The organism is uncultured Roseobacter sp., from assembly GCF_947492555.1.
Taxonomy (GTDB): Bacteria; Pseudomonadota; Alphaproteobacteria; order Rhodobacterales; family Rhodobacteraceae; genus Roseobacter.
The window spans coordinates 224656-455341 of the sequence record NZ_CANLNE010000001.1 but is presented as its reverse complement, the minus strand read 5'-3'; the positions used below and the strand labels follow the sequence as shown (position 1 = coordinate 455341).

Here is a 230686-nt window from a genome sequence, read left to right as displayed (position 1 = left end):
GGGCACAGCGGTTGAGGATCCAAAGAACACATAGAGCAGAAAGATCGTGGCGATGATCGCCATGGCGGGGCCAAGCGCGCGGCGGGCGCCTTCGAAGAGGATGATCAGGCCAACCAGTGCGAACCACTTGTCGGTGTCATCGGCGAGGCCACCTGAATTCACGATCTTGTCGTAAAAAATATAGCCATAGAGCGCTATGAACGTGCCAGCGAGCGCGAGCACCCAATCCTGGATCGGGATGTAGTGACGCGGGCTGGATTTCAGCGCCGGATAGGCCATGAAGGCCAGGAAAATGGCAAAACCCAGATGGATCTGGCGCGAGTTGTTGATCACCGATCCGGGCAACAGTTGATTGGACAGTGGCGAGGCCAGCATCACCTGAAACAGGGACCAGACGATTGCGACAATCGCCAGAAAAGTGCCGACGGACCCGGCCGGATTACGGGCCCCTGCGTCCGACGAGGAGACGAGGTCCTGAAGTTCTTCTTCGGTCAGCGCGCGGCCGCCGCTTGTCTTATCTGCCATTTAACTGTCTCCCTGACGTGCCGCGTTATTTTTGGATGCGGCTTTTTGTCGTTTTGTGTGCCCTTTGGCGGGCTTCAAGGGGCGGCGGACCGCCCCTCGCGTTGGCATGGGGTGGGTTTACTCAACCCAGCCTTTTTCCTTGTAGTATTTCGCAGCACCGGGGTGCAGCGGCGCGGACAGGCCAGCTGTTGCCATTTCTTCCGCTGTCAGGTTAGCAAAGGCCGGGTGCAGCTTCTTGAAGTCTTCGAAGTTGTCAAAGACAGCCGAAACAACCGCATAGACCGCATCCTCGGACACGCTTGCGGAGGTCACGAAGGTTGCGCCCACGCCGAAGGTGGCCACGTCACCATCGGTGCCACGATACATGCCGCCGGGGATCTTGGCGGAGCGGTAGTAGGAATTGTCGCCGATCAGCGCGTCGATCTCGGCACCTGAAACTTCAACCAGCACGGAATCGCAGGCGGTTGTGGCTTCCTGGATGGAGCCCGAGGGGTGACCCACGGTGTAGATCATCGCATCGATCTGGTTGTCGCAAAGCGCTGCCGATTGCTCGGCCGCCTTCAGTTCGGACGCCAGCGCCAGATCGGATGTGCTCCAGCCCATCTTCTCCATCACCACTTCCATGGTGCCACGCTGACCGGAGCCGGGGTTGCCGATATTGACCCGCTTGCCTTTCAGATCGGCAAAGCTGGTGATGCCGGCATCGGCACGCGCCACCACTGTGAAGGGCTCCGGGTGCACGGAGAACACGGCACGCAGGTCTTCAAACGGCCCTTGCTCCTCAAAGCGCGAGGTGCCTTTGTAGGCGTGGTACTGCCAGTCGGATTGCGCGACACCGAACTCCAGCTCGCCCGCGCGGATGGTGTTGATGTTGTAGACCGACCCGCCGGTGGATTCGACCGAGCAGCGGATGCCGTGCTCTTTGCGGCCCTTGTTCACCAGACGGCAGATCGCGCCACCGGTGGGGTAGTAGACCCCCGTGACACCACCGGTACCGATGGTGATGAATTCCTCCGCCATGGCAACCGGCGCCGTCAACATCGCCAGCGCCGCACCGGCGGCGGTCATTTTCAATCCATTGAACATTTTTGTCTCCCTTATTTGGATTATGAGTCGTAGGTTAGCCGTCTGAAACTTCTTGTAAACGGCGGTTGTTCTGTTCCACCTCGGCAATGCGCTGCCGCGACGCCTCGCCCCCGATCCGTGCCAGAAGGCCCATCAGGGTTTCCACGAAGAAAAGCGATGCCGTGTAGGAGGAAAAGAAATGCGGTGTCTTGGAGGGGGTGATGAACCCGGCTGCTGCATATTTAAGCGCCGGGCAGGTGTGGGTGTCGGTGATGACCACCACAAAGCACCCGTTTTCGCGTGCCAGTTCCGCCGCCCGCGCGGCGCGGGGCGAAAAGGGGGATTGGGTGATGACGATCACCACGTCTTCGTCGGAGAGGCCCGCCAGACCCGCGCCCAGCGATGCGCCCATCCGCCCGGCCAGGCTCCAGTTGTCAAAAAGCAGGCCCGCCATATAGGTCAGATGTTCCGCGACACCGGTTGAGCTGAGCGCGCCGAACACCATGACCGTGCGGGCCGCGTGCAGTTTCTGCACCGTCTCCTCCAGCTGCGAGGCGGGCAGGCTGCCGGCGAGGGTCTCGATGTTGCGGACGCATGCGGCCGCAAAGCTTTCCGGGAAATCGACTTGACCTTCGCTCTGCAGGGTGGACAGCTGCTGCTCGCGCGGGGTGGCGCGGTTGACGCGACGCCCGATGGAGGTGCGCAAATCCCCCCGCAACGCACCGAAATCCTCATATCCCAGGGCCCGCGCAAGGCGGGAAAAGGACGCGGGCGCGATATCGCTTTGTTCGGCCACGGACCGCAGGGAGCGGGTCGCGATATCGATCTGGTTCTCGACAAGGTAATCCGCGGCCTGTTTCAGCTTGCCGCTGAGGTCGTCATAGCTCGCAGATATCCTGATATCGAGTGGTCCGTCCACGCAGGCTCCCCCAGCCGTCACGAATCCTCAGAAGAGGATTCATTTGTTTCAGCGCATTGTCAACGAAGGCTCCATATGTTTCACACTTGGCAGCGCAACAAGGGAGATTTCGAATGTCACATGTGTTTGCCCGGCACTCTAGGACCAATCTTCGGCGGGCGTCTATAGGTAAAGGCGCGTACCTCTATGATGCTGAAGGCAATGAATATTTTGACGGATCAGGCGGTGCGGCGGTGTCCTGCCTCGGGCATGGTGACCCGGATGTGATCGCAGCGATTCAGGCGCAGGTGGCGCAGCTGGCTTATGCGCACACAAGCTTCTTTACCTCTGATCCGGCGGAAGAACTGGCGGACCGGCTTGTGGAAGAAGCACCGGGTGATCTGGACAAGGTCTACTTCGTCTCCGGCGGTTCCGAGGCGGTGGAGGCGGCACTGAAACTGGCGCGTCAGTACTTTGTGGAAATCGGCCAGTCGGAACGGCGGCATTTCATTGCGCGGCGGCAGAGCTATCATGGAAACACCCTTGGCGCGCTGGCCACCGGCGGCAACGTCTGGCGCAAGCAGGCCTTTGCGCCGATCATGGTGGAGACCTCGCTGATCTCGCCCTGCTACGCCTATCGTGGCCAGCAGGAGGGTGAGAGCGCGTTTGACTACGGCCAACGGGTCGCCAACGAGTTGGAGGCGGAATTACTGCGTCTTGGGCCCGAGACGGTGATCGGATTCGTGGCCGAGCCGGTGGTGGGCGCCACACTTGGCGCGGTGCCGCCGGTCGAGGGCTACTTCAAACGTGTCCGGGAGATCTGCGATCAATATGGCATCCTGCTGATCTTGGATGAGGTCATGTGTGGCATGGGCCGCACCGGCAGCCTGTTCGCGCATGAACAGGAGGGGATCACCGCCGATATCGTGACCATCGCCAAGGGGCTTGGTGCGGGGTACCAGCCCATCGGAGCGATGATATGCACCGACAAAATCCATCAGGCCATTGCCGATGGATCGGGTTTTTTCCAGCACGGCCATACCTACATTGGTCACCCCACGGCTTGTGCGGCGGGCAATGCGGTGCTCAAGAAGCTGACCGGTGGTTTGGTTGAGCGCTGCGCGGTGATGGGGGAGAAATTGCAGTCCGCCCTGCAATCCGAGTTTGGCCAGCATCCGCATATCGGAGACATCCGCGGCCGCGGGCTGTTTCGGGGCCTGGAGATCGTCGAGGATCGGGCCAGCAAGACACCCTTCGACCCGGCGAAGGGCATCAACAAGCAGATCAAACAGACCGCCATGTCGAACGGGCTGGCCTGTTATCCCATGGGCGGCACCGTCGATGGCCAGACCGGCGATCACGTGCTGCTGGCACCGCCCTTCATCATCGAAGACGCCCATGTGGACGAGATCGTCACGAAATTGAAAAAGACTTTCGACGAGGTGTTGTGATCTGCGTCACTCCAGCGTGAAGCCGATGCTGCGGAGGAAGGCGGCAAAATCGGTGCGCTGGGGGGCGGCGTACATCTTCGCCTTGGCTTCGGACCATGCCGGACCGTTTTGCCCGGCCAGACGGCGGGTGTCGTAGGATTTGATGTCTGCCTCGGTGATATCCGAAAACCGGTCGCGATGGACGGTCTTGGTTAAGGGCAGACGGGCGCTGACGCCCGGTGCGGCACTGGGGTATCCCACGGCCATGCCCGCCACCGGAAAGACGTGATCCGGCAGGGCCAAAAGGTCTTTGACCCGCGGCAGGTGGTTGCGAATGGTGCTGATCGGGCAGCACCCCAGCCCCGCCGCCTCCGCTGCCGACATGAAGAAGGCGAGAGCAATTCCCGCATCGACACTGGCATTGAAAAACGCGTCCAGGTGATCGTTCGGGAAGGGTTGGTTGTGCATCATCTGCATTTGGCGCTGGCGTCGGTTGTTGGCCAGAAACACGACCATCGCCGGGGCATCGGCGATCCAGGCTTGCGCATCAAGCAGCGATTTCAGCGCCGCAAGCAGTGTCGGGTCAGTCACTATGAGAATGTCGCGCTGTTGCAAATCGCTTTTTGACGGCGCGCAAAGCGCCAATGCGCAAAGGGTGTCAAGTACGTCCGTATCAACCGTTTGACCGGTAAAACTGCGGCACGAACCGCGTGCGGCCAAGGCGTTTAACACCGGGATTTTGGCCAGAACCTCGGGGACCTCCGGCGTCTCGCCAAAGCGCTGTGTCAGGGCTGCAGAGAGCGCGGTTTCAGACATCGAAATACCCGCTAAAACAGTAAGAAATACTTACAAGAAACATAAGTACATATTCCTTCTCGTTAGTTATTCTGGCGGTTATACCATAGGCGCAATGAAACCGGTCACAAGTCAGGAAAGCGAATTGGACGGGCAAGGCGTCACTCTTGACGTCTCGGTCTGGCGTGGCACGTCCGAGGGCGGTGGCTATCAGCGTTTTGAGGTTCCGGCGCTGGAAAACCAGACGATCCTCGATGTGGTGTCGTGGATACAGCACTACGCGGATGCGACCCTGACCTACCGCTTTGCCTGCCGAGTGGGCATGTGCGGGTCCTGCGCGATGATGGTGAACGGGCAACCCCGCTGGACCTGCCGCACGCATGTCAAAAAGGTGCTGAAGGCCGGGGCGGTACAGATCGGGCCCCTAAGAAACCTTCCAGTGATCAAGGACTTGGCCGCGGATATGGATCCGTTTTTCGACAAGTGGGTGACCGCCGGAGGTGCCCATGCGCCGAGTGCCACGCGGGACGATCCCATCCCACCAGTCGATCCCCAAGACGCGATCCGCGTAGAGGCGAGCGCCGGAATAGAATGCATCAACTGTTCCATCTGCTATGCCGCCTGTGACACGGTGGCCGGCAATCCTGACTACCTCGGTCCGGCCGCACTGCAACGCGCCTGGACGCTGTTGAACGATGCAAAGCATGATGCGCACGACCAGATCTTGGATGCGGTGTCGGGAGTCGGAGGTTGCCACAACTGTCATTCGATGGGCAGTTGCACTGTCTTTTGCCCGAATGACCTCGACCCGATGTCCGCCATCGCCGGGTTGAAGCGGGAAACGGCGAAATCCTTCTTTCGGAGGCGCAAGTAAGCGATGCTGAATCTACGCCTCTACATGCTGCAGCGCATCACGGCCCTGATCATGGCGCCGCTGACCCTCGGGCACATCGCGGTGATGATCTACGCTGTGCAGGGCGGGCTGTCGGCGGAAGAGATTTTGGGTCGCACGCAAGGCTCCATCTTCTGGTTCTTGTTCTATGGCTCCTTCGTGCTGGTCGTCGCGACACATGCGGCCATCGGGCTCCGCGTGATAGCGCATGAGATGACCGGTTTGACGGGGCGCGCGCTGACCGGATTTACCTGGGGAACGGGGCTGTTGCTGCTGGCGATGGGCACACAGGCGCTGATTGCCGTGACCTGGCCCGCGGGGATGACATGAAACCCGCGCGCGCGCATCCACTCTGGCTGGCTTTCGTGCTGCACCGCGTGTCCGGGCTTGCGCTGGCGCTGTTTCTGCCATTGCATTTCTGGGTCTTGTCCTATGCGTTGACAGCACCTGAAAAACTCAACCAGTTTCTCAGCTTTGCCGAGCAACCGATTGTCAAAATTGCAGAATTCGGATTGATCTTTTTGCTGGCCGTTCATGTGTTCGGCGGCTTGCGCCTGATGGCAATGGAATGGTTGCCGTGGTCTGCACCGCAGAAATCGCTGGCCGCGGGTGCGGTGGGTATTGCGGTCCTGATCTCCGGCACGTTTTTCCTGCAGGTGGTGTGACCGATGGCGGGTAACATCGACCGACACGATACGGATATTCTGATCCTCGGCACCGGGGGCGCGGGGCTTTTCGCCGCGCTGCACGCACAGCAGGCCGCGCCCGAAGGCACAAAAATCACGATCGCGGTGAAAGGGCTGATCGGCAAATGCGGCTGCACGCGGATGGTGCAGGGCGGCTATAACGTGGCACTGGGCGGTGGCGACACGGTCGAGCGGCATTTCATGGACACGATTGAGGGTGGCAAATGGCTGCCCAATCAGGACATGGCCTGGCGGCTCTGCGAACAGGCGGTGGTGCGCATCCGAGAGCTGGAAAACGAGATCGGCTGTTTCTTTGACCGCAATCCCGACGGCACCCTGCACCAGAAAGCCTTTGCCGGGCAGACCGCTGACCGGACGGTGCACAAGGGCGACTTAACGGGCATCGAGATCATCAATCGCCTGATGGAGCAGGTGCTGAGCCGCCCTGTCGAAAAGCTGCAGGAACACCGGGCGGTGGGGTTGATCCCGACGAAGGACGGCAGTGCCTTGGCTGGTGTGCTGATGATCGACATGCGCACGGGGCGCTTTCGGTTTGTGCGCGCCAAGACGGTGCTGATGGCCACGGGCGGCGGCCCGACCATGTACAAATATCACACGCCCAGCGGTGATAAAACGATGGACGGTCTGGCCATGGCGCTGCGGGCTGGCTTGCCGCTGCGGGACATGGAGATGGTGCAATTCCACCCCACCGGGCTGCTGGCAGGAGAGCACAGCCGCATGACCGGCACTGTTCTCGAAGAAGGGCTGCGCGGCGCAGGTGGGCAGTTGCTGAATGCCTCCGGCCAACGGTTCATGTTTGACTACGATGGCAAGGGCGAAAGGGCGACCCGCGATGTGGTCAGCCGGGGCATCTACGCTGAAATGCGCAAGAGCAACGACCCCGATCAGGTGGGCATGTTCATTTCCATGTCTCACCTCGGGCCGGAGAATGTGCGCGCCAAGTTCAAAGGCATGGTAAAACGCTGCGAGGACAGCGGCTTTGATCTGGCGGGGGGGCTGGTCGAAGTGGTGCCGACCGCGCATTACTTCATGGGGGGCGTTGTTGTCGACGTTGAGACACGCACCGCTCTCGAAGGTCTCTATGTGGCGGGGGAGGATGCAGGCGGCGCCCATGGCTCCAACCGTCTGGGTGGCAACGGGGTGGCGAATTCCACCGTCTATGGTGGCATTGCTGGCGATACGATGGGTGTCGACATTCGCAGCATGACGACCCTGCGGGACCCGGATGAAGAGGTGCTGGCCGCTGAATACGCCCGGGCCACGCACCCGCTGTCGCGCGCACCCGATCTGGTGCAGCCGCTGCGCAACCGCTTGCAGGAAGCCATGTGGGACGATGTGGGCGTGATGCGCACGGCACAAGGGATGAGACGCGGGTTGGAGAGGATCAGCGCGATTGGTGAGGATCTGATGCAGGTCGGTGTGGCGGCGGAGAACCTGGCCTTCAATCTGACGTGGCACGACTGGCTGAACATGGCGAGCCTTTGCGAGGTTTCCGAGGTGATTGCGAAGGCCGGGCTTGCGCGGGAAAACTCCCGCGGCGCGCATTACCGCGAGGATTTCCCAGAGGCAGGCGCGATGGAGGCTTCCTACTTCACGGTTGCTCAGATGCAGGAGGGTAACGTGAACGTAACCCGGGAAGATATTGATTTCTCTATCGTTCGCCCCGGTGAGACGATCTTGCCAGCGGGTGAGCCCGAAACGCTGGTGGCGGCGCAATGAGCGAGGCCGTTGTCGCATTCCTTACGCTGGCGTGCAGCATCGTGCTGGCCTTTGTCACCGCCCGCATGTCCGCCCGGAACGATCTTGAGAAGCTACGCGAAGAGATGAAGCTGGATTATTCTGTCGAAGCCGCGATCCGGCATCTGCTGGAAAACCAGAGCTACCAGAAACGCAGCCTCAAGAAGATCAAGCACCACCTGCGCGGGTTCGAAAACGACGATGCGCTGCGCATGGCGTTGATCCGGGCGGGGGCGGTCGCGTTCTCCGGGTCCGGTGAGGATGAAATGTGGGGGCTGGTGTCGCGCAACCGGGAGGATTTCAGATGATTTCCATCGATCTCATTCAAAAGACGGCTGAAACCCTGATGGACAAGGCGGCAATCGAGATCCCTCAGGATTATCTCGACGGGCTGCGCGCTGCGGCGGCAACGGAAGATGGCGATCTTTCGTCCTTCGTTCTGCAGGCGATGCTGGAGAATTACGAGGCTGCGAAGGAAGACAGGCGCGCGATGTGTGGCGACACGGGCGTGCCGCGCTGGTTCGTGAAGATGGGCAATGACGCGCGGATCGAAGGCGGCCCCATTGCGTTGGAGGCCGCCCTACGTCGGGCCACGGCCAATGCGACAACGGGCGTGCCTTTACGGCCCAACCGGGTGCACCCGCTCTGGCGTACGGATCACAACAACAACGTCGGCATCGGCGCGCCGGAGATTGAATACGGGTTCGAGCCGGAAGGGGAGTGGATTGATCTGATCACTGTACACAAGGGCGGGCTTTTCGGCACGGATTACCGGATGCTGTTTCCGTCTGACGGCATTCAGGGGATCAAGCGGTTCTACCTCGACAGTCTCGTCGCCTTCGGCAAACGCGGGCTCGCGTGCCAACCCGCGATCATCGGCATCGGACTCGGGGGATCGAAAGACACCTGCATGGTGCTGGGCAAGCGCGCCTCGGTCCTGCGCACGGTGGGCAGCAGGAACTCCGATCCGAAGATTGCGGCGATGGAGGATGAGTTCAAGGAACTGGGCAATTCAATCGGTATGGGGGCGATGGGATTTGTTGGTAAAAACATGGTGATAGACTGCAATATTGAAGTCGGATATTGCCACACTGGCGGTATGCAGATGTCTGTGCATGCGTTCTGCCTGTCGTCGCGCCGGGCCGTTGCACGTGTTTTTCCCGATGGCCGCGTCGAGCATCGCACAGACCCCGATTGGTTTACCGACTATCAGCGCCGCGAGACCATAGACTGGGAACCGGCGCGGGAGGCTGCAGAATGAAAATCCGCGAGGTCACGCTGTCCACGACGCCAACCCCAGAGGCCATTGCTGATCTGCGTCTGGGCGATATCGTCTACCTTGATGGGTTGATCTACACCGCGCGCGAAGGTGTTTATATGCGCGCGCTGGAGGACAAGGCCAACATTCCCATGGAACTGCCCTCGCAAAGTGCCGCGAATTTCCATTGCTCTCCCGCCGCAGTGATCCGAGAGGATGGATCATTCGATCTGGGGGCTGTCACGGCGACAGCCAGTTTTCGCTTTGCCAAGTGGTTGCCGGAATGGATGGCCAAGACCGGTGCCCGGCTGATCATCGGCAAGGGGGGCATGTCGTCCAAGGATTACAAGGAATACTTCGTGCCCAACGGGGCGGTCTATCTGTCCACGGTTGGGTACGGCACCGGCGCGCTGCTGGGGCGCGGGGTGGAGACGGTAGAGGCGGTGCATTGGCATGAGGAGCTGGGCATCGCCCAGGCGATGTGGGTGATCCGGGCGCGGCGTATGGGCCCGTTCATCGTGGCCTCAAACCTTGACGGCGACTGCCTGTTCGAGCGCGAGAATGCCAAGATCGTGCAAAATCTCGATAAGGTCTATGAAGGCACGCGGCCCGCCGTGCTCAAGCGCTACGGCGAGACGGACGACCGGTCTGACGAGGTGATCGGTTAGCTCCGCGTCAGAACAGCTCGCGCAGCAGTAGGACCGTGCCGGAGATAAAGCACACTGCGATCAGCAACCGGCGAAAGGTCTCGTCCTCAAGCCTGCGGAACACGACAATGCCGATTTGCGCCGCCACGATGGCCGTGGGCAGCGCAACGGTGAGGTGCAGCAAGGTCTGCCTGTGATAGGCGCCGTTCCAGGCGAGCATCACGGCGGTCAGGGCCAGCACGGTCACGTTAAACGGTTGCAGCACGGCGCGGGTTTCATATTTGGGCCAGGCCCGCATGGAGCACCACATCGTTGGCAACGCGCCGGACAGAGAGGCCGCACCGCCCAGGACGCCGCCCAGAAACCCAACGCTGCAATCCATAATCGGGGTCGGGTGGTCGATTTTTGGCAAGGTGCGGCGGAGCGTGAAAAATCCGCCGTAAAGGATCAGGAAAAACGCGACGAGCAGTTTGAGCGCGGTCACGTCGATCTGCTTGAGAGAGGCGACACCCAGTGGAATGCCGATGATCGCAGGCAGAAGAAACCGGGCCAACCGGCGCGGGTTTTGTGTCAGTGCACCGCGCACGACCCAGAGGCCTTGGAGCCCGCTGACCACCGAGATCACCACGATGATGGCGACGGCTTCGACGGCGGGCATGATGGTGAGGAAAAACCCCAGGGCAAAGAGCGAGGTGCCGAACCCGGCCAAGCCGTTGATGAAACCGCCCGCCAGCGCGCCGATCACCAGGTAGATCATGTCTTCGGCGCTCATGCAGCGGGTTCTGTACTTGTCTGCGCGCCGAAGGCGCCGATCTGAACCGACCGCAGGCAAACGCTGTGCAGTTCCGTCAGGATCGGCCCGTGCGCCGTGTCGCGCGGAAAGGCGAGGCCCAGCCGCCGGACCGGCGCGTCCTCCCCCAGCGACAGGCGTTTCAGCGGCAGGGGGTTGTTGGTCTTGACCGCCCGTTTCGGCGCAATCGCCACACCGAGGTTGGCAAACACCATGCTGGAGATTGCCTCCAGTCCGTCCAATTCCATGGCTTCGCTGACGCGGATGTTCTTTTTCTGCAGCCAGCTTTCGATCATGTGCCCAACCACCGCATCGCGGTTGAAGCGGATGAACGGGTGCTTGGCCAGCAACTCAAAGGGGTCATCGCTCTGCACATCGCGCGAGGCCAGCAGTTGCAGCGGTTCCTCGGCAATCTCCAGAAACTCCAGGCCGGCGGGCACCAGCTGGGGCCGTGAGATGATCGCGGCGTCCAAGGCCCCGCGTTCGAGTTGGGATACCAACTGTATTGTCAGCCCCGGAAAGAGACGCACGCGCACCTCCGGGTAGGCGTCCACCAGCATGGAAATCGCCGACGGCACCATCGTGGTCAGCGTCGTGGGCAAGGCGCCCAGAGAAACTTCGCCGCTGACACCACTTTCGCCCAGCACGGAAGGCAGCATCTGGTCGTAGGCGCGCACGACATCGCGGGCCTTGGCCACCAGCGCGCGGCCCAGCGGTGTCAGTTCCGGCGTGCGTTTGGAACGGTCAAAAAGCTGGATGCCCCAGTTTTCCTCCAGCGCGCGCATCTGCTGACTGACGGCGGCGTGGGTGACGTAAACCGCATCTGCGGCCGCGCTGAAGGTCTTGTGATCATGCACCGCGATCAGCGTTCGCAGCGTGCGTATCGACATCCAGCAGCATCCTTTTTGTCAGCAGAACTTACCAATTCTGTAATTTATTATTACTTCTATGAAGCATGTCTTAACGTTACCAATTGTCAAGGGCGCTGTCGGCTTTGCTCGGGGAGGTCCGGAAATAAGACACGACTGGGAGGAAAACGATGACATTCAGAACATTGGGCGCGGTCTGCGCCTTGAGCCTTGGCCTGGCGGGAGCCGCCCTGGCGGAGTACCCCGAACGCCCGATTAACATGGTCATTCCATACGGGGCAGGCGGGGCGACCGACATCTCCGCCCGTACAATTGCTGAGCCTCTGGGCGCTGCGGTGGGCAAGCCGCTGGTGATGGCGAATGTCACCGGTGCGGGCGGGGCGACAGGCTCCGTTGCGGTGCAGAACGCCAAGGAAGACGGCTATACGATGCTCTTCGCGCGGGTGGGCTCGCATTCGGTGAACCCGGCGATGAAAGCCACGCTGCCTTATACGCTGGATGATTTCCGCTTTGTCACCGTCTATGAGATCAACCCGGTGGCCTGCGCGGTCAGCCCGTCGTCTGGCATCACCTCGATGGAAGATCTGATCGCCAAGGTGGACGAGGGCGGGGTGACCTATTCCTCTTCCGGTGTCGGTTCCTTGCTGCATCTGGCCGCCGTCATGGTGCTGTCGGAGTTCGGCGTCGAGGAACCGCTGACCAAAACCACGCATATTCCGCAAAAGGGCGGTGGGGCGGCTGCGACGGCTGTATTGAACGGCACGGCGACATTCCTGTGCACCAATTCCTCCGCCATCGCGAGCTTTGTGGCCAACAAGCAACTGGTGCCGCTGATGGTCACCACGGCAGAGCCGGTGGCGGGGTTCGACGTGCCTACGGCGGCTGATTTGGGCAAACCGGCGTTGCACCAGCTGGTTGGCTGGACCGGGATTGCCGGGCCGGACGGCCTGCCGGATGATGTCGCCGACAAATGGGGCGCGTGGATGGCGGCCGCGACGGAAGATCCCGAGTTCCTCGAAAAGATGACCGCACGGGGGTCGGTGATCGAACTGATGTCGCCCGAGGATGCGAATGCCTTCATCGAAGGGCAGTACAATACCTTTCGGAAACTTGTTGACGATCTGGGCATGAGGATCGAAGGCTAGGTCCAAGGACCGCGATGCGCGCGAGACGGAAACGCCGGGCACTGTCTCTGCCCGGCGTTTTTCATGAGACCCGGAACGGGCGAGGGGAGGAAGGATGACACAAAGGCAGGTGCAATTGCGGCTGGGCTTCGGCGCGCTGCTGGCAGCGGTTTTTCTGGTCGTCTATGCCATTCCTGCCTGGGTGTCTTCGCCCAGTAACGTGGGCAACATCATCCTGTCGCCGCTGTTCTGGCCCTATGCTTTGGCCGGATTCACCGGTCTGGCCGGGCTCGGGCTGGTGTTTTCGGGACTGCGACTTGAGGACACGGGCGCGGCCGTCAACGCGCGCAGTGACGATCCGACTGCGGCGTGGCTGCGGCTCGCTGGCATGGCGGTGATCATGGGGCTGACGATGATTGCCTTGCCGCGTCTGGGCATGGTGTTGACCTCCATGCTGATCTTCGCCGCAACTGCCTTTCTGGTGCGCACGCGCCATCCGGTGACGGCTCTGGTCTGTGCGGTAATTATCCCACTGGTGCTCTATGCATTCTTTGCCCATGTCGCCGGGGTCGCGATCCCGCAGGGCAATATCCTGAGGTTGCCATGAGCTTTCTGGACAGCATCGCGGCCGGCCTCAGCCTTGTGGGCAACATCGAAAGTTTTCTGGCGCTTTTCATGGGCGTGGCCATTGGGGTAATCGGTGGCGCGATCCCCGGCATGTCGGCGACCATGGCGGTGGCGCTGACGCTGCCCTTTACCTTCGCGATGCAACCGATCACCGGCATCCTGCTGCTGCTCGGGGTCTACAAGGGCGGCATTTTCGGCGGGTCGATCCCGGCGATTCTGATCAAGACACCGGGCACGCCTGCATCCTCCGCCACGATCCTCGACGGCTACCCGATGGCCGAGAAGGGTGAGGCAGGCCGCGCGCTGGGCATGGCGCTCTGGGCCTCCTGTACGGCGGATGTCATCTCGAACCTGTCGCTCATTCTCTTTGCCGGTTGGCTCGCGTCCTTCGCGCTCAGCTTCGGGCCACCGGAGTTCTTCACCCTCATCCTGTTCTCCCTGACCATCATCGCCGGTGTCTCGGGCGAAAGCCTGCTGCGCGGGGCGCTGTCGGCGCTGCTCGGGTTGCTGTTGGCGACCATCGGGCTCGATCTGGTTTACGGTACCAACCGCTTCACCTTCGGCGATCCGAATATGATGGGGGGCCTGAATTTTATCGCCGTGCTGATTGGCCTCTTCGCCATCCCGGAAATCCTGGCCATGGTCTGGCATCCGACGGCGCATGTCGGCACGGCGCGCAGCCTCGGCAAGAACTGGGTCAGCTTTGCCGACTACCGCCGCAGCTTCAAATCCATCGTACGGGGCAGTTTCATCGGTGTGTTCCTTGGCTCTATCCCCGGCATTGGGGCGGCCCCCTCGGCGTTCCTCAGTTACTCTGAGGCGCGGCGCACGTCGAAAAACAAGGAGAACTTCGGCAAGGGCGAGGTCGAAGGGGTGGCAGCCTCCGAGGCCGGTAACAACGGGGTAGCTGGCGCCACGCTGATCCCGCTTCTGGCGCTTGGCGTGCCGGGCGATGTGATCACCGCCATCATCATCGGTGCCTTCATGATCCACGGGCTGCAGCCCGGCCCGATGATGTTCATCCTGAATGTCGACATCATCTACGGGCTTTTCATCGGGCTGATCGTCAGTTCGGTCTTCCTGTTCCTGATCGGCACCGTCGCCATCCGCGGGTTCAAATACGTAGCAGACATCCCCAAGCGCATCCTGATCCCCGCCGTACTGGTGCTCTGCATCTACGGGGTCTTTGCAGTGAACAACAATATCTTTGACGTGGGCGTGATGTTCGTGATGGGCTGGGTCGGTTTCATGATGGTGCGCTATCATATCCCGGCAGCACCCTTCCTCATCGCCTTCATCCTCGGCCCGCTGCTGGAGGATAACTTCCGCCAGTCCATGCTCATGTCTGGCAGCGACCCGTCCATTCTGGTGCGCGGCCCGATCACGTGGTTCTTCTGGGCGATGACCCTGCTGACCATCGTCGCGATTGTGCGGGCAGGCGTGCGGGCGGTGAAAGGTACGTCAGCCCTGTCGCCAAAGGTGAAGGACTAGGTCGCGGGCGGGCCGGTTGGCACGTGACGCAGGAAAACCACATTGGCGGCATTTTGCTGGCGTTCACGAGGTAAACTGAAATTGTGATTTGGCGGCAGGCGCGGGTTTCGTGCAGGCTTGGCAGGATACGCGCAGCACAACGCCACTGCGTAGCAAAAGACCGGAGTTCAAGATGCCTGCCTGCCTTTCCGCCCCGAAACAACAGCACGATGAGGGACAGATCGCAGCGGGCAGGGCAACGCGATGAACCAGGCCGAAGCCATTCTGATGGGGCTGCGCATCTGGGGCAGCATCGGTGCCGTGGTGGCCGCGATTTTCCTGACCATCGGCATGGACCGCATCGACGAGGATGCGCGCGGCGCCTATATTTTCCGCCCCTTGCTGATCCCCGGTATTCTGGTGATCTGGCCCTTGGTGCTGTGGCGCTGGTACCTCTATGAGAGCGGGCGCGAGCTCTGGGCGCGCCGCTATGATCCGCCGCGCCGGGCCCATTTCGCGGTGGGGTGGATCCTGCCCATCGGCATCTGCCTGATCATCCTGACGGGGCTCAGCCTGCGCCAGACATGGCCTGCAGAGATCGCGCCGGTGCAACTCTCCGGCCCGGCGGAGGTCAGCCAATGAGCGTCAAATACATCCCCGTTCAGTGGAACCCGAACAAGTACATCTATGACGCGGTGATGTTGCTGGGGGTGGGACTATTCCTGTACGTCTTCCTCTATGCCAGTCCCGGCATTCTAAGTCACGAACGTCCGATCAACCCGCAGGTCCATAATGCCCGTGCTTTCGGGGCCTGTGCTTTTGTCATGCTGACGGTGATCCTTTGTATCGGTCCCTTAGCGCGGCTTGATCCCCGGTTCCTGCCCTTGCTCTACAATCGGCGACACTTCGGGGTGATGACGGTTTTCGTGGCGATCACCCATGCGGGCTATATCGTGGACTGGTACTTCGCCTTTTCGTCGTCGAACAAGTACGAGGCGCTGCTCTTTGCGAATACCAGCTACGGCCAGCTTGCAGGCTTCCCCTTCGAGGTCTTCGGGATTTTCGCACTTTTCACGCTGATCCTGCTGGCGGCAACGAGCCATGATTTCTGGATGAAATTCCTCAGCCCGCCGGTCTGGAAACGCATCCACTACCTGATCTACCCGGCCTATCTCTCGGTGGTGGCGCATGTCTCCTTCGGCATCCTGCAGGATCAGCAGAACCATGCCTTTACGATGATTTTCATCGGCGGCGCGGCGGCCGTGGGCATCTTGCAACTGATAGCGGCTCTGAAAGAACGCCGCGCGGATCAGGAGCTGGCGTCCGAGGCCGTCGAGTGGGTGCCGGTGTGCGATGTCTCGGAAATGAAGGAGGGCTTTGCCAAGATTAAGCTGTTGGCCAATGGCGAACGCGTGGCGGTCTATCTCAACGAGGGCAAGCTCAGCGCCATCTCCAACGCCTGCGCGCACCAGAACGGGCCGTTGGGAGAGGGGCAAATTATCGACTGTCTGGTGACCTGCCCGTGGCACGGGTTTCAGTATGACGTCACCAACGGCCGCTCGCCCGCGCCCTTCACCGAGAAAATCCCAACCTACAATCTGAAGACCGAAGGTACCCGCGTATTGGTCGACCCCCGCGCCAATCCGCCCGGGACTTACGTGGAACCGGTACCCGCAGGAGCGACGTCATGAGTGACAAGGATCGTCCCTTCTTCGTTGGATACCTGCCTGCGCCCAAGGCGTTGCGGGGTCTGCTGCTCGCGGTTTGCGTGCTGTTTATCTCGGGGCTTGCGGGTTTCGGTCTGGCGCTTGGCATCGCGCAGGACGATCCGGGCGAGGGTGCTTTTCGGTTCGACTATGGGCGGCAAACGGTTACCGGGGTTGTCGAGCTGACCCCCTATCCGCTCTTGCGGGTCACCGAAGGCAACGAGCGCATTCCGGCGGGGCATACCCTGATGCTCGCAGGCGGCGGCAAGACCAACGTGGAAAGCCGCGCCATCCCGTTAGAGGGACAATTGGCGCAGGTGTCCGGGGTGCTGCTTGAACGCGGATCTTTGGACATGATGCAGGTGCGGGGCGGTCGCAACGGCCTTCAAGCCGCTGAAGGGGAGGTGCCGGTCTTCGAGACCATTCCACTCGGCCGCTGGAAGCTCGCGGGCGAGATTTGTGATGGCAAATGCCTGGCTGGCGCGATGCGGCCCGGGCGTGGGTTGGCGCATAAGGCCTGCGCCAATCTCTGCCTGCTGGGCAAGGTGCCGCCCGTCTTTGTCTCGACGCAGCCGGTGGACGGCTCGGAATTCCTGCTGATCACCGGGCCGGACGGCGGCCACCTGCCGGAAAGCGCCTATCACTATGTGGCGCAGTTCGTCTCGCTGGAAGGTGAAGTGGAACGGCGCGGCGATCTGCTGGTGCTGCGTCTGGACCCTGATACGCTTGAGGTGCTGGAATGATGCGCCGTATTCTGATGCTGATCCTGATCGGCTGTTTGGCCGCGATCTTCTTTTACCTCTCGCGCTTCTGGTATCTGTCGCTCTGGGACCGCCCGGGCCTTTTCGGGCTTGAGGTGCTGCGCCCGCAGGGCGGTCTGGTCGGCCAATGGCTGCGGGGCACCAATGCCGCCCCGTTCGAGCTGCTGATCTGGGCGCTGGGGTGTTTCGCCATCCTGAGCCTTGCCCAGAAGCTCTATGATTTCTTCACCACGCCATCTGAAACAGGAGAGCCAAATGAGTGACGAAACCCTCGACTGGATCAGCGTTGGCCATACCGACGACCTGCCCGAAGGCCGGGTCAAGACCGTAACCGCGCGCACCACGTCAATCTGCCTTGTGCATTTCGACGGGCAATGGGCGGCGATGAACAACCACTGCCCGCATCAGCGCGGGCCCTTGGGCGAAGGCTCCATCGAAAAAGGCATCGACGACAAATGCTGGATTCGCTGCCCCTGGCACGGCTGGGATTTCGACCCGCTGACCGGCAAACCGCCGGGCGGGCATGAGGACACCGGGCAGCAGATGTACCCGGTGGAGGTGCGCGAGGGCGAGATTTTCGTAGGTATAGCGCCGGAGCCGCCGCATGAACGGACGGTCACGGATGTCATGGTCGAGACGCTCAGCAACTGGGGTGTGCAATCGGTTTTTGGCATGGTGGGCCATTCCAATCTGGGGCTGTCGGACGCGATCCGGCGCGCCGTGGTGGATGGCAAGATGACGTACTTCGGCATCCGGCACGAGGGTGCGGCGGCCTTTGCGGCCTCTGCCTATGGCAAGCTGACGGGTACACCTGCGGCCTGCCTGACCATTGCGGGGCCGGGGGCCACGAACCTGCTCACCGGGCTGTGGGACGCCAAGGTGGACCGCGCCCCGGTGCTGGCGCTGACCGGACAAGTGCAGACACAGGTCATGGGGCCGGGGGCGTTTCAGGACATCGACCTTCTGTCTGCCTTTCAGGCGGTCACCAGCTTTTCCCAACCTGTGCTCGGCAGCTCCAACCACGCGGAGCTGGCGTCACTGGCCTGTAAGACGGCGATTGTGGAGCAGAACGTGGCGCATCTGATCTTCCCTGACGACGTGCAGACGAACCCCTCGGGCAAACCGGCTGGCGCACCGGAGGGACGGGTGACGGCAGCCCCCGTGATCCCGGCGCAAAGTGAGATCGACAAGGCGGCGGCAATGATCAAGGCCGCGAAACGCCCAATTATCGTGGTCGGGCACGGTGCCTATCCGGTGCGCGAGGAGATCGCGACATTGGCCGAAACCCTCGGCACACCGGTCCTGACCACCTTCAAGGCCAAGGGGCTCTTGCCGGACGATCACCGCTGCGCGGGCGGCGTGCTGGGCCGGTCCGGCACCCCCATCGCCAGCTGGTTCATGAACGAGGCCGATCTGATCATCGCGCTGGGCACCAGCTTTTCCAATCACACCGGGATCGAGCGCAGCAAGGAGATCATCCAGGTCGATCATGAACACATGCAGCTGGGCAAATTCCACCCCGTCGCCCTGCCGATCTGGGGGGATGTGGGTGCGTTTTGCGATGCCATTGCAAAGGCGGATAACAAAAACCCCGATGCGGTGGATCAGATCACCGAACTGGCCGACCGCTGGGACATCTGGCGGCGTGAAAAGCAACAGCGGCTGGCGGAAGATCTCGGCAAGGGCATCCATTCCTTTGCGATTTTCGAGGCGCTGGGGCGGCTGGTGCCGGAGAACACCATTTTCGCTGTGGACGTGGGCAACAACACCTATTCCTTTGGCCGCTATCTGGAAACCAAGGGCACGCAGCGGGTGCTGATGTCGGGCTATCTCGGCTCCATCGGCTTTGGCCTGCCTGCCGCTTTGGGCGCTTGGGCGGCAACCCAGGACAAACCCGATCTGACGGACTGCAAGGTGGTGTCAATCTCTGGTGATGGCGGTTTTGGCCAATACCCGATGGAGTTCACCACTGCCGTCAAATACGGCATGGATATCACCCATATCCTGCTGCACAACGGCGAGCTGGGCAAGATCTCGAAGGAGCAGCGGTCGGGCGAATGGCCGGTTTGGGAAACAGATCTGCAGAATCCGGGTTTTGCCGCCTTTGCCCGGCTCTGCGGTGGTCACGGGGTCAAGGTCACGGATGCTGGCGACTTGGAGGCGGCGATCAGGGAAGCGCTGGATCACAAGGGGCCGGCCCTCGTTGAAATCATGACAGACGCCGATCTCGTCTGATCCGATTGCACCGCCCCCGGCGATGTCCTAGGACGGATCAACCAAAGTGTGAACGCGTGGCAGATGATCCGGCCTGAGACATGAACGATATTCTTGAAGGTCTGGTGTCGGCATTCTGGCTGGTGGTCACCTTCGATCCTGACCTGATGCAGATCTCGCTGCGTTCCTTGCAGGTGAGCCTCTCGGCGCTTGTGATCGCCTCGGCCATTGCCTTGCCGCTGGGGACCTTTCTGGCGATCCGACGGTTCCGATACCGGCGGCTGACGATCTCTTTGCTGAACGCGCTGATGGGACTGCCGCCTGTGGTGGTTGGTCTGATCGTCTATATTCTGCTGTCGCGGTCAGGGCCGTTTGGCGTGCTGGGCCTGCTTTTCACGCCCACGGCCATGATCATCGCGCAGGTGATCATCATCACACCGCTCATTGCCTCGATCACCCATCAGGCGATGCGCGAGCTTTGGGCGGAGTACCACGACCTGCTGATCTCGCTGAACACCAGCGGCTGGCAGCGGATCAAGACGCTGATCTGGGACGGGCGGCGCAATCTGCTGACCGCCTCGCTGGCGGGTTTCGGGCGGGCCATTGGCGAGGTGGGTGCGATCATGATCGTGGGCGGCAACATCGATAACGCCACCCGCGTGCTGACCACGGCCATCGCGCTGGAAACCGGCAAGGGTGATTTCGCTCTGGCGCTCGCCTTGGGCTTTGTGCTGATCGCGCTGGCCATTGGCATCAACGTCAGCATCCACTGGCTGTCCCGCACGGAACGGGAGGGGCGGTGGTGAGCAGGATGTTGCCCCTGACCCTCAAGGATGTCGCGGTGCGCCGACGCGGCAAGCGCCTGTTGGGGCCGGTGAATCTGACCCTGCATCCGGAGGGGCTGACCATGATCGTGGGTCCCAACGGCAGCGGCAAGACCACCTTGCTGCGGGTCATGCATGGGGTGGAACGGCTGAGCGACGGTAGTGCGACATGGGCCGTGGCCGAGGAAGAGGCACGTCACCGTCAGGCTTATGTCTTTCAGACCCCGATCATGTTGCGGCGCACGGTGGCCGACAATCTGCGCTATCCGTTGCAACTGATCGCGACGCCCCGCGCGGAGATCGAGACCCGCGTGAACCACTGGGCCCGACGGATCGGGCTGGAGGCACGGATGGGACTTCAGGCCACGCGGCTTTCGGGCGGGGAGAAACAGAAGCTTGCGCTGGCGCGCGCCCTGATCCGCAAACCGGATGTGCTGTTTCTGGACGAACCCTGTGCAAATCTGGACGGCGCCTCGACGCGCGATATCGAAAGCATCCTGCAGACCGCGCTTGCCGAAAAAACCCGCATAATCATGACCACACATGATCTGGGTCAAGCCAGACGTCTCGCGGGTGATGCACTCTTCATGTTGCATGGCGTCGTGCATGAAAGGGGTCCCGCGTCGGATTTCTTCAGCGCGCCGCAGACCGCCGAATTGCAGGCATTCTTCAGAGGAGACATCATCGCATGATGACGCGCATCGCAGCACTTTTAACAACGGTTTTTCTAGGCACTGCCGCACTGGCAGAAGACATCAAACTGGCCGTGACCACCTCATTTGAAAACTCTGGCCTGGCGGATGTGCTGTTACCGGCCATCAAGGAAGACCTTGACCTGGATGTGCAATTGCTTGTGGTTGGCACCGGCCAGGCCCTGCGGCTGGGAGAGGCGGGGGATGTGGATGCAATCCTAGTGCACTCCCGCACGGCGGAGGAGAAATTCGTGGCCGAAGGTCATGGCACCTACCGGCGCGAGATCATGTATAATGATTTTGTCTTCATCGGGCCTAAGGGGGATCCGGCTGGCGTGGCACAGGCGGGGTCAGCCGCCGAGGCCCTCAAACGTATCGGCGTCGTCAAACCCGCCTTTGTCAGTCGCGGCGATGACAGCGGCACCCACAAAAAGGAAATCGCCCTCTGGCGCGCGGCTGATCTGGACCCTGACACCTTCGGCGAATGGTACCGGGCGGTAGGCGCGGGTATGGGCGCGAGCCTCAACACAGCGGCGGGCCTTGACGCCTATATTCTGGCCGATCGCGCCAGCTGGCTCAACTTTGGCAACAAGGCGGATCTTGATCTGCTCTACGCGGGCGATGCAGCGCTCTTCAATCAATACGCTTTTCTGGCCGTGAACCCCGAAAAACACGCCCATGTGCGCAATGATCTGGCCGTGCAACTGGAAGACTGGCTGACCAGTCCGCGTGCTGCGGATCTGATCAATGGCTACACCATCAATGGTGAGACGCTTTTTATCTTTAACGCGAAACCGGAGTGAACAGGCGTCCGAGCGGTCAGGGCGATGAATTGAACGCAGTGACCGCTTGGAGCCCAGCCCACCAAGCTTGATTGCCATTGTTCCAGCTGATAACTCTCACTTATGCTTGGCAAGTAAGTCAGGCGATGGAGAATTTATGTTTACGATTGCGGGAAACCGCTAAGTCCTGAACGACAGGACGATCACGCCACATAGAGCATGCGCAGACCGCGTCAGGCTCGTTTTCGCATGGCCCGTGAACACTCAAAACACCACTGAAACAGTGACAGCGATACGGGCTGTGCCTCCGTTATGTCGAGCGTTTTCGCTCACATGGCGACACTTAGAAAGACGAATGATCAATGAAAATACGACCAACAAAACATGACGATATCCCCGCCTTGCAGGAGGTACTTAAGGGCACACAGCTGTTTCCAAGTGAAATGCTGCCTAATATGGTGAGGGACTTTCTATCTGATGACGAAAGCTCCGATATCTGGCTGACATGTGAAATCGAGGGCAAACCCGTTGGTTTCTGCTATGCGGTGCCGGAGGAATTAGCAGAAGGCGCATGGAACATGCTTGCTATCGCAGTTTTGCCAACAGAGCAGGGCGGCGGTTGCGGTAGTTCTATCGCCAAGCATCTGGAGGAGGAACTTAAGGCGCGCGGACAACGCATCTTGATCGCCGACACGTCAGGCGCGGACGACTTCGCACCGACACGCGACTTTTACCGCAAAAACGGCTACGCTGAGGAAGCCCGTATCAGGGATTTCTGGGCGGCTGGAGATGATAAAATCGTCTTCTGGAAATCACTTGGCTGAACCCAAAAAGCTCTAGCTGGCCTGCCCTTGGATGGGCCAGCTCTCCTCATCTGCAACACCAGGGAACGGCAACTTATTCCGCATGGCTCTCTCACAGATCAGGGATATCTGGCGGCACTGATGATTCCCTTCGCCAACGAGATTTTCCGAACGTCGCCTAGTGCTGATGTGGTTCGTCATCGAGGGACCCGTGGATGGCGAACTGCTCGATGCCGGCGTCCTGTGGTTCGATCATCCGGTAGCTTTCCTTCACGCCCGCCTCGGTCAGCTCGCGCGTGACGGTCAGCAGCGTGTTGAAGTCCTGATCCTCACAGAGCTCCACCATCTGGTTGATCTCTTCCATCGCCACTCCCATTGCCGCCTCGACCGACGGGGCGCCGTAGATGTCCACGAAATGCTGGGCGAGGGCGGTGGCAATCGCATCGCGCTCACTCTCCTCGATCTGGGTGACGGCGACAAAGCTCGCGCGGCCAAAGGTTTCCACGCCCATCCAGCCGTTGGTGAAAGCCTGTTTCGCCTTGCCTGTCAGATCGCCGTCAGACCAATTGGAAAACTCGAACCCGCCGGAAATGCACCATTCGCCGGTGCGCGCGGGGCTGTGAAAGACGCGGGTGTCGCTGTCGTCGAAATGAATGGCGCGGGCCAGTTTCATAACATCTCCCTCAAGGTGCTGGTGAGCGGTATGATTGTCGAGCCCGCGTCCTGCTGCAACAGTAAACCAAAGGTTTCGTCAATGCCGCGGAAGGTGCCGGTTGTGCCCTGCAGGGTGATTTCTTTGCCAATGCCATGGGCCAGCCCGGTCCATTCGGTGTGTACCGGTTTCACCCCCTCATCGTCCCAGCGGTTGATCCAGACCAGCGTGTGCCGCACCCAGGCTTCGAGCAATTCCATTGGGTCCACCTCGCTGCAGCCCTCGGCATTGAGCGAGGTCACGTCGGGCGTGGTGCCGGTCTCTTCCTGATCCGACCAGAGCGTGAGGTCGAGCCCGATCACCAGCCAATCCGGCGCGCTGTCGGGATCACCCGGGGCCGCTGCCGCCTGAAGCGTGCCGCAGCGCGCACCATTGAGCCGCAGGCCACCGTTCCAATCCAGATGTACGGACACTTCCGGCGGGGCCAGCGCGCCAAAGGCGTTCTGAAATCCGACCCCGCAGACCGGCAGCATGACCATCGCATCACGCAGGGAAATCTCAGGGGCAAAGACAATCGCCGCACGCAGCCGATCCGGCGCGATGTCATAGGTCACCAGCCCCGCATCACAGCCCTTGGTTGCCTCCTCACAGGCAACAGGGAACGGATCCGCCCCGGCGGTCACGAGACCCGAGAAGAGTGGCGGGAATTGCGCGCCGCTCATGCCTTGCCGTCGGCGATCAGGGTACGGGCCACGGCGCGGAACGCCTCTGCCTGCGGGCTTTCGGGTTTGGAGACCACGATAGGCGCGCCGCCGTCTGCCGCCATGCGGATGTCCAGATGCAGCGGGATTTCCGCCAGCAGGGGCACGCCGAGCCTTTCGGCCTCCGCCGCCACGCCGCCATGGCCAAAGACGTGCTCTTCATGGCCGCAGTTGGAACAGATATGGGTGGACATGTTCTCGATCATGCCAAGGATCGGCGTGCCGAGCTGGTTGAACATGTCGATGCCCTTGCGCGCGTCCAGCAGCGCCACGTCCTGCGGGGTGGAGACGACAATCGCCCCGTCGACCTGGAATTTTTGCGCCAGGGTCATCTGAACATCGCCGGTGCCGGGGGGCAGATCGACGATCAGCACGTCCAACGCACCCCATTGCACCTGGTTCATCATCTGCTGCAACGCGCCCATCAGCATCGGTCCGCGCCAGACGGTCGCCTGATCATCGTTGGTCATCAATCCGATTGACATCATGGTCACGCCGAAATTGCGCATCGGCAGGATGGTCTTGCCATCGGGCGAGGCGGGGCGACCGGAGACACCCAGCATGCGGGGTTGTGACGGGCCGTAGACGTCGGCATCGAGCAAACCGACACGGCGGCCTTCGGCGGCCAGCGCGCAGGCGATGTTGGACGAGATGGTCGATTTGCCCACGCCGCCCTTGCCGGACGCAATGGCGACGATCCGGTCGATGCCGGGGACCTTCTGCGGACCGCTGGGTGCGGTTTTCTGCGGCTTCAGATCTGGCGGGGCGGAGGGCGTGCTATGCGCGGTCATAACCACCGAGACGGTGCCAACGCCGGGCAGGGCCTGCACCGCCGCCTCCGCCGTCTTCTGGACTTTCGCGTAAAGATCGGCCTGCGAAGGCGGCACTTCGATCACAAAGCGCACGGCGCCTGCGTCCCCGACGGTCAAGGCCTTGATCAGCCCGGCAGACATCAGGTCGGACCCGCTGACCGGGTCTTCGATCTCCTTCAGCGCGGCCAGAACCGCGTCACGTGTCAGGCTCATTTATCCTTGCCCGCCAGAGATTTGCCCGGTCACGACGTGTTCCATATCCAGCTCGTCAATGGTCAGCACCACCTTGGCCTCATAGGTTTTGCCCGTGGTATCCCCGGCATTGCGCATGGCCTCTTCGATGGCCTGTTGCGAGGTCACGCCGACCTGTTTGAGGAATTTGCGCATCGACATGTTGAAGTCTTCTGACATGGGGTGGGTCCTTTTTTACGGATGAGATGAAAACTTGACGGTGAATTGAGCGCCCGCCTAGGCTGTCTGAACAGCGGAAAACTCGGGAGGGGCGATATGCGGGGAATATTGGGGGCGCTTGCCTGTCTTGTCCTTCTGCCCACCACGCTCGGTGCAGAGGATTTGCGGCTGGCCGTGCCGGAGGCGTTGGAGGCGTCGGGGTTGGCGTCCTATATCGTGCCGCGTTTTTCGCTGAAAACCTCCGTCAGGATTACCCGTGTTGGTGCGGGGGCTGAGGCCGAGATGCGGTTCACCGACGGCGGAACGGCGGTGTTTCGGGGGCCAGAGCAGCGCTGGGGGCTGGAGCATGATGGCGACCCGCGCGCGGTCCGGTTTCTGGACTGGCTGAAATCCGATGTGGGCAAGCGCACGATCGAAAGCTTCAAAGCGGAGGATGGCACGACCTATTCCGCCGCGCTGACGCAGGCGGCGGTCGAGGTGGAGGTGAGCTTTGACGGTGACAGGCGGAAGGGTGAGGTGCTCTCGCTCTCGCTCTGCGGGCGCTGTCACGTGATCAATGAAAGCAACAGGATGAACGGTATGGAGTCGACGCCGTCTTTCCGGGTGCTGCGCGGCCTGCAGGATTGGGATCAGAGGTTTGCCAACTTCCACCTGCTTAATCCACACCCCAGTTTCACACAGATCGACGGCGTGACCGATCCGTTTGATCCCACCCTGCCGTCGCCCATCGTGCCGGTCGAACTGACGGTCGACGACCTCGACGCGATCCTCGCCTATGTGTCCGGGGTGGCCCCGGCGGATCTGGGCGCGCCGCTGCAACTTCAGTGATCCCTGCGCTTGCTCAGGTAGTCGTCGGTGGTGCGCACAGCAGGCCGCTCACCCCCGGCGAAGGGGTTGTTTTGCGAATGGTACTGCGCCTGTATCCGGCAGTTGTCACACATCTCGATCATGCGAATTGTATCGGGATTGGCGAACATCGCGTGTTTGCCGGCGAGCTTTTCCTTGATCCGTTCGACCGTTGATTTGGACCCGAAGAGTGCGCCGCATTCGATGCAGGCACAGGGTTCTTCCTCATGCATCACCACTTGCGTAAACGCGGCATCGGTCAGGTTCAGCTGTGGCGTCAGGGTGATTGCATCTTCTGGGCAGATATTACTGCAGAGACCGCATTGCAGGCAGGCATCTTCCTGAAAGCGCAGTTGCGGCTTGTCCGGGTTGTCGCCAAGCGCGCCTGCCGGGCAGAGTGACACACAGGAGAGGCAGAGGGTGCAGGCGTCCTGATCCACGAGGATCGCGCCATAGGGGGCGGCATCGGGAAGCGCGATGACCTCCGCCTCTGGCTGTAGGGCCTTGGCGGCAAGACGGGTGACCTGACGACGGCTGCCAAGGGGCAGGATGTGCTCCTGAACCGCGTCGCTTTGAGCGTCTGAATATAACGCATCGCTCAGCGCGTCGGGGTCCGATACATCCAGAAGCGCGATGCTCTTCTGTCCGGAAATCGCATTGGCCAGCGATTGTTCCTGTTCCAGCACCGCGCCCTCGCTGCGCGGGGCGAGCAGAACGGATACATGGGCAAAGCCACAGGCCAACGCCGCCAGCATTTCTGCGTGGCCAAAGCTGGCCAGAGCGGAGACCGAGAGGGGGATCACATCGGCGGGCAATCCGCGACCGTATCGTGCCGCGAGCGAGATCATTTCCGCGCCGAAATCATCGTCATGCACCAGCAGGCGCGGGGCCGTGCCGCCCGCCTTGCGATAGGTGCTGGCCAGCGTGTTCAGCCGCGCAAAAAGATTAGCCACCGGCGGCGCATCATAGGTGATGGCGCCTGAGGGGCAGAGCGACGCACAGGCCCCGCACCCCGCGCAGATCATCGGATCAATCGCCACATGCTCCCCCGCCGAGGTGATCGCACCGGTCGGGCAGATGTTCAGGCATTTCGAACAGGCGGGCTGCTCGGCGCGCGAATGGGCGCAGAGTGGCTCTTCCAGACGCACGTAGAGCGGTTTTTCAAAGGTGCCGATCATCTGCGAGGCATCCAGCACCGCCTTGGCCACGGCGGTCTGGCTGCCCGGATCGGCGCGCAGATACCCGTCGCGCTTTTCCGGGGCGGGAAAGATCGCTGTGTCGCCGCTCAGATCGAGGATCACGTCACAGGAACTCAGCGCGCCGTCCTGCGGAGGCGTCCAATCGGCGGCACCGCGCCCTCCGGCGACGATCTGGCGAAAGCCGTCAATGCGGATATCAAACCGGCCCAGCGATCCAGTGGTGCGGCGCAGTGTGCCGCAGACCACGTCGAAGGCCATACCGGGCGCGGTGTCAAACGGGGCAGGGGTCAGCAGCGTAACCGCTAGAATGCCGGACAGATCATGGGCAGCCTGAAGGGTAATCTCGCCCGATCCGATGATCAGGCAGGCCCCGTTGGAGATCACGTCGCGGGTGCGTTCCGGCGGATGGGTCAGCATCGCTTCGGCGGCAAGCGCTGCCATTTTGGGCCCCGCATCTGCCGCCTCATCGCTCCAGCCCGCGCGGTCGCGCAGATCAACGAAACGCGGCTCCGGGGCTTCAACTTCTTCCGCCAACTCCCTGAACAGCGGTGCTTCCTGTTGACAGGCGATCATCACGCCATCCTCCGCCAGATGCTGCGCAACCTCTGCGATCTGGGCGCCGCAGGCGTGGGTGAAAGGTTTCGTGCATCCAAGACCGGTTGCAGTCGCAATCGCGTCGGCGTCTATGGTTTGACTGCCAAGGCAATCACAAAGCACCAGTTTTTTTGTCATCTCTCCCCCAGCGGCTGCCGCAATGCCATCCTCGCCACTCTATATATAGAGCACTGGCGCACAAAAAGGCAGGAAACAGAGGCGGCGTAAACCGGAATCGACCTCACCTCTGCCTGGTCGTGGTGGTCACACCGTATGAACGGGCAGGTCCAACCGACGCCAATCAAATGCAAAATCGCTAAAGCCCCTGTAATTCAGAGAGTTGGGGAAATGCAAGGCGACCAGCTTACGGGTCTACGACTAAATGTGTACAGATGCATGCTTTTTTTTCTGGGATAATGACCGGGGTTTGCTAAGGTAGGCCCAAGTACAGCGCGCATTTGGGGAGTAATCTTGGGAGTCGTCTATCCAGAGTCGCAATCCGCGAGGCTTGGAGTGGTTTTGCGCCGGTCGCCCGGTGTCACCGCCTGGTCCAAGTGGGTATGGCGCGCGACTGCCGTTCTGCCGGGGGCGGGCGATGCGTCCTGGAAGGTGCTGCGCGACGAAGGCGGCGTGACCGAATATCACGCATCGACCCATGATCTTAATCTCTACGTCTCGGATGCCGAAGCCTATGCGCACGAGTTGCAGGCGCAATCGCCTTCCGTCTACGTGATCATGCGCGAAGGCGAAAGCGAGGCACCGCTGGACATTCTGACCGTGACCGTGTCGCCCTATGAAGCGCAGGACTATTCCGACAGTGGCGAAGAACAGGTGGAGCGTGTGACGATGCCGCCCTCCGTTCTGGACTGGGTCACCGGTTTTGTCGATCAGCACTACCGCGAAGAGCCATTTGTGAAACGGCGGCGCGACAAGCATCGCACGGATCGTAAGCAGGCCGGTATTGGTGATGCGCGGATTTCGCAGGCAACGGATGTGTATCGCGCACCGACGTCGAACTTGCAGGAGGGGGCGGAATGACCGCGCAGGGCTCTTTCTGGGCGCGCCGACGCGCCGCCGTTCAGGCCGAGGCACAGGCGCAAGCCCAGGCAGAGGCTGAACAGCTGGCCGCGGCGCGGGATGCCGAGCTGGCCGAGAAGGACGACGCGCTTGTTCTGGAAGAAATGGGTCTGCCTGATCCCGACCAAATGCAGTCGGGCGATGATTTTGCCGCCTTCATGTCCGAAGAGGTCCCCAAACATCTGCGCAACAAGGCGTTGCGCATGCTTTGGCGCAGCAACCCCGTGTTGGCCTGCGTGGATGGTCTGAACGAATACGATGATGATTATCGCGCGGCGATGCTGGCCGGGGGGCCGATCCAGACGGCCTATCAGGTGGGCAAGGGTATGATGGCACATCTCGAAGAAGTGGCGCGTCAGGAAGAACTCGCCAAGGCGACCCCGGAGACCTCCGAGGAGCCCGTCGCGGAGATTGTGGAAGACGACCCGGTGAGCGCGTCCGAGCCGGAGGTTGTCGCCTCTGAAGCGCAGCCTGAGAATTTGGCGCTTGATGCAGAGGGTGACGTCGAAGCAGCCCCCGTACCCCGGCGTATGCGGTTCCAGTTCGAGGAGGCGCAGGCATGACGGCAACGGCAGAGACCCTCGACATCGCAGCCGAAGACCGGCTGCGCGCCGATCTCTACAACTTTATTGGCCTGCTACTGGCCCGCCCGGCGGACCAGATGCTGCTCGATCAGACCGCCGCGCTGCAGGGCGATGACAGCGCCATGGGGCAGGCGATCAACAGCCTGGCGCGCGTTGCAAAATCCACGAAGCCCAAGACGGTTGAGCGCGAGTTCAACGCGCTGTTTATCGGTCTGGGGCGGGGCGAGCTTTTGCCCTACGCCAGCTACTATCTGACCGGTTTCCTGAACGAAAAGCCACTGGCCAAGCTGCGGCAGGACATGGCCGCGCAACAGATGACGCGCGCCGAAAACGCCTTTGAGCCCGAAGACAGCATGGCCGCGCTGATGGAGATGATGGGCGGCATGATTGTCGGCCGCTTTGGCCAGCCCGCGCGGCTTGACCAGCAACGCGGCTTTTTCAACAGCCACATTGCGCCCTGGGCCACACATTTCTACACGGACCTCGAAGGCGCGAAATCCTCGGTGTTTTACGCAGGTGTCGGGGCCGTTGGCCGCGCCTTCATGGAGATCGAGAAAGAAGCATTCAGAATGACGGCGGACTGATCCGCCGACAAGGGACGGGACGCCGTCCGCAAAGACGAAAGGGAGAAGGACACATGGCACAGAAATCGGATGGCGACACAAATCGCCGGGATTTCCTGAAACTGGCGGGCACAGCAGCCCCCGCGGCAGCCGTTGCCGTGGCAGCCGGGACAGGCACGGCGGAAGCGGCCGAGGTGGATACGACCTCTGACAAGATGCAGGACACCGCCCACACGCGCGCCTATCTCGCGAGCGCGCGCTTCTGATTTGCGCCGGGGGTGCATCTGAAGGGTGCAGCCTGACGGCGTTTCGACATTAAAATACCCAGCCACCTGATCGGGGCAGCAAGGGAGGGAAGTATGTTAAGGAAAAAGACCAATTCGGTCACGCAGCGTGCAGGACGGACGAACATCCTGTCGGACGGGGCCGCATCATCCGTTGACCGCCGTGCGTTTTTGCGAGGCTCTGGCCTGGCGATTGGCGGGCTGGCCGCCATCTCCGCCACGGGCGGCGCGGTCACCCAAGCCTCTGCTGCGACTGCAGCGACGGGCGCGGTGGAAACCATCAAATCCGTCTGCACCCATTGCTCGGTCGGCTGTACCGTCGTCGCGGAAGTGTCGAACGGTGTCTGGACAGGGCAGGAGCCCGGATGGGACAGCCCGTTCAATCTCGGAGCCCATTGCGCCAAAGGGGCCGCGGTGCGCGAGCATGCGCATGGCGAACGCCGCCTGAAGTATCCGATGAAGAAAGAGGGCGGCGAGTGGAAGCGCATCTCCTGGGAACAGGCGATCGAAGAGATCGGCGACAAGATGATGAGCGTTCGCGAGGAAAGCGGACCGGACTCCGTCTACTTGCTGGGCTCGGCCAAGCACAACAACGAACAGGCCTATCTGTTCCGCAAGTTCGCGGCCTATTGGGGGACCAATAACGTCGACCACCAGGCGCGGATCTGTCACTCCACCACGGTGGCCGGCGTGGCGAATACATGGGGCTACGGCGCCATGACCAACAGCTACAACGACATGCACAATTCCAAGGCGATGTTCCTCATCGGCGGCAACCCGGCGGAGGCGCACCCCGTTTCGCTGTTGCACATGCTGAAGGCCAAGGAACAGAACAACGCGCCGCTGATCGTCTGCGACCCGCGTTTCACGCGCACCGCTGCGCACGCGGATGAGTACGTGCGCTTCCGTCCCGGTACGGATGTGGCGCTGGTCTGGGGCATCCTCTGGCACATCTTCGAGAACGAGTGGGAAGACAAGGAGTTCATCCGCACCCGTGTCTGGGGCATGGATCAGATCAAGGAAGAGGTGGCCAACTGGACACCCGAGGAAGTGGAGCGTGTCACTGGCGCGCCCGGCAGCCAGTTGCGCCGTGTGGCGCGGACACTGGTCAACAACCGTCCCGGCACCGTGATCTGGTGCATGGGCGGCACCCAGCACACCAATGGCAACAACAACACGCGTGCGTATTGCGTGCTGCAGCTGGCCCTTGGCAACATGGGCACCGCTGGTGGTGGCACCAACATCTTCCGCGGCCACGACAACGTGCAGGGTGCCACGGACCTTGGCGTTCTGGCCAACACGCTGCCGGGGTACTATGGCCTCAAGCCCGGCTCCTGGGCCCATTGGGCGCGCGTTTGGGAAGAGGATCTGGATTGGCTGAAAGGCCGCTTCTCGGTGATGGAAGGGGCTGGCAAGGATGGCACCGACCGGTTGATGATGAACGAGACCGGTATTCCGGTGTCACGTTGGATCGACGGGGTGCTGGAAGAAAAGGACAACATCGACCAGCCCGACAATACGCGCGTCATGATGCTCTGGGGCCATGCGCCCAACTCGCAGACCCGTCAGAAAGAGATGAAGACGGCGATGGAGAAGCTGGACATGATGGTCGTGGTCGATCCTTATCCAACCGTTTCTGCCGTCTTGCAGGACCGCGAGGATGGCGTCTATCTGCTGCCGGCCTGTACCCAGTTCGAGACACGCGGCTCTGCCACGGCCTCCAACCGGTCGCTTCAGTGGCGGGATAAGGTGGTTGATCCGATCTTTGAATCGCTGCCCGATCACACGATCATATCGATGTTTGCGAAAAAACTGGGCTTCCATGACAAGCTCTTCCGCAACATTGCGATGGATGGTGAAGAGCCGAACGTCGAGGACATCACCCGCGAATTTAACCGTGGCATGTGGACCATCGGCTATACCGGCCAGAGCCCTGAGCGTCTGAAGATGCACATGGCAAACCAGCACACCTTTGACCGCACCTCACTGCGGGCGATTGGCGGGCCGGCGGATGGCGATTTCTACGGCATGCCATGGCCCTGCTGGGGCACGCCCGAGATGAACCATCCCGGGACTGCGAACCTCTATGACATGTCGCTGCCGGTGGCAGAGGGTGGTCTGGCGTTCCGCGCACGTTTCGGCGTGGAGCGGGATGGCGACAACCTTCTGGCAGAAGGCGTCTCCAACCCCGGTGCCGAAATTCAGGACGGATACCCTGAGTTCACCATGCAGATGCTCATGGATCTCGGCTGGGACGGCGATCTGACGGCAGATGAACGTGCCGCGATTGATGCCGTGGCGGGCCCCAAGACCAACTGGAAAACCGACCTCTCGGGCGGCATCCAGCGGGTGGCGATCAAGCATGGCTGTGCGCCCTTCGGGAACGCCAAGGCGCGTGCGGTTGTCTGGACCTTCCCCGATCCGGTGCCGGTGCACCGCGAGCCGCTCTATACCAACCGGCGTGACCTCGTGGCCGACTACCCGACCTACGAGGACAAGAAGTTCTGGCGCCTGCCGACCATGTACAGGTCGATCCAGGAAAAAGACTTCAGCCAGGAGTATCCAATGATCCTGACTTCCGGGCGACTGGTCGAATACGAGGGCGGTGGCGACGAATCCCGCTCCAACCCCTGGCTGGCGGAACTCCAGCAGGACATGTTTGTCGAAGTGAACCCGCGGGATGCCAACAACCTTGGTCTGCGCGATGGCGAACAGGTCTGGGTCGAAGGCCCCGAAGGCGGCAAGGTCAAGGTCATGGCCATGGTCACCGAACGGGTCGAGGCGGGCGTGGCCTTCATGCCCTTCCACTTCGGTGGGCATCTGGAGGGGGTCGACTTGCGGGACAAGTATCCCGAAGGGGCCGATCCTTACGTGTTGGGCGAAGCGTCCAATACCGCACAGACCTATGGCTATGACAGCGTGACCCAGATGCAAGAGACGAAATCGACGCTCTGCAAAATCTGGGCAGCGTAAGGGAGGACATGAATAATGGCCGCTAGAGCAAAATTTCTCGTCGACGCCGAACGCTGCATTGAATGCAACGCCTGCGTCACCGCCTGTAAGAACGAGCACGAAGTGCCGTGGGGCATCAACCGCCGCAAGGTCGTGACGATCAATGACGGCAAGCCGGGGGAGCGTTCGATCTCCGTCGCCTGCATGCACTGTTCGGACGCGCCTTGTATGGCCGTCTGTCCGGTGGATTGCTTCTACCAGAACGAAGAAGGCGTGGTGCTGCACTCCAAGGACCTCTGCATCGGCTGCGGGTACTGCTTTTACGCATGCCCCTTCGGCGCGCCCCAGTTCCCGCAGGCCGGCAACTTCGGATCCCGTGGCAAGATGGACAAGTGTACGTTCTGTGCGGGCGGACCGGAGGAGAACAACTCCACCGCCGAATTCGCCAAATACGGGCGCAACCGGATCGCCGAGGGCAAACTGCCAATCTGCGCCGAGATGTGCGCGACCAAGGCGTTGCTGGCCGGGGATGGTGACATCGTCGCCAATATCTACCGCGAGCGCGTCGTGGCCCGTGGCTTCGGGTCCGGCGCCTGGGGGTGGGGCACGGCCTACGACCAGAAAGGCGGTTGACCTTCGCCTTAAGGTTGTGAACTCTTCAGGGGCGGCTCTATCAGGGCCGCCCCGTGCGTCTGAGAGAACAGGATATGTCCATGCTCCGATTTCTGTGTCTGCTGGTTTTGACTTTTTGCCTCGCCGTGGGCGTTCAGGCGCAGGAGGCCGCACCCGTTGACCGCAGCGCGACCGGCGGCGCGCAGACGCTCGAGGATATTCTCAAGCGTCAGGAAGGCCTCAAGATTGATGACAGTTTCCGCAGTGGGCTCACGGGTAATCCTGACAACGCGGCGGCCAAAACCGATCAATTGGGCACCCTGGGCGGGGCATCGGACCCGGATCTCTGGCGGGCCTATCGCTACAATTCGGCGGCTATCACTACGCAAGCCCGCGGGCCTGCCGCAGATGTGCTGATCCAGGACGGCGGCATGCGCTGGCTTCTGTTACGTGAGGGGCCACTGCTGACCTACGGCGGCGCGCTTATGGGTGGTATGGTCATACTGCTTGCACTGTTCTACCTGATCCGCGGTCGCATTCGCATCGATGGCGAAAAGACAGGCCAAACCATCCTGCGGTTCAAGGCGGCTGAACGTTTTGCCCATTGGTTGTTGGCCGGGTCCTTCATCATCCTGGGAATCACTGGGCTTATCACGCTGGCAGGGCGCAAACTGCTGATCCCGGCTTTCGGTCCTGAAGCCTTTGCAACACTGGCGATGGGGTCGAAATGGGTGCACAACAATATCTCATGGGCCTTCATGCTGGCGCTGATCCTCGTCTTTGTCTTCTGGGTCGTGCACAATCTGCCGGACCGGACAGACATCAACTGGATCCTGAAGGGCGGCGGCATCTTTGGCGGCGGCCACCCCCCGGCCAAGAAATTCAACGCAGGTCAAAAACTGATCTTCTGGTCGGTCATTCTGCTGGGCGGCTCCATTTCCGTCTCCGGTCTCTCGCTGCTGTTCCCCTTCGAGATGCCGATGTTCGCCGTGACCTTCGAAAAGCTCAATGCCGTGGGGTTGCCACAACTGCTGGGCCTTGGGGAGTTGAACACCGCGCTCGCCCCGCATGAGGAAATGCAATACGCCCAGCTCTGGCATGCCATCGTCAGCTTTGTGCTGATGGCGATCATCATCGCGCATATCTACATCGGCTCGGTCGGTATGGAAGGAGCCTATGCGGCCATGGGGGACGGCGAGGTGGAACTGCAGTGGGCGCGCGAACACCACAGCATCTGGACCGCCGAAGTCGAAGAGCAGCAATCAAAGGCGGGCAAGGCATGAGAGAGATTGTTCTTGCCTTTGTCGCCATGGTCGTCATCGCGGTGGGTGCGAATTTCGCCTTGAACGAGGCTGGATTCTCGGCTGCCGAACAAGGCACTGGTCAGGCGGTACGGCTCGACGATTGACCTACTGCGCCGCGGTGCGCAGTTCCGTCATCAGATGGCGGAACTTTTCGCCCTGAATACCCACATGGTCCCGCAATGCCGTGGCGGCGCGGCTGTCGTCTCCTGACCGCAGCGCCGCGACGATCTCCTCATGCTCCCCCATCGACTGCGCCAGGCGTCCGCGCAGCCGGAGCTGGAGCCTGCGGAAGGGTTTCAGCCTGCGGTGCAGCCGCAGGGCCTGCCCGGCGAGATAGCTGTTGCCGGATTGCGCATAGATCGTGTGATGAAACCGCTCGTTCTCGCGGTAATAGGCGTCGGTATCCTGTGACGCCATCGCCGCGCGGCAGAGATCATTGGCCTGTTCCAACTCCGCCAGCGCCTCATCCGAGATGCGGCGCGCGGCCAGACGTCCGCAAACCGCCTCGATCTCGGCCATGGTTTCGAACATCTCCATCAGTTCCACAGGTCCCGGTTGGCGTACAAAAACCCCGCGACGGGGAAGTTGCTCGGCGATGCCGGAGGCCACCAGCCGCTGCAAAGCTTCGCGGATGGGGGTGCGGGAGACACCGAACTGCTTGGCCAGGCGGATTTCATCCAGCCGGTCGCCATCATTGAATTGACCGGTAAAGACCAGCTCCTCCAGCGCGTCCGCTATTCTGTCTGCATGCCTGACATCCATGCGCTCACTTTAGGCTGAAATCACGTGTGCGACAATCACTTTATTGTATACAAAAATATTGACTCTGAATGCGAGAGGTTAAATGCTGACATATTGGCCGGGCTTATCTCACCGGCATTCTGGGAGGAAAAAATGAGAACATCACTGCTTTCCGCAGCACTCGCTGCCATTCTTGCCACCGGGGCCGCCACCGCGCAGGCCACCGAGTTGCGCCTGTCACATCAATGGTCCAACAAAGACGTGCGCCATCAGGTGGCTCAGATCATCGCGGATGAGGTCGCAGCCGCGGATGTCGATCTGGAGATCAAGATTTTCGGCTCCAAATCGCTGTTTAAACCGCGCGAGCAATACAAACCCCTCAGCCGGGGACAGCTGGATATGACCGTGCTGCCCTTGAGCTATGCCGGTGGCCAGCAGCCTGCCTATAACCTGACGCTGATGCCGGGGCTGGTGAAAAATCACGACCATGCGGCGCGTCTGAGCGACAGCCCCTTCATGGAGGCGCTGGAGGCGAAGATGGCCGATGACGATGTCATGGTGCTGGTGCACGGCTATCTGGCGGGCGGTTTCGTCGGCAAGGACAAGTGCATCACCAACCCCGAAGACGTGGTCGGCCAACAGACCCGCGCCGCGGGCAAGGCGTTCGAGCAGATGCTGGCGGGGGCAGGGGCCTCCATCGCTTCCATGGCGTCATCTGAGATCTATAACGCCATGCAGACCGGCGTCCTGACGGCCGCGAATACCTCGTCTTCGTCTTTCGTCTCCTACCGGATTTACGAACAGGTTTCGTGCTATACCCCGGCCTCGGACGTGGCCTTGTGGTTCATGTATCAGCCGGTGCTCATGAATAAATCCACCTTTGATGGGTTGAGTGACGCGCAGCAGACAGCCCTGCTGGAAGCCTCTGAAAAGGCCGAAGCCTTCTATCTGGAAGAGGCGAAAAAGCAGGACGCGGCTTCCGTGAAGGTGTTCGAGGATGCCGGTGTCGAGATCGCGCAGATGACGGCGGAAGACTTCGCCGCCTGGCAGGCAGTTGCACAGGAGACATCGTTCAAGTCCTTTGTCGAAGAAGTGCCGGACGGGCAGGCGCTGCTCGATATGGCGCTGGCCGTCGAATAGTAAACCCTGGGCGGCGCGCAATCGCCGCCCCCATTTTTCTCTGATCCTTCAGGAGCGCTCATGGCTGGTCAATCCTCTGCCACTGATACGCACGTCGGCAACCATCCCTTCCTGCGTGCGGTCGCCGCTCTGTCGACAGTCGCCGGGTGGTGCTCTGCCGCGATGATCGTGACCGCTGTGGCGATCACCTGCCAGATGATCTTTGTGCGCTTTGTCTTGAACGGCTCCACCGTCTGGCAAACCGAGATGGTCATCTATCTGGTTATCGGCGCCACGCTGGTGGGCCTGCCTTACGTACAGCGCTTGAGGGGGCATGTGAACGTCGATCTGATCCCGCTTGCCCTGCCGATGCGGGCGCGTCGGGCACTGGCTGTGCTGACCCTGTCACTCTCCATCGCGATCATCGGCGTGATGCTCTGGTACGGGTACGACTACTGGCATTTCGCCTGGGATCGGGGGTGGAAGTCGGACACCGTCTGGGGCGTGCGGTTGTGGATTCCCTATCTGGCGCTGCCGGTGGGCTTCGGCCTGTTGATGCTCCAGCTGATTGCGGATTTGGTGGGCGTGCTGACCGGCACTGAAAAGCCGTTTGGGCTGGAGGACAACTGATGGATCCGCTTGTCCTTGGTGCGCTGGTCGCCCTCTCCACCATCATTGTGCTCTTTTCCGGCGTGTCGGTTGCCATCGGTTTGCTGATCGTCTCCGCAGGTTTCCTGATGATCTTCGACGGGTTGCGCAGTCTTGAGCTGATGCCCGAAATCCTCTTTGGCAAGCTCGACAACTTCGCGCTGCTCTCCATCCCGATGTTCATCATCATGGGGTCTTCCATCGCCTCCACGCGTGCCGGGGCAGACCTCTACGAAGCGCTTGAGCGTTGGTTGACCCGCGTGCCCGGCGGGCTGGTGATTTCCAACCTCGGTGCCTGCGCGCTTTTTGCGGCGATGTCCGGGTCGAGCCCGGCCACCTGTGCGGCCATCGGCAAGATGGGCATCCCCGAAATGCGCAAGCGCGGCTATCCCGATGGGGTGGCCGCCGGGTCCATCGCGGCGGGCGGCACATTGGGCATCCTGATCCCGCCCTCGGTGACGATGATTGTCTACGGCATCGCAACCGAAACCTCGATTGGCCGCCTGTTTCTTGCGGGCGTGATCCCGGGCCTGCTGCTCGTCGCACTTTTCATGGTCTGGTCGCTCTATTCCACATGGAAATCCGGCAACACCACCCTGCTGACGGCGGGCAGCTATTCCTGGCGCGAGCGGCTCGAAATTCTGCCCAGGGTTCTGCCTTTCATCGGCATCATCATCGGTGTGCTCTACGCTATGTACGGTGGCATCGCCACACCCTCGGAAACAGCAGCGGTGGGGGCGCTTTTGTGCCTGATCATCGCCATGGTGATCTATAAACTCTGGAGCCCCAAGGCGCTCTGGCATGTGCTGCGTGACAGCACCAAGGAAAGCGTGATGATCCTTTTCATCATCGCGGCGGCGGGTGTGTTTTCCTACATGCTGTCGAGCTTGTTCATCACGCAGTCCATCGCGGAATGGATCGGCACGCTGGAGGTCAACCGCTGGGTGCTGATGGGCACGGTGAACGTCTTCCTGCTGATCGCCGGGTTCTTTCTGCCTCCCGTGGCGGTGATCCTGATGGCGGCGCCCATTCTGCTGCCGATCATCACCACGGCCGGGTTCGATCCGATCTGGTTCGCGGTGGTTCTGACGATCAATATGGAGATCGGTCTGATCAGCCCGCCTGTCGGTCTCAACCTCTATGTAATCAACGGGATCGCGCCTGACATTTCCCTCAAAACCATTTTGATGGGGTCGCTGCCGTTTGTGGCTTGCATGGTCATCGCCATTGTCCTGTTGTGCCTGTTCCCCGGCCTTGCAACATGGCTGCCCGATGCGGTGATGGGGCCTACGTTTTGAGCTTCTTTGCCGACCTCCTCTCGACGGTGTTCGAGCGGCGCTATCGCAGCGCACTGGAGCCTGAGCTGGAGGGACGTAGCATCGAAGAGCTGTGCGGCGATCTGCTGGGCAGTTCGGGGGAGATTTCGGGCGCCGTGACGGCCCGTCATATTCTCGACCGCTATGCTGCGATGGACCCCTCTGAAAAGCTGCGGTTCTTCGAGTTTCTGGCACAGGATATGGGTATTGACGCAGACGCGGTGCGGCGCACGCTGGCGGAGTTTGAAACCACGCCGTCCCTGCAAAGCTACCGCGCCTTTGCCACCGCGGCAGAGCCGATGCGGCAGGAGTTGGCGCGCCGCCTCAATCAGATACCGGGGGCAACCGCGCAGCTTGTGCAGATGCGCGACGATTTGTTGGGGTTTGTCCGTGACCACCCGATGCTGGGCCCGGTGGATCAGGATTTTCGTCACCTGCTGGCCTCGTGGTTCAATCGCGGCTTTCTCGTGCTGCGACCGATCGACTGGGAAAGCCCGGCGGAGGTGCTGGAAAAGATCATCGCCTACGAGGCGGTGCATACCATCGACAGCTGGGACGATCTGCGCCGTCGGGTGCAGCCCAGCGATCGTCGTTGCTTTGCCTATTTCCACCCCGCCATGCCAAACGAGCCGCTGATTTTTGTCGAGGTCGCGCTGACCAAAGGCGTGCCCGGATCGGTACAGGGGCTGTTATCAGATGCGCGCGAGGAACTTACCGCCGAAGACGCGGACACCGCCGTGTTCTATTCGATTTCCAACTGCCAATCCGGGCTGGCGGGCATTTCCTTTGGCAACTCGCTCATCAAACAGGTGGTGGCCGATCTGTCGCGGGACCTGCCGGGGTTGGAGACTTTCGTGACCCTCTCGCCGATCCCCGGATTGATGCAGTGGATTGCGGAGACTGGTCAGCAGATAGGTGAAGCCGCCGCAGATCAACGCCAGCTTGCCGCGCAGTACTTTCTGGCAGCAAAACGCGATGATGGCAGCCCACGTGACCCGGTGGCACGGTTCCATCTGGGCAATGGCGCATTGGTCCATGATGTGCACGCGGGTGCCGATCTGTCGGCCAACGGGATGGCGCAATCCGCCGGGGTCATGGTGAACTACCTTTACGACCGGGCCTTGATTGCGCAAAACCATGAAGGATATGCCGACGGCTACAAAGTTGCTGCGTCACCGCAGGTACAGGCGCTTGCGGCGGCGATGGACAAGACAAAGACCTGAGGACAACAGAATGGCCAATCCTCTTTTCGATCACCTTTTCGGCCACCACGCGGGCAAGGATACGCCTTTTCTGATCCTGAAGGATGGTCAGGTGATCACCCATGCGGCCTTTCTGTCGATGACAGCGCGGTTTGCACATGCCTTCGAGGCGCTTGGTCTGAAGCCGGGAGACCGGCTCGCCCTGCAGGCGGAAAAGTCCCCCGAGGCGCTGGCGGTCTATGCTGCCGCCGTTCAGTCGGGCATCGTGTTCCTGCCGCTGAACACTGGCTATACCGCTGCAGAAGTCTCCTATTTTGTGGAAAACAGCGAGGCGCGTCTGTTGATCTGCGATCCGGCAAAGGCGGACGGGCTTCGCCCAGTGGCCGAGGCTTGCAATGCTGCGCTGGAAACACTGGACGCCGATGGAAACGGCTCGCTGCCGGAGCGTGCGCGGGGCGAGCGCGATGCCTTTGCAACAGTTCCACGTGCGCCTGATGATCTGGCCGCATTTCTATATACATCCGGCACCACCGGGCGCTCCAAGGGCGCGATGCTGACGCAAACAAACCTGCTCTCCAACGCACAGACCTTGGTCGACGTGTGGCGGTTCGCCAGAGACGACGTGCTCCTGCACGCCTTGCCGATTTTCCACACGCACGGTCTTTTTGTGGCCACCAATGTGACACTGCTGGCGGGTGGGTCGCTTCTCTTTCTGCCGAAATTCGACGCGGACGACGTGATTGACCTGCTGCCCAGGGCCACGACGATGATGGGGGTGCCTACCTTCTACACGCGCCTGCTGGACGATCCGCGCTTTACCGGCGATCTGGTACGGCACATGCGGCTTTTTGTGTCCGGCAGCGCCCCATTGCTGGCTGAAACGCATGTCCAGTTCGAAAAACGCACCGGGCACCGCATTCTGGAACGCTACGGCATGACCGAGACCAATATGAACACCTCGAACCCCTATGAGGGCGCGCGGCGGGCAGGGACGGTTGGCTTTCCACTGCCGGGGGTGGAGCTGAAAATCACCGATCCCGCCAGCGGTGAGACACTGCCTGACGGGGAGATCGGACAGATCGAAGTGCGGGGCCCGAATGTGTTCAAAGGTTACTGGCAGATGCCCGAAAAGACGCGTGAAGAACTGCGCGCCGACGGGTTTTTCATCACCGGTGATCTGGGGCTGATCGACGATCAGGGGTACGTGCAGATTGTCGGGCGCAACAAAGACCTGATCATCTCGGGCGGCTACAATATCTACCCCAAGGAAATAGAGGTTCTGCTGGACGATCAGCCAGGCGTGTTGGAGAGTGCCGTGGTTGGTGTGCCGCATCCTGACTTCGGCGAAACTGTTGTCGGATTTGTTGTGGCGGAGAAGACAACACCCCCCGATCTGGACGGCATCTCGGCGGCAGTTGGTACGCAGCTGGCGCGGTTCAAGCATCCCCGCAAGCTGATCGTTCTGCCAGAGTTGCCGCGTAACACCATGGGCAAGGTGCAAAAGAACATCCTGCGTCAGGACTACGGCGATCTCTTCGCGGGCTGAGTTACAGCAGGTCCTTGGGTGTTTCCCCAGCGAAAAACGCATCCAGATTGTCGAGCGCCCGAAACCCCATGGCATCGCGTGCGCGGGTCGTGGCCGATCCGATGTGCGGCAACATGAAGATGTTTTCATGGGCGGCAAAGGCCGGATTACCCCCCGGTTCCACCTTGAAACAGTCAAGACCGGCAGCGGCGACCTGACCGCTTGCCAGAGCATCCAGCAAAGCGTCTTCATCCACCAGCGCGCCGCGCGCCGAATTGACGATCACCGCACCGGGCGGCAGCAGGGCGAACCGCTCTGCATTCATCAAGTCCATCGTGTCAGGCGTCGCCGGACAATGCAGAGACAGGAAATCCGCCAAGCTTAGCAGGCTTTCGACAGTGTCATGATAGGTCGCGCCCTGCGCCTGCGCGTCGGGCAGGGGACTGCGGTTGTAATAATGGATGTCCATGTCAAACCCGCGCGCCTTGGCGGCAAAGGCACGACCAACCCGGCCCATGCCGATGATCCCGAGACGCGCGCCGGTGACCTGCTTGCCGACCATGAAAGACGGTGACCAGAAGTCCCACGCGCCCGTGCGCACGATCCGGTCGCCCGCCACCGCATGGCGCGCCGCGCCAAGCATCAGCAGCATGGCCAGTTCCGCCGTGGCATCGGAGAGGACATCGGGCGTGTTGGTCACCGCGATGCCGCGCGCCTTGAGGCTGGGCAGGTCGCAATGGTCGACGCCCACCGAATGGTTGGCGATGATCTTCAGGCGCGGGTCCAGTTGAGCGGCGACCTCGGCGCTGAAATGTTCCGAATGACAGGGGATGATCGCGTCGAAATCGGCACTGGCGGCAATCAGATCGTCAGCGCTGCCCGGCGTGTCGGCGTGGTTGACGACCGTGTCATAGTCGCGCATCGCGCGCGCGAGGGTGGCGTCCGACAGACGACGGGTGATCCAGAGACGGGGTTTGGTCATGGCTTACTTCTTCCGGATGCATTCGTCCCAATAGTCGTAGATCGCCATGGCGCAGACGATGATGACGATGACCATGAAGGGGAAGCCGCCCCAGAAACCCGCAAACCCGGTGGAGATGCTGTGCGACAGCTCGCCCACGAAGATCACCAGCAGGGCGGTGCCAATGAGCCCGACGATCAGTTTGACGGTATATGACATATGTGCGTCCTTTCAGTCAGGCGGCCGCCGCCGCGATGTGGTTTTGCAGCCAGCGCGCGGTGCGCAGCAGCCGGTCGTCTTTATGCACCGGGCCGATCAGCTGAACACCGATGGGCAAGCCGGTTTCCCCGACCAGCAAGGGCAGGGTCACACAAGGCAGGCCCGCCAATGTCCAGAGTGTACAGAAAATCGGATCGCCTGTCCCGTCGCTGAACTTCGTCGCCTCGCCTGCGGCTGCCGGGGCTACGATCGCATCGAAATCGACAAAGAAATCGTCAAAGAAGGCCTGTGCAGAGGCTTTGACCGCCAAGGCATCTTCATATTCGGTAGTGCTGATGTTTCGGGCGCGGGTGATGATCGGTTTCAGGGTGTCGCTGATCTGGTCCCAATGACCGTCAAAGACATCGGCCTGATGCCGGGCAATCTCATATTCGTGGATGCGCGCCTGAACGGCCACCAGCTCGGCCAGTTGATCGGCGGGGTCCATGCGGGTCACACGGGCATCAAGGATCTCCATCACACCGTCGAGACCATCCCGTGCGGCCTCTGACAGCCGGTCATTGAACGGCAGGTTGAACCAGACGAGATCGGGCTCAATCGGTGCGTCCTCCACAGCCCCCTTGGCCATGGCAGGGCGGGCGTGGGCAAAGCTTTCGCTGTCGCGCTGGTCATAGCCGCTGATGGCATCGGCGAGCAGGGCGGCATCCTCCAGCGTCCGGGCAAAAGTGCCGATCTGATCCAGTGACTTGGACGTCTGTAGGACCCCGGTGCGGGGGATCATCCCGCGCGTGGGTTTGAACCCGAAGGTGCCACAGAAAGACGCCGGGCGGATCACCGAGCCATTGGTCTGCGTGCCCACGGCGAGCGGCACATGCCCCGCGGCCACGGCGGCGGCTGACCCGCTGGAGGAACCGGCGGGTGAGTGGTCGGAGCTATGCGGGTTGCGGGTCTCGCTGGGGTGCATGAAGGCCAGTTCGGTGGTGACCGTCTTGCCCATGATCACCGCGCCCGCCTCGCGCAGCATTTCGACGATCCGGGCATCCTCGGCGCTTTGACGGCCCGCAAAAATCGGTGTGCCCCGCTGGGTGGGCATGTCGTGCGTGTCGATAATGTCCTTGAGCCCCACCGGCAGCCCGTGCAGCGGCCCCGTGGCCAACCCGCGCTGGCGCAGGCGGTCGCTGTCTTCGGCCTGTTTCAGCGCGGCCTCGGCGTCGAGATGCGCCCAGGCGTGAATGTTACCCTCGGTTTCGGCAATCCGGTCCAGACAGGACCGGACCAGTTGCACTGATTTGAGCCGACCAGCGGCGATATGGCCTGCCGCTTCCGTCGCCGAGAGCTCGTGCGGTTTGATCTTCATGGGATATACGGCCCAAAGAGGTAGTCGGGGAACCACAGGGCGATGCCCGGGAACTGGTACATCAGCACCATGGTCAGGATCACGATGCCCAAGTAGGGCATGATGCCTCGGAAAATCTCCATCAGCTCGATCTGTTTCTTGAGCACCCCTTTTAAGTAATAGGCCGACATGGCCATGGGCGGGGTCAGGAAGGAGGTCTGCAGGTTCAGCGCCACCAGCATAGCGAAGAAATAGGGATTCACCCCAAAGACTTCGAGCAGGGGCAGGAAAATCGGCACGAAGATGATCAGGATTTCCGACCACTCCAGCGGCCAGCCGAGCAGGAAGATGATGATCTGCGCCAGCACCAGGAACTGCCAGGGTTCCAGATCCATACCACCCACCCAATCGGCGATGATGTCGTGCCCGCCGAGGTAAGAGAACACGCTCGCAAAGGTCCACGAGCCGACAAAGAGCCAGCAGACCATGGCCGTGGCCTTGGCCGTGAGAAACACGCTTTCCTTGAGCTTGGTCCAGGTCATCGACCGGTAGAGCACGGCGAGGATCATGCCGCCAAGGGCGCCCATGGCCGCCGCCTCCGCCGGCGTTGCGAGGCCGCCTAGAATGGAGCCCAGCACCAGCGCGATCAGGACCGTGAGCGGTACGAAGCTGACCAGCAGGTTCCAGTAAATCTCGCGCGGCGGCGGGACGTCGTCCATTTGCGGCTTGGGTGCGAGCGAGGGCGTGAACCAGACCCGCACGATCACGTAGACGATATAAAGCCCGGCGAGCAACAGGCCCGGGAAGACGGCCGCCGCGTAGAGCCGCAGGGGCGACAGATCCGCGATGGCGGAATAGACGATCAGCATGATCGACGGCGGGATCAGGATGCCGAGCGTGCCGCCCGCACAAATCACACCCGAGGCGAAGCTTTTATTGTAGTTGGCGTTGGCCATGGCGGGGAAGGCCAGCAGGCCCATCAGCGTCACCACCGCACCCACGATGCCGGACGCCGTGGAGAAAACAGCACAGGTCAGCAGGGCCGCGATGGCCAACGAGCCGGGCAAGTTGCGCGCGGCTTGATAGAGCGAGAAGAAGAGCTTGTCGACGATGTTCGCGCGTTCGACCACGTAGCCCATGAACAGGAACAGCGGGATGGCGACCAGCGTCGGGTTTTCCATCACCGAATAGGTGTTCTGGTTCAACAGGTAGAAGATGTTGTTGTTGAAAATGTCACTGAAGCTCTCGATCGGCCCGCCCTGATGGTAGGCGTAGTAGCCAAAGGCCACGCCCATCGCGAGAAGGGTGAAGGCAATCGGAAACCCAAGCAAAACAAGCAAAATAAACAGGCCCAGCATCAACAGGGCGACTTCGGGATTTGTCATCTTTTTATCTTTCCTGGTGCGTCAGAGACGTCAGTTTTTGCCGGGATGGATGGCTTGGATTTCAGCGAGATCCGCCTCAGACAGCAGATCTTCGGTCTCTTTCACATCGGCCAGGCGTTCGGGCCATTCGCCGGTGCGGATCGCCATGACACAGCGCACCAGTTCGGCCAGCCCCTGGATCATCAGCAACGCACCGGCGACCGGGATCAGTGATTTGAAGAAGTAAATCTGGATGCTGGCGGGGCTGTTGAAGCTGACTTCCTTGTACCGCCAGCTGTCGGAGGCGATCTCGTAGCCGAACCACACGAGCGCGGTGACGCCCGGAAAGAAAAACAGGAAGTAGAGCAGGAAATCTAGGCTAGCCTGCACCTTGACCGGGAACAGGCGATAGACCACATCCGCCCGCACATGGGTGTCCTGCGCCAGCGCATAGGCGCCACACATCAGGAACAGCGCGCCGTACATCTGGATCATCATATCAAAGGCCCAGACGGTGGGGGCATTGAGCACGTAGCGCACGAAGACCTCGTAAGACACCGACAGTGTCAGGATCAGGATGCACCACCCAAAGGCCCGGCCTACCCAGAGGCTCAGCCCTTCTATGGCGTGAACAAATTTCATCGTTTTGGTTCCCTGTGGCGGATGTACAGGCCCTCTTTGCGGGACCCGGTCAGCGGAAAGGAGGCCGGACGCGGAGGCGCCCGATCTCCCTGTCACATGTGGCTAACTCAACCGAAGTAGTGGTTGTAGGCCAGCTTGTAGTCAGGCTGGTTCAGGTTGAGGTAGTTCATCACGTCCTTGGCATAGGCCTTCTGCGACTCCATCACCTTCGCAAAGAACGGATCGTCCTCCGCGATACGCGCTGTCACCTTGTCCCAGGCTGCCAGCTGGGCCGCCATCACCGAATCCGGTGTGCGGTAGACATTCACGCCATCGGCTTCCTGCAGTTTCAGCAGATCGTCGGAATAGCGCTTGGTGTTGCCCCAGTAGAAGCCGGAATTTTCCGCCATCGACGCGTTCTTGATGATCGCCTTGTGATCATCGGAAAGCGCGTTGAACTTGTCCTTGTTGATCGTGACCTCAAAGAACTCCTGGCTCTGGTGGAAGGACGCAAGGTGGTAGTGCTTGGACACGTCCTGCATCCCGAAGTCACGGTCGGATGTGGGGTTGTTGAATTCCGCCGCGTCGATCAGGCCGGATTTCATCGCCGGCTGAATCTCACCGCCGGGCAGCTGAACAACCGACATGCCCATTTCCAGCAGAACGTCCGCGGCCAGACCAACGGTCCGGTACTTGAGACCTTCCATCTGCGAGGCGTCGGTGATCTGCTCCTTGAACCAGCCCATCGGCTGTGCGGGCATCGGCGAGTTAAAGAACGACACCACGTTCAGCCTCAGCTCTGCCATCAGCTCGTCAAAGAGCTCCTGACCACCACCGGCATAGACCCAGCCCAGCACTTCCTGGCTCGACCAGCCAAAGCAGGGGCCGGTGCCAAAGAGCGAGGCGGCCTTGGATTTGCCGTACCAGTAGGCGGGCACATAGTGGGCCGCGTCGAGCACGCCGCGGTGCACCGCATCCTGCATCTGGCTGGTTTTCACAACCGCATCCACGGAGAGCACTTCGATGGTCAGGGACCCGCCGCTCATCTCGTTGACGCGCGCCGCGAAAGACTGTGCGTTTTCAAGAAAAATGCCGCCGCCCCAGGCCGCTTGCATTTTCAGTGTCACCCCGTGTCCATCCGCAATTGCGGGTGTCGCGAGGGCTGCTGCCCCTGCGACGGCGGAACCGCGCAGGAATTTTCTGCGATTTACTTTTTCTGTCATACTTCCTCCCTAGGATCGGGCGCGTCTGGCCCGTTTCTGATGTGAGCGTCATGCTCGGTCAGTTTACGAAAACTCAGAGAAATATCAGCACCCTTGTGCCGGTTTTTGAACGCAAAGCCCTCCTCGGCTTCAGGTTCAGGCGTCCTTCCCGGAATTCACAAGGATCAAACTAGGCGATCCCCGTGGACAGGCAAGGAAATAAGCTCTGAAAACAACCCGTTAGTGCAACCTCTGGGTGAATCCGTATCATTTGTGCTTGGTTTGGGTCGTGTTCTCCTTCCGGTCTCATTTTGGGTCGGTTCGATTGGTTAGGTCACCGGATCGTCCAGCGGCGCAGTTTCGGAGTGCGGCGGCGCCACGTGATCGGGGAACCTGCCGCCGATCAGCTGCGTGATGTCCCGCGCCGCCTCTGCGACAGTCGCGCCAAGCTCCGGCACGCGCAAGGTGTCGAACCGGGTGCTGGGCCCCGAGATGGACACGCCCGCACAGGCATCCTGATGCTCGTCGTAGATCACGCTGCCAATGCAGGACATGCCTGAATAGCGCTCCTCCCGGTCAAAAGACCATCCACGTCGGCGGGTTTGCTCCAGATCGGCAAAGAGCGCATCCGCTGTGATCAGCGTGTTATCGGTAAAACTGGTCAGCCCGGTGGACATTAATAACTTGCGTACACGTTCCTCGGGCAGGGCGGACAGGATTGCCTTGCCGGTCCCGGAGGCATGCATGGACGTGCGCGTCCCGCGCGCGAAGAAGGCACGGATCGGGTTGCTGGTCTCCACTTGTCCGACAAAGACAACCTCTGCGCCGTCCGGAATCGCAAGATTTGCGGTCTCTCCGGTCTTGTCCATCAGGTGGCGCATCACCGGTCGGCTCACCGTGCTGAGGCCGGTGCGATTCATGAAGGACACGCCGGTCCGATAGGCCTCGATCCCGATGACCCAATCCTGCCGCTCTTCATCAAAAGCCACGAAACTGTGCTTCTGCAATGTCGTCAGGATACGGTGGGTGGTGGCGGTGGGGACGCCCAGAGAAAGTGAGAGGTCCGTCAACGTGGCGCGTTCCGATTTAGAGATGGCCTTCAGAATGCCCAGAGCACGGTCCAGCGACTGCAGGGTGCCTGCAGAGCTTTCGCGAAATTGGGACTTGGGGCGTCCACGCTGTCTTTTCTGGGATGTCACACCGGTGTGCCTCAAAAAGAATCTCTGGAAACGTTTATCACATAAATGAAAAATAATTTCAATAAAATCATTATTGTAGAATTTGAAAATTCAAATACTATTTAAAATCAGAATGTTGTTTTATTTTTTCGATAAATGAAAAACATTTTCGAGAAAATTGATTTCGGCGATCTACTTGGTATTGTGCGGCATGGCTGAGGAGGAAACCGCAATGTCAGACCAAAACCCAGTGTTCATTCCCGGACCTACCAATATCCCCGACCGGCTGCGTTCTGCGATGCAGGTCCAGACGCGCGATCACCGCGCGCCCGATTTCGTGGAAACCTTCGCTCCTGTGCTCGAAGACACCAAGCGCGTGTTCGGCACCACCTCCGGCACAGTCATTACCTTTCCGGCAAGCGGCACAGGCGGCTGGGAGGCAGCGATATGCAATACGCTGAGCCCGGGCGACAAGGTGCTCGTGGCGCGCTACGGCATGTTCAGCCACCGCTGGATTGACCTCTGCCAGCGCCACGGCCTTGACGTTCACGTTATTGAATGCCCCTGGGGGGCCGGGGCCCCGGCGGATAAATTCGAGGCCGTTCTGACCGAAGACAAGGCGCGCGACATCAAGGCGGTTCTGGTCACCCACAATGAAACGGCTACCGGGGTAAAGTCCGACATCGCCGCCGTACGGGCGGCAATGGATGCGGCCAGCCACCCGGCGATGATGTTTGTGGATTGCGTCAGTTCTCTGGCGTCTATGGAGTTCTGCATGGATGACTGGGGCGTGGATATCGCCGTCTCCGGCTCGCAGAAAGGGTTTATGCTGACCACCGGCATGGCGATCCTAGGTGTCAGCCCCAAGGCGCTGGCGGCCATGGAAACGGCCACGCTGCCGCGCACCTTTTTTGATTTCAGCGATATGATGGCAGCGAATGCGTCCGGTGGCTTTCCTTACACACCGCCCCTGCAACTGATCTATGGCATGCGCGAGAGCCTCAAGATGCTCTTTGAAGAGGGGCTGGAGAGCGTCTATGCCCGCCACTTCCGCCTTGCCGAAGGCGTGCGGCGCGCTGTGGATGGCTGGGGGATGAAGCTGGTGGCCGAGAGCCCGGCGCTTTATTCAGACACCGTGAGCGCGATTTATGTACCCGACGGGTTCGACAGCAATGCGTTGACCGATCAGGCGTTCAATGCCTACGGCGTCTCGTTTGGCATCGGACTGGGCGAGATGAACGGCAAGGCCTTCCGCATCGGACATCTGGGCAGCCTGACGGATGTGATGGTGCTGTCGGGTCTGGCTACGATCGAAATGGCAATGGCCGATCTGGACTATCCGGTTGAGCTTGGCAGCGGTGTGGCCGCTGCGCAGGATTACTTTCGGTCGCACCGCGCGGCGTTGGTCAAGACAGCGGCGTAGGGGGGCAACATGTTAGACACACTGACCGGCCCTGACCTGACCATCGACCACGTGCGGGCGGCCCATGAGCGGATCAAACCCTATATCCACCGCACGCCGGTGTTGACCTCGACCTATTTCAACGAGCTGACGGGGGCCGAGCTGTTCTTCAAATGCGAGAACTTCCAGAAGGCGGGGGCGTTCAAGGTGCGCGGCGCGTCGAATGCGGTTTTTGGTCTCAGCGACGCGATGGCGGAAAAAGGCGTGGCGACGCATTCCTCCGGCAATCACGCGCTGTCACTCAGCTATGCAGCGGGTCGTCGGGGCATCCCCTGCCATGTGGTCATGCCGCGCACGGCGCCGGAGGCCAAGAAGGCGGCGGTGCGGGGCTATGGCGGGATCATCACCGAGTGCGAACCGTCGACCACGAGCCGCGAGGCGGTGTTTGCCGAGGTGCAGGAGGCGACAGGCGCCGAATTCGTGCACCCCTACAACGACCCGCGCGTGATTGCGGGGCAGGCGACTTGTTCGCTCGAGCTGCTGGAGCAGGTGGAGAATATGGATGCGGTCATCGCGCCCATCGGTGGCGGCGGCATGATCTCCGGCACTTGCCTGACCCTGTCGAATCTCGCACCCAAGATGGAGATCTACGCCGCAGAACCGGATCAGGCGGATGATGCCGCGCGGTCCTTCCGGGCGGGTCACATCATTGCCGACGATGCCCCGGTGACCATCGCGGATGGGCTCAAGGTGCCGCTGAAGGAAAACACATGGCACTTCGTCTCCAGTTTTGTGACGGATGTGCTGACGGCCAGTGAACAGGAGATCATCGACGCGATGAAGCTGACCTGGGAGCGGATGAAGATCGTGATGGAACCAAGCTGTGCGGTGCCGATGGCCACCATTCTGCGCAACCCGGAGGTGTTCCGGGGCAAGCGCGTGGGGGTCGTCATCACCGGCGGCAATGTGGATTTGGACAAACTGCCCTGGATCACGGGCTAAGGAGGACGCGCTATGAACAAGCAGGTTGAATTCGAAGACTATGAAGTGGGTTACGACATTCCGGCCGCGATCGGGATGGATGAGGCAGATATCCAGACACCCTCGCTGGTGCTGGACCTCGATGCGCTCGAACGCAACATCAAGAAAATGGGCGACTGGGCTAAGGCGCATGGCATGCGGCACCGGGTGCATGGCAAGATGCACAAATCCGTCGATGTGGCCCTGTTGCAGGAGAAACTGGGTGGCAGCTGCGGCGTGTGTTGCCAGAAGGTGTCGGAGGCTGAGGTCTTCGCGCGTGGTGGCATCAAGGATGTCCTGGTCTCCAACCAGGTACGCCAGCCCGAGAAGATCGACCGCCTCGCGCGACTGCCCAAGCTGGGGGCCCGCACGATCTGTTGCGTCGATGACATCGAGAATGTGGCAGACCTCTCCGAGGCCGCCACGCGTCACGGCACGGAAATTGAATGCCTTGTGGAGATCGATTGTGGGGCCGGGCGCTGCGGCGTGACCACGACACCCGAAGTGGTCGAGATTGCGAAGGCCATTGATGCTGCGGACGGTCTGAAATTCGCAGGAATCCAGGCCTACCAAGGCGCGATGCAGCACATGGACAGCTACGACGACCGCAAGGCCAAGATCGACGTGGCCGTGGCGCAGGTGAAAGATGCGGTTGATACGCTGAGCGCCGAAGGGCTCGCGTGCGACATCGTCGGTGGCGGTGGCACCGGGTCGTATTATTTCGAAGGAAATTCAGGCGTTTACAATGAGCTTCAGTGTGGCTCTTACGCCTTCATGGATGCCGACTACGGACGCATTCTGGATGAGAACGGCAACCGGATCGATCAAGGCGAATGGGAAAACGCGCTTTTCATCCTGACCTCGGTGATGAGCCACGCCAAGGCGGATAAGGCTATCGTGGATGCGGGTCTCAAGGCGCAGTCGGTCGACAGCGGTCTGCCGGTGATCTTTGGCCGCACGGACGTCGAATATGTCAAATGCTCGGACGAGCATGGCGTGGTCGCGGATCCCGATGCCGTGCTCAAGGTCAACGACAAGCTCAAGCTGGTGCCCGGTCACTGCGATCCGACCTGCAACGTGCATGACTGGTACGTCGGCGTCCGGGACGGCAAGGTCGAAACGCTCTGGCCCGTGTCCGCGCGCGGCAAGGCGTACTGACCCTTCCATCACTGAGAGAACAGCATGCGTCCGGGCCCTTCGGACGCATTTCACGACGAACACCAAAAAAAGACAGGAATACCCCATGGCCGAAGGACTATTGATCGTCAGCGAAGAGGTCTGCGCCGAAGTCGTGAGCAGTGCCGATGCCTTTGACGCGGTTGAGGCTGTATTCGGCGCGATGGCCAAGGGAGATGCCTACAACTTCCCCGTGATCCGCGAGGCGATTGGCTATGCGGACGCGCTCTACGGGTTCAAATCCGGCTTTGACAAGGCGGGCAAGACGCTGGGCGTGAAATCCGGCGGCTACTGGCCGGGCAACATGGACAAGGGGCTGACCAACCACCAGTCCACCATCTTTCTCTTTGACCCGGACACCGGCATGCTGCAAGCGCTGGTGGGCGGCAACTACCTGACTGCCGTGCGCACGGCAGCGTCGTCTTCGGTGTCCATCGCGCATCTGGCACGCAAGGATGCCAAGGTGCTGGGCATGGTTGGCGCAGGGCATCAGTCCACGTTCCAGTTGCGCGCCGCGGCCCAACAACGTGATTTCGAAAAGGTTGTCGCCTGGAACCCGCATCCTAACATGCTGCCCCGGCTTGGGGCCGTCGCGGAAGAACTCGGGCTGGCCTTCGAAGCCGTCAGTCAGGAGCAACTGGGCGCGCAGGCCGATGTCATCATCACCATCACGTCGGCCTTCGAGCCGCTGCTGATGAAAGACTGGATCAAGCCCGGCACCCATATCGCCTGCATGGGGACCGATACCAAGGGCAAGCAGGAGGTGGACCCGGCGCTGCTGGCAGGTGCCACGGTTTTTGCGGATGAGATCGCGCAATCGATCACCATTGGCGAAGCACAACACGCCATTGCCAGCGGCTTGATCGCCGAGAGTGACATTATCCCGGTTGGTGCAGTGATCAATGGCGCGCACAAGGGGCGCAGCACGGCAGAGGAGATCACGCTGTTTGACGGCACAGGGGTTGGTCTGCAGGACCTCGCCGTCGCCTCCGTGGCGGCGGTTCAGGCCGAGAAGCAGGGCAAGGCAACGCGTGTAGCGCTCTGAGCCGTTTCCTGGACACAATCACCCCTTTCGCATGGCCATGTGTCAGGGGCGGGAACTTCGGCAGATCCGACGTTAAGACTCCTTAAATTCATATAAACTTGTCACTTCATGGCACGGGTCTTCCCCGTGTCGGCCATGTTTTGAACACAGCGTTTCGGCCTGTTCGACGGGATGTTTTTCCTTCCGCCATCGGGGGGCGAGACTGTAGGCAGACATGGACGCATGGCAAAACGATGAGCACCCAGGACGGGACATTTTCACCAGAGGCCAACAGCGAGGCGCTTGCCCCGGGCAGTCAGCTGCTGAGCGGGCAATATGAGATCATCCGCTACCTCAGCAGTGGTGGTTTCGGGATCACCTATCTGGCAAAAGACAGCCTCAACCGCACGGTTGTGATCAAGGAATGCTTCCCTGAAGCTTTCTGCAGCCGCGTCAAGAAAACCGTACGCGCCCGCACCCGCAACTATGTCGATGATTTTCGCTCCATCGTGGCGCTCTTCATTCGCGAGGCGCATGCTTTGTCCCGACTGGATCACTCCAGCGTGGTCGGCGTGCACCAGGTCTTCGAAGACAATGAGACCGCCTATATGGCGCTGGATCTTGTGGACGGCAAAGACCTGCTGGAAATCATTGACAGCGGATCGCCAAAGATGTCGCCCGCGCAGGTGCAGGCCTTGACCCTGTCTCTCTTGGACGCGATTGCCCATGTGCATTCCCAGGACTTGCTGCATCGGGATATCTCGCCCGACAACATTCTGGTAGATAAGGCGGGCCGCCCTGTACTGATCGATTTCGGTGCCGCACGCGAGGAGGCCAGCCGCAAGAGCCGGGTCCTCTCGGCCGTGCTGGTGGTTAAGGACGGCTATTCACCACAGGAGTTCTACGTCGCGGGCAGCCAGCAATACCCCTGCAGCGATCTCTACGCGCTCGCCGCGTCGCTGACGCATCTGATTTCCGGGGAGGCACCACCGAACAGTCAGGCGCGGCTGGCCGCATTGGCCGCAAGTCAGCCCGATCTTTACCAGCCGTTGCGCGGACGGTTCCCCGCGTATGACGATGCCTTCCTCGCCGCAATCGACAAGGCGATGAACATCGTGCCCGCCGAGCGCATCCAGTCCGCCGAAGAATGGACGCTGATGATCGACCACAGCAAGCGGGCCGAGCTTGCACGGGCGCGGGCCCGGGACGATGAAACCATTGACCTGACCATCAGCAACCTGATCCAGTCGATGCAGGACGATACCGACCGCAAGGTGATTGAAAAACCCAAGGTCATCGCAGAAGCTTTGCCCGAAAAGGCGGCAGAACCTGCTGCAAAACCGATCGATCCGAAATATGATGAAGCCTTCCTGCGCGATCTTTATCCGCCTGAGTCCGAAGATGAAGCGGACGCGACGGCGTCAGCTGCGGATACAGTTGTATCGGATGTGCTACAGACGCTTTCCGGTGAAGGGGCCGTGCAGGTCGATCCGGACCTGATCGGCCCGCCTGCGCCCCCGAGACTACAGAGCGTGGTGATCACGCCTGCGGCAGAAGTGAAAAACAAGAGCCGTCTGTTAAGGAAAGAAGGGGAGACCGGTGCTTCCGAGCGAACCAGAACAACGGGCACCCAGGTTAAAAAACGCAAATCTCTGCCGCCCGTCATCTCACAAGAGGATTTTGATGCGATGGTCTCTGCTGAACGCACGATCTCCAAATCCGCACAAGCGCGCAGGCTGGCGACCATTCCGGTCATCCTGTTCGCATACTTCTTCCTTGGGCATACGGCGCTGCAGTTTGATGACGTACACGCCGTCACGGTGGGCCAGATCATCACCATGGGCGAGACCTATGGCTACTGGACGCTTGGGCAATCTTACACGGCTGGGGGCTGACGGTGCCCTCGCCTACGACGAACGACTTTATCCATCACTGCTGCGGGCGTTCCGGAGCATTCGGTAACAAGCGACATTGGAAAGGCATGACATGACACTCTTCCGGAAGGTTTTTCAAAACCAATCTAGACCTGCAACTGGGGACGAGGCTCTGGACGAGGATGCTTTGCGCGATGCCTTCATGGTGACATCTGAGGACCGCGTGCTGCCGCTTGATCCTTTCGCGGTGGCCACAGATGGCGAAGAGGTGGAGGAGACCAGGCAAGAACGGCAGGAAGAAGAGGATGAGGCATCCGCCGAAAATCTGCCGGACGAGGAAGTCGTTGAAGCCGAGGCCGAAGCCGAGACAGAGGCAGAAGAGGACGAGGAACCGGAGGGTGCCGATATTGCCGCGGTTCTGGCGCAGACCCGCATGATGGAAAAGCAACCGGTGCGTGTTGAGCCATCCGAGGGACCTGAGGAGCACCTTACAGAGGCGTTCGAAGACGAAGACGCCACCGCGCCGGAAGGCGCGCCCGAGATGTCGGATGACATGGAAGAGGTCGTCGTACCCGCAGACAACGACACGTCTGACGTGGTTGCCTTTGCCAAGCGACAACTGGAGCTGTCCGGTGGCGCCACTGAAGCGGATAACACGCCTGAACCGGAGCCTGTTGATCTGTCGGAAAACGGGCAAATGTCCGCGGGCGCCACGCCGATGGCTGGCCGCGCCGGGCGTCGTGCCGGGCGGGTGAAAACGCGCCTGTTAGGGTTCAACCGCGCGGAGGCGGATGCAAACGATCCTATTGGCGCGCCAGAGAGTGCGACGGCCAAACCTCAGCACGACAAATTCCCCGTGGGTTGGCTTGTGGTGGTTGAAGGCCCGGGCATTGGCCATTCCTTCAGCATCTTCACAGGTGCGTCGATGATCGGGCGGGGCGACGATCAGGTCATCAAGCTTGATTTTGGCGACAACAGTATTTCGCGGCACAATCACGCGGCAATTGCCTATGACGAAGAACAAAACAAGTTCTATCTGGGCCACGGCGGCAAGTCGAATATCATCCGCCGGAACGCGCGTCCTGTGCTCAGCACCGAGGAGTTGCAGCATGCCGATCTCATTCGCATTGGAGAAACGACTCTCCGCTTCGTGGCCCTTTGTGGATCGGATTTCAAATGGGAGATGACGGATGGCGGCAATGCATCCGACCTTTGATTTTGACGCTGCCTCGGCGCTCAGCAAAGGTCAGCGCTGCTATCAGGAGGACGCGGTGATTGCGGATTTCTCCCGTGGCTCAGACGTTGGCCTTGCGGTGCTGGCGGACGGCATGGGGGGGCACGCTGCGGGGGATGTCGCCAGCAAGATCGTCGTGACCGAAGTGTTCAGCGAGTTGATGTTCCAGCGTGGCGATGCCGATGCCTTCGAGAAATCTGTCACCGCCAATCTTTTCGATGCCGCCATGGGAGCCAATGCCTGCCTGCGCGAGCATGTGGAATCCTACCCTGAAACGCGGGGTATGGGGGCGACGCTGGTGGCAACCGTCATCATCAACAAGAACCTCTACTGGATATCGATCGGAGACTCGCCGCTGTTTTTGTTCCGCGATGGAAAGCTGTCGCAATTGAACGAAGACCACTCGATGGCGCCGCAGATCGATTTCATGGTCGAATCCGGGTTGCTGAACCATGAGGAGGCGCGGTGTCATCCTGATCGCAACACACTGACATCCGTACTGTTTGGCGAGGACATCCCACGTATCGATTGCCCGAAAGAGCCGCTTGAATTGCGCGCGAGCGACATGCTGATTGTGGCCAGTGACGGGCTGCAATTTCTGAGCAACGATGAGATTGCCGCAGTCCTGAAAGTGCATCAGGGCGCCCATAGTGCCGAAATCGCTGACAATCTGTTGGAACGATTGCGCCAGCTGGAAGATCCCGATCTGGACAACGTCTCCTTTTCGGTGGTGAAGCTGAACGATGCCCGTGTGCGGCACGCGTCGGATGCGGCGATGGATACCACGGAAAGCATACGTCGTGTTGGATGATGCCGGTTCCGGGCAGGTCATTGGCCGTCTCGACCAAATGCTGAACAGCGGGCAGTTGACCCCGGCCCTCACGCAACAGGCACGTGGATTGCGCGACCGGCTCTGTGCCGGGGTGCGGGTGGTCATTCTTGGTCCCAAAGGTATCGGCAAATCGCAGTTGCGTGATGTCCTGCTGGGCGCGACCGCACCCGCCACGCCACCAAGCGCATTTGCACTTTCAATAAGCCATACCGACACGCGCGCGGAGCAGATTCAGGATCCGAACGTCCACGCCGAGACCCAGCAAAACCCGTTTCTTGAGCTCGCCACAGTCATGGATGTGGCCGCTTTGGACGGCACCGGGATGTTTTCGGAACGAATCCGGTGGGCCCTGTCGCAGGCGGATATAGCCGTGTGGTGCACACAGTGTTTTTCCGAGGAGGAGGCCGCCTTGTGGGCGCAGGCATCTGACCACCTTAAGGATCACAGTTTCCTTGTTCTGACCAAGGCAGATGCCCTTGCGAGCGTCGGAACTCTGCAATCACAGATCGCCAATTTGCAGGCTGTCGCGGCCGAGGAATTTCACAGTTTCTTCCCCACATCTACTTTCCACGCGCATAAGGCTTTGCGCGCCGGGGACGAGATTTCGGAGACACAACTGGCAGCCAGTGGCGTCAAGGCGCTCCGCCAAACCCTGTCTGATCTGGCCGCCTCTGGCCAAAGGGCCGATGTAGATCGTGCACTGCTCTTTCTGCAGCGCAATGAGACCCAGGATGCGGCGGTGTCAGTCCCTGCGCCCGGCAAGAAAAAGGTGACGCCGCAGGCGCAAACCTACGAAAAGGCGCTTGCCTTGTTGCGCGGCCGCGTCGCGGATTTGACGACGGCCGCCCCGCAGCCGGATGCCGTTCTTGAAAACTGCGGCACCCTCGTCGAGGACCTTGCCGAACTGGCCGCGGCGCACACCCAGAGCGACGCATCCTTTGATGCCTGGCGCAACGACCTCTACGAGGCGAGCGACAAGGTGGTCCTCATGAGCCTCGAAAACGATCTGCGCTCGGCGGCAGACGCCGCCACGATCATACTGCAGCTCAAGCGGGATCTGGATATCCGTCTGGCTCATTAAAAACTTAATAATACGCAGTATTTGAGCCAGCCAAGCGCCACAATCGCCACACAATTGCTTGCCACTTTTTGAGGAAGAAAAAATCTCATTGGGGCTGATTATTCATGGCGTACGGGCCAACATTCAACGACTCTGATTGCGCGCTGTCTGGCGACGGCGCAGGCGGGCGGACAGGGCTATGAATGTTCTGAACACAGCCGATCATCAAGAGTTCGACCAGGCCACCAAGAGCGAGTTGTTGGGGCTTGGCCTTGCGCCACTGCGCGCCGCAGCAAACTCTGCTGATGAGCTGCGCACAGCACTGCGTGCGCTGCACTCACTGGGAGACGAAAACACCGGGAAGCGCGCAGATCGATTGCTGCGTCAGCTTGAGAATTTTGAACCTAGCGTCACGCTGATCGGGCAAATCAAATCCGGCAAGACCTCGCTTGTGAATGCGCTTGTCGGCCAGTCTGACCTGTTACCGGCGGATGTGAACCCGTGGACCTCCGTGGTGACATCGCTGCATCTCCAGCCCGAGAGCAAAGGGTTCAAGCCCGCCGCGTCTTTTCGCTTTTTCGATGAGGATGAATGGGACCGGCTGATTTCCGGCGGTGGTCGGATCGGGGAACTGGCCAGCCGGGCCGGTGCCGATGACGAGCTTGAAAAGATCAAGGCGCAAGCTGCTGAAATGAGGGAAAAATCCCGCGTTCGCCTTGGCCAGAAATTTGAAATATTATTGGGGCAGCAACGCGACTATGGGTATGTCGACAAGGACTTGATCGAGCGCTACGTCTGTTTGGGCGAGGAACCGGATGCGGATGATCCCGATGTCTCCGACGAGCAGGGCCGCTTCGCCGATATCACCAAATCCGCAGACCTGACGTTATCGCGCCCGGCCTTGCCCATGCCTTTGTGCCTGCGCGACACGCCGGGGGTGAATGACACGTTCATGATGCGCGAGCAGATCACGATCCGCTCGATCCGCGACAGTCGGATTTGCGTGGTCGTCCTCTCGGCACATCAGGCGCTTTCGTCGACGGACCTGGCACTGATCCGCCTGATCACTCACGTAAAATCCCGTGATGTGATCATCTTCGTCAATCGGGTGGATGAATTGTCGGACCCCACGACACAAATTCCGCAGATCGCGCAGAGTATTTCCGACACGCTGGCGCATCACAAGGGGCCGGAAGAGGCCGAAGTCATATTTGGCAGTGCCCTATGGGCGAGCCGCGCGATGGACAACCGGCTGGATGCGCTTCCGGCTGCCAGTGCGGATGCGCTGTTGGAGTGGTCTGCAAAGGCGGATCTCAGCGCTGTTCTAAGCGACGCGGATCTACGTGATCCTGTCAAGCTCGCCTGGGGGCTCTCCGGTGTGCCGGCACTGCAGCACGCGCTGTCGACACGCATTGCCGACGGGATTGGCGAGACGACCTTGCAGCGCATTGGCAGCAGTGCGTTGAACCTTGCAAATGCCGTGGCTGCCACCCGCCGCATCAGCGCGCAACCGTCGGACGCATCGGCATTGGGCAAACTTGAAAGCGCGGCAGCACATCAGCGCCTCGAGAGCATTTTTTCGGAGCAGAAGAGCAAGCTGGAAACAGCCTTCGCAGAGATACTGTCCGAATTCTCCGAGCGTATGGATCGTGTGCAGGCGAGTTTTCTGGATCGTGCAACCGCATCCCTGATCGTGCACCTCGAAAACTACGGCGAGATGACCCCGTGGACTTACGATCCGGCAGGGTTGCGCATGTTGCTGAGTTCTTCCCACAAGGTGCTGGCGCGAAAAAGCAAGGCGGCCTTCGAAGCGGCAGCGCAAGGCGCGTCAGAGGCTTTGTCGCAACTCTACCTGCAGGCTTTCGGGCTCTCTCCGGAAGAGATTGCCATCTCTCAGCCACGCGCGCCACAGGTGCCGCCGCCGGTCTCTCTGGGGCGCACCATAGCACTTGATCTCAACGGCAGCTGGTGGAAGCGGTGGTGGCTACACCGCCGGGGCTACAAGACCTTCGCGGCGAATTTCTACGAATTGATCAAGACCGAAACAAACCCCTTCGTCGATGAATTGCGCGACGATCTTGCACAGGGGGTGCGCGACACTGCGCTGCAGGCCTTTGACGCCTTCCTGACGGAGCAGAAATCCGTGTTCACCTCGCTGGATCGCATGGCGCAGGCCAATCCGGAAGAGCTGCGGGCGCATGTGGCAAGGAACGCGCCGCCGGACACGCAGGCCTTGTTGAGCAAGACATTGAGTACATTGAACGAGTACGCATCATGACCCACGAAGACGCGCCCCAGGACACCCCCGCCTTTCTGAGCAAGTTGATCGGCCCGCGTCGGCCGCGCATCGCTCTGATGGGGGAGTTCAGCGCCGGGAAAAGCACCCTGGCAAATCTGATGATTGGCTCGGATCCTTTGCCGGTTCAGGTGATCGCAACCCAACTGCCGCCGGTCTGGATCAGCTACGGCACTGCACCTGCGGTCATCGTTGATCTGGAGGGGACTGAAACGCCCTGTGATCTGGAAGCCTTGCAGGAGGCGTCCCCCGAACAGACGGCTTACATCCGCATTCAATGCGAAGAAGATATCCTGAAGATGTGCGATATCATCGACATGCCGGGCATTTCCGATCCGAACATGCCATCGGAGGTTTGGGAGCGTATCCTGCCTGCAGCCGACGGGGTGATCTGGTGCAGTCCTGCCACCCAAGCATGGCGTCAGAGCGAAGCATCGGTTTGGGAAACAGTGTCAGAGGTCATTCGGGAGCACTCTATCCTGCTGCTCACGCGGGGCGACATGATGGTGTCGGAGAAGGATCGCGCGAAGGTTCTCAAACGTGTTCGCGCGGAAACGGACGGACTGTTTGCAAAGACGTTGATGATTTCACTGACGCAGGCAAGGGATGCGGGCGACGACGCCCAGCTTTGGGACCAAAGCGGTGCAGAGCCTTTTGTGAATGAGTTCTTGCGTCTCATCGGCCTTCTGACCGATCAAAGTTCAGATGGGCCGACGGATACGCCCTTTCAGGCATTGCGGGATGAGAGTGCCGGTGCAACCTCTGATGAAGAACCTGCACCGGAAGACCCCACCCCAGAACAGAGTGAGCGGATCGTCCCGCGCCGACCGGTTGCAAAATCCGTCCGCGCGCGGCCGGCCCCACGCCCCGATCCAGAAGAAGACTTTAGTTGGAGCCCAAAATTCTCATGAAATTGGCCGTAAATCGTTAACCGGAATCACATTTTCTACCGCTATGCCTAGGCTATTCTGAAAAGGCAGATCGCGTGTGGATATCGGGTAACGGTGATTAATATGGCAGTGCAGGACAGGCTGGATCGCTTGCGCACCCGCTTTCCGGGCTGCAGCGTTGTGGCTTTTGCCGATCTGTCCACTGGTATGATCTTTGCTGCAAGTACGCGTGAAAAGATGGCACATGAGCGGCTTGACGCCCTATGTGAAACGGCGCGTGGTTCGCTCTGTGGGCCATTGGCGCAGTCCGTTGCGTGCGACGTGCTTCACACTCGGGATGAACCATTGCACGCAGTATCTTTCAGCGGTGCATCATTGACCTGTTTCGTTCGCTGCCAGAAATCGCCTGCAGAAGCACTGTGCTTTGTTTGTGAGTTCGGGACGTCAATTGCTGATGTCTTCAGCCAAGGTGCCGAAGCCTTGGCCGACCTTTGCGGGGAGGCCTAAGCCATGCCCGATGGAGTCGCAGCGGAGGACAAGAGGCTGCAGGATGTCTTGCGCAGCCTCGCCGCAGAGAGTGCGGAGATCACGGAGTACGGTCGCAGGATTTCTGGCCAAGGCGGTGCGATTGGTCTGACGGCTATTTTGCGCGAAATTGAGGAGACGGTATTGCCGCGCCGTCTGATCTTTACAGGCAATGCTGGAATGCAGCTAAACCTCCTGGTCGCCGAACGCCGGATTCTGCACATTGGCACCAAAGCAGATGATGTTTCGGACACCGAGGGCGCAGATGTAGCAGCGCGGCTTCAGGCGTTTTGCACCGCCGTGACCGAAGTGCATGTGTGTTGCGAGCTTTCCGATCATGGTTCCGCCAAAGGGATCGCGGGTCTGTCCCCGTCTGATCTTGTGCCGTTTCTCTCAGCGGACGCCGATGTGGCAAAGCCTCCTGTTCCCGTGGAGACCGCCCTCGCAGAAAGCGAGAGCTACGCGCTGGCGCTCTGCGATGCAGCCTCGGGTTCGGATGTGCGGCTCAAAGGTCAGGACAGTATCTGCGCGCGCTTGCAGCGCCTGGAGGAGAACCCCGCCGCCGGTGCACAGAATGGCGGGAACTCTACCCCCGGATGTCAGGTGTGGATGGGCGATCAATCCGATCCCTTCGCCATCCTTCTTGTCACTTTGCCCCGGCGACGGATCTGGCTCGCCTTTGAGCCCGAACATCTGGACGCATGCATCGCCTGCTGGTCGGGGGCAGTATAATCTTTGCCAAGCAAGTCCAGTGCGGATCAGACTGTGTGCCAGGCTTCGATGCCTGACGGCACACGGAACGAGATGAATTATTCAACAAAATCGTGGAATTTGCCTGCTTTTTGGGCGAACATGAACCTCTGACGCAATTTCCCCGGCATCTTGCTTCCCTCTGGTCAAGATGCTCCGGACGATTTGCGAAAAGCACACAGCGGAGGTTGCCATGTCCCTTTCCAGAATTTCCCCCCTCGTCAGCGCCCTATGTCTGAGCGCGACTGCCAGTCTGGCGGACGGCCACCTGACGCCTGTGGTCTTTGGCACCAATTGGCTGGCACAGGCGGAACATGGCGGGTTCTATCAATCCGTGGCAGATGGCACCTACGCCGAATGCGGGCTGGACGTAGAGATCATTTCCGGCGGACCGCAGGTCAACAACCGCGCGCTGATGCTGGCGGGCCGGATCGATTTCCACATGGGTGGCGACATGCTGCAGGCCTTCAACGCGGTCAAGGAAGGTATTCCGGTTGTCTCGGTCGCTGCGATCTTTCAGAAACACCCGCAGGTGATCCTCGCCCATCCCGGTGAAGCCGAAAGCTGGGAGGACCTCAAGGACCTCACGTTGCTGATCGGGGACAATGGTTTCACCTCCTACTATCAATGGATGATCGCCGAGCACGGCTTTACGGTCGAACAGCGCGAACCCTATACTTTCAACCCGGCCCCCTTCATTGCCGACAAGCAGAAAGGCATGCAGGGGTATCTGAGCTCTGAACCATATGCGGTTCTGAAAGAGGCGGGCTTTGAGCCCAATGTCTTCCTGATCGCCGACGCGGGCTATTCGTCTTACGCGACAACGATCGAGACCATGGCCGATACCATCGAGAGCGATCCCGACAAGGTGACCTGTTTTGTCGATGGCTCGCTGACCGGGTGGTATAATTATCTCTACGGCGACAGCAGTGCGGCCGACGAGATGATCATGGCCGCCAACCCGGACATGTCGCAGGACAAGATTGATTTTGCCAAGAAAATGATGCTTGAGCAGGGGATCGTCGACAGCGGCGCGGCCTTGGAAACCGGTATCGGCTCCATGACCGACGAGGTGATTGGCGATTTCTACAACAAGATGGTGGCGGCGGGGGTGCTGGAAGACGGTCTGGACTGGCAGGCTGCTTATACGCTTGATTTCACCAATAAATCTGCTGGGAAAGACATCAAGCCATAAAGGTTGATTGACGTGTGCGCCGGGCGTTCAGGACGCCCGGTTCTGGCCGCGTGGGGGGTATATGACAACATCGGGGCTGTCGCCCACATCGCGTCCGGAGCTTTTGCGGATGGAGCATGTGGACAAGACCTTCAACGGTACGGTGACCGCGCTCAAGGGCATGTCCCTGCAGGTGCGGGAGGGCGATTTTATCTCGCTTCTGGGGCCGTCGGGATGCGGAAAATCCACAGCGTTACGTCTGATCTCCGATCTGTTGCACCCGACGTCCGGCCGTATCACCTGGGCCGGGGATCACGACAGCGGTGATCTGGGCGTGGTCTTTCAGGAGCCAACGCTGATGCCCTGGGCCACGGTGGCGCAGAACGTTTGGCTGCCGTTCCGGCTGCGCGGTCAACCCTATACCGCCGTGCGCGATGATGTGCTGGAAGCGTTGAAACTGGTCGGGCTGGAGAAATTCCAGAACAGCTATCCGAGGGAGCTTTCGGGAGGCATGAAGATGCGGGTGTCCATTGCGCGGGCCATGGTGACACGGCCCCGGCTGATCCTGATGGATGAGCCTTTTGCCGCCTTGGATGAGATCACGCGGTTCAAGCTGAACAACGATCTGCTACGGCTCAAGGCGGCCATCGGCTGCACCGTGATCTTTGTCACGCATTCGGTTTTCGAATCCGTCTTCCTGTCGGACCGCATCGTCGTCATGGCAGCGCGCCCGGGTCGGGTGATCACGGAGCTGGATGTGGATGCGCCCTATCCACGCGATGCGGACTTCAGAACCTCGTCGGAATACGCCGCCTTCACCCGCCGCGCCACGGATGCCCTGCACGACGCGATGGGAGAGGCCGCATGAGCGTCGCCGATCCCACCGACCCGCCACTGCAGCTGGATGCGGATGAAACCGCCCGCCTGCGCCGCAAGCGTCTGGAGAAATTCGGAAAATGGCTGCTGCCTGCGCTGGTGCTTGTGATCATGCTGGCGCTCTGGGACCGGATCGTCGTCTGGAACGAGATACCGCATTACATCCTGCCGGGGCCGGGGCTTGTCTTTGAAACGCTGGTCAAGGATTGGGCGATGCTGTTCGAGGCACTGCTGGTCACGGTGCAGATCACCCTGATGGCACTGGCGGTGGCCGTGGTGGGCGGCGTCGGGTTGGCCGTACTCTTTACCCAATCGCGGTTGGTGGAGATGAGCTTTTACCCCTACGCGGTGATCCTGCAGGTTACACCCATCGTGGCCATCGCGCCGCTGATCTTCATCTATGTCGACAGCCGGATTGCGGGGCTACTGCTCTGCGCCTGGTTGGTGGCGTTTTTCCCGGTGCTGAGCAACACGACCCTTGGGTTGAACTCCGCCGACCACAATCTGCGTGATCTGTTCCGCATCTACGGCGCCTCGCGCTGGCAGACCTTGCGGTTTTTGCAATTGCCCTCCGCGCTGCCCTATTTCCTGGGGGGGTTGCGCATCGCGGGCGGGCTGTCGCTGATTGGCGCGGTGGTGGCGGAATATGTGGCAGGCACCGGCGGGCTGAAATCGGGCCTCGCGTTCCGGATATTGGAGGCAGGCTACAGGCTCAACATCCCGCGTATGTTTGCAGCGCTCATTCTCATTGCGGTCACCGGCGTGATCATCTTTGCGGGTCTCAGTTTCCTCAGCCACATGCTGCTGCGCAAATGGCATGAGAGCGCGTTGAAACGGGATCACTGATGGATTTTCTCGACCTTCCTCCCGGGCCATTGACGCTGAAAAACCTGACGGTGCCTGCCTGTTTTCTGGCAGGTAGCGGCGATCTGACCACGCGCGACCTGCATATTCAGGACGGCAGGATCAGCGATCAACCGGGCACCGAAGTCGATATGAAAGGCGCCATGGCCTTCCCCGCTTTCGTGGACATGCATACGCATCTGGACAAGGGTCACATCTGGCCCCGCGCGGCCAACCCGGACGGCAGTTTCGACGGCGCGTTGGCCACGGTGGGCGCGGATCGGCAGGCCAATTGGACGGCCGAAGACGTGGCGACGCGGATGAATTTCGCCCTGCGCTGCGCCTACGCCCATGGCACCCGCGCCCTGCGCACGCATATCGATAGCATCCCGCCGCAGGACGACATCTCCTGGCCCGTGTTCAAGGAGATGCGCGCGCGGTGGCAGGGGCGGATCGATCTGCAGGCGGCCTGCCTTGTGGGCTGCGATGCCGTCGGACCGGAGACGCCTTTTGCGCATACGGCAGATCTGGTGGCGGAAGCGGGCGGCGTGCTGGGCATGGTGGCCTATCCGGTCCCCGACATCGCAGAACGCGTCGCGTATTTCTTCAAACTGGCAGGCGAGCGGGGCCTGCAGGCAGATTTTCACGTGGATGAGACGCTCGACCCATCGTCCGAGACCTTGAGGGTGATTGCCCAAGCAGTGCTGGAGACGGGGTTCGACGCACCCGTCACCGTGGGGCACCTCTGTTCGCTCTCCGCACAGGACCCGAACCGTGCAGCCGAGACCATGGATCTGGTGGCCGAGGCGGGCTTGCACGTGGTGTCGCTGCCGATGTGCAATCTCTACCTGCAGGACCGGCAGGACGGCACGCCACGAATGCGCGGCATCACCCTTGTGCACGAGCTGAAGGCGCGGGGCGTCAACGTCTCCTTTGCCTCCGACAACACGCGCGATCCCTTTTACGCCTATGGCGATCTGGATATGATCGAGGTGATGCGCGAGGCGACCCGCATCGGGCATCTGGACCATTCCACGGCGGATTGGAGCCATGCTTTCGTGACCAACCCGGCCAAGGCCTGCGGCTTTGACCTGCCGGGTTTCGAGGTGGGCATGCCCGCCGATCTGGTAATCTGTCGCGCGCGCAATTGGGCGGAGCTTTTTGCCCGCCCGCAGGCCGATCGCATCGTCATAAGGGAGGGGCAGCAGATCGACCGCCAATTGCCCGACTACGCCGAACTTGACCATCTGATGAGGACGCCATGACCGCAGATATTGCCGCCGCCAAGGCCGCGCTTTCCCATCTCGACCTTGAAGACACGGGTGCAGGCATCAAAGCCAAGAGCCGGGATTTCTTCTGGTACTCACCCGTGCTCAAGGCGCGTCTGGACGAGGTCACAGCCGATTTTGTCGTCAGCCCGCGCAGCGAGGCCGAGGTCATCGAGGTGTTAAAGGTCTGCTATGCGCATGACGTGCCGGTCACCACGCGCGGGGCGGGCACCGGCAACTACGGGCAGGCGATGCCGCTCGCGGGCGGCTGTGTGATGCACCTGCGGCACATGACGGCGGTCAAGGACATCCATCCGGGCCGGGTGGTGGTGGAGCCGGGGTGCCTGCTCAAGGATCTCGATGCGGCCTGCAAGGAACACTCAGGCCAGGAGATCCGCATGTTCTCCTCCACCTGGGCGACGGCAACCATCGGCGGGTTCATCGCGGGCGGCTCAGGCGGCGTCGGCTCCTGCACCTGGGGGTCCTTGCGCGATCTGGGCAATATCATCCGCCTGCGGGTCGTCACGATGGAAGAAGAGCCGCGCGTTCTGGACTTCCGCGGCGAGGAACTGGCGCGGGTCAGCCATGCCTATGGCACAAACGGCATCATCACCGAGGTCGAGATGCCCTTGGCCCCGGCCTATGACTGGGTGGAGATGTTCGTGGCCACCGATGACTTCATGCAGGCGGCGCGGTTTGCCGAAGAGCTGGCCAATGAAGACGGCATCCTGATCAAGCTCGCGACCGTTTTCGAGGCGCCCATCGCCAAAGACTATTTTCAGCGGGTTGCCCCGCATGTGGAGGCAGACACCAACCTGATCGCCCTGATGGTGGCGCCGCAATCCATGGACGGGTTCGAGACCTTTCTCGGGCGGCGCCCCGAGGCGCGGCTGATCTACCGCAGCGATGATCATAATTGGGCGCGCGGGCCCGGCATGATCTTTGAATACGGCTGGAACCATACGACGTTGCGCGCGCTGAAGGTGGACCCCAGCATCACCTATCTGCAGGTGCGTTATGGCTTCCCGCAGCATCTGGAGCTGATCGAGAAGATGCGTGATGCGTTGAGCCCCGAGGTTCTGCAGCATCTGGAGGTGATGAAGGAGAACGGCAAGATCATGTTCGCGGGCCTCAGCCTTGTCAAGTTCGCCGGTGAAGAACGGCTGGACGAGATCATCCGGATGCACGAAGAGGCGGGCGCGCTGATCTTCAATCCGCATCGCTACACGCTGGAGGAGGGCGGGCGGCAAACCGTGGATGACCGCCAACTGGCCTTCAAACGCGAAGCCGACCCCAAGGGCTTGCTGAACCCGGGCAAGATGATCGCCTGGGACGATCCAAACTGGTCGTTTGACCGCATGTACAGCTATCCGAAACTGCGGGCCGCAGAATAGGCATGACCCGCGCGCTTGTCCTCTTTGCCCACCCTTGCGCTGAAAGCTTTTCCGCCGCGCTGCATGACTGCGTGGTCAACCGGTTGCGCGCGCGCGGGTGGGACGTGGACGATTGCGACCTGAACGCGGAAGGGTTTTCCCCGGTCCTGACGGCCATGGAACGCCGCACATATCACGATGCGGGGCACAATATCGCCCCGGTGGCGGACTATGTGGCGCGGCTGCGGCAAGCCGAAGCGCTGGTTCTGGTGTTTCCGGTGTGGAATTTCGGATACCCCGCTGTCCTGAAAGGATTTTTTGATCGGGTCTTTCTGCCAGGCGTCTCATTCACCCTGCAAAATGGTAAGGTGATGCCGAACCTTCAGCACATCCGCAAACTGGCGGCGGTGACGACCTATGGCGGCACGCGACTGCGCGCCATGATGGCCGGGGACCCGCCGCGCAAATCGGTGACCCGCGCGGTCTGGCACGTCTGCCGCCCGGAAAAGACCCGATATCTGGCGCTCTATGATATGAACCGGGCGACGGACGGTCAGCGGGCCGGTTTTCTGTCGCGTGTCGATGCGGAAATGGAGAGGCTCTGAATGCGCGCGCTTGTTGTCTATTGTCACCCGAAGGAGACCAGCTTCACCGCTGCCATCAGGGATGTCGTGGTGGACAAGCTGCGTGACGCGGAGGCAGAGGTGCGGGTGATCGACCTCTATCGCAGCGGGTTTGCGCCTGTGCTGACGGAAGCGGAACTGGACATCTATGAAGACACGCCCGCCAACCGCACGCCGGTGGCGCAGGATGTCGAGGACGTGTTGTGGTGTGACACACTGATTTTCGTCTACCCGACCTGGTGGTATGGGTTGCCTGCGATGCTCAAGGGCTGGCTCGACCGCGTGCTTTTGCCGGATGTGGCGTTTCTGATGCCTGACGGGCAGAATGACAATATCCGCCCCGGGCTAACCCACATCACGCGGCTAGCGGTCTTCACGACCTGCGGGGCCAGTTGGTGGCTGACGCAGCTGATCGGGTCGCCGGGCAAACGCATGATCCTGCGCGGCGTGCGCGCCATCTGCGCCAAAAGGTGCAAAACCGCCTTTGCGGCGCACTACCTGATGGACAGCTCCACGGAGGCATCCCGCCGCGCCCATCTGGCTCGCGTGGCCCGCAAGATGGAGAGCTTTATCGGCGCGTTGCCCACCCGACAGAAGGAGGCGCGCGTATGATTCCGTTGCTGGACTGGGGGAAATTCACCACAGATCGCGCGGGTTTTCTCGCGGAGCTGGGGCAGGCGGTCCGGGGGCCGGGGTTTTTCCTGCTGGAGAACCATACGGTGCCCGAGGCACTGCGCGCCCGCATCTTCGACATGGCGGATGCTTTTTTCACCCAGCCCATCGCGGAGAAACGCGCCCTGTCGATCCTGAACACCCCGCATTATCGCGGCTGGGCGGCGGAAGGCGACGAGTCGCTCGATGACAGCTCGGCACTGGTGGACCGCAAGGAAAGCTTCAACATCGGCTTTGATCTGGCCCCCGATGATCCGCGCGTCTTGCGGGGTGAGCCCTTTCGCGGCGTGAATGTTTGGCCGCAGATCGACGGGTTTCGGGAAACGGCGCTTGCCTATTTCGATGCGGCCCTTGCGCTGGGCATCGACATTCACCGCGCCTTTGCAGCTGACCTCGGGCTGGAGCCGGAACATTTCACATCCGCGTTTAACGATCCGCTCGCGGCGCTGCGACTGCTGCACTACCCGCCCGGCTCTGGCGCTAAAAATGAGATCGGGGCGGGTGCGCATACCGATTATGGGGCGATTACCCTGCTGATGACCGATGGCGAGGCCGGATTGCAGGTCAAACCGCGCGGCGGGGACTGGACCGATGTGCCGCATGTGCCGGGGGCTTACGTGGTCAACATCGGCGATTGCCTGATGCGCTGGACCAATGACATCTATGTCTCTACCCCGCACCGTGTGTTGCCCCCTAAACGCCAGCGCCGGTCTGTTGCGTTTTTTGTTGAGGCGCATCCTGATACGGTCGTGGCCGCCTTGCCGGGCACGGGCACGCCGAAATACCCCCCGGTGCGCGCAGCCGATTACCTGCAATCCCGCTTGGACGCGACCTATGCGCCAAAGGAGGGGACATGAGCGGCATGCGTGATTGGGCAGATTTCAGGGCGCCGGATTTCTCGGATATCGATCCGATGAAGACCATTGCCATCCTGCCGACGGCGGCCATCGAACAGCATGGGCCGCATCTGCCCGTGGGGACCGATACGCTGATCGGACAGGGCATGCTGGAGGAGTTGCACCGTCAGGCCCCCGACGATCTGGACCTGCGGATTTTGCCTCTGCAGGCCGTGGGCAAGTCGAACGAGCATCTTTGGGCGGCGGGGACCCTGACCCTCACGGCGGCAACGGCGCTGGCCGTCTGGACAGAGATCGGCCTCAGCGTCGCGCGGGCGGGCATCCGCAAGATCGCGATTGTGAATTCCCATGGCGGCAATCTCGACCTCGTTTCGATCCTGTCACGCGAGTTGCGGGTGCAGGCGGATATGCTGGCGGTCAAATGCCAATGGGGGGCGTTCGGCACGCCGGAGGGGATGTATTCTGATCAAGAGAAGCAGTTCGGCATTCACGGCGGCGATGTGGAGACATCGCTGATGCTGCATTTCCGACCTCAAACGGTGGATATGTCGGCGGCGCAGGATTTTCGCTCCACCGCCGAGCAGAGCGCGATTTCACCCATTGGACCGGTGTCCTACGGCTGGATCGCCAGCGATCTGAACCCCGAGGGCACGGTGGGCGAGGCGCATCTGGCTACGGCCGAGAAAGGGGCCGCAACCACGCGATACCAGGTGGCGGGTTTTGTCGATCTGCTGCGCAAGATGGCGCAGACCGACCTTCCGGCCTCATTGTGAGACGGCGGGCTTTTTTCCGATCAGGCGGGGCAGGGAAAGCCTGCCACCCTGACCCAGCCGCACGCTGATCAGGATGACGATTGCACCGGCGATCTGAAGCGCCGTAAGCGTTTCACCAAGCAGCATCCAGCCCAGCAGAATGGCCGTCAGCGGGCTGAGAAATCCAAGGCTGGACACAGCGGCAGGATTGATCCGCGCGATGCCCCGGAACCACAGGAAATAGGTGAGCGCCCCGCCGATTAGCGACAGGTAGGCAAGCCCGGTAAGGTTGGTCGTGTCAAGCGAGGGCCAATCGGGCACCGCTAAGACGGCAACCGGGATCAGGAACAGCCCGCCCGCCGTCAGTTGCCAGGCGGTGAAGGTCAGCAGCGGCACGTCCGGCTGCCACCTGCGCGTCAGCACAACGCCTGCCGCCATCGACGCAGCCCCCAGCAACCCTGCCGCGATGCCCAACGGGTCCAGAGACGCCTCAGGGCGGAACAACAGCAATCCCACGCCAAAGAGCCCGGCCAGGGCGGCAAAAACGGCCAGTGGGCGGATCGCCTGGCCCAGAAGCCCGCGCGCCAGAAAGATCACCGCCAGCGGTTGCACCGCTCCCAGCATCGCGGCAAGGCCACCCGGCAGGCGGTAGGCGGCCACGAAAAGAAGGCTCCAGAACAGGCTGAAATTGAGGATGCCCAGCACGGCCACGCGACCCCACCAGATGCCCCTCGGCAGCTGGCGCGCAAGGAGCATCAAGATCATCCCGGCGGGCAGGGCGCGCAGCAGCGCGATCAGGAAAGGTGACTGACCGGGCAGCATTTCCGTCGTGATGATGTAGGAGGATCCCCAGATGATCGGGGCCAGGGCGGTCAGCAGGATATCGGAAAGGCGCGGCATGGCAGGTCCATTTAGTTTGAAATCAAGATATCTGTCTTGATGTCAAGATAAGCGCATTAATCTTGACGTCAAGATGGTTGCGGGTGACAAGTGAGTATGGACCACGTGGACAAGATCATTGCGCAATGGGCAGCGGAACGGCCCGATCTGGATACTGGACCCATGGCTGCCGTGGGGCGGGTTGCGCGGGTGGCACAAATCTTCTCCGAAGGCATGGGCGCGAATTTCCGGGCGCATGGGCTGAACGCTGCATGGTTCGACGTTCTGGCGACCTTGCTGCGGTCCGGGCCGCCCTATCAATTGTCGCCGGGACAGTTGATTGACAGCACGATGGTCACCTCTGGGACCATGACCCACCGCATCGATAAACTGGCTACCGCAGGCTATGTTGCACGCAAGGTCAACCCGGATGACAGCCGGTCCTTCCTCATTGCCCTGACGCCCGAGGGCAAGAGCGTGGTCGAAAACACGCTGCACGATCACGTGGAGACGCAGGACCGATTGCTCAAGGCGCTGTCCGATGACGAACGCGATACCCTGACCCGGCTCTTGGCGCGCATCCTGTCGGATGCGGAAACGCCACCCAAGACAGAAGACTAATCGACGAGGACGACCTGCGTGCCCCAGGTCGCACAGCGCTCTGCCAATTCGCGGGGCAGGGGCAGGTCTGTGAAGACTGTCGACAGCGCGCGCATAGAGGCGATGCGGGCGGGGGCGGTGCGGCTGAACTTGGAATGATCGGCCACCAGGAAGCATTTGCGGGACTGTGCGATGATGGTCTGGCTGACGCCGACTTCGTGAATGTCGAAATCAAGCAAATCGCCGTCTTCGTCCATCGCGGAACAGCCGATCACGGCGATATCGAATTTGAACTGCCGGATCGTGTCGATGGTGATGTTGCCCACCAGCCCGCCATCGGACCGGCGTAGCGCACCACCTGTCACGATGATCTGGCAATCGGTATTGTCCACCAGAATATTGGCGATGTTCATGTTATTGGTCACGACCATCAGGTCGCGGTGGTGCAGCAGCTCACGGGCAACGGCCTCGGTGCTGGTGCCGATATTGAGAAAAACCGAACAGCCTTCGGGGATCTGCGCCGCACAGGCGCGGGCCATCGCCAGTTTCGAGCTCTGGTTCAGGTTGCGCCGTTCGTCATATTCGATGTTGGTGGTGCCGGAGGGGAGAATCGCACCGCCGTGCACACGTTCGAGTTTGTTCGCTTCGGCCAGTTCGGTCAGATCGCGCCGGATCGTTTGCAGCGTTACACCGAAGTGCTCCGCCAGGCCTTCAACGGTGACTTTGCCTTCGCGCTGCGCGATTTTCAGGATGTCCGGGTGCCGGAACGTCTGCGACATTTAACTTCTCCTAAAAGGGTGGTTAGACGAAAAAATGTTTCATTTCCAATGTTTTTTCCAATGCCCGAACAGGCGGGATGCAGTGTACGGGCGCGATCATGAGCGACTCGGAATGCACGTAAGGCGGGAAAATTGCCGCGATGCCAACAAGTTCGCGTTTGGTCGTATTGCAAGCCAATTTCCACATATGGCTCGATTTCGAGCAAAAGCGAACATAAACGAAAAAATTCGCTTGATCCGTTTGAAACAGTGCGCTACCCCTTCGCTCGTTGTTCACGCACATGGATTGGGAGGGTCTGGTGGCGTCGCTGCAAAAGCAATCCGACACATATGACCTGTTCATCGTGGGGGGCGGCATCAATGGATGCGGTATCGCCCGGGATGCGGCCGGGCGTGGTCTGAGCGTTGCATTGGCCGAGATGAATGATCTCGCCTCGGCAACCTCGTCGGCGTCGACCAAGCTCTTTCATGGTGGCCTGCGCTATCTGGAATATTTCGAGATCAATCTGGTGCGTCATGCGCTGGCGGAACGCGAGGTGCTGCTGAAGGCGATGCCGCATATCAGCTGGCCCATGCGGTTCGTGCTGCCCTATCACAAGGACATGCGTTTCGAAGGCTCGACCCCGACCTCGCGCATTCTGAATGTGCTGATGCCTTGGATGAAAGGGCGGCGTCCGGCGTGGCTGATCCGCTTTGGATTGATGCTTTATGACAATCTCGGCGGGCGGAAAATCCTGCCGGCGACCAAGACGCTGGACCTCAGGAACAGCACCGAGGGCGCGCCGCTCGAAGACCGGTTCGAAAAGGCCTACGAGTATTCGGATTGCTGGATCGAGGATTCGCGCCTTGTGGTTCTGAACGCCCGCGATGCCGAGGCGCGTGGGGCCGATGTGATGGTGCGTACCAAGGTGGTCAGCGCCGCGCGGGTGGAGGATCTTTGGGAAATCACCCTCGAAGACATTGCGCGCGCGGAGACCAAGGTGGTGCGGGCGCGGATGCTGGTGAATGCCGGTGGCCCCTGGGTCGGCGACATCATTCAGCAAAAGGTGCGGATCAATTCCACCGAAGGCGTGCGTCTGGTGCGTGGCAGCCATATCGTGACCCGTCGTCTTTATGACCACGACAAATGCTATTTCTTTCAGGGCACGGACGGGCGCATCATCTTTGCTATTCCCTATGAGACGGATTTCACCCTGATCGGCACGACGGACGCGGAACACAGCGACCCGGGTGTGAAGCCCGAGTGCACCGACGAAGAACGCGACTACCTGTTGAATTTCATCAACCAGTATCTCAAGCAGGATATTGGCCCCGAGGATGTGGTCTGGAGCTATTCCGGCGTGCGCCCGCTTTATGACGATGGGGCCAGCAGTGCCACGGCGGCCACGCGGGATTACACGCTGAAAGTGGATGATGCTGGTGGCGCACCCATCCTCAACGTCTTTGGCGGCAAGATCACCACCTACCGCAAGCTGGCCGAGGACGCGATGGACAAGATCGTGCCGTTCTTTCCGGGCACCTCCGGCCATTGGACCGCGGGTGTTGCCCTGCCGGGCGGCGATTTCGCCGTCGACGGTTTCGACATGCTGGTCCGGCGGCTGCGCGAGGATTTTGCCTTTCTGACCGATTTCTGGTCGCGGCGTCTGGTCCGTGCCTACGGCACTGAGGCCTGGGACGTGATGGCGGGTGCCGAGACCGAAGCGGAGATGGGGCAAGGCTTTGGCGCGAGCCTGACCGAGCGCGAAATCCGCTGGCTGCAGAAAAACGAATACGCCCGCACCGCCGAAGACGTCGTCTGGCGGCGCAACAAGCTGGGGCTGAGACTGACAAAAGAACAAATTGCCGAGGTGGAGACGTTCATGCAGGATCATCCTGCGGAACATTCATCCAACGCGGCGGAATAGAATTGGGGGACGGACATGACCTTGATCCTGGAAGGGGTGTCTAAGACCGTTGGCGGGGAAACCCATATTTATCCAACGGATATAGCACTTGAGAAGGGCACGATGAACGTGCTCCTGGGGCCGACGCTGTCGGGCAAGACATCGCTGATGCGGCTGATGGCGGGGCTTGATGTACCCGCCACGGGCCGCGTGATCTGGAACGGTGAAGACGTGACCGGCATGCGTGTGCAGGACCGCAAGGTGGCGATGGTTTACCAGCAGTTCATCAATTACCCGTCGATGACGGTCTACGACAACATCGCCTCACCGATGCGGCTGCTGGGTCAATCCCGCAAGGAAATCGATGCGCGGGTGCGGGAGACGGCGGAGTTGATGCAGTTGACCCCGATGCTGGACCGCAAACCATTGGAACTCTCGGGCGGGCAGCAACAGCGCTGTGCGCTGGCGCGGGCGCTGGTGAAAAACGCGGGACTTGTGCTGCTGGATGAGCCGCTGGCCAACCTCGACTACAAGCTGCGCGAAGAGCTGCGCGCCGAGATCCCGAAGATCTTCGAGGAATCGGGGTCGATCTTTGTTTACGCGACCACGGAACCGGAAGAGGCGCTGCTGCTGGGCGGCAATACCGCCGCGCTCTGGGAGGGCAAGGTGACCCAATTCGGGCCAACGCCGTCCGTGTACCGCAGACCGGTGAATGCCACCACGGCGCGGGTGTTTTCCGACCCGCCGATGAATTTTCTTAGGATCACCAAGAAAAGCGGCAAACTGTCTTTTGGCGACGGGCAGAACGTCGATGTGACGGCAGGGACGATGGACCTGCCCGACGGGGATTACACTGCCGGCTTCCGGCCCAACCATCTTGAGCTGTCGCCGCATGTGGCGGGGGTCATGTCCTTCAAGACCCGGTTGACGGTCACCGAGATCACCGGATCAGAGACCTTCGTGCACCTCGATCACCACGGCGAACGCTGGGTGGGGCTGGTGCATGGAGTGCAGGTGCTTCAACCCGGACAGGAGCTGGAGGTTTATCTGGACCCTGCACATGTCTACATCTTTGGTCAGAATGGCGATCTCGTCGCCGCTGCCCCCTATGCGGAGGCCGCGTAATGGCCAAGATCACGCTGGATAATCTGGCACATTCCTATTTGCCGAACCCGACGTCCGAGGATGATTTCGCGCTCAAGGAGCTGAACCACGATTGGGTGGATGGCGAGGCCTATGCCCTTCTGGGCGCGTCGGGCTGTGGCAAATCCACGCTGCTGAACATCATCTCCGGGCTGCTGCACCCCAGTCAGGGCCGCATTCTCTTTAATGATCAGGATGTTACCCAGGCGCCCACGGCAGAGCGCAACATCGCGCAGGTGTTCCAGTTTCCGGTTGTCTATGACACGATGACCGTGCGCGACAATCTGGCCTTTCCGCTGCGCAACCGGGGCGCGGATGCGTCTTATGTGGCGCAACGCGTGGACCAGATCGCCAAGATGATCGGCATGGAGGCGGAATTGAACCGCAAGGCGCGGGGGCTGACGGCGGATGCCAAACAGAAGATCTCGCTGGGCCGTGGTATGGTGCGGGAAGACGTGAACGCGCTGCTTTTTGACGAGCCGCTGACGGTGATCGACCCGCATATGAAGTGGGAGCTGCGCACGCAGTTGAAATCGCTGCACCACGAGTTTGGCCACACGATGATCTACGTGACCCACGACCAGACTGAGGCGCTGACATTCGCCGACAAGGTGGTGGTCATGTACGACGGGCGCGTGGTGCAGATCGGCACGCCGCAGGAGCTGTTTGAACGGCCCGCCCATACCTTTGTCGGATACTTCATCGGCTCACCGGGCATGAACCTGTTCGACGCCAGGATCGACGGTGCGACGGCGCAGATCGCCGGGGCGGCGGTGCCGCTTGGCGCCGGGTACAAGCCCGGTGACGGCAAGGTGCAGGTGGGCGTGCGCCCGGAATTTGTCAAGCTGACGACCGCAGAAGCCGGTGTGCCCGCGCGCGTCAAACGCGTGGAGGATGTCGGCCGCCACAAGATCGTGCGTCTGGATGTGGAGGGTCATGAGATCAGCGCCATCGGAGGCGAGGGCGACACCATCGCGGCGACTACGCAGAGAATTACCTTCGATCCCGCCGGGATCAACGTTTACGCGGACGACTGGCGTGTCGCACCGGAAGGGGAGGCCGCCTGATGAACAAGACGGTAAATCAAAAAGCTTGGTTCCTGGTGCTGCCGGTGCTGGTGCTTGTGGCGTTCTCGGCGGTGATCCCGCTGATGACGGTGGTGAATTATTCGGTGCAGGACACTTTCGGCAACAACCAGTTCTTCTGGGCGGGCCTCGAATGGTTCCGCGAGATGCTGCAGGACGACCGCATGTGGGATGCGCTCTGGCGGCAGTTGATGTTCTCCGGGATCATCCTCGCCATCGAAATCCCGCTGGGTATCTTTATCGCGCTGAACATGCCGAAAAGCGGCTTCTGGGCTTCCTTCTGTCTTGTGCTGATGTCCCTGCCGCTGCTGATCCCGTGGAATGTGGTGGGCACGATCTGGCAGATCTTTGGCCGCGTGGACATTGGCTTGCTGGGCTACACGCTTGATAAGATGGGGATTTCCTACAACTACACGCAGGATATCTTTGCTGCCTGGGTCACGGTGATCGTGATGGACGTCTGGCACTGGACCTCGCTGGTGGCATTGCTGGCCTATGCCGGGCTGCAGTCCATTCCCAACGCCTATTATCAGGCGGCCAAGATCGACCAGGCGAGCCGCTGGGCCGTCTTCCGCTACATCGAACTGCCCAAGATGGCGGGCGTGCTGATGATCGCGATCCTGCTGCGCTTCATGGACAGTTTCATGATCTATACCGAGCCCTTCGTGGTCACGGGTGGGGGACCGGGCAATGCGACGACCTTCCTGTCGATTGACCTTGTGAAAATGGCGCTGGGGCAGTTCGACCTTGGACCCGCCGCTGCCTTCTCGATCATGTATTTCCTCGTCATCCTGCTGATCTCATGGGTCTTCTACACGGTGATGACGAACCTCGACAAAAGGGATGGCGTCTGATGTCCGATACCACCATTCAAGCGCCCGGCGCCGGCACGATCCCCGGCAAGGTGACCCAGAGCGAGGTCCAGGTGGCCCGCCGCAAGACACCGCGCGTCAACCGCTCGGCCATTGTCATGGGGCTCTACCTGTTGTTCCTGCTGCTGCCGATCTACTGGCTGCTGAACATGAGCCTGAAGACCAACACGGAGATCCTGGGGGAGTTTACGCTGTTCCCACGGAATCTGACGCTGGCGAACTACGTGAAAATCCTGACGGATGAGAGCTGGTACATCGGCTACATCAACTCGCTGATCTACGTGGTGATGAACACCGCCATCAGCCTCGCGGTGGCGCTGCCGGCGGCCTATGCCTTCTCGCGCTACAGCTTCATGGGCGACAAGCACCTGTTCTTCTGGCTGCTGACCAACCGGATGGCGCCGCCCGCGGTTTTCGCGCTGCCGTTCTTCCAGCTCTATTCTTCGGTGGGTTTGTTTGACACCCATATCGCCGTGGCGCTGGCGCATTGCCTCTTCAACGTCCCGCTGGCGGTCTGGATCTTGGAGGGCTTTATGCGCGGTGTGCCCAAGGAGATCGACGAGACGGCTTATCTCGACGGTTATTCTTTCCCGCGTTTCTTCATCCGCATCTTCACGCCCCTGATCGCAAGCGGGATCGGCGTGGCGGCCTTCTTCTGCTTCATGTTCTCCTGGGTGGAACTGCTGCTGAGCCGGACACTGACCACCGTCGACGCCAAGCCTATTGCAGCCATCATGACACGGACCCAAGGGGCGGCGGGTATCGACTGGGGGGTGCTGGCTGCAGCTGGTGTGCTGACCATCGTGCCGGGTGCCTTGGTCATCTACTTCGTGCGCAACTACATCGCCAAGGGCTTTGCCCTGGGGAGGGTGTGATGCAGTTTGAACTAGAACAGAGGGCAGCGACCGACCGCGGGCGTCGCGCGATCAGCGCCCGGCGGTGCCGCCGGGCGGGACACGCTGCGGTGACAGCTCTATCTTTGCGAGGAGACATCTAATGGCCTGGATGGCATGGACCATACCCACCGCAGTTTTCTTCGGGGTGATCGCCTGTCTGCTGATCACCTTCACAATTCTTGCAATAAAATACCCGGAGACGCCCCGCGTGGGCATTCTTCGGATCGAAACAACGCGCGGTGATCGTTTGTTCATCACGCTGTTGGGCTCGGCCTTCATCAATCTGATCTGGCTGGGTCTTGAGGTCGCACCGCAGCCCTATGCGCTGCTGGCGTGCCTTGTCTATGCCGTGGCGGTGTTCCGCTGGGTGTAGGTCAGGAAGAATGGGTCGCGCGGATGTCGGGCGGCCTGAAAACAGTTCAATAATGTCTTGGGAGGACTCACATGAACTTTTCACTAAAATCAACCACAGCCGTGGGCGCGATGGTCGCGTGCATGGCCCTGCCGGCCTGGGCCGACATGGAAGCGGCAAAGGCGTTCCTCGATAACGAGATCGCTGGCCTTTCCGTGCTCGACCGCGCCGCACAGGAAGCTGAGATGCAGTTCTTCGTGGACGCGGCGGCCCCATTTGCGGGCATGGAAATCAAGGTGGTTTCCGAGACGATCACCACGCATGAATACGAGTCCCAGGTGTTGGCCCCGGCCTTCACCGCGATTACCGGTATCAAGGTCACCCATGACCTGATCGGCGAAGGCGATGTTGTCGAAAAGCTGCAAACACAGATGCAGTCGGGCGAGAACATCTATGACGCTTACGTCAACGACAGCGATCTGATCGGAACGCACTGGCGCTACCAGCAGGTGCGCAACCTGACCGACTGGATGGCGGGCGAGGGCGCGGACGTCACGCTGTCGACCTTGGACGTCGATGACTTCATCGGCACGTCGTTCACGACCGGCCCCGATGGCAAGCTCTACCAGTTGCCGACCCAGCAGTTCGCGAACCTCTATTGGTTCCGCTACGACTGGTTCAACGACGAGAAGAACAAGGCTGATTTCCAAGAGAAATACGGCTATGAGCTCGGCGTGCCGGTCAACTGGTCGGCCTATGAAGATATCGCGGAGTTCTTCACCGGTCGTGATCTGAGCCACATGGGTGTCGAAGGCGAAGTCTTTGGCAACATGGACTACGGCAAGAAAGACCCCTCGCTGGGCTGGCGCTACACCGACGCGTGGATGTCCATGGCGGGCATGGGCGACGTTGGCGAACCCAACGGTCTGCCGGTCGATGAGTGGGGCATCCGTGTGAACGAGAACTCGCAGCCAACCGGTTCCTGTGTGGCCCGTGGTGGTGCGACCAACTCGCCTGCGGCTGTCTACGCGGTGACCAAGGCGATCGAATGGCTGCAAAAGTACTCGCCGCCAGCGGCTGCCGGTATGACATTCGGCGAAGCGGGTCCAATCCCGGCGCAAGGCAACGTTGCCCAGCAGATGTTCTGGTACACCGCCTTTACCGCTGCGACCGTTCTGCCCGATCTGCCCGTGATGAACGAAGATGGCACGCCCAAGTGGCGCATGGCCCCTTCGCCGCACGGTGTGTACTGGAAAGAAGGCCAGAAGATCGGATACCAGGACGCAGGCAGCTGGACGCTGATGGAATCCACCCCTGTGGACCGTGCAAAGGCCGCATGGCTTTATGCGCAGTTCGTGGTCTCCAAGACAGTCGACCTCAAGAAGTCTGACGTGGGCCTGACGTTCATCCGCGAAAGCACCATCGATGCGGATCACTTCACCCAGCGGGCGGACAAGCTCGGCGGTCTGGTGGAATTCTACCGCTCGCCCGCGCGTGTGGCATGGTCCCCAACCGGCACCAACGTTCCGGATTATCCGAAACTGGCACAGCTGTGGTGGCAGAACATCGGCGACGCAATGTCCGGTGCGAAGACCCCTCAGGAAGCGCTGGATGCACTCTGTGCCGATCAGGAACGTGTGCTTGAGCGTCTGGAGCGCGCAGGCGTTCAGGGCGATCTCGGACCGGTCATGAATGAGGAAGAAGATCCTCAGGTCTGGTTCGACCGCGAAGGGGCGCCCTACGCCAAGCTGGAAAACGAGGACGAAGAGCCACAGACGGTCAGCTATGACGAGCTGATCAAGTCCTGGGAAAACTAAGTCTTTGATCTTTGGCCGGGGCGCACCAGTTGTGCCCCGGCTTTTTCATGGGCAGACTGCCCACAGAATTCAGTGATATCCGGGGGACACCATGACCCATATTCTCGCGATTGATCAGGGGACGACATCCTCACGCGCCATTGTTTTTGACGGCGATATGCGGATCAAAGCCAGCGCGCAGGAGGAGTTTCCACAGCATTTCCCGAACAGCGGATGGGTAGAGCATGACCCCGGCGACCTTTGGTCGACAACCGCCGGAACCTGTCGCGCTGCCATCGAGAAGGCGGGTCTTGGACCGGATGATATCGCCGCGATTGGCATCACCAACCAGCGCGAAACCGTTGTGGTCTGGGAGAAAGATACCGGCAAGCCGATCCACAATGCCATCGTATGGCAGGACCGGCGTACGGCGGACTATTGTCGCGAGCTGCGCGAGGCTGGTCATGACAAGATGATTACCGAAAAGACCGGTCTGCTGGCCGATCCGTATTTTTCGGGCACCAAGCTTAAATGGATTTTGGACCATGTCGACGGTGCGCGGGATCGCGCACGGGCCGGAGAGCTGCTCTTTGGGACGGTCGATAGCTTCCTGATCTGGAAACTGACCGGCGGGGCGGCCCATGTGACGGATGCCACCAATGCCGCGCGCACGCTGCTCTATGACATTCACAAAGGGCGCTGGAGCACGTCGATCTGCGCGCTCTTCGACATCCCCATGGAAATGCTGCCCGAGGTCAAGGACTGCGCCTCTGATTTCGGCATGGCCCGCGCCGACCTGTTCGGGCGTGCCATTCCCATCCTCGGCGTCGCGGGTGATCAGCAGGCGGCGACCATCGGGCAGGCCTGTTTTGAGCCCGGCATGCTGAAATCCACCTACGGCACCGGGTGTTTCGCACTATTGAACACCGGCAAAACCGCCGTCACCTCGCAGAACCGTCTTTTGACAACCATCGCGTATCAGTTCGACGGCACGCCGACCTATGCGCTTGAGGGCTCCATTTTTGTCGCCGGTGCCGTGGTGCAATGGCTGCGCGATGGTCTCAAGATCATCCGCGAGGCTGCCGAGACGCAGCCGCTGGCCGAAAAGGCCGATCCGAACCAAAACGTGGTTCTGGTGCCCGCTTTTGTCGGGCTTGGCGCACCTTACTGGAATGCGGAGTGTCGCGGTGCGGTCTTCGGGCTGACCCGCAATTCCGGCCCCGAGGAATACGCCAAAGCGGCGTTGGAGAGTGTTGGCTACCAGACCCGCGATCTGCTCGAAGCCATGCAGGCCGACTGGCAGGGCGAGGGCGCGGGGGCTACGCTGCGCGTGGACGGCGGCATGTCTGCCTCTGACTGGGCGATGCAGTTCCTGTCGGACATCATCGGCGCGCCGGTGGACCGCCCGGAGGTGTTGGAGACGACCGCACTGGGGGCTGCATGGCTCGCCGGGCAGCGTGCGGGGCTTTACCCCGATATGGCAGGCTTTTCTGAAAGCTGGGCTTTGCAGCAGCAGTTCACGCCGCAGATGGACGACGGCCTGCGCGATGAGAAATACGCGGCCTGGAAACGCGCCGTCGCGGCGACCATGAGCTTTTGAGCCAGGCGGCTTTCAGCTTCCTGACCGCCGGGCGGATCGAATTTGGTCGTGGTGTGTCGGAGCAGGCGGCAGGGATTGCGCTGGGATTTGGCACGCGGGTTCTGGTGGTACGCGGCCGGTCCGTTCCCTGGGTGAATGATCTGCGGGGCGCGCTCCGGGGGCTCGGCGCGAACGTCCAAGAGGTGTTCAGCGCGGGCGAGCCAACTCTGGAGGCGTTGCAGACCGGTCTGGACGTCGGGCGCACCCTTCAGGCAGATGTTATTCTGGCCGTTGGCGGCGGCGCGGTGATCGATCTTGGCAAGGCGATTGCGGCCCTGTTGCCGGGGAGCGGCGCGGTGATGGATCATCTGGAAGGGGTCGGGGGCGCGCAGCCGCTGACCGCCGCTCCGCTGCCGATGATCGCCATCCCTACGACCTCTGGCACCGGCGCCGAAGTGACCAAGAACGCGGTGATCACCGTGCCGGATGCGGGGCGCAAAGTCAGTTTGCGGGACCCGCGCATGGTGCCCGATGTGGCGCTGATTGATCCCGCGCTCACCGATCACACGCCGCGCGCGCAAACACTGGCGTCCGGGCTTGATGCGCTGACGCAGGTGATTGAACCCTATGTCTCGCACCGCGCCAACCCTCTGACGGATGCGCTCTGCAGTGCTGCCATTCCCAAAGGCGCGCAGGCGCTGGCGCACCTGGCCGAGGCGGAATGCCCGCAAGCGCGCGATGACATGGCCTTTGTCAGCCTTGCGGGCGGGCTTGCCCTGACGAACGCCGGGTTGGGTGCGGTCCACGGTCTGGCAGGGGTTTTGGGCGGGCGTCTGGGGGCGCCGCACGGGCTGATTTGCGGGCGGCTGCTCGGCCCTGTCATGGTCGCCAATGCCTCCGCCATCGGGGCCGCTGGTGGGGTGCTGGACAGGTTTCAGGAGGTCGCAGGCTGGGTGGGGCAAGGCTTTGATCAGGACCCGAACGACATATTCGAACGGCTGCCCGATCTGCTGGATGACTGGCAGGTTCAGAGACTGTCGCACTGGCTGACACCGGAGACCGATCTGACGCAGATTGCTGACGAAGCGGCCGGGGCGTCCTCGATGAAAGCTAACCCTTGTGTCCTGCCTGCATCCGATTTGGTCGGAATCATGCAGCAGGCGATGTGAAACTGTTTGTCGCCGCCCGGTTGGGGCGGTCTATCAGGTGATTGCGGCCCAAGGGACACTGGCGAACCCAGCCGTTCGAGGGATCCAGATGATCAGGTCAGGGATAGGACTCCGGGACAATAGTGGACAGGCTTGAGATTTGAAGGCTTGCAACCAACGTGGAACGCGGCTTTTGATGCCTGCAGAGCAGAACTGCTTTGAGAAGAAAGGACAGCATGAGCCTGAGACTAGACAGTGTGGACGCTCTGGCGGAACAGGTGCTGGCCACGCCGCGTGCATCGAGCCGGCGGTTGGTAGCCCTTGCCGGATCACCGGGCAGTGGTAAGTCCACGCTGGCCGAAAAGCTGGCGCAGATGCTGACGACACGGGGGGCGAAGGCGCAGGTTGTACCAATGGACGGGTTTCACCTGGACAACCGTATTCTGACCGCACTCGATCTGCTGGACCGCAAGGGCGCGCCGGAGACCTTTGATGCGACCGGTTTTGCCCGGTTGATGCAGGCCCTGGGATCGGAAACGCCGGTGTACTACCCGCTTTTTGACCGAACCAGAGATATTGCCATCGCCGGGGCCGGGCAGCTGGAAGGCGACTGTGATACGGTGATTGTTGAAGGCAACTACCTGTTGCTGGATGCAGATCACTGGCGGTCTTTGTCGGCCTTCTGGGATCTGCGGGTCCGGCTGGATGTCGATTTGGCCACCCTGCGTCAGCGGCTGATTGATCGCTGGCTTGATGAAGGCCTGACAGAGCATGCCGCCATTGCCCGGGCCGAAGGAAACGACCTCAGAAACGCGCAGCTGATACAGTCACATTCCTTGCCCTGCGACGTGGTTTTCGACGCTTCGGGGTCATGAAAATGAGATGGCTGCATCTTATGCTATGATGCAGCAGGGAACGGGGTCGCGGGCCTGGAGCCGCGCCGCATCCCTGCCTGTTCAGATGCCGCGACAAGCCGCGCTGAAATCGACCATTGATGTTTGCGTCAAAATGTGATCGTTAGCGCTAACAAAGCCCAGTGCGTCGGATCGGCGCGACACAGAATGAATTCTGGAGGAAGAAGATGTCTCACTCAGTTGCAATTAACGGTTTCGGTCGCATCGGTCGTGGTGTGCTGCGGGCCCTTGTGGAGAACCAGATTTCGGATGTCGAAGTAATCGCGATCAACGATCTGTCGACCCCGGAGACACTGGCACATCTTCTGAAATACGACAGCGTGCATGGTCGCTTTAAGGCGGATGTAGAGGTCAAGGGCGATGCGCTGGTTGTCAATGGCAAGAGCATTCAGGTCACGGCTATCCGCAACCCAGCGGAACTGCCCTGGGACGGTGTCGATGTGGCGATGGAATGCACAGGGCTCTTCACCGCCCGCGAAAAGGCCGCGCAGCATCTGGAAAACGGATCGCGCCGCGTGCTGATTTCGGCGCCGGGCGCTGGTGCAGATCGCACCGTTGTCTACGGTGTGAACCACAAGGACATGACCAAGGACGACATCGTCATTTCCAACGCCTCCTGCACCACGAACTGCCTGGCCCCAGTGGCCTATGTGCTGGACAAAGCCTTTGGTATCAAGACCGGCTACATGACCACGATCCACGCCTATACCGGCGACCAACCTTCCCATGACGCGCCGCACAAAGATCTCTACCGTGGACGGGCGGCTGCGGTGTCGATGGTGCCGACCTCTACCGGGGCGGCCAAGGCGATCTCGCTGGTGCTGCCGCATCTCGAGGGACGCCTTGAAGGCTCAGCCATCCGTGTGCCGACACCGAATGTCTCGCTGGTCGATCTGGCCTTCATGCCCGAAAAGCCTGCGACCAAGGAGGCCATCAACGCGGCGATGAAAGAGGCCGCCGAGGGTGAGCTGAAAGGGGTTCTGGCCTACGAGACGGATCCGACCGTCTCCATCGACTACAACCACGACCCGCATTCCTCCAGCTTTGCCGCGCCGCAGACCAGCGTGACACAGGACGGTCTGGTGCGTGTTGTCAGCTGGTATGACAATGAATGGGGCTTTGCCAACCGGATGATCGACACGGGTCGCAGGCTGGCGGAACTCTCCAAAACCTGACCTGCTGTCTGACCCGTCCAGGGACCGAAAGGAACCGAGATGACACTGAATGACACGATTGCCCGCGTCACTGACCGGATCATCGAGCGGAGCGAAGGACCGCGCGGAGATTATCTTGCGCGGATGAACGCGGCGCGCACAAAGGGTCCGGCCCGCGGCCATCTCAGCTGCAGCGGTCAGGCGCATGCCTATGCCGGGGCGGGGCCGGATCAATCCGCGATGGTTACTGAGCAGGCCCCCAATCTGGCCATTGTGACCACCTACAACGACATGCTGTCCGCGCATCAGCCCTTTGAGCGCTTTCCGGAACTGATCCGCGAGGCAGCCCGCGCGGTTGGGGCCACGGCGCAGGTGGCGGGCGGCGTGCCAGCTATGTGTGACGGGGTGACCCAGGGCGAACCGGGCATGGAGCTGAGCCTCTTTTCCCGCGATCTGATTGCCATGGCGACCGGCATTGCGATGACGCATAACACCTTTGACGCTGCGGTCTACCTGGGCGTTTGTGACAAGATCGTGCCGGGTCTGATCATTGCCGCGCAGACCTTTGGTCATATCCCCACGGTCTTCCTGCCCGCCGGGCCGATGACCTCTGGCCTGTCGAACGAGGAAAAGAGCCAGGTCCGTCAGAAATTCGCCGCGGGCGAGGTCGGGCGCGACGCGCTGATGCAGGCGGAAATGGCGGCCTATCACGGGCCGGGCACCTGCACTTTTTACGGCACGGCCAACACCAACCAGATGCTGATGGAATTCATGGGCATGCATCTGCCGGGGGCCAGTTTTGTCACCCCGAACACCGAGATGCGCGATGCGCTGACCCGAGCGGGGGCGCAGCGGGCGCTGGCGCATTCCGATCTAGGTGATGAGTATCTGCCGGTCTGTGATGTGCTCGATGAAAAGGCCTTTGTGAACGGCATCATCGGGCTCAATGCCACGGGCGGGTCGACAAACCTGCTCATTCACTTGGTGGCTATGGCGCGGGCAGGCGGCATCATCCTCGACTGGCAGGACTTTTCGGACCTGTCCGAGGTTACACCTTTGCTGGCACGGGTTTATCCAAACGGTCTGGCCGATGTGAACCATTTCCACGCGGCAGGTGGCCTTGGCTACATGATCCGCGAGTTGCTGGGCGCAGGGTTGCTGCATCCCGACACCAAAACCGTCGGTGGTGGGGGGCTGGAGGTCTACACGCAGGAACCAAAACTCAAAGACGGCGCGCTGGTTTGGGAAGAGGGCACGGCGCACAGCCTCAACGAAAAGATACTGCGCCCGGCGGCGGACCCGTTCCAGCCGACGGGCGGGCTGAAACGTCTCAGCGGGTCACTGGGCAATGCGGTCATGAAGGTTTCTGCGGTGAAACCCGAGCATCAGATCGTCGAGGCCCCGGTGCGGGTCTTCAACGATCAGGAAGAGGTCAAGGCGGCCTGCAAGGCCCGCGAGATCGAAGAGGACACGGTGGTCGTGGTGCGGTTTCAGGGTCCAAAGGCCAACGGCATGCCGGAACTGCACAGTCTGACGCCGGTGCTGAAGAACCTGCAGGCGCGCGGGATCAACGTGGCCCTGGTGACCGATGGGCGGATGTCCGGCGCCTCCGGATCGGTGCCCTCGGCCATCCATGTCAGTCCCGAAGCGCTGGACGGCGGGGCCATTTCCAAGCTGCAGGACGGTGATATCCTGCGGGTCGATGCGGTGAAGGGCGATCTGGAGATCGTCACCCCCGGCGTACTTGACCGCGACCCTGTCCGGATCAATCTTGGCGCCAATGAATTTGGCCTCGGGCGCGAGCTTTTTGCCCAGTTCCGGCGGTCGGTCGGCACGGCGGACACCGGCGCCAGCGTGCTGTTTTAGGAAAGGACACCCCCATGACCCCGCAAGAGGCAAGCAAACGCGCCCGTGAAATCTGTGCGCTTGCGCCCATCGTGCCCGTGCTTGTGGTGGAGGACAAAGCCCACGCCCGACCGCTGGCCGAGGCGCTGGTTGCGGGCGGATTGCCCGCGCTGGAGGTGACCCTGCGTACCCCTGCCGCCCTTGAGGTGATCGCGGAAATGGCGCAGGTGCCGGGTGGCGTTGTCGGTGCGGGCACCCTTGTCACGCCGCAGGACGTCCGCGATGCCAAGGCGGCGGGGGCCACCTTTGGTGTGTCACCGGGGGCGACGGATGCCCTTTTGGAGGCCTGCGAGGCTGAAGACCTGCCGCTTTTGGCCGGGGCCGCGACGGCCTCCGAGGCAATGCGCCTGTTCGAGCGCGGCTATGATATGCTCAAGTTTTTTCCGGCTGAGGCATCAGGCGGCGCGCCAGCCCTCAAGGCGATTGGTGCCCCCTTGCCGCAAATCGGGTTCTGCCCCACGGGCGGGGTCAGCCCGTCCAACGCGCAAAGCTATCTGTCGCTGCCCAATGTGATCTGCGCCGGGGGCAGCTGGGTTGCTCCAAGCGATCTGGTGATCGGTGGCGATTGGGCGGGGATCGAAGCCCTGGCGCGCGATGCAAGCAAGCTTGCGGCCTAAAGAGCGCAGAGGCACGGCCAACTGGCGGTGTGCCAGTGCAAGGAAAGACGATCGGGGAGCAGGAAGATGATTTTATGTTGCGGCGAAGCGCTGATCGACATGATCCCGACGGTCTCCACCGATGGGCAAACCAGCTTTACTCCCCATCCCGGTGGCGCGGTTTTCAACACAGCCATCGCGCTGGGGCGTCTGGGGCATGACACCGGATTTGTTACCGGTCTGTCGCATGATCTTTTTGGGCAGCAGCTGGCGCAGGCGCTGGAAGAGAGCCACGTCGATGGCAGCCATGTGATCCGCTCCGATCTGCCGACCACGCTGGCCTTTGTGCAACTTGCCAAGGGTCAGGCCCGCTATACCTTCTACGATGAGAATACCGCCGGGCGCAGCCTGACGCCCGATCAGCTGCCGGACCTGCCGGAGGCTGTGACCGCGCTCTATTTCGGCGGCATCAGCCTGATCAGCGAACCCTGTGCGGAGTTCTACGCGGCCCTGGCCGAGCGGGAAGCGGATCGCAGGGTAATCATGATCGACCCAAACATCCGTGCCGCCTTTGTGAAGGACGAGGCCCGGTACCGCGCCCGGCTGGAGCGCATGATTGCCGTGGCCGATATCGTGAAAGTCTCGGACGAAGACCTTGAATGGATTGTGCAGGACGGCGAGACCCTGACCGAGAAAGCGCAATTGCTTTGCGCCGCCGGGCCGCATGTCGTGCTCATCACACGTGGAGCAGACGGGGCCTCGGCCATCTTTGCGGGTGGCGTCACCGTTGATGTTATGGCGCAGAGAGTGGCCATCGTCGATACCGTCGGCGCAGGCGATACCTTCAACGCCGGGGTTCTGGCCAAGCTGGCCGAAAAGGGGCTTTTGTCAAAACAGACGGTGACCCACATTGGCGCACAGGAGGTGACGGATGCCCTGGCGCAGGGCGCCGCCGTTGCCGCCGTGACCGTTTCCCGCGCCGGGGCCAATCCCCCCTGGGCCCATGAGCTTTGAGAAAACCGGTGTTGTCCTGCCCCCAAAACCGCTAGAAAAAGAAAACCCATTTCATCCGGCGCGTCGTGCGACTGGTGAGCCGTAAAAAGAGACCTGATGTCCGCTATGAGTATCCCCCCTGTTTCCCCGTCAGAATTCAGCGCAGACATCCTGCGCCATCTCAAACATTCGCTGGGCAAGGATGACAGCCACGCCTCGCTCTATGACTGGCGCATGTCGCTGTCGCTGGCGCTGCGGGACCGCGTGGTCGATCCGTGGTTCGAGAGCACGCGCAAGACCTATGAGGCGCGGGGCAAGCGGGTGTATTACCTGTCGATGGAGTTCCTCATCGGGCGGCTGATCGAGGATGTCGCGGTGAACCTTGGGCTTGATGCGGTGGCAGAGGCCGCACTGGCCGATCTGGGTCAGGACTACGCGGCCGTGGTCGCGAATGAACCGGATGCAGCACTTGGCAACGGCGGGCTGGGGCGTCTGGCGGCCTGTTTCATGGATTCGCTCTCGACGCTGGGCATTCCGGCCTATGGTTATGGCATCCGCTACGAACACGGGCTTTTTGAGCAGCACTTTGAGGATGGGGCGCAGAGGGAGACGGCGGAAACCTGGCTGTCCCAGCGCCACGCTTGGGAATTCGAACGGCCAGAGGTCAGCTATCCCATCGATTTCGGCGGTCATGTCTTTGAAGAGAACGGCAAGACCATCTGGCGCTGCGCTGAAACGGTCATGGCCTCGGCCTATGACACGCCGGTGATCGGCTGGCAGGCACAGTGGGCCAATACCCTGCGCCTCTGGGCTGCGAAACCTACCACCGCCTTTGATCTGGCGAGCTTCAATCGCGGGGACTACATCGCCGCCAGCGCGCCGGAAGCGTTGGCGCGCACGATCAGCCGGGTGCTTTACCCGGATGACACAACGGATATCGGCAAGGAACTGCGGCTCAAGCAGGAATACTTCTTCACTTCCGCCTCGATCCAGGACTTGCTGCGGCGCTTCCTGAGCGAAGGCGGTGATCTGAAGGAATTGCCAGATCACGTTGCCATCCAACTGAACGATACGCATCCGGCCATTGCGGGCCCGGAACTTGTGCGGTTGTTGATGGACGAACACGGGTTTGACAAGGAGGCCGCGATCAAGACCGCGCGGGGCTGTCTCGCCTATACCAATCACACGCTTTTGCCCGAAGCGCTGGAGCGCTGGCCGGAAGAGCTTTTCATCCGTATCCTGCCGCGTCACCACCAGATCATCCAGATGATCGAAGCCGCGCATCTGTCGGAAACCGGCAGCGCCGTGCGTATTCTGGAGCATGGCGAGGTGAAGATGGGTGAGCTGGCCTTTGTCATGGCGCACCACGTCAACGGGGTCTCCGCCCTGCACTCCGATCTGGTCAAGGAAACCGTCTTTGCCGATCTGCACCGGGATTATCCGGGCCGGATCATCAACCAGACCAACGGGATCACGCCGCGCCGCTGGCTGTATTCCTGCAACCCGCCGCTGCGCAACCTGATCAATGAGACCATCGGCACCTCCTGGCCCAGCGACCTGCAGCAACTGGACGGGCTGGCCGCGCATGCGGGTGATCCCGCTTTCCTCGATGCCTTTCAGGCGGCGAAGGACAGCAACAAGGCCCGGCTGTCGAACTGGTTGAAGGATCACGGGGGCCACGCGCTGGACCCCGAGGCGATGTTCGACGTGCAGATCAAGCGCATCCATGAGTACAAGCGCCAGCTGATGAACCTGCTGGAGACTGTGGCGCTGTGGAATGAGATCCGCGACAATCCCAACGCGGATTGGACCCCACGCGTCAAGGTTTTCGGCGGCAAGGCGGCCCCCGGCTATGTGGTGGCCAAGCAGATCATCCACCTGATCAACGATGCCGCCAAGGTGATCAACGCCGATCCGGCGACCAAGGATGTGCTGCAGATCGTTTATCCGGAAAACTACAATGTCTCGATGGCGGAAATCCTGATCCCGGCGACGGATTTGTCCGAACAGATCTCTACTGCGGGCAAGGAGGCCTCGGGCACCGGCAATATGAAATTCGCCCTGAACGGTGCGCCGACCATCGGCACTCTGGACGGTGCCAATGTCGAGATTCGCGACTGTGTGGGCGCGGATAATTTCTTTCTCTTCGGTCTGACCGCGGCAGAGGTCACCGCCCGCCGGGCCGAGCCCGATTACGCCCGCCGCGCAATCGAGGCCAGCCCGCGTCTGGCGCGGGTGCTGTCTCAGATCGACAGCGGTGTGTTCTCACCGGACGACCGGGGGCGGTACGGCGATCTGGTGCAGGGGCTCTGGAACCACGACTATTTCCTCGTGACCTGCGATTTCGACAGCTACTTTGACGCCCAGCGTCAGGTCGATACGGCCTTTGCTGACAAACGCGGGTGGACCCGGATGGCGGCCCTGAACACCACCCGTGTTGGCTGGTTCTCCTCCGATCGGACCATCAGCGGCTACGCACGTGACATCTGGAATGCGCCCAGTCTCATTGCATCAAGAACGTCACGCAAGGATGTGGCCTAGAAAGGAAATCGTTTGGCTCTGACACCGCAGGACGCAGAAGACATCGTTGCAGGCCGCCACGGGGATCCGTTTTCCGTCTTGGGACTGCATCAGGTTGCGGGCAAATGGGTGGTGCGCGCCTTCGTACCAGGCGCACAGAGCATCGAGGCGATTGATCCGAAGACAGGACGCAGGATCACCACGCTCCTGCCCGTAGACGGCGCACAGGGGCTGTTTGAGGGCGCGGCTCCCCGGCGCAAGAACCGGTTCACCTACCATCTCAGCGTGACGCGCGATGGTCACCAGTGGATCGCCGATGACCCCTACCGGTTCGGACCGGTGATGGGGGAATGGGACGAATACCTCATCGGCGAAGGCACGCATCGGCAGCTCTGGCATGCGTTGGGCGCGCATGTGATGACCCACGAGGGGGCCGCGGGCACGCATTTTGCCGTCTGGGCGCCGAACGCCGCGCGGGTCTCGGTTGTGGGGGATTTCAACACCTGGGACGGGCGGCGGCACCTGCTGCGCCGCCGGGGTGCCACCGGGGTTTGGGAGACTTTCATCCCCGGCGTCGGCGAGGGGGCTGTCTACAAGTTCGAGGTGCTGGACAGCAATCACCACCTCCTGCCGCAAAAGGCGGACCCGGTGGGCTTTGGCTCGGAACATGCCCCGCGCACCGGCTCTGTGGTGCGCCGGATCGACGGGTATGACTGGCCGGATGCGGCCTGGATGACCAAGCGCGGCGCGACACAGCGCTTTGACCAGCCGATTTCCGTCTACGAGGTGCATCTGGGCTCCTGGCGACGCGTGCCGGAGGACGGCAACCGTCCGCTCAGCTATCTGGAACACGCCGAACAGCTGGTGTCTTACGTCAAGGATCTGGGCTTTACCCATATCGAACTGATGCCGATCTCGGAATTTCCCTTTGACGGGTCCTGGGGCTACCAGCCGGTTGGTCTTTTTGCCCCTACGATCCGCCACGGCACCCCGGATGAGTTCCGCGCCCTGATCTCGGCCTGCCACGCGGCAGAGATTGGCGTGATCCTGGATTGGGTGCCGGGGCACTTCCCCGAAGATCCGCACGGGCTGGCCAAATTCGACGGCACAGCGCTTTACGAACACGCCGATCCCAAGGAAGGGTTTCACCCCGACTGGAACACGATGGTGTTCAACTATGGGCGTGCCGAGGTCTCCAACTACCTGATCGCCAACGCGCTTTACTGGTTGCAGGAACATCACGTGGACGGGCTGCGGGTCGATGCCGTGGCCTCCATGCTCTACCGCGACTACAGCCGAAAGGACGGCGAGTGGATCCCCAACAAGGACGGCGGACGCGAGAACCTTGAAGCGATTGCCTTTCTTCAGAACATGAACACGACCACCTACGGCGAGGTCGAAGGCATCATGACGGTGGCCGAGGAATCGACCGCCTTTCCCGGTGTGAGCGCGCCGGTGGATGCGGGCGGTCTGGGGTTCGGCTTCAAATGGAACATGGGCTGGATGAATGACACGCTCAGCTACATGGCCGAGGATCCGGTGCACCGGAAATTCCATCATTCCAAGATGACCTTTGGGTTGCACTACGCTTTTTCAGAGAACTTCATCCTGCCGCTCAGCCATGACGAGGTGGTGCATGGCAAAGGCTCGATGCTGGACAAGATGCCGGGCGAGGGCCCGGAGAAATTCGCCAATCTGCGGGCCTATTACGGGTTCATGTGGGGTCATCCGGGCAAGAAGCTGATCTTCATGGGCAGCGAGTTTGCCCAAGGGGCGGAATGGAACCATGACAGCAGCCTTGACTGGCACCTGCTGGACGTCGATCTGCACCGGGGTATGCAAACGCTGGTACGGGATCTCAACGCGCTTTACCGCGCGCATCCCGCGCTTCACACGCTGGATGCAAAGCCCGAAGGGTTCGAGTGGATCGAAGAAAACAGCGGTGACGAATCCATCTTTGCCTGGGTGCGCCATGGGTCGGGCGATACGCCGTCGATGCTAGTGGTCTCCAACTTCACGCCGGTCGAGCGGCCAGAGCGCCGCATCGGTGTGCCGGAACAAGGTCACTGGGTCGAGCGTTTGAACACGAACTCGGAATTCTACGGCGGCGATGGCCGTGGCAACATGGGCGGCGTCCGGAGCGAGGAGGTTGCTGCGTCGGGGAGGGCGCAGTCGATCCGGATCACGCTACCACCGCTGACGACCCTCTTCTTCGAAGTGGAGCACGGCTGACGCCCCGGGAAAAGGGGCGCAAAAGACAAAAATGGGAGGACAATCAATGGACCGAGAAACGCAAAGGCTTGCACAGCAAACGATGGCCTTTGTTCTGGCCGGGGGCCGGGGCAGCAGGCTGTACGAGTTGACCGACAGGCGCGCCAAACCCGCGATGTATTTCGGCGGGAAAAGCCGGATCATCGATTTTCCGCTCTCCAATGCGGTGAACTCCGGGATCAGGCGCATCGGCGTGGCTACGCAGTACAAGGCGCATTCGCTGATCCGGCATCTGCAACGCGGCTGGAGCTTTTTTCGCGCGGAGCGCAACGAGAGCCTCGATATCCTGCCCGCTTCGCAACAGCTCGATAACGAGAACTGGTACAAGGGCACGGCCGACGCGGTCGCCCAGAACAGGGATATCATTCAGGGCTACGGGCCCAAATACATCGTGATCCTCGCAGGCGACCACATTTACAAGCAGGATTACGCGATGATGATCCGTCACCACGTGGAAAGCGGCGCGGATGTGACCGTGGGCTGCATCGAGGTGCCGCGCATGGAAGCCACCGGTTTCGGGGTGATGAAAGTCGATACCGAAGACCGCATCCTTGATTTTGTTGAAAAGCCCGCGGATCCCCCGCCGATGCCGGGCCACCCGGATCACGCATTGGCCAGCATGGGCATCTATGTGTTCGAGACGGATTACCTGTTCAAGCTGTTGGATGAATGCGCAGGCAGCGAAGGGTACAATCACGATTTCGGCGGCGATGTCATCCCGCGGATCGTTCGGGAGGGCAAGGCCATCGCGCATCCGTTCAGCCGGTCCTGTGTGCGCTCCGGGATCGAGGAGAAAGCCTATTGGCGCGATGTGGGGACGGTCGATGCTTTCTGGCAGGCCAACATCGACCTGACCGACTTCAAACCCGAACTTGACCTTTATGACAACGAATGGCCGATCTGGACCTATTCCGAGCTGACGGCGCCTGCCAAGTTCATCCATAACGAGGAAGGGCGGCGCGGCCACGCGGTCTCCTCCATGGTGTCTGGGGGCTGCATCATTTCGGGGTCGCGGCTGGACCAATGCCTGCTTTTCACTGGTGTGCGCACCCATTCGTTTTCGCAACTGGATGGTGTCGTGGCCTTGCCGTACGTGGAGATTAACCGGAACGCCCAGCTTCGCAATGTGGTGATTGACAGGGGGGTCGTGATCCCGCAAGGCCTCGTTGTGGGAGAGGATGCGGAAGAGGACGCCAGACGGTTCCGGCGCACGGCAAACGGCACCTGCCTCATCACGCAACCGATGATCGACAAACTGGACCTCTGACGTGAAAATTCTCTTTGTTGCCTCGGAATGCGCGCCCTTCGTGAAGACCGGCGGGCTGGCGGATGTGATTGGCGCGGTGCCCAAGGCGTTGGCCCCCCTTGGGGCCGATGCCCGGGTGATGCTGCCGGTCTATCCCGCGTTGCAGGCCCTGTCAGCAAATGGAAAAGAGGTCTGGGCCTCGGATGACCTTCACGGCGGACCCGTGCGCCTGCTGTCGTGCCAGGCAGAGGGGCTTGATCTGCTGCTGCTCGACGCGCCGCATCTTTTTGACCGTCCGGGCAATATCTATCTGGGAGCGGATGGGCAGGACTGGCCTGACAATGCGCAGCGTTTCGGCGCCCTGTCTTTCGTGGCTGCCGAGGTCGCGGCAGGTGGTCTCACGGGGTGGCGTCCTGACGTGGTGCACGCCCATGACTGGCAGGCCGGGCTGGTGCCCGCCTATCTTCGGCAGAAGGACGGCCCCGTGCCGCCCACGGTTCTGACAATTCACAACATCGCGTTTCAGGGGCTTTTCGATCCCTCGCTCATGACCTCGCTTGGCCTTTCCTCAGCGCATTACACACCGGAGGGGATGGAGTATTTTGGACGTATCGGCTTTCTGAAGGCAGGCCTCGCTTTTGCCGACAAGATCACCACCGTCAGCCCCACCTATGCGCGCGAACTCATGCAGCCGGAATTCGGCATGGGGCTGGAAGGGCTGCTCCGGGCGAGAAACGCGGATCTGACCGGCATTCTCAACGGTATCGATCTGGACGCGTGGAACCCCGAGACGGATGCCGCGCTGGTGGCCCCGTACTCTGTGAGAAGCTTGAAGAAGAAGGCAAGCAATCGCGCCGAGGTGCTAAAGCGGTTCGATCTGGAGAGCGAGGGGAGCGGCCCGCTCTTTTGTGTGATCAGCCGCCTGACCACGCAAAAAGGGCTCGATCTGTTGCTGGAGGCCCTGCCGATGCTGGTGGCTCGCGGGGCGAAACTCGCTGTGCTGGGCAGCGGAGAGAAAGACCTCGAGGCCGGGTTCATGGCCGCCGCCCGGAACCACCCCGGCGCGGTGGGCGTGATCATTGGCTATGACGAACCGCTGTCGCATCTGATGCAGGGCGGCAGCGACGCGATCCTGATCCCCTCGCGGTTCGAGCCCTGCGGTCTGACCCAGCTTTACGGGCTGCGCTACGGCACGCTGCCGGTCGTGGCGCGCACCGGCGGGCTGGCCGATACGGTCATCGACGCCAATGAGGCCGCGCGCAGTGCCAAATGCGCCACCGGTGTGCAATTCGCGCCGGTCACGGCCCCGGCGCTGGAGCAGGCGATCCTGCGGACCTGCGATCTCTTTGACCAGCCGTCTGAATGGGCCGCGATGATGCGCCGCGCGATGCGCCACCCGGTGGGGTGGGATGTCTCGGCGCAGGCGTATAAGGACATCTATGCATCGTTGCTGGATGCACGCACGCTGCAGGATTGACCGCCATGGACCATGACATCACCGCGGGCAGCCCGACGCGCATGGGCGCGCATTTCGACGACGAAGGCGTCAACTTCGCCGTGTTTTCGGCCCACGCCCAGAAAATGGAGCTTTGCCTGTTTGACCCGGCGGGCCAGCGCGAGGTCTCGCGCCTGTCCCTGCCGGAGCGCACGGGCGATATCTGGCACGGGCACGTGGCGGGGCTGAAGCCCGGCGCGGTGTATGGATACCGGGCACATGGCGCCTATGCGCCGGATCAGGGACACAGGTTCAATCCGCATAAACTCCTGCTCGACCCCTATACCAGGCAGTTGGCAGGGCAATGGGTCAACGATTCCGCGACGCTGGGATACGACGGGGCCGCCCCGACCGGCGATCTGTCCTTTGATCAACGGGATTCCGCACCCTTCGTGGCGAAATCCGTGGTATCCGATCCCTCCACCTTTGCGCCCATCACCCATCCCCTGCGCCGGGCGTGGGATGAAACGCTGATCTATGAAACCCATGTCAAAGGCGCGACGCAACAGCACCCGCAGGTGGCCGACGCCCTGCGTGGCAGCTACGAGGGGCTGGCCTCGGACGCGGTGATTGAGCATCTGCACAAACTGGGCATCACCGCGATCGAGCTTTTGCCGGTACATGCCTTTCTGAACGACGCCTTCCTGCTGGAGAAAGGTCTGGTCAACTACTGGGGGTACAACACGGTCGGCTTCTTTGCGCCCGAACCTCGGTATTTCGGGCCGCAGGGGCTGGCGGGCTTTCGCACCATGGTGCGCCGCTTTCACGACGCGGGGATCGAGGTGCTGCTCGACGTGGTCTACAACCACACAGCTGAAGGGGATCACCGCGGCCCCACCTTGTCGTTCCGCGGTCTCGACAACGCATCCTACTACCGGTTGCTCAGTGGCCAGCCGCGGTATTACGTGAACGACACCGGCACCGGGAACACCGTCAACCTCTCCAACCCGTATGTGTTGCGCATGGTCATGGATTCTCTGAGGTTCTGGGTGGAGTGCATGGGCGTCGACGGGTTCCGCTTTGATCTGGCCACGACCCTTGCACGGGAAGATCACGGGTTCGACCCGCACGGTGGGTTTCTGGATGCGCTGCGTCAGGATCCGACGCTGGCGGGGGTCAAGATGATCGCCGAGCCCTGGGATATCGGGCCGGGTGGCTACAGGCTGGGCCAGTTCCCGCCCAAGTTCGGGGAATGGAACGACGCCTACCGCGATACGGTCCGCCGGTTCTGGAAGGGCGACACCCACAGTGCCCAGGAACTGGGCGCACGGCTTCTGGGCTCGGCCGGTGAGTTTGACCGGGGCGGACGCCGGGCCTGGTCGTCGGTCAACTTTCTGGCCGCGCACGACGGGTTCACGCTGGCGGATGTCACCAGCTACAACCAGCGCCACAACGACGCCAATCTCGAAGACAATCAGGACGGGCATAACGCGAACTATTCCGACAATTGCGGCGTGGAAGGGCCGAGCGCCGATCCGGCCATTGAGGCCCGACGCCAGCAGCGCCAGCGCAACATGCTGGCCACGCTCTTCCTTTCGCAGGGCACGCCGATGTTGCTGGCAGGCGATGAATTCGGCAATTCGCAGGGTGGCAACAACAACGCCTATTGTCAGGACAACGAAACCGCCTGGCTTGACTGGGCCGCCGCGGACCGGGACATGATCGATTTCGTGGCCGAGCTGTCGGCCTTTCGCAAACGGCACCCCGCGCTGCGTCAGTCGCGGTTTCTGCACGCCGCGCAGCGCCCTGCCGATGGGCTGCCGGATGTGGTCTGGTCCGATTTCGACGGCCATCCGCTGAACTGGCGTGACCCGGGGCTGTCGAGCCTCTGCGTCACCTTCCGCTGCTCCGCCGAAGCGGCCACGCAGGTGGCGCATGATGACACCGTCTTTGTGGTCTTCAACCGCGCGGAGACGTCTGCGGATGTGTCGGTCCCGGAACCGCCCGCCGGTCGCCAGTGGCGTCATGGCATCGACAGCGCCGGGCACGTTGTAGCGGGCGCGGCGGTCACCGAAGATCGGATCGCGGTCGCGGGGCCGTCGGTTGTGGCCCTGGTTCTGGTGCCGGAAGACGCCCCCCTATGACTGCGGATCGGAGCCTTGCGGCGCTCGCCAGCTTTTGCGGCGTATTCGACCGATTTCTCGATCTGGAAGGCGTCACGCGCCCGACCAGCCCGGATACCCAACGCGCCTTGCTGCGGGCAAACGGTCTTGATGTCGGGTCAGAGGCTGCTGTGCGCGACACCCTCGCCGCGCTTCAGGCGGAGCAGGAGGAACGTCTGATCCCGCAGGAGATCGTGGTGACTTGCGATACCCCAAACGTGCTGCGGTGTGAGGGGGAGGTGGACTGGCATCTGACGTTGGAAGAGACCACGCGTCCTGTTGCCCGGGGAAAAGGAGATGGCGAAATAGCCCTGCCGCCGCTGCGGGCTGGCGTCCACTGCCTGCATATCCAGTCAGGTAAGCGCCGCCAGACCACCACCGTCATCTCCGCCCCGGGGCGCGCACCGTCGTTGCAGGATAGGGCAAGGCAGGAGCGTTGCTGGGGCGTTGTGGCACCGCTTTACGGTCTGCAATCGCGGCGCAACGCGGGACTGGGTGATTTCGAAGACCTCGCGCAGCTGGCCGAGGGGTTGAGCGCACAAGGGGCCGGATTTCTGGGCATCAATCCGGTGCACGCGCTGGGATGGGCAGCGCAAGACACAATCAGCCCCTATTCCCCGAGCCACCGCGGCTTTCTGAACACGGCGCATATCGCGCTGGATCGCCTGCCGGGGCTCTTAGATGGCGCACCGCCGTCCAACGAGGACGGCCCTCTGATCGACTACGCAGCACATTCTCAAACCCATCGCACCGCCTTGCGGACAGCCTTTGATCAGTTCCAACAGAGCGCATCGGATGCGGAAAAGGAAGCGCTGGCGCGGTTCACCCAAGAGGGTGGCGCGGCGCTGGAGGTTTTTGCGCTTTTCGAAGAGCTGAGCGCCCATCTGGGGCAGGACTGGCGGCACTGGCCGGAAGAAAAGCGCACGCCCGAGGCGGCGCGCGCCAGCGGGTCGGTGTCGGAAACCGGCTTTCACCTCTGGCTGCAATGGGTGGCCGATCACCAACTGCAGGAGGCTCAAAGGCGCGCGCAAGAAGGGGGCATGGCGCTGGGGCTTTACCTCGATCTGGCCGTTGGCGCGCGATTGGATGGAGCCGAAGCCTGGGCTGCCGCCGATACGCTGGCGCAGGGCGTGTCGCTGGGCGCGCCACCGGATCACCTCAGCCCGGCGGGACAGAACTGGCAGCTGGCGGCCTATGCGCCCCTTAAACTCGCCGCCCGGACCTACCAGCCCCTGCGGCAGGTGCTGCGACAGGTCCTGCGGCACTGCGGTGTGCTGCGGATCGACCATGCACTTGGGCTCAACCGCAGCTATTGGATCCCCGAGGATGGCAGCCCGGGCGGATACATCCGGCAGCCGTTTCAATCGCTCATGGCGCTGATTGCGATCGAGGCGCAACGCGCGGGTGCGGTGATCGTCGGCGAAGATCTCGGGCTGGTCCCCGACGGGTTTCGCGACACCATGGCGGCAAAGGGGTTTTACGGCTACACCGTGCTGCAATATGAAAAAACCGATGCGGGTCGTTTTCGGCAGGCGCAGGCGTTGCGCCCCCAGTCGCTGGCCTGTTTCGGCACCCATGACACGCCGACGATCCGGGGGTTCTGGACCGGGCGGGACATGGACTGGTGGCACCGGCTTGACTGGATCGATAGTGATGGCAAGGACAAGGCGCAAAAGCTGCGTGAGGCCGAAAAGGCCGATCTGCTGGGCGTGCCTGACGCGCAGCTGGCACAAAGAGATGCCAGTGATCTGCGGGACAAGGTGCATCTCGATCTGGCCCAGGGACCAGCGGCGCTGGTCGCCGTGCAACTGGATGACGTGCTGGACGTGGAGGAAGCGCAGAACCTGCCGGGTACGATTGACGCGCACCCCAACTGGCGGCGCAAAATCCCGGTGGACGTCGATGAGATTGCCACGCAGGGTGTGATGAAAAAGACCGCGCGGATCATGGCAGACGCCGCGCGCAGCGGGTTCAAGACATAGACGCGAAAGGAATTTCCATGACCCTTCAGACCATTTCCAACGGCCCGTTCGAGGGACAGAAACCGGGCACCTCCGGTCTGCGCAAGAAAACCCGCGTCTTCATGGAACCGGGATATCTGGAGTGTTTCATTCAGGCGACGTTTAACGCCATTGGCGGCGCGGTAGGCAAGAGCTTCGTGATCGGCGGCGACGGACGGTACTTCAATCGCGAAGCAATCCAGATCATGCTGAAGATGGCGGCGGCAAATGGTGCTGCGCGGGTGATCGTGGGGCAGGGCGGGCTGCTGTCCACGCCTGCGGTGTCCAACCTGATCCGCCAGCGGCAAACCGATGGGGGCTTCGTGTTGTCTGCCAGCCACAATCCGGGCGGGATCGATGCGGATTTCGGCGTCAAATACAATGTCAGCAACGGCGGCCCCGCGCCGGAGGCCATCACGCAGGCGATGTTTGACCAGACGCAGACCATCGACAGCTACCGGATTCTGGAGACGGCTGATGTCGATCTCTCCATCTGCGGCACGTCTTCGGTGGGCGACATGCAGATCGAGATCGTCGACCCAGTCACCGATTACGCCGCCCTGATGGCAAAGCTCTTTGACTTTGACAAAATCCGCGCGCTCTTTGCAGGTGGTTTCACGATGCGCTTTGACGCCATGCATGCGGTGACCGGCCCCTACGCCACCTCCATTCTGGAAGGGGTCTTGGGCGCCCCGGCGGGCACCGTCATCAACGCCGTGCCCAGTGAGGATTTCGGCGGTGGGCATCCTGACCCAAACCCGGTCTGGGCCAAGGAGTTGATGGATGAGATGATGTCCGACACAGCACCCGATTTCGGCGCGGCCTCGGACGGCGATGGTGATCGCAACATGATCGTGGGGCGCGGCGTCTACGTGACCCCCTCCGACAGTCTCGCCGTGCTGGCCGCGAACGCGCAGCTGGCGCCGGGATATGCCAAGGGGCTTGCGGGCGTTGCGCGTTCCATGCCGACCAGTGCGGCCAGTGACAAGGTCGCCGAACGTCTGGGGCTTGCCTGTTTCGAGACCCCCACGGGCTGGAAGTTCTTTGGCAATCTGCTGGACGCGGGCAAGGTGACGCTCTGCGGCGAGGAAAGTGCGGGCACGGGCTCTGATCACGTGCGCGAGAAGGATGGCCTCTGGGCGGTGCTGTTGTGGCTGAACATTCTGGCGGAACGCGGTCAGTCGGTTGCCGATATTCTGACCGATCATTGGGCCACCTACGGGCGCAACTACTATTCGCGCCACGACTACGAGGCCGTGCCGACAGAGGCGGCAAATGCCTTGATGCAGGGCGTGCGCGACCAGCTAGGCGCGCTGGTCGGGAGCACAATCGCCGGTCTTGAGGTGACGGGTGCCGATGAGTTTTCCTATCACGATCCGGTAGACGGATCAGTCAGCCACAATCAGGGTCTGCGGCTCTGGTTTGCGGGTGAAGGGCGGGCGGTTCTGCGGCTCTCGGGCACGGGCACTGAAGGCGCAACCCTGCGGGTCTATCTGGAGCAATATGCTGCGCCCGAGGCGGATCATGGCCTCACCCCCGATGTAGCGCTGCGCGCCGTGCGCGATGCGGTGGTGGAGATCACCGGCATGCAGGCCCATCTGGGACGGACCGAGCCGGATGTGAAAACCTGATCGGGTTGTGCCTTTCTTGACAGCACCGAAAGGCTGACCGAACCTGATCCCGGACCTGTCACAGCCGGAGTTGCCAGATGATCAGCCAGGAATTGAATGATACCCTGACCCAATCGGGTCCGGGCACCCCCGCGGGCGAGGTCATGCGACGCTATTGGCAGCCCGCTGCCCTGTCCGATGAACTGGCGGGGACCCGGCCGGTTGTGCCGGTGAAACTGCTGGGCGAAGATCTCGTGCTTTTTCGCGATAGTGAGGGGGAGTTGGGCCTGATCGAGCGAGCCTGCCCGCACCGGGGCGCGGATCTGTGCTACGGGCGGCTCGAAGACAATGGGCTGCGCTGCCCGTTTCACGGCTGGCACTTCGACCGCACCGGTCAATGCGTTGAACAGCCCGGCGAGCCCGAAGGCTCCCAGATGCACAAGCAGATCAGGAACAAGAGCTACCCGGTGATCGAGCGCAATGGGATCGTCTTTGCCTATATGGGCCCGGGCGATCCGCCACCGCTGCCGGGGTTCGATTGCTTTCGCGCGCCGGACAGCCATGTCTTTGCCTTCAAGGGATTGTGGGAGTGCAACTGGCTGCAGGCAATGGAGGTCGGTATCGACCCTGCACATGCCTCCTTCCTGCACCGCTTCCTGCAGGATGAAGACCCCGCCGACAGCTACGGCAAGCAGTTTCGCGATACTGCGGCCAATACGGATATCCCGATGACGAAGCTGCTGCGCGACTACCCGCGCCCCGATATCAGCGTGGAGGAGACTGATTATGGGCTGCGCCTGATCGCCCTGCGTCATCTCGACGATGGCCGCACCCACGTGCGCGTGACCAACCAGATTTTCCCGCAGGCAATTTCCATCCCCATGAGCCGCGAGATGATCATCACGCAATGGCATGTGCCCCTCGATGACAGGCGCTGCTATTGGTATTCGATGTTCACCAGCTTCACTGACCCCGTGGACAAGGAAAAAATGCGGGATCAGCGGTTGAAGGAACACCGCCTGCCGGATTACGCGCCGCGCAAGAACAAGCGCAACAATTACGGCTACGACCCCGAAGAACAAGCAGGCGAGACCTATACCGGCATGGGGCTGGATATCAACGTGCATGACCAATGGGCGGTGGAAAGCCCGGGGCCGATCTTTGACCGGACCAGGGAGCATCTGGGCAAGACGGATGTTGCGATTGTGCGGTACCGGCGCATGCTGCGCGCGGCCATGGCGGCCTTGGAGCAGGGGAATGCGGAGCGCCTGCCGATGGGCAATGGGGGGGACCCGGCCATGGTGCAGGGGCCGATCAGCAATGACACCATCGCGATGACCTCTGATTGGAAAGCGGCCTATACCGCCAGCGATGCAGAGCGGCGCGCAGGCTGCACCGGCTGGGACGCAACCATCACCTGACGGCGTTTTTCGCGTGACGGACCCGGAGACGGCGGGCTAGGCTCCCCCGGGGACAGGAGGATATGTGAGCGGGAAGGCGGGGATTTCGCAAGGTAGGCTGGCGCAAACCGGTCTGCTGGACGCAGATGCGGTGGCGTCGGCAGAGGCGTTGCTGGCCGATCTGCAGGGCAGCGATCTGGAAACGGTGCGCGTTCTCTTCCCCGATCAGCATGGGGTGTTGCGGGGCAAGACACTTGTGGCTTCGGCGCTGGCTTCGGTCTTTACCGCGGGCATCTCGGTTCCCTCGACGCTCTTTCTGAAAGACACCTCGCACCGCACTGTCTATCCGGTGTGGGACGGCGCGGGCGACAGCCCGGTGCAGGGCGCGGGGGACGTGCTGCTTGTCCCGGACCCGTCAACGTTTCGGCACCTGTCACAGGCACCAGGGTCCGCGTGGATCCTCTGCGATGCGGTGATGAAATCCGGTGCGGCACTGCCCTTTGCGCCCCGCACCGTGCTCAGCCGTGCGGTGCAGGTCCTCGCGGACGCGGGCCTGCAGATGCAGGTGGGGCTGGAGGTGGAATTCCACGTCTTCGAGATCACCGACCCCGCGCTGGAGCATGGTGATGCCACGATGCCACCCACGCCGCCGGACACGCGCAACCTCGCTCCGGGCTACCAATTCCTGACCGAGACGCTTTACGCCCGGTTGGAACCCGTTTCCGAGATGTTGCGCCGTGCGGTTCAGGCCATTGGGTTGCCTCTGCGGTCCATGGAGGTGGAGATGGGCCCGAGCCAGCTCGAATTCACCTTCGATCCGGCGGACCCGATGACCCATGCGGATAACCTGATGATGCTGCGCACACTGGTCAAAGAGGTCTGCGCGCAGGAAGGGCTGCATGCGACCTTCATGAGCCGGCCAAAGCTGGCCAACGGTTGCGCCTCCGGCTGGCATCTGCACCAGTCGCTTTTCGACACCATGGGCACGCCGCTGATGATGCCGCAGCCCGACGGAACCCTCAGCACCTATGCTGCGGGCTGGATTGCGGGGCTGCTGGAACACGCTGCGGAAAGCTGTTTGCTGACCACGCCGACGGTCAATGGCTACAAACGCTATCAACCCTACAAGCTGGCGCCTGACCGGGTGGTCTGGGGGCATGACAATCGCGGTGCCATGCTGCGCGCGATCATGGTGCCGGGCGACCGCGCCTCGCGTATTGAAAACCGTGTGCCCGAGAGTGCGGCGAACCCTTACTATGCCTTCGCCAGCCAGATCGTCAGCGGGTTGGACGGCCTGACCCACGGGCGCGCGCCGCCGCCGCCCGTCGAAAACCCGCACGACGCGGGCGCAGAGGCCTTGCCGCATTCCCTCGGCGCTGCCATTGATGCCTTTGAGACATCGGCGTTCTACCGCGCGGCGCTGGGTTCGGAGGTCGTGGACTATCTGGTTCGGATCAAACGGGCCGAGTGGGAGCGGTATCTGGCACATGTGTCGGATTGGGAGCAAGCAGAGTATTTCGGGTTGTACTGATGCGTTTTTGTGGATGGGTTTTGGGGGTGATGATCGGCTCGGCAGCGGCGGCGGACTTGCCCGCGCCGGTGACAGATGCCGATTTCATGCCCCTCGATATGGATCAGGTCCGTCTGGGCCAGATGCTGTTTTACGATCCGATCCTGTCGGGCAATCGCAACATCTCCTGTGCCACCTGCCACCACCCGAAATTTGCCACTGCAGATGGCGTCGCCCTGTCGCTGGGAGAGGGGGCCGTGGGGCTCGGCCCGGATCGCAAGATCGCAGGGGATAATATCCCCGAACAGCGTATCCCGCGCAATGCGCCCGCGCTTTTCAATCTCGGCGCGCGTGAGTTTACCGTCATGTTCCATGATGGCCGCATCGAGGTGGACCCCGACAAACCCGGCGGTCTGCGCACGCCCATGGGGGCGGAGATGACCCAGGGGTTCGCCAACCTTCTGTCCGCCCAGACGATGTTCCCGGTGCTCAGCGCTGATGAGATGGCCGGTCATTACAGCGAAAATGACATCAGCCAGGCGGTGCGGCAGGGTCGGATCACAGGGCCGGATGGCGCATGGTCCAGGCTCAGCGCCCGGGTGGCGGAAACCCCCGGATATGCTCCCCTGGTCGCGGCTGCGTTTCCCGAGGCGGAGGCGCTGACCTTCACGGATATTTCGGATGCCATCGCCGCCTTTGTCGCCTTTGAATGGCGCGCGGATGGCAGCGCCTTTGACGCCCATCTGCGCGGCGAGGCGACGTTGCCGCCGCAGGCCCAGCTGGGCATGGATCTCTTTTACGGTGCCGCGGGCTGCAGCGCCTGCCACAGCGGTCCCTTTCAGACGGACCACGGTTTCCACGCCATGGGTGTGCCGCAGTTCGGGCCGGGCAAGGCCGCGCGGTTCGAAAGCCACGCGCGGGATGTGGGGCGCATGCGGGTGACGGGGCGAGAGGCAGACGCCTATGCTTTCCGCACACCCTCCCTGCGCAACGTGCTGCACACCGGACCTTACGGGCACACTGGCAGCCATGCCGATCTGAGCCAGTTCATCGCGGACCATATTGCGGGGAGGGACGCATTGGATCGGTTCGATCCAGCGTCGGTGACGCTCCCTGATTTGCCCGGCGCGGAGGATTGGCGGCACATGGACGACCCGGCAGAGCAGGCGGCGTTGCGGGCTGCCGTCACCCTGCCGCCACGTGACCTGACCGCTGATGATATCGCAGCGCTGGTGTCCTTTCTGGCGGCGCTGGACGACCCGGTGGCCCTAAAGGGGCGCCTGGGCGTGCCGGAGGCCGTGCCGAGCGGGCTGCCAGTCGACCGCTAGGGGCGCAGGGTCTGGCGCTGATTGACGGCCAAATCCCGGTGGTGCGTGATCTGCCCATCCGGCCATGTGATGGTCACGTCGGCGGATGTGGCAGCCCCCAGCCCGAAGTGCATTGGCCCCGCTTGCCCGCCCGCGTGGCCACCGCCCACGGTCAGCTCCTGCACCTGCGTCACACCGTTTGCGGTAAGCTCGACAAGCGCGCCCACCGCACGGGTATTGGCGCCGTCCATACGCAGATCAAGCGCCAGCCAATGTCCGGTGCCGTCGGTCACATTGCGGTAAAGCTCCATCGGTGCGCGCCGGTTCATCACCACCAGATCGAGCCGCCCGTCGCCGTTCAGATCGGCAAGGGCAGCCCCCCGTGACCGCGCCACCGTGGCAACACCCGCCTCAACCGAGCGCTCCTTGAACGTGCCGTCGGCTTGCTGAATGAGCAGCGTGTTGGGGTCTTCCATGGCCAGCCCCGGCATCTGATCCACATTGCCCTTGGCGATAAACAAATCGGGTGCTGCGTCATTGTTCACATCTGCAAATTCAGCATGCCACCCGGTCGACGGGCGCCCGTCATCCCCCACATGTGGCCGTTGCGCGTAGGTGCCAAGGCCAAAAGGTGCGCGGCTGTACAGCCCGTCTTTGCCAGCGATCTGCATCAACTGATCACCCATGGAGGTCAGCATCACCTCGGAACGTCCGTCGCCGGTGATGTCCCGGCTGGCGATGCCCATGCCCCAGAGGCGCACGGTTTCCCACCCGTCGTCCGGCCCGAGAAAACGCCCCATCGCCAGATCATACATCTGTTCAGACCCGTCGCGCACGTAGTAGTGGCGGTCGTTGGAGATGCGCAGGCGTTTGGTACCGCTGGCATCCCGCGCAAAGAGCATGGAGAGCGCGCAGTGTCCCGGGGAGAGGGGGCTGGCGGCGAACCCGTCGCCCTGCCAGCGGTGCAGGCTGTTGTCATCGCAAGCCTCGAAAGGGCCCTCGGGGTCGTCCCGGTCCACGTAGTTTCCAATGGCCAACACCGGGCCCGACGCCTCCCATGTGGCTGAAAAGGCGGTGGACCAGGCGTTGCCACCGTCAAAGCCCAAGGTCTCGTTCGCGGGCGTAAAGCCGCAGACACCATCACCGCGCAGCAGTTGGTTTTCGCCCACGCGCAGCAGCATCACATCCAGATGTCCATCGCCATCCACATCGAGCGGATAGGCACCGGTTGTGCCCGTGAAGGCGGGCAGGGGGGCGGCGGCAAAGTGCATGGCACCCTGATTGATCATCAGCGTGGCCGGGCTGTCACCGCCTGCCGCCAGTAGATCGGGCAGGGCGTCCCCATTGCAATCAAAGACGGCTACACCGCCGCCGACAAAATGCTCCCACCCGCCGGTGTATTGATGCAGTGGCAGGTTGGACGAGAGATCCTCGAACAGCACCTCGGCGCTGGCGGATTGCGCCAGCAGGCAAAGCAACAGCGCCCTCATCCGCGCCCCTCCGCCATTGCATCGGCAATTTCCGACAGCGCCAGCGCCGCCGCACCATGGGCCCACATCAGATCGCCCCAGGCATGGGTTTCAACCTTTTGCGGGGCGGCATCGCGGTTCAGCGTCAGTGTATGCATTTCGCGCAGCACCTCGTCGGCGTAGAGGTAATCATATTGCATCCGCTCGCCGGAAAGGATGATCAGCGGCGGATCGAAGAGGTTCACCAGATTGGCCAGCCCCAGTGCTAGAAACCGACCGGCGCGGCGGAAAATCACCCGTGCGGCTTCGTTCCCGGCCTTCGCCTGCTCGTAGAGCTGTTGCAGCATCACATCCGGGGCGGTCGTGTCTGAATTCGACGGATCAAGGGCCGTGGAGGCCTCGCGCACCAGCGCATAGTCCGCGATATAGGCCTCCAGACACCCGCGTTGGCCGCACTGGCACAGCGCGCCATCCATCTGAACCTTGGTGTGGCCCAGTTCCATGCCAAGCGAGCGGGCGCCGCGATAGAGCCGGTGATTGATCACCAGCCCCATGCCCACGCCCTGTTCGATAGTGACCACCGCGAAATCCGCCATGGCGCGCCCCTTGCCGAACCAAAGCTCGGCCAGCGTGACGAGGTTGGCGTCATTGTCGACCGCCACCGGCACGCCAAAGGCATCTTCGGCCAGCGCCCGCAGGGGTTTGTCCGCCTCAGTGAGCAGGGGGGACCAGACCATCTGGCCGCTGGCGTGGTCGATCATGCCCGGCATGCCAAGGCCGATGCAGGCGATATCGGCGCGCGCCAGCCCGGCCTCCTCCAGCAGGGCATCCAGCACCTGACCGGTCTCGGTCAGGATCTGCTCAATCGAGCGTCGTTGCGGGGTGCAGGCCAGGCTCGCCTGTGCCAGCGGCTGGCCTGCCGCGTCCACCAGAAGGGCAGTGTGCTGGGCGCGCGCGAGCTTGATCCCGACCACATATCCCGCGTCCGGTTGTACCGACAGCGCCACGGGCGGTCGCCCGCGGGAGGTGCTGCGCGTGGCGTCGCTGCCCTCCTGCAACAGGCCAAGGTCCAGCAGCTCACCCACCAACGCGGTGATGGAGGCCGGGCTCACTTTCAGCTGTTTGGCCAGATCGATGCGTGAAATCTGTCCCGCCGAGCGGACAGATTCAAAAACGCGGTGGCGCAGAGAGGTGCTGGGCGCCTCCGACTCAGGGCGAATCGGGCCGCATCCCACCGGCGCATCCCCGAGATCAGGCTGTGAAATCTCCACGTTCATTTATTCACACCCCGAAAATAACAATGTAAAAAAGGCAGAATTTTCACGGAAATCCGCCGATAAATCAGGATATGCCCGATATTTTGGCTCGTATTGCATAAATTTATTTTGACAGCTGAATTAAAACAGTCAATCCTTTTGCGCATGCCAAGTTAGAAACGGGCATCAACAGTCAACAGAACTGTCCCATCGGGAGGATACTATGAAGAAGATGATGATTATGGGCGTGGCCGTCTCGGCAGCCCTGAGTACAGCGGCCTTTGCGCAGGATCTGACGGTCGGCGTGAGCTGGTCGAACTTTCAGGAAGAGCGGTGGAAAACAGATGAAGCCGCCATCAAAGCAGCACTGGAAGCCGCAGGTGCCGCCTATATCTCGGCGGATGCGCAGGCCTCTGCGGCCAAACAGCTCACCGATGTGGAAGCGCTGATCGCGCAAGGCGCAGACGCGCTGATCATCCTTGCGATGGACAAGGATGCGATTGGCCCCGCCGTTGACAAGGCCGATGCCGAGGGCATCCCGGTTGTGGGCTATGACCGTCTGATCGAAGACGACCGCACGTTCTACCTGACCTTCGACAACAAGGGCGTGGGCCGGATCATCGCAGAAACCGTGACTGCGGCGCAGCCCTCGGGCAACTTTGCGATCATCAAGGGCGACAAGGGTGACCCGAACGCGGGCTTCCTGCTGGAAGGCATGATGGAAGTTATCGGCGACAAGGTCGAAAGCGGCGAAATCAAGATCGTCGGCGAAGCCTTCAGCGATGGCTGGAAGCCTGACAACGCGCAGAAAAACATGGAACAGATCCTGACCGCGAACAACAACGAAATTGACGCGGTCCTGTCCCAGAACGACGGTATGGCCGGTGGCGTTATCTCGGCGCTGTCTGCACAGGGTCTGAGCGTGCCGGTCGGCGGGCAGGACGGGGACCATGCCGCTCTGAACCGGGTGGCGCGTGGTGAGCAGACTGTATCAGTCTGGAAAAACTCCCGCGAATTGGGTGCCGCGGCAGCCGAGATCGCCGTTGCGATGGCCAATGGCACCGCGATGGCCGACATCGACGGGGCTGTGAAGTGGTCCGGCGGCGAGAACGGTGTGGAGATGACCGCCATCTTCCTTGAGCCGACCCCGATCACCAAGGACAACCTGAGCGCGGCCATCGATGCGGGCCACATCGCGAAGGACAAGGCCTGTGTCGGCGCCATGGATGGCGTTGACGGCTGCTGATCCTTGACGATCTGCCGGGCGCGCACTGCCGCGCCCGGCTCTTTCAACTTTCTACAGTGCCTGATCTGCCTTCGCTCGCGTGACCGTCACGCAGACAAGAGAGGTATATCTCGCCAGGGGCGTGCTGCACCATGACCGATCAAACCACCCAACCACCCGGTACCACCAAGGAACCCGAAGGCGCCATCGCGCGCTTCTTCCGCGAGACCGAGCTCGACACCCGTTTGCTGGGGATGCTGGGTGCGCTGGCGATCATCTGGATCGGGTTTCATGTCTATGGCCAATTGGTGAACGGCTTTGGGGCCTTCCTGACGCCCCGCAACCTGTGGAACCTCTCGGTCCAGACCGCCTCCATCGGGATCATGGCGACCGGCATGGTGCTGGTGATCATCACCCGGCACATCGACCTCTCCGTGGGCTCGATGCTCGGCTTCTGCGCGATTGTCATGGGGGTTGTGCAGGTCAATATCCTGCCGCAGTTCCTCGGCCTCGGCCACCCGATGATCTGGATCATCGCGGTGATCATCGGCATTCTCTGTGGCAGCTTCATCGGCGCGTTCCACGGTGCGCTTATCGCCTACGGCAAGATCCCGGCCTTCATCGTGACGCTGGGCGGGCTGCTGGTTTGGCGCGGTGCTGCCTTTCTCGTCGCGCGGGGCGAAACGATCTCGCCCGTTGACCCGACCTTCCGGCTCATGGGCGGCGGTCCCTACGGGGCCATCGGTGCCACCGGCAGCTGGATCGTTGGTATCCTCGGTTGTGTCGCCGTGCTCGGGCTCATTCTGATGGGCCGGCGCAAGCGTACCACGTTTCACATTGCACAGCGCCCGGTCTGGGCGGAAACCTTCCTTGCCATCGTCGGCTGTGGCGCTGTGATCGGCGCGGTGCTGCTGGTCAACGCCTACCCTTGGCCGCGTGGTATCGTGCGCCGCTATGCCGAAGCTGAGGGCATTACCATTCCCGAAGGTGGCCTCTTCATATCGCACGGCTTTGCGATCCCGGTTCTGATCCTCGTTGCCGTTGCCATCTTCATGACCATCCTGATGTCGCGCACCCGCTTTGGCCGCTACGTCTATGCCATCGGCGGCAACCCCGAAGCGGCAGAGCTTGCCGGCATCAACACCCGCTGGATGACCGTAAAGATTTTTGCCCTGATGGGCGCGCTCACCGGTCTCTCGGCTGTGGTGGCCTCCGCCCGTCTTGGGTCGGCCACCAACGCGCTCGGCACGCTTGATGAGCTCTACGTGATCGCCGCAGCCGTGATCGGGGGCACCTCGCTTGCGGGCGGGGTCGGCACCATCTACGGCGCCATCCTTGGCGCGCTGGTCATGCAATCGCTGCAAACCGGCATGGTGCTGATCGGCTTTGATGCCGCCATCCAACAGGTTGTCGTGGGCTCGGTCCTTGTGCTGGCCGTCTACCTCGACATTCTCTACCGTCGCAGATCCAAGTGAGGGCGCAGATCATGACAGACACATCTCAAACCCCGCTCGTCCAGCTCAAGGATATTTCGATCTCATTCGGCGGCATTCGCGCCGTGGATCACGTGAGCCTCGATCTCTACCCCGGTGAAGTTGTTGGCCTTCTGGGTCACAACGGGGCGGGCAAGTCGACGCTGATTAAAATCCTCTCGGGCGCTTACCAGAAGGATGGTGGCGAGATCTGGATCGAGGGCCAACCCGCCGAGATCAACAGCCCCCGCGACGCGCGCGACTATAACATCGAGACGATCTACCAGACGCTAGCGCTGGCCGACAATCTGGATGCCGCCTCCAACCTTTTTCTGGGGCGCGAGTTGACCACGGCGGCTGGCTTCGTCGATGACGCTAAGATGGAGAGCGAGACCGCCAAGATCATGGCCCGGCTCAACCCCAACTTCCGCAAGCTCAAGGAGCCGGTCAGCGCACTCTCAGGTGGCCAGCGGCAATCGGTGGCAATCGCCAAGGCAGTCTATTTCAAGGCGAAGATCCTGATCATGGATGAACCCACCGCCGCCTTGGGGGTGCATGAAACGCAGATGGTGGCGGACCTCATCCAAGAGCTGAAAAAGCAGGGCCTTGGCATCTTCCTGATCAGCCACGACACCCGCGAAATGCTGGAGCTATGCGATCGCGTCTCCGTTATGAAAAACGGCAAGATGATCGGGACTGAGCGCGTCGAGGATGTGACCGAGGACGATATCCTCAGCATGATCATCATGGGCAAGAAGCCGGATCAGGCGGCCTGACCCATGTACCTTGGGCTCGATCTCGGTACTTCCGGCCTGAAGGCCTTGCTGATCGACGCGGATCAGCGGCTGGTTGCGGAAGCAACGGCGCCGCTGACCGTGCAGCGCCCGCACAGTGGCTGGTCAGAGCAGAACCCGGCGGACTGGCTTGCCGCGACCGAAATCGCGATGACCGCACTGGCCGCGCAACACCCGCTGGATGCGGTGCGCGGCGTCGGGCTCAGCGGGCACATGCATGGCGCCACGCTGCTTGACGCAGCGGGCGACGTTCTGAGGCCCTGTATGCTCTGGAATGACACGCGCAGCCATGCGGAAGCCGCCGCCTTCGATGCCGACCCGCAGTGGCGTGCGATCACCGGCAACATCGTTTTTCCCGGCTTCACCGCGCCGAAAGTCGATTGGGTGCGCGTGAACGAGCCCGACATCTGGGACAAAATCGCCAAGATCCTTCTACCAAAGGACTATCTGCGCCTCTGGCTCACGGGTGAGACCGTCTCCGAAATGTCCGACGCGGCGGGCACCAGTTGGCTGGACATCGGCGCGAGAGACTGGTCGGATGCACTGCTCGGCGCCTCGGGCCTCAGCCGGGATCACATGCCCGCGCTGGTCGAAGGGTCAGCCCCCTCCGGCACGCTCCGCGATACATTGGCTGACCGCTGGGGCTTTCCAAAAGGTGTCGTCGTTGCTGGCGGCGCCGGAGACAACGCCGCCTCAGCCGTTGGCATGGGGGTTGTGAAACCGGGGCAGGCGTTCCTGTCGCTCGGCACCTCTGGGGTGCTCTTTGCCGCCAGCGCTGCCTACCAGCCCGATGCGCCTTCCGCCGTGCATACCTTCTGTCACGCGCTGCCCGAGACGTGGCACCAGATGGGTGTGATCCTCGCCTGCACCGATGCGCTGAATTGGTACGCAGGGCTCATTGGGTCCGATGCGGGCAGCCTCACGTCCGATCTCGGCCTGCTGCAAGCGCCCGGAGAGCCGCTGTTCCTGCCGTACCTCGGTGGCGAGCGCACCCCGCACAACGATGCCGCGGCCCGTGGTGCCTTTCTCGGTCTTGGCCATGCCACCGATCGCACCGCCGGGACCCGCGCCGTGCTAGAAGGTGTCAGCTTTGCGTTCCGCGACAGCTATGAGGCGCTGCGCAGTACAGGCACACAGATAGATACGCTGGTTGCCGTCGGCGGGGGCAGTAAGTCCGACTATTGGCTGCAAGCGCTCGCTACGCTCCTCGATATGCCCATCGACCTGCCGGAGGCGGGGGACTTCGGTGGTGCCTTCGGGGCCGCGCGGCTGGGGCTCATGGCCGCGACCGGTGCGGGTGCGGAGATCGCCACCCCCCCGGCCACTGCCCGCAGCATCGACCCTGACACCACACTCACATCCGCGTTCCTCGACAAACACGCGCAATACCGTGCCGCCTACGCGGCCCTTAAGGAGGCTCTATGACCGACTTCTTCGCTGGCATCTCGCCCGTCACCTATGCGCCCGATGCCCCGGCGGACCAACTCGCCTATCGCCACTACAACGCTGACGAGGTGGTTGCGGGCAAGCGCATGGAGGACCACCTGCGCTTTGCCGTGGCCTGGTGGCACAGCTTTGCCTGGCCCGGTGGCGATCCCTTCGGCGGGCAGACCTTCGAACGTCCGTGGTTTGGCGAGACGATGGATCTGGCGCGCCTCAAGGCTGATGTGGCCTTTGAAATGTTCGCCCTTCTGGGCCAGCCCTACTACTGCTGGCACGATGCCGATATCCGCCCCGAAGGAGACAGTTTCGCCGAGAGCAAACGCAATTTCGAAGAGATCATCGACTATATCGGTCAGAAAATGGAAGCGCAGGGTCCCAAGCTCCTCTGGGGCACCGCGAACCTCTTTTCGCACCGGCGCTTCATGTCCGGGGCCGCCACCAACCCCGACCCGGAGGTCTTTGCCTGGTCTGCCGCCACGGTGAAGAACTGCCTCGACGCCACACATAAGCTGGGTGGTGAAAACTACGTGCTCTGGGGCGGGCGTGAAGGGTACGAGACACTGCTCAACACCGACCTGAAACGCGAGCGCGCGCAGGCCGGGCGCTTCCTGCAGATGGTGGTCGATTACAAGCACAAGATCGGCTTCAAGGGCGCGATCCTGATCGAACCCAAGCCGCAGGAACCCACCAAGCATCAGTATGACTACGACGTGGCAACAGTCTACGGTTTCCTCAAGGAATTCGGGTTGGAGGCTGAGGTGCAGATGAACATCGAACAGGGCCACGCGATCCTGGCGGACCACAGCTTTGAACATGAGCTGGCGATGGCCTCTGCTCTGGGCATCTTTGGCTCCATCGACATGAACCGCAACGATTACCAGTCCGGCTGGGACACCGACCAATTCCCCAACAACGTGCCGGAGGTGGCACTGGCCTATTACGAGGTGCTCAAGGCGGGGGGCTTCACCACTGGCGGCACCAATTTTGACGCCAAGCTGCGCCGCCAGAGCCTTGACCCGAAAGACCTGATTGCCGCCCATGTGGGCGCGATGGACATCTGCGCGCGCGGACTGAAGGCGGCCGCTGCGATGCTGGAGGATGGTGGTCTTGAAGCGGCCCGCGCCGCACGATACGCAGGCTGGGACGGCGACACCGCGCAGGGTTGGTTGCAAAATGCCACGCTGGAAGATCTTGAAGCTGTCGTGGCGGCGGACGGAATCAATCCGCAGCCCCGCTCCGGCCAGCAGGAAATTCTGGAAAACTACGTCAACCGATTTGTCTGAGGACTAAAAGATATGGCATTGATTCTGGCAGACGTTGGGGGCACGAACGTGCGGTTTGCCTGTGCCAGAGGCGGGGTGATTGACGGCACCCTGACGCGGCGGTTCCCAAATGACGATTATGCCAGTTTTGACGCGGTATTGGACGCCTATCTCGCGCATGCGCAGGTGAAGACGGTCGAGGCGCTGACCATTGCGGTGGCCGGTCCGGGCGATGGCGCACGCGCACGGCTGACAAACCGGGACTGGCATTTCGATACCGCTGCTCTGACTGCCGCACATTCCGCCAAGCGCGTCGACTTATTTAATGATCTCAGTGCGTTGGGCTATGCTCTTGATAGTTTGAACGCGGACGGTCTGCGCACGATCCTGGCGCCCGACGTGCCCGCGCCGCATCAGATGCAGCGGCTGGTTGTGGGGATCGGAACGGGTTTCAACGTCAGCCCGGTGCTGACCCATGAGGGCGGTGTAACCTGCCTGCTGGCGGAGGCCGGGCTGGGAAGTTTGCCGTCGCGTTTGCGCCGCCCGCTGGAGGCCTATCTGGGGCGCTCTGCGGATTGGGTCCGCTGTGTTGAGGATGTCATTTCGGGACCCGGTCTGTCCCGTCTGCATGCGGAGGCGACGGGCGCGCCTGCCATCACTGCGCGCGATGTTATCGAACGCGCAAGCGTCGGAGACGCGCAGGCGCAGGCCAGCCGTGATGTCTTTGCCCGGATGCTGGGCGAGTGGATACAGGATTTGCGGCTGCTCTACATGCCGACGGGCGGCATTTTTCTGGCCGGGTCCGTGGTGCGGGCGCTTCTGGAAAGCCCGGCGCACGACATTTTCACCAGTGCGGTGACCCAGCAGCCCACGGTGAAATCCGAATTGCCACCGGTTGCCATTTCAGTGATCACACAGGATGAGGCAGCGCTTTTGGGGTGTCTCGCCTATGCCAAGGCCCGCGCCTAGACGGGCCACCAAACGACACCAGCGGCGGCAATGGTTTTTCCTTGAAAATCAACAGACTCAGGGCTGTAGTTGAATGCAAATCGGTGGGTGGCCGTGTCACGCAGACGCAAGCCTTCGGGCAGGGTCTGCACCGCCAGCCCGGCGGTTTTTGCCAGGTCATGAATGATACGGTCCCAGAGCGTCTCATCCGGCCAGGCCCCGAGGTAGTGCAGGGTGCCGTCACCTTTTAGGATCGGCGCGCCCGCGTCGGTCTCAAAGAGTGTGCGGGCGCTCCCCTCAAGGTCTTCGACCCAGTGGTGCACGGTGCCGCCACCGGCGGCGGGGCGGTGTATCTGGGGGGGCAGGCTCTCGACGCGCGTGGCTGTGACGTCCAGCCCCGGCAGGTCCGGCCCCATCGGTACCCGGATTGCCAGCTCTTCTGTCACTGCGTTGCTGCGCGGGCCGACAAGGGCGACCGTTTGACGGAGGGCGGCAGAGAGCGCTGCCGGTATCGTTGCCAGTCCGGGTGCAAGGACGAGTTTATATCCGGAGAGATCAGAGGTGCTTGACGGTACGATATCAATCGAGAAACCGCATCGGCGCAGCGCCCGGTAGGCATCCAGCATGAGCCGGAAGTAGCTAAAGCCGTCACCTTGCGGGAGCGTCGCCCAGGCCCATTCAGAGGGGTAGTCGAAGACCAAAGCAACCGGGCCCCGTTGCAGCGCGATATCCGGCATCTCCGCGATCTCGCGGCCCACCTCTGCCGCCTCTGCCAGCCCCGGTGCTGCCACGTTATCAGGACGTTTCAGTCCGGCGTGCATTTGCTCCTGCGCAAAGGGGGCCTGCCGCCAGCGGAAATAGCTCACCACTTCGGCGCCATGGGCAAAAGCCTCCCAGCTCCAGAGCCGTACCATGCCGGGCAGGGGAGCGGGATTATGCGGCGCCCAGTTCACCGGGCCGGGCTGTTGCTCCATCACCCACCAGCGGTCGTCGCGTCCGACAGCACGGTAAAGATCGTGGTGAAACGCCTGCATATCCGGATCGCCCTGTTGCAGGTAGCGGGCCTTGTGCGCTGCACTGCCTTCCAGCCGATCCGACAGGAACCCAATCGGATAGCTGTCCCAGCTGGCGATGTCGATGGATGCGCCCACGTCGAAATGGTCAAAATCCAGCACCCGGCCCATGTAGTTGTGGATGAGCGGCGCGTCGGTGCGCGCGCGCAGCGCAGTCACCTGCGCCTCGTGATAGGCCACCACCTGATCGGAGCTGAACCGGCGAAAGGCCAGTTCGTGGCTCGGGTTGGGCTGCGTCACGGTCAGGTTGGGCAGGTCGATCTCATCGAAACTGCGGTACTCCATCGACCAGAAGACATTGCCCCAGGCCATATTCAGCGCGTCGATGCTGTCATACCGCTGAGCGAGCCAAGTGCGGAACGCGTCCCGCGCCGCGTCGGAGAAGGAGAGGATGGTGTCATGACACCCGTATTCATTGTCGATTTGCCAGGCATGGATGCGCGGATCGTGCCCGTAGCGGTCCCCCAGAACCTCCGCTATCGCGGCGCTGGCCTGCCGGTAACCGTCGTGGCTAAAGCAATAGTGTCGTCGTGAGCCGAACCCGCGCGGATGCCCTTGCGCATCTACTGCCAGCATGTCGGGAAACCGCGTCAGCATCCAGCGCGGCGGGGTGCAGGTCGGCGTGCCGAGGATGATCTTGAGGCCTGCGCTGGCCAGCACGTCGATGGCGCGGTCGAGCCAGTTGAAATCAAACGCGCCGGGTTCCGGCTCGATCCGGCTCCAGGCGAACTCTCCGATGCGCACCCAGGTGATGCCTGCCGCGACCATCTCGGCGGCGTCCTGCGCCCACATCTCTTCGGGCCAGTGTTCGGGATAGTAACAAACGCCCAGGCTGCGCATCATAGGATCACCCTTGGTTCCGGCGCTCCCTCTCCGACGTCGTGGATCGCAAAGGTCTGGCCATGCGGGCTTTGATCATGGGCCACACCGGCAGGCAAGCCCTGCCGCGCGCTGGTCACGAACAGAGTGCTGAAATCCGCCCCGCCAAAGGCCGGACAGGTGGCGTGCACCCCCGGCACCGCGACGGCGCGCAGGAACGACCGGTCGGGGGCATAGGCGGCTACGCGGCCCGCGCCCCATTGCGCCACCCAAAGCGTCCCGCTTCGGTCCACCACCGCACCATCGGGGTTCAGGTCGTCCGGGCCAAGATCAATGAACAGCTCCGGCGCGCCCGAGGGCCAGCCGTCGCGGTCGAGGGGCAGCCGCATCAGCTGCTGCGTGGCGGTATCCGTGAAATAGGCGCAACTGCGGTCCGGCGCAAAGCAGATGGCGTTGGAAATGGTGATGTCACCGATCAGCTTGCGGAAATTGCCCAGAAAATAGCGGTAGATCGCGCCAAGGCCCGGCTCTGTCTCCCGCCCCATTGTGCCGATCCAGAAGCCGCCCCAGGGGTCGGCCCGCCCGTCGTTCGAGCGCGTGGCGGCGGTATCCTGTTCCAGCGCGCAGATTTGCGTACGCGCGCCGTCGCGTAGATCAAACTGCCAGAGCGCACTTGCCGAGGCGATCAAAAGATGGTCCTGATCCACCCAGCCTGCGGCTGAAACCGGTTCGTCAAACGCCCATTCCAACGGGCCGCTGTCATCCCGGCTCAGCAGTTTTTGCCCGATGATATCGAACCAGAAAAGCTGCCCGCGCAGCGGGTGCCAGAGCGGGCCTTCACCCAAAAAACAGCGGCGGTCGTCAAAGACCTCTGCGCTCATCCGACCGCCTTCTTGTAGGCTGCAACGATGCGCACGGCCTGTGTCGCCACGTCGTCCACGCTCATACCAGGCTTGTAGAGCGCTGAGCCGATGCCAAACCCGTCTGCGCTGGCCGCGATCCACTGGTCGAAGTTTTCAGGGCCCGCACCGCCCACAGCGTAGACCAGTGTGCCCTTGGGCAGGATCGGGCGCATGGCCGCGAGCCCGGCTGTGCCCGCCATTGCGCCGGGGAAGAGTTTCAGCCCATCCGCGCCTGCGTGCAGGGCGGCGAAGGCCTCGGTGGGAGTGAACACGCCGGGCCAGCTGTGCAGGTCAAGCGCTTTGCTGGCCTTGATCACCTCGACATCGCAGTTCGGCGACACGATCAGACGTCCACCAACCTCGGCCACGGCATTCACCTCATCGGTGGTCAGAACCGTGCCCGCACCGACAAGCGCGTCGTCGCCAAACTGGCGGACAAGCGTGCCGATGCTTTCCAGCGGATCGGGGGAATTCAGCGGCACTTCGATCCGGGTGATGCCAGCGTCGATCAGCGCCTGCGCGATGGCAGGGGCTTCGGGCGGGGTGATGCCACGCAGAATGGCAATGATGGGCAGGGTCATGTGTAAACCTTCGACTGTCTATGGGCGGCGGTCAGCCCGGCCAATGTTGTTTTTTCCGTGTCGACAAGCATCGCTTCCAGCCCCTGCGGGCGCAGGGCGGACTGATAGGCACGGGCTTGATGCCCGGTGCCGAGAATGGCGATGTTCTGACCCAGCCAATAGGCGCGGGCGGCAGCAAGTTCAGCCCCGATGAGCAACCCGGAGAGGGTCGCCCGGCTGGTGGCGGCAGCGGTCCCGTGCAACAGGTGATCCGCGCGCAGCCCGAAGAGGCGGGCAGCGAGACGTTCGGGGTGCGACATGGCGTCGGCGACGGCGGTGGTAAAGGCGTCCGCATCCCAATCCTCGCCCGTCACCGAGTGGCGCAGCACCGAACGGTCGCTGATCAAGGCAAAGAGTTCGCCGGTCATGAAGGTCTGAAAGCTGACAACTTCGCCTGCGCTCAGATGCACCCATTTCGTGTGGGTGCCGGGCAGGCAGAGCACCCCGTCCCAACCGGGGTTCAGCGCCAGGAAACCGGCGATTTGCGTTTCTTCACCGCGCATGACGTCTGCCGGGCTGTTCTGCGAGAGGCCCGAGACCACCCGCACATCCAGGTCCGCTTCGGTTGGTGCCGCGGTCAGATGTTCGGAGAGCGGTGTGCAGGGCACGCTGCGATAAGGCGCTTCGACCCAGCCTTGACGGGACCCGACCATGCCGCAGGCGATGACCGGCACCTGGCCCGCGTCCAGCCAACTCCCAATCAGGCGCATAAGCGCCGCTTCGAACTCGGAGGCCGCCAGGCGTCCCATGCCATCCTCGGACTGTGCCCGCGCCAGAACACGCGACCCCTGCATGGCAAAGGCGCGCAGATTGGTGGTCCCCCAATCGACGGCAATCCAGTCTGGTGCGATCTCCTCGCTCATACGCTCATCCCGTGGTTACCACGCCGCCGTCCACAACCATGCATTGCCCTGTCATCATCCGGCTGGTGCCGGAGGCCAAAAACAACACCGCGTCCACGATGTCCTGCGGTTCGAGATGCGTTTTCAGGCACTGCCGCTCCAGATGTGCGGCCAGCCCGTCAGGCGTGGCCCATTTATCGAGCTGCTTTTCGGTCAGGACCCAGCCGGGCGCAAGCGCATTTACGCGGATACCATCGGGGCCCAACTCGCGCGCAAGGCTGCGGGTCATCGCGGTGATCCCGCCGTTGGCCGAGGTATAGGCGGGGTAGCCCGCGTTGCCCATCATGTAGCTGATCGAACTGAAGTTGATGATGGAGCCCGCACCCTTGGTCTGCATGCCGGGCGCCACGGCCTGGGCCGCAAAGAAATAGGCCTTGAGGTTCACCGCCATCAGGAAATCCCACTCCTCGGGGGTCACATCCTTCCAGCTATGCCGCTTGTCGTTGGCTGCGTTGGACACAAGCGTGTTGATCGGTCCATGCGCCTCTGCTGCCTCGGCAATGCTGCGCCGCAGACCGTCGATATCGGTGATGTCCCCTTGGAAGAACAGCGGGCGCGTGCCGTGCTTGTCCTCCATTTCGTCGACGAACGCGCTGGCGTCCGAGCGCCCGATAAATGCGACCTTGGCGCCCTGGGCGAGAAACCCGTCCGTGAGGTCCGCGCCGATGCCGGAGCCGCCACCGGTGATGTAGATCGATGCGCCGTCGAGGTCGTGGAACGTGGCTGTTTTGCTCATGGCGTGGCCTCTTGTCTTGGGATGTGCGGGATCATAGCTGCTTTCCCTCCAGCACCCATAGGGTTTCGGGATAGCTCCAGGGCAGGGCGATCCCATTGTGCATCAGCGCGGCCCCGGTCAGGGTCAGTGGTCCCCGTTTCAGCGCGGGGTTTCCGCGCGACAGTTCGGTGGCGTCCGCGCGATTGCGCAGGCTGATCTCATACCGCGCTTCCGGGTTCAGCCGGGTGAGTCGCAAGGGGCGCGGGGCGATCTGGCTGGAGGTGCCGGATTTACCGGCAAAGATCACGAACTGGCTGCCGTCGCGGGTCATCTGCTGTTCGGCGATCACCGACGGGTCGGTCGCATCCAGCCGCAGGATATCGGCGCCGTACATCCAGTCGCGGTTGGCTTTCCACCAGGCGGTCACATCGCGCAGCACCTCGGCCTCGTGATCGGTCAGCTCGCGCGGGTCCATCTCGAAGCCGAGGTGCCGCTGGGCCGCGACCCAAGCGCGGAAGGAGATGTCCAGAATGCGCCCGGAGGTGTGGCATTTGCGCGGCCCCACATGGCTGCCGGTCACGGCGGCAGGCAGGAAGAGGGCGGCGTTGTGCTGCATGCGTAACCGCTCCAGAGCATCGTTGCTGTCGCTGAGCCAGACCCGTTGCGTGCGGCTGAGAATGCCGAAGTCGATGCGCCCGCCGCCGCTCGCACAGCTTTCGATCTCCACATCCGGGAAATCGGCGCGCAGCCGGTCGATCAGCGCATAAGAGCCGCGCGTCTGTGCAGCATCGGGGGCGGGCAGCACGCGGTTGTGGTCCCATTTGATATAGTCGATGGGATGCGCGCTCAGCAGCGCCGAGATGCGCTCGTAGAGGAACTCCCGCACCTCCGCCAACCCCATGTTCAGCGCCTTCTGCTGCCGCCCGAGGATCTGATCCTCCGCCCCCAACGCCCAGTCGGGATGCGCGCGGTGAATATTGCTGTCGGGATTGATCATCTCGGGCTCGAACCAGATGCCGAAGGCCATGCCCTCGCCATGCACGTGATCAATCAGCGGCCCCAACCCATCGGGGTACTTGCGCGGGTCCACCTCCCAATCCGAGAGCGAGGAAGTGTCATCGTCCCGTTGGCCAAACCAGCCGTCGTCCAGCACGAAGCGCTCGGCGCCCAGACCTGCCGCCCGGGTCGCGATGTCTTTCAGCACGGGCAGGTCATGGGCGAAATAGACCGCTTCCCAGCAGTTGTAATGCACCGGGCGGGGGCGGCCGGGTTTGGTCCAGGTCACGATCCGGTCGCGCAGGTGGCGTTGGAAGGACACCGCGCAGCCGTTGAACCCATCCGACGAATAGACCGCGTAAAGCGGGGCTGTGCGGAATTCTGTGCTGGGCGCCGTCTCCATCCGCGCCGCGTGGCCGAACTGGATCTGCCGGCGGCCATCGGGCAACTCTTCTGCGATCATACGGTGCCCGCCGGACCAGCCGTAATGAAACGCAAAGGCCTCGCCGCTGGCATTGGTGGCGCCGCGGCAGGGCACAATCAGACCCGGGAAATGCTCGTGCCCGGTGCGGCCCGTGCGGTTCTCGCGGTAGCGGATGCCGGGCGACCATGCAGTGCGGTTCAGTTGAAACTCACCACACCAACGGCCCGCCACGTCGATCATCTCGTCCGATTGCTGCGGCGCGGGCAAGACCGGCGCCGCCAGCCAGTGCAGATGCAAGGGCCGGTCGGAATTCAGCCGCGCCGACAGCGCAATGACATGGGTGTCCGGGTCCAGCGTGAATTCCGCCGTGTAGGTCAGCCGGTTCGGCCTGTCTTCGCAAATCACTGTCAGATGCTGCTCGGCCTCCACCACCTCGCGCAGCTTGAACGCAGGCAGCAGCGGCGCGCCATCGCTGTCGCGCACGATCAACCCCGGCTGGCCGGGGAACGTGTGTGACGCCTCGGGGCAGATCGACAGATCCGGGTTTTCATCCAGCATCCCGCCGGTGACATCCAGGGTCACCGCGGCTGCCAGCTGGGCCAGATCCTCTCCCTCAGGCAGCGGCGGCCCCCAGTAAATCACCTGGGGGCAGCGTCCGCCTGTGGAGGCAAGGACCAAGGTCTGGCGATCATCGTCCAGACGCCAGTGTGTTGTCACTTTACGGCCCCCAGGGTCAGACCTGCGATGAAGTGCTTCTGCATCAGGAAGAACATCAGCACCGGGGGCAGCGCAGCCACAATCGAGCCCGCGCTCATCAGGTGATAGGCGGCGCGGAACTGCGCGTTAAAGCTGGTGATCCCCGCTGTGACTGGCTGGCTCTCGGGACCCTGGGTCAGGACGACCGCCCAGAAATAGTCGTTCCAGATGAAGGTGAAGATCAGCACGGACAACGCCGCAATCGCGGGCTTCATGAGCGGGATGACCACGTACCAGAAAATCTTCCACTCGGCGATACCCTCGACGCGGGCCGCTTCGACCAACTCGATGGGCAGGGCGCGGATGAAATTGCGCATGAAAAGCGTGCAGAACCCGGTCTGGAAGGCGATGTGAAAAAGCACCAGCCCGGTCTTGGTGTTGTAAAGCCCCATGTCCAGCGTCAGGTCGCGCACCGGCACCATCAGGATCTGGAACGGCACGAAGTTACCCGCGACAAACATGAAGAAAATCCAGATGTTGGATTTGAAGCGGTAGATCCCCAGCGCAAAGCCAGCAAGGCAGGACAGTGCAACCGCGCCGATGACCGTGGGCACCGTGATCAGCACCGAATTCAGCATGTAGCGCGGCATGTCGGAGTTGAAGAAGACCTGTCCGTAGTTGTTGAACATCTCGAAAGAGGAGGGCAGACCCCAATAGTTACCTTGGGTGAAATCCACGGCTGGCTTGACCGAGAAGACGGCGACCGCGATCAGCGGCAGGAGCCACATGATCAGGGCCAGCGGCAGGAGCGACTGATAGGTCAGCTGCCAGGAGCGCGAGGTTTTTTCAATCGGTGTCGGGAACATCTCAGCACTCCTCCGGCAGGGGCGGCAGCGCGGCCTGCGCCTTCTTGGTCAGGCCGCTGCGAATTGTTGAATAGGAGACGGCGACGCGGTGCCTGGCCTCGTCCGGGTCCAGCGTTGGCAGATCCAGCCGTACCCAGGCGCCCCTGAAATAGGCGGGTTTGCCAGCGGCACCGCTTTCGATCAGCATGCGCGCCATCTCGGTATCGGCACAGCGCACCACCACATGATCGTCATTGGTTGCGCGCTGATCGGTGTGCCCAAAGCAGGCGAACATCTTGCCGCCGACTTTCCAGGCATCCAACTCTCCAGGGCCGGACAGCACCGCACCAGGGTGCACCGCACAGAGCGTATCGAAGTCGGGACGGGTCATCGGCCCTTCTCCTCGGCCCACATGGACCACAAGAAGTAGGCGATGAAGATCAGCATGATCAGGAAGAGGACCACCGCGATGGCCGCCCCGTATCCCATGCGGAAGCCGTATTCGCTCAGCGCCTTCTCGAACATGTAGAAACTCAGCACCCGCGTCTGCCCAAACGGGCCCCCGTTGGTCATGATCGAGATGAGGTCGAAGGAGCGCAGCGCGCCGATGATGGTGACCACAAAGGCGATGAAGGTCGCGGGCTTCAGTTGCGGAATGATGATGTACCACAGCATCTTCCAGCCCTTGGCCCCATCCAGACGCCCGGCCTCGATCTGCTCGGGGTCGACGGCGTTCAGGCCGGTCAGATAGAGGATCATGCAATAGGCCGTCTGCGGCCAAAGGCCTGCCGCGATGATGCCATAGGTGGCCATCGTCGGGTCACCCAATACGTTGATCGGCCCAAGGCCCACAAGGCCCAGAACCCCGTTCAGCAACCCCTCGTTGGGCAGGTAGAACCAGGAAAACACCAGTCCCACAACAACCTGGCTGATCACGAAGGGAAAGAAGAACAGAGACTTGTAGAGGCGAATGCCGGTCACCGTCTGGTTCAGAAACAGCGCAATGAACAGCCCGCCCGGAATTGCCAGCAGGTAGAGCAGCAGCCATTTGAGGTTGTTCCACAGGGACACCTCGAAGGCGCTGTCGTCCATCAGCTCCACATAGTTCGCCATGCCCACATAGCGCGCTTCGCCCAACCCGTCCCAATCGTAGAAAGAGATCGCAATCGACTGGTAGATCGGCCAGAGCACGTAGAAGGCAAAGAACAGGATCGCGGGCGCCAGGAACAGCCATGGCGTGACCGCAATCTCGTTGCGTTTGTACCAGCCGCGTTCTGATTTCGCGGAGGCAATCGTGGGGTCTATGGCGGTCATGGGCGCATCTCCTCAGTCGTGCGGTGCGACACTTGCGGCGCATACGGCAACACCGGATGGGGTGCTGGCGAATGGGACGGAAAGGGCCGGGCGTTTGGGAGCCGCCCGGCCTTAGTCAGCTTATTGGTAGACGCGTTCCTGCACCTTATCGAGGCGCTTCAGGATGTCGTCGAGGTTGTCCGGGAAGACCATGAATTCCTGCAGACCCTGCATCGCTTCATTGGCCATTTCCGCGGGGAAGTCGCGGTCAAAGAACTGCGCCACACCGCCCGGAGAGTTTTCCGACAGCATCGCAAAGCCTTCATTCAGGAACTTGTCATCATCCACGGCAGACTTCGCGTTCACTGGCAGTTGCCCGAGGTTCGCGCCGTTGTTGATTTCAGTCTGAACATTGGCGGACACCACAAAGCGCAGGAACTCACGCGCATTGTCCTTGTTCTGGGCCTTGGCGGGGATGTGGAAGGTATCCGTCGGCGCGTCTTCGGCCAGTTCCACATCCGGGTTGATCGCCGGGAACTGATAGAAGTCGAGCTTGTTGTCATCCAGACCCGCTTCGCGCAGCGGTGCGACAGCGAAGTTGCCTTTCAGGATGGCGGCGGCTTCGCCATTCACGATGAAGGGCAGCGATTCCTGCCAGCTGTAGTTCTGGTGGTTGTCGACAAAGGCACCCATGTCGATCAGCTCGCGCCAGTTGGCAAAGGTCTGCTTGACGCGATCATCTGTCCACTTCACCTTGCCCTGCGCCAATTCCATATGGAAATCAAAGCCATGCGTGCGCATGTTCAGGTAGTCAAACCAGCCGCCCGCGGTCCAGAGGAACTTGGTGCCGATGGTGTAGCACTTGCGCCCCGAGTCGATGATCGCGGCGCAGTTGGACTTCATCTCGTCGAAGTTCGCAGGCTCGCTCAGGCCCAATTCTTCGTAGATGTCTTTGCGGTAGTAGATGCCCCACTGGTAGTAGGTGTAGGCCACGCCCCACTGCTTGTCGTCGATGGTCATCGCACCCTTGGTGGAGGCCAGCGCCTCGGCAATCTCGGGCTCCTGCCACAGGTCCGAGACGTCCTCGAAAAGGCCCGCTTCCACGAAGGGTGTCATGCGGTTGGCGGCGTACCATGTGGCCACGTCCGGAGAATCCGCCGTCAGAAAGTTGCGGATCTGCGTTTTATACGCATCGCGATCGATGATCGTGGTCTCGATGGTCAGATCGGGATGCAGCTCCTGAAAATCCGCGATCATCGCTTCCATCGTCGCACGGGGCGCCGGGTTCGATGTGTCGAGGAAAATTTTAAGGTCGCCCGTCAGCTCTGCCGAAGCCGCGCCGGCAAGCATTGTTGACCCCGCCAATGCCATAAGCATTGTCTTGGTGGTGAAACGCATGGTGTCCTCCCTAAGGTACGTGTGCGATTTTTGTCCCCCCGATCCCGCCTGAATGAAGTTTCATTATTTGGAACCAAGTTTTATATATTGAAAACTACAGCGCAATCTGCTTAGCCTGTCAACAGTGTTCTTCGGGAAACTGAAGACACAGCGCAGCCTGCAAGGAGGCGGAAGGCATCGCAAGCCACTGGTTTGCAAATGATTTTCCGAAAGGCAGGCGGTTCGCGCATCACGGGAGGAGACCCATGTCCGGCGACGGCACGGTTGGCAAAGCGTTAGATGTTCTGGATCAGGTGGCCGCCTACGGCCAGCCTGTGCGCTTCGCGACTCTGCTGGCCGAGAGCGATTTTCCCAAGGCGACGCTGTACCGGTTTCTCCAGACCCTCACGAATCAAGGGATGCTGGAATACGACCCAGACAGGCAGACCTATGCGCTTGGTGTGCGGCTCGTGCGCCTGGCGCACGCGGCCTGGACGCAAAGCTCGCTGGCGCCGATTGCGCGGCCCTTCCTCGACCAGCTCAGCGCCGAGACCGGGCAGACCGTGCATCTGGCACAGCTCGACAACGCGCAGGTCCTCTATGTCGACAAGCGCAACGCGGCTCAGCCGGTCGAGATGTTCTCGGACGCAGGCAAGGTCGGCCCTGCCTATTGCACCGGCGTGGGCAAGGCGATGCTGGCCTTTCTGCCGGAGGAGCATCTGGAGCGGGTGATCGCCCAGCAGAGTTTTCACCGCTTCACCGAGCATACCTATACAACACGCGACGCGCTTTGCGCGGAACTCGCGGCGATTCGCATCCGCGGCTACGCTTTCGACCGTGAAGAGCATGAACCGGGCATCATCTGTATCGCGCATCCGATCCTGACGGGCACCGGCCGCGTGCTGGGGGCGATGTCGATCACCGGCTCACTGCAAGCCACCGATTTAACACAACTGGAAAGCTGGGCCCCGCGTCTGGCGCGCACGGCAGACGCCATTGCGCAAGAGGCTCAGGCCTGGCGCTTTCCGGACACACATCTTCAACACACAGGGACCTAAGATTATGACAGGTGTTACGCTGAACCAGGCCATCAAACGTTACGGCGACGTGCAGGTGATCCATGGCATCGATCTGCAGATCGAGGATGGCGAATTCTGTGTTTTTGTGGGGCCTTCGGGCTGTGGCAAATCCACCCTGCTCCGAATGATTGCGGGGCTGGAGGAGACCACCGAAGGCACCATGCACATCGGCGCGCGGGAGGTCACCCACATGGACCCGTCCGAGCGCGGCGTGGCCATGGTGTTCCAGACCTACGCGCTTTATCCGCACATGTCGGTCAAGGATAACATGGGCTTCGGTCTCAAGATGAACGGCGTGCCCAAGGCCGAAATCGACGAGAAGGTGCAGAAGGCCTCTGACATTCTCAAGCTCGACCAGTTCCTCGCCCGCAAGCCCAAGGCGCTCTCGGGCGGGCAGCGCCAGCGGGTGGCGATTGGCCGGGCCATTGTGCGCGGGCCCGAGGTATTTCTCTTTGACGAGCCGCTCTCGAACCTTGATGCCGAGCTGCGAGTGGAGATGCGCGTGGAAATCGCGCGGCTGCACAAGGAAATCGGTGCGACGATGATCTACGTGACGCACGATCAGGTCGAGGCAATGACGCTGGCCGACAAAATCGTGGTGCTACGCCTGGGTGTGATCGAACAGGTGGGCGCGCCGTTGGAGCTCTATCGGAACCCAGACAACAAGTTCGTGGCCGGGTTCATCGGTTCGCCCGCGATGAATTTCCTGAATGGCACCGTGGTTGACGGTGGCGTCGAGGTGCCCGGGCTGGGCCGCACCGTCGCGGTCGAAGCCAATCTGCCTGCCGTCGGCACTGCCGTGACTTTGGGCGTCCGGCCTGAGCATCTGGAGGTGCAGATGGGGCAGGGCGCGCTGAAGGCAGAGCTCTCTGAGGCGCTTGGCGGTGTCAGTTATCTGCACCTCGATACGCCTACGGGTGAGCGGATCATCGTTGAAGAACGCGGGGACGAGCGCGCCAACGAAGGCGATACGGTCGATATCACCTTCGAAAACCGGCGTGCCTACGTCTTCGATGCCAAGACCGAAGCACGGATTCGCTAAGGCGGCGGTCCGGCACAGCTTTTCCGCAGGACGGCAGATGTTCAATTTGCCACACTTATCCGGATGGCGTTCTCTTCCTATATCGGAGGTTGCATCGGCCTTTAGGCCGTCAACTTCCAGGGAGGAACTACATGAAATCTGCGCTTACCCTTGTCCTGTCGCTTTCGGCAATCACAGCTGGCGCGACCGCCGTGGCCGAAGCGGTCACCGACGATGATATTGCGGCACAACGGGCGGCCCTCGCGGCGGCCACAGAAGGGGCGGGTTTCGGCCCGCAGTCGCCGCGTGACCTCAGTGTACTGACGGGCGACAACGCCCGCGTATTCGCCAGGGCACCTGCGCATACGGAGATGAATCTCTGCAATATCCACTTTCACGAGAACGCCGAGCATAAGGGCGGCGAGTTCACGACCTACGCGGGCAACGGTAACGGTAAAGGCGCGGGCACCGGCTTCAAATACGACGGCACCCTGACGGAGGCGGAACTGGCGCCCTATGAGAACACTGTCGGGGCGGGTAAATACGGTGATCTGCAACCCGGCGATACCATCGAACTACACTATGTGTACACAACCGCCCAGGTGACGCCGGGTCCGACCCTTGGTTCCTGCCTCAGCGAGGCCATTGGCAACCCGCAGCTGCGGGTCGAGGCGCAGGTCTTTGTGCTGGTGAACGATGACGCGGCCCTTGATTTCACCGAAGCCGCGCGGGTTGAGGTTGTGGACGGTCTGCATCAGGCACCGGGCATCCCCACCGACACAGGCACGCCGATCCTCTATCCGGGTTCGACCACCGGCCCCAGCTTCAACGAGGCAGGCTCGCCGCTGCAGGTGACATGGAGCGTGCGGCCCGAGGTGGCCAAGGTGTCCATCAGCTCGGTGGAGACATGGCTCGCCGATAACGTCTTTGACGAGAATCACGCTCACGGTGTGCGCAACCTGGTTGTGAACCCGGCGCTCCTGTCCCCGATAAACTGACCGGCGGGGCGTTTTCCCAAGACAGTCGAGCCAAAAACCAACTATCGCCCTGTGCGCGTCGCGCGCGGGGCGATATGCGTTGAGGCCTGCTCCAAATTCTCCCGCCCGGAACACGCGGACCGCCTCAAAATCGACCGGACACCCTGCAACTACTTCAAGGTTGAAATATTTGTTCTTGAAATAAATGCGCACCCCGCTTAGCCTTTTGGCAAGGTCGGTGACGGATGGGTCCGTTTTGCGGGCGCTTTTGCATCTGCCCGATGGACAAATCCGCCTGTGATGTTCCACAGTCCGGCACATCGACATGCAATAGGGCACGCCAAGAGGCCCTTTAATAAACGGGAGTGTAGACATGCAATTCAAATCACTGATCCTCGCGGCGGGTCTGGCGGCATTCGCCAGTGCCGGACTCGCAGATGGGCACGCCGGGACCGTCAAGGTCGGCATGATCACCACGCTGTCGGGCGGCGGCGCGGGCCTCGGCATCGACGTGCGGGACGGCTTCATGCTGGCCGCCAAGATGGCGGGGAATGACAAGCTTGAGGTCGTGATCGAAGACGACCAGCGCAAGCCCGAGATCGCGGTGCAATTGGCTGACAAGATGATCCAGTCCGAGAAGGTGGACATCATGACCGGCATCATCTGGTCCAACCTCGCCATGGCAGTCGTGCCAGCCGCGACGGCGCAGGGGAAGTTCTACATTTCCCCTAATGCGGGACCTTCGGCGCTGGCGGGCAAGGGGTGTCACCCGCTCTATTTCAACGTGGCCTGGCAGAACGACAACCTGCATGAGGCCGCGGGCGCCTATGCCAATGACGCAGGCTACACCAACAGCTTCATTCTCGCGCCGAACTATCCGGCAGGGCAGGACGCGCTGACCGGATACAAGCGCATGTATGGCGGCGAACTGGCGGGCGAGATCTACACCAAGCTGGGCCAGACCGACTATGCCGCCGAGATTGCGCAGATCCGGGCTTCCGGCGCGGATTCTGTGTTTTTCTTCCTGCCGGGCGGGATGGGTATCTCCTTCCTCAAGCAATACGCAGGCTCTGGTGTGGACCTGCCTGTCGTTGGTCCGGCTTTCAGCTTTGACCAGGGCATTCTGCAGGCGGTGGGCGATGCGGCCCTTGGCGTGAAGAACACCAGCCAGTGGAACAAGGATCTCGACAGCCCGGCCAATGCCGCCTTTGTCGAGGCGTTTCAGGCCGAGTATGGTCGGCTGCCGTCGCTCTATGCGAGCCAGGGCTATGACGCCGCCAACCTGATCCTCAGCGCCATGGACAAGGCAGATGTGAAAGACGCCGATGCCTTCCGCGCAGCGCTTGCCGCAGCGGAATTCGACAGCGTCCGTGGTGATTTCAAGTTCGGCACCAACCAGCACCCGGTGCAGGATTACTATGTGCGCGAGGTGATCAAGGAAGGCGATGTCTTTACCAACAAGATCATCTCCGCCAGCCTCGAAGACCACGTGGATGCCTATGCGGCCGAGTGCAGCTACTGAGGTATGCTGCAAGCCTGCCTGAACGGAAATGCCAGCGGGGTGGGCGTGCCTGTCACGCCTGCCGCGCTGGCGGCGGATACGACCGCCGCGTTTGATCTCGGGGTGCGGCACGTGCATCTGCATCCACGTGATGCAGAGGGTGTGGAAACGCTGCAGCAGGGTCCGACCGATGCCGTCATTGCCGCCTGCCGGAAGGCTACGCCCGAAGTCTCTGTCGGCATCGGCACCGGCGCGTGGATTGCGCCGGGCCCCAAGGGGCGCATGGACGATTTGGCGGGGTGGCGTGTGTCGCCGGACTACGTGTCGGTCAACCTCAATGAGCCCGATGCGCCCGAGGTCATGGCGCTGATGGCCCGTCGTGGGATTGGGGTGGAAGCAGGCATCTGGAGCGATGAGGATGCCGCGCGTTTCTGCGCACTGGACCTGCCGCCGCAAACCCGCATCCTGATCGAAATGCCGGACGCGGATGACGTGGACCCGGAGATTGACCGCATCCGCGCGCGGCTCACGGCTGCCGGACGAACCGAGCCCATTCTGCTGCACGGTGAGGGAGCCACAGCCTGGCCCTGCCTGCGCCGCGCGGCGCGCGAGGGGCTTTCGTCGCGGATCGGTTTCGAGGATTGCGACCACCTCCCCGATGGCACAGCCGCCAGCGACAATGCTTCCCTGATCTCGGCGGCAGTGCAGATTTTCCGCGATGCCGGACGACCGCTCGCATGAGCACGCTGCTCCTGATTGAACAGGTCCTGAACGGGCTGCAATTCGGTGTGATGCTGTTCCTCATGGCCGCGGGGCTGACTTTGATCTTTGGCGTCATGGGGCTGATCAACCTCGCCCATGGTTCGCTTTACATGATTGGTGCTTTTGCCGCGGCAGCCGTTGCCGGGGCCACCGGGTCCTTCGTGCTGGCCCTCATCGCCAGCCTTGCAGCGGCTGCGGCGGCAGGGGCGATCATTGAACTTGTGGTGATCCGCAGGCTCTATGACCGCGATCACCTTGATCAGGTGCTGGCCACCTTCGCCCTGATCCTGATCTTCTCCGAAGGCACGCGCTGGGTCTTCGGCTCCTTCCCGCTTTTTCTCGACATTCCCGATGCGCTTGCTGGTCCGGTGATGCTGCCCGGCGGCATCCAGTACCCCGCTTACCGGCTGCTGATCATTGCCATCGGGCTTCTGGTCGCGTTCGGGCTGTTCCAGCTTATCGCGCGCACCCGCATCGGCATCCAGATCCGCGCGGGCGAGAGCGACCGCGAGATGATCGCAGCACTTGGCGTCGATATCTCCAAACTCTACACGCTGGTCTTTGCCCTGGGCGCGGCCCTTGCCGGGCTGGCCGGGGCGCTGGTCGGTGCGATCCAGTCGGTGCAGGTGGGGATGGGCGAGCCGGTGCTGATCCTCGCCTTCGTGGTGATCGTGATCGGCGGCATCGGCTCCATCAAGGGGGCGCTTGTGGGCGCCCTGCTGGTGGGGCTCACCGACACATTGGGCGGTGTGCTGCTGCCGGGCTTTTTTGGCACCTTCATGGAGGCCTCCGCTGCTACTGCCGTCGGCTCCTCTCTGGCGTCCATGTCGATCTATATCCTCATGGCGGGGGTGCTGCTCTTCAAACCCACCGGCCTGTACGGGAGCGCCTGAGATGTCCCGCGCCACCCTCCTCAATGCGGCCCTCTTCCTGATGCTGCCGGTCACCGCGCTGGCGGCGCTGGTGCTGGACGAACCCTTTATCATCACCCTTGCCACCAAGGTGGCAATCCTCGCGCTCGCGGGCGTGGGTCTCAACATCGCGCTCGGTCTCGGCGGTCTGGTCAGCCTCGGCCATGCGGCATTTTTCGGTATCGGTGGCTATGCGATGGGCATCCTCGCGCATCACGCCCAGACCTTCACCCCGTTGATGGAGGCGCCCTTCCTGCTCGAAGGCACCAAGTCGATGCCGGTGATCTGGGTGGTTGCGGTGATCGCGGGGGCGCTGGCCGCACTCGCGATCGGGGCGCTCAGCCTGCGCACCTCCGGTGTCTATTTCATCATGATCACGCTCGCTTTTGGTCAGATGCTCTATTACTTCGCGATCAGCTGGCCCGCCTATGGCGGTGAAGACGGGCTGTCCATCTACGTGCGCAATGGGTTTCCGGGGCTGAACACGCTCGATCCGATCCAGTTCTTTGTCCTTTGTTTTGTGATCCTGGCCCTTGTTCTTTTCTGCGCGGGCAGGCTTGCCGCCGCGCCCTTCGGCCTGGCGCTATCGGCTGCGCGCCAGAACGCCGAGCGGGTGGAGACCGTGGGTCTTTCACCCTACCGGCTGCGCCTGCTCGCCTTTGTGATTTCCGGCGCGGTCACCGCCCTTGCCGGCGCTCTCTTTGCCGATCTCAACCGCTTTGTCAGCCCGACCATGCTGAGCTGGCATATGTCGGGCGAAATCATGATTTTCGTCATTCTCGGCGGGGTGGGGCGCCTCTTTGGTCCTGTCGCGGGAGCCGCCCTTTTTATCCTGCTGGAGCACGTGCTGGGCGGGTTGAGCGATTTCTGGCACGTCTATCTCGGTCTCCTGCTGCTGCTGGTCGTATTATTTGCGCGGGGCGGCATGATCGGCCTGGCCGCTGGACGTGAGGTGGCCCATGACTGAGCCGCTCTTGCAGATCAAATCGCTGAACAAATCCTTTGGCGCGCTCAAGGCTACGGATGACGTGTCGCTGACCCTCTACCCGCGCGAAATCCACGCGCTGATCGGGCCCAATGGCGCGGGAAAATCGACCCTGATCAAGCAGGTGGCGGGTGGGTTGCAGCCAAACTCGGGTGAGATCTGGTTTGACGGGCGCGATGTCACCGGGCTGAGCACCGTGGCCCGCGCGCGCTCAGGGCTGGGTCGAACCTTCCAGATCTCTTCGCTGGCGATGGAGTATACCGTCCTTCAAAACGCGGTTCTGGGTGCCCTCGGGCACAGCGGCGCGGTCTGGCGCTTTTTCAATCCGGTCATGGGCAACGCGCCCCTGCGCGACGCAGCGATAGCAGCCCTTGAGCGTGTCGGGCTGGTCGAGCATGCCGCCAAACGCACCGCCGATCTCAGCCACGGGCAGCGCCGCCTGCTGGAGGTGGCCGTTGCGCTGACCCTGCAACCACGCGTTTTCCTGATGGATGAACCGATGGCCGGGCTTGGGGCCAGCGGGTCAAAGCGGCTGACCGAGTTTCTCGACGGGCTGCGGACGGAGGCACCAATCCTGCTGGTCGAACATGACATGGATGCGGTCTTTGCTCTCGCGGATCGCATCTCCGTGCTGGTTTACGGCAAGATCATCGCCACCGGCACAGCGGAGGAGATCAGATCTGACCCCGCCGTGCGCGAGGCCTACCTCGGCGAGGAGGACGCCGCATGAGTTTCCTCACTCTGGACGGGATCGAAGCATTCTATGGTCCGTCTCAGGCGCTGTTTGGCGTCAACCTGTCGCTTGCCGAAGGCGAGGTTTGTGCACTTATGGGCCGCAACGGCATGGGCAAATCCTCGACCATCAAGGTGATCTGCCGTCTGTTGAAACACAGTGCCGGGCATCTGGCCTTTGACGGGCAGGACATGGCGGCGGTGCCCCCGCACAAGGCGGCGCGCGCGGGCCTCGGTTTGGTGCCCGAGGGGCGCCGCTGTTTTCCTAATCTCACTGTGCATGAAAACCTGATTGCGGCGGCGCGCCCCGGACATTGGGATTTTGACCGGGTGGCGGCATTGTTCCCGCGTCTGGCGGAACGGCGGGACCAATCCGCCGCGTCGCTGTCGGGCGGTGAACAGCAGATGCTGTCGATTGGCCGCGCGCTGATGACGAACCCGCGGCTTTTGTTGCTGGATGAGGCGACGGAAGGGCTCGCGCCCGTCGTGCGGCAGGAAATCTGGGCGGCCGTGCGACAGTTGAAATCGAGCACCGGCATGACGATCCTCGTGGTTGACAAATCGCTGGCTGAACTGCGTCAGGTCGCCGACAGCGCGGTGATCCTCGAACGCGGCGCCACGGTCTGGTCCGGGGCCATGGCGCAGGTCACACCTGTGGTTGCCGATCAGTTCCTCGGCGTCTGAGCATCATCCCTGCAGCGCGCGCATTGTTTGCGTGCTTGCAAAGATCACGGCGGCAAGGCTGACGATGGTTGGGCCGGTCGGCGTATCGAGCGCGAAGGACACCAGCAACCCGCCGAGAGCGGAGGCGGCACCGATCAGCGCAGCGATAACGGCCATGGTTTCAGGTGCCCGGGCCAGGGGCCGGGCAGCGGCGGCAGGGATGATCAGCAGCGCCGCAATCAACAGCGCACCGACCACCTTGATCGCCACGGCCACCGTGATCGCCAGCGCGAGGGTCAGCACCAGTTGCTCCCTTTTCGGGTCCACGTCGCTGGCGCGGGCCATGTCCGGGCTCAGGGTGGAGGAGAGCAGGGCAGACCACCGCCACGCCACGAGGCCGAGCACAGCCAGCGCGCCGCCCCAGATGATCAGCAGATCGCCCTTGGAGACGGCCAGAATATCGCCCACCAGATAGCTGAGCAGATCGACGCGTACGTTCGGCAGAAAGGATACCGCCACCAGCCCGAAAGCCAGTGCTGCATGCGCCAGCACACCCAGCAGCGCGTCACTGCCGACACCGCGCCCGGTCAGCAGGCTCAGCAGCAGCGCCATGAGGAGTGCGATCACCAGCACGCCGCCGAAGATCGGCAGATCGATGGCCAGCGCCAGCGCCACCCCGAGGATCGCCGCATGAGAGGTCGCGTCACCGAAATAGGCCATCCGTCGCCACACCACGAAACAGCCCAAGGGGGCAGCGGCAATGGCCACACCCAAGCCGGCAAGGGCGGCACGCACCAGAAAATCATCAAGCATTATTCTGCTGCCTCGTGGCTGTGGTCGCAGTCCGGCCCGTGGCTGTGGCTGTGTTCGTGACGGTAGAGCGCCAACGCGCCTTGCGTGCCGGTGCCGAAGAGCGCGCGGTATTCCGGCGCGCTGGCCACGATTTCCGGCGTGCCTTCGCAGCAGATGTGACCGTTGAGGCAGAGCACCCGGTCAGAGGCGGCCATCACCACGTGCAGATCATGGCTGACCATTAGCACCGCACATCCCTTTTGCCGTCGCACAGCTTCGATCTGGCGATAAAAGCCCGCGGCACCCGGTTGGTCGAGCCCTTGCGTTGCCTCATCCAGGATCAGCAACTCCGGTGCGCTCAGCAGGGCGCGGGCCAGCAGCACCCGCTGAAACTGGCCACCGGACAGCGCCGTCATCTGGTGGTCCGCCAGATCGGGCACACCGGCTTCCTGCAGGGCCTCGGCAACCTGTGCCGCACCGATCCGACGCGGCAGGTTCAGGAACCGGCCCACCGTCAGCGGCAGGGTGGGGTCGATCACAAGACATTGCGGCACATATCCGATTTTCAGCCCGCGTTTGCGGGTGATCTTGCCGCGGGCAGGGGGCAGGGCGCCGATCAATGCGCGCAGCAGGCTGGACTTGCCGGATCCATTCGGTCCGACAATGGTGACGATCTCGCCGGGGTTCAGGGTGAAATTCACACCGCGCAACACGGTGCGTCCCTGATAGGCCAGCGACAGGTCGCTGGTGCGCAGCAGCGCGCTCACCGCGCGGGCTCCTGACAGGACGGGCAGAGGCCCCGGGCTTCGACAACCGTGTGTTCGATCTGAAAGCCTGCGGCACGGGCGGCATCGCCGAGGCGGCCGGAGGTCATCGCTGTGTCCGCTTCGGCCACTGCCTTGCAGCCCCGACAGATCAGGAACGCAGGGGAGTGGTCGGTGCCGGAATGGGCGCAGGCGATATAGGCGTTCAGCGCTTCGATCTTATGCGCCAGCCCGGCCTTGACCAGAAAATCGAGCGCCCTGTAGGCAACAGGCGGCTGCGACCCCAGACCTTCGTCTGCCAGCTGCGCCAGCAGATCATAGGCACCAAGAGCCCGATGCTCGCGCAGCAGTATTTCCAGCGTACGTTGCCGTACAGGTGTGAACTTCAGTCCTTCCTTTTCGCAATGCGCGCGCGCATGCGCCATCAAGTCGGCGACACAGGCGGTATGATCATGTGCACAAAAGCCAATCGCGGCCATGGGCCTCTCCTTCAGAAAGGAATTGATATGTTATAACATGCCTGCTAACAGAACCGGCGAACTCATACAAGGTCTTACCATGCGCGCCGTTTTTTCCATTCTTACCGCTTTTTCCCTGTCTCAGCCAGCCGTCGCCGACACGCCCCGAGTCGTGACGGACGTCGCCCCAATTCACAGCCTCGTGGCCCGCGTCATGGAGGGGATCGGCACGCCTGACCTGATCCTGCCTCCCGGCGCGTCACCCCATGGATATGCCATGCGCCCCTCCGAAGTGCGTGCGATCTCCTCTGCCGATGTCATTATCTGGGTCGGGCCCGCACTGACACCTTGGCTGGCGGACACGCTGGACACGCTGGCCCCTGATGCGCAGCAGCTTGAATTGATGGAAGCTGCGGGTGTCACGCACCTGCCGTTCAGAACCGGTGCGATGTTCGACGCGCATGATGATCACGATCATGACGGCCACGCCGAAGAGGCGAGCCACGATGATCATGAAAACCACAACGCGCATGATGATCATGACAAACACGACGCACATGATGATCATGAGAAACATGACGGTCACGACGCGCACGAGGCCCATGACGCGCAGGATGCCCATGATGATCATGATCACGCGCATGGTGCCGAAGATCCGCACATCTGGCTTGATCCGCACAATGGCCAGGCGATCCTGATGGCGATTTCGAACAGTCTTGCGGATGCTGACCCGCAAAACGCCGACCTCTACCGCGACAACGCGGCGGCGGGCGCACGCGAACTGAAAGAGATCGAGGCCAAGATCAGGGCACGTCTTGACCCGCTTCAGGGTAGGCCGTTCATCGTATTCCATGACGCCTACCACTATTTCGAAGCGCGCTTTGGCATTGAGGCGATCGCGGCGATCAGCCTTGCAGATGGCGGCGCGGCCAGTGCCGGTCATTTGGCCGAGGTGCGCGATACCGTGGCAGCGACTGGCGCGCGCTGTGCGCTGATCGAACCCGAGGCGCGGGAAGGACTGATTGATGCGGTCTTTGCGGAAGCGGATATTCGGATGGAATCCGTGCATCCGCTGGGTCTGGAAAGTGATTTAGGATTAGCGCTTTATGGGCAGCTCTTGATGCAGACATCGGAGGCGATTGCGCGCTGCCTTGCGGACTAGGTAACAGAATAAAGGCCCCGCGGGGGGATGCGGGGCCTTACATTGTCTGAAATGACTTTAACAATCCCTTAGATGGCGATTTTGCCGCCGCCCTGTTTGGTGACCACAACGACCGACGGGCGCGGGGGCATGGCAGGGTCGAAATCAGGCCAGCGGGTCGCCGGATCCTCGAACGTGGAATTCCGCTCGAACCCTTTGAAATCCTTGGTCCCGTCGGTGCCGGGATGCTGGACCGCGAGGAACAGCGTCTCGCCACTGTCGTGAAAGTAGGGGCCGCAGAGCTCCCCACCCACCGGGCAGCGGAAGAAGAGCTTGGAATGCCCGCGCAGATCGCCCTCGGTCTCCAGCGCATAGAGCCCGTCGGACTTGCCGGTCTTGCCCCAGCTCGACCCCTGGTCGGTGGAGATCCACAACCGCCCTTCGGTGTCGATGGCGCAGTTGTCGGGCGAGCCGAACCAGCCGTTCTCCGAGGTCTCCGGGTTCCATTGCGCGCCGACCTCTTCGATGGTGGGATCGCCGCATTTTACCAGGATCGACCATGTGCCCTTGGGTGATGCGTGGTCTTCGCCGTCTTCCCTGATCTCGATGATATGGCCAAAGGACGACTCCGGCCGCGGGTTGGCGGCGTTGACCTGATCCGCCTTGCGGCGCGTGTTGTTGGTCAGCATGATGTAGGCGGTGCCGTTAGGCCCGGGGTTGGCGTCCTCGGGGCGGTCCATCGGCGTCGCACCCAGCAGATCGGCCGCGATGCGGGTGTCGATCATCACATCGGCCTGGCTGTTGAACCCGTTCTCGGCGGTCAGCGGGCCGGTCCCATGCACCAGCGGCATCCACGTGATGGTGCCATCCGCGTCAAACCGCGCCACATAAAGCGTGCCATCCGACAGCAGAGAGCTGCCAAAGACGCTGTTCTCATCGGTCACGCTGTCGTTCGAAACGTATTTGTACATGTAGTCGAAGCGGTTGTCGTCGCCGGAGTAGACCACCAGCTTGCCGCTCGACGAGATCGTGGTTTCGGCGCCCTCATGGCGGAACCGGCCCAGAGCCGTGTGTTTGATCGGCGCGGCATCGGGGTTGCGCGGGTCCACTTCGACGATCCAGCCCCAGCGGTTGGGCTCATTGGGCTCCTTGTCGATGTTCCAGCGGTCGTGGTACTGGCCCCAGGCATACCAGCGCCCCGGCACGCCGTAGCGTTTCATGCTCGCGGCTTCGGGCTGGGCGCTGATGTCGGGCTTGTCCTCGGCGTCCACCACATCGGTCCAGAAATAGCCGTGGAAGTTTTCCTCCGCCATCAGATAGGTGCCCCAGGGCGTCATGCCGCCCGCACAGTTGTTAACTGTGCCAATGACCGTCATGCCGTCGGGGTCGGCATTGGTCTTCATCCGATCATGGCCTGCGGCGGGGCCGTCGATGGTCATCTCGGTGCTGTGCGGCGTGATCCGGCGGTTGTACTGGCTGTCACGCACCAGCGCCCATTTGCCATCCTCGCCTTGAGCAATTTCCACCACTGTTCCGCCATGCGCGGCCATCTCGATATCCACCAGCTCCTTGGTCATGCCTGTGAACCCGTCGCGGTCCTGACGACCGAGACCCGGGAACATGACCTCTTCATTGGTGTATTCGTGGTTCACGCAGAGCAGCCCGCGCGTGCCCTCGTCGTTCAGCGCGGTGAAGCCCACATAGTCGTTGTTGTAACCGAACTGCTTCAGCTGCGCCGCAGCGGTCTGGTTCTGCACATCGAAGTCCGGGGCATCGGCAGTGATCGGATCGCCCCAGCGCAGCAGGATGTCGGCGTTGTACCCTTCGGCGATATGGTGCTTTTCGTCGTTGCCCCAGGTGAGTTCGTCGAAGTTGTAGCGGCCCTTGGCATGGCCCGCGGCGGTCGCCTGCCGCGGCGCAATCATCGCTGAGGTCCCGAAAAGCGCGGTTGTCGCGGACACGCCCAGCATGCCCTTGAGCATGTCGCGGCGGCCATATCGGCTGTTGATCACATCGCCGATCGTGCGGCTCAGATTTGGGTTTGTCGGAATATCGTCAAAAGCCTCATAGGCTTCCGCTTTGTTTCCGTGCTCCGGGTCATTGATGATATCTCTGCGGTTCATGTGCTTCCTCTGTCGGTGGCGTTGATATGGGCGTGGCAGCGAATCCGTGCCACGTGGCTTCTGCCTTGCTCTGCCCGGCGGATGTAACGCGCGTATGACTGACCACGCAGCTGTTAAGAATCCCCCGCAAAAAAGGTTAATACCTCAGGCTTGTTGAAGCAACTTATGCTAGAATTTCAGATGTGTGAAATTCTGAAGAAGCACCAGAAATGCACTTTTTATCAGTGAGTAACGAGGCGATCTTGATAGAGCCTGGCAGAGCGTTTTGGCGACCGCTGCGGCGTTGATACTGCCCGGCCAGTGCCCCACTTGTAGTTGTCCGCTTCGCGACTTTGCGTGGTGACGGTTGGCGTGACTGACCCCCATCTTGGCAGGTCTCCGCCCGATCAACCGGAGCGTTGCACATACCGGAGGGCCGCCGGTTTTACACAGCCACGGGCGCGTGTTCAGGTAGAGCCGAGGTGGCTTCACACCTCTGCCGAAGATTGCAACGGCCCCCCTTGCAGCCCCCCGACGCCGATACTAAGCTTTGCGTAACGGTTCGCGGGGTATGGTCCCCCGAACACCAACTGACAGGCATCCCCTCATGAACGATCCCATCGACACCTATATGAATCTTGTCCCCATGGTTGTGGAACAAACCAGCCGGGGCGAGCGTGCATATGACATCTTTTCGCGCCTGCTGAAGGAGCGGATCATTTTCCTCTCCGGGCCCGTGCACGACGGCATGTCGCAGCTGATCGTGGCCCAGCTGCTGCACCTTGAGGCGGAAAACCCGTCGAAGGAAATCAGCATGTACATCAACTCGCCGGGTGGCGTGGTGACCAGCGGCCTGTCGATCTACGACACCATGCAATACATCAAGCCCAAGGTTTCCACATTGGTCATCGGCCAGGCCGCCTCCATGGGATCGCTGCTTTTGACAGCAGGTGAGGCCGGCATGCGGTTCTCTCTGCCGAACTCCCGTGTGATGGTGCACCAGCCCTCGGGTGGCTATCAGGGTCAGGCGACGGATATCATGATCCATGCGCAGGAAACCCAGAAACTCAAGACGCGCCTGAATGAGATCTACGTGAAGCACACCGGGCAAACCCTTAAAAAGGTTGAAGATGCGCTGGAACGTGACAACTTCATGTCGCCGGAAGAAGCGAAGAAATGGGGACTCATCGACGAGATCGTCGAGAGTCGCAGCAAGGATGAGGACGACAGCTAAACGTCACGCGGGACGCACAGTCAGTTTACCATTTAGCGATTGTGGACCTGCCAGCGCTGGCCTAAGCTGCCATAAAGACAACGCAGCACGCGTTATACGCCGCGTGCTGCCGGACACACGCAAGACCTGAAAGGGTTGACATGGCTACGAATTCGACGGGCGACAGCAAGAATACCCTCTATTGCAGCTTCTGCGGCAAGAGCCAGCATGAGGTGCGCAAGCTGATCGCCGGGCCAACCGTTTTCATCTGCGATGAATGCGTTGAGCTCTGCATGGACATCATCCGCGAAGAGACCAAGGCTTCCGGTCTCAAGGCCACGGATGGGGTGCCGACGCCCAAAGACATCTGCGAGGTGCTCGATGACTATGTGATCGGGCAGGCGATGGCCAAACGCGTGCTGTCGGTCGCCGTGCACAATCACTACAAGCGGCTGAACCACGCTCAGAAGGGCGGCGACATTGAGCTCGCTAAATCCAACATTCTGCTGATCGGCCCCACGGGGTGCGGTAAGACGTTGCTGGCGCAGACACTAGCGCGCATTCTCGATGTGCCCTTCACCATGGCCGATGCCACCACGCTGACCGAAGCGGGCTATGTCGGGGAAGATGTCGAGAACATCATTCTGAAACTGCTGCAGTCCTCTGAGTATAACGTGGAGCGCGCGCAGCGCGGCATCGTCTACATTGATGAGGTCGACAAGATCACCCGCAAGTCTGAAAACCCCTCGATCACCCGTGATGTCTCGGGCGAGGGTGTACAGCAGGCCTTGCTCAAGCTGATGGAAGGCACCGTGGCTTCGGTGCCGCCTCAGGGCGGGCGCAAACATCCGCAGCAGGAATTCCTGCAGGTGGACACCACGAACATCCTCTTTATCTGCGGTGGCGCCTTTGCGGGCCTCGACAAGATCATCGCGGCGCGCGGCAAGGGGTCGGCCATGGGCTTTGGCGCTGACGTGCGGGACAATGACGAACGCGGGGTAGGCGAGATTTTCACCGATCTTGAGCCAGAGGATTTGCTGAAATTCGGCCTCATCCCGGAGTTTGTCGGTCGTCTGCCTGTTCTGGCAACGCTGGAAGATCTGGATGAAGATGCGCTCGTGACCATTCTGACGCAGCCCAAGAACGCGTTGGTCAAACAGTACCAGCGGCTCTTTGAGCTCGAAGATACGACACTGACCTTTACCGAAGACGCGCTTTCGGCCATCGCCAAACGCGCCATCGAACGCAAAACCGGCGCACGGGGCCTGCGCTCCATCCTCGAGGACATCCTGCTCGACACGATGTTTGATCTGCCGGGACTGGAAAGCGTCACGGAGGTGGTGGTGAACGAGGAGGCGGTGGTCTCTGAAGCGGCGCCGCTGATGATCCACGCGGACGCAGAGAAGGAGCCAGCCAGCGCGGGCTGATCTCTGTCGAAATTTCATCAAGGCAGGTCTTTTCGGGCCTGCTTTTTTCTGTGTGGCGCGTTCATATCTGCGTAAAACATGCCCGCGCCTCGTATTGGGGCATCCAGTCGGGCAGTCAGGCAGCGGGCGCCGGGCAAAGGTTCAAGCGACATACAAAGGGAGCATGCTCATGGCGATTCAACGCATCAAATCGGGTGGCGTTTATGAGGATACAATTGGCTATTGCCGCGCGGTTGTCGCGGGCGGGTGGGTGCATGTCGCCGGAACAACCGGAGAAGGCGACACGGTTTTGCAACAATGCAAATCGGCTTTGCAAATCATTGAGAAAGCTTTGCAAACTGCCGGCGCTAGTTTTGCAAATGTGGTGCGCGTCACCTATATGCTGCCCGATGCCGCTGAGTTTGCGCCATGCTGGCCAATGCTTTCAGAAGCCTTTGGCGCAAATCCCCCGGCTGCGACCATGATCGAATGCGGCCTGATCGACCCGAAGTATCGCATCGAGATCGAAGTGACGGCGCTCCTGCCGGAATAGGCGGGCGAAAGCCGCTTGACGCGACGCATCCATCTGGACGTTTCGCACGCAATCGGCCATATGTGGAAACGACAGTGCGACCGGAGGCATTTCATGGGACTTCTGACTTCTATCCTGCGCGCAGTGACCTGGTGGAATGGCCAGACGCTGAACACGCAGCTTTGGACCTGGCGCAAAGGCATCAAGGTCGGCGAAGACAGTCAGGGCAATATTTTCTATGAAAACAAGGATAAAAGCCGTCGCTGGGTGATTTACAATGGCGAGGCCGAGGCCAGCCGCATCGATCCCGAGTGGCACGGCTGGTTGCACCGCACGTGGGAGGCGGCGCCGACGGAGGCGCCCTTGCCGCGCAAATCATGGGAAAAGCCGCATCAGGAAAACCTGACGGGTACCGCACTCGCATACGCGCCGAAGGGATCCATCCGCCGGTCGGATCCCGCGCCGCGCAGCGATTATGAGGCCTGGTCGCCGGAGTAATGAGTTAGATGTCTGAAAACACTACCGAAGTCATCGTTGGCGCTGGGGTTCTGGCCGCCGCTATCGGCTTTGTCATTTATGCAAGCCAGGTGTCGGGGTTTACCGGCACGGCAACCACCTATCCGCTGGAGGCCAGTTTCCGCAGCCTCGAAGGGGTCAGCGTGGGTACGGATGTCCGCCTCGCGGGCGTGCGCGTGGGCACCGTCGCGGCGGTTGATCTCAACCCCGAGACCTACCGCGCCGATACCACGGTCTCCGTACAGCAGGGCATTGAAATCCCGGACGACAGCGCGATCGTGATTTCGTCCGAAGGGCTGCTGGGCGGGAACTTCGTGGAAATCGTGCCGGGCGGGTCGCCGTTCTACTTTGAGGCCGGCGACACGATCACGGACACGCAGGGTGCCGTGAGCCTGGTGTCGTTGCTTTTGAAATTCGTGAGTGGTTCGTCTGAATGATCTGGCGGGCCGCGCTGCTGATCGGGGTGATGGCGAACGCGGCGGGCGCCCAGCAGGTGACCGAAGCCGAAGGGGCCATCCTGCGTGGTCTCGATAAGATCAGTGGACAGGTCTACGACATCGAGATGAAAGCCGGTCAGACGGCAGTCTTTGAACAACTCAGGATCACGTTGAATTCCTGCCGTTTCCCGGTTGGCAACCCGTCTGGAGACGCCTTTGCTGCGCTGGAAATCGCCGACAGGGTACAGGGCACCGCGGTCTTTTCAGGATGGATGATCGCATCGGCACCGGCGCTGTCGGCGATGGATCACGCGCGCTATGATCTTTGGGTGATGCGCTGTACCACCTCCTGAGGGCTGCGCAGCGGTGGCGCGGTAAAACTGGCGGGCAAATCCTGCGCTACGGCCAGCGCGCGATGGTAGGTCGCCCGTGACACTTCCAGCCCGCCCATGGACGCGAGGTGCTCTGTCAGGAACTGCGTGTCAAAGAGTTTGAACCCGCCCTCGTTCAGCCGATCCACCAGGCAGGCCAATGCAATTTTTGACGCGTTGGTGCGGCGCGAGAACATGCTTTCACCGAAGAATGCGGCGCCCAGCGTCACGCCGTAGACCCCGCCTACGAGGGTTCCGCCCTCCCAGACCTCAAACGAATGCGCTTGACCCTTTTCGTGCAAGGCCATGTAAAGGCGCCGGATTTCGGCGCTGATCCAGGTGTCCGCGCGATCCGCGCAGCCGTCCACGACGCCCGCGAAATCCTGGTTGATGCTGATCTCGAAGCGCGTGTTGCGCATGGCGCGGCGCAGCGACCGCGAGGCGTGAAAGCCATCCAGCGGCATCACGCCCCGACGCTGCGGGTCCACCCAGAAAATCTCCGGATCGTCGCGATGTTCGGCCATGGGGAAAATCCCCGAGGCATAGGCCTGCATCAAGACATCCGGGGTCAGGCGCACCGCTCAGCGTCAGCCGTCGCCGAGATTGGTTTCCAGCCAATGCTCCAGCCAGTGGATGTTGTAGTTGCCCGTGAGCACGTCCTCTTCCTGCAACAGCGCGTGAAAGAGCGGCACCGTGGTGTCCACGCCATCGACGATCAACTCGCCCAGAGCGCGGTTCAGACGGGCCAGTGCCTCGGGCCGGTCGCGCCCGTGCACGATCAGCTTGCCGATCAGGCTGTCGTAATAGGGCGGGATCGAATAGCCGTCATAGAGCGCCGAATCCATCCGAACGCCCAGACCGCCGGGCGCGTGATACTGCGTGATCCGGCCCGGGCAGGGCGCGAAATTCGGCAGTTTTTCGGCGTTGATCCGCACTTCGATGGAATGGCCGTTGATGGTCAGGTCTTCCTGCTGGAACGACATCTCCATGCCAGAGGCCACGCGGATTTGTTCACGGACCAGATCGACGCCAAAGATGGCTTCGGTCACGGGATGTTCCACCTGCAGGCGGGTGTTCATCTCGATGAAATAGAACTCGCCGTTCTCATAGAGAAACTCGATGGTGCCCGCGCCGGTGTAGTTGATCCGCGCCACGGCATCGGCACAGGTTTTACCGATGGCGGCACGTTCTTCGGCGGAAATAGCGGGGCCGGGGGCCTCTTCAAACACCTTCTGGTGGCGCCGTTGCAGGGAGCAATCGCGCTCGCCCAGATGCACGGCGCGGCCCTTGCCGTCGCCAAAGACCTGAATTTCGATGTGGCGCGGCGTGGTCAGGTATTTCTCGATATAGACTTCATCATTGCCAAAGTTGGATTTACCCTCGGCCCGGGCGGTCAGAAAGGCTTTTTCCATCTCGCCCGCGTTCTGCGCGACCTTCATGCCACGCCCACCGCCGCCAGCCGTGGCCTTGATGATGACCGGGTATCCCATCTCTTCGCCGAGGCGTTTGGCTTCTTCCAGCGTGGCTACGCCGCCGTCCGATCCGGGCACGCAAGGAACGCCGAGCTTCTTCATGGTGTCCTTGGCGGTGATCTTGTCGCCCATGATGCGGATATGTTCCGCCGTGGGGCCGATGAAGGTCAGGTCATGATCCTCGACCACCTGCACGAAGCCCGCGTTTTCGGACAGGAAGCCGTAGCCGGGGTGAATGGCTTCGGCCCCGGTGACCTCGCAGGCTGCGATGATGGCAGGTACCGAGAGGTAGCTTTGCGCGCCCGAGGGCGGGCCGATGCAGACGCTTTCATCTGCCATGCGCACATGCATCGCGTCGCTGTCAGCGGTGGAATGCACGGCGACCGTGGCAATGCCCATCTCGCGGGCGGCACGTACGACGCGCAGCGCGATCTCGCCGCGGTTGGCTATCAGGATTTTTTCGAACATGTCCCGCGCACCTTATTCAAGGATCACAAGCGGCGTGCCGAATTCCACCGCCGCACCATCCTCGACGATGATACGCTTGACGGTCCCGGCCCGGGGGGCGGGAATGTGGTTCATGGTTTTCATCGCCTCGACGATCAGCAGGGTGTCGCCTTCGTCCACGCTGGCCCCGACCGAGATGAAGGCTGGCGCACCGGGTTCCGCCTGCATGTAGACCGTGCCGACCATGGGCGAGGTGACCGCGCCGGGATGGTTGGCTGGGTCTTCCCCGCCTTCGGCGGCGGGCGCGCTTGCGGCCGGTGCGGATGCCTCCGGGGCGGTCGCCGCCGGGGCCGGTGCCGCAATCTGGCTTACCACGGGTTGTGCCTGTTGCAGATGGCGGCTGACGCGCACATTCAGGCTGTCGTCGGCGCCGTAGTCCCGTTTGACCTGCAGCTCTGTCAGATCGTTTTCCCGCAGCAATTCGGCCAGGGCCTGAATAAAGGCCACATCGGCGTCATGGTTCTTTTTTGTCATGTAAGTCCTCGACCATTCGGGGGAGCCTTGTTTTGCGCGGCCCTTGTTCCTGCATCCCCGTTATAGGGGAAGGTCAGAGCCATGAAAACCCGCCTCTTGCAGCGGTGTCCGGGGCGCGTAGATTGGGCTACGATGGAGGGGCATTTGATGAATCTGGCACATTGGCTTGAACGCAGCGCAACGGCGATGCCGGACCGTCCGGCGTTGTTCCTGGGCAGGCAGCAGGTCGCGACCTATGGCGTGCTTTTTGCGCAGGCCCGCGCGGTGGCGGGGTGGCTGCAGGCGCAGGGTGTGGGGCCGGGGGACCGTGTCGCGATTTTCATGAAGAACGTGCCCGACTATCTGGTGGTCTTCTACGGGATCTGGTCGCTGGGCGCCGTGGTCGTGCCGATCAACGCCAAGCTGCACGGGCGCGAGGCGGCCTATATTCTTGATGACGCAGGCGCCGCGCATGTCTTTGTCTCGCCCGATTTGCGCGAGAGCCTGAGCGACGCGGGCGTTACCGTGCGGATGACCGAGGCGCCGAGTTCGGCCTTTGACGTCGTCGTGCGCCATGCGCCGATCCAGACCATCGCGCCCCGGTCCGCAGAAGACCTTGCCTGGCTCTTTTATACCTCGGGTACCACGGGCAAGCCCAAGGGGGTGATGATCACCTTCCGCATGCTCACAACCATGAGCCTGTGCTACACGCAGGACGCCGACCCGGTGCACCCGGAGGATACAACGCTCTATGCCGCACCGATGAGCCATGGCGCGGGCATCTACAACATGATGCATGTCCGGGCGGGGGCGCGGCATGTCTGTCCGGCATCAGGTGGGTTCGATCCCGGTGAAATCTTCGATCTTGCCGCGCATTTCGGGTCCGTCCAGATCTTTGCCGCCCCGACGATGGTGCAGCGGATGACCCATGTGGCCAAGGCCACGGGCCGCGATGGGGCCGGCCTGCGCACGGTCGTCTATGCGGGCGGGCCCATGTACAACGCGGACATTATCGAAGCCGTGGACCATTTCGGCCCGATTTTCGTGCAAATATACAGGCAGGGGGAATGTCCCATGGGCATCACCGCGCTCAGCCGGGCAGATGTCGCGGATCGCAGCTCTTCGGGCTGGGCGGATCGGCTCCAGTCCGTGGGGCGGGCGCAATCCGCCGTCGAGGTGCAGATTGGCGATGAAAGAGGCGTTCCTGTGGCCCCCGGAATCCATGGCGAAATCATGGTGCGCGGCGATACCGTCATGCCCGGATACTGGCAAAACCCGCAAGCCACGGCCAAGACGCTCGTCAATGGCTGGCTGATGACGGGCGACATGGGGTTCATGGATGCGGGTGGCTATGTCACGATGCAGGACCGCTCCAAGGACATGATCATCACCGGTGGCTCAAACGTCTATCCGCGTGAGGTCGAGGAGGTTTTGCTGCGCGATCCCGGGGTTTCCGAAGTCTCGGTTGTGGGGCGGGAACATCCGGAGTGGGGCGAAGAGGTCGTCGCCTTCGTCGTCGGCGATTTTGAGGCCGCGCGGCTGGACGCGCTCTGTCTGGGGAACATTGCGCGGTTCAAACGCCCAAAGGCCTATATCCCCATCGAGGCCTTGCCCAAGAACAACTACGGCAAGGTGCTCAAGACCGAATTGCGCGCCCGTCTGAAATCGCAGGGCGGCACGTAGCGCGCCGCCCTGCGGGTCGGGTCAGTTTTCAGGCTGCAGCACGGTGCAGGTCGTGCCATTCGCGCCGATGACAAGGACGTCCTCGATCTCGCCCTGACCGATGGCGCCAGTGCCGCTCCAGGGGATGTCCTGACCCAGGCCCAACGGCTGATCGGAGACCGTGACACGCGCCCACATGCACTCCGGCATGCCGCTGGCGCCGATCGGGAAATCAATCTCGGGCATATCGTAGGTCACAAACCCGTCGCGCACAGAGACGCGATGGTTGCGCACAGCCCATTCGCCCGGCCCGAGAATGGGTGAATCGTCCTTCCAGTCGCCGTCCCGGTTGGCATCGACCAGCACATTGAAGAACACCTCATGCTGCCCGATGCTGTTGATCTGGATGCGGAAATTGAGTTTCGCCGGGAGCCTGTCGGGCGTTGAAGGTGCCGCAACCAGCCAATCATAGGTCACCCCGTCATCATAGTCGGTGGTGATGTTCGGCACATTTGTCCCCGGTGGCCGGCCCTGGGGGTTGATCGGATCGGGATCGTTTGGGTCGGTGTAATCCGCCTCGACTGTGACGTATTCCCCGATCCAGTACCGGCAGCGCACCTGGGCGCGGGGGCCATCGTTGATGCGCCGCGAGGGGAAGGCGCCGATGTCGGCGCCCGGTGCCGTATAGCCCGTCGGGGTCTGATCCGGGGCATCGCCGAATTCCTCCCCGTCAAATCCGACGCAATTCGTTGTTGTGAAGGGATCCTGCGTGAAAAGAACGCAGGCAGAGAGTGTTGCAGTGAACAGAAAAGAGATCACTAAAATCAATCGACTAGGAATAAACATCGTCTTGCTCCCAAGTGTTGAATAGGGGGCAAGTGTGCGCCTCATCGGCGGATCGGTCAAATTGCAGCAAAAAACCCGGCGCAGCGGATGCACCGGGTTTTCGTCGTTTAAGCGTAGAATTGTGGGGTCAGATCGCAAGATACTCCTCGCGCAGCTCCTTGTTCTCAAGCACCTCTGCTGCGGTGCCGTCAAAGACGATCCCGCCTGTGTCGAGGATCACGGCGCGGTCGGCCAGCTGTAGCGCGCGCACCGCGTTTTGCTCCACGAGGATCGTGGTGATCCCCTGTTCCTTGATGATGCGCAGGGTCTTTTCGATTTCATCCACGATCACCGGGGCGAGGCCCTCATAGGGTTCATCCAGCAGCAGTACCTTGATGTCGCGGCAGAGCGCGCGGGCGATGGCCAGCATCTGCTGCTCGCCGCCCGAGAGGGTCACGCCTTCCTGGGTCCGGCGTTCGCGCAGGCGGGGGAAGAGGTCATAGACCCGTTCCAGCGACCAGCCGATGGGGGGCGCGATCTGTGCGAGTTTGAGGTTTTCCTCAACGGTCAGACCCGCGATGATGCGGCGGTCTTCCGGGACGAGGCCAAGGCCCGCCTGGCTCGCCTGATAGCTGGACATGTTGTGCAGCGGCTGGTGATCGAGCCAGATCTCGCCGCGTTTGACCTCCGGGTCGGCCAGCCGTGCAATCGCCCGCAGGGTCGAGGTTTTCCCGGCCCCGTTGCGACCCAGGAGCGCGAGAATTTCGCCCTCGTGCACGTTGAAGCTGATCCCCTGCACGATATAGCTCTCGCCGTAATAGGCGTGCATGTCCCAGACCGAGAGAAAGGCCGGCGCCGTGGCCGCCTGATTGGCGTTTTTGGAAAAATCCGGTTTGACGTTCATCGGTATCGTCCTTCGGTTTGCCGGGTAAGCGGTGGACTAAAGTCCACCTTACCTGTCTGTTTTGAATGTCGTGGCACCTGTCATGTGGCAGGTAGGGTGGGCTTCAGGCCACCCTTGCACAAGGCTCACGCCGCGTCCTGGGTTTCGCCCAGATAAGCTTCACGCACCTTCGGATTGCCCTTGATGTTGTCCGGTGTGTCCTCGACCAGCGGCGTGCCCTGGGCCAGCACGGTAATGCGTTCGGCGAGGCTGAAGACCACATGCATGTCATGCTCGATGATCGCGATGGTGATGTCGCGATCTTCGCTGATCTGTTTCAGCAGGTCGATGGTGTTGTTGGTGTCGGCCCGGGCCATGCCCGCCGTGGGCTCATCCAGCAGCAACAGGCGTGGTTCTTGTGACAGACACATCCCGATCTCGAGCCGCCGCTTATCGCCGCGCGACAGAGAGCCCGCGTGCATCGCACGCTTGTCGGCCATGTTCATGTCTTCCAGCATGTGTTCCGCCCGTTCGATCATGTCGCGTTGCGAGGGGATGCTGGACAGTGCGTTCAGCTGAAACGCCCCGTCGCGCTTGGCAAAACAGGGGATCATCATGTTTTCCATCACGCTCAGATCTGCGAAAATCTCGGGCGTCTGGAACACACGGGAGATCCCCATCTGGTTAATCTCATAGGGCTTGCGTCCGAGCACCGATTGCCCGTCGAACATCACTGATCCGGTATCCGGGATCAGCTTGCCCACAAGGCAGTTCAGCAGCGTGGATTTCCCCGCGCCATTGGGCCCGATGATCGCATGCACCGAGTTTTCGGCGATGCTCAGGTTCACATCTCCAAGCGCCTGCAGGCCCCCAAAGCGTTTGCCGACGTTCTTAACTTCGAGAATTCCCATGTCTTCTCTCCTTATTCGGCCGGGGTGGTTTTGCCATCGGGCTTGTCGTCCGCTGGCTTCTTGCGCTTGAAGAGCCGCCCCACACGCTGGCCGCCTTCGACGAGGCCACCCGGCAAGAAGATCACCACCAGCATGAAGAGGATGCCGAGCGTGAGGTGCCAGCCCTTGCCGATGAAGGGGTAGACCAGCGTGATCAGCAGGTCCTCGATCCCGTCGGGCATGAAGGCGAACCACTGTTCCAGAATGCTCTTGTTGATCTTGGAGACGATGTTTTCCATGTACTTGATGAAACCCGCGCCCAGCACTGGCCCGATCAGCGTGCCCGCGCCGCCAAGGATGGTCATCAGAACGACTTCCCCGGAGGCGGTCCAGAACATCCGTTCGGCGCCCACCTGCGTGTCCATGGCGACCAGCAGACCGCCAGCGAGCCCGGCATACATGCCCGAGATCACGAAGGCCGCCAACGTGTAGGGCTTGGCGTTCAGCCCGGTGTAGTTCAGCCGCTGCTGGTTCGATTTCACCGCGCGCAGCATCATGCCAAAAGGAGAGCGGAAGATACGGATCGAGATGTAGAAGGCGATCAGCATCACGATGGCCGCCAGATAGTAGCCGGCGTTGAAGGTGAAGACCCAGTTGCCCACCGCCATCTCATAGCTTTGGTTCATTTGCAGGCCAAAGAGGTTGGCACGCGGGGTCTCACCTGCGGCCAGGGCACCGTCGAGGATGCGCGGATCGTTCACTTTTGGCTGCAAGCCGGTTTCACCGCCGGTGATCGGCGTCAGCACCGAATAGGCCAGCGAATAGGACATCTGCGCAAAGGCCAGTGTCAGGATCGAGAAGTAGATGCCCGAGCGGCGCAGGGAAATCCAGCCCACCAGCAGCGAGAAGAGGCCCGCCACCAGCACCGAGATGATGATCGCAGGGATCACGTTCATGGTGAGCAGCTTCATCATCCAGATCGCGGCGTAAGAGCCAACCCCGAGGAAGGCCGCGTGGCCGAAGCTGAGATAGCCGGTGAGGCCAAAGAGGATGTTGAACCCAATGGCAAAGATGCCGAAAATCACCAGCCGTTGCATCAGATCCGGATAGCCGGCGTTGAACTGCGCCATGGCTGATCCTTCAGGGAAGGGGTTCAGGATAAACGGCGCAAAGACACAGAGAATTGCGACGATGATCAGGAGGGTGAAGTCTTTTTTGTTCAGGCCCATGATTATTCCTCCATCACGCCTTTGCGGCCCATCAGGCCTCGTGGACGGGTGAGCAAGATGATGATGGCGACCAGGTAGATGATGATCTGGTTGATGCCGGGCAGGGTCTCAAGCACGATTGCCATGGAGGCAAAGCTTTCAAGGATGCCCAAGAGGAACCCGGCCAACACGGCGCCCGAGAGTGAGCCCATGCCGCCGACAACGACCACCACGAAGCTGAGCACGAGAAAGTCCATGCCCATGTGGTAGTTGGGCGAGTTGATCGGCGTGTACATCACCCCTGCAAGGCCCGCCACGGCGGCGGCGATCCCGAACATGATGGTGAAACGCTTGTCGATGTTGATGCCCAAGAGCCCCACGGTTTCGCGGTCGGCCATACCGGCGCGCACCACCATGCCGAAGGTGGTGAATTGCAGAAAGGCAAAGACCGCACCGATGATCACGGCGGCAAAGGCGAAGTAGACCAGACGCCAATAGGGGTAGATGATCGTATTGGGATCAAACCCGAGCATGGCACCGAAATCGAAAGAGCCGCGGAAGGCGTCAGGCGCGGGGGTGGGGATCGGGTTGGCGCCGTAGAAATACTTGATGATCTCTTGCAGGACGATCGCCAGACCGAAGGTCACGAGAATCTGATCGGCGTGGGGACGCTTGTAGAAATGCTTGATCAGCCCGCGTTCCATGGCAAAGCCGATGCCGACCATGACGGGGATCGCAAAGAGGATCGAGATCGGGACCGCCCAGTCGATGATCGCATCGCCCGTGGCCTGTCCGAAGATGTCGTAGATATAGGGCACATCCACCTTCAGCGGATTGCCCAGAAAGTCCTTTTGCGTCTCGTCGATCACCGTGTGGCTGAGGGTCAGAATCCGGCTCAGGGTGACCGCGCAGAATGCGCCGATCATGAAGAGCGCCCCATGCGCGAAATTCACCACGCCGAGGGTGCCGAAAATCAGTGTCAGACCCAGCGCAATCAGCGCATAGGCGGAGCCTTTGTCGAGGCCATTGAGAATTTGCAGGATGATTGCGTCCATGGTCCCACCTTCATGAAACGGTCGTGGCCCCGGAGGTCCCGGGGAGGACAGGGCGGAGACCGGCTCCGCCCTGTAAGAGGTCAGGCGCCCGGGTTACAGGTGCCCAAGCTACCGCCCGCGAACTGCGGGTGATCCGGCGCATATGTCACCTGCTCAACAGGTGTCACCTCAACGATTTCAAGAAGGTCGAACTCGGATGTCGGGTTCTCTTTCCCTTTCACGACCAGCACATCCTTGAAGCACTGGTGGTCGTCGGCACGATAGAGCGTCTTGCCGTTGCCCATGCCGTCGAATTCGAAGCCTTCGAGGGCCTCGACCACGCCGCACGGGTTGAACGTGCCCGCACGCTCACAGGCATCCGCGTAGAGCAGCGCCTGCACATAGCAGGTGTGCGCGGCCTGAGACGGCGGGAAGCCGTATTTGGTGCCGAAGGACTGCACGAATGCTTTGGAGCCTTCGTCGGTGAGCGACCAGTGCCAGTTTGTCGAGCCAAAGATGCCCTTCACGTTGGCGCCCGCACCCTTGGCCATCAGGCGGGAGTAGAGCGGCACGATGATCTGGAAGTCCTTGCCGTTGACTTGCTTGTCGCGCAGGCCGAACTGCACGGCATTGGTCAGCGAGTTGACCATGTTGCCGCCGTAGTGGTTCAGCACCAGCGTGTCGGCACCCGACTGCAGCACCGGTGCGATATAAGAAGAGAAATCGGTCTGTGTCAGCGGTGTTTTCACGGCTGCAACGGTTTCCCAGCCCATCGCCTCGGTCGAGGATTTCACCGCTTCTTCAGTGGTGTAGCCCCAGTTGTAGTCGGCGGTCAGGTGATAGGCCTTGCGGTCCGAGCCATAGGCGTTTTTCAGCACTGGTGCCAAGGCGGCACCCGACATGTAGGAGTTGAAGAAGTGGCGGAAGCCATTGGCGCGGCGGTCTTTGCCGGTGGTGTCATTGGAGTGCGTGAGGCCCGCCATGAAGATCACGCCTGCCTCCTGGCAGAGCGCCTGCACGGCCACGGCCACCCCGGAGGAGGAGCCACCGGTGATCATCACCGCGCCGTCTTTTTCGATCATCGACTTGGCAGAGGCGCGTGCGGCATCCGATTTCGTCTGTGTGTCGCCCGTGACATATTCGACCTTCTTGCCGAGGATGCCGTTACCCTGCAGGGCTTTGGACGTGAATGTGTTCATCATGCCGCCGTCGCCGCCACCGTTCAGGTGCTCGACCGCGAGCTCATAGGCGCGCAGCTCGTCCGCGCCTTCATCCGCGTAGGGACCGGACTGGGGCACGTTGAAGCCGAGTGTCACGGTGTCGCCCTGCGGGGCGTTCAGATAGCCTGCATGCGCATCAGCACGCAGATACGTCGGCAGTGTCAGACCAGCGGCACCGGCCACGGCACCGGTCTTGATCAGACCGCGACGCGTAAGTTTCGAATTGGACATGAAAATCCTCCCAGTTGGTAAAACGAACACCCGATGTTTTCCTCCAAAATCGGGCGCGCGATGCACAAAGGTGCAAACTTAGTTATCGCCCAGTAAATGAAAATTGCGCAACAAGTGCCTTGAAATGCTCATTTATTTTGTAAATAAATCGACAGATTGGCAGGGTGAGTTGTAAATTGTGTAATGTTGCGGCGCAGAAAGCCGTTGAAAAGGCATGATATTGCGGAAGAGGTTGAAATGGCACGCGAAGGTTTGACCGGCAGTCGGATCAGAGAGCGACGGTCAGTTGCGGGTCTGCGGCAGGCCGATCTTGCTCGATCTTTAGGCATTTCAGCCTCCTATCTCAATCTGATTGAACACAACCGGCGCAGAATCGGCGGTAAGCTGCTGCTCAACATTGCGCGCGTTCTGGATGTTGAGCCGTCGATGCTCACCGAAGGGGCCGAGGCGGCGCTGATCGCCACGCTGCGCGAAGCGGCGACGGCGGCCAATCTGACCGAGACAGAGGCGGCACGCGCCGATGAATTCGCCGGCCGTTTCCCGGGGTGGGCAGAGGTCCTGGCGACCGGTCACCGGCGCATTGCCAGTCTGGAACGCACGGTGGAAACCCTGTCGGACAGGCTGACCCATGACCCGCATCTGGCGGCCTCGGTGCACGAGCTTTTGTCGACGGCAGCGGCGATCCGGTCCACGGCGGCCATTCTGGCCGATGATGCGGAGCTGACGGATGAATGGCGCGACCGGTTTCATGCCAACATCAATCAGGAAAGCAGGCGGCTCGCCGACAGTTCCAAGGCGCTGGTCCAGTATCTCGATGCCGGGCAAGGGGTGGAAGATGCAGGTGCCAGCCCGCAGGACGAGTTGGAAGCCTTTCTGAGCGAGCACGACTATACTTTCGCTGCGCTGGAGCAGGGCAAGGATACGCCGGAGGGCATGATCGCCGCCGCATCCAGCCTCAGATCCAATGCTGCGCGTCACATGGCGCGTGGGATTCTCGAACGGGTGGTCGAGGATGCGCGGCAGGTCCCATTGCCCAGGCTGCAAAGCGCGCTGAACGAGACCGGCCCCGATCCGGTGGCTTTGGCGCGACACCTCACCGTGCCCGTGGCGATGGTCCTGCGGCGCATGGCGAGCCTGCCCGCCCTGGAGGCCGGCTTGGTGGTTTGCGACCGCGCGGGCAGTCTGCTCTTTCGCAAGCCGACCACCGGCTTTGTCATTCCACGGTTTGGCCCGGCCTGCGCGCTCTGGCCGCTTTTTTCCGTGTTGGGACAGCCCGGGCAGGTGATCCGCACGCCGTTGGTGCAATTGGGGCGCGGGCGCGCGGCCTTTGACTGTTTTGCGGTGGCTGAGGTCGTGGGCGCGCCCAGCTACAATCAGACACCTCTGGTGCAGGCGAGCATGCTGGTGCTGCCCAACAGCGCCGCCGACGCCGCCCAGCCCGCAGAGGTCGGTGCCTCCTGCAGCGTTTGCCCGCGTGACGGTTGCGCCGGGCGGCGCGAGCCCTCGATCCTCAGCAATGGGTTGTAAACGCAGTTATCGTACCGGTTTTTGACGTCAGGGACGCGTCGATGTCGCCCTTCAAAGCTTTGACAGGCAGCATAAAACCGACGATAGTTTAATCTCGCCCCCGGGGAGGCAGGCAACATGTCTGACGGGGCAGCGCCTTTTGGGAGGAGGTCGCGATGGGAAAGCATGTGCTTTTGGTCGAAGATGAGCTGAACATCATCGAAGCCATTCGATTTTTGCTGAGCCGGGAGGGTTGGCAGGTGGACACACATTCTGACGGAGCCGATGCCACGGACGTGATCCGCAGCAGCAAGCCGGATCTTGTTGTGCTGGACGTGATGCTGCCGGGCAAAAGCGGTTTCGACATCCTGGAGGAGTTGCGCGGCGATGCCGCCACGGCGGATCTGCCGGTGCTGATGCTGACCGCGCGAGGGCAGAGCCGCGACCGTGAAATGGCGGAGAAAGCCGGTGTGAGCCGCTTCATGACCAAACCCTTTTCCAATACCGAGGTTCTGACAGCGGTGCGCGATCTGCTCTACGTGCACGGGCAGCGGACCTGAGCGATGGCGCCGCGCGGCTCACCGCTGTTTCTGGAACGCGGCAGTTACCGCCAGCGCCGCGTCATGGATGCAGCACGGCTGGTCGTGTTTCTCGGCGTTGGCCTGTGGATGATCCCGCTTTTGTGGCCCACCGCAGGGGCGGCGGAGGAGGCCGTGCCGATGTCGCGCGCGCTGCTCTATGTCTTTGGCGTCTGGGCGCTGCTGATCGTGGCGTCGGTTTATCTGGCCTATCGCATGCGCTGGCTGCCGAAGACGCCGGAGGACGCTGAGGCGCCATGATGGCCTCGCTCAATGCACTGGTCGCGGTCTGTCTGGCCTATGTGTTTTTCCTGTTCTGCGTGGCCTTTGCCGCGGAACGGGCAGGGGTGCGGGGGCGGGCCCGGTGGCTGTTGCGCTCGCCGCTGGTCTACACACTGTCACTGTCGATCTACTGCACCGCCTGGACGTTCTATGGCGCGGTTGGCTATGCCGCCCGGTCCGGGCTGGAATATGTGACCATCTACCTGGGCCCCAGCCTTGTGATGATCGGCTGGTGGTGGATCGCGCGGCGGTTGGTGCGGATCGGGCGCAGCCACAAGGTCACCTCCATCGCCGATCTGATCTCTTCGCGTTATGGTAAGTCAAACGGCCTTGCCATCGTGGTCACGATAATGGCGGTGATTGGCGTGACCCCTTACATCGCCCTGCAACTTCAATCGGTTACGGCTTCCCTGTCTCTCTTTGCCGCCGCCGAGCAGGGCAGCCTCACGGACGCGGATGAGGCCCGCGCCGCCGGGTTCTGGATTGCCGTGGGCCTTGCGCTTTTCACCGTGCTCTTCGGTACCCGCAACCTCAACGTGAACGAGCGTCAGCACGGGGTGGTGATCGCCGTCGCGGTGGAGGCGGTGGTCAAGCTGATTGCCCTGCTGGCGGTCGGTGTCTTTGTCGTCTGGGGGATCGCGGGCGGTGTGTCGGAAACGCTGGCTCGGATCGATGCCTCGGACCTCGGCACGTGGGAGATGGATGGCAGCCGCTGGGCCGGGCTGACTTTCGTGTCCGCTGCCGCCTTCCTCTGCCTGCCGCGCATGTTTCAGGTCATGGTGGTGGAAAATGATGACGAGCGGCATCTGCAGATCGCAAGCTGGGCCTTTCCGCTATATCTGATGCTGATGAGCCTTTTCGTGGTGCCGATTGCGGTGATTGGTCTCGATCTGCTGCCGGCGGGATCGAACCCGGATTTCTTCGTGCTCAGCCTGCCGCTCAGCCAGGGGCGCGAGGGCCTTGCCACGCTGAGCTTCCTGGGCGGGTTCTCCTCCGCGACCTCCATGGTGATCGTGGCCACGCTGGCGCTCAGCACGATGGTGTCGAACCACGTGGTGATGCCCGTCTTTCTCTACCTGCATCAGGGGGGGGCCACCCAATCCGGGGACGTGCGCAATGTGGTCATCCTGTCGCGGCGCCTCTCCATCCTCGCCATCATCGGGTTCGGCTACATCTATTACCGCCTGTCGGGTGGCTCCGGCGCCCTGGCCGCCATCGGCCTGATCTCCTTTGCCGGGGTGGCGCAATTTCTGCCCGCCCTGCTGGGCGGTATCTTCTGGCGCGGGGCGACACGGGCCGGGGCGCTGGTGGGTCTCGGGGTAGGCTTTTCCGTCTGGGTTTTCACCATGCTGCTGCCGAGTTTCGGGCCGGATGCGATCCTAAGTGCTGCGGTGTTTGATAAGGGGCTTTTTGGCATCAACGGGCTCCGCCCGCAGGCGCTCTTCGGGATTCCGGGGCTTGATCCGACGGTGCATGCGATTTTCTGGAGCCTGCTGCTGAACGCGGTCAGTTTCGCACTGGTCTCTCTGATGACGTTCCCGGATCCGTTGGAGCGGCTGCAGGGCGCGCAATTCGTCAATGTCTTCGATCACTCCGGCCAGACCCGCGGCTGGCAGGCCCCCGTGGCCGAAAGCGAAGATCTGATGATCATGGCGCAGCGTATCCTCGGGGCGAAGGAGGCGCAGCGCCTTTTTCAGGCAGAGGCAGACAGGCAGGGGAACGGGGGGTATCTGCCCAAGCCCACCGCCGATTTTCTGCAGCGGTTGGAACTGGAACTGGCCGGGTCGGTGGGCGGCGCGACCGCACATGCGATGATCAGCCAGATCGTGGGGGGCACGGCGGTTTCTGTCCAGGATCTGCTCGCGGTGGCCGACGAATCCGCCCAGATGCTGGAGTACTCCAGCCAGCTTGAGGCCAAGTCACGGGAATTGAGCCAGACCGCGGCCCAGTTGCGCGACGCCAATGCCAAGCTGATGCAGCTCAGCGACCAGAAGGACGCCTTTCTAAGCCAGATCAGCCACGAGTTGCGCACTCCCATGACCTCGATCCGGGCGTTTTCGGAGATCTTGCGTGACACCGATGGGCTCGGTCCACTGGAGAAAACCAAATACGCCAACATCATTCATGTGGAGGCGATCCGCCTGACCCGATTGCTGGATGATCTGCTGGATCTTTCCGTACTGGAAAACGGGCAGGTGACGCTGAACCGGCAATCGGGCAGCCTTGTGGATCTGCTGGACCACGCCATTGCCACCGCGCAGGCCAGCGAGGCGCGGCCCATCACCTTTAAACGCAGACGCCTTGATGAAACGGTCACCCTGCACACGGATCTGGACCGGCTGAGCCAGGTTTTTATCAACCTGATCACCAACGCGCAGAAATACTGCCTTGCGCAGGATCCGGAACTGCGGATCGATGTCGCCCAGTCAGGGGAACGCGTGGTGATTGATTTTATCGATAACGGGTGGGGTATTCCCGCCGCATCGCGTGACGTGATGTTCGAGAAATTCAGCCGGATCGGCGCGCAGGATGGCAATGGCGCGGGCCTGGGTCTTGCCATCTGTCGTGAAATCATGGCGCGGCTTGGCGGCGATGTGAGCTATCTGGACGGCACCGGTGGCACTGCTTTCCGGGTCACTCTCCCGCACTCCCAGGCACTGGCCGCGCAGTAGGTTTTTCGCTGAAAAACCGCATGTTTCTGCGGACATAAAGGCAATAGTAACCATTGTCCCTTATCCCGGCCCTACAGGACCGCGCGCGATGGGCGAGGCGCCGGTTATCTTGACAAGGGCCGCAGATGTCAGTTTTGCAGCGCAAGGCGCAGGCAGGAAAGCAGGAGCATCAGGCACGGGCAATGACCGTGCCCAAAGCGCTGCGCGTCAGTGTCGCCAAAATCGCTGATGAAGTCTTCGGCATGGCCCTTGTGGTGATCGGGATCACGCAGGAACGCTGTGACGGCGACACGATTTCCGAAAAGCTTGATGACGATTCCCTGTTGATGCTGCTGGATGGCCCTAGCGGTGCCTCGGGTGGCGCGATGTTGGGGCCGGAGCTGGTTGGTGCGATGATCCAGCAGCAAACCACCGGAAAGATCGCAACGACCTCTCCTGCGCAACGCCCGCTGACGGCCACGGACGCGTCCTTATCTGCACCGCTGTTGGATTCACTTTTTGAGCGGGCCCATAGGCTTCTGGAGACGGATGTCGATCGCGATATGTTTCCCCCCTTTAAGTTCGGGGCGCGGGTGGAGAACGCACGCCTCTTCGGATTGGCGCTGGATGCAACGGAATACACGCTTTTCAAGCTCACGGTGGATATTGCCGGCGGGGCGTTCCAGTCGGGCCTGACCCTGCTACTACCCGTCGTGGAAAAACGTTTCGAACCTGTCGCCTCCGATGAAGAAAATGCTGAAACTAAGACAGGCCCGGTCACCCTGGAAAAGACCGTGATGACAATGAAGGCTGATCTGACGGCCATCTTGGGGCGCGTACGACTGCCTCTGGCGCAGTTGGAGAAACTCGCTGCGGGAGATGAGCTGGCCTTGCGTCCGGATGCGTTTGAGTCTGTCGAAATCAGAACCCTAGATGGGCGCGTGATCAGTCGTGGGGCTATGGGGCAGTTGGACGGACAGCGCGCCATTCAACTGGAAAATGTCGCAACTACGGGTGACAGCCCGAAGCGCCGGGTGAGTGATCGTGACGATCTAGACTTGCCACAGGTGAAGATGACGGATTATGGGGCAGAGGCAGATACCCCAGCTGCTTTACCGGACCTGACGCAGGAGATCACGCCGGCCCTCGCCGATGACTTGCCCGATTTGCCGGAGTTACCAGCCTTCGAGGAAGAGGCAGCATTGCCGGATTTGCCCGAGGTCGACGCTGGCGCCGCGCTTCCTGATCTGCCCGACCTGCCAGATTTGCCGGATCTCGACGGAGCAGAGGAATTGCCGTCGATAGAGGGGTTGTCTGATCTGAAGTCCGCCTGATTGCGGAGTCAGCGCTTCATCTGCGCGACGGCCACGAGGGTTGGGCCAAGATGTGTCAGATCGTAGCCGCCGCCGCGTGCCGCCTCGATAATGTCATCTGCGGGCATATCTCGCGCCGCTGCCAGTGCCCACGCGATGGTGGAGCGCGTCCCCGAGGCGCAATAGGCCAACACCGGACCATCGCATCGGTCCATCAACGCCCGGTTGGTGGCGATGACCTCTGCCGTCATGGTCTGATGGGTCAGCGGTTGCACCGCAAATTCAAGCCCCGCAGCCTCGGCGGCCGCCTGTATCGCGGCACATTGATGGCTGGGCGGCACTTCCCCGTCCGGTCGGTTGCAGAGAACCAGTTTGATACCCGCCGCAACGATGTCGGCCATGTCTTCAGGCGCAATCTGTGGCGCTGCATAAAAGTGAGGTGTGATTTGGCGCATATCCATGGGCATAGACCTATGCAAGGTGCCGGGAACTGTCCAGACAGGCGCAGCGGAAAGCCGCAGAGCGCGGGTTAAATTCAAAACAGGCCATGGTTTCTGCGCGTTTCTCAGGCAATGTTACGCCCTGTCGGGTGATGGCATTGACGGTGCGACACGCGGTCAGAGCTTGTTGACCGGCAATTTCAGCATAACGTCGCCCTGTTCATCCGGCTCGGGCATATGACCCGCGCGCATGTTGACCTGCAGCGAGGGCAAAATCAGCTTTGGCATGCCCAGCGTCGCGTCACGCGCCCGGCGCATCTCAACGAAGCTTTTCTCATCCCGATCCGCGCCCACGTGGATATTGCGCGCCTTCTGGGCGCCCACCGTGGTTTCCCAGGCAAATTCTTCGCGGCCGGGTGCCTTGTAATCGTGCCCGACAAAAATCCGTGTGTCATCCGGCAGGCTGAGAATGCGCTGGATCGACTGGAAGAGATCGCGGGCGGAGCCGCCGGGAAAGTCGCAGCGGGCGGTCCCGAAATCGGGCATGAAGAGCGTATCGCCCACGAAAGCCGCATCACCGATCACATATGTCATACAGGCGGGCGTATGGCCCGGCGTGTGCATCACATCGGCACGAAGCTGGCCGATGTGAAAACTGTCGCCGTCGCCGAAAAGGCGGTCAAACTGGCTGCCGTCGCGCTGAAACTCCGTGCCTTCGTTGAAAACCTTGCCGAAGGTATCCTGTACCGTCGTGATCTGATTGCCGATCCCGATCTGACCGCCCAGCTGCTCCTGCAGGTAGGGCGCGGCGGAGAGGTGATCGGCATGCACGTGGGTTTCGAGAATCCATTGCACCGTCAGGTTTTCGGCCTGCACATGGGCAATCACCGCATCCGCCGAGGCGGTGTCAGTGCGCCCCGAGGCGTGATCGAAATCCAGCACCGAATCGACAATCGCGCAGGCGGCACCCTGCGGATCCCGTACGACATAGCTGACGGTGTTGGTTGCGGTATCGAAGAAGGCTTTGACACTGGGTGACATGGGCAAGGCTCCGTTAGACACCACAATTATATGGTGGTCACTACCGCGCTTGCAAGCGGTGGGATCACGCGAGGAAGATGCCCAGAATGACCAGCATCAGCCCGATGACAGATAAAAAGAGTGCGCCGAGGTTCATCGGCAAGGCGGTTTTCAGCTTTGCCCGCATTTCTGCGTCCGGAAGATGGGCGCGGCGGGCGCGGGCCACGTAAATAATGCACCATACAAGGCCGATAAGCCCGATGAAGGACAGCGACGCGCCGCCCCAGATCAGCAGATCGAAGATGGATGTTTCGTGTGTTTCCATGCCGCAGCGCTATCCAATTCCCGCTGCGAGTGCAAGTCACGCCGCCGTGCCGGGGCCCCGGCCCAACAGGCGTCGTTTTGTCACAAGCGCAAAGCGGCTTGCAGCGCCAGCGCCGGAAGGCTAGGCAAGGGCCGACCGATTTCCCGCAAACGACAAGGATATTCTCATGAGTGACAGCGCCACCGATCTGCCGGAACAGGATGTGCAGGGCGACGCGACCTACCGCGTGACCGCCAATGAATTGCGCCAGTTCGTGGAGCGGATCGAGCGGCTGGATGCGGAGAAGAAGGATCTGGCCGAGCAGCAAAAAGAGGTCATGGCCGAGGCAAAGGCGCGCGGCTATGACACCAAGGTGATGCGCAAGGTTATCGCATTGCGCAAGCGGGACGCGGATGACATCGCCGAAGAAGAAGCGGTGCTTGAGATGTACAAGGAAGCGCTGGGGATGTAGTCGGGTGGGGCGGGTACGATCCGCCCTGACCTTGAGACATGACTATCCGTCCGGGCCCCCTGCGGGCGTGTCCTGACTGAAGACGTTGATCCAGCCTGTTCCGTTCCGTTTCCAGATCGAGCTGACATACATGACATCCTCCTTGGTGCGGGCGGGTCGGCTGTACGTCGCGCGATAGCTGAGCAGGGCGTAATCCGGTCCCAGTTCCATCACCCTTTCCTGATCCATTTTGTACCGCCCGACTGTTGGCCCCGACGCCAACTGTCGGGCGTGGTCATCTTTGCCTGCAAGACCATCAGGATACACGCCCAGAAAGCTGGCATGCAAAGCGGCGGCATCCTGCGCCATGTTGCCGGAGACCAGCGCCTCCCATATGGCGGTTTCGCATCGGCGTAACTCCGCCATCAAGGCCGAGTCCTCTGCGGTATTTTGAGTCATGGGCGCGTGCTTTCAATATCAGAGTGTGAAGGGCATGCGTGAGGATGCCGGGTGCCGCATATGTAAGGCATCTAAAATCTGTTCGGGATCTTCCACAAGGGGCGGCGCCGAAGCGCGATGATCAGGTGTTGACGCAATGTAAAGAATCGAATATTTACATTGTGTAAAGTTTACACAATGTAAAATCCTGAATTGGAGAGCACATCATGAAGGTTGTCGTTTTTGGAGCCACCGGCAGTGTTGGATGCCTGACCGTGGCAAAGATGGTGTCGGAGGGGCATGAGGTCACCGCATTCGCGCGTCACCCCGAGCGGCTGGATATTCAGAACCCGGCCCTGACACGCGTGGCCGGGGATGCGATGGACGGGGCCGCCGTTGCCGGGGCGATCCAGGGTCATGATGCTGTTGTTGTCACCCTGGGCGCGGGCAAATCGCGTAAGGGGTCCATTCGATCACAAGGCACGATGAACGTCATCCGGGGCATGCAGACCCACGGGGTAAAGCGCCTCATCTGCCAGTCCACTCTGGGGGCGCATGAAAGCTGGAACAACCTGAACTTCTTCTGGAAACGCATCATGTTCGGCGCGGTGCTGCGCCCCGTCTTCAAGGATCATGAATTGCAGGAAAACCTTGTGCGCGCCAGCGGGTTGGACTGGACAATCGTACGCCCCAGCGCCTTCACCGACGGACCAGCCACGGACAGCTTCAAGGAAGGCTTTGGACGGCAGGAACGCAACCTTACCCTCAAGATCGCACGCGCGGATCTGGCGGGATTCCTGACCCGGCAGCTGACCGATCTTGCCTATGCGCAACGTGCGGTAGGTGTTTCGAACTAGGCCTCGGGGTGGGGGAAGGCGTTTTCCAAGGCGGATTGATAAGCGAATAGGGACGCCAGCCCGCCGGTGTGCACAAAGAGCACACGTTCCCCGGGATTGATGTCGCCGCGCGCTACCAGCGCGGGGATGGCGGCAAAAACCTTGGCCGTGTAGACCGGGTCGAGCATGATGCCTTCGGTCTGCGCCATCATCGCCGTGGCCTGTGCCGCCGCCGGGCCGAGTTGCCCATAGCCGGGCGACAGGGCGCCGTCCCAGATGACGATGTCCGTGTCTTGGGCGGCGGTAGTCCCGGTCATCTTTGCGAGGGCGTCGAGCACCCGGCGCATCCGGTCCTGCTGTTGTTTCGCGTCCCGGCGCACGCAGCTGCCGATGACCCTGGCGCGGTGACCCGCCTGCCGCAGGCCGTGCAGCAGACCGGCGTGCGTCAGACCGCTGCCTGAGGCCACGATCACCACATCGAACCCGTCATCCTGCGACAGGATTTCCTCGGCCGCGCGCATATATCCCAGGGCCCCGAGCGGCGCGTTTCCCAGCGCCAGCGGGATGACATAAGGGGTGCGGCCGGCCTCTTCCTCTTCCGCCGCGCGTGCGCGCAGCGCGGCATCTGCGCCTGCTTCATCCTCGCCCACCGGGTACCGCATGACTTCCGCCCCCAGAAGACGGGACAGCAACACATTTCCATTCGTGCCGTAGAGCGCATCGGTCAGGGGCACGCGGTCTTCCAATTGGACGATGGTTTTCATGCCCAGTTTCGCCGCCGACGCCGCCGCGGTCCGCACGAAGTTGGATTGTACCGCACCGGTGATCAGGATGGTTTGTGCCTGCGCCTGTTGCGCCGCGCCAAGATAATACTCCAGCTGCCGCGATTTGTTGCCGCCCATCGTGGTTCCGGCCAGATCATCACGTTTGATATGCAGCGAGATGCCAAGTTCATCCGACAACCGCGGCAGGTGTTCTATCGGGGTCACGGCGCTGACAAGTGAGGCGCGGGGAAAATCCATGGGTTGTCCCTTGGTTCTGTAAGTGAATGTGCTCCGCATCGTGCCATGAAAGCGAATATCGGCCAAGTCAGACACTTGAGAGGGGTTGGTCGAAAATTGTCTTGACGGGGTTGGAAATGTATACAATCAGTATACAAAGTGAGCCTGGAGTTGCCGATGCCTCGTTTGTCCAAGGACCAGTGCCTGAGTGATCTGAAGCTGCGCATCCTGTCTACGGCGCTTGCGCCCGGCAGCGATCTGGATGAGACGACGCTTGCAGAACACTACGGGATGTCGCGTACGCCCATGCGTGAAGTGTTGCACCGGCTGGCCGGGGCGGGCTTTATCACGACGTCGGAGAACCGCGGTGCCAAGGTGGCATCGATGGACATCGGCACGATGCGGACGTTCTTTCAGACCGCCCCGATGATTTACGCCAATATTGCCAGCCTTGCGGCAGAGGCGCGAACAGGTCCTCAGCTGGAGGCGCTCAAGGACGCGCAGCATGCTTTCACCAAGGCGACCGCAGCGCAGGATGCACAGGCAACGGCACTGGCCAATCATCGGTTTCATGCCGTGATCGGCGAGATGGCGCACAACCCTTACCTGGTCGCGTCGCTGGATCGGTTGCTGATCGACCATACGCGGTTGAGCCAGCGGTTTTACCGGCCCGCCAATGCGGATGAAAAGATGTTGATCGTGAAGGCAAGCGATCAGCATGACGCGCTGATCACGGCAATCGAGGCGCATGAAAGCGCGTTGGCGATCGATCTGTCGCTGCAGCACTGGGATTTGTCGCGGGACCGGATGGAACGCTATGTGCGGCCTGATCCGCTGCCGGTGGATGTTGTGTCACTGAAGGACCGGCGCAATGCAGTTTGAAGGAATCTACACACCGCTGATCACGCCCTATCACGCGGATTTCTCGCTGAACGAGGCCGCATTGGGCGAGACGGTGGAGCACCTGATTGCTGCGGGCGTGCATGGGCTCATCGTGGCGGGGACCACGGGGGAATATTACGCCCAATCGATGGAGGAGCGGGTGGACATGATGCGCCGCTGCAAGGCGTTGATTGCCGGGCGCGTGCCGATGATCGTCGGCACAGGCGCGATCCGCACGGAGGACAGCGTTGCCTATGCGGAGGCCGCCAGGGAGGTGGGGGCGGATGCGATCCTGATCGCCACGCCGCCTTACGCCTATCCAACAGGTCGCGAAATTGCCTTGCACGCGCTGGCCGTGGACCGAGCCGCGAACCTGCCCGCGATGCTCTATAACTACCCGGGCCGGATGAGCGTCGATATGGACGAAGAGTGTCTCGACCGTCTGGGCCGCAGCCCGAACTTCTGTGCCATCAAGGAAAGTTCGGGCGATATCAACCGGTTGCACATGCTGGCGCGCGACTATCCGCATATCGCGCTGAGCTGCGGGATGGATGATCAGGCGCTGGAGTTCTTTGCCTGGGGCGCGCGCAGCTGGGTCTGCGCAGGGTCGAATTTCGCGCCCGAAGCGCATTTGGCGCTGTACCGCGCCTGTGCGGTCGATGGGGATTTCGCGCGTGGCCGTGCGATCATGTCGGCAATGCTGCCGCTGATGCGGGTGCTGGAGCAGGGCGGCAAGTTCATTCAGTGCATCAAGCACGGGGTGACGCTGCGGGGCATCGACGCGGGGCCGCCGCGCAAGCCGTTGCAACCGCTCAACAAAGACGACAAGCGCGCTTTGGACGAGGTGATCCGTACGATGACCGCCACCATTGCCGCCATTCCGGGAGCCCTGTGATGACCGATCTTCTGACCCGGGCGGAGTATGCCGCCATTGCCGCTGATCTGGATTTCCCCGCAGCGCCGTTCATCGACGGCAAGTTTCGCAAAGGGGCGGGGGCGATGATGCCCACACTGAACCCCGCAACGGGGGAGGAGATCACGCAGATCTCGACCGCGGGTCCGGCGGATGTTGATCTCGCTGTCAGCAAGGCGCGCGAAGCCTTTGACCAGGGGCATTGGGCGCGCATGCACCCGTCGGGTCGCAAGGACGTGCTGATCAAACTGTGCAAATACATCACGCGGCGCAGGCGGGAGCTGGCGGTGCTGGAGAGCCTGGAGTCCGGCAAGCCGATCCGCGATTGCGAACGGGTGGACATTCCCGAGGCAATTCACTGCATCAAATGGCACGCAGAGGCCGCCGATAAGATCTATGACCAGACCTCCCCCGCGGGAGATGATGCGCTGTCGGTCATCGTGCGGGAGCCGGTGGGCGTTGTGGCGGCAATTCTGCCGTGGAATTTCCCGCTGTTGATGCTGGCCTGGAAGATCGGCCCGGCGCTCGCGGCGGGCTGTTCGGTCATCGTGAAACCGGCGGAGCAGACCTCGATGACCGCGCTGCGGGTGGCGGAGCTGGCGCATATGGCGGGGGTGCCGCGCGGCGTGTTGCAGGTGCTGCCGGGCGATGGGCCATCGGTTGGGGAACCGCTGGGACGGCATATGGATGTGGACATGGTGAGCTTCACCGGCTCGACGGAGACGGGGCGCCACTTCCTGCGCTATGCTGCGGACAGCAACCTGAAGAAGGTCGTGCTGGAGTGCGGCGGCAAGAACCCGGCGGTGGTGCTGGCCGATGCCGAGAACCTCGATCATGTGGCGGAACATGTGGTCAACGCGGCCTTCTGGAACATGGGCGAGAATTGCTCCGCTGCGTCGCGGTTGATTGTGCACAAAGATGTCAAAGCACCGCTGCTGGAGCGTATCATGGCGCGGTTGCGGGACTGGAAGACGGGTGATCCGCTGGACCCTGCAAACCATCTTGGCGCGCTGATCGACGCCGATCATCTGGCCAAGGTCAACGGCTACCTGACCGGTCCCGCGCTGGCAGGTGGCACCTCGGACGGGCCGTTTGTGCCACCTGCGATCTATGAGGTGGCCAAGGATGATGTAAAGGCGCGGGAGGAGATTTTCGGGCCCATTCTCAGTGTGATCGAGGTGGCCTCGACCGATGAGGCAATCGCGTTGGCCAATGACACGGCCTACGGGCTTGCGGCCAGCGTCTTTACCGCCAATACGCGCACGGCGATCCGCGCGGCACGAGACATCCGGGCGGGTACGGTCACCGTGAATTGCTATGGCGAGGGCGATATCGCGACGCCCTTTGGCGGGTACAAGCAGTCGGGCTTTGGCGGGCGCGACAATGGGATGCACGCGCATGACCAATACACCGAGCTGAAGACCATCTGGGTCGATCTGAGCGACCCCGCAGACGGAGATAACATCGGATGAGTGTCGAGGCTGTGGGAACTGCCCGGCGCGGCCGGGGCGCGCGCAAGGCGCTGCGGCAGACGCGCGATGTGACCATGTTGCCTGCGCTGAAGCGGCGGCTGCCGCTGACGGAGGTGATGGATGAGGGGCAGGTCGCGCGTGTCGATGCAGCATCGATGGACATTCTGGAGACCGTCGGCGTTGTATTCCGGGATGAGATTGCGCTCGCCGATTGGAAACGCGCGGGCGCGGAGGTGCGGGGCGAGCGGGTGCATCTGGACCGCGGGCTGGTCCGTGAATTGATCTCGACCATCCCCGAGAGTTTCACCTATCACGCGCGCAACCCGGCGAATAACCTTCCGTTTGGGAAGGATCATGCGATCTTTGTGCCGATGACCGGCGCGCCTTATCTGCGCGATCTCGACGATGTGCGGCGCAACCCGACGCTGGAGGATCTGGCGAATTTCCACAAGCTGAGCCACATGTTACCCAGCATCCATTCCTCGGCGCATCATATCGTGGAGCCTTACGATCATCCGATCAGCCAGCGGCACCTGCGGATCACCTATTCCTCAATGAAGCATTCGGACAAGACCTTCATGGGCATGACCACCAGCCCGAAGAACGCCGAGGATGTGATCGAGATGTGCGCGATCCTCTTTGGCGAGGCGTTCATCGACAGCCACCCGGTGGTGACAGGCAATTGCAACGGCAACTCGCCGCTGGTCTGGGACGAGACGATGCTGGGCGCGATGCGCGCGTTTTGCCGCCGCAATCAGCCGGTGCTTTGCTCGCCCTTCGTGCTGGGCGGAGCCAATACGCCCGCGTCTGTCGCGCCTACGGTGGCGCAGCTGAATGCCGAGGCGCTGAGCGCGCTGGCCTACACGCAGGTGATCCGCAAAGGGTGTCCCGCGATCTACGGGCACTACCTCAGCACGGTCAGCATGAAATCCGGCGCGCCGATGGCGGGGACGCCGGAGATCAGCCTGATGAACTTCATGATCGGGCAGATGGCACGGCACTATGGCGTGCCCTGGCGCACATCGAACACGCTGGGTGGGGCCAAGACCTTCGACGCGCAGGCCGGGTATGAAAGTGCGATGACGCTGAACGCGGTGCTGATGGCAGGGGCCAACTACATCTGGCATTCGGCGGGCTGGAATGAGGCGGGGATGCACTGCTCCATGGCCAAGTTCGTGGTGGATGCCGAGATGTGCGCGATGGGTTACCGCATGGCGGAAGGGGTCAATTGGGACGATTTCGACGAGGCCATCAAGGCCGTGGGTGATATCGGGCCCGGCGGGCATTACCTGGGCCACCCGCACACGCTGGAGAACTTCCAAAGGGCATTTTTTATGCCGGAGATGTTCGACAATAACTCCATCGAGCAATGGCAGGCCGAGGGCGCTGTCGAAATCACGGAACGGGCGCTGATCCGGGCGCGTGATCTGCTCAACACTTACGAAGAGCCGACGCTCGATGCCGCCAAGGATGAGGCCCTGCGTGATTATATCGCCCGCCGCGAGCGTGAAATCCCGGCGGCGGACGCCCTCAACCAGACGCATTGAGGGTGCAATGAAAGTGTCCCGATTGCCGCGTGATCCGGGTCCGGCAGGTTGGAATTGTCTGCTGCCACGGCCCAATGCACCAACGCCTCTGGAAGGGCATGTCAGCGCTGACTGGCTGATCATCGGGGCCGGGTTTGCGGGGCTTGCCGCAGCACGGCGTTTGTCACAGCTTTGTTCGGGCGACCGGATCGTCGTGCTGGAAGCAAGCCGCGTGGGCGCGGGGCCTGCCGGGCGCAACTCCGGGTTCATGATCGATCTGCCCCACGACCTGGCGTCTGACAACTACGGCGGCGCGTTGGTGGCGGATCGCGCCCAGACGGCAGATAACCGGCGCGGCATTGCCTTTGCCGCCGAGATGGCCGCGGATTTCGGGCTGAGCGAAGAGGCGTTCAGCCCATCTGGCAAGATCAACGGGGCGGCCACCCCCAAGGGACATCAGCACAACCTCGATTATGCGCGCCACCTGACAGCCATGGGTGAGGCGCATGAGATGCTGGATGCCGGCCAGATGCGGGATTTGACCGGAACAGATTATTACCAAAGCGGTCTTGTAACCCCTGGTGCCGCGATGATTCAGCCTGCGCTGTTCGTTCGCAGCGTTGCCGAGTCCTTGCTGTCAAATCGCTTGTCCATCCACGAGGAAAGCCCGGTGATTTCCCTGAGGCGACAGGGGAATTGGGTGGCGGAGACACCCAAAGGCCGGGTGACGGCGCCACGGGTCATTCTGGCGGTCAACGGTCACCTGGAAAGCTTTGGACATATGGCCAGTCGACTGATGCATGTCTTTACATATGCCTCAATGACCGAGCCGATGACCGCGGCACAAGCCGCTGCACTGGGTGGTGCACCGGTTTGGGGTCTCACACCCGCTGATCCCCTGGGTACGACGGTCCGCAGGATTTCCGGGACAGGAGGAGACCGGATATTAATCCGAAACCGGTTCACCTTCGATCCGGAAATGGAAGTGGATGACCGGCGTATCGCGTATGTGGGGCAGGATCATGATCGTGCCTTTGCGGCCCGGTTTCCGATGCTGGGCGATGTCCGGATGGCGTACCGGTGGGGCGGGCGGCTTTGCCTCAGCCTGAACAACGTGCAGGTCATCGGCGAGCTTGAGCCGGGGCTGTGGTCGGCCTGCTGTCAGAACGGGCTGGGAACGGCAAAGGGCACGCTGGCAGGTCTGCTTGCGGCGGAAGCGGCAAACGGCATTGAGACCGATGCGCTGGACCGGGCGCGGGCAGCTGAGACGCCCAAACGGCTGCCCCCCAGGGCCATCACAAAACTGGGCGCCGCGGTGCGTTTGCGCTGGGGGGAGGTTCGGGCAGGGCGCGAGCTCTAGGCGGTAAACTGGCTCATGATCTGCTGCATGACCGCCATGAAACTCTGATCTTTTTCAAGCGTGTAGGTCTGTAATCTGCTGTGATTGGCGGTAAAGTCCTGCAATGAAATTTCGCCTTCCGAAACTTGCAGCAAGGCCTCATAGCTGGTCTCAAAAACCACATCAGGGTCACGTGCTGCCGCATAGAGGACCGTCGGGGCGCCATCCTCAACCCGCATCGTGATCTGCTCGCCATCCACCCGCAACTCGGCGACGAAATCGTCGGTCAACAGGGTAACGCGCGCGGCGGCTGCCCCGAGCGTAGTGGCAACGGTTCTCAGATTGCCGGGTTTCACCTGCGCTTCGGGGGGGGGCATGCCGCCGCCAAATAGCGCCAGCTCGAAAAGGATGTTGCGGGTGCGTTTGCCGCTGTCGGTGAGCGCATAGAGGGCGGCACCGTGCTGGCCGTCCGATTTGGTGATCAGCCCGTCCGACATCAGTTTCGCCAGCCGGTCGGTCAGCAGGTTGGCCGCAATACCGGAGAGCCCGGTTTGCAGATCGGTGAAGCGCGCGGGCCCCGCGAGCAGATCGCGCAGGATCAGCAGGGTCCAGCGGTCGCCGATCACATCCAGCGCCCGCGCGATCGGGCAGAGCAGCTTGTAGGAACGCGTTTTGGCCATAGCATCTCACGGAAAAGTTACTTTAAAAAATAAAGTAATCACTTTAGTTCATCCAGTAATCTGTGAAAGGGAGGCATTGAAATGTCAACGCATACCAGAATTCTTGTCACCAGCGCGGCCGGAAAAACCGGCCTGCCGGTCACCCTTCAACTGCTTGAAAAGGGGTTCTCGGTGCGCGCCTTTGTGCGGCGGCAGGATCACCGTGCCCAGCAGCTCAAGGAGGCCGGTGCAGAGATCTTTGTTGGCGATCAATATGCGCTGACCGACATGCGCGCGGCAATGAAAGACGTCCAGCGTGCCTATCAATGCGCGCCGACCGCGCCCAATGGGTTGCACTACAATGCCGTCTTCACGGCTGCCGCCTTCGAGGCGCGGCTTGAGCATGTGGTTACCCTTGGTCAATGGCTGTCCACGGCTGATCACCCGTCGCTCTTCACGCGGGAAACCTATCTTGGTGACATCCTGATCCGCATGCCGGGCGACATGACCGTGACCTCTATCATTCCGGGCTGGTTTGCCGACAACTACCTGATGGTGCTGGATATGGCCGCTCATCTGGGGCTCTTTGCGATGCCGTTGGGGGCAGGGGATGTGTCTGGGAACGCGCCGCCGTCCAATGAGGATATTGCCAGCGTTGCCGTGGCCGCCCTCAGCGACCCAGAGGCCCATGCGGGTAAGACCTACCGCCCCACCGGGCCTGCACTCCTGTCGCCTGACGAGATTGCCGAGGCCATGGGGCAGGCACTAGGGTGCCGGGTACGGTACCGGAATATATCGGAGAAGATGATGATGAAGGCGTTGAGAGCGATGCCGCCTGCGAATTTTTCACAGGCCGCCGCCTCGCAACTGGCGCTTTACACGGAGGAGTACAGGCGGGGCACCTTTGCGATCAGCGCGCCGACGGATCACGTGTTGCGGATTGGTGGGCGGGTGCCCGAGCCCTTCGTATCCATCGTCAAGAGGAGGGTGGCGGCGCGACCTGATCTGCGGCGCAGTTTTCCCCGTCGCCTGAGTGCGATGGCGGGTTTTGCCCGGATGCTGCTGACGCCTGCGCTGGTGCCAAAGGAGATCGAGGCGCAGCGTGACTACGTGCGCCTCGCGGCTCCGGCGTTCAGTCAGGACGACGCGGAATGGGGCACCACGCATCGGCATCTTGGCCTGTCGTGAGCGGGCGGGACCGTCTTTTTGCGAAGGCTTCCAGAAGAGCGCCCGGGGATCACGCGGCGTGCCGACCCTGCAGCACTTCGGCCACCGTGGATCCCATGACAGAAGGGTTCGGGGCGACGGTGATGCCGACAGCGTTGAGCATCTCCACCTTTTCCTGCGCACTCTCCCCGAAGGCGGAGATGATCGCGCCTGCGTGACCCATTTGCCGACCTTTCGGCGCAGACAAACCCGCCACATAGGCGACCACGGGCTTGCTCATGTGGTCACGGACAAAAGCCGCAGCCTCAGCCTCCTGCGGGCCGCCGATCTCGCCGATCATCATCACTGCATCGGTGTCCGGATCGGCTTCGAAGAGTTCCAGGATGTCCCGGAAAGAGGCCCCGTTGATCGGATCGCCCCCGATGCCCACGGAGGTCGATACCCCGATGCCCAGAGCCTTCATCTGGCTTGCCGCCTCATAGCCAAGGGTGCCGGAACGCCCGACAATCCCGACACGGCCCGGCGTGTAGATATGCGGTGGCATGATCCCCATGAACCCCCGCCCGGGCGAGATGACACCAGCGCAATTCGGCCCGATCAGGCGTATTTTCCGATGCCGCGGGTACCGGCGCAGAAACCGTTTCACCCGCATCATGTCCTGCGCCGGGATACCGTCAGCCACGCAGACCGCGGTCTGGATGCCCGCATCGGCGGCTTCCATCATCGCATCGGCGGCAAAGGGGGGCGGGACAAACATGACGCTGGCCTGCGCGCCGGTGGCCTCAACGGCCTCGCGCACTGTGTTGAACACCGGGCGATCCAGAATGCGGCTGCCGCCTTTGCCCGGCGTGACACCCGCAACCACATTGGTGTTGTGCTCAATCATTTCCGCCGCGTGGAACTGGCCGATGCGGCCGGAAATGCCCTGCACCAGGACAGGCGTGGTTTCATCAATGAGAATGGCCATGGGGTCCTCCGATCCGTTTTGGGTTAGGCAGCGGCGTTTTGTCTGCGCAGGGAAACGGCGGCATCTGCCGCCTCGGCGAGCGTATCGGTCGCGATGATCGGCAGGCCGGATGTCTCAAGCAGCGCCTTGCCCTCCTGCACATTGGTTCCGGCGAGCCGCACAATGACCGGCAGGTCCAACCCGATGTCGCGGTAGGCCTGAATGACCCCATTCGCGATCCAGTCACAACGGTTGATGCCCGCAAAAATATTGACGAGGATCACGCCCACATTGGGGTCCGACAACACGGTGCGAAAGGCGGTGCAGACACGCTCCGGGCTGGCCCCGCCGCCGATGTCGAGGAAATTGGCCGGCTCGCCGCCCGCCAGCTTGATCATATCCATCGTGGCCATCGCCAGACCGGCACCATTGATGATGCAGCCGATGTCGCCGTCCAGACCCACATAGGCCAGCCCGTGATCGGCCGCCATCGCCTCGCGCGGGTCTTCCTGGCTGGGGTCGCGCAGGGCCGCCACATCCGGCCGCCGGTACAGCGCGTTGGTGTCGAAACTCATCTTGGCATCCAGTGCCACCAGATCGCCGGAGGCGCGGATCACCAGCGGGTTGATCTCGACCATGAAGGCGTCGAGGTCCCGATAGGCGCGGTAGCATGCGTTCAACACATTGACCATCTGCGCGATCTGTCCGCCCGAGAGCCCCAGCGCAAAGGCCAGTTCGCGCGCCTGATAGCCCGCCAGCCCGACCGCCGGGTCAATGATCATGCGGCGCAGGGAGTCCGGGTCCTTTTCCGCGAGGTCTTCGATTTCCATACCGCCATGCGAAGAGGCGACGATCATGATCCGTTCGGATTTGCGATCCAGCACAAAACCCAGATAGAGCTCCTGCTGGATGTCCGAGGCTTCTTCCACCCAGAGGCGGTAGACGCCTTTGCCCGCCGCCCCCGTCTGCTTGGTGACCAACTGCTTGCCAAAGAGCGTGGCGGCATAGTCGCGCACCTCGTCTTCGGTCTTGCAGAGCTTTACGCCACCGGCTTCACCGCGCCCGCCGGAGTGGATCTGTGCCTTGACGACCCAGGCCTCGCCTCCCAATTCGCGCGCGCGGTAGCCTGCCTGTTCGGGGGAATACGCGACCCCGCCGCGGGGCACGGGCACCCCGAAACCAGCAAGAATTTCCTTGGCCTGATGTTCGTGGATGTCCATGGTATTCCCCCTTTTGTGCGTTCAGACTTTTTCAGCGATGGCGCGCGCCACATCGATCACGTTGCGCGCCATTTTCTCCGAGGCGGCATCGATCATCTTGCCGTCGAGCGAGGCCGCACCGCGCCCTTCGTCCTCGGCTTTCTTCAACTCTTCGATAATGCGCTCGGCCTTGGAAACCTCGGTTTCCGGAGGGCTGAAGACCTCGTTGGCCAGGGCAACCTGGCTGGGGTGGATGGCCCATTTGCCTTCGCAGCCCAAGGCAGCGGCCCGGCGTGCGCCGTCCTTGTAGCCCTCGGGATCAGAGAAATCGCCAAAGGGCCCGTCTATGGCGCGCAACCCGTAGGCGCGGCAGGCAATCACCATCCGGGTGATCGACGCGTGCCATTGATCGCCGGGGTAGAGCGGGTTCAGCCCGCCGATGTTCACCGTACGCGCCCGCATGGAAGCCGCATAATCCGCAACCCCGAAATGCAGCGCTTCAAGGCGGCCACCGAATTGCGCAATTGCCTCGACGTTGGCCATGCCAAGTGCCGTTTCGATCAGGGCCTCAAGCCCGACACGGCTGTGCAGGCCGCGCCCCTGTTCGATCTGGTTCACCATCGCATCGACCATGTAGAGGTCGGCGGGGACGCCAACCTTTGGCACCAGCAGGGTGTGCACCCGGTCCCCGGCCTGCTCCATCACATCGACCACGTCGCGGTACATGTAGTGGGTGTCGAGGCCGTTGATCCGAACAGAAACCGTCTTGCCCCGGGCCGCCCAGTCGATGTCATTGAGGGCCTGAATGGCGTTGCAGCGTGCCTGTTCCTTTTCGGGGGGCGCAACCGCGTCCTCCAGATCGAGAAACACGTAGTCGGCGGTGCCCTCGGCGGCCTTGTCGATCATTGTCGGGTTCGATGCGGGCACGGCCAGTTCAGACCGTTGCAGACGTTGTTTATTCAGAGGGTAGAGGGTGTGTGACACGAGGGTATTTTCCTTTGAGACTGTGTTATTCTGCGGCAACGGCCAGCGGCTGTTGCATGGGGGTTTCATCGGCAAACCAGCGCTGTGCGGCAGCAACGCCAGAGCCGAATTCGATGTCTGCGCCTGCCCGGTGCAGCGCCATCTCTGCCACGGAAAGCGCGGTGAGGCACATGCCCTCATTCAGGTCACCGATGTGGCCGATGCGAAAGACCTTGCCTGCCAGCCGCGCCAGACCGCTGCCCAGTGAGGTGTTGTAGTCCTCATAGGCGATGCGGATCACTTCGCGCGCATCCACGTCCTGCGGTGTGCGAATGGCCGAGACGGTGTTGGAATGGAGCGACGGGTGTTCCGCCACCAGATCGAGACCCCAGGCAGCCACCCCCCGGCGCACCCCTTCGGCAAGGCGGGTGTGGCGGGCAATGGTGTTGTCGAGCCCTTCGGCAAAGATGCGGTCCAGTGATTTGCGCAACCCGTGCAGCAGCTGCGTAGGCGGGGTGTAGGGAAAATAGCCATCGGCGTTCAGCTTCACCATGTCGCTGAATTCGAAATAGGCGCGGCGCGAGGTCGAGGTTTCGGCCAGCGCCATGGCCTTTTCGCTGACCGCGAGAATACCCAGACCGGCGGGCAGCATCAGCCCCTTCTGGCTGCCGGTGATGGCCAGATCGACACGCCAGTCGTCCATGCGGAAATCCAGCGATCCGATGGAGGAGACACCGTCGACAAAGAGCAGCGCGTCGTGGAAGTTTTCGTCCAGCGCGCGGCGCACGGCGGCAACATCGGATGTCACCCCGGTAGCGGTTTCATTGTGGGTGACGAACACCGCCTTGATTTCGTCCTTCGTGTCCGCGGCCAGTTGCCGTTCGAATTCGCGCACCGGCACACCCGCGCCCCATGGGACGTCCACCAGATGCACATCCAGACCTAGCCGTTCAGCCATTTCCGCCCAGAGGGTCGAGAATTGCCCGTGCCGGGCCATCAGCACCTTGTCGCCGGGGTTCAGCGTATTGGTGATGCCCGCTTCCCAGGCTGCGGTGCCCGATCCGGGAAAGATCAAGACGGTGCCGGTCTTGGTGCGGAAGACTGATTTGAGGTCTTGGAAAAGGCTGAGGGTGACATCCCCGAAATCCGGGGCGCGCATGTCCTGCATGGGCACGTTCATGGCCTGGCGTACAACTTCCGGCACATTGGTCGGGCCGGGAATGAAGAGGTGGGTCTGTCCGGTGCGCATCTGAGTCCTCCTTGTCGATGGGAGGACCATGACGCAAGTTCCGGTTGTGACCTAAGGGAACCGCGTCCTGCTGTGGATGCGAATATTTACAAGATGGAAATGTTGTAAATTTGTAAAATTTTCGGTATCGAATGTTGTATGAAGACGTTTATCGGCCCAAAACTGCGTCGCCTGCGCGGAGATAGCGCTCAGACCCAGGCGCAGATGGCCAAGGCGCTTGGCATCAGCACATCCTATGTAAACCTGCTTGAAAAGAACGAACGCAGCGTGTCGGTGCCGGTGCTGCTGAGGCTGTTGGAGGTCTATGGTGTCGACTGGCGCGATCTGGTCGAGGATGACGACACCGCCAAGCTGGCGGATCTGCGCGGGGTCCTGCAGGATCCGCTCTTCGAAGCCGGACGCCCGGATCTGACCCAGCTGCGGGGCGCCTTGACGCATAGTCCCGATCTGGCCGCTTGTTTTCAAAAACTGCATCAGGCTTATCTCGCGGCAACCGACCAGCTGATGAGCATGGCCAGTGCGGGCGAGGGCGCGCAGGCGGCCCTGCCGAAGGCACCGGAAGCGACGGTGCATAATTTCTTTCGCAAACATCATAACTACTTTCACGAGCTTGAACGCGCGGCAGAAACATTCTGGGGCGGCAAGCGTGTGGCAACCGATGATATCTATGCGGCCCTGAAAGAGCGGCTGCGCAAGAAGTTTGGCCTGCATGTCCGTCTGGTGCCGGTTGCCGACATGCCGGGCACGCTGCGGGAATACAGCGAGGACCGCCGGGAGGTGATCCTCTCCGAGGCGCTGGACCATCCCAACAGGGTGTTTCAGCTGGTGCATGTCCTCGGCCTGATCGAGCATAAGGATGTTCTGGATGACCTGATGTTGAAATCGGGCCTGACCGACCCGCAGGGGCGCGCGCGCTGCCGGGTGGAGCTGGCCAACTACTTTGCAGCGGCGGTGTTGATGCCCTACGGGGCCTATCTGGATGAAATCCTCAGCAGCAAATATAATTTCGACCATGTGGCCACGCGGTTTGGCGTGAGTTTTGAACAGGCATGCCATCGCGCCACAACGCTGCAACGCAGTGGTGCGCGTGGGGTGCCGTTTTTCTTTCTGCGCATCGACAAGGCAGGCAATGTGTCCAAGCGGTTCAACGCCACGGATTTCCAGCTTGCGGAATATGGCGGAGCCTGTCCGCGGCTGGATGTGCATACGTCCTTCCGCACGCCGGGGCGCATCGTATCGCAATTCGTGGAAATGCCGGACGCCAGCCGGTTTTTTGTTTTTGCGCGCACGGTGGATCGCCCGAGCTTCACCCGCTTTGCCCAGGACGTGCGGCTGGCGGTTGCGATGGGCTGCAGCACCGAGCATATTTCGGCCATCGGATATGCCGAAGGGCACGCGCTGTCCGATACCACGATGACCCCCATCGGGATCAATTGCCGGATTTGCCCGCGAGTCAATTGCGATCAGCGGGCGCATCATGCGGTGGTGCGGTCCGACCCGGTGGACGAACGGCGCCGAGGGGCCACACGCTACGGCAGCTGAATGCTGCGATAGGCCCGCGGTCCCCGTCTGAAACCAAGCGCGACCACCGGCAATCCCATGCTGCGCGGCCCCCCGATTATGACTTTTTAAACCTGCCGGAAATATTCTTGTCAATTTCAAGAAGAGGTGGTGCATGCATATTCTGATTGTCGAAGATGACTTGACCCTTGCGAGTTCGCTGAAATCCGCGCTTGAACTGGGCGGGGCAGCCGTGGACGCCGTACGCTCGGTGGCGGACGCCATGTCGCGTGCACTGCGGGCGCAGTATGACTTGGTCATTCTGGATCTGTTTGTAATCGACGGGGCGACAGTCTCTTTCTCCAATTTCCTGCGCATGCGCATGCCTGACACACCGATTCTGTCGATCACCGGGTCCAGTATCTTTGCCAACGGCGATCACAACGAGGCGATGAGCGCGGATTACCTGATCCGGAAACCGGTCTCGCCCTCGGAAGTTTCGGACATCGCATTTTACCTGATTGACCGGGGTAAGCTGTCCAAGGCATCGCCCGCCACGTGAGTCGCCCCACCGACTGGCATCATGCCGCGACTTGTTTCGTAAAAGGCACGTTGCGCCCGGTGTTTGTGCTGTTGGGGACGTGCGTGCGGCGCATTGGGCAACAAGTACTCATGTGCCGCTAACCAAATTTTAGCATGATGAAATCTCTATTAATTGCAGGCACGCTCAGGCCACATTTTTGCGACGGATTTGAGAGAAAACGCGCCTGATCACGCGGAGTATCCGGAGGAGAAAGATGCACGCTAGGAATTCAGACAACGACCTGGCCGAAGCGCTGGAAAACTGCGCCGCGGAACCGGTGCACATACCCGGCACGATCCAGTCGCATGGCGCGATGATTGCGGTGTGCAACACGAGCTTGCAGGTGCTCTACGCAAGCGTCAACACGGCGGACATTATCGGTCGCCCGGTAACAGACTTGCTTGCGCAAACGCTCAACGATCTGTGCAGCCGGGAAGAAAGGCATGCATTGCTCAACGGAATGATCCATCAGGAGACCGATCAGAAGGTGAATGAGTTGGGGCTGCTGAAGATTTTCGGAAGCGAAGTCATTGTCACCGCGTCGGCAGCGCCTGGATGCACCCTTTTTGAGTTTGAACCGGCAACCTTGCGGGAGACGGCCGTTCCGGACAACCTGCGGGATCTTGAGTTTCTGACATCGCAACTACGCTCTGTGAACACGGCGCAGACGCTCTTCGATAAGACGGTACAACTTCTGCAGATACTCACCGGATACGATCGGGTCATGATTTATCAATTTGAGGCCGAAGGGCATGGTCGGGTGCAGGCCGAAGCCACCGTTGCCGGGATTGACACGTATCTCGGGCTGAGTTTTCCCGCATGGGACATCCCCGCACAAGCGCGCAGGATCATGCTCCAAACCCCAATGCGCTACATCGCGGACGTGAATGGCACTCCTGTTCCGGTTCTGTCCGCAACACCTACGCTGCAGCCACTGGACATGACGGCTAGCCATCTTCGCGGCGTTTCGAGTGTGCACATGCAGTACCTGCGCAACATGGGGACAGGGGCGACCTTCACGCTGAACATTGTGATCAAGGACACGCTCTGGGGGATCATCTCATTCCATCATACCAAGCCGCGGCACCCCAACCAGCGGATGCGGCAACTGTGCCGCAATTTTGCAGAATTCTTCAAACTACAGCTGGAAAGCATCCAGCAAGTGGCCCAGATGGAGCGTCTCGTGCAGGCCGAAGAATTGCGTCGAAGAGTCACGAACGGGCGCCGCGAAGAAATGAGCGCCGAGGTGTTCGAGGCCGCCGTGGTTGAAGATCTGGCAAAGGCCATGCAGGCTGACGGGGCGGCCATGCTATTCAAGGATGCCGTGTTCACGACCGGCATCACGCCGCCCAGAGAGGGATTGGCGGAGCTCTTTGAGAATAGTTCCTTCGAACCCGGTGTTACCTCTTCCTCGCACCTCGGCGAGGAGTATCCGACACTCTCAGCGCAATGCGGCCCGGACATTTCTGGAATACTTGTAGCCAAACTGCCGGAAGACAGCGCAGTCATCTTCTTTCGCAAGGATCGACAAAGCGCTGTGTCCTGGGCCGGTGTACCCGAAAAGACGATCATCAAGCTGGACGGCGTGGCTCGGTTGAATCCACGCAGCTCCTTTGCGCAGTACAAGGCCGAGGTCCGCGGCACATCGGAGCCCTGGACCCTGGATCAAAAGTCGATTGCCGAAGAAATCTGGTCGATGCTGGTGAGTGCCGAGCGCAAGGCACTCATCGAAAGGACCAACCGTCAACAATCGTTGCTGATTGACGAGTTGAACCACCGTGTGCGCAATATTCTCGCCCTGATCCGGTCGTTGTCGCAGCAATCCTTGACCCATAACGGATCTATCCAAAGCTATGTCGCCGCACTGGAGGCCCGTATTTCCGCGGTCGCGTCCGCCCATGATCTTGGGGCTGAAAAGACAAACGTCAGCGCTACCGCGATGCAGATCTTTGCGCTGGAAGCGGCGCCCTACAATCAGGAAGACAGGCGCGTCAGCGTGCGGGGCGACGACGTTGGCATCCGGTCGGATTTGGTGCCGATGTTTGCGCTGGTCGTGCACGAGTTAATGACCAATGCCGTGAAATACGGCGCGCTGTCGCAGCCCGAGGGTCACGTGTCGATTGATCTGAAACGGCATGACGACGGGTTGCACGTCAACTGGCGGGAAGATGGTGGGCCGGAAATCCATCCGCCGGAGATCAAGGGCTTTGGAACCACGCTGATCGAAACCTCGGTGCCCTTTGAGTTAGATGGCGAGGTTGAACTGGACTATCACAAGGGTGGGGTGCGGGTTGTGCTGAAACTGCCGGACTCCGTGTTGGTGGACAAGCTCCCCCTCAAAACGCTGGAGAGTGTTTCACCCTCTCTTTTCCCCCACCCCCTCGCAAACGATCCGCTTGAAATCACGAAGGCCAGATGCCTGCTGCTGGAGGATAACTATGTGGTGTCCCTGGACACGGCGCGGGTTCTCGAAGCCGTTGGCTTTGAGACGGTGGAGACCGCGCTCAATGTGCAGGATGCGCTGGCAAAGCTGGATCGTCTGAACCCCGGAATTGCCATTCTCGACATCAATTTGACCGCCGGTCTGACGTCAGAGCCCGTGGCAGAGGCCTTGGCGGAGCGGGGCATTCCCTTTATCTTCGTGACAGGTTACGGCGATACGATGAAACTTGGCGGGATGTTTGCCTCCTCTCCCGTGGTGAAAAAGCCAGTTCGGGAGGATGAATTGCGCTCTGTGTTGGCGGAGATTGATACATGACAGAACTGGCCCCGATAAGAAGGGGCGTCCGAGCACATGTCGCCCTGTCGACACGCGATCTGCATGAAACATTGCATCATGATCCAGTGCTGGGCCGTTTGACCGCCCCCGATATCACGCCCAGGTGTTATCGTACCGCCTTGCAGGTCTTGCAGCGTTTCTATGAGGTGGTGGAAAGGGCACATCAGCAGGCGGGTATATGGCCTGATCTGTCTCTGCAGATGGTATGTGCCCAACTCCAGGCGGATGTGGGGCCACCACAGGAAGTAGAAACCCAGCTGGTCTATGAAACTGAGGAAGCACTGCTCGGAGGACTCTACGTGGCACATGGCGCGTCCTTTGGCAGGTCCAGTTTTCGCGCCAATATTGCACAGGTTTTGCCTGATGCGCCGCAGGCTTTCATCAGCGCTCGTCTGGGCAAGCAAACGTGGCAATCGCTGGTCGCGCTGATGGAAAGTCGCGGGTGTGATGCGCCTGCGGCAGAGCGGATCGAGCGGGGGGCTGCCCAGAGCTTTGCATTTGTCGCGGCGGTTTCCTCGCGGATGCGCATTGGGAGTTGACCTGTACCGCCAGGGTCAGGTGATCACCGGAGGCCATGCGTTAGAGTTTTTTACGTGAAATATAAATTTAATTCATATTGTTACGGTGCGTAGTTGAAGTTTATCATGCAGGCAATTTTGGGGGCTCTCAATCAACCCCGGACGCAGGCGTCACGGGCCGCATAACCCTGCAAAATGATCTGTCCAGCGCGCCACTTTTGCTGCGTCTTGCGCCTTGATCCGGGAAAGCGCCTCGGATGCCTCCATGGCGACCTCGACCTCTTGGCGCTCTGCCAGAGCAGCAATACGCATCGTGTACCAGGCCGTCACAGCGCCTGTCTCGGTTGACGTCAGCCTTGGAAAGGCCGGGTTCAGATTTTCGCCGCGTTGCCACTGATGCGGTAGATCGGGCTCCAGCACCAATGCGCGCGCCAGACCAATAACGTCCGCGTGGCCTGCACGTATCAGTTCATCAGCCTGCGCGAAGGTCTTGACACCGCCGGTGAGCATCAGGGGTTTTGCCGTCCGTTTGCGCGCCTGCCTGGCGAATTCTGCGAAATAGGGGCCTTTGCCCGCACCATCGGAGGAAGAGGCCGCGCCCGGGAAATAGGTCCCTCCGCTGATGTCGATCAGATCGATGGGGCAGGCTTCCAACTCGTCGACCAGAGCCAGCGCATCTCTCTCTGTCAGTCCCCCTTCGAGCATATCGGAGGCGTTGATCTTGATGGCAACGGGAAAGGTCTCGCCAACGGCATCGCGCACGGCTGAAATCACATCCAGAACGAGACGTCGCCGCGCTTCCGGAGAGCCGCCATAGACGTCGTTGCGTGTGTTGAACAAGGGGGAGAGAAATTGGCTGAGCAGAAATCCGTGGGCGGCGTGAATCTCAACTCCACCAAAACCCATGGTCTTGGCAGCCCCCGCAGTTTGGGCAAATTCGTCAGGCAGTTTCCGTATTTCTTTCAGGGTCATCGCAGCGCAGGTCAAACCGGGCAGGTCGATGGCGCTTGGTCCGGCGGGCTGGCTGATCTTTGCATGGGCGAGGGCCCCGGCGTGACCAAGTTGCACCCATAGCCCCGCGTCATTGGCCTGTCCTGCGCTGGCTAGCTCTTCGAAGGGTGTCGAGGTTTCGGGCTGGAGTACAAGATTACCGGGATTTTCCGGAAACCGTGACGTACCTTGCACTTCGCCAATGATTGATGCGGCGATGCCACCATTTGCCCACCGCGCATATACCTTGTTCTGTGCCGGGGTCGGCCTGCCACACCCATCCCCCAGCGCGTCTGACATGGCTGCCTTGACAAGCCGGTTCTTCAGGACCGCGCCACAGGGGAGATGAACCGGTTGAAACAGGAGGTTGTCATGGGTCTTTGATGTCATTTCGGGACCCTGCTGGCGGTAGAGTATTTCATCAGAACTGTCCTGTTGGAAAGAGTGTGTTTGCAGTGCCATTGCAGCCGCGCATGAGCAGTTTAGGTCGGGTCATTTTTGCAATAGGCAGATTTCAATCAATTTTTTCTGGGGATGAAAAGATCGGATGCGCGGTAATCCAGTTGCTTTGGCGTCCAGCCCAACAGCCTTTGTAGTTTCTGTGCGGTCATCCCTTGCTTCAGAGTTGGCCCAAGCGCCGCCGCACCGTGTCGTGTAATCAATGTATCCATAGGCACGACAAAATGAGGATGTTCCGAACCGCTGTAATGTGCAATGAAATCCGCGATCTGCTGCACGGGAACACCCTCTTCGGCAACCGCATTGAAATGGCCGATGAGATCGCACCGCACGAGCAGCGCACCGTAAACATCGGCCAGGTCTTGTCGATGAATGAGCGGCCATCGCGCGTCCAAGGTGCCCCAAATCTCGATCGGCTGACCGCATGTTGCTGCCGACATGAAGCTTTCCAACGCGCCGCCCGCCCCGTGATAAACCAATGCGGGATGGATGACAGCCGTTGAAAAATCGGGCGATGCCAACAATTGTCTGGCGTGCTGAACCATCCAGGCAAATGCGGGCACAGGGTTGAAGGGATGATCTTCGTCCGCGCTGGTCTCCCCGGTGTCACCATAGAGCCAACAGCCACCAGTGTAGAGCAGACGTGGACGATGCCGCACTTTTTTGACTTTCTCCAGAAGGGCAGCGACAAGCCTGCCGTCAACTTCCGCCATGTCTTTGTCGAACGTTGTTGCGGTGTGGATAATAGCTTCATGGGTGACCGCATGACGGGCCCAGTCCTCGGGCACGCGTAAGTCGCCCGCATAGGGTGTCGCCCCTGCCGCCATAACGCTCTGCCGCGCGCGCTGAGAACGCGTCAACGCGGTGACGTCATGCCCGTCTTCAACGAGCTTGCGCAGGATCGCAGTTCCAATCGTGCCGGTGGCCCCGGTGATAAAGACACGCACAGCTTCCTCCATTTGACTTTCGCGCCATGCTAGAGCCTCAAGCCCCCTTCAGGTCAATCGCGAGGGTCAGAGATTGACCGGATCTTGAAAATTTCAGAAAATATTTTGGTAACAATTGATTAAGCTGATTTTTGTCTCTTTTCACAGAGGGCTCATCAGGTTGATTTATCGCAGAATGCAAAGTTTCTATGGCTCGTGGCGCCGTTCTGCATTGCTGGCGCGATAGAAAGATTCATGAGAGTGCGGCTCATGGTCAAACCGCGGTTGCCAGAGAAGGGTCTTATCATTCGGATGGGCGCATCCTGAAGTCCTTCAAGGGCGTCGCAATCCCGTCGACCGCTTTCATTGCGCACGTGCTGGAGCCTTATGCGCCGGTGCAGGTTCCGGGCGCGGTGTGCGCGGATTAGGATCGGATTCAAGCGCCGAACTGCCGGGTCTCAAGCGGTTATGATGAGCCGGAAATTTGTGTTGGTAGTAAGAGGAAGGGACGCCTGATGTGACAAAAAGGCAGGGATTGAAAACCTTTGCGGTCGATACAGGCTTGTTGTTCGATCATGAGGGGCGGAGCTTGCTTCAGAAGGACCCGGCCGACGTGCCGTTGCCCCTTGGGAGTATTTCTCTTCCACCAGGTTTATCTTCCGCTGTCGTCTCCAACTCATTCTGGTTTGGAACACAGGGCGGGGGCCTGCTGAACGGGCTGCATGCCAGAGCAGGCCGGTCTGTGCTGGATTGGGACGTCGGGGGCGATTTGGACGGTCACGATTTTCTGACGGGCACCGCCTTGGCGGATTACATTGATGGGCGCGCGGGGAATGACACGATCCTTGGTCTCGGAGGAAACGATACGCTGATTGGGGGAGGTGGTCGGGACTCACTGCAGGGCGGGTCCGGCAATGACACTCTCCAGGGAGGCGATGACAACGATACCCTTCGGGGCGGCGCGGACAACGATTTGATCCGGGGCGGCGAAGGTGCTGATGTTCTTGGCGGCGGCGAGGGCGACGACACGCTGAATGGTGGGTCCGGAAATGATTTTCTGTTGGGCGGTGCGGGGCTGAACGAGATAGACACAGGCGCAGGTGGAGACACGATCGGGTGGCACCCCAGCAGTTCATGGGCTTCCGGTGAATTCGGCTTTGTGGAAGTGATGGATTTCAGCCTTTCCGACGACCGGTTTCGGTTTGACGACGGCTTTTTTGCCCAGGACCCGGGTGATGGGGACGTGCTATTCGCGATCAACGTCGGGGTCGACACCTACATTTGCGCTAACACGGCCCATGATGGCTGGCAGTGGATTGCCCGGTTGCGTGACGTGGAGGCCGCTCTGGTTGCTGAAAAAATTGCGGATGACAGTATTCTGGAGGGATCAACGTGGGGACATGAGCCATTGTTCATTGGTCCCCAGCCGGAAATACCATTTGATCCTCCGGTTCTGGAAACGCTGGACATCCCATGGATGGGGTAGGCCGTCATACTGCGGATCAGATCTGCCGGGGGCGTGACCTCGCCACGTCGGCCCAAACCAGCCGTTGATAGGGTGTAACGTGACATCTTTCTCGCGCCGACACCCGTCACGTTAGCCGCAGTGACCCGTGGAGGGAATGCCCGCGGAACTCAGGCGCGGGAGCAACCGGAACCCGCTGCGCCACCCGGGCTGTTGCCTTTGCGGATTCATTGATAGGATGCGCCACACAGACCTCACTTTTTCCAATGCCCGTAGTTTTCCGATGATTTTTCGATTTCTGACATTTACGCTCGACACGGAACGGCGTGAATTGCGGGATGACATGGGCCTGGTACCCCTGTCACCCAAGGCATTTGATGTCTTGTGCTATCTGATCGAACATCAGGATCGTGTGGTGCCGAAATCCGAGCTGTTGGATGCTTTCTGGTCGGCACAGGTTTCAGAGGCGGCCCTGCAGAAAACCATCAGCCTGATCCGCAAGGCAACGACCGTGGCGGACAACAGCCAGGAGGTTCTGAAAACCTACCACGGCCTTGGCTTCCGCTTCGTAGCTGCCGCGCAGGAGAGACCGCAAACGCCAAGCCCCGCCCTTGTGGGTAATGACGCCGAGGCGATTGTGGTCCGCGAACAGCGATTGGCCGCGGTTCTGAGCCTTCGGATCGGACACTCAGGTGGGCAGGTGGGCGCTGACGACCCGCCGCCGCTCTCCGACGAGTTTCTCGGCCGCGCTCGGGAAATTGTCGATCAGTATCAGGGGCACCTGTTGCGGATGGTGCTGGAAGGTTTCACCGTCTCTTTCGGCTTGGGTGGCATCTACGAGGACGGCGCCCGACGGGCCGCGCATTGTGCCCTGGCACTGTTGGACTGTGCGGACATGCTGGGCCCGGGTGCGGTGGTGTCCATTGGGATCGACACCGGGACCAGCGACGTCGTTGCGGGGGAGGACATGGAAAAATGGGCGCCTCCCGGCGGGATTGAACGCAAGGCCAACGCCCTCTCCAAGGCTGCCGCGCGCGGCGAAATCATCCTCAGCGCCGCAACCCATGATCAGCTGCGGGATGAGATTGAGAGCGTGCAGTGCCCCGCCGGATTTCGCCTGATCTCGATCCCTCAGATGCAATCCGGTGTCCCGGCGCGGCCCCGAAAAAAGCCTGCTGCCTTTGTCGGTCGTCGCGCGGAAATGGCTTTTTTGCTTAAGAACCTTGAGCTTGTGCAGACAGGAGACGGGCAGGGGGTTGTCTTGTCCGGCCCGGCCGGCATTGGCAAAACGCGATTGGTGTCCGAATTTCTGAAAACGTTGGATGAGGCAGGTGTCAGGCACATCAAGCTGCAGTGCCTTCCCAGTCTGATAAACTCACCCCGCGCGCCTATCCGGGATATGTGCCTGTCGCTCTTTTCGCCGCCTCCGGAGGGTACGCTTCTTGATGATGTCGATACCGCGCTGTTGCAGGACCTCTATGAAGAGCCCAATGTCTCCAAGACGGCACTGGCCGCACTGTCAGATCATCAGCGGCGCCAACGCAGCCTCGTCCTGATCGACAGAATGCTGGCGGCCTCGTGTGAGAGCCAGCCGATGGTACTTGTCATTGAAGATACGCATTGGATTGATGCCACCTCGCAGGAGTACCTGGAGGCGATGCTCCGTGATATTGGGCGCAAGCGGCTTATGATCGTGATGACCACGCGCCCCACCGACACAGCGTCCCTGACCGAAGGGGTCCTGCACCTTGCACCTCTTGGGCGTGCGGACAGTGTGAGCTTGCTTCAGCAGAACGCAGACAACAAGGGGTTCGATGAGACCACCAGCGAGCAGTTGGTGCGCCGCGCCGCTGGCAATCCGTTCTTTATCGAGGAATTGGCTTTGGCGTGTCAGGTCGGGGCTGATCCCTCCACCGATTTACCAGACACGGTTCAGGCGGTCATCGCCGTCCGGATCGGTGCGCTGGACGCCGGGCTGCGTACCTTGCTCTACGTGATCGCCGTCATTGGGACGCCTGCACGGATCGAGCTGATGATGCTTTTGCTTGGGAAGCGGGTGGAAGAGGTCGAGCACGCGGTCGAACCGCTCATCCGCATGGGGTTTATTCAGGCGGAGCCAGATGGGTACACGTTTCGCCATATGTTGATCCATGACACGGCCTGTTCAATGGTGGCGCCCAGGGATCGAAAGCGCCTGCACGCCGACATTGCTGCCTTGCTGGAAGAAGAAGTGTTTGACTGGACCCCGAGGCCGGAAAGACTGGCCTGGCACCATCAGGAAGCTGGCGCGCGCCGGAAAGCCATTTCCTATTGGATCGCTGCCAGCCGTGATGCGCTCCACCGTTCGGCGCGTCGCGAGGCAATCGCTTTTGCCCGTGACGGGTTGGCCCTGATTGATGCAGATATGCCGGACGCTGCAAAGGAGGAACTTGATCTGCAGCTTTGCCTGGCACCCGCCTTGGCGGCGCTGCGCGGATACGGCGCGGTGGACGTGGGAGAGGCCTATTACCGGGCCCGTGTGCTGAACCGCGGCGTGGGCAGCACCAAGTCGGAAATCCGGGTGCTGGTGGGGTTGTGGATTCACACATGGGTCAGCGGGCGTTTGACGGAATCACTGGGCCACGCGGGAAAGCTTCTGGACATCGCGGCCTCAGTCAGGGAACCCGCGCTTGATCTGCAAGCCGAGGCCAGCATGGGGCAGGTGCTCTTGCACCGCGGAGAAACACAAAAGGCATTGGGCCATTTGATGTCGGGGTTGCGCAGCACCGGCGGTGCGCCGCCCGCGACACTGCCCGCACAAAACTCGGCTGTGGCCTGCGCCGCCTATGCCGCCTGGACCACCAGCTTGTCGGGGGACGTCGAAAGGGCCAAAGCATATATTGAGCGCTCTGCGGAGTTGAGCGAGGTGCACGAAAACCCATTTGCACAGGCCATTCACTTCGCACTCTGTTCAGAGCCATACATGTTCATGGGGGATGCCGCAGGCTGCCTTGCGCTGGCGGATCGCGCCGTTGTCGTCAGCCGGGAACACAACTTCGATTTCTGGCTTAGCACCGGCTTGGTCATGCGCGGCTGGGCATTGGGGCAATTGCAGGATTTTGAGCCAGCGTTTGAAGCGATGGACGAGGGGATTGCGGTCTTTGAAGCCGCTGGTGCCGGGGTGCAGTTGGCAAACTGGTACGGGTTGCAAGCGGAAACGTTCTTGGCAGCAGATCAGCCTGAAGCGGGTTTGGAAGCGGCACAGCACGCGCTGACCTGCGCGCAAAAGGCGGAAGACGTTTTTTTCACGCCGCGCATCCACGCAACGGCGGCGCGTTTGCACAGGATGTTGGGCGCGGAAAGCCGGGCTTCTGAACACAGCCAAAAGGCGTCTGACTTAATTCGTGCATTCGGTATGACTCCGAGGTTCCTGGACCTCGCTGATACCGGCTCCTGAACGAACTGTCGTAGGGTCAGGATTTGGTCAAGACTTCGTCAGGATTCATTCCCTGTCTTCTGAGACCATCGGTCGATGCCGCGTAATGCAAAATCATCGCCGTCTTCTGAGCCAAGAAATTGCCGCATGCGGGTTGTTTGTTGGGACCAAAAGACAGCGAGCGAGGTCGGCAGTTTATCATTCCCGCTCTGGGGTTGCGCGGCAGAGACGTACGAGGGGTTTAGGTTGTGAACTTGAATTGGGATGATCTGCGGATTCTGCTGGCCATTGTCCGTTCCGGCTCGCTGACGCGGGCCTCTGTCATGTTGGGCATCGACCAGTCGACGGCCGGGCGCAGGCTTTCGGCTCTTGAAGCGGCGCTTGGCACAACCCTCTTTTTGAGATCGAAAACCGGCATCATTCCGACCGAGATCGGCGAGAAACTGATCGTACACGCCATGGAGATCGAGCGGCGTGCTGACACCATCGCCGAGGTCGCGGCCGCCCCGGAAGAGGGCCCCGTGGGACAGCTGCAGATCATGGGCGACCATTGGGTTCTCGAGCAGCTGGCAAACCTGTTTTTACCTCCCTTCGTAAAAGCTCATCCGCAGATGTCCCTGCGGCTCGCCTCCGGTCAACCGACGGCGTCGCTTTGGACGGCTGCAACCATTTCCCTGTGGTTCGAAGAGCCACCGCAAATGGGGGAATTTGCCATCAAGCTGGTGGAGGTGCCTTTTGCTGTTTACGGCCCGCGCGGGGTCAATCATGACAATTTACCCTGGGCATCGATGATGGATGAAAGCGCAAGCCGCCGCGCGCCCGCCAAGTTTCTTGAGAAGATGCGCAAACCTGAAGAGGTGTTGCAGCTGACGGCGAATGATGCACGGCTGGTGCGTACCGCGGTTGCTGGCGGGCTGGGCAAGGGGTTGCTGCCGGTCTGTCTTGGGGACAACGATCCGGCGCTGCAGCGGATTGACCACCCTGAATATGAAATCACCCGTGTTCTGCATTTGCATGCGCATCCTGATACAGTGCAGACGCTGCGGGTACAGACGGCCATTCGCTGGCTGCGGGAGAGGGCACAGAGCGTTTTCGGCGATCCGGCACAAGCGACGCAACAGGATAGCGTGGCGACCTTCAAACAGCGTGCGTGCGCCTGAAAAGGCTTGGGGACTTGTGAGCCCACGCGGGCAAGGCAAGGCGCTGGGCGTACGCGCACCTCACACATCAGGAAAGGGTCTGCAAGATGACACCACTGGTTTCCGCCAAGTGCACCTGCGGCGCGTTGCAGTTCGAGGCATCTACGGCACCGGTTACGCAGATGATCTGTCATTGTACAGACTGCCGTGCCGCGACCGGCAGGCCATCTTGCCTCACGGCGTTTTTTCACAAAGGGCTGAGCGCGATACACGGACCTCAGACAGCGATGCACTTTGTCGCCGCGTCGGGAGCCCGGACAGAGCGCGTGGCCTGTAGCCAATGCCAAACCGTCATGTTCGACACCTCAGAAGGCTTTCCGGAGCTCATCGGCGTCATTGCCGCGGTGATCGAGCCCCCGTTTGTGGCCCAACCTGTTTGTCACATGTGGGTCAGCAGCAGAGTGGCAGATTGCCCTATCGATGACGGTCTTCCGCAACACTCCAGAGGGTTACCACGATAACTGATGACCACTCCGGGTCCAGACCATGGCGCCTGTCAAAGTAGGCTCCAAAATCAGGCTTTAGGATGCATCGGGGTCAATGTGTGCCACGTTTTACCAGCACCGGCTCGACCATAACGACCTCACCCGGTTTCTGCGGGTTCGCAAGGCGATCTTCCAGCAGGCGCAGTACTTCGTTGACGGTTTCTTCCAAGGGGTTTCGGACGGTTGTCAGATCGAATTCCGCCCAGTCCGCCATCGCGATGTCGTCAAAGCCGATGATTGCCAGATCGTCCGGCACCGTCAGGTTGCAGGTGTTGCGGGCAAAGGAGAGGGCCCCAAGCGCCATGGCATCATTGGCGCAGACAACCGCGTCAGGCGATGTGTCCCGCAAGAGCGCGCGCATGGCCGATTTTCCGCCGTCAAAGCTGTAGTCGGACGTTACCTGCGCGGCAGGCATCAGTCCGGCCTCTGCCAACCGCTCGACCACGCCCGCCAGTCGTTCTTTCTCTGACGACAGGGTGGGCGGCCCGCCGATGTATCCAATGCGTCGCCGCCCACTTTCCAACAGCAGGGTCACCGCCTGCACCATGCCCATGTGGTTGCGACAGGCGACACAATCGATGGCCGGATGCGATATCACGCGGCCCGAAAAGATCACCGGGATGTTGAGTTTCGTGCAGTTGTCGATCAGCGCTTCGCCAAGGCTGCCGCCGCGCACGATCAGTGCGTCCAGCGGATAGGAGAGAATCGATGTGACGCTTTCGTCCAGCCCCTCCGCCTGTCCGCCGAGGACGATAGGCCACTTGCCCGAGGCATTCAGCGCAGACACAAGTGCAGCCAACCATTCGCTGTCGTATGGATTGCTCAACCCGCCGACCACAACGCCAACCAGATCGGTCGCCGCACCCTGCAGACTGGCGGCGAGCGCGTTCGGACGATACCCCAGATCCATCGCCGTTTTCAGCACGCGCTGGCGTTTATCCTCATCCAGGTATGCGCCTGGGGTGAAGGCGCGCGACACGGCAGACCGCGACACGCCAGCCGTCTTGGCCACGTCAGCAGCGGTGACACGGGGCCGGCGGCGGGGCTGTGCAGCGCGGTCTGCAAGGGGTCGATCGTGGGCCATCGTGACGGTCCTCAACTTTTTCCAAAAACCTTCCGAACCGTCACATACCTGTAAAATTTGACAGTTATGTGAACACGCGTGCATATTTCGAATCTCCACGGAGCAATCCATGGTAAAATCGCGACGCTTGCGTATGTCGACAGTCGACTTTGCACAGGGAAGCCAATGTGGCGCTGCGCCACCATAACAATGTATCATTCGCCGCACTCATGCGGTGACAACATCGGAGCCTGACATGAAATTTCTGCAGATTGCAGCAACAACGGCTGCCTTTGGTCTGACGACCACGGCAACCTTTGCTGAAACCAATATTACCTTTTGGCACGCAATGGGGGGGCAGCTGGGCGAAACCGTCAATCAGATGGCCGAAGATTTCAATGCCAGCCAGGACGACTACAAGATCACCCCTGTTTACAAAGGCAGCTACGAAGAAACGCTGACCGCCGGTATCGCCTCTTTCCGCGCGGGCGAGCATCCGAACATCATTCAGGTTTTTGACGCCGGTGCCGCCACCGTGATCGGGGCCAAGGGCGCGACCATTCCCGTTGCCGATCTGCTGGCCGACAATGGCGTCGATTTTGACATCAACGACTATATCACCGGCGTGCGCTATTTCTACGCGGACAGCGACGACAAGATGATCGGCATGCCGTTCAACTCCTCGACGCCGATCATGTATTATAACATCGACGCTTTGGAAAAAGCGGGTGTCACGCCACCGAAGACGTGGGAAGAGTTTGCCTCCGTCACGGCGCCTGCGCTGAAGGAAGCGGGCTACATCCCGCTGTCACAATCGCACCTGCCGTGGATTTTCACCGAGAACTTCTTCTCGCGGCACAACCTGCAGTTCGCCTCCAATAACAACGGCTATGACAGCACGGACACCAAGATCCTGATCGACAATCCGGCGATCAAGGCGCATTTCACAGCGCTTTCGGACTGGAAAGATCAGGGCCTGTTTGAATGGTACGGCACCGGCTGGGGCGACAACGCCAAGCCATTCGAAGAAGGCCAGGTTGCCATGTGGCTGGGCTCTTCGGGCTCCTTCGGCGGTCTGATTCAGAAAGACCTCGGCTTTGAGTTTTCCGCGACCATGCTGCCCTATTGGGAAGCTGTAACAACAGAGCCCACACAGACCTTCATCGGGGGGGCGGCGCTCTTTGCGATGTCGGGTAAATCTGCCGAGGAAAACAAGGCCACGGCCGAGTTCTTCAAGTTCCTGACCGCACCCGGGACACAGTATTTCTGGCACAAGGAAACCGGTTACGTGCCGATCACCACAGCCGCCTATGAAGCGGCGGCTGCTGACGGCCACTACGAGCGTTTCCCTGCCGCCGAAGTGGGCATCAAGCAGCTGACCCTGCCAGCGGGTGACCACACCAAGGGATACCGTATGGGGTTCTACGTGCAGATCCGCGACATCATGAACCGCGAATATGGCCGTATCCTGACAGGTGAAACAGACGTCGACGCGGCCTTCAAAGCTATCGAGACAGAAGCCAACGCCCTGTTGGCCCGTTTTGCAAAAACACAAGGCTGACGTACAGCTTTTGAACCAATAAGAGTGGCCGCCTCATGCGGCCACTCTGCACATGACAGGGACAGTTCATGAAACGCGCAGGCTTTACGACCGTTTGGCTGCCAGTGGCTTTGCTGCTGCCGCAGTTGATGATCATCGCGATCTTTTTCTACTGGCCTGCGGGCTGGGCTTTGCAATCCTCTTTCTACCTTCAAGACCCGTTTGGCTTCGGGTCGACCTTCGTGGGCGTGGAAAATTACACCGATCTGGCCAACAACGGCGAGTACATGCGGATCGCATGGTTCACCGTCGTCTACTCCGCGCTTGTCACCTTCTTCTCGCTTGCCATCGCGTTGCTGCTGGCCGTCAAGGCCGACAATGTGATCCGCGGCGCAAAGAGCTATCGCACCCTGCTGATGTGGGTCTATGCGATCGCGCCCCCGGTGGCGGGCTTTCTGGGCATCCTCTTCTTTGACCAGCGTAACGGGCCGCTCACCGTGTTTTTCCAGACCTTTGGGTGGGATTTCAAACTGGGCGTGAACTACAACTCGACGGCCACCGCCATGGTCATGGTCGCCGTCTGGAAGCAAATCCCCGTCAACTTCATCTTCTTCCTCTCCGGTCTGCAATCGATCCCCCGCGCGGTGCGCGAGGCGGCGATGATCGACAACCGCTCCGCCACCGGACGGTTCTGGCAGGTGACCTTTCCGCTGCTGGCGCCAACCGCTTTCTTCCTGCTGATCATCAACATCACCTATTCGCTCTTTGACACCTTCGGGATCCTCGACACGCTGATGAAGGGAGAGCCGGGCAACAACCCGATGACACTGGTCTACAAAGTGTACCTCGACGGGTTCCGGGGCAACGATCTGGGCGGCTCTTCCGCGCAGTCGGTGATCCTCATGGTGCTTGTTCTCTTGCTGACCGTCTTCCAATTCCGGCTGATCGAACGCCGGATTCACTATACCTGAGGGGCGCGACATGACACAGACATCTCCCCGCCGCCGCATCCGTTGGTCCACCGTGTCGGACCATACGATCCTGACCCTCGGCGCCATTCTCATGATGGCCCCACCGCTCCTGGCTTTTATCACCGCATCGCATGACGCGGTGACCATCCACCGCCAGGGGATTCAGTTGGGGTTTGGCGATCAACTGGGCACTAATTTTCAGAAAGCCATGTTTGAAAAAGGCGGCTTTACCCAAACGGTTGATGGTACGCTGATGCTGATCAACTCCCTGATCCTTGGCGTTGGCTTTGCGCTCGGCAAGATCATCATCTCGATGATGGCGGCCTATGCGATTGTCTATTTCCGCCTGCGGTTTGCCACGCTGGCCTTCTGGATGATCTTCACCACGCTGCTGTTGCCGCTGGAGGTGCGCATTCTGCCCTCTTACGAGGCGATCCAGAGGCTGGGGCTGGCCAATACCTACACCGGCCTGATCGTACCGCTGATTGCCTCGGCCACCGGCACCTTCTTCTTCCGGCAGTTTTTCATGTCGGTGCCCGAAGAACTGGCCGAGGCGGCGCGGATTGATGGCGCGGGCCCGGTTAAATTCTTCATCGACATCCTGGTGCCGCTGAGCCGCACGATGATCGCCGCGATTTTCATCATCATGTTCGTCTTTGGCTGGAACCAGTACCTCTGGCCCACGCTGATCACCACCGATGAAAGCTTCTTCACGCTGGTGCGCGGGATCAAGCAGATCGTGCTCAGCTACACGGACGCCCAGATCCCCGAACACGGACAAGCCCTGGCGCTGGCCATCATAGCGATGCTGCCGCCGGTGCTGATCGTGGTCTTCTTTCAGAATTGGTTCGTCAAGGGCCTCACAGAATCCGACAAGTAAGGAACGCGATACATGGCGCAAGTCACGCTTGAACAGCTCCGCAAGGTCTATCCCAACGGCAATGAGGCCGTGCAGACCTGCAGCTTTGAAATCCCCGATGGCGAATTTGTCGTGCTGGTGGGGCCGTCGGGCTGTGGGAAATCCACCCTGCTGCGGATGATCGCCGGGCTGGAGGAAATCTCCGATGGGTCGCTTTATATCGGCGATGCGGTGGTCAACGATGTCGATCCGGCAGATCGCAACATTGCAATGGTGTTCCAGAACTATGCGCTTTATCCGCATATGACGGTGGAGCGGAACATGGGCTACGGGCTGCGCAACCGTGGCATCCCAAAGGCTGAGATCGACGCCAAGGTGCGCGAAGCGGCCACCATGCTGAACCTGACAGAGTATCTGGACCGACGGCCCAGCCAGCTCTCGGGCGGGCAGCGTCAGCGGGTGGCCATGGGCCGCGCCATTGTGCGCCAGCCGGAGCTCTTCCTGTTTGACGAACCGCTGTCGAACCTCGACGCCAAGCTGCGCAACCAGATGCGGATCGAGATCAAGGCGCTGCAGCGCAGGCTGGGCACCACGGCGGTCTATGTGACCCATGATCAGGTCGAGGCGATGACAATGGCCGACCGTATCATCGTGCTGAACGAGGGACGGATCGAGCAGATCGGCACGCCGTCGGATGTCTATAACCACCCCGAATCCACCTTTGTGGCGAGCTTCATCGGCGCGCCGCCGATGAACCTGATGCCCGCGACGGTGGGAGCGGATCAGGCAATCACCCTGTCCGACGGCACGGTGCTGGCCGGACGTGCACCCGAGGGCGCGCCGGGGTCCGTTCTGGTGGGCGTGCGTCCGGAAGATGTCCTGATCGGCGCGGGTGATATCCCCTTTACCATCGACATCATCGAAGAGCTGGGCGCCCTGCGCTTGCTGCACGGCCAGTTGGGCGGCGCGCCGTTTTCCGTCAGCATTGGCAAGGACGAACAGGCCCAGGCAGGGCCGTCGACAATTGGCCTCAAGCCGGACGCCCTGCACATCTTTGACCCGCAAACCCAACGCCGCGTATGACGCAGATCGTTGGGGCGCTGCCGCGCGTCACGGCGGCGGAGCGTGCGCGTATCCTGTCCGCCCCGCGCACGCCGGAGGCAAATGCGGAGTTGATGTCCTCCATCCCGGCGATGACCGTGCTGGAGCAGGGCGGGACGCCCGCGCGGGACGTGCTGCCCCGCGCATTTACCGTGGCCGCGTGGAATGTGGAGCGTTGCCTCTTCCCGGCGGAGAGCGCGGATCATCTGGCGCAGCACAGCCCTGCGATTGTGCTCTTGTCCGAGATGGACAGCGGCATGGCGCGCACGGCGCAAAAGAATACCAGCGCCGAGATGGCCGCGGCCCTGGGCATGACCTATGCATATGGGGTCGAGTTCTACGAAATGGGTTTGGGCGGAGAGACCGAGCGGGATTTCTGCACCGATGACTTCAACGTTGCCGGATGGCATGGCAATGCGATCCTCTCATCGGTGCCGTTTGAGAAACTGGTGCTGATCAGATTGGATCAGAAGGGCCATTGGTTCTGCACCGGACCGCAGGGCGTGGGAGACACCGGACAGCCGCGGCTGGGTGGTCGTATGGCCGTGGCAGCGATTGTGCCCAGCGAGGCGGGGCCGCTTTGCTTTGTCTCGACCCATCTGGAAAGCAACGCACAGGCCCCGTATCGGCACGCGGAATTCGGTCGCCTGCTGGCGGCGGTGGATGATTTTGCCCCGGGGCTCCCGGTGTTGATCGGGGGCGATCTGAACACCGGCAATCACATGCCGCCCGATTTTGACTGGCGCAAGGAGACCCTCTTTGGCCTGGCCAAAGAGCAAGGGTATAGCTGGGATTTGACAGCGGAGGGTATAACCACCCGTGCCAGCCTGATCACACCGCATCCGACGCGCAAGATGAAGCTCGACTGGTTCGCCAGCCGTGGTGTGACGGGTGAAGCTCTGCCGGTGCTGCCCTCCGTACATGCGAGCGGGCGCCCCTTGTCGGATCATGATTGCATGCTGTGCCGGGTGACGCTCTGACGTCACAGGCAGGCGTCAGGCCCGGGTGTATCTGGCGATCATCATGTCCACACTGCTTTCCACGACCGCTTCCATCTGGGCGTTGGTGAGCATCTCTTCGCCCAGAACCACGGGCCAGAAGGCCTTGGCCTTGATCAGCGCGATGAACTCATCCGCGGCGGTGTCAGCGTCTGCGACATCCAGCGCTCCGTCTTCGTGCGCGGCGCGCAGCATCGCCACGAAGGCCGATTTCTTGTCGATCTTGCCCTGCACCTCCGCCGCCAGCACGGGACTGCGCAAAGTTTCGCTGATGATCATGCGCGACATCGCCATGACGGCAGGCGAGGACAGCAGCCGCCCTTCGGCCCAGGCAAGATCCGTCAATTGGGCGCGGATGTCCCGGCCCGGATCATAGCGTATATCCAGCGTGTCGGTGATCCGCTCCGACAGGGTGGCCACGATGGACTGAAAGAGATTGTGCTTGCTTTCAAAATACTTGTAGAGCGTGCGTTTGGAGACACCGGCGCGGGCCGAGATCGTGTCCATGCTGGCCGCCGCAAAGCCCTTGTCCTGAAATTCCTGCACCGCCGCCTCGATGATCTGGCCGCGCTTGGAGCAGGGGGTCGTGTCTGTCAGTTCCATGTGCCCAGCTTTTAAGCATCCCGCCCGGCAGGTCAAATCGCCTGAGTGTAAACTCGCCAGTTTACACTCAGGCGTGTCTCATTTAATCTACACGCATGAAGCGAGCGGCACCCATGCGTATGAGCGAGAGGAACCCTGAATGGCAATTTCACTGAAACTGAACGGTAAGACACATGAGGTCGATGCCGAGGCCGGCACACCCCTGTTGTGGGTGATCCGGGACGAGCTGCAGATGACCGGCACCAAATTCGGCTGCGGCGTGGCCTCCTGCGGGGCCTGCACCGTGCACATAGACGGCACGCCCGTGCGGTCCTGCCAGACCTATGTCGAAGACGTGGGTGATGCCGAGATCACGACCATCGAGGCCATCGCCGACAACGAGATCGGTGCTGCGGTCCAGCAGGCCTGGATCGAACTGGACGTGGTGCAATGCGGTTACTGCCAGTCGGGGCAGGTCATGTCCGCAGTGGGGCTCTTGACTGAAAACCCCAAGCCGACCGTCGAGGAAATCGACAGCTACATGTATGGCAACGCCTGCCGCTGCGCCACCTATCAACGCATCCGCGCCGGTATCCAGCGCGCGTCTGAAATTCTGGAGGCTTGATATGACCATTTCCACATCCCGCCGCGGATTTCTGAAAGCTGCTGCCGCCTCCGGTACCGTGCTGGTGCTGGGCATACGCCCCGATGGCGCGCTGGCCGCCGCAGACAGCCCGGCCATGCTGAACCCCTTCGTGAAGATCGGCACCGACGGGTCGGTCACGGCCATCGTCAAGCATTTCGAGAAGGGGCAGGGACCGGCCACGGGCCTGTCCACCCTGATTGCCGAAGAGCTTGGCCTGCGCATGGACCAGATCGACTATGAGTTCGCGCCGTCCAATCCTGAGGTCTACAACAACACGCTCTTCGGCCCCGTTCAGGGCACCGGCGGGTCGACCGCCATGGCCAATTCCTATCTGCAATACCGCCAGGCCGGGGCCGCCGCCCGCGAGATGCTGATCGAGGCGGCAGCGCAGACATGGGGCGTGGAGGCATCCGCGCTCAAGATCGAGGAGGGCGTGATTTCAGGCGCTGGCAACACGGCACCCTTGGGTGATTTCGTTGAAACCGCCGCAACGCTGGAGGCGCCCGCAGAGCCGAGGCTCAAGGACCCTTCGGAATTCCGGTTGATCGGCAATCCGGACGTGCGCCGGCTCGACAGCGCCATCAAGGGTGACGGCAGTGCACAATATGCCATTGACGTCTTCCTGCCGAACCAGATGGTGGCGATGATCAAACGTCCCGAGCAGCGCGGCGCGCTGGCGACGGGGCTGGATGACAGCGGCGCGCAGGAGGTCAAAGGCTATATCCGCGCGGCCATTCTGCCCAATCAGGCGGGTGTCGCGGTCTATGCCGAAAACACCTGGGCCGCGATGCAGGCGCGCGATGCGATTGAGGTCGAGTGGGACATGTCTGCGGCGGAGACCCGCAGTTCCGATGCCATTGAGGCCGAAATTCGTTCCGCGCTGGACGCGGAACCGACCTACAACGTGAACAAGACCGATGCCGCCGTCACGCAAGCCGCGCTCGACGGGGCGGCGCAGGTGGTGGAGCAGACGTTTTACTTCCCGCTGCTGGCCCACGCTCCGATGGAGCCGTTGAACTGTACCATCGAGGCCACCGAAGATGGCGGTATTCTGCTGCATGACGGCTGCCAATTCCCGACTGGCCCGCATATGGCGATGGCAGAAATCTTCCAGCTGCCAATGGAGAAGATCCAGATCAAGACCATGCTGGCGGGCGGCTCCTTCGGGCGGCGCGCCACGCCTACGGCGGACTATCAGGTCGAGGCGGCGCTGGCCTTTGTGATGACCGACCGGACGCGTCCGGTCAAACTTGTCTGGTCGCGCGAGGATGATCTGCGCAGCGGGTATTATCGCCCGGCCTTTGGTCACAAGGTGCGGGTCGGGCTGGATGCGGATGGCGAGATTATCGGCTGGGATCACCGCATCGCGGGTCAGCCGATCATGAAGGGCACGTCGTTCGAGAGCTTCAGCGTGCGCGACGGGGTGGATCACACCTCTGTCGAGGGGGCAGCGGACACGCCTTACCGCATTCCGGCGGCGCATTTCGGGCTGACCGATACGGAAAAGGCCACAAGCACGCTCTGGTGGCGCGCGGTGGGCCATACCCACACGGCCTATGTGATGGAGGTCATGATGGATATGGCAGCCAGTGCTGCGGGGCAGGACCCGGTGGCCTACCGGTTGAAGTATCTGGAGGGAGATCTCGATCAACAGCGCATGGCCGGTGTTCTGAAGCTGGCCACCGATCAGGCCGGGTGGGGCAATGCACCCGCCGGGCGCAGCCAGGGCGTGGCTGTGCATAAATCCTTTGGCAGCTACGTCGCGGAGGTGGTCGAGATCTCCGGCACGGCTGAAGAGGGTGTCCGGATCGAAAAGGTGACCTGCGCGGTAGATTGCGGTATCGCTGTCAATCCTGATGTCATCAAAGCGCAGATGGAGGGCGGTATCGGCTATGGCATCGGCCATGTCATGCGCGACCAGATCACCCTGACGGATGGGGCGGTGGATCAATACAACTTCCCTGACTACGAGCCCTTGCGGATCGGCGATATTGCCCAGATCAATGTTCATATCGTCCCTTCGGCGGAGGCCCCAACCGGTGTTGGGGAACCCGGCACGCCACCTGCCGCCCCGGCGCTGGCCAATGCGATTGCTGCCAGCAGCGATTTGCGGGTGAGCAGCCTGCCGATGGCTGAAAACGGCGTGTCGTTCGCCTGATCCTGCAGCCTTGGCGTGACGGTGGAATGCCAGGCCGGACCGTCGGAGGCGCAGAGTATGCGCCTCCGGATATCCGTCGTAAGCAGTCAACTTTTAGACGGCTGCTTTCCGATTTCTGAAGGGTACTGCCTTTGGCCGCTCCTGTCCGCCTGTATCGCAATCAAAGTAGCACCCCGCGAGGCTGTCTGACCCTGCGCGTCCAGACGATAAACCTGTCCTCCCCGACCTCGAAAGACGCCTGTCCCTGTCTTCTCCGATAACCGGCGCCCTGACCGATTTGGTCACCGTTTATCAGACAAGGAAAACCAGGATGGCTGATTTCAACCCATCAGATTTACAAACCCCTCAAAAGCAAGCGCTTGACGCATTCATGACGGCAAACCAGGCCCCTGCGGCCTTGATCGAGGTTTGGCGCGACGGGCTGAGTGTGCGCAGTGCCGCAGGCGAACAGGCGCGGGGATCGGGGACGCCCGCACAAACCGGCAACACCTATGAAATTGGCTCCCAGACCAAGATGATGACCTCTGTGGTCGTGCTGCAACTGGCAGAGGAGGGGCTGATCGATCTGGACAAACCACTAGCGGATTACCTGCCTCCGGCGGTCGTTGATGGCATTGCCAACGCGGGGATCGCCACGGTGCGGCAGATGTTACAAAACAAGTCAGGCATCCCGGATTTTGACAGTGTGCTGGGCGATAGTGGCCGTCCGATCTATATCGAGCAGCTGATCAGCGATCCGACAGCACCCATCGGGCCGGAGGCACTACTGCAGATCGTGCAGGACGTACCGGCGGATTTCGCACCGGGCACCGCTTATCAGTATTCAAACACCAATTTTCTGCTGCTGGAGCGTCTTGTCGAGAGCGTTACGGGCTCTTCGCTGGCAGATGAGATGATCACGCGGATTTTCACCCCATCGGGGATGGAGGACACCGGGTTCAAGGCCACAGCTGCGGGTGACGACCGGCTGCGTAGCTACGCGGATATCGGCACGGGTGACCTGACCGATGTGACCGACATTCCCCTGGACCTGGGCGCAACAGGCGGCGCCGTCTCAACGACATCGGATATGGTGCGCTTTCTCGATGCACTGTTGGTCTCAAAGTCACTGCTATCGCCCGACATGCTGACTGAGATGACAGATTTCGAGGCTTATTTTACCAGCCCAGACGGGACGAGCATCGTCAGTTTCGGTCTCGGTCTGACGTCGGCGCAGCTCTATGGGCAGACCTTTATCGGTTTTGACGGAGGGACCCTGGGTACCAATTCATCAACCTATCTGCATGTGGAAAGCGGGACGATCCTGAGCGTGGCCACGAGCAGCAGCACAGCAGACCCCGCAAGCCTTCTTTTTGATGCGTTTGCAGCCATTTACAACGACGAGAACTGGGCCAGCTTTGACCCGGACGCAGGCAGCTTCTCGATTGCGGGCACTGCTGCGGACATCGACGTTGCCGAGACGCTGGATGTGGAAGGTCAAACCCAGACCACGTTCAGCCTGGACGATGCGACCCTTACCTTTGAGGGCACGCCTGATCAGCTGGACACAGATGCATTCACCTTTTCTGACGGTTCCGTGCTTTGGATCGGGGACGGGGGCCGCGACCGCTTCGATGTGTTGCGGTCTGCGCGGGATGCCGCATATGCGGACAACCAGCTTATCGGAGGCGGCGGCAATGACCGGCTCGCAGGTGGGTTTGGCGATGACAAGATGGGCGGAGGTGCGGGCCACGACCGTATGAATGGCCGGGCCGGGGATGACCTTTTGGCGGGTGGCGCCGGGTGCGACCGGATCATCGGGGCTGCGGGGGATGATACGCTCGACGGTGGAGACGGGCGCGATATCCTGATTGGCGGCACGGGTGAAGACGTTTTGCAAGGTGGTGCAGGCAATGATCGGCTGTTTGGCGGGCGCGGTGCCGACAGCTTCGTTTTCGAGGCGGGTGACGAACGTGATGCAATCCGCGATTTCGGCTTTGGCGAAGACGTGATCGACCTCAGCCAGACCGGCCTGAGTTTCGAGGACCTGCAGATCAGCCGGAGCTGGTGGGGCCGGGTGACTGTCGAGTATGGCGCCGGGGACAGTATCGAACTTCTTGACCGGCACTGTGAATTGCAGGAAAGCGATTTCCTGTTCTGATCCACTGTATCACCATGCAGCCCCACAAGGCGACATCGGGCGTGTTTTCGCCTGATGTCGCCCGCGGGTTTGCCGGGTCGAAATGAATACCCGGATTGCCGGTGACATGGCGGGCGAATCCCGGCAAAGAACCTTTGCGTGTTGCCCGTTTTTGCCCCGATATTTTGTGAAAGGCCCGTTCATGACGTTCAAAGTCAGGTATCTCAGCCACCCTCAGGTTCTTATCGATCCTGCCAAGGATGTCACCCGGTGGTCGTTGAACGAGACAGGTCATGCCCGTGTCGCCCGACTTGCGGCATCCGGGAGATTGGCGGACACCACGCGGATCATCAGCAGTGCGGAGACCAAGGCGCTCGAGACCGCGCAACCCCTTGCGGATGCGCTGAACTGCCCGCTGGAAACGCGGGTAGACATGCACGAGAATGACCGGAGTGCTACCGGCTTTTTGCCGCCCGATGCCTTTGAGCAAATGGCCGACCGGTTTTTTGCCGAGCCGGATCAAAGCGCGGCAGGGTGGGAAACCGCGCGCGCGGCACAGGCCCGGATTTGCGCCGAGGTTGAGGCATGCCTTGACGGCCACACCGGCGGTGACCTGCTGTTCGTGGGGCACGGTGCCGTTGGCACTTTGCTTTATTGTACGCTTGCAGGGGTGCCGATCAGCCGGACACATGATCAGGGTCCGGGCGGTGGTGGCAATTATTATGCCTTCGATGCGGACACGCGCCGCCCGGGATCAGGATGGCGCCCGATGGAAGAGCTGATCTGAAACGTACTATCCGAGCATGGCCTGCGGTGCACCGGGTGTCGATTTGTACGTGGAGGGCGTGACGCCCGTTTGCTTCCTGAACGCCGCATAGAAGGAAGACCGGGAATTGAAGCCAACCTCGTAGGCAATCGCCAGAACCGTCTGTTCGCCCCGCCGGATCAGGGGTTTCGCCTCTTCGATCCGCCAGCCGTTCACATAGTCGAAAAACGACTGCCCGACCCGTTCGTTCAGGGTTTGTGAGACGTAATTGGTGGAGGCGCCGATGTGTTGCGACAGCGTCCAGAGCGACAGGTTCGGATCGCGGTAGAGGTGGTCCTGCTCCATCGCGCGCCGCAGCTTCCGCTCGATCCGATCCGCATGCGTGTCCGCCAGGGCGCTGCGTTCGTATTTCGGATGCGGTGCCGTGGTCGCCTGATGCACCGCTTCGCGGGGACCGTGTAGCCCTGGAGACTGCCGCAGCCCCCAGAGCATGAGGATCAGGACGATGATCATCACCATGAGCGTGTCGGTCAGACGTCCGAGAAGGGGAACGTCATAGATGAGCCGGGATCCGAAATCCACAAAGCACAGCGCGGCATAAAATCCCAGAAACAGGGCCATGCCAATCACCCAGCGGGTTTCAAACGCCTCTGTACTGGCAAAGAGATCCCGCAACCTGGCCTTGTGCTGCATTTGCACGCGCAGGACCCAGGGCACGTAGATCAGCCATTGGCAATAGATCAGGAATTCGACGGCAACCAGTGCCAGTGCAAATGTCTTGCCCGCGCCCGGCAGGGTGTCAAAGGCTGCTCCGTCAAAAATCAGGCCACGAATATCTGGGGGCAGCGTCAGGAAGCCTGCGGTGGCGATGAAGCTGAAGGCAGGCAGGGCCATGTGAAGCCAGAACGCGCGTGGCGCGCAAATAGTGTCCGATCCGGTCAGCAATCTCACGTAAAATAGAAACAGCGGGGCAATGAAGAAGGTAGAGAAATAGGAAATCATCCGCAGTACATCGCGCGGGGCCTGAGGCGGGTCGGTCACGATGATTTCGAACATCACCGACAGTTCGCTGGTGGCCAGCGCCAGAAACATCAGGCCCAGCATCCCGTAGGCCGAACCATGTCGCCACTGCACAAGGCACAAGGCAAAGGCAATGCACGCCGCGGAGAAACCCGTCGTCTGAAAGACGACAAAAAGCAGATTGGTGTCCAACATGATCCTGTTCCCTCAGATCAGGGTGACGTTCAAAGTGGGTGTTTGGATAATGTACCCCGTCCGGTAGTCGGGTTGCCGGTCCGGGTCAACTCTTGCCCTGGGCGGATGTGTCTTTCCGGGACGGTCAGGACAGAGAGGTGGTCCGATCCCATGCGGTCAGACGATGTGGCGAGGATCCCTTGATAGGTTTCATGCGACAGTGCTGCGGCCAGCATTTGCCCGCTTTTCAAGGACGAGACCCGGTATGAAATCCAATCCGCAAGCAACTTCCTTTCCTGACGTGACTATGCTTCAAGCCACTGAAAACCCACATCCGCTTTGGACGCTCCCAAGCTTTTGGCTGCACGGCGCCGGCTTGTCGGCCTCGACCTGGGATCGTTTTACCGGACCATTGAACCGCGCCGTTACCCCGGATTTGCCGGGGCACGGTGCCGCGCCGCACGTCCATCCCGCCCGGGTCGGGCATTTTGCCGATATCCTGCAGGCCAAGGTGCCAAAGGGCTGCGTTCTGATTGGCCATTCTCTCGGGGGCATGGTCGCGCTTGAGCTAGCAGCGCGGGTTCCCGACCGCGTCAAAGCGCTCATCCTGATCGAAACCGTGCCCACGGTCAGAACCAGCCGCCTGCGGATTATCTGCACGGGCATCGCGATGAAGTGTCTGCACTGCGTGCCCCCAAGGTTTTTTGGCTGGCTGTCCGCATTTGGGCAGACCGAAGAGACAGCGCGCCATCTCAAGCACCAGCTATCCCGCCACACCCGCCGCAGCATCAATGCGGCACTGGAGGCGGCCAGCCATTACGATGCCCGGCCCATTCTGCACAGGATCAATGCACCTACGTTGGTGGTCATCGGCCAGAAAAACAGCGCGACACATGGCGGTGCCCGTTTGATCGCGCAAACCATTCCAGGTGCCAGGCTGGTGTCTTTACCCGGCGGCCACATGTTGCACACGGATAATCCGGCGCAATTACGCCGTGCCATCGATACCTTCCTGAAGGATGCTGTGCCGCTGTCATGAGCGACGGGCTCGACGCGCGAGAGCTCGAAAGCCAGGGCCGAATGCGTTTTCAGGCATCGTCTGATGGGCCACCAACGCTGCCATTTGCCCGCATCGCGGAGATTTCCTCCGCGCTATAACCCAGTCCGTCCAGGATCGTATTCGTGTCTGCGCCAATTCCTTTCGGTGCTACGTCTGATCCATGCGCGATCCCGTCGAGGGCAAAAGGCAGACCGGGAAACCCCGCGGCGCCGCGCGTTGTGTAGCGGCGTTGTGCGACCGGCGGCAGGTGCATTGCGTCGCCCAGCTTGCGCAGCTTTGCACACGGAACGCGGGCCGCCATGAGGACTTCTTCCCATGTTGACGCATCCTTGTCCTTCAGCCTTGCGGAAAGCGCCTGATCCAGCGCCTCTGCATGGCAACCGCGGGCCTCCACCGTGGCGAACCGGGGATCGCGCAGCCAGGCTGACCTGTCCAGCGCCCGCGCGAGGGCTGTGAATTGGGTGGGCTCATTGACGCCAAGGCTGATGTAGCCCTCCTTGCATGGAAATACGCCGGCAGAGGGAGACCGGCTGTTGGCCGCGTTCCCACGCGGAGATGGCTCCACGCCCGTCAGCATGTGGTCGGTGACCGTTGAACTCATCAAGGTGAAGGCCGTTTCCAACATCGAGACATCAACAAAGCTGCCTGTTCCACTGGCGGCACGGGTCATCAGGGCGGACATGACACCCAACGCACCGGCGAGCCCCGTGGCATAGTCAATGACCGGGGCGCCGGTCCGAATTGGCCCGCTGTCTTGGGTCCCGGTCAGGGCCATCAATCCGCTGATCGCCTGAATGTTCACATCATAGGCCGGTGCGTCGGACATGTCGTTTCCCCGTCCATAACCCGTCATGGCACAGTGAACGAGACGCGGATTGAGGGCGCGGGTATCGTTTTCGGTCAGGCGCAGCCGTTTCAATGTCTCAAACCGGTGGTTCTCCACCAGCACGTCGGCAGAGGCGAGCAGACGGTGGAAGACGGCGCGCCCGCTGTCAGTGCCGAGATCGACTGCAAGGCACTGCTTGCCGGCTGCCTGGGTCAGATAGGCAGTGCTCATGCCCTCCGCTGCGCGACCTCGGTCCGTGCCGCCACGGTGGCGGATTGCATCCCCCCGTCCAGGGCGTTCTACCTTGATCACCTCCGCGCCCAACAGGCCGAGGTAATAGGCGCAGGCGGGCCCCGCCAGAACATGGGTCCAGTCGATGACGCGAATGCCTTGCAGCGGTGCTGCCATCATGTATCTCCGATGGCAGGTAAGCGCGCCTGACGTCTCAGGCTGCGGACACGCGCGATCAAGGCGGCAACGCCGATCAGCAGGAAGGCAAGGGCAATGGGCCGCGTGATGAAAATCATCATACCGTCATCGCTGAGCAGCAATGCCTGTCGGAACGTCTCTTCAGCCCCTCCGGCGAGCACAAAGGAAATGACAAAGGCGGCGGGATTGAAATCCAGCTTGCGCATGGCCCAACCGGCAAAGCCTGCTGCCACCATGACGTAGACGTCGAACAGATTGCCACGTGCTGTATAGGCAGCAATGAAGGACGTCAGGAAGATAACCGGATACAGCACGGCGGTGGGAATGCGGACGATGAAACGGCCCAGGAACGCCGCGCCGAAATAGCCGATCACTCCGTACATCACGATCCCGATCAACCCACAGGCAAAAAGTGCATAGACCAGATCACGCGAGGTGAGAAAGAGGGTGGGGCCGATCTGGATGCCGTGGATCAGGAACACTCCGATGAGTATGGCGCCGATGGTCGACCCCGGAATGCCGAGGGTCAGCAGCGGTGCCATCGACGGCCCGCTGACCGCATTGTTCGCCGCCTCTGGTGCGGCGACCCCTTCGAGCGCGCCCTGTCCCCAGGCCGCAGAATTATGCGCGCGCCGCTTCCCTTCGCCATACGCGACAAAGGCCGCGATGGCTGATCCAAGCCCTGGCAACATGCCAATGAAAGCGCCGATAAAGGACGACCGGATCACATGCGGCAGGCAGGGTTTGTATTCAGCCCAACGCAACCCGTTGCGCGTGGTATCTCCGGTGTCATGCACCATCTGGGTGCGGGTGTGTCTGGTCTGGATCTGGTCAAAGACCTCGCCCAGCACAAAAATCCCGATCATGAGCGGCACGAGGCTGATGCCATTGGTCAGATCGAAACTGCCGAATGTGAAGCGTTCTGTCGAACTGATGGGATCAAGACCGATCATGCTCACAAGCACACCCAATGCGGCAGACGCAAGCCCCCGGGTGACCGATTTGCCAATCACCGATCCGATCACGATGAAGGCCGCAAAGTAGACGGAAAAAAGCTCCGGTGGGCCCAGTTTGAGGGCAATGGCCGCAATCCACGCCACGCCCAGAATAAGCAGGACCTCTCCGATGAAATCGCCGATCACGGAGGACAGCGTGGCAACTTTCATCGCCTTTCCGGCCTTGCCCATCTGCGCCAGCGGATAACCGTCGAGTTGCGTTGCTGCTGAGGCTGCTGTCCCCGGTGTGTTAAAGAGGATCGCCGCGATTGACCCGCCGTACCGCCCCGATTTGCCGATCACGTAGAGAAAGGCGAGCGCGGGCAAGGGGTCCATGTAGAAGGTCAGCGGCAGCAGCATTGCAATGGCGGCCGAGGCCGTCAGCCCTGGTATCGCCCCGACAATCATGCCCACGATGGCTGCCAGAAACACCCAGCCCATCAGCACGGGATCGCTCAGGACCGTGGCAAGACCTGTGAAAATCTCCACCGGATCAATACCCTCCCACCACATCGAGAAGGTCGAACCAGCGCCCTAACGGTGGGAACACTCCGAGCATTTCAAAGAAAACCATATGATACGCTGCCGGACACATGAATGCAGCGGCCAGTAGTCCAACCGGATTGCGGATTCCGAAAATCCAAAGCGCCGCGGGGGCGGCGACGGCTGTGCTGATCAAATAGCCAAATCGTGACATTAGCCAGACATAGCAAAGAGCGAGCACTAGCAAGGCGGCAATGTGGGTTATGTCGCGGTGTTCGGGTCTCGCTGTTTTCTGCCCGCTCTGAAGTTCCACGACCCCCAAAAGGATCAGTACGCCCGACGCGCACAGCGGGAAGAGTCGCGCGCCCCAGCGGCCATATTGATCAAGGGCGATGCCCATGCTGGCGGCTGTGGCACCGATCCCCAGAAGGATCAGTGCGATGCCAACGGTGTGCGGGGCAGGCGAATTTCCCGGAGCCATGGCCTTATCCTTGAGATTTCAGCGCGTCGATGACCGGTTGTGTGTCCCGCTGCATTGCGCGCAGGCGGGCCTCGGTGTCGGTACCATTCAAAAAAGCCGGTACGTTGCCACGCTCGCGCATCAGGTCGGCAAATTGCTGGGTTTCGGTGATGCCTTTCAAAGCCGTTTCCATACCAGCAACAATCTCCGGATCCGTGCCCTTGGGGGCAAAAAACACGATGGGCGAAGAGACGGCGACATAGTCAAAGCCGAGTTCGGCCAGCGTCGGTACGTCATCGCGGATGGCATCGCGCTCTGGCGCGACCAGTCCCAGTACCCGCAGCTCGTTTTCGAACCCCGCTGCCTGCTGAATGCCGACAAAGGCGAAATCGACCTGTTCGCCGATGACCGCCGCGCGGGTTGGACCGCCACCCTTGAACGGGACATCCTGCGCTTCCAGCCCGTTGCGATTGAGGAAACTCTGCCCGGCCACCTGATGAAATCCACCACGCCCGTTGTGTGCCCATCGCAATGTGCCCGGCGCCGCCTGCGCCGCGTCGACCAAATCCTGAACGCTCTGGAACGGGCTGGCCGCGGGCACAATCACCGCAGGTGTCAGGTTGCCGATCTGGGCGATGATTTCGAAGCTGTCAAAGGGTGTCACCTCGGTGTCACGCAGCATGGATGTCAGCAGGAAGGAACCTGCCGAGGTCACCATGACGGTGTTGCCATCGGGACGGGCAGCCGCTGCTTCGGTCGCACCGGTGATTCCGGAGGAGCCGGGCTTGTTCACGATGACGAGGGGCACCGGCAAAATACCGTCAGCAGAAGCCGCCGCCGCGCGTGCCAGCGCATCTGTCCCACCGCCTGCCGAGTAAGGCAGAATAGCATTGATCGGGCGTCGTGGCGCCCATTCAGCGGCAACGGCACCTGCTGATAACAACATGGTGGCTGACGCTCCTGTCTTCATGAAATCTCGTCTTCGCATTTCGTCCTCCCAATGGTCGAGGCGCCAATAGTGCGCCTTCTTGATCCTTCACTGGACCTTAACGCCGAATATGTCGTAGAAAAAATGCAATTATCGAATGCATACTTCGAAAGATTGGAATTATGAACCTGCGCGCGTTGAGAGTTTTTGCCTTCGTCATGGAGGAAGGCACCCTTGCGCGCGCTGCGGAGAGGATGAACCTGAGCCAATCTGCGGCAAGTCGCCAGCTCACGCTGCTGGAGCAGGATTTCGACGTCAGTTTCTTTCAAAGGGACAAGAAACGATTGAGCCCAACCCTGGAAGCGGAACGGTTTTATCCGGAGGCGTTGCGCATCCTCTCTCAGATCGATGCACTGCCGGAGTTTGTACGGCACATCGGGTCTGACCGTCCTGAACCGCTGCGTATTGTGGCGCAATCGCGCATCGTGAACGGGTTGGTCTTGCCGGCCATTGCCCGATTTGTTGACAGCCTGCCGGGGCAGCCGGTCAAGCTGGAGATTCACCGACGGCGTGACCTGGGCAGGCGCATCATGAATGATCGCTACGATGTTGGCGTTTCCGCACTGCCCTTGCCCGTCGAGCAACTTCGGGCGCACCGTCTCGGTGCTGCCGCTTTGAAGGTGGCCGTCGCGCGGGATCATCCGTTGGCGCGGAAAAAAGCCCTGACCGCCTCGGATATTGCCGACGTTCCATACATCGCATTGGACGATACCACGGTGATCAGGCGGATCGTGGATCGAGAGCTGGCGGCGCAGGGGATTTCCATACAGGTGGCGCATGAAGTGTCCCTTGGGGCAGCGGCGTACAGGCTTGTGCACCGTGGGCTGGGTTTCACCTTCGCGGATCCGGTTGCACTGGATCCGGAGTTGTCAGGGGACGTGGCGCTCATTGATTGGAACCCGCGCATGGAGGTCGAATTCGGCTACTTTCTACCCAAATCGGACGCGCGGGCCGAGGCGAAGGACGCGTTTTGCGAGGCGCTGGAAGCCGTTTTTCAGGAAGCAAGGCAAGGGGCCCGATCCCTACAGGCGAAGGCGTGAAGGCGATTGCTTCGGTGATAACTCGAATGACGGTGCAGCCGTGTGCGAATAATCTTCGGTGCACCGGGGCGTCACCAGGCCTTCCCGATGCCTCTCAAACAGCGTCGATAGGAATGAGATCGGCCAGCTTCAGGCGTTGAATTTTGCCGGAGGGGCCTTTGGGCAGCTCTGAAAGGACGTGAATGACCTCGGGAGATTTGAACCCACCAAGCCGCCGGGTGCAGAGGTCGATCAGGTCCTGAGCCGACAGTTTTGTACCGGATTTGAGCGCCACGGCGGCTTCGACCGTTTCGCCGTAGCGTTTGCAGGGGCGCGCGAAGGCGGCGGCTTCGACCACATCCGCGTGGGTGTAGAGCACCTCGTCGATCTCGCGTGGTGCGATGTTTTCGCCACCCTTGATGATCAATTCTTTCAGTCGACCCGTCACAAAGACATATCCATCTGCATCAATGCGACCCAGATCACCGGTTCTGAGCCAGTCACCTGCAAAACTCGCGGCTGTTGCCTCGGGGTTGAAAAGATATTCCCGCATCACGTTGGGGCCGCGAATGGCGATCTCGCCTTCCTGGCCGGTTGGCGCTTCGGTCAGGTCAGGCAGCAGGATGCGGACCTCATTGCCGTAAGGGACACCGGGGGAGCCGATTTTACGTATGCCGGGGGGCAGGGGGTTCGACAGGATTTGGGCGGCGGTTTCAGTCAGCCCCATCGTCTCTACGATTGGCACACCAAAGCGGGTCTCGAAAGCTGATTGCGTCTCCACCGCCAGAGCCGAAGAGGCCGAACGCCCGAAGCGCAACCGGTCGCAGACTGCGGGGCCGGGGCTTGCCGCGCCGTGCAGCAAGTGGCTGATGATTGTCGGGACAACCGAAAACCACGTGACCGCGCCCTGATCCGCCTGATCCCAGAAATTGCGGGACGAAAACCGCGAGACCATCGCCAACGATCCGCCGGAGACCAATGCGCCCATGACCGTGACGCAGAGCCCGTTGATGTGATAGATCGGCAGGACGCAAAAACCACGGTCCTGCGCGGTTAACTCATGTGCCATGGCGGTGGCCCAGCCCCCGGCCAGAAGGCTGCTGTGGCTGTGCACGACGCCTTTGGGTTTGCCCGTCGTACCAGAGGTGTACATCAGCAACGCGTGATCTTCTCCAGACAAATCCGGCAAATCCGCGCGGCCTTCCAGCGCATTCGGCCTCAGCAGCGTCATGCCCTGCGGCGCGACCGCCTCATAAGTGCTGATCTGGCTCTCATGCACGAAGGCATAGCGCGCTTGTGAATGTTCAAGCGCGTAAGCAATGGCGTCCGGCCCGGCAGCAAGGTTGATCATCGTCGCGCGAAACCCGCCGTAAAGCGCGGCATAGAGCGCCTCTATCCCCGCGCGCCCGTTCGGATGGATGATTGCCACGCTTTCGCCTTTGGTAAGGCCGAGGTCATACATCCCGCGCGACATGCGCTCCGCCGTGGCGCGCAGCGCCGCCCAGGTCAGGGCCTCCTCCGTTTCGGGAAAGACAATCGCCGTGCCGCCATCATCGGCGCGCGCGGTCAGCCAATCGCGGATGGTGCCGCGCGGCGGATGTTCGGGAGTAAAGATCATTTTCCGACCGCGTCCCAGTAGTCGGCAAAAATCTCCTCGGGCGCGGGTTCCTGGCCGGGGATTTCACGCACGATTTTCGTGCTCTGCATGAAATGCTTCCAATGCAGATTAGTGTCGATGGAATTGCCGCCCCAGGATCCGCACCCCATGGAGAGCGAAAACGGCATGCCGTTGGTAAAGGACCCGCCCGTGGCAAAGGTATGCGCCTGATTGACGATGACCCGGCTGGTCGGGATCGCCGTGGCAAGAGCCATGGGCCTGTCCGCCATGGTTGTGTGAATGCCCACCGAATGGCCCAGCCCCTGATGCAGCTGGATGTCCTTGGTGATCTGCACGGCGTCCTCGAAATCACGGGCCCGGTAAACCGTCAGCACGCGGCTGAGCTTTTCCCCCGAGAGCGGATGGTCCGGCCCGATGCCCGTGGTTTCAACGGCAAGGTATTCGGTGCCCCCCGGCACCTCATCCGTCAACCCAAGGGCCGCGATCATCTGGTCCGCATCCCGTGCAATGGCCTGAGGGTTCAGGTGGCCCTTGACCCAAAGCTGGTTGGTGACCTTTGTCTCATCGCGGATCAGCGCGCCGCCGGTCCGCGCCATCTCGGCCACGAAGGGTTCGTAGATGGCGTCGACAATCACCACCGCATTCTCTGACGAGCAGGAGGTGGCGTTGTCGAAGGTCTTGGAGGCGCAGATCTTGTCGGCGGCAGCGGCCAGATCGGCGGTTTCATCCACGATCACGGCCACGTTCCCCGCACCCACCGCAAGGGCCGGAGTGCCCGACGTATAGGCGCGTTTCACATTGTTCTGGCTGCCAGTGACAACAATCAGGTCGGAGATTTCCAGCAGGCGCTGGGTCTTTTCCTTGGAGCCCCGTCCGGGGATCATCTGCACCAGATCGCGGTCGATCCCGGCCTTGTCGAATTCCGCATGGATGTAGCCCAGCAGCGCCTCGCAGGTCGCCACGCCCTTGGGCGAGGGGGAGACCACAATTGCATTGCCGCATTTCAGGGCGTTGATGATGTTATTGGCCGGTGTCGCACCGGGGTTGGTGGAGGGGACAACTGCGCCGATCACCCCGATGGGGCGCGCGATCTCGGTGATGCCGGTGGCCGGATCATCGCGGATCACGCCAAAGGTCTTGGCTGTAGCGATGTCGCGCAGCAGGCCAAGCGTCTTGCGGTGGTTCTTGGTGATCTTGTCAGGCACATTGCCCAGCCCGGTTGTCGCCACCGCCAGTTCCGCAAGATGGCGGTTGCGCGCGGGTTCCATGATGGCCCAGCCCGCCGCAAGGGCGGCACGATCATAGAGTTCCTGCGATCCGCCTGCCTCGAACCGGGCCTGCGCAGCGCGGGCCGTGGCAACGATGGTATCTACATCGGCAAGATCATCATGGGCGTTCATGTCACATGTCCTTATGTGTCGGCGGGGCGGCATTTGCGCCCCGCCTCGCGATTTCAGAGGCCTGCAAGCAGTTCCTTGAGGGTTTCTTCCCGCGCGGCCCACATGTCCAGCACTTCGTCACGGGTCATGATATGCATCGGCGAGCCGCCTGCCTGCATCTTGCCCGCCACGCGCTTGTTTTCGAACATGGCGGGGACGGTCGCGGCCAGTTTGTCGATCACCCCCTGCGGCGTGCCCTTGGGCACCATGATGCCGCGGAAGTTGACGGAGGAGTTGTCCACGTCCAGGCCCGCTTCGCGCATCGTGGGCACATCGGGCAGGAAATCGTTCCGCTCCAGATCCGCCACGGCGAGGATTTTCACATTCCCAGCCTCACGTGCACGGAAGGCGTCAGAGAGGTTGTTGATGCCCGCCATGACGTCGCCCGCGATCACGGCTTTCATCGCCGCCGCTCCGCCGCCTTTGGTGGGGATATAGGCCATCTTCATCTCGCCCGCCTTTTCCATCTGCAGGGCGGCGATGTGGTGACCCACGAAGAGACCCGCGCCGGAGGTGGTCAGCTTGCCGGGATTGGCCTTGGCGAATTCAACCACGTCCTGCAGCGCGTTGAATTCCGACTCCGCGCCGACAACCAGCACCGCAGGATCGGCACCCCAGTTGGCAATGGGCTCAAAGCTGTCGCGGGAGTATTCAACCCCGCCCTTGATCGACTGGGCGATGAAATGGGGGATGTTGTAGGCGCCCAGCGTGTAGCCATCGGCCTCCGCCTGACCCGCCAGCCAGTTCCAGCCCACGCGGCCCCCGGCGCCGGGCTTGTTGATGATGGCAATGGGCATGCCCAGGGCGTCCTCGTTCCCGGCGGTCATCGTGACGATGCGCGCCTGGAAATCCGTGGCGCCGCCCGCGCCGTAGCTGACCATCATCATGATCGGCCGTTCGGGATAGTTCGCATGGCCGTCGGCCAGTGCGCCCGTGGTCATGGAGGCCAGTGCAATGGCCGCTCCTGTTATCAGTTTTTTCATGTGTAGTTCCTCCCTAGGATATGAGCTCTGCCGCCGTTGCGGTTCAGAAAAAGACCTCTCGCGGTGTGTACACGGTCAGAAGTTTTGCGAAGAGGCCGTAGATGACGACCATGAAGATGGCCGTGATGAGGATGCGCCTGAGCCACGATCTGACCGCGTTGTGAGGCGCGGGATCATAGAAGCTTAGCAGGGTGAAAAAGGCGAGGGTGGTCGCGGTGTAGAACCCAAGGCCCTTGGCCGCCCAGAAGACGTAGATCAGGGCGATGATCAATCCCGGCAACAGGTTGGTGAATTGACGCACGGAAATGCCGCCCCCCACTTTGGTCCAGCCAAGGCAGGCTTTGGCGAAGGTCCAGAGCGCCAGCACCACGAAGACCGAGGAGATCAGGCGCGGAAAGAGGAAGGCCTCGGACGGTTGTTGGGTGTAGCTGACAAAGGCCACCCAGATGCCCACGGTGGCCACGATGCCGGACCCGATGATGTGCTGGAGGCGGGGGAGAGACGGGGCGCTCATGCCATGATCTCCTCTTTCGAGGTGTAGCGGCGCGACCGCAGTTCCATGTAGGCGGAATAGAAGATGGAGGCGATGACCACGGCGATCAGGAACAGGTTCAGCCCACCGGTGAGGAAATAGGCGCTCATGCCTTCGGTGGCATTGGCGATCATGGACCCTTGGATGAAGTTCGCCTCGGCAATGGGCCCGAGGATCAGGCCAAGCACCAGCGGGGCGGCGGAAAAGCCGAAACGTTCGAGGAAATACATCATCACCCCCAGGGTCGCCATGACATAGACGTCCCCCATGGAGGATTGCACCGAATAGCTGCCAAAGACCGCGAGCCCCAGCACCACGGCGGCCATGACCGATTGCGGCACCTGCGCGACCTTGGCCGCGAGACCGGCGACGTAGAGCCCAAAGAGGCACATCAGCACCTGACCGATCAGCATGGAGTTAATAAAGGTCCAGGCCACGTCCGGGTGATTGTCGAAGAGGTCCGTGCCGGGAAAGATCCCGTGGATCAATAGACCACCCAGCAACACCGCCGCTGTGGGGGAGCCGGGAATGGACAGGGTGAGCAGCGGCACCAGCGACGGGCCGACCATGGCGTTATTGGCGCTTTCGGCGGCGATCACGCCTTCCGGGTGGCCGGTGCCGAACTTGTCGCGATCGGGGCTGAATTTCTTAGCCTGATCATAGGCCACAAGCCCCGCGATCTGGCCGCCGACACCGGGGATCAACCCGATGATCGACCCCGACGCGGTGCCGATGCCCATGGCGCGCTTGTTGCGTAGCAGCTCGCGGATTGCGCCGCCGATGGGGTGCTTCTGCACCTCGATCACCTCGGCCCCATCGTTGTGACGACCCTTGGCGAACATGGTGATGACCTGCGGAATGGCGAAAAGGCCGATGAGGGCTGCGATGATGTTGATCCCACCGCCCAATGCGGGGTGAAAGATGAACCGCTGCGCACCCATGATGTCGTCGAAGCCAATGGTGGCCAGCCAAAGACCGATGCAGCCCGAGAGCAGCCCCTTGACCACTGAATTGCCGTCGAGTGAGCCGATGACCGTGACCCCGAGGATCGCCAGCCAGAAGAGGTGGCTGGGACCAAAGGCCAGCGCCCACTGCGCCAGAACCGGCGTCAGGAAGATCAGCAACAAGACGCCAAACACGCCGCCGACGGCCGAGGCCAGAAAGCTGATCTGCAACGCCTTGGCCCCTTCGCCCTTGCGCGCCATCGTGTGCCCGTCGAGCGTGGTGGCGATATTGGCGGGCGCGCCGGGAATTTTCAGCAGGATCGCACTGACGGCACCGCCTGCCACGGTGGAGGTATAGGCCGCCCCCAGCAGGATCAGACCCTGCGCTGCCTCCAGCTGAAAGGTGAAGGGGATGAGCAGCGCCACCGCCATCGTAGGCGACAGGCCGGGCGTTGCGCCCAGGATCAACCCGCCGATGGTGCCCAACAAGAGCAACCCGAAGTTAATCGGCGTGAAGACGTCCCCCATGTAGAACAGAAATTCCATCGCTGCCTCCCCGCAACGCTGCTTGACCATTTACGCTAAGTGATGAAAATAGTTTTGCAAATGTTTTCATAAATTACGCAAAAACGGTTATTAGATGTCTGATAAAAATAGGAAAAAGTCTGATATCATCAGTGTCGCAAAGACCGCGCGCGTGTCGCCGTCGACGGTGTCGCGATACTTCAATCACCCTGAACTGCTGAAACTTGCGACTCGCCGCAGGATCGAACGCGCGGTGCGCAAGGAAGGCTATATTCGCAATCGCGCGGCCCAGACGATCCACGGGATACGGTCAGGCACCATCGGTGTTCTGGTGCCGACCATCGACCATACGATCTTTGCCGAAGTTGTGCAGGCATTCTCGGATGCGGTTGCGGAAGAGGGGTTCACCATTCTGCTGGCCTCCCATGGGTACGACCAGCAGCGGGAATACGCGATCCTGCGGAAGTTTCTGGAACACCGCGTGGATGGCATCGCCCTGACCGGGCTGGATCATGACGAGGCCGTGTTCCAGTTGATCGAGAGCCAGAGTGTGCCGACCGTGATGATGTGGAACTACGCTGCGGACTCGCTCTATCCCTCCATCGGTGCCGACAATGAGTTGGCGGGGCGGATGATCAGCCAACACGTGCTCTCGATGGGGCATCGTGAGGTGGCCTGCCTGTTTGCGCCGGGCGCAGGCAACGACCGGGCCAAGGCGCGCAGCCGGGCAATCCTGAACACGCTTGCGGATGCGGGCGTGGACGTGCCGCAAGACTGGCAATTGACCACTGTTTACTCTGTCTCGGAATCCAAGCGTCAAGCCTTCGCGCTTTTCAGCAGCACGAAGCGGCCCACAGCCCTGATCTGCGGCAATGATATTCTGGCCACAGGCGCGATCTATGCGGCGGCCAAGGCCGGGCTCAGGCTGCCGGAGGATATCTCGATTACCGGGATCGGAGACTTCAAGGGGTCCTCGGAATTTGAGCCCGGCCTGACCACTGTGCGCCTGCCAGCCCGGCGCATCGGGCAACGCGCGGGCCTGACCCTTGCTGCGGCCATCAAGGACCCCGAGGCGGACCGAACCGGTGCCCATTGCGCACCGGAATTGGTCGTAAGGGGATCGTGCCGGGCGATTTGATGGTCTCACCAAACCGGAACGGCGAAAACCGGGGCAGGGTGGTCATCGCCGAAGTGATCGCAGCCCGATCACAACAGTGTTTCATGCATGTGAACGGATAAACGCGCAGACTGCGCGGCAAGTTATCTGGAGGATGTCATGTCAGTCACACGTCGCGGGTTTGCAGGGATGATCGGGGCGGGGGCGTTGACGCCGCATGCTCTTTGGGCGCAGGCGGATCCGGTTCTTGATGCCATCCGCTCCACGCTCTACGGCACAAGCTCCGAATTTGCCGATGGCATGGCGCTGCTGAAATCGCGGGGCAATCCGGATGTAGTGCCTGCCTTGCTGACCGGGTTGCGGTTTTCCAGACGGCGGCGCGACGAGATCGCTAAGGTGATGGAAGCCCTGACGGGCGAAACCCTCGGCACCGACTGGTTCGACTGGATGCTCTGGCAGGAACGCAATCCGCAGATCGTCCCGCATCCGTCGCTGATCCCGTTCAAACGCGAAGTGCTGCTGGGAGTTGATCCGAATTTCGATGTGTTCCTGCGGCCAGAGTATCTGGCGCGCGACAAGATGAAGATCAGGCTGGAGGAAATCGCCTGGGGCGGGGTCAGCAAGGATGGTATCCCCTCGCTCGACAACCCCGACTTGATCCCGGCCCCGCGTGCCAACTATCTGAGGCCCGACGATCTGGTCTTTGGTGTCGCGATCAATGGCGACGTGCGCGCTTATCCGCTGCGCATCATGGGGTGGCACGAGATGTTCAACGAAGTGATCGGCGGGGTGCCGGTCGCCTTGGCGTATTGCACCCTGTGCGGCTCCGGCATCTTGTTTGAGACGCAGGTCGCGGGTCGGTCAAAACCGCTGATTTTCGGTTCTTCCGGTTTCCTCTATCGTTCGAACAAGCTGATGTTTGATCGCGAAACCCATTCGTTGTGGAACCAGTTCACCGGCAAACCCGTTGTCGGTCCCCTCGCCGATAGCACCATACAATTGAAACAGCGCCCCGTGGTGATCACCACATGGGAAAACTGGACATCTTCGCATCCGAACTCCAAAGTGTTGTCCCTCAATACGGGCCATCGCCGCAACTATGGCTCGGGCGTTGTGTATCGGGAGTATTTTGCCTCTTCAGATCTGATGTTTCCCGCATTGGTCGACCAGACAGAGCATCGGCAGAAAGACTATGTCTTTGCCATCCGCCAGTTCGGCGCCGCTAGGGCCTGGCCGCTAGCTGCATTTGAAGAAAAGCGTGTCATCAACGATGCCATCGCCGACACGCCGCTGCTGCTGGTTGGAGATGTTTCGCGCCGTACCGTGCGCGCCTATGAGCGAAACGCACATAGCTTCACAGCATCTGGCGGCGCACTGACGGATGAAACCGGTCAGATTTGGAAGGTGACAGAGGACGCGCTGGTGAGCCCTGACGGAAAGCGCCTGTCACGTGTCGCTGGACATATTGCCTATTGGTTTGCCTGGGATAACTATCTGGGTGACGCCGCGAGCGTGTACAGCGCGTATTCTCAGTGAAGTGCGGTCGTCCCTTTCGTAGCGCCGCCGGTTTATACACAGTTATTAAAACGAAGCTTCAAATTGATGCAAAGTCACTTTTGATGAGAGTGGTTTTCTGCCCGCCACTGTCTTGGGACGTGGGTTGAGTATTCGCAGCCCGGATCGAAGATCGTTCGCTACCAGCGTGATGATCCCGTCGCTTATCGGCATGGACGATCCTGGTTTTCCCGGTCGCTCCCAAGCCTAGCGGATACCATTTGTCTTCGCATTCTTCAAAGGCCACTGCATAAGCAGGCTGTGGTGCTGTGAGCTCGAAGATGTATTTCTGACCCAACCGAAAAGACGAAACATCATCTTGGAGCGGCTTTCGGCTGGCGATCCCAAACTGATCCACTGGCATAACGAACAAACCGCTTTCGACACTGTGGGTTTCCCAAAACACATCCCATGGATCAAGACGTGGATATTGGAACAGCTCCGGCGCTTCGCTTCGCGCAAATTCAAAATGGTTCGTCGCGAGTCATTCATGGATGTTACGCATCTTGTTGCGGTAAGACACACCGCGTTCGATGTTGGGATATTGTATCGGACGGCAAGAAAAGTAGCTGGACAAACACTCTCGTGAAAGCCCTAGCATACAAAGCTCAAATGGATGTCACTGGACTTTGCGATATGGTGAAATGGTGCCCATACGTCTCCACATTAAATGCATAAAGAATTGATAATTAAAATATTATATTAGCGAAAATTACTAGTACCCCCAATCATACCCCCAAAGAGCTGGTTGTCCGGTCACGTATCCGGGCGGGAAGCCGACCTTTGCTGCACCAGCACAAGGTTCTAAGTCTTTCTGACAAAGCCGACATTGATCAGACCATACACATGTAGCGGTCAGACTTGCTGAGCCTTGAGCGAGATGCCAGCTGGCTCTGTTCAATGCCATACCGACTTCGGCGGCACATGCCCTCCTCCGGGCGAAGTACGCTTGATGTTCACCTTTCATGCTCCAGGTGTTGAAAGCCTCTACCTTCGCTGCTTGTCGAACTACGTGACGGCCCGCTCAAGCAATCGAATACACTTTGTCACGACGACGGGTGCTGGGGCTACAAGGACATGGAGGAAAATCGTTTCTTCCGGATGGATGTTAAACGCCTCTTTTGCCGACAGTATATCAAAGATTCCGCACCCAGCCCGACCAGTTCCAAGTGTCCAAACCAGAATGACAGGGATGGGAAAGTCGGTTTCTAGAAGACGAACATATCCGCTTCGGGCAGACCGAATTGCACCTCTGACAGATCGTACGTCGCCTCCGGCACGCCTGGTTGCGCATCACTGTTCCAGCCCAGCGGTCCTTTTGCGACGTTCTCTGGCGTGTTGGGGTCCCATTCGAAATCAGGGGCGCCGCCGTTCACCTCTACGGCCAGGATATCGCCGTCCGCAATTCGTTGATTCAGTACCGCGGCGCTTGCGTCCATCAACTGCGCAATAGGCCTCCAAATCTGCTCGTCAGCGACGAAATCGCTGTAGTTGAAGTAGTTCGCAAACAGTATCGCGTGCTGTCCGTTCTGCACAGCCACCAGAATATCGTCGGGGTCCGCTCCGCTGCCATCAGTTTTGAACCCGGACGGATCGAACAAGTACTCGTTGAATGATAGCGCATCACCCCAAACGTTGAACCCATAGATGTGATCGAAGCCACTATTGCTGCTGAAATGAACCACATTGTCACCGGACCAGAGGTGGATAATGTCGTCCCCGCTTCCGCCGTCAACGAGGTCGTCGCCAAGCCCTGCGAAGATCATATCGTCGTTCATACCACCTCTGATCGTGTCGTTGCCCTCATCCCCACGCAGGGTATCGAAACCATGATGGCCAAGGATGCTGTCGTGTCCGAGACCGCCGTCGACGCTGTCATTCCTTGCGCCCGCATCAATGACGTCGTTGCCATCGCCGCCGTCGATCATGTCATCACCGTCTTCACCAATCAGGGTGTCATTGCCGTGGTCACCGGTGATGGTGTCAAAGCCATCGCCGCCATTGATACTGTCGTCGTGATTGCCGCCGTGAAGCAGGTCATTGTCATCGCCGCCAAAGAGCGTGTCGTTGCCGTCTCCGCCCCACATGGAGTCTTGGCCTTCATATCCGGTCCCGGCGTCATCGCCACCGGAAAGCCACATCAGGTTGCTACCCATTGTGCCCTGCACCAGATCGTCGCCATTTCCAGTCTCAACACCTTCAATGTCGTAAATCTCATCGGTGCCCAGATTGCCGGCTTGGGCCAGTTCGGCCCAGAGCCAGACCTTTACATCGTCGTTCGTGTCATAGACCACCCGGTCGAACCCAGAGCCGCCCCAGATGCTGTCATTACCAGCATCCCCTTCCAGAGTATCTCTGCCTTCGCCACCGTAGATCACGTCATCATCTTCGCCACCGAAGATCTTATCGTGGCCAGCGCCGCCCTCCAGCGTGTCCTCGCCATCGCCGCCGCCCATGGAATCGTTGCCGTTTTCGCCCCAGAGGTGGTCATCGCCTTCATTCCCGGCCAGCGTATCGTGATCGTTGCCGCCGTAGATGCTGTCTTCGTCTTTGCCCCCGGAGATCACATCATTTCCGCCATGGCCGTAGAGCGTGTCATTGCCGCGCATGCCGTTGATGACGTTGTCACCATTGTCGCCCCGGATCTTATCGTTGCCGGAGCCGCCAGTGACATTTTCGAAGTTGTAGATCTCGAAGTGAATGTCATGATCGACGATCTTCCAATCGTTGATCCCCTTGTCCCAATAGACGTAGTTGGGCATCTCGATCCGGCCGTACTCCTGGCCAAGGTCCAGAACGATGTCTTCATCCACATGGCCCAGGCTGAACCAGTCCGTGCCGGCGCCTCCATCAAAATACACCTTGTCGGGAGACTTGGTCGGGCTCCAATCCACTTTAGGGTTGAAGACGACAAAGTCGTTGCCGCCCAAGAAGTAAAACCAATGCGTCCAGTGATTGCCCGCGGTCGTCGGGTGCCCTTCATCATTGCTCACCGAATCAATGTAAAAATAATCCGAGTTGTTGGTTCCGATCACGTCATAGAAGGTAATTTGTGTGTTTGGTTTACCCATTCTCTTACTCCTTTCGAGACCCGGCACGCGTCGCTAAGTCTTTGATCAATATTTAAAACTGCGCGCACAACGCGCCCGCGCAGCACTCACCTTCATCAAAAGACAAATTCGTCGGACAGGATCGGGTTGAGGCCACCGAAGGGGTCGTCCTCTTCGGGGCTCCACCCGCCTGGCGCACCCGGGCCGGGCTCGATGCCGACAATCGACAGATCCTCGATCTTGGCCTGCAGGTCGTCCTCGTGGATGCCCTCGAACCGCGCGATCCACTGCCAGCCCGCATCCTGAGTCTCGGCGCCAAGGTAGGTGTCGTCGCCGATCATCATCAGCGTCGTGAGATCATCGAGCGTCTTGCCCTTGACCTCATAGACCTTCAGGAACCCGGGCCCGAACTGCAGGATGTCGGAGTTGAGGTTGAAATCGAGGATATTGGAGAACCCGACCGCGCCCGCTTCCCAGGCCACGATGTCGTTGCCCTTGCCGGTGTGGATCTCGTTCTCGCCCTCGCCACCGATCAGCAGATCGTCGCCGCGCCCGCCCCGGATGACGTCGTTGCCTTCACCGCCGTCGATGGTGTCATTGCCCGACGCGCCTTTCAGCGTGTCCTCGCCCTCGCCGCCGGTGAGATCGTCGTGGCCGATCCCGCCGCCGATGGAGTCGTCACCCAGCGAGCCCTCGATGACATCATTGCCATTGTCGCCATAGAGCGTATCGGCCCCTTCGGCACCGGAGATCGTGTCGTGACCGTCACCGCCGTACATAAGATGCGTCCCGGTGAACCCATTGATGTAGTCGTTGCCGTCGCCCCCCATGACCGTGTCATTGCCAGACCCGGACTGGATGATGTCGTCACCGTTGCCGCCTTCGATGCTGTCATGGCCGGAGCTGCCTATCAGCGTGTCTTCACCCTCACCGCCGATCAGCGTGTCGTTGTCGGCGCCACCATTCACGGAGTCGTCCCCGTCGCCCCCGCTGATGAGGTCATCACCATCGCGGCCATAAAGCGTGTCGTCGTCATCCTCGCCAAGGATGGTGTCGTCCCCGTCACCGCCTTCTACGGTGTCTGCGCCGTCGCCGCCGTTGATGTAATCATGGCCCTCTTGTCCCCAGAGATTGTCGGCCCCGGCATTACCCAGGATCGAGTCGTTGCCATCACCCGCATAGGCGGTGTCGTTGCCGGAGCCGAGGAGGATCGCGTTGTCATCGCTGTTGCCATAGACCAGCGCATCGCCGCTGCCGAGGATCAAGGCCCCTTCAATGCTGTTGAACGTGTCCTCGCCCATGGCGCCATAAGAGCCGCCAAGGTCCAGCCGGACCTCGACGAAATCGGGTGTGTCATAGACTGCGAGGTCCAGGCCGGTGCCGCCATTGAGCACGTCATCGCCGAGGCCGCCCTCCAGATCGTCATCGCCGCCGCCGCCGTTGAGCGTGTCGTCCCCTTCGTCACCATGCAGCTCGTCGTTGCCTTCGCCGCCGTTGATCAGGTCATCCTCGCTGCCGCCCCAAAGGGTGTCGTTGCCATCGTCGCCAAACATCGAGTCGGTGCCGGACCCGCCGTACATGACATCGTTGTCGTCATCGCCGCTCATCCAGTCGCCGCCGTTGTCGCCATGCATGGTATCGGCGCCAAAGCCACCCTCCATGAAGTCGCCGTGTTCGCCGCCATGCATGCTGTCGTTGCCATAGCCGCCGTCCAGGGTGTCGTTGCCGGTCCCTCCGTAGACTATGTCATCATCCCACCAGCCGAAGAGGGAGTCGTTTCCGGCATCGCCCCTGACAGTGTCATTCCCGTGGCCCCCATCGACGAAATCCGCATGGTCACCACCTCGCACGGAGTCATTGCCGCCCCCACCGAGCACCGTGTCCATGCCGTCACCGCCGATGAGCACATTGGCAGCGAGGTCGCCTTTGATGTAGTCGTTGCCCTGACCGCCGGTGACGTTCTCGATGGAATCGTAGTATTCCTTCGCGTCGTATTCGGTGTACACAGACTGGCCGGTCTCCGGCTCGTACAATGTGTAATTTAGACCGTGAATCTCACCCCAGCCAAGGTTCAGACGGATGTTCAGGTCATAGGTCGACCAGGCGTAGCTGACCGTGTCGCTGCCTGATCCGCCGAAATAGTAGTGATCATGAAAGTTCCGGCTGTAGACATCACCCCCCTGGCCCGGCGTGTAGTAAAACGTGTCATTGCCGCCGTGGCCAAAAATCTCCCGATTCCAAGTGTGGTCGAGAAATTTGGGATGGAAGTTGATGTTGATGTGATCATCTTGGGTCGCGTGACCATGGATGGCTGTCTTTGCGGGCATAATCGTTACTCCTTTTCAAGCAGACGCAACGCGTCAGGTGCCGTCTAAACCGATGTGGATTTGTGTGATGCTGAGCTCTGGCCAGCGGGAAGTCGGATAAAGGAGTATTGTGGGACGTCCCGTCCGACGGGAGACGCGTAGACGTGTCCGTGGCATGTCACGGTTTCAAGTGTATTCCGCATATCTCAACTGTCCTTTACTCACACCACACTCGACCAGAGCGTCGAACGAAGACGTAGGTGCATCATCAGATGCCACCCATTTCCCCGATGGTTTCCTTCGACCCCGACGATATACTGGTCATCCCTGACAGCGGAACCCGCACGCCCGCAGGTAGGTCTTGCAGGAATACGGGCTCGGTATGTTGTTTTTTAAATCAAATGACTAGGATTAGAATTTGTAGCTTGGAGGTAGTTCACGGGGTCTTCCGGAAAACCATCTTGCCTAAGCTCCTTGCAAAGCGTTTTTTAATTCGCGAGACAACGACCACGCCGTTTCAAACTAAACAGACTCGACCTCGGCGGCCCTCGAAGTTAAGCCGACGAGGACCAGCACTGGCCTGCTGCTGGTTTTGTGGACACCGAGATAAGATGTTCATGAAACTGGAGAATCTAGATGACGAGAAGAGCATTCAGCCGCGAGTTCAAGCAGGAAGCGGTGGAGTTGATAACGAAGCGTGGCGTCAGCACGGCGCAGGCTTCAAGGGATCTTGGAATACACGGACTGTGCTTCGCCGGTGGGTGCGGGCATCTGAGACAGACGGGTCGGCTGCGTTCCCCGGTCACGGCAAGCTAACCCCAGAACAGGAAGAGCCCAGGAACCTGCGGCGCGAAGTGTCGAAACTGAAGGCGGAGCGGGACATCTTACAAAAGGCCGCGGCCTACTTCGCCAAGGACCAGCTGTGATGTTTGGGTTTGTGGCGAAACAGCGAGGGATCTGGCCAGTCAGTTGGATGTGTGACGCGCTCGGTGTGTCACGAAGCGGCTTCCATGCCTGGCTGACGCGATCACGCAGCGACCGGTCGATCCGCGACGAAGAGCTATCGGCGGCGATCCGTGCGAGCTTTCTGCGATCAGACCGAACCTATGGTGCTCGACGGGTCTGGCACGATCTTCTTGAAGAGGGCTATTCCTGCGGGTTGCATTGCGTCGAGCGATTGATGCGGCAGGCGGCCTTCAGAGCTCGTCCAAAGCGTCGGCAACCACCGAAAGACGAGGGTACGAGGTCGATCATAGCTGCCAACGTGCTTGAGCGAGAGTGCGACGCAAACGGCCCGAACCAGAAATGGGTGGCCGACTTCACCTACGTCTGGACGGCTGAGGGCTGGCTTTACGTCGCGGTCGTCATCGATCTGTTCTCGCGCCGTGTGGTCGGTTGGTCCATGAGCGATCAGATGGGGTTCGGATACTTAGCCATCAGCGTCACCTTCGAAAAGTGCGCGGATGTCTTCAACCTTCCAAACCGTAGTGCGTGGACCAAGTTTTTGTGGTTGTGGAAAGCGCCCTTCTTTCACACCCTGCCACCATGCAGACTTTGAAACTGGGATGGGTCCGGCAGGCGCTAAAATCTGGGAAAGACGTACGAGGCCGGTCTGGGGAAATACTGTATTGTCCATTCTGATCAATCCTTGTGTGAGGTGATGTGATCAGGTTCTGGATCAAAGCTTGAAATCAGAGGGGAAACAGGTTTCGCCGCCCGGAAACAGTTATAGGCCTATGATTTTAAAAGAATTAAATCCCGCTATTTCCTGAGGAAATAACCTTACTCCGGCTTCCAGTCCTCAGGTAGTTTCTCTGAACCTTCTCGGAGATACTTTCGAATTGTTTTGCTGGTTAGGTTCAGGCCCAGACGATCTGCGATTCCTTCTATCTCATTGGGAATGTCGCTGCGCTTCTCTTTGGGATCGAAGCCGTATGCATCTATCGCCATCGCCGCTATGAGCTTCACCAATGACGCACGCTCGCGACCGTCAAGCTTGCCATCATTCTTGTTCGTCAAATCAGGCTGTGAACCTTTGCCAGCCGTTGCCGCTCTACGCGACACCAAATCGTAAAAACCAGAGTGGACCGTCAGATTAACTTCATTTAGCCATGTGAACAGTTCACCGAACTTTGGTTTGTTTCTTTGGTCGTAGGGGTCGAATTTTCGCCGGATTATTTCCCTGTGACGGCTCATATAGGTTGTCACTTCATCGGCCTTTTGCCTGCTGCCTAGTTGGTCAAACTCTTTAATTGACGCGACAAACTGCTGTTCTGGTTCAAACCCGACTGACAGCCATACAACCTCATCCAGTGACAAAAATTCGTGCTTTGCCCAGTGTTCAAAATCGGCCAATTGCTTTGTGCCAAAGAG

The 230686-nt window shown here is 61.2% G+C and carries 210 protein-coding genes and 1 pseudogene (2 of these 211 running past the window's edge); 137 read left to right on the top strand and 74 right to left on the bottom strand.

The features are described from left to right. The 3 genes from Q1A07_RS02135 to Q1A07_RS02125 form a co-directional block, all read right to left on the bottom strand. On the bottom strand, positions 1 to 525 hold the start of the coding sequence (locus Q1A07_RS02135; protein WP_299777393.1) for a TRAP transporter permease. It extends 2091 nt beyond the left edge of the window; 525 of the gene's 2616 nt are visible here — the first part of the coding sequence; its start codon is at positions 523 to 525; the stop codon falls past the left edge of the window. Positions 526 to 642: 117 nt separating this feature from the next. Next, positions 643 to 1593: a TAXI family TRAP transporter solute-binding subunit gene (locus Q1A07_RS02130; protein WP_299779113.1), complete on the bottom strand. Its 951-nt coding sequence runs from the start codon at positions 1591 to 1593 to the stop codon at positions 643 to 645. A 52-nt stretch (positions 1594 to 1645) separates the two neighbouring features. Next, on the bottom strand, positions 1646 to 2509 hold the full coding sequence (locus Q1A07_RS02125; RefSeq protein WP_299777391.1) for a MurR/RpiR family transcriptional regulator: 864 nt from the start codon (positions 2507 to 2509) through the stop codon (positions 1646 to 1648). 113 nt (positions 2510 to 2622) lie between these two features. Between Q1A07_RS02125 and Q1A07_RS02120 the strand changes: the two genes are divergently transcribed. Beyond that, positions 2623 to 3939, top strand: coding sequence for an aspartate aminotransferase family protein (locus Q1A07_RS02120; protein WP_299777389.1), 1317 nt, complete (start codon positions 2623 to 2625; stop codon positions 3937 to 3939). A gap of 6 nt (positions 3940 to 3945) precedes the next feature. On the opposite strand, the gene Q1A07_RS02115 is transcribed toward Q1A07_RS02120, so the two are convergent. Next, entirely contained in the window at positions 3946 to 4734 is a 789-nt protein-coding gene (locus Q1A07_RS02115; RefSeq protein WP_299777387.1) for a nitroreductase family protein, read from the bottom strand. Between the two features lie 94 nt (positions 4735 to 4828). Here Q1A07_RS02115 and Q1A07_RS02110 point away from each other — a divergent pair, with 94 nt between their 5' ends. The 7 genes from Q1A07_RS02110 to Q1A07_RS02080 are packed head-to-tail and all read left to right on the top strand — an operon-like array spanning position 4829 to position 9975. After that, the gene (locus Q1A07_RS02110) at positions 4829 to 5587 is read left to right on the top strand and encodes a 2Fe-2S iron-sulfur cluster-binding protein (protein ID WP_299777385.1); all 759 of its coding nucleotides are present in this window, start codon (positions 4829 to 4831) and stop codon (positions 5585 to 5587) included. Between the two features lie 3 nt (positions 5588 to 5590). Beyond that, positions 5591 to 5935 carry a succinate dehydrogenase gene (locus Q1A07_RS02105; protein ID WP_299777383.1) on the top strand — a complete coding sequence of 115 codons (345 nt, stop codon included), beginning with the start codon at positions 5591 to 5593 and terminating at the stop codon, positions 5933 to 5935. Then, entirely contained in the window at positions 5932 to 6270 is a 339-nt protein-coding gene (gene sdhC / locus Q1A07_RS02100; protein WP_299777381.1) for a succinate dehydrogenase, cytochrome b556 subunit, read from the top strand. The genes Q1A07_RS02105 and sdhC overlap by 4 nt, the downstream gene beginning before the upstream one ends. A gap of 3 nt (positions 6271 to 6273) precedes the next feature. Continuing rightward, positions 6274 to 8031, top strand: coding sequence for an FAD-binding protein (locus Q1A07_RS02095; protein ID WP_299777379.1), 1758 nt, complete (start codon positions 6274 to 6276; stop codon positions 8029 to 8031). Then, entirely contained in the window at positions 8028 to 8357 is a 330-nt protein-coding gene (locus Q1A07_RS02090) for a hypothetical protein (RefSeq protein ID WP_299777377.1), read from the top strand. The genes Q1A07_RS02095 and Q1A07_RS02090 overlap by 4 nt, the downstream gene beginning before the upstream one ends. Further along, the gene (locus Q1A07_RS02085) at positions 8354 to 9310 is read left to right on the top strand and encodes a fumarate hydratase (protein ID WP_299777375.1); all 957 of its coding nucleotides are present in this window, start codon (positions 8354 to 8356) and stop codon (positions 9308 to 9310) included. Before Q1A07_RS02090 ends, Q1A07_RS02085 begins: the two co-directional genes overlap by 4 nt. Continuing rightward, positions 9307 to 9975 carry a fumarate hydratase C-terminal domain-containing protein gene (locus Q1A07_RS02080; protein ID WP_299777373.1) on the top strand — a complete coding sequence of 223 codons (669 nt, stop codon included), beginning with the start codon at positions 9307 to 9309 and terminating at the stop codon, positions 9973 to 9975. Before Q1A07_RS02085 ends, Q1A07_RS02080 begins: the two co-directional genes overlap by 4 nt. Positions 9976 to 9982: 7 nt before the next feature. Here Q1A07_RS02080 and Q1A07_RS02075 read toward each other — a convergent pair whose 3' ends face one another. Together Q1A07_RS02075 and Q1A07_RS02070 are read right to left on the bottom strand one after the other, a co-directional pair. Continuing rightward, positions 9983 to 10726 carry a sulfite exporter TauE/SafE family protein gene (locus Q1A07_RS02075; protein ID WP_299777371.1) on the bottom strand — a complete coding sequence of 248 codons (744 nt, stop codon included), beginning with the start codon at positions 10724 to 10726 and terminating at the stop codon, positions 9983 to 9985. Continuing rightward, the gene (locus Q1A07_RS02070; RefSeq protein ID WP_299777369.1) at positions 10723 to 11634 is read right to left on the bottom strand and encodes a LysR substrate-binding domain-containing protein; all 912 of its coding nucleotides are present in this window, start codon (positions 11632 to 11634) and stop codon (positions 10723 to 10725) included. Before Q1A07_RS02070 ends, Q1A07_RS02075 begins: the two co-directional genes overlap by 4 nt. A gap of 149 nt (positions 11635 to 11783) precedes the next feature. Between Q1A07_RS02070 and Q1A07_RS02065 the strand changes: the two genes are divergently transcribed. The 12 genes from Q1A07_RS02065 to Q1A07_RS02010 all read left to right on the top strand — a co-directional run bounded on the left by Q1A07_RS02065 (position 11784) and on the right by Q1A07_RS02010 (position 22637). Further along, positions 11784 to 12758 carry a tripartite tricarboxylate transporter substrate binding protein gene (locus tag Q1A07_RS02065; protein ID WP_299777367.1) on the top strand — a complete coding sequence of 325 codons (975 nt, stop codon included), beginning with the start codon at positions 11784 to 11786 and terminating at the stop codon, positions 12756 to 12758. A 94-nt stretch (positions 12759 to 12852) separates the two neighbouring features. Continuing rightward, positions 12853 to 13344, top strand: a complete 492-nt coding sequence (locus Q1A07_RS02060; RefSeq protein ID WP_299777365.1) for a tripartite tricarboxylate transporter TctB family protein — start codon at positions 12853 to 12855, stop codon at positions 13342 to 13344. Beyond that, positions 13341 to 14855, top strand: coding sequence for a tripartite tricarboxylate transporter permease (locus Q1A07_RS02055; protein WP_299777363.1), 1515 nt, complete (start codon positions 13341 to 13343; stop codon positions 14853 to 14855). Before Q1A07_RS02060 ends, Q1A07_RS02055 begins: the two co-directional genes overlap by 4 nt. A 243-nt stretch (positions 14856 to 15098) precedes the next feature. Next, positions 15099 to 15476 carry a hypothetical protein gene (locus tag Q1A07_RS02050; RefSeq protein ID WP_299777361.1) on the top strand — a complete coding sequence of 126 codons (378 nt, stop codon included), beginning with the start codon at positions 15099 to 15101 and terminating at the stop codon, positions 15474 to 15476. Then, on the top strand, positions 15473 to 16525 hold the full coding sequence (locus Q1A07_RS02045) for a Rieske 2Fe-2S domain-containing protein (protein ID WP_299777359.1): 1053 nt from the start codon (positions 15473 to 15475) through the stop codon (positions 16523 to 16525). The genes Q1A07_RS02050 and Q1A07_RS02045 overlap by 4 nt, the downstream gene beginning before the upstream one ends. Further along, a complete protein-coding gene (locus Q1A07_RS02040; protein WP_299777358.1) occupies positions 16522 to 17283 on the top strand; it encodes a hypothetical protein in 762 nt (253 codons plus the stop codon). The genes Q1A07_RS02045 and Q1A07_RS02040 overlap by 4 nt, the downstream gene beginning before the upstream one ends. Beyond that, positions 17283 to 17564 (top strand): hypothetical protein, encoded by a 282-nt coding sequence (locus tag Q1A07_RS02035; RefSeq protein ID WP_299777356.1) that lies wholly within the window; start codon positions 17283 to 17285, stop codon positions 17562 to 17564. Before Q1A07_RS02040 ends, Q1A07_RS02035 begins: the two co-directional genes overlap by 1 nt. Beyond that, on the top strand, positions 17557 to 19536 hold the full coding sequence (locus tag Q1A07_RS02030; protein WP_299777354.1) for a thiamine pyrophosphate-dependent enzyme: 1980 nt from the start codon (positions 17557 to 17559) through the stop codon (positions 19534 to 19536). The genes Q1A07_RS02035 and Q1A07_RS02030 overlap by 8 nt, the downstream gene beginning before the upstream one ends. 80 nt (positions 19537 to 19616) lie before the next feature. Further along, positions 19617 to 20321, top strand: coding sequence for an ABC transporter permease (locus Q1A07_RS02025; RefSeq protein ID WP_299777353.1), 705 nt, complete (start codon positions 19617 to 19619; stop codon positions 20319 to 20321). 5 nt (positions 20322 to 20326) lie between these two features. Beyond that, on the top strand, positions 20327 to 21031 hold the full coding sequence (locus Q1A07_RS02020; protein WP_299779111.1) for an ATP-binding cassette domain-containing protein: 705 nt from the start codon (positions 20327 to 20329) through the stop codon (positions 21029 to 21031). Continuing rightward, positions 21028 to 21834 carry a substrate-binding domain-containing protein gene (locus tag Q1A07_RS02015; RefSeq protein WP_299777351.1) on the top strand — a complete coding sequence of 269 codons (807 nt, stop codon included), beginning with the start codon at positions 21028 to 21030 and terminating at the stop codon, positions 21832 to 21834. The genes Q1A07_RS02020 and Q1A07_RS02015 overlap by 4 nt, the downstream gene beginning before the upstream one ends. Positions 21835 to 22175: 341 nt before the next feature. Further along, positions 22176 to 22637 carry a GNAT family N-acetyltransferase gene (locus Q1A07_RS02010; RefSeq protein ID WP_299777349.1) on the top strand — a complete coding sequence of 154 codons (462 nt, stop codon included), beginning with the start codon at positions 22176 to 22178 and terminating at the stop codon, positions 22635 to 22637. A gap of 157 nt (positions 22638 to 22794) precedes the next feature. Here the strand turns inward: Q1A07_RS02010 and Q1A07_RS02005 are convergent, their stop codons facing one another. The 4 genes from Q1A07_RS02005 to Q1A07_RS01990 are packed head-to-tail and all read right to left on the bottom strand — an operon-like array spanning position 22795 to position 25252. Continuing rightward, positions 22795 to 23289, bottom strand: coding sequence for a DUF6505 family protein (locus Q1A07_RS02005; protein WP_299777347.1), 495 nt, complete (start codon positions 23287 to 23289; stop codon positions 22795 to 22797). After that, entirely contained in the window at positions 23286 to 23990 is a 705-nt protein-coding gene (locus Q1A07_RS02000; RefSeq protein WP_299777345.1) for a biotin/lipoate--protein ligase family protein, read from the bottom strand. Before Q1A07_RS02000 ends, Q1A07_RS02005 begins: the two co-directional genes overlap by 4 nt. Beyond that, positions 23987 to 25054, bottom strand: a complete 1068-nt coding sequence (locus Q1A07_RS01995) for an Mrp/NBP35 family ATP-binding protein (protein ID WP_299777343.1) — start codon at positions 25052 to 25054, stop codon at positions 23987 to 23989. The genes Q1A07_RS02000 and Q1A07_RS01995 overlap by 4 nt, the downstream gene beginning before the upstream one ends. After that, positions 25055 to 25252, bottom strand: coding sequence for a DUF6494 family protein (locus tag Q1A07_RS01990; RefSeq protein ID WP_299777342.1), 198 nt, complete (start codon positions 25250 to 25252; stop codon positions 25055 to 25057). 96 nt (positions 25253 to 25348) lie between these two features. Here Q1A07_RS01990 and Q1A07_RS01985 point away from each other — a divergent pair, with 96 nt between their 5' ends. Beyond that, positions 25349 to 26080 (top strand): hypothetical protein, encoded by a 732-nt coding sequence (locus Q1A07_RS01985; RefSeq protein WP_299777340.1) that lies wholly within the window; start codon positions 25349 to 25351, stop codon positions 26078 to 26080. Here the strand turns inward: Q1A07_RS01985 and Q1A07_RS01980 are convergent. Continuing rightward, entirely contained in the window at positions 26074 to 28029 is a 1956-nt protein-coding gene (locus tag Q1A07_RS01980) for a 4Fe-4S binding protein (protein ID WP_299777338.1), read from the bottom strand. The genes Q1A07_RS01985 and Q1A07_RS01980 overlap by 7 nt on opposite strands. A 381-nt stretch (positions 28030 to 28410) precedes the next feature. On the opposite strand from Q1A07_RS01980, the gene Q1A07_RS01975 reads away from it, so the two are divergent. The 8 genes from Q1A07_RS01975 (at position 28411) to Q1A07_RS01940 (ending at position 35371) form a co-directional block, all read left to right on the top strand. Then, positions 28411 to 28929: a DUF3305 domain-containing protein gene (locus Q1A07_RS01975; RefSeq protein ID WP_299777336.1), complete on the top strand. Its 519-nt coding sequence runs from the start codon at positions 28411 to 28413 to the stop codon at positions 28927 to 28929. Continuing rightward, positions 28926 to 29531 (top strand): DUF3306 domain-containing protein, encoded by a 606-nt coding sequence (locus Q1A07_RS01970; protein WP_299777334.1) that lies wholly within the window; start codon positions 28926 to 28928, stop codon positions 29529 to 29531. The genes Q1A07_RS01975 and Q1A07_RS01970 overlap by 4 nt, the downstream gene beginning before the upstream one ends. After that, the gene (locus Q1A07_RS01965; protein WP_299777332.1) at positions 29528 to 30136 is read left to right on the top strand and encodes a molecular chaperone; all 609 of its coding nucleotides are present in this window, start codon (positions 29528 to 29530) and stop codon (positions 30134 to 30136) included. The genes Q1A07_RS01970 and Q1A07_RS01965 overlap by 4 nt, the downstream gene beginning before the upstream one ends. Before the next feature lie 53 nt (positions 30137 to 30189). Next, the gene (locus Q1A07_RS01960) at positions 30190 to 30381 is read left to right on the top strand and encodes a twin-arginine translocation signal domain-containing protein (RefSeq protein WP_299777330.1); all 192 of its coding nucleotides are present in this window, start codon (positions 30190 to 30192) and stop codon (positions 30379 to 30381) included. A 93-nt stretch (positions 30382 to 30474) separates the two neighbouring features. Further along, on the top strand, positions 30475 to 33372 hold the full coding sequence (locus tag Q1A07_RS01955) for a formate dehydrogenase subunit alpha (protein ID WP_299777329.1): 2898 nt from the start codon (positions 30475 to 30477) through the stop codon (positions 33370 to 33372). Between the two features lie 15 nt (positions 33373 to 33387). Continuing rightward, positions 33388 to 33984, top strand: coding sequence for a formate dehydrogenase FDH3 subunit beta (fdh3B, locus tag Q1A07_RS01950; protein WP_299777327.1), 597 nt, complete (start codon positions 33388 to 33390; stop codon positions 33982 to 33984). Between the two features lie 80 nt (positions 33985 to 34064). Further along, complete coding sequence (locus Q1A07_RS01945; RefSeq protein ID WP_299777325.1) at positions 34065 to 35246, top strand: formate dehydrogenase subunit gamma; 1182 nt, start codon at positions 34065 to 34067, stop codon at positions 35244 to 35246. Continuing rightward, the gene (locus tag Q1A07_RS01940) at positions 35243 to 35371 is read left to right on the top strand and encodes a hypothetical protein (RefSeq protein ID WP_299777323.1); all 129 of its coding nucleotides are present in this window, start codon (positions 35243 to 35245) and stop codon (positions 35369 to 35371) included. Before Q1A07_RS01945 ends, Q1A07_RS01940 begins: the two co-directional genes overlap by 4 nt. Position 35372: 1 nt before the next feature. Here the strand turns inward: Q1A07_RS01940 and Q1A07_RS01935 are convergent, their stop codons facing one another. Continuing rightward, entirely contained in the window at positions 35373 to 36029 is a 657-nt protein-coding gene (locus Q1A07_RS01935) for a GntR family transcriptional regulator (protein WP_299777321.1), read from the bottom strand. A gap of 132 nt (positions 36030 to 36161) precedes the next feature. On the opposite strand from Q1A07_RS01935, the gene dctP reads away from it, so the two are divergent. Genes dctP through Q1A07_RS01910 form a run of 5 tightly spaced genes read left to right on the top strand, consistent with a single transcriptional unit; the run spans position 36162 to position 41839 of the window. Further along, positions 36162 to 37148, top strand: a complete 987-nt coding sequence (dctP, locus tag Q1A07_RS01930) for a TRAP transporter substrate-binding protein DctP (protein WP_299777319.1) — start codon at positions 36162 to 36164, stop codon at positions 37146 to 37148. 60 nt (positions 37149 to 37208) lie between these two features. Beyond that, positions 37209 to 37757 carry a TRAP transporter small permease gene (locus Q1A07_RS01925; RefSeq protein WP_299777317.1) on the top strand — a complete coding sequence of 183 codons (549 nt, stop codon included), beginning with the start codon at positions 37209 to 37211 and terminating at the stop codon, positions 37755 to 37757. Continuing rightward, positions 37757 to 39073, top strand: coding sequence for a TRAP transporter large permease (locus Q1A07_RS01920; RefSeq protein ID WP_299777315.1), 1317 nt, complete (start codon positions 37757 to 37759; stop codon positions 39071 to 39073). Before Q1A07_RS01925 ends, Q1A07_RS01920 begins: the two co-directional genes overlap by 1 nt. Next, positions 39070 to 40314, top strand: a complete 1245-nt coding sequence (locus tag Q1A07_RS01915; protein ID WP_299779109.1) for a malonyl-CoA decarboxylase — start codon at positions 39070 to 39072, stop codon at positions 40312 to 40314. The genes Q1A07_RS01920 and Q1A07_RS01915 overlap by 4 nt, the downstream gene beginning before the upstream one ends. Before the next feature lie 10 nt (positions 40315 to 40324). Continuing rightward, positions 40325 to 41839 (top strand): malonyl-CoA synthase, encoded by a 1515-nt coding sequence (locus Q1A07_RS01910; RefSeq protein ID WP_299777313.1) that lies wholly within the window; start codon positions 40325 to 40327, stop codon positions 41837 to 41839. Position 41840: 1 nt separating this feature from the next. On the opposite strand, the gene Q1A07_RS01905 is transcribed toward Q1A07_RS01910, so the two are convergent. The 7 genes from Q1A07_RS01905 to Q1A07_RS01875 all read right to left on the bottom strand — a co-directional run bounded on the left by Q1A07_RS01905 (position 41841) and on the right by Q1A07_RS01875 (position 48720). Beyond that, the gene (locus Q1A07_RS01905) at positions 41841 to 42800 is read right to left on the bottom strand and encodes a D-glycerate dehydrogenase (RefSeq protein WP_299777311.1); all 960 of its coding nucleotides are present in this window, start codon (positions 42798 to 42800) and stop codon (positions 41841 to 41843) included. Between the two features lie 3 nt (positions 42801 to 42803). Then, positions 42804 to 42998, bottom strand: coding sequence for a hypothetical protein (locus Q1A07_RS01900; protein ID WP_195818937.1), 195 nt, complete (start codon positions 42996 to 42998; stop codon positions 42804 to 42806). Between the two features lie 16 nt (positions 42999 to 43014). After that, positions 43015 to 44355 carry an amidase gene (locus Q1A07_RS01895; protein WP_299777309.1) on the bottom strand — a complete coding sequence of 447 codons (1341 nt, stop codon included), beginning with the start codon at positions 44353 to 44355 and terminating at the stop codon, positions 43015 to 43017. After that, positions 44352 to 45719: a TRAP transporter large permease subunit gene (locus tag Q1A07_RS01890; RefSeq protein WP_299777308.1), complete on the bottom strand. Its 1368-nt coding sequence runs from the start codon at positions 45717 to 45719 to the stop codon at positions 44352 to 44354. Before Q1A07_RS01890 ends, Q1A07_RS01895 begins: the two co-directional genes overlap by 4 nt. 30 nt (positions 45720 to 45749) lie before the next feature. Continuing rightward, positions 45750 to 46340: a TRAP transporter small permease subunit gene (locus Q1A07_RS01885; protein WP_299777306.1), complete on the bottom strand. Its 591-nt coding sequence runs from the start codon at positions 46338 to 46340 to the stop codon at positions 45750 to 45752. Between the two features lie 107 nt (positions 46341 to 46447). Then, positions 46448 to 47542 carry a TRAP transporter substrate-binding protein gene (locus tag Q1A07_RS01880; RefSeq protein WP_299777304.1) on the bottom strand — a complete coding sequence of 365 codons (1095 nt, stop codon included), beginning with the start codon at positions 47540 to 47542 and terminating at the stop codon, positions 46448 to 46450. 308 nt (positions 47543 to 47850) lie between these two features. Continuing rightward, the gene (locus Q1A07_RS01875) at positions 47851 to 48720 is read right to left on the bottom strand and encodes an IclR family transcriptional regulator (RefSeq protein ID WP_299777302.1); all 870 of its coding nucleotides are present in this window, start codon (positions 48718 to 48720) and stop codon (positions 47851 to 47853) included. 211 nt (positions 48721 to 48931) lie between these two features. Here Q1A07_RS01875 and bhcA point away from each other — a divergent pair, with 211 nt between their 5' ends. The 20 genes from bhcA to Q1A07_RS01775 all read left to right on the top strand — a co-directional run bounded on the left by bhcA (position 48932) and on the right by Q1A07_RS01775 (position 71241). Further along, on the top strand, positions 48932 to 50122 hold the full coding sequence (gene bhcA, locus Q1A07_RS01870; RefSeq protein ID WP_299777300.1) for an L-aspartate--glyoxylate aminotransferase BhcA: 1191 nt from the start codon (positions 48932 to 48934) through the stop codon (positions 50120 to 50122). A gap of 9 nt (positions 50123 to 50131) precedes the next feature. Then, the gene (gene bhcB, locus Q1A07_RS01865) at positions 50132 to 51103 is read left to right on the top strand and encodes a beta-hydroxyaspartate dehydratase BhcB (protein ID WP_299777298.1); all 972 of its coding nucleotides are present in this window, start codon (positions 50132 to 50134) and stop codon (positions 51101 to 51103) included. 12 nt (positions 51104 to 51115) lie between these two features. Continuing rightward, complete coding sequence (gene bhcC / locus Q1A07_RS01860; RefSeq protein ID WP_299777296.1) at positions 51116 to 52279, top strand: 3-hydroxy-D-aspartate aldolase BhcC; 1164 nt, start codon at positions 51116 to 51118, stop codon at positions 52277 to 52279. A gap of 85 nt (positions 52280 to 52364) precedes the next feature. Continuing rightward, complete coding sequence (bhcD, locus tag Q1A07_RS01855; protein ID WP_299777294.1) at positions 52365 to 53342, top strand: iminosuccinate reductase BhcD; 978 nt, start codon at positions 52365 to 52367, stop codon at positions 53340 to 53342. Positions 53343 to 53575: 233 nt separating this feature from the next. Beyond that, the gene (locus Q1A07_RS01850; protein WP_299777292.1) at positions 53576 to 55216 is read left to right on the top strand and encodes a serine/threonine-protein kinase; all 1641 of its coding nucleotides are present in this window, start codon (positions 53576 to 53578) and stop codon (positions 55214 to 55216) included. A 91-nt stretch (positions 55217 to 55307) separates the two neighbouring features. Continuing rightward, positions 55308 to 56411: an FHA domain-containing protein gene (locus Q1A07_RS01845; RefSeq protein ID WP_299777290.1), complete on the top strand. Its 1104-nt coding sequence runs from the start codon at positions 55308 to 55310 to the stop codon at positions 56409 to 56411. Continuing rightward, positions 56386 to 57240 (top strand): protein phosphatase 2C domain-containing protein, encoded by an 855-nt coding sequence (locus Q1A07_RS01840; protein WP_299777288.1) that lies wholly within the window; start codon positions 56386 to 56388, stop codon positions 57238 to 57240. Before Q1A07_RS01845 ends, Q1A07_RS01840 begins: the two co-directional genes overlap by 26 nt. Further along, positions 57230 to 58342 carry a hypothetical protein gene (locus Q1A07_RS01835; protein WP_299777286.1) on the top strand — a complete coding sequence of 371 codons (1113 nt, stop codon included), beginning with the start codon at positions 57230 to 57232 and terminating at the stop codon, positions 58340 to 58342. The genes Q1A07_RS01840 and Q1A07_RS01835 overlap by 11 nt, the downstream gene beginning before the upstream one ends. Before the next feature lie 178 nt (positions 58343 to 58520). Next, positions 58521 to 60599, top strand: a complete 2079-nt coding sequence (locus Q1A07_RS01830) for a dynamin family protein (protein WP_299777284.1) — start codon at positions 58521 to 58523, stop codon at positions 60597 to 60599. Beyond that, positions 60596 to 61528, top strand: a complete 933-nt coding sequence (locus Q1A07_RS01825; protein WP_299777283.1) for a dynamin family protein — start codon at positions 60596 to 60598, stop codon at positions 61526 to 61528. The genes Q1A07_RS01830 and Q1A07_RS01825 overlap by 4 nt, the downstream gene beginning before the upstream one ends. A gap of 489 nt (positions 61529 to 62017) precedes the next feature. After that, positions 62018 to 62764, top strand: a complete 747-nt coding sequence (locus tag Q1A07_RS01820) for a hypothetical protein (RefSeq protein ID WP_299777282.1) — start codon at positions 62018 to 62020, stop codon at positions 62762 to 62764. 211 nt (positions 62765 to 62975) lie between these two features. Then, on the top strand, positions 62976 to 63977 hold the full coding sequence (locus Q1A07_RS01815; RefSeq protein ID WP_299777281.1) for an ABC transporter substrate-binding protein: 1002 nt from the start codon (positions 62976 to 62978) through the stop codon (positions 63975 to 63977). 61 nt (positions 63978 to 64038) lie between these two features. After that, positions 64039 to 64824: an ABC transporter ATP-binding protein gene (locus tag Q1A07_RS01810; RefSeq protein ID WP_299777279.1), complete on the top strand. Its 786-nt coding sequence runs from the start codon at positions 64039 to 64041 to the stop codon at positions 64822 to 64824. Continuing rightward, positions 64821 to 65678 carry an ABC transporter permease gene (locus tag Q1A07_RS01805; protein WP_299777277.1) on the top strand — a complete coding sequence of 286 codons (858 nt, stop codon included), beginning with the start codon at positions 64821 to 64823 and terminating at the stop codon, positions 65676 to 65678. Before Q1A07_RS01810 ends, Q1A07_RS01805 begins: the two co-directional genes overlap by 4 nt. Continuing rightward, positions 65678 to 66940: a cytosine deaminase gene (locus Q1A07_RS01800; protein ID WP_299777275.1), complete on the top strand. Its 1263-nt coding sequence runs from the start codon at positions 65678 to 65680 to the stop codon at positions 66938 to 66940. Before Q1A07_RS01805 ends, Q1A07_RS01800 begins: the two co-directional genes overlap by 1 nt. Further along, positions 66937 to 68337, top strand: a complete 1401-nt coding sequence (locus Q1A07_RS01795) for an FAD-binding oxidoreductase (protein WP_299777273.1) — start codon at positions 66937 to 66939, stop codon at positions 68335 to 68337. Before Q1A07_RS01800 ends, Q1A07_RS01795 begins: the two co-directional genes overlap by 4 nt. A 2-nt stretch (positions 68338 to 68339) precedes the next feature. Then, positions 68340 to 68921 (top strand): NAD(P)H-dependent oxidoreductase, encoded by a 582-nt coding sequence (locus tag Q1A07_RS01790; RefSeq protein WP_299777271.1) that lies wholly within the window; start codon positions 68340 to 68342, stop codon positions 68919 to 68921. Beyond that, positions 68922 to 69551 (top strand): NAD(P)H-dependent oxidoreductase, encoded by a 630-nt coding sequence (locus Q1A07_RS01785; protein ID WP_299777269.1) that lies wholly within the window; start codon positions 68922 to 68924, stop codon positions 69549 to 69551. After that, positions 69548 to 70468 carry a 2-oxoglutarate and iron-dependent oxygenase domain-containing protein gene (locus Q1A07_RS01780; protein WP_299777268.1) on the top strand — a complete coding sequence of 307 codons (921 nt, stop codon included), beginning with the start codon at positions 69548 to 69550 and terminating at the stop codon, positions 70466 to 70468. Before Q1A07_RS01785 ends, Q1A07_RS01780 begins: the two co-directional genes overlap by 4 nt. Continuing rightward, entirely contained in the window at positions 70465 to 71241 is a 777-nt protein-coding gene (locus tag Q1A07_RS01775) for a creatininase family protein (RefSeq protein WP_299777267.1), read from the top strand. The genes Q1A07_RS01780 and Q1A07_RS01775 overlap by 4 nt, the downstream gene beginning before the upstream one ends. Here Q1A07_RS01775 and Q1A07_RS01770 read toward each other — a convergent pair. After that, positions 71233 to 72120: an EamA family transporter gene (locus Q1A07_RS01770; RefSeq protein ID WP_299777265.1), complete on the bottom strand. Its 888-nt coding sequence runs from the start codon at positions 72118 to 72120 to the stop codon at positions 71233 to 71235. The two genes, Q1A07_RS01775 and Q1A07_RS01770, sit on opposite strands and share 9 nt — an antisense overlap. Before the next feature lie 96 nt (positions 72121 to 72216). Between Q1A07_RS01770 and Q1A07_RS01765 the strand changes: the two genes are divergently transcribed. Next, positions 72217 to 72720, top strand: coding sequence for a MarR family transcriptional regulator (locus Q1A07_RS01765; protein WP_299777263.1), 504 nt, complete (start codon positions 72217 to 72219; stop codon positions 72718 to 72720). Here Q1A07_RS01765 and Q1A07_RS01760 read toward each other — a convergent pair. Further along, on the bottom strand, positions 72717 to 73478 hold the full coding sequence (locus tag Q1A07_RS01760) for a DeoR/GlpR family DNA-binding transcription regulator (RefSeq protein ID WP_299777261.1): 762 nt from the start codon (positions 73476 to 73478) through the stop codon (positions 72717 to 72719). The genes Q1A07_RS01765 and Q1A07_RS01760 overlap by 4 nt on opposite strands. A 281-nt stretch (positions 73479 to 73759) precedes the next feature. Here Q1A07_RS01760 and glpD point away from each other — a divergent pair, with 281 nt between their 5' ends. The 24 genes from glpD (at position 73760) to Q1A07_RS01640 (ending at position 107276) form a co-directional block, all read left to right on the top strand. Then, a complete protein-coding gene (gene glpD / locus Q1A07_RS01755; protein ID WP_299779107.1) occupies positions 73760 to 75382 on the top strand; it encodes a glycerol-3-phosphate dehydrogenase in 1623 nt (540 codons plus the stop codon). A 15-nt stretch (positions 75383 to 75397) separates the two neighbouring features. Next, positions 75398 to 76486, top strand: coding sequence for an ABC transporter ATP-binding protein (locus Q1A07_RS01750; RefSeq protein ID WP_299777258.1), 1089 nt, complete (start codon positions 75398 to 75400; stop codon positions 76484 to 76486). Beyond that, positions 76486 to 77571, top strand: coding sequence for an ABC transporter ATP-binding protein (locus Q1A07_RS01745; protein ID WP_299777256.1), 1086 nt, complete (start codon positions 76486 to 76488; stop codon positions 77569 to 77571). The genes Q1A07_RS01750 and Q1A07_RS01745 overlap by 1 nt, the downstream gene beginning before the upstream one ends. Next, the gene (locus tag Q1A07_RS01740; RefSeq protein ID WP_299777254.1) at positions 77571 to 78443 is read left to right on the top strand and encodes a carbohydrate ABC transporter permease; all 873 of its coding nucleotides are present in this window, start codon (positions 77571 to 77573) and stop codon (positions 78441 to 78443) included. Before Q1A07_RS01745 ends, Q1A07_RS01740 begins: the two co-directional genes overlap by 1 nt. Beyond that, complete coding sequence (locus Q1A07_RS01735; protein ID WP_299777252.1) at positions 78443 to 79336, top strand: carbohydrate ABC transporter permease; 894 nt, start codon at positions 78443 to 78445, stop codon at positions 79334 to 79336. The genes Q1A07_RS01740 and Q1A07_RS01735 overlap by 1 nt, the downstream gene beginning before the upstream one ends. 121 nt (positions 79337 to 79457) lie before the next feature. Beyond that, entirely contained in the window at positions 79458 to 79730 is a 273-nt protein-coding gene (locus Q1A07_RS01730; protein WP_299777250.1) for a DUF2160 domain-containing protein, read from the top strand. A gap of 71 nt (positions 79731 to 79801) precedes the next feature. After that, positions 79802 to 81526 (top strand): ABC transporter substrate-binding protein, encoded by a 1725-nt coding sequence (locus tag Q1A07_RS01725; protein WP_299777248.1) that lies wholly within the window; start codon positions 79802 to 79804, stop codon positions 81524 to 81526. 91 nt (positions 81527 to 81617) lie between these two features. Further along, positions 81618 to 83105, top strand: coding sequence for a glycerol kinase GlpK (gene glpK, locus Q1A07_RS01720; RefSeq protein ID WP_299777246.1), 1488 nt, complete (start codon positions 81618 to 81620; stop codon positions 83103 to 83105). Continuing rightward, the gene (locus Q1A07_RS01715) at positions 83102 to 84253 is read left to right on the top strand and encodes an iron-containing alcohol dehydrogenase (RefSeq protein ID WP_299777244.1); all 1152 of its coding nucleotides are present in this window, start codon (positions 83102 to 83104) and stop codon (positions 84251 to 84253) included. The genes glpK and Q1A07_RS01715 overlap by 4 nt, the downstream gene beginning before the upstream one ends. A 215-nt stretch (positions 84254 to 84468) precedes the next feature. Beyond that, on the top strand, positions 84469 to 85107 hold the full coding sequence (locus Q1A07_RS01710; RefSeq protein ID WP_299777242.1) for a nucleoside/nucleotide kinase family protein: 639 nt from the start codon (positions 84469 to 84471) through the stop codon (positions 85105 to 85107). Positions 85108 to 85313: 206 nt separating this feature from the next. Further along, positions 85314 to 86321: a type I glyceraldehyde-3-phosphate dehydrogenase gene (gap, locus tag Q1A07_RS01705; protein ID WP_299777240.1), complete on the top strand. Its 1008-nt coding sequence runs from the start codon at positions 85314 to 85316 to the stop codon at positions 86319 to 86321. 39 nt (positions 86322 to 86360) lie between these two features. Then, positions 86361 to 88166, top strand: a complete 1806-nt coding sequence (gene edd, locus Q1A07_RS01700; RefSeq protein WP_299777238.1) for a phosphogluconate dehydratase — start codon at positions 86361 to 86363, stop codon at positions 88164 to 88166. 14 nt (positions 88167 to 88180) lie between these two features. Further along, positions 88181 to 88822, top strand: coding sequence for a bifunctional 4-hydroxy-2-oxoglutarate aldolase/2-dehydro-3-deoxy-phosphogluconate aldolase (gene eda, locus Q1A07_RS01695; protein ID WP_299777236.1), 642 nt, complete (start codon positions 88181 to 88183; stop codon positions 88820 to 88822). 66 nt (positions 88823 to 88888) lie between these two features. Then, positions 88889 to 89815: a carbohydrate kinase gene (locus Q1A07_RS01690; RefSeq protein WP_299777234.1), complete on the top strand. Its 927-nt coding sequence runs from the start codon at positions 88889 to 88891 to the stop codon at positions 89813 to 89815. A 96-nt stretch (positions 89816 to 89911) separates the two neighbouring features. Beyond that, the gene (locus Q1A07_RS01685) at positions 89912 to 92335 is read left to right on the top strand and encodes a glycogen/starch/alpha-glucan phosphorylase (protein ID WP_299777232.1); all 2424 of its coding nucleotides are present in this window, start codon (positions 89912 to 89914) and stop codon (positions 92333 to 92335) included. A gap of 12 nt (positions 92336 to 92347) precedes the next feature. Beyond that, on the top strand, positions 92348 to 94546 hold the full coding sequence (gene glgB / locus Q1A07_RS01680) for a 1,4-alpha-glucan branching protein GlgB (RefSeq protein WP_299777230.1): 2199 nt from the start codon (positions 92348 to 92350) through the stop codon (positions 94544 to 94546). A 46-nt stretch (positions 94547 to 94592) separates the two neighbouring features. Then, a complete protein-coding gene (glgC, locus tag Q1A07_RS01675; RefSeq protein ID WP_299777228.1) occupies positions 94593 to 95852 on the top strand; it encodes a glucose-1-phosphate adenylyltransferase in 1260 nt (419 codons plus the stop codon). A gap of 1 nt (position 95853) precedes the next feature. Then, the gene (gene glgA / locus Q1A07_RS01670) at positions 95854 to 97308 is read left to right on the top strand and encodes a glycogen synthase GlgA (protein WP_299777226.1); all 1455 of its coding nucleotides are present in this window, start codon (positions 95854 to 95856) and stop codon (positions 97306 to 97308) included. Between the two features lie 5 nt (positions 97309 to 97313). After that, positions 97314 to 99410 carry a glycogen debranching protein GlgX gene (gene glgX, locus Q1A07_RS01665; protein ID WP_299777224.1) on the top strand — a complete coding sequence of 699 codons (2097 nt, stop codon included), beginning with the start codon at positions 97314 to 97316 and terminating at the stop codon, positions 99408 to 99410. Beyond that, the gene (gene malQ, locus Q1A07_RS01660) at positions 99407 to 101410 is read left to right on the top strand and encodes a 4-alpha-glucanotransferase (RefSeq protein ID WP_299777222.1); all 2004 of its coding nucleotides are present in this window, start codon (positions 99407 to 99409) and stop codon (positions 101408 to 101410) included. Before glgX ends, malQ begins: the two co-directional genes overlap by 4 nt. Before the next feature lie 17 nt (positions 101411 to 101427). After that, positions 101428 to 103059 carry an alpha-D-glucose phosphate-specific phosphoglucomutase gene (locus tag Q1A07_RS01655; protein ID WP_299777220.1) on the top strand — a complete coding sequence of 544 codons (1632 nt, stop codon included), beginning with the start codon at positions 101428 to 101430 and terminating at the stop codon, positions 103057 to 103059. A 77-nt stretch (positions 103060 to 103136) separates the two neighbouring features. Further along, the gene (locus tag Q1A07_RS01650; protein ID WP_299777218.1) at positions 103137 to 104459 is read left to right on the top strand and encodes an aromatic ring-hydroxylating dioxygenase subunit alpha; all 1323 of its coding nucleotides are present in this window, start codon (positions 103137 to 103139) and stop codon (positions 104457 to 104459) included. A gap of 64 nt (positions 104460 to 104523) precedes the next feature. Continuing rightward, complete coding sequence (locus tag Q1A07_RS01645) at positions 104524 to 105969, top strand: glutamine synthetase family protein (RefSeq protein ID WP_299777216.1); 1446 nt, start codon at positions 104524 to 104526, stop codon at positions 105967 to 105969. After that, positions 105969 to 107276 (top strand): cytochrome c peroxidase, encoded by a 1308-nt coding sequence (locus Q1A07_RS01640; protein WP_299777214.1) that lies wholly within the window; start codon positions 105969 to 105971, stop codon positions 107274 to 107276. Before Q1A07_RS01645 ends, Q1A07_RS01640 begins: the two co-directional genes overlap by 1 nt. On the opposite strand, the gene Q1A07_RS01635 is transcribed toward Q1A07_RS01640, so the two are convergent. Both Q1A07_RS01635 and Q1A07_RS01630 read right to left on the bottom strand, forming a co-directional pair. Beyond that, positions 107273 to 108745 (bottom strand): CRTAC1 family protein, encoded by a 1473-nt coding sequence (locus tag Q1A07_RS01635; protein ID WP_299777212.1) that lies wholly within the window; start codon positions 108743 to 108745, stop codon positions 107273 to 107275. The genes Q1A07_RS01640 and Q1A07_RS01635 overlap by 4 nt on opposite strands. Beyond that, positions 108742 to 110001 (bottom strand): ROK family protein, encoded by a 1260-nt coding sequence (locus Q1A07_RS01630; protein ID WP_299777210.1) that lies wholly within the window; start codon positions 109999 to 110001, stop codon positions 108742 to 108744. Before Q1A07_RS01630 ends, Q1A07_RS01635 begins: the two co-directional genes overlap by 4 nt. A 202-nt stretch (positions 110002 to 110203) precedes the next feature. On the opposite strand from Q1A07_RS01630, the gene Q1A07_RS01625 reads away from it, so the two are divergent. The 6 genes from Q1A07_RS01625 (at position 110204) to Q1A07_RS01600 (ending at position 117145) form a co-directional block, all read left to right on the top strand. Beyond that, complete coding sequence (locus Q1A07_RS01625; protein WP_299777208.1) at positions 110204 to 111226, top strand: substrate-binding domain-containing protein; 1023 nt, start codon at positions 110204 to 110206, stop codon at positions 111224 to 111226. A 131-nt stretch (positions 111227 to 111357) separates the two neighbouring features. After that, positions 111358 to 112680, top strand: coding sequence for a sugar ABC transporter permease (locus tag Q1A07_RS01620; RefSeq protein WP_299777207.1), 1323 nt, complete (start codon positions 111358 to 111360; stop codon positions 112678 to 112680). Between the two features lie 11 nt (positions 112681 to 112691). Then, on the top strand, positions 112692 to 113453 hold the full coding sequence (locus Q1A07_RS01615) for an ATP-binding cassette domain-containing protein (protein ID WP_299777205.1): 762 nt from the start codon (positions 112692 to 112694) through the stop codon (positions 113451 to 113453). A 3-nt stretch (positions 113454 to 113456) separates the two neighbouring features. Further along, positions 113457 to 114896, top strand: a complete 1440-nt coding sequence (gene xylB / locus Q1A07_RS01610) for a xylulokinase (protein WP_299777203.1) — start codon at positions 113457 to 113459, stop codon at positions 114894 to 114896. Beyond that, positions 114893 to 116197, top strand: coding sequence for a xylose isomerase (xylA, locus tag Q1A07_RS01605; protein ID WP_299777201.1), 1305 nt, complete (start codon positions 114893 to 114895; stop codon positions 116195 to 116197). Before xylB ends, xylA begins: the two co-directional genes overlap by 4 nt. Before the next feature lie 12 nt (positions 116198 to 116209). Continuing rightward, positions 116210 to 117145, top strand: a complete 936-nt coding sequence (locus Q1A07_RS01600; RefSeq protein WP_299777199.1) for an ROK family protein — start codon at positions 116210 to 116212, stop codon at positions 117143 to 117145. On the opposite strand, the gene Q1A07_RS01595 is transcribed toward Q1A07_RS01600, so the two are convergent. From Q1A07_RS01595 to Q1A07_RS01550, 10 genes are all read right to left on the bottom strand, one after another. Next, positions 117142 to 119040 carry a beta-galactosidase gene (locus tag Q1A07_RS01595; protein WP_299777197.1) on the bottom strand — a complete coding sequence of 633 codons (1899 nt, stop codon included), beginning with the start codon at positions 119038 to 119040 and terminating at the stop codon, positions 117142 to 117144. The genes Q1A07_RS01600 and Q1A07_RS01595 overlap by 4 nt on opposite strands. After that, the gene (locus Q1A07_RS01590; protein ID WP_299777195.1) at positions 119037 to 119897 is read right to left on the bottom strand and encodes an SMP-30/gluconolactonase/LRE family protein; all 861 of its coding nucleotides are present in this window, start codon (positions 119895 to 119897) and stop codon (positions 119037 to 119039) included. Before Q1A07_RS01590 ends, Q1A07_RS01595 begins: the two co-directional genes overlap by 4 nt. Next, complete coding sequence (locus Q1A07_RS01585; protein ID WP_299777193.1) at positions 119894 to 120499, bottom strand: 2-dehydro-3-deoxy-6-phosphogalactonate aldolase; 606 nt, start codon at positions 120497 to 120499, stop codon at positions 119894 to 119896. The genes Q1A07_RS01590 and Q1A07_RS01585 overlap by 4 nt, the downstream gene beginning before the upstream one ends. Continuing rightward, on the bottom strand, positions 120496 to 121401 hold the full coding sequence (locus Q1A07_RS01580; protein ID WP_299777191.1) for a 2-dehydro-3-deoxygalactonokinase: 906 nt from the start codon (positions 121399 to 121401) through the stop codon (positions 120496 to 120498). Before Q1A07_RS01580 ends, Q1A07_RS01585 begins: the two co-directional genes overlap by 4 nt. A gap of 4 nt (positions 121402 to 121405) precedes the next feature. Beyond that, positions 121406 to 122176: an SDR family oxidoreductase gene (locus Q1A07_RS01575; protein ID WP_299777189.1), complete on the bottom strand. Its 771-nt coding sequence runs from the start codon at positions 122174 to 122176 to the stop codon at positions 121406 to 121408. 31 nt (positions 122177 to 122207) lie between these two features. Further along, entirely contained in the window at positions 122208 to 124292 is a 2085-nt protein-coding gene (locus Q1A07_RS01570; RefSeq protein ID WP_299777187.1) for an alpha-galactosidase, read from the bottom strand. Continuing rightward, positions 124289 to 125137: a carbohydrate ABC transporter permease gene (locus tag Q1A07_RS01565; protein ID WP_299777185.1), complete on the bottom strand. Its 849-nt coding sequence runs from the start codon at positions 125135 to 125137 to the stop codon at positions 124289 to 124291. The genes Q1A07_RS01570 and Q1A07_RS01565 overlap by 4 nt, the downstream gene beginning before the upstream one ends. A 1-nt stretch (position 125138) precedes the next feature. Continuing rightward, positions 125139 to 125507 (bottom strand): MmcQ/YjbR family DNA-binding protein, encoded by a 369-nt coding sequence (locus Q1A07_RS01560; protein WP_299777183.1) that lies wholly within the window; start codon positions 125505 to 125507, stop codon positions 125139 to 125141. Next, a complete protein-coding gene (locus tag Q1A07_RS01555; protein ID WP_299777181.1) occupies positions 125504 to 126430 on the bottom strand; it encodes a carbohydrate ABC transporter permease in 927 nt (308 codons plus the stop codon). The genes Q1A07_RS01560 and Q1A07_RS01555 overlap by 4 nt, the downstream gene beginning before the upstream one ends. A gap of 120 nt (positions 126431 to 126550) precedes the next feature. After that, complete coding sequence (locus Q1A07_RS01550) at positions 126551 to 127786, bottom strand: ABC transporter substrate-binding protein (protein ID WP_299779105.1); 1236 nt, start codon at positions 127784 to 127786, stop codon at positions 126551 to 126553. Between the two features lie 266 nt (positions 127787 to 128052). Between Q1A07_RS01550 and Q1A07_RS01545 the strand changes: the two genes are divergently transcribed. From Q1A07_RS01545 to Q1A07_RS01505, 9 genes are all read left to right on the top strand, one after another. Then, complete coding sequence (locus Q1A07_RS01545; protein WP_299777179.1) at positions 128053 to 128844, top strand: IclR family transcriptional regulator; 792 nt, start codon at positions 128053 to 128055, stop codon at positions 128842 to 128844. 4 nt (positions 128845 to 128848) lie between these two features. Continuing rightward, entirely contained in the window at positions 128849 to 129907 is a 1059-nt protein-coding gene (ugpC, locus tag Q1A07_RS01540) for a sn-glycerol-3-phosphate ABC transporter ATP-binding protein UgpC (protein ID WP_299777177.1), read from the top strand. Between the two features lie 131 nt (positions 129908 to 130038). Further along, on the top strand, positions 130039 to 130884 hold the full coding sequence (locus tag Q1A07_RS01535; protein ID WP_299777175.1) for a delta-class carbonic anhydrase: 846 nt from the start codon (positions 130039 to 130041) through the stop codon (positions 130882 to 130884). Between the two features lie 352 nt (positions 130885 to 131236). Beyond that, positions 131237 to 132385 (top strand): ABC transporter substrate-binding protein, encoded by a 1149-nt coding sequence (locus tag Q1A07_RS01530; protein ID WP_299777173.1) that lies wholly within the window; start codon positions 131237 to 131239, stop codon positions 132383 to 132385. Between the two features lie 3 nt (positions 132386 to 132388). Further along, on the top strand, positions 132389 to 133105 hold the full coding sequence (locus Q1A07_RS01525) for a 3-keto-5-aminohexanoate cleavage protein (RefSeq protein WP_299777171.1): 717 nt from the start codon (positions 132389 to 132391) through the stop codon (positions 133103 to 133105). Next, positions 133102 to 134019 carry a branched-chain amino acid ABC transporter permease gene (locus Q1A07_RS01520; protein ID WP_299777169.1) on the top strand — a complete coding sequence of 306 codons (918 nt, stop codon included), beginning with the start codon at positions 133102 to 133104 and terminating at the stop codon, positions 134017 to 134019. The genes Q1A07_RS01525 and Q1A07_RS01520 overlap by 4 nt, the downstream gene beginning before the upstream one ends. A 1-nt stretch (position 134020) precedes the next feature. Continuing rightward, complete coding sequence (locus tag Q1A07_RS01515) at positions 134021 to 135004, top strand: branched-chain amino acid ABC transporter permease (RefSeq protein WP_299777167.1); 984 nt, start codon at positions 134021 to 134023, stop codon at positions 135002 to 135004. Beyond that, positions 134997 to 135752, top strand: coding sequence for an ABC transporter ATP-binding protein (locus Q1A07_RS01510; protein ID WP_299777165.1), 756 nt, complete (start codon positions 134997 to 134999; stop codon positions 135750 to 135752). The genes Q1A07_RS01515 and Q1A07_RS01510 overlap by 8 nt, the downstream gene beginning before the upstream one ends. Continuing rightward, the gene (locus Q1A07_RS01505; protein ID WP_299777164.1) at positions 135749 to 136438 is read left to right on the top strand and encodes an ABC transporter ATP-binding protein; all 690 of its coding nucleotides are present in this window, start codon (positions 135749 to 135751) and stop codon (positions 136436 to 136438) included. The genes Q1A07_RS01510 and Q1A07_RS01505 overlap by 4 nt, the downstream gene beginning before the upstream one ends. 3 nt (positions 136439 to 136441) lie before the next feature. Here Q1A07_RS01505 and Q1A07_RS01500 read toward each other — a convergent pair whose 3' ends face one another. Genes Q1A07_RS01500 through Q1A07_RS01490 form a run of 3 tightly spaced genes read right to left on the bottom strand, consistent with a single transcriptional unit; the run spans position 136442 to position 138452 of the window. Further along, the gene (locus tag Q1A07_RS01500) at positions 136442 to 137230 is read right to left on the bottom strand and encodes a metal ABC transporter permease (protein ID WP_299777162.1); all 789 of its coding nucleotides are present in this window, start codon (positions 137228 to 137230) and stop codon (positions 136442 to 136444) included. Continuing rightward, the gene (locus Q1A07_RS01495; RefSeq protein ID WP_299777160.1) at positions 137230 to 137976 is read right to left on the bottom strand and encodes a metal ABC transporter ATP-binding protein; all 747 of its coding nucleotides are present in this window, start codon (positions 137974 to 137976) and stop codon (positions 137230 to 137232) included. The genes Q1A07_RS01500 and Q1A07_RS01495 overlap by 1 nt, the downstream gene beginning before the upstream one ends. Further along, positions 137973 to 138452: a transcriptional repressor gene (locus Q1A07_RS01490; protein ID WP_299777158.1), complete on the bottom strand. Its 480-nt coding sequence runs from the start codon at positions 138450 to 138452 to the stop codon at positions 137973 to 137975. The genes Q1A07_RS01495 and Q1A07_RS01490 overlap by 4 nt, the downstream gene beginning before the upstream one ends. 151 nt (positions 138453 to 138603) lie before the next feature. Between Q1A07_RS01490 and Q1A07_RS01485 the strand changes: the two genes are divergently transcribed. Continuing rightward, positions 138604 to 139593, top strand: a complete 990-nt coding sequence (locus tag Q1A07_RS01485; protein ID WP_299777156.1) for a zinc ABC transporter substrate-binding protein — start codon at positions 138604 to 138606, stop codon at positions 139591 to 139593. Between the two features lie 68 nt (positions 139594 to 139661). Here the strand turns inward: Q1A07_RS01485 and Q1A07_RS01480 are convergent, their stop codons facing one another. Next, positions 139662 to 141695: a PhoX family phosphatase gene (locus Q1A07_RS01480; RefSeq protein WP_299777154.1), complete on the bottom strand. Its 2034-nt coding sequence runs from the start codon at positions 141693 to 141695 to the stop codon at positions 139662 to 139664. 586 nt (positions 141696 to 142281) lie between these two features. Between Q1A07_RS01480 and Q1A07_RS01475 the strand changes: the two genes are divergently transcribed. From Q1A07_RS01475 to Q1A07_RS01450, 6 genes are all read left to right on the top strand, one after another. After that, complete coding sequence (locus Q1A07_RS01475) at positions 142282 to 142908, top strand: ATP-dependent Clp protease proteolytic subunit (protein WP_299777152.1); 627 nt, start codon at positions 142282 to 142284, stop codon at positions 142906 to 142908. Between the two features lie 140 nt (positions 142909 to 143048). Continuing rightward, entirely contained in the window at positions 143049 to 144314 is a 1266-nt protein-coding gene (clpX, locus tag Q1A07_RS01470; RefSeq protein ID WP_299777150.1) for an ATP-dependent Clp protease ATP-binding subunit ClpX, read from the top strand. A gap of 169 nt (positions 144315 to 144483) precedes the next feature. Next, entirely contained in the window at positions 144484 to 144846 is a 363-nt protein-coding gene (locus tag Q1A07_RS01465) for a RidA family protein (RefSeq protein ID WP_299777149.1), read from the top strand. Between the two features lie 93 nt (positions 144847 to 144939). Then, positions 144940 to 145323 (top strand): NADH:ubiquinone oxidoreductase subunit NDUFA12, encoded by a 384-nt coding sequence (locus tag Q1A07_RS01460; protein ID WP_299777147.1) that lies wholly within the window; start codon positions 144940 to 144942, stop codon positions 145321 to 145323. 8 nt (positions 145324 to 145331) lie between these two features. Beyond that, positions 145332 to 145778: an outer membrane lipid asymmetry maintenance protein MlaD gene (mlaD, locus tag Q1A07_RS01455; RefSeq protein WP_299777145.1), complete on the top strand. Its 447-nt coding sequence runs from the start codon at positions 145332 to 145334 to the stop codon at positions 145776 to 145778. After that, a complete protein-coding gene (locus tag Q1A07_RS01450; RefSeq protein WP_299777143.1) occupies positions 145775 to 146131 on the top strand; it encodes a DUF2155 domain-containing protein in 357 nt (118 codons plus the stop codon). Before mlaD ends, Q1A07_RS01450 begins: the two co-directional genes overlap by 4 nt. Here the strand turns inward: Q1A07_RS01450 and aat are convergent. The 3 genes from aat to accB are packed head-to-tail and all read right to left on the bottom strand — an operon-like array spanning position 146095 to position 148602. Beyond that, on the bottom strand, positions 146095 to 146727 hold the full coding sequence (aat, locus tag Q1A07_RS01445; RefSeq protein ID WP_299777141.1) for a leucyl/phenylalanyl-tRNA--protein transferase: 633 nt from the start codon (positions 146725 to 146727) through the stop codon (positions 146095 to 146097). The genes Q1A07_RS01450 and aat overlap by 37 nt on opposite strands. Positions 146728 to 146736: 9 nt before the next feature. Next, positions 146737 to 148089: an acetyl-CoA carboxylase biotin carboxylase subunit gene (accC, locus tag Q1A07_RS01440; RefSeq protein WP_299777139.1), complete on the bottom strand. Its 1353-nt coding sequence runs from the start codon at positions 148087 to 148089 to the stop codon at positions 146737 to 146739. A gap of 12 nt (positions 148090 to 148101) precedes the next feature. Further along, positions 148102 to 148602 carry an acetyl-CoA carboxylase biotin carboxyl carrier protein gene (gene accB, locus Q1A07_RS01435; protein ID WP_195819024.1) on the bottom strand — a complete coding sequence of 167 codons (501 nt, stop codon included), beginning with the start codon at positions 148600 to 148602 and terminating at the stop codon, positions 148102 to 148104. Positions 148603 to 148749: 147 nt separating this feature from the next. Here accB and Q1A07_RS01430 point away from each other — a divergent pair, with 147 nt between their 5' ends. After that, a complete protein-coding gene (locus Q1A07_RS01430) occupies positions 148750 to 150264 on the top strand; it encodes an AMP-binding protein (RefSeq protein ID WP_299777134.1) in 1515 nt (504 codons plus the stop codon). Between the two features lie 21 nt (positions 150265 to 150285). On the opposite strand, the gene Q1A07_RS01425 is transcribed toward Q1A07_RS01430, so the two are convergent. The 6 genes from Q1A07_RS01425 to Q1A07_RS01400 all read right to left on the bottom strand — a co-directional run bounded on the left by Q1A07_RS01425 (position 150286) and on the right by Q1A07_RS01400 (position 156534). Then, positions 150286 to 151089, bottom strand: coding sequence for a hypothetical protein (locus Q1A07_RS01425; RefSeq protein WP_299777132.1), 804 nt, complete (start codon positions 151087 to 151089; stop codon positions 150286 to 150288). Positions 151090 to 151216: 127 nt separating this feature from the next. Then, positions 151217 to 151972, bottom strand: coding sequence for an ABC transporter ATP-binding protein (locus Q1A07_RS01420; protein ID WP_299777130.1), 756 nt, complete (start codon positions 151970 to 151972; stop codon positions 151217 to 151219). A 125-nt stretch (positions 151973 to 152097) separates the two neighbouring features. Further along, positions 152098 to 152862 (bottom strand): ABC transporter ATP-binding protein, encoded by a 765-nt coding sequence (locus tag Q1A07_RS01415; RefSeq protein WP_299777128.1) that lies wholly within the window; start codon positions 152860 to 152862, stop codon positions 152098 to 152100. Positions 152863 to 152873: 11 nt separating this feature from the next. After that, positions 152874 to 154073 carry a branched-chain amino acid ABC transporter permease gene (locus Q1A07_RS01410; RefSeq protein WP_299779103.1) on the bottom strand — a complete coding sequence of 400 codons (1200 nt, stop codon included), beginning with the start codon at positions 154071 to 154073 and terminating at the stop codon, positions 152874 to 152876. After that, the gene (locus tag Q1A07_RS01405) at positions 154073 to 155104 is read right to left on the bottom strand and encodes a branched-chain amino acid ABC transporter permease (protein ID WP_299777126.1); all 1032 of its coding nucleotides are present in this window, start codon (positions 155102 to 155104) and stop codon (positions 154073 to 154075) included. The genes Q1A07_RS01410 and Q1A07_RS01405 overlap by 1 nt, the downstream gene beginning before the upstream one ends. Before the next feature lie 80 nt (positions 155105 to 155184). Further along, on the bottom strand, positions 155185 to 156534 hold the full coding sequence (locus Q1A07_RS01400; protein WP_299777124.1) for a substrate-binding protein: 1350 nt from the start codon (positions 156532 to 156534) through the stop codon (positions 155185 to 155187). Between the two features lie 237 nt (positions 156535 to 156771). Here Q1A07_RS01400 and Q1A07_RS01395 point away from each other — a divergent pair, with 237 nt between their 5' ends. The 5 genes from Q1A07_RS01395 to Q1A07_RS01375 all read left to right on the top strand — a co-directional run bounded on the left by Q1A07_RS01395 (position 156772) and on the right by Q1A07_RS01375 (position 162885). Further along, positions 156772 to 158061, top strand: a complete 1290-nt coding sequence (locus tag Q1A07_RS01395; RefSeq protein WP_299777122.1) for a helix-turn-helix transcriptional regulator — start codon at positions 156772 to 156774, stop codon at positions 158059 to 158061. Between the two features lie 155 nt (positions 158062 to 158216). After that, positions 158217 to 158600 (top strand): response regulator, encoded by a 384-nt coding sequence (locus tag Q1A07_RS01390; protein WP_195819032.1) that lies wholly within the window; start codon positions 158217 to 158219, stop codon positions 158598 to 158600. A gap of 3 nt (positions 158601 to 158603) precedes the next feature. Beyond that, positions 158604 to 158879 carry a hypothetical protein gene (locus Q1A07_RS01385; RefSeq protein ID WP_299777119.1) on the top strand — a complete coding sequence of 92 codons (276 nt, stop codon included), beginning with the start codon at positions 158604 to 158606 and terminating at the stop codon, positions 158877 to 158879. After that, positions 158879 to 161572: an ATP-binding protein gene (locus Q1A07_RS01380; protein ID WP_299777117.1), complete on the top strand. Its 2694-nt coding sequence runs from the start codon at positions 158879 to 158881 to the stop codon at positions 161570 to 161572. Before Q1A07_RS01385 ends, Q1A07_RS01380 begins: the two co-directional genes overlap by 1 nt. A 125-nt stretch (positions 161573 to 161697) precedes the next feature. Beyond that, entirely contained in the window at positions 161698 to 162885 is a 1188-nt protein-coding gene (locus Q1A07_RS01375) for a FliM/FliN family flagellar motor C-terminal domain-containing protein (RefSeq protein ID WP_299777115.1), read from the top strand. An 8-nt stretch (positions 162886 to 162893) separates the two neighbouring features. On the opposite strand, the gene Q1A07_RS01370 is transcribed toward Q1A07_RS01375, so the two are convergent. From Q1A07_RS01370 to Q1A07_RS01360, 3 genes are all read right to left on the bottom strand, one after another. Beyond that, positions 162894 to 163325 carry a TIGR01244 family sulfur transferase gene (locus Q1A07_RS01370; protein WP_299777113.1) on the bottom strand — a complete coding sequence of 144 codons (432 nt, stop codon included), beginning with the start codon at positions 163323 to 163325 and terminating at the stop codon, positions 162894 to 162896. 156 nt (positions 163326 to 163481) lie between these two features. Further along, the gene (locus tag Q1A07_RS01365; RefSeq protein ID WP_299777111.1) at positions 163482 to 164345 is read right to left on the bottom strand and encodes an MBL fold metallo-hydrolase; all 864 of its coding nucleotides are present in this window, start codon (positions 164343 to 164345) and stop codon (positions 163482 to 163484) included. A gap of 64 nt (positions 164346 to 164409) precedes the next feature. Then, positions 164410 to 164649, bottom strand: a complete 240-nt coding sequence (locus tag Q1A07_RS01360; RefSeq protein WP_299777109.1) for a hypothetical protein — start codon at positions 164647 to 164649, stop codon at positions 164410 to 164412. 166 nt (positions 164650 to 164815) lie between these two features. Between Q1A07_RS01360 and Q1A07_RS01355 the strand changes: the two genes are divergently transcribed. Further along, positions 164816 to 165100: a DUF2312 domain-containing protein gene (locus Q1A07_RS01355; RefSeq protein WP_195819039.1), complete on the top strand. Its 285-nt coding sequence runs from the start codon at positions 164816 to 164818 to the stop codon at positions 165098 to 165100. Positions 165101 to 165142: 42 nt separating this feature from the next. Here the strand turns inward: Q1A07_RS01355 and Q1A07_RS01350 are convergent, their stop codons facing one another. Beyond that, entirely contained in the window at positions 165143 to 165538 is a 396-nt protein-coding gene (locus tag Q1A07_RS01350; RefSeq protein WP_299777106.1) for a nuclear transport factor 2 family protein, read from the bottom strand. A 206-nt stretch (positions 165539 to 165744) separates the two neighbouring features. On the opposite strand from Q1A07_RS01350, the gene Q1A07_RS01345 reads away from it, so the two are divergent. Next, positions 165745 to 166374: an NAD(P)-dependent oxidoreductase gene (locus tag Q1A07_RS01345; protein WP_299777104.1), complete on the top strand. Its 630-nt coding sequence runs from the start codon at positions 165745 to 165747 to the stop codon at positions 166372 to 166374. On the opposite strand, the gene Q1A07_RS01340 is transcribed toward Q1A07_RS01345, so the two are convergent. Beyond that, on the bottom strand, positions 166371 to 167375 hold the full coding sequence (locus Q1A07_RS01340) for a D-cysteine desulfhydrase family protein (protein WP_299777101.1): 1005 nt from the start codon (positions 167373 to 167375) through the stop codon (positions 166371 to 166373). The genes Q1A07_RS01345 and Q1A07_RS01340 overlap by 4 nt on opposite strands. Positions 167376 to 167531: 156 nt before the next feature. Here Q1A07_RS01340 and Q1A07_RS01335 point away from each other — a divergent pair, with 156 nt between their 5' ends. The 5 genes from Q1A07_RS01335 to Q1A07_RS01315 are packed head-to-tail and all read left to right on the top strand — an operon-like array spanning position 167532 to position 173507. Then, a complete protein-coding gene (locus Q1A07_RS01335) occupies positions 167532 to 168236 on the top strand; it encodes a GntR family transcriptional regulator (RefSeq protein WP_299777099.1) in 705 nt (234 codons plus the stop codon). Continuing rightward, positions 168226 to 169131, top strand: a complete 906-nt coding sequence (locus tag Q1A07_RS01330) for a dihydrodipicolinate synthase family protein (protein ID WP_299777097.1) — start codon at positions 168226 to 168228, stop codon at positions 169129 to 169131. Before Q1A07_RS01335 ends, Q1A07_RS01330 begins: the two co-directional genes overlap by 11 nt. After that, positions 169131 to 170621: an aldehyde dehydrogenase gene (locus Q1A07_RS01325; protein ID WP_299777095.1), complete on the top strand. Its 1491-nt coding sequence runs from the start codon at positions 169131 to 169133 to the stop codon at positions 170619 to 170621. Before Q1A07_RS01330 ends, Q1A07_RS01325 begins: the two co-directional genes overlap by 1 nt. Then, positions 170618 to 172168, top strand: a complete 1551-nt coding sequence (locus Q1A07_RS01320) for a trimethylamine methyltransferase family protein (protein ID WP_299777093.1) — start codon at positions 170618 to 170620, stop codon at positions 172166 to 172168. The genes Q1A07_RS01325 and Q1A07_RS01320 overlap by 4 nt, the downstream gene beginning before the upstream one ends. Positions 172169 to 172175: 7 nt before the next feature. Beyond that, on the top strand, positions 172176 to 173507 hold the full coding sequence (locus Q1A07_RS01315; RefSeq protein ID WP_299777091.1) for an FAD-binding oxidoreductase: 1332 nt from the start codon (positions 172176 to 172178) through the stop codon (positions 173505 to 173507). Here the strand turns inward: Q1A07_RS01315 and Q1A07_RS01310 are convergent. Beyond that, on the bottom strand, positions 173504 to 174166 hold the full coding sequence (locus tag Q1A07_RS01310; RefSeq protein WP_299777089.1) for a helix-turn-helix domain-containing protein: 663 nt from the start codon (positions 174164 to 174166) through the stop codon (positions 173504 to 173506). The genes Q1A07_RS01315 and Q1A07_RS01310 overlap by 4 nt on opposite strands. A gap of 81 nt (positions 174167 to 174247) precedes the next feature. On the opposite strand from Q1A07_RS01310, the gene Q1A07_RS01305 reads away from it, so the two are divergent. Continuing rightward, complete coding sequence (locus Q1A07_RS01305) at positions 174248 to 175333, top strand: NmrA family NAD(P)-binding protein (RefSeq protein ID WP_299777086.1); 1086 nt, start codon at positions 174248 to 174250, stop codon at positions 175331 to 175333. Positions 175334 to 175382: 49 nt separating this feature from the next. Here the strand turns inward: Q1A07_RS01305 and sucD are convergent, their stop codons facing one another. From sucD to Q1A07_RS01285, 4 genes are read right to left on the bottom strand one after another with little or no spacing between them, the layout of a single operon-like run. Then, on the bottom strand, positions 175383 to 176279 hold the full coding sequence (gene sucD, locus Q1A07_RS01300) for a succinate--CoA ligase subunit alpha (protein WP_299777084.1): 897 nt from the start codon (positions 176277 to 176279) through the stop codon (positions 175383 to 175385). A 23-nt stretch (positions 176280 to 176302) separates the two neighbouring features. Then, positions 176303 to 177478, bottom strand: a complete 1176-nt coding sequence (locus Q1A07_RS01295) for a malate--CoA ligase subunit beta (protein WP_299777082.1) — start codon at positions 177476 to 177478, stop codon at positions 176303 to 176305. A 21-nt stretch (positions 177479 to 177499) separates the two neighbouring features. After that, positions 177500 to 178441 (bottom strand): CoA ester lyase, encoded by a 942-nt coding sequence (locus Q1A07_RS01290; protein ID WP_299777080.1) that lies wholly within the window; start codon positions 178439 to 178441, stop codon positions 177500 to 177502. A gap of 25 nt (positions 178442 to 178466) precedes the next feature. Further along, complete coding sequence (locus tag Q1A07_RS01285) at positions 178467 to 179669, bottom strand: aminotransferase class V-fold PLP-dependent enzyme (RefSeq protein ID WP_299777078.1); 1203 nt, start codon at positions 179667 to 179669, stop codon at positions 178467 to 178469. Positions 179670 to 179807: 138 nt separating this feature from the next. On the opposite strand from Q1A07_RS01285, the gene Q1A07_RS01280 reads away from it, so the two are divergent. From Q1A07_RS01280 to Q1A07_RS01265, 4 genes are all read left to right on the top strand, one after another. Further along, positions 179808 to 181211 (top strand): short-chain fatty acyl-CoA regulator family protein, encoded by a 1404-nt coding sequence (locus tag Q1A07_RS01280; protein WP_299777076.1) that lies wholly within the window; start codon positions 179808 to 179810, stop codon positions 181209 to 181211. A 133-nt stretch (positions 181212 to 181344) separates the two neighbouring features. Beyond that, a complete protein-coding gene (locus Q1A07_RS01275; RefSeq protein WP_299777074.1) occupies positions 181345 to 181731 on the top strand; it encodes a response regulator in 387 nt (128 codons plus the stop codon). A gap of 235 nt (positions 181732 to 181966) precedes the next feature. After that, the gene (locus Q1A07_RS01270) at positions 181967 to 184510 is read left to right on the top strand and encodes an HWE histidine kinase domain-containing protein (RefSeq protein ID WP_299777072.1); all 2544 of its coding nucleotides are present in this window, start codon (positions 181967 to 181969) and stop codon (positions 184508 to 184510) included. Further along, on the top strand, positions 184507 to 185070 hold the full coding sequence (locus Q1A07_RS01265; RefSeq protein WP_299777070.1) for a hypothetical protein: 564 nt from the start codon (positions 184507 to 184509) through the stop codon (positions 185068 to 185070). The genes Q1A07_RS01270 and Q1A07_RS01265 overlap by 4 nt, the downstream gene beginning before the upstream one ends. A gap of 150 nt (positions 185071 to 185220) precedes the next feature. Here the strand turns inward: Q1A07_RS01265 and Q1A07_RS01260 are convergent, their stop codons facing one another. Together Q1A07_RS01260 and Q1A07_RS01255 are read right to left on the bottom strand one after the other, a co-directional pair. Further along, the gene (locus tag Q1A07_RS01260) at positions 185221 to 186501 is read right to left on the bottom strand and encodes an oxidoreductase (protein WP_299777068.1); all 1281 of its coding nucleotides are present in this window, start codon (positions 186499 to 186501) and stop codon (positions 185221 to 185223) included. Positions 186502 to 186557: 56 nt separating this feature from the next. Further along, a complete protein-coding gene (locus Q1A07_RS01255) occupies positions 186558 to 187457 on the bottom strand; it encodes an NAD-dependent epimerase/dehydratase family protein (protein ID WP_299777066.1) in 900 nt (299 codons plus the stop codon). Positions 187458 to 187941: 484 nt separating this feature from the next. Between Q1A07_RS01255 and Q1A07_RS01250 the strand changes: the two genes are divergently transcribed. The 4 genes from Q1A07_RS01250 to Q1A07_RS21890 all read left to right on the top strand — a co-directional run bounded on the left by Q1A07_RS01250 (position 187942) and on the right by Q1A07_RS21890 (position 193964). Then, positions 187942 to 188910, top strand: a complete 969-nt coding sequence (locus Q1A07_RS01250) for a calcium-binding protein (protein WP_299777064.1) — start codon at positions 187942 to 187944, stop codon at positions 188908 to 188910. 262 nt (positions 188911 to 189172) lie between these two features. Next, complete coding sequence (locus tag Q1A07_RS01245) at positions 189173 to 192325, top strand: AAA family ATPase (RefSeq protein WP_299777062.1); 3153 nt, start codon at positions 189173 to 189175, stop codon at positions 192323 to 192325. A 227-nt stretch (positions 192326 to 192552) separates the two neighbouring features. Further along, a complete protein-coding gene (locus Q1A07_RS01240; protein ID WP_299777060.1) occupies positions 192553 to 193464 on the top strand; it encodes a LysR family transcriptional regulator in 912 nt (303 codons plus the stop codon). An 86-nt stretch (positions 193465 to 193550) separates the two neighbouring features. Further along, entirely contained in the window at positions 193551 to 193964 is a 414-nt protein-coding gene (locus Q1A07_RS21890) for a GFA family protein (protein WP_366944007.1), read from the top strand. Between the two features lie 76 nt (positions 193965 to 194040). On the opposite strand, the gene Q1A07_RS01235 is transcribed toward Q1A07_RS21890, so the two are convergent. Beyond that, the gene (locus Q1A07_RS01235) at positions 194041 to 195072 is read right to left on the bottom strand and encodes a LacI family DNA-binding transcriptional regulator (RefSeq protein WP_299777058.1); all 1032 of its coding nucleotides are present in this window, start codon (positions 195070 to 195072) and stop codon (positions 194041 to 194043) included. Positions 195073 to 195307: 235 nt separating this feature from the next. Between Q1A07_RS01235 and Q1A07_RS01230 the strand changes: the two genes are divergently transcribed. The 5 genes from Q1A07_RS01230 to Q1A07_RS01210 all read left to right on the top strand — a co-directional run bounded on the left by Q1A07_RS01230 (position 195308) and on the right by Q1A07_RS01210 (position 200502). Continuing rightward, positions 195308 to 196612: an extracellular solute-binding protein gene (locus tag Q1A07_RS01230; RefSeq protein WP_299777056.1), complete on the top strand. Its 1305-nt coding sequence runs from the start codon at positions 195308 to 195310 to the stop codon at positions 196610 to 196612. Between the two features lie 68 nt (positions 196613 to 196680). Continuing rightward, positions 196681 to 197562, top strand: coding sequence for an ABC transporter permease subunit (locus tag Q1A07_RS01225; RefSeq protein WP_299777054.1), 882 nt, complete (start codon positions 196681 to 196683; stop codon positions 197560 to 197562). 10 nt (positions 197563 to 197572) lie between these two features. After that, a complete protein-coding gene (locus tag Q1A07_RS01220; RefSeq protein ID WP_299777052.1) occupies positions 197573 to 198442 on the top strand; it encodes an ABC transporter permease subunit in 870 nt (289 codons plus the stop codon). Positions 198443 to 198454: 12 nt separating this feature from the next. After that, positions 198455 to 199504 carry a sn-glycerol-3-phosphate ABC transporter ATP-binding protein UgpC gene (ugpC, locus tag Q1A07_RS01215; RefSeq protein ID WP_299777050.1) on the top strand — a complete coding sequence of 350 codons (1050 nt, stop codon included), beginning with the start codon at positions 198455 to 198457 and terminating at the stop codon, positions 199502 to 199504. Then, on the top strand, positions 199501 to 200502 hold the full coding sequence (locus Q1A07_RS01210; protein WP_299777048.1) for an endonuclease/exonuclease/phosphatase family protein: 1002 nt from the start codon (positions 199501 to 199503) through the stop codon (positions 200500 to 200502). The genes ugpC (Q1A07_RS01215) and Q1A07_RS01210 overlap by 4 nt, the downstream gene beginning before the upstream one ends. A gap of 15 nt (positions 200503 to 200517) precedes the next feature. Here the strand turns inward: Q1A07_RS01210 and Q1A07_RS01205 are convergent, their stop codons facing one another. Next, entirely contained in the window at positions 200518 to 201123 is a 606-nt protein-coding gene (locus Q1A07_RS01205) for a TetR/AcrR family transcriptional regulator (protein WP_299777046.1), read from the bottom strand. Between the two features lie 139 nt (positions 201124 to 201262). Here Q1A07_RS01205 and Q1A07_RS01200 point away from each other — a divergent pair, with 139 nt between their 5' ends. The 4 genes from Q1A07_RS01200 to Q1A07_RS01185 all read left to right on the top strand — a co-directional run bounded on the left by Q1A07_RS01200 (position 201263) and on the right by Q1A07_RS01185 (position 206812). Continuing rightward, positions 201263 to 201727, top strand: coding sequence for a (2Fe-2S)-binding protein (locus Q1A07_RS01200; RefSeq protein WP_299777044.1), 465 nt, complete (start codon positions 201263 to 201265; stop codon positions 201725 to 201727). Position 201728: 1 nt separating this feature from the next. Then, a complete protein-coding gene (locus tag Q1A07_RS01195; RefSeq protein ID WP_299777042.1) occupies positions 201729 to 203906 on the top strand; it encodes a molybdopterin cofactor-binding domain-containing protein in 2178 nt (725 codons plus the stop codon). A 310-nt stretch (positions 203907 to 204216) separates the two neighbouring features. Then, on the top strand, positions 204217 to 206046 hold the full coding sequence (locus Q1A07_RS01190; protein WP_299777040.1) for a serine hydrolase: 1830 nt from the start codon (positions 204217 to 204219) through the stop codon (positions 206044 to 206046). 181 nt (positions 206047 to 206227) lie between these two features. After that, positions 206228 to 206812: a histidine phosphatase family protein gene (locus tag Q1A07_RS01185; RefSeq protein WP_299777038.1), complete on the top strand. Its 585-nt coding sequence runs from the start codon at positions 206228 to 206230 to the stop codon at positions 206810 to 206812. A 6-nt stretch (positions 206813 to 206818) separates the two neighbouring features. Here the strand turns inward: Q1A07_RS01185 and Q1A07_RS01180 are convergent, their stop codons facing one another. Further along, complete coding sequence (locus tag Q1A07_RS01180; RefSeq protein ID WP_299777036.1) at positions 206819 to 208006, bottom strand: helix-turn-helix domain-containing protein; 1188 nt, start codon at positions 208004 to 208006, stop codon at positions 206819 to 206821. A gap of 286 nt (positions 208007 to 208292) precedes the next feature. On the opposite strand from Q1A07_RS01180, the gene Q1A07_RS01175 reads away from it, so the two are divergent. Continuing rightward, the gene (locus Q1A07_RS01175; protein WP_299779101.1) at positions 208293 to 209024 is read left to right on the top strand and encodes an alpha/beta hydrolase; all 732 of its coding nucleotides are present in this window, start codon (positions 208293 to 208295) and stop codon (positions 209022 to 209024) included. A gap of 49 nt (positions 209025 to 209073) precedes the next feature. Here Q1A07_RS01175 and Q1A07_RS01170 read toward each other — a convergent pair whose 3' ends face one another. From Q1A07_RS01170 to Q1A07_RS01155, 4 genes are read right to left on the bottom strand one after another with little or no spacing between them, the layout of a single operon-like run. Beyond that, on the bottom strand, positions 209074 to 210279 hold the full coding sequence (locus Q1A07_RS01170) for a CoA transferase (RefSeq protein WP_299777034.1): 1206 nt from the start codon (positions 210277 to 210279) through the stop codon (positions 209074 to 209076). Then, entirely contained in the window at positions 210279 to 211784 is a 1506-nt protein-coding gene (locus Q1A07_RS01165; RefSeq protein WP_299777032.1) for a tripartite tricarboxylate transporter permease, read from the bottom strand. The genes Q1A07_RS01170 and Q1A07_RS01165 overlap by 1 nt, the downstream gene beginning before the upstream one ends. Before the next feature lie 4 nt (positions 211785 to 211788). After that, positions 211789 to 212259: a tripartite tricarboxylate transporter TctB family protein gene (locus tag Q1A07_RS01160; RefSeq protein WP_299777030.1), complete on the bottom strand. Its 471-nt coding sequence runs from the start codon at positions 212257 to 212259 to the stop codon at positions 211789 to 211791. 4 nt (positions 212260 to 212263) lie between these two features. Further along, positions 212264 to 213184: a tripartite tricarboxylate transporter substrate binding protein gene (locus Q1A07_RS01155; RefSeq protein ID WP_299777029.1), complete on the bottom strand. Its 921-nt coding sequence runs from the start codon at positions 213182 to 213184 to the stop codon at positions 212264 to 212266. 164 nt (positions 213185 to 213348) lie between these two features. On the opposite strand from Q1A07_RS01155, the gene Q1A07_RS01150 reads away from it, so the two are divergent. Further along, positions 213349 to 214266, top strand: coding sequence for a LysR family transcriptional regulator (locus Q1A07_RS01150; RefSeq protein WP_299777027.1), 918 nt, complete (start codon positions 213349 to 213351; stop codon positions 214264 to 214266). Between the two features lie 94 nt (positions 214267 to 214360). On the opposite strand, the gene Q1A07_RS01145 is transcribed toward Q1A07_RS01150, so the two are convergent. From Q1A07_RS01145 to Q1A07_RS01125, 5 genes are read right to left on the bottom strand one after another with little or no spacing between them, the layout of a single operon-like run. Beyond that, positions 214361 to 215863, bottom strand: coding sequence for an AMP-binding protein (locus tag Q1A07_RS01145; protein WP_299777025.1), 1503 nt, complete (start codon positions 215861 to 215863; stop codon positions 214361 to 214363). Next, entirely contained in the window at positions 215860 to 217263 is a 1404-nt protein-coding gene (locus Q1A07_RS01140) for an aldehyde dehydrogenase family protein (protein ID WP_299777023.1), read from the bottom strand. Before Q1A07_RS01140 ends, Q1A07_RS01145 begins: the two co-directional genes overlap by 4 nt. 53 nt (positions 217264 to 217316) lie before the next feature. Further along, on the bottom strand, positions 217317 to 218285 hold the full coding sequence (locus Q1A07_RS01135; protein WP_299777021.1) for a tripartite tricarboxylate transporter substrate binding protein: 969 nt from the start codon (positions 218283 to 218285) through the stop codon (positions 217317 to 217319). A gap of 43 nt (positions 218286 to 218328) precedes the next feature. Further along, entirely contained in the window at positions 218329 to 218799 is a 471-nt protein-coding gene (locus Q1A07_RS01130) for a tripartite tricarboxylate transporter TctB family protein (protein WP_299777019.1), read from the bottom strand. Continuing rightward, a complete protein-coding gene (locus Q1A07_RS01125; protein ID WP_299777018.1) occupies positions 218796 to 220307 on the bottom strand; it encodes a tripartite tricarboxylate transporter permease in 1512 nt (503 codons plus the stop codon). Before Q1A07_RS01125 ends, Q1A07_RS01130 begins: the two co-directional genes overlap by 4 nt. Positions 220308 to 220401: 94 nt before the next feature. Here Q1A07_RS01125 and Q1A07_RS01120 point away from each other — a divergent pair, with 94 nt between their 5' ends. Both Q1A07_RS01120 and Q1A07_RS01115 read left to right on the top strand, forming a co-directional pair. After that, positions 220402 to 221424: a substrate-binding domain-containing protein gene (locus Q1A07_RS01120; protein WP_299777017.1), complete on the top strand. Its 1023-nt coding sequence runs from the start codon at positions 220402 to 220404 to the stop codon at positions 221422 to 221424. 138 nt (positions 221425 to 221562) lie between these two features. After that, positions 221563 to 222939: a DUF3179 domain-containing protein gene (locus Q1A07_RS01115; protein ID WP_299777016.1), complete on the top strand. Its 1377-nt coding sequence runs from the start codon at positions 221563 to 221565 to the stop codon at positions 222937 to 222939. Between the two features lie 1226 nt (positions 222940 to 224165). On the opposite strand, the gene Q1A07_RS01110 is transcribed toward Q1A07_RS01115, so the two are convergent. Next, positions 224166 to 226028: a calcium-binding protein gene (locus tag Q1A07_RS01110; protein ID WP_299777015.1), complete on the bottom strand. Its 1863-nt coding sequence runs from the start codon at positions 226026 to 226028 to the stop codon at positions 224166 to 224168. Between the two features lie 95 nt (positions 226029 to 226123). Next, complete coding sequence (locus Q1A07_RS01105; RefSeq protein WP_299777014.1) at positions 226124 to 228334, bottom strand: calcium-binding protein; 2211 nt, start codon at positions 228332 to 228334, stop codon at positions 226124 to 226126. Positions 228335 to 228949: 615 nt separating this feature from the next. On the opposite strand from Q1A07_RS01105, the pseudogene Q1A07_RS01100 reads away from it, so the two are divergent. Then, positions 228950 to 229730 (top strand): annotated as a pseudogene (locus tag Q1A07_RS01100) (IS3 family transposase); the annotation flags it as partial. 12 nt (positions 229731 to 229742) lie between these two features. Here the strand turns inward: Q1A07_RS01100 and Q1A07_RS01095 are convergent. Both Q1A07_RS01095 and Q1A07_RS01090 read right to left on the bottom strand, forming a co-directional pair. Next, the gene (locus Q1A07_RS01095; RefSeq protein ID WP_299777013.1) at positions 229743 to 229949 is read right to left on the bottom strand and encodes an AlpA family transcriptional regulator; all 207 of its coding nucleotides are present in this window, start codon (positions 229947 to 229949) and stop codon (positions 229743 to 229745) included. Positions 229950 to 230095: 146 nt separating this feature from the next. Beyond that, on the bottom strand, positions 230096 to 230686 hold the 3' portion of the coding sequence (locus tag Q1A07_RS01090; RefSeq protein WP_299777012.1) for a hypothetical protein. The gene runs 225 nt beyond the window's last position; only the last 591 of its 816 coding nucleotides appear in the window; its start codon lies beyond the right edge, outside the window; the stop codon is at positions 230096 to 230098.

Coding starts and splice junctions, on each gene's coding strand:
- Q1A07_RS01200 (WP_299777044.1), top strand. CDS start 201,263: ATGGCAATTTCACTGAAACTGAACGGTAAGACACATGAGGTCGATGCC.
- Q1A07_RS01150 (WP_299777027.1), top strand. CDS start 213,349: ATGAACCTGCGCGCGTTGAGAGTTTTTGCCTTCGTCATGGAGGAAGGC.
- Q1A07_RS01970 (WP_299777334.1), top strand. CDS start 28,926: ATGACCGCGCAGGGCTCTTTCTGGGCGCGCCGACGCGCCGCCGTTCAG.
- Q1A07_RS01765 (WP_299777263.1), top strand. CDS start 72,217: ATGGACCACGTGGACAAGATCATTGCGCAATGGGCAGCGGAACGGCCC.
- Q1A07_RS01620 (WP_299777207.1), top strand. CDS start 111,358: ATGACCGATCAAACCACCCAACCACCCGGTACCACCAAGGAACCCGAA.
- Q1A07_RS01180 (WP_299777036.1), bottom strand. CDS start 208,006: ATGTTGGACACCAATCTGCTTTTTGTCGTCTTTCAGACGACGGGTTTC.
- Q1A07_RS01980 (WP_299777338.1), bottom strand. CDS start 28,029: ATGACAAAAAAACTGGTGCTTTGTGATTGCCTTGGCAGTCAAACCATA.
- Q1A07_RS02060 (WP_299777365.1), top strand. CDS start 12,853: ATGACACAAAGGCAGGTGCAATTGCGGCTGGGCTTCGGCGCGCTGCTG.
- Q1A07_RS01825 (WP_299777283.1), top strand. CDS start 60,596: ATGACCCACGAAGACGCGCCCCAGGACACCCCCGCCTTTCTGAGCAAG.
- Q1A07_RS01655 (WP_299777220.1), top strand. CDS start 101,428: ATGACCCTTCAGACCATTTCCAACGGCCCGTTCGAGGGACAGAAACCG.
- sdhC (WP_299777381.1), top strand. CDS start 5,932: ATGAAACCCGCGCGCGCGCATCCACTCTGGCTGGCTTTCGTGCTGCAC.
- Q1A07_RS01510 (WP_299777165.1), top strand. CDS start 134,997: ATGACTGAGCCGCTCTTGCAGATCAAATCGCTGAACAAATCCTTTGGC.
- Q1A07_RS01140 (WP_299777023.1), bottom strand. CDS start 217,263: ATGAACGCCCATGATGATCTTGCCGATGTAGATACCATCGTTGCCACG.
- Q1A07_RS01585 (WP_299777193.1), bottom strand. CDS start 120,499: ATGACCCTGCCCATCATTGCCATTCTGCGTGGCATCACCCCGCCCGAA.
- Q1A07_RS01265 (WP_299777070.1), top strand. CDS start 184,507: ATGACAGAACTGGCCCCGATAAGAAGGGGCGTCCGAGCACATGTCGCC.
- Q1A07_RS01365 (WP_299777111.1), bottom strand. CDS start 164,345: ATGTCACCCAGTGTCAAAGCCTTCTTCGATACCGCAACCAACACCGTC.
- Q1A07_RS01545 (WP_299777179.1), top strand. CDS start 128,053: ATGTCCGGCGACGGCACGGTTGGCAAAGCGTTAGATGTTCTGGATCAG.
- Q1A07_RS01465 (WP_299777149.1), top strand. CDS start 144,484: ATGGCGATTCAACGCATCAAATCGGGTGGCGTTTATGAGGATACAATT.
- Q1A07_RS01750 (WP_299777258.1), top strand. CDS start 75,398: ATGACCTTGATCCTGGAAGGGGTGTCTAAGACCGTTGGCGGGGAAACC.
- Q1A07_RS02005 (WP_299777347.1), bottom strand. CDS start 23,289: ATGAAACTGGCCCGCGCCATTCATTTCGACGACAGCGACACCCGCGTC.
- Q1A07_RS01725 (WP_299777248.1), top strand. CDS start 79,802: ATGAACTTTTCACTAAAATCAACCACAGCCGTGGGCGCGATGGTCGCG.
- Q1A07_RS01255 (WP_299777066.1), bottom strand. CDS start 187,457: ATGGAGGAAGCTGTGCGTGTCTTTATCACCGGGGCCACCGGCACGATT.
- Q1A07_RS01550 (WP_299779105.1), bottom strand. CDS start 127,786: ATGCTTATGGCATTGGCGGGGTCAACAATGCTTGCCGGCGCGGCTTCG.
- Q1A07_RS01305 (WP_299777086.1), top strand. CDS start 174,248: ATGTCAACGCATACCAGAATTCTTGTCACCAGCGCGGCCGGAAAAACC.
- Q1A07_RS02080 (WP_299777373.1), top strand. CDS start 9,307: ATGAAAATCCGCGAGGTCACGCTGTCCACGACGCCAACCCCAGAGGCC.
- ugpC (WP_299777050.1), top strand. CDS start 198,455: ATGGCGCAAGTCACGCTTGAACAGCTCCGCAAGGTCTATCCCAACGGC.
- Q1A07_RS01635 (WP_299777212.1), bottom strand. CDS start 108,745: ATGAGGGCGCTGTTGCTTTGCCTGCTGGCGCAATCCGCCAGCGCCGAG.
- Q1A07_RS01205 (WP_299777046.1), bottom strand. CDS start 201,123: ATGGAACTGACAGACACGACCCCCTGCTCCAAGCGCGGCCAGATCATC.
- Q1A07_RS01145 (WP_299777025.1), bottom strand. CDS start 215,863: ATGATCTTTACTCCCGAACATCCGCCGCGCGGCACCATCCGCGATTGG.
- Q1A07_RS02085 (WP_299777375.1), top strand. CDS start 8,354: ATGATTTCCATCGATCTCATTCAAAAGACGGCTGAAACCCTGATGGAC.
- Q1A07_RS01285 (WP_299777078.1), bottom strand. CDS start 179,669: ATGCGCACCGGACAGACCCACCTCTTCATTCCCGGCCCGACCAATGTG.
- bhcA (WP_299777300.1), top strand. CDS start 48,932: ATGTCAGACCAAAACCCAGTGTTCATTCCCGGACCTACCAATATCCCC.
- Q1A07_RS01565 (WP_299777185.1), bottom strand. CDS start 125,137: ATGTTCCCGACACCGATTGAAAAAACCTCGCGCTCCTGGCAGCTGACC.
- Q1A07_RS02090 (WP_299777377.1), top strand. CDS start 8,028: ATGAGCGAGGCCGTTGTCGCATTCCTTACGCTGGCGTGCAGCATCGTG.
- Q1A07_RS01320 (WP_299777093.1), top strand. CDS start 170,618: ATGAGTGTCGAGGCTGTGGGAACTGCCCGGCGCGGCCGGGGCGCGCGC.
- Q1A07_RS01345 (WP_299777104.1), top strand. CDS start 165,745: ATGAAGGTTGTCGTTTTTGGAGCCACCGGCAGTGTTGGATGCCTGACC.
- glpD (WP_299779107.1), top strand. CDS start 73,760: ATGGATTGGGAGGGTCTGGTGGCGTCGCTGCAAAAGCAATCCGACACA.
- Q1A07_RS01095 (WP_299777013.1), bottom strand. CDS start 229,949: ATGGACAATACAGTATTTCCCCAGACCGGCCTCGTACGTCTTTCCCAG.
- Q1A07_RS01350 (WP_299777106.1), bottom strand. CDS start 165,538: ATGACTCAAAATACCGCAGAGGACTCGGCCTTGATGGCGGAGTTACGC.
- Q1A07_RS01380 (WP_299777117.1), top strand. CDS start 158,879: ATGGCCTCGCTCAATGCACTGGTCGCGGTCTGTCTGGCCTATGTGTTT.
- Q1A07_RS01245 (WP_299777062.1), top strand. CDS start 189,173: ATGATTTTTCGATTTCTGACATTTACGCTCGACACGGAACGGCGTGAA.
- Q1A07_RS01190 (WP_299777040.1), top strand. CDS start 204,217: ATGGCTGATTTCAACCCATCAGATTTACAAACCCCTCAAAAGCAAGCG.
- Q1A07_RS01945 (WP_299777325.1), top strand. CDS start 34,065: ATGCTCCGATTTCTGTGTCTGCTGGTTTTGACTTTTTGCCTCGCCGTG.
- Q1A07_RS01155 (WP_299777029.1), bottom strand. CDS start 213,184: ATGTTGTTATCAGCAGGTGCCGTTGCCGCTGAATGGGCGCCACGACGC.
- Q1A07_RS02055 (WP_299777363.1), top strand. CDS start 13,341: ATGAGCTTTCTGGACAGCATCGCGGCCGGCCTCAGCCTTGTGGGCAAC.
- Q1A07_RS01535 (WP_299777175.1), top strand. CDS start 130,039: ATGAAATCTGCGCTTACCCTTGTCCTGTCGCTTTCGGCAATCACAGCT.
- Q1A07_RS01955 (WP_299777329.1), top strand. CDS start 30,475: ATGTTAAGGAAAAAGACCAATTCGGTCACGCAGCGTGCAGGACGGACG.
- Q1A07_RS01315 (WP_299777091.1), top strand. CDS start 172,176: ATGAAAGTGTCCCGATTGCCGCGTGATCCGGGTCCGGCAGGTTGGAAT.
- Q1A07_RS02030 (WP_299777354.1), top strand. CDS start 17,557: ATGAGTGACGAAACCCTCGACTGGATCAGCGTTGGCCATACCGACGAC.
- Q1A07_RS01260 (WP_299777068.1), bottom strand. CDS start 186,501: ATGGCACTGCAAACACACTCTTTCCAACAGGACAGTTCTGATGAAATA.
- Q1A07_RS01340 (WP_299777101.1), bottom strand. CDS start 167,375: ATGGATTTTCCCCGCGCCTCACTTGTCAGCGCCGTGACCCCGATAGAA.
- Q1A07_RS01310 (WP_299777089.1), bottom strand. CDS start 174,166: ATGGCCAAAACGCGTTCCTACAAGCTGCTCTGCCCGATCGCGCGGGCG.
- clpX (WP_299777150.1), top strand. CDS start 143,049: ATGGCTACGAATTCGACGGGCGACAGCAAGAATACCCTCTATTGCAGC.
- Q1A07_RS01785 (WP_299777269.1), top strand. CDS start 68,922: ATGCGCGCGCTTGTTGTCTATTGTCACCCGAAGGAGACCAGCTTCACC.
- Q1A07_RS01995 (WP_299777343.1), bottom strand. CDS start 25,054: ATGAGCCTGACACGTGACGCGGTTCTGGCCGCGCTGAAGGAGATCGAA.
- Q1A07_RS02070 (WP_299777369.1), bottom strand. CDS start 11,634: ATGTCGATACGCACGCTGCGAACGCTGATCGCGGTGCATGATCACAAG.
- Q1A07_RS01960 (WP_299777330.1), top strand. CDS start 30,190: ATGGCACAGAAATCGGATGGCGACACAAATCGCCGGGATTTCCTGAAA.
- Q1A07_RS01475 (WP_299777152.1), top strand. CDS start 142,282: ATGAACGATCCCATCGACACCTATATGAATCTTGTCCCCATGGTTGTG.
- Q1A07_RS02025 (WP_299777353.1), top strand. CDS start 19,617: ATGAACGATATTCTTGAAGGTCTGGTGTCGGCATTCTGGCTGGTGGTC.
- Q1A07_RS01985 (WP_299777340.1), top strand. CDS start 25,349: ATGCGGGGAATATTGGGGGCGCTTGCCTGTCTTGTCCTTCTGCCCACC.
- Q1A07_RS01295 (WP_299777082.1), bottom strand. CDS start 177,478: ATGGACATCCACGAACATCAGGCCAAGGAAATTCTTGCTGGTTTCGGG.
- Q1A07_RS02035 (WP_299777356.1), top strand. CDS start 17,283: ATGCGCCGTATTCTGATGCTGATCCTGATCGGCTGTTTGGCCGCGATC.
- Q1A07_RS01580 (WP_299777191.1), bottom strand. CDS start 121,401: ATGAGCGAGGAGATCGCACCAGACTGGATTGCCGTCGATTGGGGGACC.
- Q1A07_RS02130 (WP_299779113.1), bottom strand. CDS start 1,593: ATGACCGCCGCCGGTGCGGCGCTGGCGATGTTGACGGCGCCGGTTGCC.
- Q1A07_RS02075 (WP_299777371.1), bottom strand. CDS start 10,726: ATGAGCGCCGAAGACATGATCTACCTGGTGATCGGCGCGCTGGCGGGC.
- Q1A07_RS01795 (WP_299777273.1), top strand. CDS start 66,937: ATGACCGCAGATATTGCCGCCGCCAAGGCCGCGCTTTCCCATCTCGAC.
- Q1A07_RS01480 (WP_299777154.1), bottom strand. CDS start 141,695: ATGAACCGCAGAGATATCATCAATGACCCGGAGCACGGAAACAAAGCG.
- Q1A07_RS02010 (WP_299777349.1), top strand. CDS start 22,176: ATGAAAATACGACCAACAAAACATGACGATATCCCCGCCTTGCAGGAG.
- Q1A07_RS01185 (WP_299777038.1), top strand. CDS start 206,228: ATGACGTTCAAAGTCAGGTATCTCAGCCACCCTCAGGTTCTTATCGAT.
- Q1A07_RS01575 (WP_299777189.1), bottom strand. CDS start 122,176: ATGAGCAAAACAGCCACGTTCCACGACCTCGACGGCGCATCGATCTAC.
- eda (WP_299777236.1), top strand. CDS start 88,181: ATGACCCCGCAAGAGGCAAGCAAACGCGCCCGTGAAATCTGTGCGCTT.
- Q1A07_RS01685 (WP_299777232.1), top strand. CDS start 89,912: ATGTCCGCTATGAGTATCCCCCCTGTTTCCCCGTCAGAATTCAGCGCA.
- Q1A07_RS01400 (WP_299777124.1), bottom strand. CDS start 156,534: ATGTCCAATTCGAAACTTACGCGTCGCGGTCTGATCAAGACCGGTGCC.
- Q1A07_RS02020 (WP_299779111.1), top strand. CDS start 20,327: ATGTTGCCCCTGACCCTCAAGGATGTCGCGGTGCGCCGACGCGGCAAG.
- Q1A07_RS01225 (WP_299777054.1), top strand. CDS start 196,681: ATGAAACGCGCAGGCTTTACGACCGTTTGGCTGCCAGTGGCTTTGCTG.
- Q1A07_RS01275 (WP_299777074.1), top strand. CDS start 181,345: ATGCATATTCTGATTGTCGAAGATGACTTGACCCTTGCGAGTTCGCTG.
- Q1A07_RS01280 (WP_299777076.1), top strand. CDS start 179,808: ATGAAGACGTTTATCGGCCCAAAACTGCGTCGCCTGCGCGGAGATAGC.
- Q1A07_RS01530 (WP_299777173.1), top strand. CDS start 131,237: ATGCAATTCAAATCACTGATCCTCGCGGCGGGTCTGGCGGCATTCGCC.
- Q1A07_RS01355 (WP_195819039.1), top strand. CDS start 164,816: ATGAGTGACAGCGCCACCGATCTGCCGGAACAGGATGTGCAGGGCGAC.
- Q1A07_RS01775 (WP_299777267.1), top strand. CDS start 70,465: ATGAGCGGCATGCGTGATTGGGCAGATTTCAGGGCGCCGGATTTCTCG.
- Q1A07_RS01805 (WP_299777277.1), top strand. CDS start 64,821: ATGAGCGTCGCCGATCCCACCGACCCGCCACTGCAGCTGGATGCGGAT.
- Q1A07_RS01630 (WP_299777210.1), bottom strand. CDS start 110,001: ATGAACGTGGAGATTTCACAGCCTGATCTCGGGGATGCGCCGGTGGGA.
- Q1A07_RS01935 (WP_299777321.1), bottom strand. CDS start 36,029: ATGGATGTCAGGCATGCAGACAGAATAGCGGACGCGCTGGAGGAGCTG.
- Q1A07_RS01220 (WP_299777052.1), top strand. CDS start 197,573: ATGACACAGACATCTCCCCGCCGCCGCATCCGTTGGTCCACCGTGTCG.
- bhcD (WP_299777294.1), top strand. CDS start 52,365: ATGGCCGAAGGACTATTGATCGTCAGCGAAGAGGTCTGCGCCGAAGTC.
- Q1A07_RS01505 (WP_299777164.1), top strand. CDS start 135,749: ATGAGTTTCCTCACTCTGGACGGGATCGAAGCATTCTATGGTCCGTCT.
- Q1A07_RS01330 (WP_299777097.1), top strand. CDS start 168,226: ATGCAGTTTGAAGGAATCTACACACCGCTGATCACGCCCTATCACGCG.
- Q1A07_RS01925 (WP_299777317.1), top strand. CDS start 37,209: ATGGCTGGTCAATCCTCTGCCACTGATACGCACGTCGGCAACCATCCC.
- Q1A07_RS01415 (WP_299777128.1), bottom strand. CDS start 152,862: ATGGGAATTCTCGAAGTTAAGAACGTCGGCAAACGCTTTGGGGGCCTG.
- Q1A07_RS01920 (WP_299777315.1), top strand. CDS start 37,757: ATGGATCCGCTTGTCCTTGGTGCGCTGGTCGCCCTCTCCACCATCATT.
- Q1A07_RS01590 (WP_299777195.1), bottom strand. CDS start 119,897: ATGAGCGCAGAGGTCTTTGACGACCGCCGCTGTTTTTTGGGTGAAGGC.
- Q1A07_RS01390 (WP_195819032.1), top strand. CDS start 158,217: ATGGGAAAGCATGTGCTTTTGGTCGAAGATGAGCTGAACATCATCGAA.
- Q1A07_RS01595 (WP_299777197.1), bottom strand. CDS start 119,040: ATGATGCGCAGCCTGGGCGTTTGTTACTATCCCGAACACTGGCCCGAA.
- xylB (WP_299777203.1), top strand. CDS start 113,457: ATGTACCTTGGGCTCGATCTCGGTACTTCCGGCCTGAAGGCCTTGCTG.
- Q1A07_RS21890 (WP_366944007.1), top strand. CDS start 193,551: ATGACACCACTGGTTTCCGCCAAGTGCACCTGCGGCGCGTTGCAGTTC.
- Q1A07_RS01880 (WP_299777304.1), bottom strand. CDS start 47,542: ATGACAGAAAAAGTAAATCGCAGAAAATTCCTGCGCGGTTCCGCCGTC.
- Q1A07_RS01370 (WP_299777113.1), bottom strand. CDS start 163,325: ATGGATATGCGCCAAATCACACCTCACTTTTATGCAGCGCCACAGATT.
- edd (WP_299777238.1), top strand. CDS start 86,361: ATGACACTGAATGACACGATTGCCCGCGTCACTGACCGGATCATCGAG.
- Q1A07_RS01800 (WP_299777275.1), top strand. CDS start 65,678: ATGGATTTTCTCGACCTTCCTCCCGGGCCATTGACGCTGAAAAACCTG.
- Q1A07_RS01175 (WP_299779101.1), top strand. CDS start 208,293: ATGCTTCAAGCCACTGAAAACCCACATCCGCTTTGGACGCTCCCAAGC.
- mlaD (WP_299777145.1), top strand. CDS start 145,332: ATGTCTGAAAACACTACCGAAGTCATCGTTGGCGCTGGGGTTCTGGCC.
- Q1A07_RS02095 (WP_299777379.1), top strand. CDS start 6,274: ATGGCGGGTAACATCGACCGACACGATACGGATATTCTGATCCTCGGC.
- Q1A07_RS01555 (WP_299777181.1), bottom strand. CDS start 126,430: ATGACCGCCATAGACCCCACGATTGCCTCCGCGAAATCAGAACGCGGC.
- Q1A07_RS02015 (WP_299777351.1), top strand. CDS start 21,028: ATGATGACGCGCATCGCAGCACTTTTAACAACGGTTTTTCTAGGCACT.
- Q1A07_RS02065 (WP_299777367.1), top strand. CDS start 11,784: ATGACATTCAGAACATTGGGCGCGGTCTGCGCCTTGAGCCTTGGCCTG.
- Q1A07_RS01600 (WP_299777199.1), top strand. CDS start 116,210: ATGGCATTGATTCTGGCAGACGTTGGGGGCACGAACGTGCGGTTTGCC.
- ugpC (WP_299777177.1), top strand. CDS start 128,849: ATGACAGGTGTTACGCTGAACCAGGCCATCAAACGTTACGGCGACGTG.
- Q1A07_RS01105 (WP_299777014.1), bottom strand. CDS start 228,334: ATGCCCGCAAAGACAGCCATCCATGGTCACGCGACCCAAGATGATCAC.
- Q1A07_RS02105 (WP_299777383.1), top strand. CDS start 5,591: ATGCTGAATCTACGCCTCTACATGCTGCAGCGCATCACGGCCCTGATC.
- Q1A07_RS01395 (WP_299777122.1), top strand. CDS start 156,772: ATGGCACGCGAAGGTTTGACCGGCAGTCGGATCAGAGAGCGACGGTCA.
- Q1A07_RS01130 (WP_299777019.1), bottom strand. CDS start 218,799: ATGAGCGCCCCGTCTCTCCCCCGCCTCCAGCACATCATCGGGTCCGGC.
- Q1A07_RS01745 (WP_299777256.1), top strand. CDS start 76,486: ATGGCCAAGATCACGCTGGATAATCTGGCACATTCCTATTTGCCGAAC.
- Q1A07_RS01450 (WP_299777143.1), top strand. CDS start 145,775: ATGATCTGGCGGGCCGCGCTGCTGATCGGGGTGATGGCGAACGCGGCG.
- Q1A07_RS02120 (WP_299777389.1), top strand. CDS start 2,623: ATGTCACATGTGTTTGCCCGGCACTCTAGGACCAATCTTCGGCGGGCG.
- Q1A07_RS01160 (WP_299777030.1), bottom strand. CDS start 212,259: ATGGCTCCGGGAAATTCGCCTGCCCCGCACACCGTTGGCATCGCACTG.
- Q1A07_RS01900 (WP_195818937.1), bottom strand. CDS start 42,998: ATGTCATATACCGTCAAACTGATCGTCGGGCTCATTGGCACCGCCCTG.
- accB (WP_195819024.1), bottom strand. CDS start 148,602: ATGACAAAAAAGAACCATGACGCCGATGTGGCCTTTATTCAGGCCCTG.
- sucD (WP_299777084.1), bottom strand. CDS start 176,279: ATGGCCATTCTCATTGATGAAACCACGCCTGTCCTGGTGCAGGGCATT.
- Q1A07_RS01500 (WP_299777162.1), bottom strand. CDS start 137,230: ATGCTTGATGATTTTCTGGTGCGTGCCGCCCTTGCCGGCTTGGGTGTG.
- accC (WP_299777139.1), bottom strand. CDS start 148,089: ATGTTCGAAAAAATCCTGATAGCCAACCGCGGCGAGATCGCGCTGCGC.
- Q1A07_RS01710 (WP_299777242.1), top strand. CDS start 84,469: ATGAGCCTGAGACTAGACAGTGTGGACGCTCTGGCGGAACAGGTGCTG.
- Q1A07_RS01515 (WP_299777167.1), top strand. CDS start 134,021: ATGTCCCGCGCCACCCTCCTCAATGCGGCCCTCTTCCTGATGCTGCCG.
- Q1A07_RS01940 (WP_299777323.1), top strand. CDS start 35,243: ATGAGAGAGATTGTTCTTGCCTTTGTCGCCATGGTCGTCATCGCGGTG.
- Q1A07_RS02045 (WP_299777359.1), top strand. CDS start 15,473: ATGAGCGTCAAATACATCCCCGTTCAGTGGAACCCGAACAAGTACATC.
- Q1A07_RS01405 (WP_299777126.1), bottom strand. CDS start 155,104: ATGGACGCAATCATCCTGCAAATTCTCAATGGCCTCGACAAAGGCTCC.
- Q1A07_RS01965 (WP_299777332.1), top strand. CDS start 29,528: ATGACGGCAACGGCAGAGACCCTCGACATCGCAGCCGAAGACCGGCTG.
- Q1A07_RS01325 (WP_299777095.1), top strand. CDS start 169,131: ATGACCGATCTTCTGACCCGGGCGGAGTATGCCGCCATTGCCGCTGAT.
- Q1A07_RS01890 (WP_299777308.1), bottom strand. CDS start 45,719: ATGACAAATCCCGAAGTCGCCCTGTTGATGCTGGGCCTGTTTATTTTG.
- Q1A07_RS01840 (WP_299777288.1), top strand. CDS start 56,386: ATGGCGGCAATGCATCCGACCTTTGATTTTGACGCTGCCTCGGCGCTC.
- Q1A07_RS01735 (WP_299777252.1), top strand. CDS start 78,443: ATGTCCGATACCACCATTCAAGCGCCCGGCGCCGGCACGATCCCCGGC.
- Q1A07_RS01210 (WP_299777048.1), top strand. CDS start 199,501: ATGACGCAGATCGTTGGGGCGCTGCCGCGCGTCACGGCGGCGGAGCGT.
- Q1A07_RS01690 (WP_299777234.1), top strand. CDS start 88,889: ATGATTTTATGTTGCGGCGAAGCGCTGATCGACATGATCCCGACGGTC.
- Q1A07_RS01125 (WP_299777018.1), bottom strand. CDS start 220,307: ATGGAATTTCTGTTCTACATGGGGGACGTCTTCACGCCGATTAACTTC.
- Q1A07_RS01490 (WP_299777158.1), bottom strand. CDS start 138,452: ATGGCCGCGATTGGCTTTTGTGCACATGATCATACCGCCTGTGTCGCC.
- Q1A07_RS01770 (WP_299777265.1), bottom strand. CDS start 72,120: ATGCCGCGCCTTTCCGATATCCTGCTGACCGCCCTGGCCCCGATCATC.
- Q1A07_RS02110 (WP_299777385.1), top strand. CDS start 4,829: ATGAAACCGGTCACAAGTCAGGAAAGCGAATTGGACGGGCAAGGCGTC.
- Q1A07_RS01230 (WP_299777056.1), top strand. CDS start 195,308: ATGAAATTTCTGCAGATTGCAGCAACAACGGCTGCCTTTGGTCTGACG.
- Q1A07_RS01810 (WP_299777279.1), top strand. CDS start 64,039: ATGACAACATCGGGGCTGTCGCCCACATCGCGTCCGGAGCTTTTGCGG.
- Q1A07_RS01850 (WP_299777292.1), top strand. CDS start 53,576: ATGAGCACCCAGGACGGGACATTTTCACCAGAGGCCAACAGCGAGGCG.
- Q1A07_RS01820 (WP_299777282.1), top strand. CDS start 62,018: ATGCCCGATGGAGTCGCAGCGGAGGACAAGAGGCTGCAGGATGTCTTG.
- Q1A07_RS01525 (WP_299777171.1), top strand. CDS start 132,389: ATGCTGCAAGCCTGCCTGAACGGAAATGCCAGCGGGGTGGGCGTGCCT.
- Q1A07_RS02115 (WP_299777387.1), bottom strand. CDS start 4,734: ATGTCTGAAACCGCGCTCTCTGCAGCCCTGACACAGCGCTTTGGCGAG.
- Q1A07_RS01740 (WP_299777254.1), top strand. CDS start 77,571: ATGAACAAGACGGTAAATCAAAAAGCTTGGTTCCTGGTGCTGCCGGTG.
- gap (WP_299777240.1), top strand. CDS start 85,314: ATGTCTCACTCAGTTGCAATTAACGGTTTCGGTCGCATCGGTCGTGGT.
- fdh3B (WP_299777327.1), top strand. CDS start 33,388: ATGGCCGCTAGAGCAAAATTTCTCGTCGACGCCGAACGCTGCATTGAA.
- Q1A07_RS01910 (WP_299777313.1), top strand. CDS start 40,325: ATGGCCAATCCTCTTTTCGATCACCTTTTCGGCCACCACGCGGGCAAG.
- dctP (WP_299777319.1), top strand. CDS start 36,162: ATGAGAACATCACTGCTTTCCGCAGCACTCGCTGCCATTCTTGCCACC.
- Q1A07_RS01885 (WP_299777306.1), bottom strand. CDS start 46,340: ATGAAATTTGTTCACGCCATAGAAGGGCTGAGCCTCTGGGTAGGCCGG.
- Q1A07_RS01830 (WP_299777284.1), top strand. CDS start 58,521: ATGAATGTTCTGAACACAGCCGATCATCAAGAGTTCGACCAGGCCACC.
- Q1A07_RS01170 (WP_299777034.1), bottom strand. CDS start 210,279: ATGGCAGCACCGCTGCAAGGCATTCGCGTCATCGACTGGACCCATGTT.
- Q1A07_RS01270 (WP_299777072.1), top strand. CDS start 181,967: ATGCACGCTAGGAATTCAGACAACGACCTGGCCGAAGCGCTGGAAAAC.
- xylA (WP_299777201.1), top strand. CDS start 114,893: ATGACCGACTTCTTCGCTGGCATCTCGCCCGTCACCTATGCGCCCGAT.
- Q1A07_RS01895 (WP_299777309.1), bottom strand. CDS start 44,355: ATGAAGATCAAACCGCACGAGCTCTCGGCGACGGAAGCGGCAGGCCAT.
- Q1A07_RS01335 (WP_299777099.1), top strand. CDS start 167,532: ATGCCTCGTTTGTCCAAGGACCAGTGCCTGAGTGATCTGAAGCTGCGC.
- bhcC (WP_299777296.1), top strand. CDS start 51,116: ATGAACAAGCAGGTTGAATTCGAAGACTATGAAGTGGGTTACGACATT.
- Q1A07_RS02000 (WP_299777345.1), bottom strand. CDS start 23,990: ATGAGCGGCGCGCAATTCCCGCCACTCTTCTCGGGTCTCGTGACCGCC.
- Q1A07_RS01460 (WP_299777147.1), top strand. CDS start 144,940: ATGGGACTTCTGACTTCTATCCTGCGCGCAGTGACCTGGTGGAATGGC.
- glpK (WP_299777246.1), top strand. CDS start 81,618: ATGACCCATATTCTCGCGATTGATCAGGGGACGACATCCTCACGCGCC.
- Q1A07_RS01375 (WP_299777115.1), top strand. CDS start 161,698: ATGTCAGTTTTGCAGCGCAAGGCGCAGGCAGGAAAGCAGGAGCATCAG.
- Q1A07_RS02040 (WP_299777358.1), top strand. CDS start 16,522: ATGAGTGACAAGGATCGTCCCTTCTTCGTTGGATACCTGCCTGCGCCC.
- Q1A07_RS01845 (WP_299777290.1), top strand. CDS start 55,308: ATGACACTCTTCCGGAAGGTTTTTCAAAACCAATCTAGACCTGCAACT.
- malQ (WP_299777222.1), top strand. CDS start 99,407: ATGACTGCGGATCGGAGCCTTGCGGCGCTCGCCAGCTTTTGCGGCGTA.
- glgX (WP_299777224.1), top strand. CDS start 97,314: ATGGACCATGACATCACCGCGGGCAGCCCGACGCGCATGGGCGCGCAT.
- Q1A07_RS01425 (WP_299777132.1), bottom strand. CDS start 151,089: ATGTTTATTCCTAGTCGATTGATTTTAGTGATCTCTTTTCTGTTCACT.
- Q1A07_RS01360 (WP_299777109.1), bottom strand. CDS start 164,649: ATGGAAACACACGAAACATCCATCTTCGATCTGCTGATCTGGGGCGGC.
- Q1A07_RS01430 (WP_299777134.1), top strand. CDS start 148,750: ATGAATCTGGCACATTGGCTTGAACGCAGCGCAACGGCGATGCCGGAC.
- Q1A07_RS01625 (WP_299777208.1), top strand. CDS start 110,204: ATGAAGAAGATGATGATTATGGGCGTGGCCGTCTCGGCAGCCCTGAGT.
- Q1A07_RS01115 (WP_299777016.1), top strand. CDS start 221,563: ATGTCAGTCACACGTCGCGGGTTTGCAGGGATGATCGGGGCGGGGGCG.
- Q1A07_RS01615 (WP_299777205.1), top strand. CDS start 112,692: ATGACAGACACATCTCAAACCCCGCTCGTCCAGCTCAAGGATATTTCG.
- glgC (WP_299777228.1), top strand. CDS start 94,593: ATGGACCGAGAAACGCAAAGGCTTGCACAGCAAACGATGGCCTTTGTT.
- Q1A07_RS01730 (WP_299777250.1), top strand. CDS start 79,458: ATGGCCTGGATGGCATGGACCATACCCACCGCAGTTTTCTTCGGGGTG.
- Q1A07_RS01760 (WP_299777261.1), bottom strand. CDS start 73,478: ATGTCGCAGACGTTCCGGCACCCGGACATCCTGAAAATCGCGCAGCGC.
- Q1A07_RS01990 (WP_299777342.1), bottom strand. CDS start 25,252: ATGTCAGAAGACTTCAACATGTCGATGCGCAAATTCCTCAAACAGGTC.
- Q1A07_RS01905 (WP_299777311.1), bottom strand. CDS start 42,800: ATGACCAAACCCCGTCTCTGGATCACCCGTCGTCTGTCGGACGCCACC.
- Q1A07_RS01790 (WP_299777271.1), top strand. CDS start 68,340: ATGACCCGCGCGCTTGTCCTCTTTGCCCACCCTTGCGCTGAAAGCTTT.
- Q1A07_RS01815 (WP_299777281.1), top strand. CDS start 62,976: ATGTCCCTTTCCAGAATTTCCCCCCTCGTCAGCGCCCTATGTCTGAGC.
- Q1A07_RS01650 (WP_299777218.1), top strand. CDS start 103,137: ATGATCAGCCAGGAATTGAATGATACCCTGACCCAATCGGGTCCGGGC.
- Q1A07_RS02050 (WP_299777361.1), top strand. CDS start 15,099: ATGAACCAGGCCGAAGCCATTCTGATGGGGCTGCGCATCTGGGGCAGC.
- Q1A07_RS01560 (WP_299777183.1), bottom strand. CDS start 125,507: ATGACCCGTCCCGACTTCGATACGCTCTGTGCGGTGCACCCTGGTGCG.
- Q1A07_RS01640 (WP_299777214.1), top strand. CDS start 105,969: ATGCGTTTTTGTGGATGGGTTTTGGGGGTGATGATCGGCTCGGCAGCG.
- Q1A07_RS01195 (WP_299777042.1), top strand. CDS start 201,729: ATGACCATTTCCACATCCCGCCGCGGATTTCTGAAAGCTGCTGCCGCC.
- Q1A07_RS01385 (WP_299777119.1), top strand. CDS start 158,604: ATGGCGCCGCGCGGCTCACCGCTGTTTCTGGAACGCGGCAGTTACCGC.
- Q1A07_RS01235 (WP_299777058.1), bottom strand. CDS start 195,072: ATGGCCCACGATCGACCCCTTGCAGACCGCGCTGCACAGCCCCGCCGC.
- Q1A07_RS01520 (WP_299777169.1), top strand. CDS start 133,102: ATGAGCACGCTGCTCCTGATTGAACAGGTCCTGAACGGGCTGCAATTC.
- Q1A07_RS01110 (WP_299777015.1), bottom strand. CDS start 226,028: ATGGGTAAACCAAACACACAAATTACCTTCTATGACGTGATCGGAACC.
- Q1A07_RS01780 (WP_299777268.1), top strand. CDS start 69,548: ATGATTCCGTTGCTGGACTGGGGGAAATTCACCACAGATCGCGCGGGT.
- Q1A07_RS01120 (WP_299777017.1), top strand. CDS start 220,402: ATGTCTGATAAAAATAGGAAAAAGTCTGATATCATCAGTGTCGCAAAG.
- Q1A07_RS01420 (WP_299777130.1), bottom strand. CDS start 151,972: ATGAACGTCAAACCGGATTTTTCCAAAAACGCCAATCAGGCGGCCACG.
- Q1A07_RS01135 (WP_299777021.1), bottom strand. CDS start 218,285: ATGAAAAAACTGATAACAGGAGCGGCCATTGCACTGGCCTCCATGACC.
- bhcB (WP_299777298.1), top strand. CDS start 50,132: ATGTTAGACACACTGACCGGCCCTGACCTGACCATCGACCACGTGCGG.